The organism is Vibrio sp. ZF 223, assembly GCF_003050585.1.
GTDB lineage: Bacteria > Pseudomonadota > Gammaproteobacteria > Enterobacterales > Vibrionaceae > Vibrio > Vibrio crassostreae.
In genome coordinates, this window is sequence record NZ_PIGB01000001.1 from 922742 (window position 1) to 1101248 (window position 178507).

The following is a 178507-nucleotide window of genomic DNA, read 5'->3' on the forward strand; positions in this document are numbered from 1 at the left end:
AATGATTCGGTCGTGGATCAATTGAGTGACGGTTTTACCTTTATCAGCTTTGACAATTTCGTTAATACGTTTGTTGGTTATCGACAGCGCTTGCGCATAAAAATCACAATGTTTATGGGTGATGTAGTGCTGTTCAATCAAATCAACCACCTTGTTCACTCGGCTATCGCGTACTTCACCTTTCAATGAGGATTGGCTAGCAAAGCGCAGGATGTAGCGCAAAAAGCTATTCATGAGTGATTCTACTAGGTCCCAGTCACTCTCTTCTCGTGCGCACTCTTCTTTCAGCATGTCGAAAATAGGCAACAAGTAGCGGTTGCCTTCTTCACTGCAATCCAAATAGGGAGGGCGGCTTTGGTGCATGGCAAAAACAGTATCGACCAGCTGAGTGTTGCGGTGATTGGTTTTAACAAAGCCAGGAGTAAATACCAGTAAACGAGCACTTTCTCCGACTAGCTCCGAGCGGTGTACTTGGCCCGGTGCAATGGTGAAAATACGGCCGATCTTATTGTCGTAGTCAACGAAATCAATGCTCTGACTGCCATGATTATCCACGCACCATACTAACTCCCAGTATTCATGTCTGTGCGGTTCTAAGAACGCATCATCGTTATTCGTCAGTTCCTCAACCCTACAAGGTTGACCTTTGACAAGACGCATGTGTTTGATGGGATTACTCATGACATTCCTTTGTGGAGAGATAACTAAGGGTATTAACCAGAGCTGGCAATAATGGCTGAGTCTAATGTAGTTGATTGCGATGTTTAAGTCATTCGCTTGGTAAGCGGTTCAATATGAGAAGGGGTTGGCTGTAAAGGGGCAGTAAATTGTGAAGGCGTGTTGGGACTAAACAAAACCCCAGGAGCATATGGTGAGCTTCTGGGGTAGTTTGAATGCGGTTTATCTTAGTATTTAGCTGCTTAGTTACTGCTTGCCGTTTTAAGCGTTGAACGTAGCTTGAAGATGCTCTTTGGTGCTTTAGTTAGCAGGATGCCACAAAGTAGAGGGATCATCATAAGCAGAGACTGTTCCGATAGCACCTCACCATTGATGTAGCAAGAGATCAACAGTGCAACCACTGGGAAGATAAGGAAACAAATGGATGCTTGGAACGGCGTCGACACCTGACCTAGTTTGAAGTAAGCCACAATGCCACCGACACTCGCTACAAAACCTAGGTACACGACCGCTGAGATAGAATCCCAAGTGAAAGATTCTACATTCACGTTCTCACCGACTGCCGATACAGCAAACAAGAAAATCGCAGCAATAAAACTTGGTACAGCGTTGTAAGTCAGCACCTCGATACCTTTACAGTGTTTTTGAACCAATACGTACATTACCGCGTGAATCGCAACCGCGAGCCCCAGACAAACTGTACCGATAAAGTAGTCATCACCGCCCATCTGCATTTCGTTACCAAGGATCAAACATAGGCTCACAACAGCAGTAATCAAACCGAATATCTGGTGCTTCGCCAGTCGTAGACCTAAGAATAAGCCAGACATCAGCATCACAGCGACAGGCATGTTGGCGAAGATGATCGACGCTAAACCTGAAGAGATGTATTGCTCGCCATAGATCATCAACGTAAACGGAATCGCGAAATACATCAGCGCAACAATAAGCAGCCATTGGCGCTTACCTTTAGGGAACAGCAGTGGTTGGTTGAAGACTTTCGCCAATACCGCAAGCAGAGGGGCTGCAAGTAAAAAGCGCAACGCAGTAGCAAAAATAGGTGGGATAGAATGCAATGCTACTTCCATAGCGAACCAAGTGGTTCCCCAAATTAAGCAAACAGAGACAAAAAGCAAGATAGTTAGCGACTTCGAATTCATGGTGACTACTCATTAATAATTATTTTAAATCATAGGCTTGTAGCGCCTTAATGACGTGGCACAGTATAAGGAGGTAGTCGGAGAAAAAATTTGTCTTTTTGTCTCTAATTGAAATGAAATGTAGAAATTAAATCTCTAATATAACTATTTAGAAGCAAATATTTTCACCAATTGATATTTTCATAAAGTCATTATTCTTTGTGAGGTTTAGTTTTGGTTGAGAATTAACCAATTTAGCGGCGCATAGTGATTTGGTTAAAATCAATCCAACCGTTCGCCAACTGCTCCACTGGGTTCACGGTTTTGGCATAATTGAGCTGCTGTTTAACGTGGAAAATTGGTCGATAGATTCCGAATGTGATCAATTGCGCTTCTATGTGTAGGAAGGCAGGTTGTCGTTGCTGGTAATCGGTGATTTTCCAAAGCCGTTCAAGGTTTTCATCTCGCCACTGTTTTTGCTCATCAGTGAGGCACACTTCTAATGCGATAGAACTTTGTAGCCACCCCATCCAACTGCTATCGAGGTTATCTGAAAACACTTCGCCGCTAATTAATATGTCTGCATCTTTTAGGTTATCTGGCTGACAAAATTCAGGGAACTCGAGCACTTGATATTCGCAGATAAAACCAAGTTCATTTAACCGATCACAATAGTGGCGAGCCATTTTTATGTGGTCAAAAAGCTGATAGGTTAGGATCTTTAACGGTTGTTTAGGCTTGCTATGCTGGTCAGCGAATTGTCGAGCCATTTGTAATGGGCTTTGGTTATTTGCCGTTTCTATCTTTGGCTGTGTTGATTGATTTGACGTCGATAGCATCCCCTCGGCGTAGCCGACAGTGTCCAGAGGTATGTCTTTCGCGATCCCTAGCAAACGTAGTAATTCACTCAGTGATTTAAGGTGTTGTGGGTTTGATAGCCAAGTGTGTCGATGTGGGTTTATTAAAGCGTACTCGCACCCCTTTTCCCACTGTTCTATCTCGGCAAGCTCGTTTGAGATGGATGAGTGTTGGTAATGTGGGTGTGAGTGAACAATATCGCAGTGCATTTCATAGTCTTTGGCTTTATCACCAACATTCCAAATTTCTATACCGTCTACCCAAGGTCGGTGCCCATGGTAGGAGCTGAAAACCTCGAGTATGGTTAGCCATTCGGACTGTTCCACTAATTTAAAGCTGCCGCTACCAATGATTTTATCTCCTACTTTTTTGGCAACACCTGCGGCGGAGCACGATAGCAGTGATGGAAGGTAGCCTGTGTTGGCATTGATATCGAAACAGAGGTGGAGCGGATCGATAACAGTAATAGCGGAGATGCATTTAAATTGCTGACTATTGTGGTGACTGCTGCCTATCAGACGTTGAAAGTGTGCTTTGACGTCTTGCGCTAGAATCGGTGAACCGTCATGAAAGACTAAGCCTTTGCGTAACGTGAAGTGCCAACGGTGCTCTGTTTGATACCAATCAATGGCAAGATCACCATCAAACGAGTGAGTTGACTTGTTGAAACGTAGTAAGTTACTAAAAAGGTAGCTAGTGATGTGAGCTTCAGTGCGTCGTGTGACTTCAATCGGGTCCAGACTGTGTGTCCCTCGATAAAAAGGGATTTGCAGAATATCTAGTTCAGTAGGCAAGCTTTGATAGCGGCTGATATAACCCAGTAGAAACTGATCCCGTTGTGATTCATCAACCAGATCCAATGCTTGGTCAACTTTATTCTCAGAGAGCAATTCATCTATTCGTACCTCAAGCTCACTGTCCAAGCTTTTTAATAGCGTGAGTGTGGGTAGGTTGCCTCTGCCAACTCCCGACTTCCAGTCAACCCAACCTTCGTTGACTAGCTTTTTGATCACCAATTGAGCGTTACGTTTGGTACAACCTAGCGCATTCGTTATTTCAGTTAAAGAGAGTGAAGTCGGTTGGTTAACGAGTACCCGAGAACGTAAAAATGCTAGAGCCTTCCAGTAATGCATAAAGGTGAAATCCTTGTTTGAACTTTCTATTTTTCTTCATCTTTTAATCTCGATAATAGAGTTATTCGATTGTTTTTAAAAGGAATGAGAAATGGAAAGTATAAAAGGTGCAGAGGTATCCCCCTCTATTTGGAAAAGCTCAAGCTTTATTGTTTTGTTCTCAACAGCGTTCTTTGTTGCCTTTGGTACCAAGATTTATGACCTTGCTTTGCCCTTGTTGGTTTACGAGTTGACAGAGTCTTCAGAGATGATGGGTTGGATGAGAGCCGTCGAGTTTTTACCCAACCTACTATTAGCTCTGTTCATCGGTGTTTGGGTTGATAGGTTTAATAAAAAGCAGTGGTCACAATGCATGTTGATCGGGCAAGCAGCAGTATTGGTCGTCTCTTATATTGCAGTGAGATGGTTGCCGAACCCTTTGTACGCACTGTTTCCGTGCGCATTCCTGATGATGGCGTTTAACTATGGTTACCACAATGCGCGTATTGGGATGATGAAAAATGTTTTACCTCAGCACATGCAAAATATCGCCACCGCGAGAATGAGTTCTTTGTACAGTTTGTTAGAAACTGTTGGCCCGGTTTTGTCTGGGGGGCTGCTTTTATTGTCTGCGTTACATAACGTGTTTTTGCTTATTGCGGGGATGTATGTGCTAGCATTTTGGCAGCTCAATAAACTGGAATTCAAGCCATCAGCCCCCGTGGTTCAACAGTCGGTGCTGAGCGCGCTTAAAGAGGGTTGGTCGATCTTATATGCGAACAAAAACATGTGGCACATCACCTTGGTCGTGATGGTGATCAATACCACGGGTGCAATTTTCTGGATTCAAGCCATCTATTTTGCCAAAGCTGAATTAGCGCTTAGTCATATCGAGGTGGGTTACTTGATCGCGGCGTCCGGCGTCGGTGGTTTATTAGGTTCTTTTACCGCTGATAAGGTTAGAAAGCGCATCGGGCTTGGTGTGCTGCTTATTTTGTCTATTGTTTTAGAGGCGTTTGGATTCTTGTTCCCTGCATTGCTGAGTCGAAGCTATTTATTGCAAGGTATGACTTCAGCGCACATGGTTGTTATTGAAAAAGGCGTATTGATGATGTCGTTCTTATGGGTGAGTGCGATTGGCGTCTACAGCAGCATTTGTATTTGGAGCTATCGTCAAGAAGCATTCGAGGAAAAGCACCTTGGTCGTGTTGCTGGAATTACAGGGTCTTTGTTTAAACTCTTGATGCCATTTGGTCTGGCTGCTTCTGGATACTTGGTGACAATGTTTGGTTTGCCAGTACTCTTTGTCAGCTGTTTCGTGGCTCAAGTGTTGGCTGCCCTTGGGTTGATGATGACCAAGGTTCGCAAGATTCCTTAACGCCTCATTCTGGGTAAACCGTTATCAGCAGCAAAGTTATCGCATTAAGTGTTTAAAATTTATTTGGTTCACGTTCATACTGAACAAAGGCCGACATAGCATGGAAATGAGGTAGGGCATTTGAAAAACACAATCGACTTAAATCTGTATCGATTTTTGGACCTGCTTTATGAGCAACAATCTCAGGCGAAGGTATGCCATATTCTGGATATAAGCCGCGCCACGTTTAATCGCCACCTTTCGGATTGTCGAGATTTGTTTGCTAATGAGTTATTCATTGCAACCAAAGGTGTTTATGCGCCGACCTTGTTCACCACTCAACTAATACTGGTGGTGAAAGAACCTTTAGAAAAGCTAGAGCAAGCGCAGCAAATATCGCAGTCGTTTATTGGTAACGATTCGAACATCGAATATGTTTTTCACGCCGCCAATCCGCTGAGCACACTGTTTACGGTCCCTTTGTTGCAGGGACTTACTAATGAGGAGGCTAAACCCAAGATCTCGATGATGGACTGGTCTTTGGATGGCGTTGAATTCCCTAAAGCAGGGACCTTAGCGATTGGTGTGTCGGGCTACCCTAATGAGCTCAACGACCGAATTGTGGAGCGTAAAGTAGGGTCGTTGGAGCTGTTTGCTTATGTGGCGGATACTCACCCTTTAGCCAAAAATGAAGCCATCGACCTCAACCAGTTAGAAAGCTTTGATACGGTGCGCGTTTCGATGGGGTCATTGGATGCGAACTCCTATTACGAACGCCTAAAAAAACGCACAGGCTTGGTATTGCAACAAAAGCTGACCGTTGCATCGGTATCCTCTGCGTTGCAATGTGTTCAAGTAAGCCAGTATGTGTACGTTGGCTTTGATATGGATTTGGCTTCTATCCCTAGTGGGCTCAGTAAACGTCCTGTTTTATTCAACGGTGAAGCGGTGACTTTTGATGTTGGTATTCAGTATCACCGAGCTTGTTATCAGCACCCGATAGTCAAACGGATTGAGCAGATCTTAAGTGAGAGCTTAGAAAGCTATTGATCATATAGATGATGACAACAACAAAAAAACGCGCCGATGAAGGCGCGTTTTTTAGTATCTACAGCTTGTTTAGTTAAGTCTGGTTCGTGTTACAACTTAACTTCTTCAATGTCGCTTGGCTTCCATGTTTGGTCATACCAAGCTTCTTGAGGGCCGTAGAGTCTTAGTATCGTGAACCAACCTTTACCTGGTACCGTCTCAATCCAGTTCGCTTCTTTGCCTTTTGGAGCGGTAGGGCCAAAGTACAAATCAACCGAACCATCTTTGTTTTCAATGAAATCATCACGCTGATTATTCTTACTTGGCAGCGGTTGACTGGTTTGCAGTTCTGAGCGCGTTTGCGTGTCGTAAGCCACAATCGACCAGAAGTTCTTAGCAGGCACATTCGCTGGAATATTCAATTTATACTGCTTACCACCATCAAAGTATTCACCGCTTTTTGCTTGGTCAATCAATGCGTATTGAGAGCCCTTTTCGATAAGCTTCAGGGCCATCGCTGGTGTATTCACTGTCGCGATGTAGAAGAAGTAAGAACGAGCATCTAGGTTGCGCCCGCCTTCACCTTGGTCGACTAACCATTGGTAATCTTTGCCGATAAACGCCGTTTTCCATAGGCGATCTTCATAGATGTAAGCTTTCTTGTCTCTTGGTTGGAAGTACAGTGATCTAGCTGTTGCATTACCAATCGCGACGCCATCCTTCATCAGTTTTTGCATACGCTCATCGGGTGCAAAAGGTTTGTTCTTCTGAATACCAATGCTCGACATTAAACCACGAAGTTCTGGGTCGATGAATGAAATCGGCTCTTTATCTAGCACCGTTTTAATCTCGGTGTAGAAGTGCTCATCGTTCGCATGAATGGTATTGAATGACTTGCCGCTACCAGAGATGAACTCCATTTTTGGTTGATCATCTTTCTTCGCCAATGGGTAAATCTTCAGCTTCTCTTTGTAAGCTTTTACAGCAGCGTCAGTCTTCCCATCTTTCAGGAATCCGCGCGCAATAAACCAGTTGGTGTAGCTGGTGGATTGCGAAACAAAGTAGCCTTCAGGCACTTCGCCTTCGTAACCCGGAGGTAGAATCAAGTACTTACCGCCTTTGCCTTTATCCGGACCTACGATGCCCAAGTCAGTGACAAAACGGAAGAACGCATCGTTCACCGTTGTCGGTCCCATGCCCTCAGGGACTTCAATGACAGTTGGACCGTCTTTTTCAAGGTCTAGGAAAACCGAAGCATAAACGGTGTCGGTGTTACCTGTTAAAAATAACGGATTTGAATCCATCAGATTATCGAACACCACCACTTGGTTTGATGATGTTGAGCCTATCTCAGTATGACCAACACGCAGTGCTTCAATCGAAGCCATTGGAATTGCATTGAGGAACACTTCTGTTGAGCGAAGCGTGTCTAGGTTGTCATAAAGCTTTTGCGCGGTTTCAGCCGTTGGCGCACCATCTTTAAAATTCAACTCGCCGATACTGGTTTGTACTGTATCTGGCGTCATGATGCTTGACGGAATATCGGTATTGTAGCTTTCAGTCGCCAGTACTTGGTGTGAGATAAAAATACTGCTCGCTAATACAATTGCTTTCAGCTTCGACGTAATCATGATGTCACCTTTCAGTTTCGTTTCGATGTGCTTACTTTATGCTAGTCGAAAAAAAATATCTGATACGCTTCAGGCTCAAAAAAGAGCACGAAAGTACGATAGATGAGCAAATTCTTTAAATGTAGGTTCTTAGTGGGTTTACTTAGGGATCTTAAGAAGTGTATTCGTTATAAAAAAGCCCCTTTACTGAATCAGACTATAAAGGGGTGAGAGCTACCACACGAAACGGTAAACTAAAAACGAAGGTTGAAGCCTAGTTCGACGCTGCCATCTGAACGAAATACATCTCCTGGACTAACGCGCTTTTGACCGAATGTATATTTCACATAAGGCTCCACCCATTTGGGTTTCAGGGTAAAAGTGATGTCTTGGCTGTTGTAATAACCTTTTGAACCCGTTAATTGGCGATCATGGCTGAATGAATAGGAAAAGTTCATAAACTCCGTGGGAGAGTAACTTGTCCCGATAGTGTTTTTCCATTCTCTATCTGTCATATCTATGAGGGATAAAGAAACATCGCGCCATTCATGCGATGTGTTCGCAAACACCATAATATTGTTCGTGATGGCGGTGCCACCAAATAAGCCGATATCGTAGATATCGATAAGGTCTGCTCGGCCATAACTCACGAAAGCTTCAGTGTAAAAGTTACCCAGCATCAAGCCGTAACCAGTTCCTATTTCTAGGTAACCTTCCGAGTCAATTTCTGCACTGATGTTGATCTCTTCAGTTGCTTGAATAACTCCAGATACAGTACCTATCCAGTTGTCTCCAGCTTTAGCTGTTTGAAAGCTCAAGCTTGGCTCATGATAATTTAATGTTTGTAATTGATGGTCGTTTGCACATACGGCAAGGGGTATCAATAAAGTGATTAATAGTCGTTTCATCGTGTTCCCAACTCTCAAATAAAAAGGAGCCGCTAATAAGCGGCTCCTTTGCTTTTATATTTATTGTCTTTGATTAGCTGCGACTAACACGGTCTTTTACAGCTTGCTTAATTTGCTGACGTTGTTCTTGAGATAGAGATTGTGCCTTTTGACGAATTTGCTCTGCATTTAAATCTGAGCGAAGCTCAATACGTTCAGCAATTACTTTCTTTGCTTTATCAGAGATATTTACATCAACAATTTTCCCGTCATTAATAATAATACTTACTGCTTTGTCATTAATACTAATCCATGTTGAGCCGTCAGTATTTTGTCCAGATTCAATGCTAGTAATCAGTTGGTCATTTAAGCTTGGTGGTAGTTGTTTTTCAGAATCAGGAGATACTCCCCATTCACCATCAATGCTTGATTTTTCCCAATCAATTACCCATTCCCCACGATTGTCTTGATAAATAACATAAACGTCGTCAGAGTTCATGGCACCTAGTCGAACTTCAAACGATCCATGAGTATCACCTGGCTCAATAATTAATACCGTTTTACCCTCTTCGTTGTACACGTAAGCTTGTTGGTGTTCTTTACTAAACTCGACAGTGTAAGGTTTATTTGGATTATCCCAACCGCCATCAAATTCAGGTAAGTCGTTATCTGGGTTTACCCAACCCCATCCATTATCTACATCACCTCTGATGATGGTAATATTACCGTTGCTGTCTTTTCCAATTTGCATAGTTTCGCCAGTAGAGAAATCAGTAAATACGATTCGACCTTTTCCATCATATTCAGCTCCACCAACAACAACACCATCAATTGTGACTAAGTTAGTTGTTGTATCAATAACATAATCAACACCATTAATTGTCACTGGTATAAATGGGTTTGTGTGTCCTTCATCGCCATCCCATTTAGGTGGTAATTCTGGAGCAGGTTTCGTGACATCCCAGCCATGATCTCCATCCCATGAATCATCATCTTTAGGTGGTAGTTGTGGGGCTGGTTTTATCGTTTCAGAAATAATTAAACGGCCATTTTCAACTTTAAGTACTGCTTCTCCACCATTGTTGCCATGAAAGATAAGCTCTGAACCTTCTTTTTGTATATGGCCAATGGTTTCACCTTGAGCATTTTTTACTTCATCACCATTGGTTACATAGGTTGTACCATTTAAGCGCATGACCGTATTACCATTGCTTCCTTGCAATAAATTAGCTTGGTAATTACCTTCATCACCACTAATGATTGCTGCTTGTAGGTTTTCGCCTTGGAAGTATGTAACGTCAGCAATACCGTCTTGTGGATCAATACCGCCGCCGTTATCACTTGAACCAGAAGAAGAACAGCCAGCAAGGAATGTCGCCGCAATAGCAGTGCTCAGTAATTTTAGTTTCATGGTTTACTCTCAAATAATTGTTTAGGAACTTAAGTTGCTTCTTGCAGTGTTATGTGGCGTTCCTAGCCGATGAGAGAAGTATATGGATTGAACAAAAAAGCCTCTAATCCCTTAAAGGAGTAGAGGCATTAACGTTTAGTTATTAATAAAGGAAAGTAAAGACGCTGATAACTACTGGTTATTATTGATAAGGTTATCAAGTATCTTTTTAAGCCATAGAGTTGTTGGGCTGTTTCGATTCTTGTGATGAAAATAAGCACAAACGACAGGGTTAATATCTTTGTTATCAAACAAGATATCGATAGCTCGTAAAGAGGTTTTCTTCTCTATTCCTAAAAACTTCGAGGCAGGAAACATCATATCGGAGTTTTGCACTACGTCGATAACTGCTGATGGAAGCTCGGAGCGAAAGCCTATTCTGGCGTCAAGCCCTTTGATTTTTAGAATTTTTTCAGCAATTGTTTGATGAGAATTCCAGTCTATAGCAATGATCGTCGCCAGTTCAAACTTCACACCATCTTTGATTTCAATGAAATCTTTCTGGTAAGGATGCCCTTCTCTTAGATAGCCCTTAAAGCTGTCTTGTGCGATCGGCTGTTGTAATAGTTCTTTTGGGGCGTGGTTAATTTCATAATTGAAGCCAATCAGAACTTCATCATTGATGATGTCTGACATCGTTGTTTTAGACCAATTTAATAGCTGAACTTGAACGTGTGGAGCTTGAGAACGAATTGCATTGAACAACTTGCTAGATAGTGAACTTAAAAGAAATGGAGACAAAGCTAATTTCAATGGACCGCGTAGTTCACTAGGATCGAACTCATTACTATTATTGAGTGCCGAGGATAGGTCATCCAAGATAGGTGAAATACTCTCAGCCAACATATTTGCGTGTTCAGTTGCACGTAAGCCGTGATGCGTTTTGACAAATAGTTCATCGTCGAAATGATCGCGCAATCGTTGTAGAGCTTTACTTATCGCAGGCTGAGATACGAATAGGCGCTCGGAGGCTTTACGCATATTCCTTTCTTGATGAAGAATGATAAAAGTGCGAAGTAAATTTAAATCTAAGTTCGAGAATAGATCTTTTGCCATAAGGAGCACCGAATGATTATGAGTTCTTTAATCATAAGTTGGTAACAGATTGAGAACAAATAGAAAACTTATATGGATGTGATGCTAATAAAACAAAACCCGCACTCGGCGGGTTTGTTGGGCTCTGGAATAGGTATTTTCTGTATGCGATTACTATTGAGTAACAGGCTTAACTTGCTTGGATTGTCTGACTGCAAGAATAAGTTGCGGTAGCAGCGACATTACGATCATGCCTGTCATTAGTGAGTATTGGACTGCAGTGAATGATTCACCCATCAACACCATACCTGTAACGATACCTGCTACTGGGTTAGCGATGCCACCGAAGGTGAAATCAACTACAGACATACGTTGCAGCAACCACACATACATGCCGTAACCAAGTGCCGTGTTTAGCCCAATCACCCACAATAGGCCCATCGCATTACGAGTATCGAAATGAGTGACAGCGTTAACATAAGGCTGTGGGTCGATGAAGGCATGAACGCCAGACGCGACAGACAAAATCGTACCGCCCAGAATGAGCTGCCATGTGAGTACCTTCCACCAGTGCATGCGATTACCCAGTGACTTGGTAATGCTGCTGCCGATAACGATACACATGATAGCGGCAAACATGGCGCCTAAACCGATAGGGTTCAATGCGATTTGACTTGGGTTGAATAGAATCCAAGCTAAGGTGATCAAGCCAATACCTGACAAGGCTTGAATCAAATGCGGGCGCTGTTTCTTCACTACCCAATGGAAGATCATTGCGAACACAGGTACAGAGATCATCCCCACGCCTGAAATCGCTGAAGGCAGGGTTAGTGCCATCACGAAGATCAAACCAAAGAAGGTCGCGATGTTGATCAGGCCTAGAGTGAAAATGATTTGCCACTCGCCTTTTCTCGGCAGTGTCGGTTTTACCGCTAGCAATAACAAACCAGCAGGTAATGCACGCAAAGCACCTAGTAATAGTGGTGGCCACTCCTGTAGCGTAAATTGCGTCACTGCATAAGTTGTTCCCCAGAAGAATGCGGGAATCATTGCTAATAATATGTTCATCTAAAATATCTTTACGTTAAGATAACTATTGTGTGAACTGTATACTGAGAACTAGTGGTTGTAAAGTATCTTTATGTTAAACTAGTTTAAAGTAATCAGACTAATAACGGAGCTAGATTGCAAATGGATGCTATCGACCGCGTTGTAGAGCAATGGGCAAAGGAAAAGCCCGAATTAGAAACTGAGCCTATGGCAATGATGGGCCGAATTATGCGTATTGCCAAGTATATGGAAACGCAAGTTGCCGACCTGCATAAAAAGTACGACATGAAGTTGGGCGAGTTTGATGTATTGGCGACCTTACGACGCTCTGGAAAGCCATATCGACTGACGCCTTCAGAGCTGATTGGCTCAATGATGCTAACGTCAGGCGCGATGACCAATCGTCTTGATAAACTGGAAGCCAAAGGGTTAATAAGTCGAGAGCACAGTAAGGAAGACAGACGAAGCGTGAGTGTGAAACTGACCAAAGATGGCCTAGTTCTGATCGATGAAATGATGACTGAACATGTCGAAATGCAAAAAAAATTGGTTAAATCATTGTCTGCTAGCCAGAAGAAGAATACTAACCAGCTGCTAAAAACATGGTTGAGTGCTTACGAGTAATCGGCTTGCTGAACTCAGTGAACTGAACGAGCTTAATTTGATTTGAAACCGAAGTGATGGGCTTCGGTTTTTTTGTGTCTGTAATTTTGTGTCGGTTAATTTGGGGCGACACTGAACCAGAAAATAGAACAAGTTCCATCGATGTAATTCAATAATTTAGGACATCCTATTTAAGACTTCCCGTTATCAATAGAGAGTCCCCATCCGTATATTTCTCATATTCCCACAATACAGAGATTACTGAAATGAAATTTAAATTTGCCCTTAGCACAGCACTGTTCGCAGCCTCATTTGCATCTCATGCCGAGTTGAAAATGTCGATTTTCGAGCAACATAATGGAGTGGTGGTGACGGCTTACCAAGATGGTAAACGCCTTGCTAATGCTCAAGTGACCACCAACATTCGAGGCCAACAAGTACAAGAAACAACTGAGAATGGACGAGCATTTTTCTACAAAGGTAATATCCCGAGAGTTTACCAGTTTAAAGTAACGAATCCCGACGGTGAGAGTATTCAACAAAGCCGATTCATTGGAAGAGATAAATAGATATCTAGAGTGCCCGGATAGGGGATAGGCCTAGTGAATTTGAGCTGATGCTCTCCAGCACTTTTCTAACTTTTTCAAAGCGAGTGTTTTTGCATTCCCCATATTGCCTATTTGCCACGCGAGCACGATATCAACGGTTCTTGCGTGGCCAATTTCCACTAAACTTCCGTCTTCTAACTCGGATGTTATTAATTGCTTGGGTAGAGTGCCAATACCAAGATTACGTTGAATTGCCGTCAACTTACTACTCATTGAACTGACCGTACTGGTTTTTTGATTCAGCAAGATATTCTTGGTGATTTTAGGCGCTGACTTAGCGGTATCTGCAACTGCGATGATTGTGTGTTCACGTCGTGTTGATTCACTTAGTGGATTTTTCTCGTCTAAAATGGGTGCATTTTTTGCGGCCACCCAGATCATTTCTACCCTGCCGATGGTTTTACTGTTCACGGTATTCGGTAGCTCGATATTGGGCATCGATGAGATAAGAATATCTGCTTTTCCTGTGGTTAACGCCTCCCAGCCTCCTGACAAAATATCCTCTTGGACATACAGTTGCGTGCTGCACTCCGTTGCCATATCAGCGATTAGTGATAACGCAATGTCTTGCCCGATAATACCGTCATAAGAAACAAACAGTTCGCTTTCCCAACCACTTGAGAAACGTTGTATTTGGGTTATGAGTTCATCTGATCCCGTTAGCAATTGTCGACCATTTTCCACCAACATTTTACCGACTTGAGTAAACACGGCTCTGTGCCCTGATCGATCTAAGATCAAGATACCGAGTTCGTCTTCCAACTTTTGAATCTGATAGCTTAATGCAGATACGGATCGATTGAGGTGCGCAGAGGCTGACGAGTAAGTCCCTTCACGTTGTAGAACATCCAATATTTGTAAAGTATCGAGCGGCCGTGTTTTCTTCAAAGTCTTCATAAAATCAATAAAAATGGGACAAGTGTTTCAATGAATTTAAGCCAATGGTATCAGCATTGAGGTTGTTGAATCTTCGGATTTAGCCAGTAATTTGTATGCAAGTATGTCTACTAAAATTTTAAACAAGTTGTTCTATTTTTCTCGTTATCATCTTAATGCTAAGCCGAATAACCTATCGGCAATGAAACTTATCAAGGCTTAGAACTATGAACACTAGATTGAACGACACACTGACTTTTTTCGCTCGTATTTTATTGGCTTACTTGTTTATTCAAGCGGGTTGGGGAAAGCTATTTAGCTATGAAGGAACGGCGGGATACATGGCTTCTCAAGGAGTCAGCGCTCACTTGTTGCCTTTGGTTATCTTGCTTGAACTCGGTGGTGGGCTTGCGATTCTAGCTGGGTGTATGACTCGCTTTACAGCGTTCTCGATTGCGCTTTTCTCTTTGGTTTCTGGTGTTATGTTTCACTTCGACCCAAGTTCATCGGGGCAAATGATTCACTTCTACAAAAACGTCTCTGTTGCTGGTGGGTATCTAGCGTTAGCGGTACTTGGCGCGGGATCGTTTAGTGTTGATTACTGGCTGTCTAATAAATTGAAGGAAGACGCTAAATGGGCGCGCTTAGTGGCGTTTGTTCGTTAGCGTTGTTGGCGCAACGTATGAATAAAAAAACCGAAGCCTAATAGCTTCGGCTTTTTGTTCCTGTTTAAGAAATTCAAGTACAGTGAATTAAGCTTGTAGCATCTCGTCACTGAACAGCTCTGCGCAACCAATACCATTAATGGCGCAGCTCTCGTCGATGTCTGAAATGTCACCGCTGACCCCAATCGCGCCCAGTACCGTTTTATCCTTATCTCGAATCAGTAGGCCCCCTGGCACTGGCACCATGTTTCCGTGTGCGAGTACGTTTACGGCGGAGATAAATGCAGGCCTGTTGTCAGCATCTTGGGCGAGCTTTCTAGAGGAACAGCCCAGTGCGAGTGCCCCCCACGCTTTAGCAATCGCGATGTCTGGTCGCATCATGCTAGAGCCGTCTTGACGTTGCAAAGAAATCAGCTTGCCACCGCTGTCTAAGACGGCGACCGTCAAAGGCTCAGTGTGGATCTTGTTTCCTGCTTTTAAGGTGCCATCAATGATGGTTAACGCTTGTTGTAGAGTCAAACTTCCCATGTTATCTCCTAGTTTTTCAAGGGGCCGTGTACCAAGCTAAGTCAGCCAATCATTACTCTTGTTGTGGATATCATCGACTGATTCAGTTCGGTACAAGAGTCCTAACTGGACTCTTGTAATAGCCCATAGCTGGGTAAAGTTAGGAAGGCGGCGAACTCTTCGGCTGTAGAAAGTTGATAGAAAAGATCGGCTGTCTCTTCAAATCGACCTGCTGTATAACGCGAGTCTCCGACTTCATGTTTTATCGTGTCTAGCTCTTGGTAAAGCCAAGAGTGGAACAATTGTTTGGTAAAGGTTTGGCCATCATCGAGTGTTACCCCGTGGTGGATCCACTGCCAGATATTGGCTCTTGAGATCTCAGCGGTTGCGGCATCTTCCATAAGGCCGTAGATAGGTACACAGCCGTAGCCTTGGATCCAAGCTTCGATGTAATACAGCGCGATGCGGATATTCTTACGAACGCCCGCTTCATCGCGGCTACCTTCACAAGGTTTCAGCAATAAGTCTGCATTGATTACATGCTCTGGGCTTTGGAAATCCATTTGGTTTACTTTACCATCGAGGTGCTTATCGAATATCGACATTGCCAAATCAACCAGCGCAGGGTGCGCGACCCATGTGCCATCGTGGCCGTTTTGAGACTCTCTTTGTTTATCTTCGATTACCTTGGCAGTCACACGCGCCATTTCTTGCGGATCTTTTGCTGGAATAAAGGCTGACATACCACCCATCGCCAGTGCGCCGCGAGCATGACAAGTGCGTACCAACAGTTGGCTGTAAGCGTTAAGGAATTCTTGATCCATGCCGATCCCATGACGATCTGGCAGGATGCGGTCTTTATGGTTCTTCAGCGTTTTGATATAGCTGAAGATGTAATCCCAACGGCCACAGTTCATCGCAACGATGTGATCACGCATTGCGTACAAGATCTCTTCCATTTGGAATACGGCTGGTAGCGTTTCGATCAATACTGTCGCGCGAATGGTGCCTTTGGGTACATGGAAATAGTTTTCGGTGAAGCTGAAAATATCGTCCCACCATTGTGCTTCTTCCATGCTTTCTAGCTTTGGAATGTAGTAGTAAACGCCTAAGCCTTGTTGTGCACGTGATTGATAGTTGTGGAAAAAGTACAAGGCGAAGTCCATCAAGCAACCGCCGATAGGCTGATTGTTGAATTGGATGGATTGCTCAGGAAGGTGGATCCCTCGTGGGCGTGCGATCAGCAGTGCAGGATCGTCGTTTAATTGGTAACGCTTCTGCTTCTTCTCATCGAAATAACTAATGGTGCCAAGGTTGGCATCTCTTAGGTTGATTTGCCCTTCGACCATGTTGGCCCAAGTAGGAGAAGACGCATCTTCAAAGCAGCACATGAAGACTTTCGCGCCTGAGTTTAGCGCGTTGATCACCATCTTTCTTTCGATAGGCCCGGTGATCTCTACTCGGCGATCCAGCAATTCTGGCGGCGGCGTTGCCACTTTCCACTCTTTATTCTGGCGAATGGAAATGGTGTCTTTTCTGAAATTGGGTAGCTCTCCCTCGTCATATTGAGCTTGTTTTATGTCGCGGTCACTTAGCAGGGCATGACGGCGATCTCCAAACTTATTGACGAGAGCTTCTAAGAATTTTAATGCATCTTTAGACAAGATCTCTTTGTACTCGGGGTTGTCCATATTCCCGAGTACCTGCATACATTGTACTTCTTCTCTCTCTTTTACGTCATTCATCATTGTTGTCTCCTTTGAACAATACGATGCAACTTTGTATACAAAATACTCTTTTTAAGGATATTTATATTGCATAAATTGTAAACAAGCAAAGGGTATTTAACATTTATTTATCATTTGGTCTTTTTAGAATTTATTTTTACGTAAAGATATTTTATGTAAAGTAATGAATTGTAAGCTTTTCAGGGTTGATGCTTACTCAAAGTGGCAGTGTGATGTAATAAAATTGTTTCATTTTGGGGTTGATAAATAGCGAGGATGGTTCATAGTACACAAAAGTTAGTTTAATTGTATACAATCTGAACTGGAGGTTAGAATGGCAATTATGAAAGCGATTGAAGCAGCGGTAGAAGTGCTTAAACGTGAAGGAGTAGACATCGCATTTGGTGTTCCCGGCGCAGCAATAAACCCTATGTATGCGGCTATGAAAAAGCTCGGAGGAATCGATCACGTCTTAGCTCGCCACGTAGAGGGTGCATCCCATATGGCTGAAGGGTACACACGTACCAGTCAAGGAAATATAGGTGTGTGTATTGGTACCTCTGGTCCAGCGGGAACGGACATGATCACGGGGCTTTATTCTGCGTCTGCAGATTCGATTCCAATTCTCTGCATCACAGGCCAAGCGCCACGTGCTCGTCTTCATAAAGAGGATTTCCAAGCGGTCGACATTGAATCTATCGCTAAGCCAGTGACTAAGTGGGCAACCACGGTGCTGGAACCTGCACAAGTGCCACGCGCATTTCAAAAAGCCTTTCATTTAATGCGTTCGGGTCGCCCGGGTCCAATCCTGATTGATCTACCGATTGATGTTCAGCTGGCTGAGATTGAGTTTGATATCGATACCTATGAGCCGCTTGAACCTTATAAGCCACAAGCAACACGTGCGCAGGTTGAGAAAGCATTAACCATGATGTCTCAATCGGAAAAACCGCTGATTGTGTCCGGTGGTGGTGTGATTAACGCTGGCGCATCTGAGCTGCTGCAGCAGTTTGCTGAAATCACAGGCGTACCAGTGATTCCAACCTTGATGGGCTGGGGCTCTATCCCAGATGATCATGACTTAATGGCGGGCATGGTAGGGCTACAAACTTCCCACCGTTACGGTAACGAAACCATGCTTAACTCTGACTTTGTGTTTGGCGTTGGTAACCGCTGGGCTAACCGTCATACAGGCTCTGTCGATGTTTATACCGAAGGGCGCAAGTTCGTACATGTCGATATTGAACCGACCCAAATCGGCCGCGTGTTTTGTCCTGACTTAGGCATTGTCTCTGATGCGAAGGCAGCACTAGAGTTAATGGTTGAAGTGGCGCAAGAGTGGCGTGATGCTGGCAAGCTGCCAAACCGAAATGCTTGGGCAAGTGAGTGTCAGGAACGCAAGTCGACCATGCTGCGTAAAACCAATTTTGATGAAGCACCAATGAAACCGATGCGTGTTTATGAAGAGATGAACAAGGCATTTGGTCGTGACACTTGTTATGTGAGCACCATTGGTTTGTCGCAAATCGCTGCCGCTCAGTTCCTGCATGTTTATAAGCCGCGTAACTGGATCAACTGTGGTCAAGCTGGCCCGCTAGGTTGGACAACACCAGCAGCATTGGGTGTCCGAGCGGCTGATCCAAATCGCGATATCGTCGCTATCTCTGGTGATTATGATTTCCAATTCATGATCGAAGAACTGGCGGTAGGTGCTCAGTTCAACCTGCCATACATCCATGTACTGGTGAACAACTCTTACCTAGGTTTGATTCGCCAAGCGCAGCGCCAATTTGATATCGATTATTGTGTACAACTGGCGTTTGATAACCAGAACGCACCAGAGCTTGAAGGCTACGGGGTAGACCATGTCGCAGTTGTTGAAGGCCTAGGTTGTAAGGCGATTCGAGTTCGTGAACCAGAGCAAATTGCCGCTGCGTTTGAGCAAGCCAAAGAGCTGATGAACAAGCATAAGGTCCCGGTTGTTGTTGAGCTGATTCTTGAGCGAGTAACCAACATTGCGATGGGCGTTGAGATCAATGCCATCAATGAATTTGAACCGCTTGCCGAAAGCCGCGGCGATGCTCCAACGGCGCTGGCGTACAAGTAATCATTAAGTAATGTGTATCCGTAGAGCTGAGGTTTAGCCCTACGGAAAGCCTCCGATAGAGCGAGGCTTTACTACAAACAACCAGATTTTTACAGATAAAGAATAAGGACAGAGTCATGGCAAAATTTGCTGCAAACTTGTCGATGTTATTCACGGAAGTCGATTTTATGGATCGCTTTGAAGCCGCCGCAGAAGCGGGCTTTCAAGGTGTCGAATACCTTTTCCCTTACGCCTTTGATGCCGATGAGATTAAACAAGAGCTCGACGCTAATAACCTAGAGCAAGTGCTATTTAACCTGCCCGCGGGTGATTGGGATGCTGGCGACCGTGGTATCGCGGTCGACCCTGCACGCGTTGAAGAGTTTCAAGCGGGTGTACCTAAAGCCATCGCTTACGCAAAAGCACTGGGTTGTACTCAAGTGAATTGCTTGGCCGGGATTGTTCCGCAAGGCGTCACTCAACAAGACGCTCAATCAGCGTTTGTGATTAACCTGCATTACGCGGCGAACGCGCTAGCAGCAGAAGGTATCAGTCTAGTGATAGAAGCGATCAATACCCGTGATATTCCGGGCTTCTTCTTGAACACGACTGAGCAAGCCAAAGCGATCATCAAAGAGGTAGGGAGCGATAACCTTTCTATCCAATACGATATTTATCACATGCAAATTATGGAAGGCGATTTAACGCCGACCATGCAGCAGAACATTGGCCAAATCGCACACGTGCAGCTGGCTGATAATCCAGGTCGACACGAACCGGGTACCGGAGAAATCAACTACCCATTCGTAATTAACTACCTTGATGAGCTTGGCTATCAGGGCTGGGTTGGCTGCGAATACAAACCTAAAACGACAACGACAGAAGGCCTTGGTTGGCTGCACCAGTACCGTTAATTGCGTCTGGTAACCCTCAAACGTTAAGGAGAACAACATGTCTAAAATTGCATTTATCGGAACTGGCATCATGGGTAAACCTATGGCGAGTAACCTTCAAAAAGCGGGTCATGAATTGATTCTGTCGGATCACTTTAATGCAGCACCTGCCGATCTTGTGGCAGCGGGCGCAACGGTCTACCACTCACCAGCAGAAGCGGCAGAGGCGGCGGATGTCATTATCCTAATGGTGCCTAATACGCCTCAAGTGGAAGATGTCCTGTTTGGTGAGAACGGTGTCGAGCAAGGCCTAATGGCGAGTGGCGCAGCTGGAAAATTGGTTATCGATATGAGTTCAATCTCGCCAATCGCGACCAAAGCGATTGCCGCACGAATCAACGAAGGTGGCGCGTCATACCTAGATGCTCCGGTATCAGGTGGCGAAGTCGGCGCTATTAATGCAGCGCTGACTATCATGGTTGGTGGTGAGCAAGACGCCTTTGATAAAGCACGTCCGCTATTTGAAACCATGGGTAAAAACATCACGCTGGTGGGTGATAACGGTGCTGGCCAAACGTGTAAGGTTGCCAACCAGATCATCGTTGCTCTAAATATTGAAGCGGTATCCGAAGCCTTAGTATTTGCCTCAAAAGCCGGTGCTGATCCAGCACGTGTACGTCAGGCACTATTGGGCGGCTTTGCCAACTCTAAGATCCTGGAAGTGCACGGCGAGCGTATGGTTGAAGGCACATTCGACCCTGGCTTTAGAATCTCACTACACCAGAAAGACCTTAACCTTGCGCTAACGGGCGCACAAGAGCTAGGGGTTGCACTGCCAAATACGGCTAATGCTCAAGAGTTGTTTGGCGAGTGTGCCGAAATGGGCGGTGAAGGCTGGGACCACTCTGCACTTATCCAAGCAATAGAGAAGCGTTCTGACCACTCGATTCGTTAACCTCGTTTTAATGATGAATACGGGCTGGCATCGCATGTAATGTCGAATAGTGAATCTACTTTACTCCTCGACAGCACATCGATGAGCTAGCCCACCAGTTTCAAACAGTTTGTTTATAAATCGCGTAGTTTCGTCTCCTTTTATACGCGTTCCTGATATGAGGCAGAGGTTGAAGTTGTTCCTTTCCAACTTGATCTTAGCAGGCACCCTTTGGCCTTGTATCGGGGTTCTTTTTTTCTCCGTCAACTAAGGAGTGGCTGATGGACATTGATGCTAAGCAGTTTCTACAAACCCTTTTCTCAAGTGCTGTTAATCAGGCGCTACCTAAAAATCACATCGAACCTTTTCTTCCTCAAGACATTTTTTATCGCTCTGCTAATCAAGCCGGGCGTACTTTGGTGATAGGAGCAGGAAAAGCGGCCGCATCAATGGCAGCTGAGCTTGAAGCGGTTTGGCAGGCAAAGAAACAACAAGACCTTGCGTTGCGTGACCTTGAAGGCCTGGTGGTGACTCGTTATGAGCACACCGCCCCTTGCGAACATATTGAGGTGATTGAAGCGGCGCACCCAGTTCCGGATGCGATGGGCTTAGAAGTAAGCCAACGTATGCTGCAATTGGTGAGTGACTTGAGCGCTGACGATACGGTTATTTGCCTATTGTCTGGCGGCGGCTCTGCTTTGTTAAGTCTGCCCGGTGGTGACATCAGCTTGGCAGAGAAGCAACAAATCAATAAAGCACTGCTTAAATCTGGCGCGGCTATTGATGAGATGAACTGTGTGCGTAAGCATTTATCGTCAATCAAAGGTGGGCGACTAGCAAAGGCCGCTTACCCAGCAAGAGTCGTCTCATTGGCGATTTCAGATGTGCCGGGCGATGACATCAGTGTGATTGCATCGGGCCCAACCGTACCAGACACCACCACCCGCTTTGATGCGATGGCAATACTGGAACGTTATCGAATTGAAACACCACCTTCGGCATTTGAATGGTTGAACAACCCAGAATCAGAAACCGTGAAACCAGATGACGCGTGTTGGAAAAACGCCGAGCACCATATTATCGCCACACCAATGTCGGCATTGGAATCCGCTGCTGCAGAAGCTGAAGGCTTGGGCATTCCGGCTTATGTGTTGAGTGATTGCATAGAGGGGGAAGCGCGAGATGTCGCGAAGGTTCACGCTGCGCTGGCTAAGCAAGTGGCTAATCATAAGCATCCATTTGAGGCGCCTTGCGTGATACTTTCTGGTGGCGAAACCACAGTAACCGTTAAAGGCAATGGTCGCGGTGGGCGTAACTGTGAGTTCTTGTTGAGCCTATATAACGAGCTCAAAGGCCAAGACAATATATTTGCATTGGCTGCCGATACCGACGGGATTGATGGTGTGGAAGACAATGCGGGCGCGTGGATTATACCTCAAACATGGCAACAAGGTTCGAGCCTGTCGCTTAAAGCGCAAGACTACCTCGATGCCAACAACAGTTACGATTTCTTCAAGCAAGTCGATGTGCTTCTTACCACGGGCCCGACGTTGACTAACGTGAATGACTTCAGAGCGATATTGATTCTTTAATTTGGACAGCTCAAACGCAGGGTATGGAATGGTCGCTTCTTAACAAATAGAGCGACCATTTTATTGTTATCAATGCTGTGACCTTGAGTTCTGTAATTATCTTCTGGACTAATGAAGCACGTTGATTACTATGATTTGAGTAACGAGCTGTAAAGGATGCAATATGTCTAGGATCAGACAAAAGAATCAAGATTTAATCATCGAAGTCGCGTGTGAACAATTCGCCACTCATGGTTATGCCGCAACAAAAATGGCCGATATCGCAAAAGCGGCCGACATTCCCAAACCTAACGTATTCTATTATTTCAGCTCTAAAGATAAGCTCTACAACGCTGTGCTTGAAACCGTCACTCAGCCCTTACTAGAAGCGTCTCGTCCGATTGAAGAACTCAGCGATCCTGTTGAAGCCTTGTCTCAGTATATTCAAACCAAGCTGATCATTTCTCGCGACCATCCACACGCCTCTAAAGTGTTTGCCAATGAAGTGATGTCTGGCGCGAAAGTGTTACCAAAAGAGATCGGTGACGAGCTGTATAAACAATCCCAGATGATCCTCGATAAGTTCTCAACTTGGTCGGCGCAAGGTCTAATGGACGATGTCCCCGCACACCACTTGATGTTTACCATTTGGGCGGCCACTCAAACTTACGCCGACTTTGGATGGCAGATTTGCAGTGTAATGCAGAAAGAGCAGCTCGATGATAAAGACTACGAAGAAGCCGCTGAGTTTATCACCCAGTTAGTGATTAAAGGTTGCGGTGTGAAAAGCTAACGGTATTTGAAGGTTTATTTAGGTCTGCGATTGCGGGCCTTTTTTGTTTGTGCATTTGAGTGAGCATATGTGCAAAGCTACTTTTGTGACCTGTTGTGCAATAACTTATTTATCTTGAATTTGGCTCGATTAGGTATGCCATTTTATTTAAAGTTAGCGTTATAGTATCGGCAAAAATTCAATTCCGTCATTTTTATCAAAGCTAGAAGCTAATATTAGACTTCTATATTTATTACACGCACAACATTAAGGTTTAGCAATGACGCTTAAAAGCTTGGCATGCACCATCAGCGCAGTTCTACTGGCAGGCTGTGGTTCGACAGTCGCGACGCAAACATACAACGCCGATCTGATCATAACCAATGGACAGGTTCTAACAATCAACTCTGAAATGGATGTGATTGAAGATGGTGTGGTAGTGGTAAAAGACGACCAGATCATCGCGGTGGGCAATGAGGATTTGATTACTCAGTACCGTGCTGAAAAGGTGATTGATGCTCAAGATGGGATCGTTATGCCGGGCATGGTGAATGCGCACAACCATTTACCTATGATTGCGTTTCGTGGCTTAGGCGAAGAGGGTATTTCGAACCGCTTGTTCGCTTACTTCTTTCCTCTAGAAGCAGAAAAGCTGAGTCGTGAACTGATTTACAATGCGACTAAGCTTGGCTCTATTGAATTGGCACAAAGCGGTGTAACTACTTATGCCGACATGTATTACCACATGGACGAAATGGCCAAGGCGACCAAAGAAGTTGGCCTGCGTGCAGTGCTTGGCGAGACGGTGATTAAGTTCCCAGTGGTCGATGCTAAAGAACCTTATGGCGGAATTGAATATGCCAAAGGTTTTATCGAGCAGTACAAAAACGATGAGTTAATCACACCCGCTTATGCACCACACGCGGTGTACACAGTGAGCAAAGACAAGCTGCAAGAAATCAATAAGCTGTCGGCTCAATACGATGTGCCCGTGTTGATTCACGTCGCTGAATTCCCGAATGAAGAAAAGCGCATCAAAGATGAAACCAAAGCGACATCGCCAGTTGAATACATGGATGAAATTGGTGTGCTGGATGAGCGAGTAGTGATTGCGCACGGTATCCACCTTTCAGAGAACGACCAAAAGCTATTGAAACAAGCCGATGCAGGTATCTCATATAACCCAATGGCGAATGCTAAAGGCGCGACGGGAATTGCACCTGCGTGGGATATGTACCGTGCTGATATGCGAATCGGCTTGGGAACAGATGGCCCAATGAGCTCTAACCAAGTAGATATCATGCGTACCCTAAGTTACGCCGCAAACATGCAACGTTTAAAGCATTCTGACCGCACCATCATGATTCCTGAACAAGTGATTGAGATGGCGACATTAGGTGGCGCAAAAGCCCTACACATGGAAGACCAAATCGGTTCTCTTGAAGCAGGTAAAAAAGCGGATATCGTGATTGTAGAGACACAATCGGCGAACATGATGCCAAACTACGACCCATATGCGACACTGGTTTATCAAGCGAATCCAAGCAATATCGACACGACCATCGTTAACGGCCAAATCGTAATGGAAAACCGAGTGATGCAAACCGTTCAACTGGATGAAATCCGCGAAAGCGTCGATGAGTTTGAAGCTGATATTAAAGCCTTTGCCAAAGAACTTTCTAAGAAAGCGATTAAGTCGAAGAGCTTGATGGATTAGACTCCAAACGCTAAGTAGTTAATCGAATAAAACCAAAAAGGCCGACAAGATGTCGGCCTTTTTATGGCTATTAGATAGCTTGGTTATTTCTCACTTCAGTTAGAACAACTGTTGCCATTCGGGATACCACTGCCTAAGAACTCAACCCTAATTTGTTCGACATCTTTTAGGTATTGGTTGTTGGCTTGGTCTGCCTCATCGTAGTTGTTGAGGGTGACATTCCATGTCGAGAATGGAGTTGGTTGGAAGTACGCATACTCGAACCTATTCGCCACTGCGCCATCGGTGATGATGCTAACGTCATTGGTGGTTGGATCATCTAAGCGGTAGTAAAACGCCCGTGCGACCGGATTAGAACTGAATTGGTAATCCTGATCTTGATAGCGGTCGGCATAGTTACCTGAACTCGATATTCCAAGGTTGAACTGCTTGCCATAAGGTAAGTTTTCCCCTTCTAAGAACACACGTACTGTAGAGAGTCTAACTCGGTCGAATGAACATAGTTGTGCCTGCCCTAATGGAATTGTGAAGTTCAACTCGCCAGTGGTTGCGAAGCTATCGAGTTGCTCTGGGCTAGAGATGGTGTAGTTGTCGATAGTGAAGTCTTGTGGTGCTGGCTGGAATGAAGAGAGTGCATTCACATACTCATTTTCTATGGACGCGAGGTCAAACTGGTAGTCCAAGTAACTTTTATTCAGCGAAGGTGTGATCTCACTTGGTTTCAACGCCCAGTATTCGTATGCCTGAACATAGTTAGATAAAGCCACATACATTGGTCGTTTGAAGTGCATTAGCACTCGCGACAGCTCACGCTCGATGGAGTCGAAACCTTCGCTGTCTACCTGATAACTCTCAATGGCGTCACTCAATCTTTGCTGTTGATTAGCGGTGACGTTCTTGGTCAATAATAGGTCGACGAGTTTGGCTTGCTCTTGTGCAAAGTTAAGCTGAGTGGTGTTAATTGCTTTGCCTAATAGCACCTGTTTTTCAAGTTCGACTAGGTATTGTCTCGCGCCTTTAATTCCCAAGCTATCAGCAAGTCTTAAGTTACTGCGGATCTCGGTGATCATCAGATCCCAGGCCAGATTACTCTCATTCAAAGTCGGAATATTAAAGTCAAAGCCATCCATCGCTTCGGAGATTTTATGAAGTTTGATGGTCGATTTCACATCGGCGGTGAGCTGCGCGATGCCCGAAATAGTCTTGGTAACGCTATCAATGATCCCCGTGACTGTCTTGATATTGGTGACTAAGTTTTTCGCTTTATCCAGTGCTTCTGGCGTTTTAGCCAATTGCTCGGTGAGGTCGTTCACACCAGATAGATTTCCTGTGAACACACCGCTGACGGCACTGCCAATCTCTGCGATGGCTTTGAAGATAGCCAATGCTGCATTGAGCTCTTGCTGAGTTTTCCAGTTTTCTACACCGACTAAGTAAGTGGTTCTTGCACTCAGTGTCACAAGTTCTTGAGCTTTGTATTGGCTGTCGATTTCGGTCAGGCTGTCGCCTATTTTGTCTATGTTAGATTGGGTTTGAGTGATGATCGAGTCTTGTGCTCTGAGAACGTCTTCAATGTTATCGAGTGCTAACTTCGCAGCTTCAATCTTGTCTTCGATCACCGTACTTCTGTCTTGAATGATATCCCACTGTGCTTGATACGCGATCATTGCATTCAGGTACGCTTCGTATTTGCCTTGGTAGAGCACCTTGTCGAGATAAGGCACATAGTTACTCTCTTTAGTGCTGAAACTAATGAACTGTTTAAAGGCAACGGTTTGTAGGTACAGGTCTGAAAGGATAGGGTCATCTTCCACCACAGAGCCGGCGTGACGTAAACTCTGCTCAATCCAGTTAATCAGTTCGAGGCTAAGCTCTAGGTTGGTGTCGAATAAGCTGGCAGCCATATCAAAAGAGCGGTTAACAATGTCGGTAAAAGGTGTGGTCGCCAGTTTCATTTGCCCTGTAATGTTCGAGTCGATGGTGGTTCTGCGGTAGTGTTCACCTGCTAGTACCACAGAGGTTCCATCGCCGTCTTCTGCAGAAAGGGCATCTCGTGTGATGCTGCCATCGTTTTGGAAGGCGAGGACATTAATCGGAGTTTCGATCTCTCCTGCTATTACAGTTACTGATGCCGCCGCGCCTTGTTGCCCGAGAACGAAAGTTGGGGCTCCTTGACCGACAATTTTACGGGCAAAAATGAGAATGTTTTGGTTATTCACTACCAAGTTGAAGTTTTCTGGAACCTCAATAGTATCGGCAAAAACGACGATCTTTGAGGGTTTAGTCACGTAGAGGTTCTGCTCCGCAATCCAGTCACTGAGGTTGATGTGGAGATCAGATGTAGAGCGAGAGAGAACATCGACATCGGAATAAGCAGATTGAACCCAAGTAGGGTATTCGGTGGAATTAGGCAAGTTATTAAGTTCTAGCCAGTCACTAGCAAAAGCTTGTGGAGATAATGAAAGAGAAATAATAATCGGTAGAATTCTCATATTAATGTCCTGTCGAAATGAGTATTAGCCAAATTTTGGGTAGCAGAAACCAACACCTTATTTTTCATAAGGCGTGGTGTTCTGTTGTTATTTTTTTATTGGTCTTGCTGGTTTAACTTATAGCGAGGCGTCGCTTTGCCGAGCTATTTATCGATGGGTATGGACTACTCCATTTCTTGAATATAAGCATTATTTGCAAATGCCTTGGCTTTCTCGCTGATGTTATTCCAGTTCATTTCTGAAACCGATGTATTGGCTAATGCACCGATAGCACCAAGCATTGCGTCGTCTTTCATGATATCGGCATTGTTTTGAGCTTCATCCAATGCTGCGAGCAGTGATGTGAAGTCGGTATTCATTTTCTGCCAATTTAACTTCAGCTTATTAATATGTGGGATAGCATCTTCAATTTGCTGAGATATAAGATCAATGCTTTCTGAAGAGCGATGGTAAGAGTTATATACCTTTTGTGTGTAAGACAATTGTTCTTCTAAATCTTTAACTTCATTTTGCAGTTCATTGCGAAGCTTACGTGCTTTCTCTGCTTTATCTCCGTAGACGCCCATGATTGGCACGGCGACCAAAGGGAACCATGCGTAGGTAACGGCGGTAGAAGCAACCGTGACGTAGTGAGTGTAGTCTTTGTTGAGTTGCGCGATTCGGGCATTGATGTCGTTTACTTGCTGTTGAAGTGCACTGCCATCATCCGTTAGATAGCCGTTATGTGTGCCTTCTAACACTTCAAGCTGTAGCTTTTGCGTGTCTAGCTGCGCAGAGAAGTCCAACAAGTTATCACCCACATCGGACACCTCTTGCTGGTATCTCAATGAAAAGTTTTGCAGGCTTTTCAGGTAAGCAATCGCCATTTTTTGATTACGTTCAACGGCTTCGATATCTTCTGGCAACGGTGAGAATGCCTTTGCCAACATCTCATTGAGGGCGTCGCTCAAAGGGTTAAGCATGTAATCTTTAATTTGCGCGTAGTTAGCCAGGCTTAGTGATAGGTTAACGATGCTTGGGTACAGGTCCTTTTTCCAGTAGAACGCGGTGTCATGGATATTTGAGTACTGCTGAACTAAGGCTTGGAAGTTAGAGAAAGGGATGTCGTTAGGAATGCTAAAAGCCGACTTCATGCTGGTTTCTGTGACAGGCAGTGCCAGTGCTCCCTCAACATAAGCTTGGATTTGGTACCACTCTTGTTGTTTGAGGATGAAATTGTCGGTTTCTAGATCGATAAAGACGCCATTTTCACCGATGATCGTATCGTAGGTGATTTGAGGTATGTTCTGTTCGGCTGACGCTTGATTAACTTGAATTGGCGCTGCTTGAGAAGTGAAAGCAAAAGATGAAAGCAGTCCAATCGAGATCGAAGATAATACGAGTGTTCGTGTGATTTTTTTCATGTTTGAATCCCTGTTAGATTTGTTATTAGCTTTTTCAGAGACAATAAATTCCCCTACCATAAAAATGGTATTTATATATTTATGCGGGTTTATTGAATTCTTTATATTGTTATTATTGTAATTATGCTGTGGGTTTTAAATACACTCTCCATTAATGTGATTTTTGTTTTTATAAGATTTGGTCAATCTATAGCAAATTTATAATTAAAAGTTCTATCTAGATCACATATTGGCATTCATATTGTTTGATTGTTGATCTATTGAATTTGGTGATATTTAAATCATTCGTTTCCATTCTTTCTTCAGGCTATATCTAGAAAGGCGTCGGCGATTTTTATTCTATTCACCAATGAGTTAAATGATAAAAATGTAATTATAATAATTGTTGTGATTATTACTAAATCTGTTGATTGAATTGATATTTATATAAATAGAACAAGCGTTTTAAATTTGACCTGTGCCAAATAACTAAGAGGTTTAATATTTAGATTTAATTAAATTAGCTAGATTTAAATTAGCAATAATTAAATTAGTGATGTTAATTGTAGGGTGAGGTTTGGTTGGATATTTAAGGGAAGAACAACCAATAGGACGGCGTATCTAATAGTCAGGAGTGAATTAGTATTAGCAGTATTAAGGAAGCTTGCCTATCATAGTGATATATACACTATGATGGGCAAGCATTGGCGTTAGTTATTATTCATTGCCAGTTTACCGAGTTTCATCGCAGCGGCGTGGTGACGGTGCATTAGTTGCTCCATGTCTACGCCGATCACCGAACCATCGTTAACTCGCCATTTTCCGGCAACCATTACTTTGTCCGCTTGTTGAGCGCCGCAGAGTAGGAGTGCTGCAAGTGGATCGTGGCTGCCAGAGAAACGAATATCATCGAGCTTGAACATCGCGATGTCGGCTTGTTTACCGACCTCTAGCGTTCCAATGTCGGTTCTGCCCATCGCTCGTGCGGAGCCTGATGTTGCCCAGCGCAGTGCGTCGAAGTGAGATACGTTTGCCGAGCCATATTGCAGACGTTGTAGATACATCGCCATACGCACTTCGGCAATCATATTTGAGCCGTCATTGGAGGCCGAACCATCAACACCTAGGCCGACTTTAACGCCAGCGGCTTCGAGGTCGTTGTTCTTACAAATACCAGAAGCTAGCATCATGTTGGACGTCGGGCAGTGGCTGATCCCTATTCCTGCTTTACCCAAACGCTTGATCTCTTCTGGGTTGAAGTGAATACCATGTGCGAGCCAAGTGCGCTCATTCAGCCACCCCACATCTTCTAGGTAATCAACGGGACGCAAGCCAAACTTCTCAATACAGAAGTCCTCTTCATCCAAGGTTTCACACAGGTGCGTGTGCATCATGACGTTTTCACGCTCACTGATCTTGGCGGTCTCTTTCATTAGATCGGTGGTGACCGAGAACGGCGAACAAGGCGCGAGTGCGATTTGAATCATCGCGCCTTCATCACGCTGGTGGTAATCACGAATCAAGCGCTGGCTGTCATCAATGATGGTTTGTTCGGTTTGAATGGTGTGTCGTGGAGGTAGCCCACCTTCATCTTCCCCAAGACTCATTGAACCACGTGTGAATATGGCTCTAACGCCCAGCTTCTCTGCGGCCTCGACTTGTAAATCAATAGCGTGCTCAAGCCCATTAGGTAGCAAGTAGTGGTGATCGGATGCAGTAGTACAGCCCGACATCATTAATTCAACCAGCGCCAGCTCTGTAGCTAGGCTCATCATCTCAGAATCGAGGTTGGCCCAAACCGGGTAGAGGCTTTGTAGCCAATGGAAGAGTTCTTTATTGAGTGCGCCGGGGTAGGCACGCGTCAGGGTTTGGTAGAAGTGGTGGTGCGCATTGATAAGCCCAGGAGTCACAACATGACGAGAGGCGTCGACGCTGTAATCTACGGGGGAGGTCGGCTCTTTGTGTTTGCCAACCAGTTCAATGATTTTATTACCTTTAATGACTATGCCGCCTTCTGCATCAGCAAGTGAGCCAGTGTAGATTGCGAGAGGATTCTTAATCCAGATGGTTTCCATTCATAGTAGTCCTTAGCCATCTCAGCCTTTTCAGGGAAGAGGGTCTTTATTTGGTATTTGTTGTTGAAAGATAAATTCGAATCAAGGGCGATGAAATATTCAGTGTTTTCGTTACGCCCGTGATTCTACGGAAATCAGTTTTTCGCTAATTAGCGATTTAGCTAGTTCGTTTTTGGCTCAGGGTTATCTGATGCCGTTTGAACGTCAGGTTCTGTTGTTGCTTGTTGAATCTCTGATTGCTCGTTTGAGTGTAGCTCTTCTTCAGCTTGTTCTTTCATTTCTAGTTCAACTTGCGCTTGGCTTTCGGCTAACGCTTCTTGCTCTTCTGCTCGTGAAGACTTCGGCAATACAAGGTTAAGAACAACCGTCATGATGGTGCCAGTCGTAATGCCAGAGTGCAGGAAGTTTGCCAAATCATGCGGCAAGTGTTGCAACAATCTTGGCTCGAATGTTACAGCTAAACCAGATGCCAACCCTACACAGATTACCAAGGCATTTCGCTTGGTGTCTGCGGCTTTGATCAACATGCGGATACCCGCGTAAGCAATCATTCCGAACATCACAAAGCCCACGCCGCCTAATACGGGTTTAGGGATCGTGACGGCAATTGCGGCTAATTTCGGGAATAAACCGCCTAAAATTAGTAAACCACCTGTTGCAGCTACTACATAGCGACTTGCAACACCAGTGATACCAACAATACCAACGTTTTGGCTAAATGATGCTAGTGGCATCGCTGTTAAAATCGAAGATAAGGTGCTGCCAAGGCCATCGCCTAGTAATCCACGTTTTAGATCTTTACCGCTGACTTGGGTTTGGCAGTTGTTGCCAAGTGCCATGAAGTCACCGGTTGCTTCGGCGATAACCACGATGTACACCAAGCTCATGCTGATGATGGCACTCGCAGAGAAGGTAAAGCCATACTTGAAAGGTTCAGGGCCACCGACCCAAGCGGCAGAGCTGATTTGTTCAAGGTCGACCATGCCGAGCGACAGCGCCACAATGTAGCCGCCCGCTAAACCAATCACGATGGCTGAAGCGGCAACCGCGCCTTTACAGTAAACCGATACACCAACCACGATGCCTAGCGATACAAGGGCGAGAAACAGTTTAGGTAGAGTGGCGAATTGTTCCGTGTTGGCAGGAGAGTCGCCAACCCAGTTCATGGCAACCGGTAAAATGGTTAAGCCGATTAAGGTAACCACAACACCACTTACCACGGTCGGGAATAGCTTGCGAACCTTGTCCATATAGAAGCTGGCACCAATGACCACAAACGAGCCGATAAGCGCCGAGCCCATGATAGCGGCGACACCACCTTCGTTACCGATCGAAATAGCCACACCTAAAAAGGCAAAGCTTGAACCCATCACCACGGGCAGTCGAATCCCCACTGGACCAAAACCAAGACATTGCGCGACAGTCACAATACCTGACGCCAATAGCGCTGCATTGATCAGTGAGACGATCTCTGTGTTGGGCAGGCCGATGGAGGCGCCGACAATAAGGGGGACAGCGACAATGCCACCAATCGAGGCGAGCATATGCTGTAAAGCGAGTAGAAGGGTTAGCCCATGGGGCGGTCTTTCATTAAGGGTGTACAGAAGTTTCATTTGATATTCCTCTGCCTGCGTTTCCGTTTACAGGCGATTGGCGGTCAAATAATGACTTCTACAAACTGCGTAGGGTCATAAAAAAGGTGCACTGAATCAGCAGGGATTCTGCTCTCTCGTCATCAATACAATTAGCTTTCTTAAAAATCATATTGTTGCTTGGCTCGCGAACCAGCCAAGCAACGTTGTGAGCAATCAAGAAATGACTGCTCAGGAGCTATAGGGTTAACCGATGAACACCAGCTTGGCGATGAAGATAGCCGCTAGGAAGTACATCGAGATAGACACATCTTTGGTTTTACCTGTCGCCAGCTTAAGCACGGTGTAGGTAATGAAACCCAGTGCGATACCATTCGCGATAGAGAAGGTCAGAGGCATCATCAGTGCGGTAATCGCAGCTGGAGCACCGTTGGTAAAGTCTTTCCAATCGACGTGCTGCATGCTGCTCATCATCACGAATGCCACGTAAATAAGAGCACCAGACGTTGCGTAAGCGGGGATCATACCTGCTAATGGCGATAGGAAAATCGCTGCTAAGAACAACACACCAACCACAATTGCTGAAAGACCAGTTCGTGCGCCTGCTGCAACGCCCGCTGCACTCTCTACATAACTGGTTACTGGCGGACAACCCACACACGCACCTGCCACACTTGAGATACTGTCAGCTTTCAGTGCTTTGCTAAGACCTTCAATTTTGCCCGTTTCAGGATTAGTTAGGTTTGCGCGCTCTGCCACGCCCATCAAAGTACCTGCGGTATCGAACATGTTTACAAAAAGGAAAGCCAAGATAACGCTGATCATCGAAACATCAAGCGCACCCATAATGTCCATTTTTAGGAATGTAGGCGCTAAACTTGGTGGTGCTGCGAAGAAGCCGTTGTAATGCACTAAGCCAAGCATCATGCCGACAAGCGTTACACTCAAAATACCGATCAGTACCGCGCCAAATACTTTACGCTCACTTAGAACCGCAATAATCAAGAATGCGATAGCAGCGAGCAGAGCTTCAGGTTTAGTGAAGTCACCAAGTGATACCAAAGTAGCTGGGTTTTCGACGACAATGCCTGCTGTTTTTAAGCCAATCAGGCCTAAGAACAAACCAACACCCGCTGTCATGGAGTAACGCAGACTTACCGGGATACTTTCAATTATCCATTGGCGGACTTTGTAAAAGCTCATTCCGACGAACAAGATACCTGAGATAAACACAGCACCCAGTGCCACTTCCCAGCTGTAGCCCATTTCGCTTACTACCGTGAACGAGAAGAAGGCGTTCAAGCCCATGCCCGGTGCTAGGCCGACAGGCCAGTTCGCAAATAACCCCATTAGCAAACAACCGATCGCAGCACCAATACAGGTTGCGACGAATACCGCACCTGAATCCATGCCAGAAGCGGCCATTATTTGTGGGTTAACGAAGATAATGTAAGCCATGGTAGCGAAGGTAGTGACACCACCGACCAACTCATTTTTTACGCTGCTTCCGTGGGCCTTAATTTTAAAGAGTTTCTCTAAAAATCCGTTATTCGCATCTTGGTTGAGTATTTCTGTTTTACTCTCACTCATGTCAGCAAGTCCTTTTATGTTGTGATCCATTTATTGAATACAGCGAGATTTCAATATTAAGTTTTAAGGTTTTTTCCTAGCCGCTATTTCTTTAGTTATCTGTTGTTTAGTCATCAACTTCTAACTAATAACGTTGTTAGTATTTTTATATGAGCGTGTTTAGTGAGTGCACACCTTTTGGGGTGTACACGTGAATTTGTTTATGATTTGGTGATTGAGCCTAGTTCGAAGTTCTAGGTCACGAGACTAACTGCCCCGATAGGTTGAGAAACTGTAAGGCGAGACAAGAAGAGGAACGTGATAATGCGCTTCTGGATCATCTAAGCCGAAACGAATAACCACATCGTCTAGGAAAGGCACACCATCCAATTCCACACCTTTGCTTTTGTAGTAATCCGCAACGTAGAACACCAATTGATATTTCCCCGGTCGGAAATCATTCCCTGCCAGAATCGGCGCATCGGTTCGGCCATCGGAGTTCGTGATTACCGTCGCCAGCTTTTTTGTTGAGTCTTCATTGACCTTATAAAGCTCTACCTTGATCTCTGCACCCGGTAAGCCGTGAGTCGTGTCTAATACGTGTGTTGTTAGTCTTCCCATAGTCCTTTAATAGCGCTTTTGGCGCTCCTCTGTTCCGTGGTTTATCTGTCTGCTTCGACCTTGCAAAGAATGCAACTGGTCACTTTGTTATCACTAACTATGTACGAACTGTACACAATTAGTAAAGCTAATTGTTGGAAAAATGTTAACCGTTGTGTCGTTTTTTCTGAATTTATAGATCTTGATTATCGTTTTTTGGTGAGCTTGTGTTTTGTTAACTTATTGTTTTTAAATGAATGATGTGCGCAAATTTAACTTGAATAACAAAATCTTTACATTGAGATAAATAATTGTATACAATAAATGTACAGGGGTAAGGTTGCTTTGTTTATCGAGAATCCATTTGGTGACTCAGTTAAAGAGCGGCTAAGCCAACCACTTATGTTAGGAGTACTTGGATGAATAAGGATTATTCAAGAAATTTGATCGGTTACGGAGCTAACCCTCCAAACCCTCAATGGCCAGGTAATGCGCGCGTCGCGGTTTCTTTTGTATTGAACTATGAAGAGGGCGGTGAGCGTTGTTTGTTACATGGAGACGACGAGTCTGAAGCCTTTCTCTCAGAGATCCCGTCAGCACAACCGATCAAAGGCGAACGTCACATCAGCATGGAATCCATCTATGAATATGGTAGCCGTGTAGGTGTGTGGCGTGTTCTTCGCTTGTTCGATGAATATGAAATCCCACTGACCGTATTTGCTGTCGCAATGGCGATTGAGCGTCATCCAGACGTTGCCAAAGCCATGGTCGAAGCGGGTCACGAAATCTGTAGCCACGGTTATCGCTGGATCGACTATCAATACATTGATGAGTCTGAAGAGCGCGACCACATGACCAAAGCGATTGAGATCATCCAACAAGTGACAGGTCAACGCCCACAAGGTTGGTATACCGGTCGAACGGGTCCAAATACGCGTCGCTTGGTTGCAGAAGAGGGCGGTTTTCTTTATGACTCGGATGCCTATGACGATGACCTGCCTTATTGGCATACCGAAACCGGTCATCCACAACTGGTGATCCCTTACACACTCGATGTGAACGACATGCGTTTTTCAACCGCGCAAGGCTTCAACTCTGGTGAACAGTTCTTCCAATATCTAAAAGACACGTTTGACACCCTTTATATGGAAGGCGAAACCGCACCGAAAATGATGTCGGTTGGGTTGCATTGTCGTCTTATTGGTCGTCCCGGTCGTATTGCTGCATTAAGACGTTTCTTAGATTACGTAAAACAGCATGACAGCGTGTGGCTATGTCGTCGAATCGATATCGCGAACCACTGGCACCAACATCACCCATACAACGGACAACAAAATTAGAACGAACAGCAAGGAGGCTTAACGTGACTGAATTTCGATCTTGCCAACCAACAACCATGGACCGCGATACCTTTGTCGCTCACTTTGCTGATGTCTACGAACACAGCCCGTGGGTTGCAGAAGTGGTGTATGACCAAGGTTTGAATGCCGAAGATGACCATATCGAGAATCTTCATCTGAAAATGGCATCGACCTTGTTAAGTGCAGACCAAGGTAAACAGTTGGCTTTGATCAATGCTCACCCGGATTTAGCCGGTCGAGCAGCAGTAAACGGCGAACTCACCGAGTCGTCGACCAAAGAACAAGCGGGGGCGGGCATCGACCAGTGCAGCGCCGAAGAATTTGAAAAATTCACTTCTTACAACAACAGCTACAAAAGTCGCTTCAATTTCCCTTTTATCATGGCGGTGAAGGGAGCCAATCGTTACCAAATTCTTGAGTCGTTCGAGATGCGATTAGGAAATGATAGTGAAACTGAGTTTGCTACGGCGATTCAAGAGATCAACAAGATCGCGATGTTTCGTCTCTGGGATATGTAAGTTAACGGAGTTAACAGCTATCTCAGCCCAGTCTTGGTGCGCTAAAAGTTTGATTTGTAAAAACATAAGCCACTAAGTTCTCATTTTATTATTACTTGATTAATTTCATAGGATTACACGGACATGACCCATAAATTTGAACAGTACATAAACCTTGCAGACGAAAAACTCGGCGCAGAAGCTATCTTTGCAACAGACGATTTTTTCGCAGATAAAAGCCGTCTTCTCAGCCACGCTGCGCCAGAGTGGAAAGACGACTTATACGACGATAACGGCAAGTGGATGGACGGTTGGGAAAGCAGACGCAAACGCGGTGAAGGTTACGACTACTGTGTCGTTCGTCTTGGCCTAGCTGGCACCATTGCTGGCGTTGATATTGATACCTCATTCTTCACAGGTAACTTCCCACCTTCGGCATCAATTGACGCGTGTTATTCACCACAAAGTGAGCCAACTGATTCAACAGAGTGGCAAGAAATTCTGCCTTCAATGGCACTACAAGGTGATCACCATCATCTTGAAGCAATCGAAAATGACCAAGTATTTACGCACCTACGTTTGAACATTTATCCAGACGGTGGTGTCGCACGTTTACGTGTTTATGGCCGACCAAGTGTAGATTGGGACGCAATTGATTCTCAGCAACAAGTCGACCTAGCATCGGTTGAACACGGTGGCCGAGCGTTGGCATGTAGCGATGAGCACTACGGCAACAAAGCCAACATCTTAGGCCCAGGCCGCGGTGAAAACATGGGTGATGGCTGGGAAACAGCACGTCGTCGTACGCCGGGTAATGACTGGGTTATCGTGGCACTAGGCCACCCAGGTAACATCGAACGCATCGTAGTGGATACGGCTCACTTTAAAGGTAACTACCCAGACAGTTGCTCAATTCAAGCGGCTTATGTGAAAGGCGGTACCGACGACCAAGTAGAAACACAAAGCCTATTCTGGCGTGAACTGTTGCCAGCACAAAAGCTGCAAGCGCACGAGATTCACGAATTCATTTCTGAGGTAAACGACCTTGGTGCGATTACCCACGTACGTGCAAACATATTCCCAGATGGTGGTATCAGCCGTTTGCGTCTATTTGGTACGAAGGCGAAATAAGTAAGGAAATGAGTATGAGTAATGGAATACGTCGTTTATCCATCGAACCGTTAACCAAGCAGGCTTTTGCAGAGTTTGGCGACGTTATCGAGTCCGATAATAGTGATTTCTTCATGATCAACAGTGGATCAACACGTCGCTACCACAAGCTAGCGACAACGGATGTGCAAGACCAAGACGGAGAAGCGATCATCAGCATCTTCCAAGCCACACCGTTGAGCTACCCACTGACCATCAAAATGTTAGAGCGTCATCCACTTGGCTCTCAGGCATTCATTCCATTACTTGGTCAACCCTATTTAATTGTTGTTGCGCCAAAAGGCGATGATCCAACATTAGCCAATAGCCGAGCTTTCTTGAGCAACGGCCGTCAAGGAGTGAACTATCACAAAGGGGTGTGGCATCACCCAGTTCTCGCGCTCACCGATCAAGACCAGTTCTTGATCGTCGATAGAGGCGGCGAGGGGCATAACTGTGATGAAGTTTATTTCGACAGCGATCGCGTGGCATTGCATTTGGACGACTTGCCAACGGACGACAATAAGGAAGAGCAACGCTTAGCTAAAGCGTTGTGATACAGGAGTTTATTATGGATCCGCATATTACAGAATGGTTGAACTTAGCAATACGCTGGGCTCACATGATTGTTGGTGTTGCGTGGATAGGCGCATCATTTTACTTTGTTTGGTTAGAGAACAACCTTAACCGAGTAAACCCAAAAACTGGCCTTTCAGGCGACTTATGGGCAATTCACGGCGGTGGTATTTATCACCTAGAGAAGTACAAACTTGCGCCACCAGAAATGCCAGAGCACCTGCACTGGTTCAAATGGGAAGCTTACTTCACGTGGATCACCGGTGTGTGTCTACTGGGTGTGGTTTACTACCTCAACGCTGAGATTTACCTGATTGCACCGGGCTCTGGCCTTGATTCAACAACCGCAATCGCGATTGGTATTGGTTCATTCGTTGCCGGTTGGTTTATTTACGACTTACTGTGTGACTCACCATTAGGCAAAACCCCCGTGTTGCTTGGCGTTGTCCTGTTTGTGCTGCTCGTTGCTGCGACATATGGCCTAACTCAAGTGTTCAGTGGTCGTGGTGCTTACATCCACGTGGGTGCGATCATTGGTACCATCATGGTGGGTAACGTATTCCGCGTTATCATGCCTGCACAGCGCAACTTGGTGAAAGCGATAGAAGAGAAGCGCGAACCGGATCCGGCACTGCCAGCGAAAGGCTTATTGCGTTCTCGTCACAACAACTACATGACACTGCCAGTGTTGTTCATCATGATCAGTAACCACTTCCCAAGCACTTATGGCTCGGAATACAACTGGCTGATCCTTGCTGGCCTCGCGATTTTCAGTATCTTGGTGCGTCACTACTTCAACACCCGTCATGGTAGCCAGAAGTTTGCATGGACAATACCAGTAGCGGCATTGGGGATGATCACGCTTGCGTTTGTGACTTCACCTTACGCGAAAAAACAGATGACTCCGGTTGTGCAAGCACCAGTGGTTCAAGAAGTGCAAGTTAGCGCGACTGAATCGGCGACAGAAGAGCTTGCTGCAAACGACACCGCTTCAACGACGACTAGTTCTCAAGCTGCACCAGCAGCTCACGCAATGCAAACTGCTAGCGCAGGCGTCAGCTTTGAAACTATCAACAAAGTCATTCAAGAGCGCTGTTCTGTGTGTCATTCATCAACCCCGAGCCACGCCGCTTTTGCTGCTGCGCCAGGTGGTGTGATGTTTGATACGCCAGAGGAGATTAAAGCTAATGTACCAAGGATTGTTGCTCAAACAGTAACAACCAAGGTGATGCCGCTCGGCAACATGACTCAAATGACCGACGAAGAACGCGCACTCATCGGCACCTGGGTAGAGCAAGGCGCTACGCTTCAATAATGATGTGAATCCTTTACCTAAGAGCATGAGTCTTAGGTGAGGCTTGGGGAGAGTTTGGTTTCGGGCACGCGCCAAACTCATCCCACCCTGTTTCCCCGGTTCCTATAACCGGGGCTTTTTGTTTTTGGGACAAAGGAAGAAAAGAACTCAGTATTTGGTTATCTTGTTTTCATTAATATGTAACAAGTTAATATCATTTTGGTTAAAAGATATGGTGTTTGTTAAAAGTATCTAATAATCATTGTCTTACGATATTTCTAGTGTATTATTTCTGTGCTTTCAATAGTTGCTAACGTGATTGATTGAAAGGTGCTGAACAGGCTGTCAAACCTACTCAATAAGCTAATTGAGCAGAATGACAGCAATACTTGGATAAGTGTCTTGATAGGTACCTCCAGAGTTATTGTTATAGTGATAGCATAATTTATGTTTAACATGACGCGGCTTTGACGGCCCCTACGGCCAGTTAATCCGAGGAAGCATTTAGAATTGCCGCTGTTCTAGCTCCCTCGGTTTTGCTCTCGGAGTAAAAATGAGAATTGTACCTAAAGAATGGTTTCGTCCTCGTACATATCTGCACTTTGATTTACCCATCAGTCTTAAAAAAGCGTCAATAATAGTCACTGATCCTATACTGGTAGCTAAACATGCTTTTTATCCACTAATTCACTACACAATTGAAGCTAATAAAATTGGTAAAGATCCAATTAGCAAGAAAGTTGTACCATTACCTACAAAATCGAGGCCAATTTCATACCCAGCTCATGTAGATAGCCATATATACGCGTACTATTCGAAAATTTTGAATCAAAGATATGAAGAGAAATTAAAAAAAGATGGGCTTAGTGATTCAATTTTAGCTTTCCGCTCTTTAGGGAAAAGTAATATTGACTTCGCTTTAGACGCTTTTAATACAATAAAAACATCAGGTGAATGTTGTGCTGTGGCATTAGACATCTCAGGTTTTTTTGATTCATTAGACCATGATATTTTAAAACGAGAGTGGTGTAACTTATTGCAAGTACAAAGACTTCCCAAAGACCACTTTAATGTTTTTAAATCGATAACCAAGCATTCCTTTGTTAAAAAAGACGAATTGTACAAGTCATTAGGAATTTCACTTAACTACCACAATTACTCAAAAAGAAGAGTATGTAGCCCTCAGGAGTTTCGAGAGAAAGTTAGAGGGGGAAAATTGATTAAACCTCATAAGCTTTCATTTGGTATACCACAGGGAACTCCTTTAAGTGCTATGTTATCAAATGTTTACATGTTTGATTTTGACGTGAAGATGAAAGAGTTTGTGAATGTTCACAATGGTAAATATTTCCGATATTGTGATGATATGTTATTTGTCGTCCCGATAGAATATAAGTCTAAGGTAGAAAGCTTTGCTATGGAGACAATTCAGTCTCTACAGTTATCGGTTAACCCTAAGAAGACAGAAATTCGAATATTTAGAAAGGACGGTGAAAAGTTAAAGGCAGATAAACATCTGCAATATTTAGGTTTCATGTTTAATGGAGAGGATATTTTTATTCGTTCTTCATCTTTAGCGCGTTATTCTGAAAGAATGCGAAGAGGCGTAAGGTTAGCTAAAAAAACGATGATAAAATATAACAATATTCGTCATCACAACGGGCAATCTGAGAGGCCTTTGTTTAAGCGAAAATTATACAGTCGTTATACCCACCTTGGTAAAAGAAACTTTATTACATATGGGATTAGGGCTGCCAACAAGATGGAAAGCCACTCAATTCGAAGGCAATTGAAACCACTTTTTAAGCGTTTTAATGATGAAATTAATAAAGATTAGGGTTTAACCTAGCGATTTAGGAAGACAACTCTGTATAGATACTTGATATGAATCTCTACCCATGGCACTTTTAGTCCAGATTGACTTTAGTTAGGACAAGAAATGGAAGACTTGATAGTCGCGTATTTTAGGGCGTTAAGCGCATTCTTCAGATATATGTTTCAGTCGCTAGTGATCGAATTTATTGGTTACGGAGCTGGCTGGATAGTCTGTAAAATCTTCACATTAGGGCGCTTCCCCCCATTGATTCCAACGGAAAAAGAGCGAACAAGAATCTCTTATATCGGAGCTACTAGCATCGTGTTGCTTCTGTTAGCAATTGGTGTCTTCAATAGTTTGTGATTCGGAGTAAGGATATATGAAATTTTACCCCGCGGAGCAATACCAAGCAGCTTGCAACGAGCTGTTTATCCGATTCGAACGTGACATCAAAAAGCTAATCCCTAACGCGAGAGTTGAGCACGTAGGCGCATCTTCTATTCCTTTTGCCGTGTCTAAGGGCGATTTGGATATCTTCGTAGGTGTTGAGCTTGTCGAACTTGAGGATGTTATAGGGAGACTCACAACACTCGGCTTCAATGAGAAACTCGATACCTTAAGAACGCCGGAACTGTGTATGTTGGATTCTACATCTGGGGACGATGTGGCGTTGCAAGTTGTCGCTAATGGTTCTGAGTTTGAATGCTTTCTAACGTTTCGTGACAAGCTACGTGCGGCCCCTGCCCTAGTCGAGCAATACAATGCCCTTAAAATGTCTTGTGAAGGTTGGTCGCAAGAAGAGTATCGTGAAAAGAAAGCGGATTTCATTGAGCATGTATTGGAACTGAAATAGCAACAATGCCCCTCTCTTCTAATTGTCCAATTAACAAAAGTCTTATTAATACAAACTGTTAAGTCAAAAATTATTACCTTTGAAAATTTACCTTGTTAAATTTCCTTCAACCTACCTTATCGCGTTTTATAGTCGAAATTTAAGCAACTAAGCTCACATATATTGCATGGTCCATTAGTTTTGGCATTTGCCTGTGTTATGTTTCTCTCGATTTTATAAAGCGTTTCTTATCTATTGAAAGCAAAGTGTTTTCTTTCGAATTAATTTCAAGATTTGTCTATCAGTACATCAACCTAACGCTATCAAAAATCGATTTCTCTACGCCAATAATCAATACCACCTTAGGAAAGGACATGTCTGAAGTAATAGAAAACACCCCTACAATTGTACTCGCGTCTCGATGGTCTCGCTTATGGGCATCTATCATTGATGCTTTCGTGTATGCGATTTTCATTGTTCCTGTTTTTCTATATGGCGGTTTGTACGATAAATTGCTTTCCAATGAAACCATTGAGTTAACAGAACAAGTTGCTCTGACTGTTTATAGTTGGGTGGTTTACTTTTTGTGCCAAGGGTACTTACTTCATAAGAAGGGGCAGACAATTGGTAAAAATCTAATGGATATTGCGATTGTCGATATGGAAGGTAAACAAATAGGTTTGCTAAACATAGTGGGCAAACGAATCATTCCTATGGTGGCTGTAGCTTACATACCTTTTATTGGTCCATTTATATCAACGTTTGATTATCTGTTTGTTTTTCGCAAAGACAAACGCTGCTTACATGACTTAATCGCTTGCACTCAAGTTGTCATTGTTTCAAAGAAAAGTTCAGATAGCGACAACTCTGAAATTGGTGTAAATACAACCGAAGTTGTCCCTGCATCTCGATGGCCTCGTTTTTTAGCGTTTTTTATTGATGGTGTCATTACGGCTGTCATCATTGCGCCAATCTTTATGTATACAGATTATTTTCAAAAAACAATCGATACAGGGGTGATAGACCTTAGAGAAGTCGCTGCTGTCTATGCCTATTTAGGGCTGATGTTTTTATTGGTACATGGGTATTTACTGAATAAGAAGGGACAGACGATTGGCAAACATCTAATGGAAATTGCGATTGTCGATATGGAAGGTAAACCTATAGGGTTATATAAAATAGTGGGTAAACGAATGATACCTATGATTCCCTTTACTATTATACCTATCACTGGCCATTTAATATCCATGTTGGATTCTCTTTTCATTTTCCGAAAAAACAGACGTTGCTTGCATGACTTAATCGCAGGCACTCAAGTTGTTAGTGTGTCAGCCAACAATTTAGAAAAAAATGAGCACGAATCATTAGAAAACCCAATAATTGAAAATGCATCTGAAGTAAGACTCGCGTCTAGGTGGCTGCGCTTTTGGGCCGTTTTTATTGATGTCTTAATTGCTGTGGCTATTGTCATGCCAATTTATCTCTATACCGATTATTTCCAAAAAATATTTGAAACAGGGACAGCTGATACAGCAGAACTAATAGCAGTCACTGCTTACGGTTGGCTCGTGTTCCTTTTGCTGAATGGCTATTTACTGCATAAGAAAGGGCAGACTATTGGCAAAAATATAATGGAAATTGCAATTGTTGATATGGATGGCAAACAACTAGGTTTATTCAACATAGTGCTCAAACGAATCTTACCGATGAGTATCTTTGTTTATATTCCTGTTGTTGGTCAGTATATATCGACTCTTGATTACCTGTTTGCTTTACGTAAAGACAGACGCTGTTTGCATGACTTAATTGCAGGCACTCAGGTGGTGAGTGTTGCCGTGCCTAGAAACCTCGATTTCAGCACTATCGAATAGAGATTCATAATTAAGCACTTACATACTTTAGGCATTTCATGATTCATAAGCTTTTCTCAGCCATTTCTATTTACAGGTATTTACCGAATAGCATCTATTATTTAGCACTGGCTAGAATGATTCTGGGAATGGGTAACTTTATCGTTCCATTTTTAGTCTTACTGTTAACCGATAAGTTGGGTTATTCCGCAACAGTCGCAGGTTCCCTTGCTATGGGTGTGACGGGCTCTTACCTTTTAGGGAGCTTTTTAGGTGGGAGATTAGCGGATAGGTTGGGACATAAACGGGTCATGGTGTTTGGCGAGTTTATGTGTGCTGTATTATTGATTATTTGTGGTTTCTTCGCCGATGCTCCGGTCGTCGTACCTGTGTTTTTGTTTTGTGCCTATTTCTTTGGCGGCTTAGCGTTGCCCGCGAGTAATGCTTTAGTTGCTGACCTTTCTACCCCTCAGAATCGTGATGCAGTTATGTCACTGAGTTATCTAGCCTATAACTTTGGTTCAGCTCTTGGTCCTGTTATGGCTGGGTACTTGTTCTGGAATCACACTGACTGGATATTTTTCGGCAACGGTTTTGCGGCTCTTTTTTGTGTTTTTATTGTGGCTGCATTTGTGAAGTTGCAACCTGGAACGGAATCGACCAGCAAGAGTGAACTGGAGCAGCCCGTTTCTGGTTCGGTTTGGTCAGTTTTAAAATCAAGGCCACGGCTTTTGTTGTTCACTTTTCTATGTGGATTACTGTGGTATTCGCTAAATCAAATGACTATGGCGAGTCCATTGTATTTGAGTCATGTGTTTGGAGAGCAAGGCCCAATTATTTTCGGGCAACTTATGACTTACGCTTGTGTTGTAGTGGTGCTGATTATGCCAATCTTAATGAAGTTCACGTCAGGTAAGGCTGAAACCGTAAGCCTTGCTTATGCAGGCTTTATGTTTGCCTTTGGTTATATGCTCGTCATGTTGTTTCCCAACATTCCTGTTCATTTCTTTGCTTGGTTATTTCTATCTGCGGGCGAGGTTCTTCTTTTGACAAAAGAGGGCATATATTTAGCAAACAACTCCCCGTCGAGTCATCGTGGACGCATTCAAGGCGTGCTCATTACCTTGCGAACGGTTTTCGTCATGCCTAGTTTTATCGTGATTGGCTACTTTATCGATGATTATGGGTACACTTTCACTTGGTTTAGTGTGATATTAATTTCAGTTGTTGGTGCCGTTGGTTTTTATCTTATGTCAGCTAAGGGGAAGCAATCTCCAGCGTTAGTCACCGAGTAGTTATTCGATTTACTAGCAAGTAGTATCTTTTAGTCACCAGAGGTAGGCTTATGATTACAATTAGAAAAGCGGTTGAGTCTGATGCTCAGGATATTTTCGATATCCGAAGCCGTGCCATTGTCGAGAAGTGCTCGGCTTATTACTCAGAAGAACAGCTGTCAATATGGACGCAGGGTGGAATGTCTGATGGATTCATCAGTGATGTAGTTGAAACCTTCCACGTTTCAGAAGTTGATGGTCGAGTGATTGGCAGCGGTAAGATCAACATCGAAACCGGTATGGTTGATGCTATTTTTGTTGACCCTGACTTTGCAGGAAAAGGTGCAGCGAAGCAGATGTTGCAGTTCTTAGAGGAGCTCGCGATTCAACACAACTTGCCCTTAATGAAGTTAGAATCGACCCTGAATGCCGCTACGTTTTATCGTTCGTGTGGCTTTATTGGCGATGAACTTTCCACTTATCACTCGCCTAGAGGTATTAGCCTCGATTGCATCCCTATGGAAAAGCCGGTGGTTGCTTAAATAAACAGCGCCAATACCAATCTTGGTGCTGTTTTTACTTTCCCCTTACACTCTTTTCTAACATCGAACCTAGTATCAAATTTCTCTTTGTTATACAGGCAAGTCTCTCATTATGAAGAACTTCTTCGATAGCGAACTCATGCTCTCTAGCTCCTTGAATTTCGTTTTGCTATCACTAGGGCTAACGCTCATCTTACATATTCCAATTTGGTGTGGGTTCAACTTGAGCCGACGCAAATGGAAACTTATGGATTATTTATGGCCGTTCTTGGCGGGTATCGGGATGCTGGGTGCAGTGTCTGAGATTCGTGCGAAAGTAGCGGGTGATTGGGTTGAAACAGAACAAACCAGAGCGGTGGCGATTTTAGAGTCGGTTCAGCAGTTTTCTTTGGATAAGCTGAGAAGTGATACCTGCACCGGTCAACCATCTTTAGATAATCACGCTCAGCACCATGAAGCGTGTTTGTGGTATTTGAATACCGCAATTACGTTCAAAGATGTCGATTTCACCTTGCTACCGAATGCATCGGATTTTACGGTTCCTGCGCCGAGCGTTTCGCTGGTGGAAAGCGATGCGGTGTGGGTGGATGGTATGTTGAGTCAGTATGAGAAGCAGAAAAACCAATACATTAAAACCAGAGAGGCCCAGGTCAAGCAGCCACTAGAAAGCCTCTTTTGGTATGTAAGCCCTTATTTAGTTTGCTTTGCGATAGCTCTCCGCCTTACTAAGGTGACGGCAGAACTTAAACTGGACAAGCTTGGGTAAACTACCGTTTAGATTCAGTGGGTATGGCTTTCTTTGACGAGGAAGCCTCTCGTTTTCTTTTCCGTGTTAGTCATTTTATTATTTGATAAATAACCATACGCAACTCAGTTTAAATTATTGTGTGGCTAATATTACCGTCCCCTAATTTATAGACTTTTGTTTTCATTGGTTTTTTCTTGCTGATCTTGTTAAATGTTATATTTCTAGTTCTAAAGTATGATAGTTATATTATTATAAACCGTAAAAAAGTATGCGCCCCAACTTGATTCTAATATATTATTTTATCATGTGTTGTTTTTCTTGTTTTTTGTACATAACATCCTGCCAGCTAAATACTTATTAAATATTAAGGTCAGTATATGCTGGAGAAAATTAAACTTACATTTCTATTATTAACCCTGCTGTTTTCTAACTCGGCGCTAAGTTCAACACTATTTATCAAGAATAGCTTGGACATGTCTGGAGAAAGTGGCAGCGAGGAGATGAAAGCTTTTTATTCAATTAACAAAGGTGCTTGGGTTGATATTGAACAGCTTGATATGAATGACCCGAGCTCCCTGTCTAATCTCATTAGTTACACTGATGGTGATAGGTTAAGAATCAAAGTTATCACACCGACTAAGCGATTCGTTAGTCAAGGTATGTCTATACCTTACTTCCGTAACTCTCAACCTCATATGTTTGAAATTAAAGGCACGACATTGCCAGAAGAAGTTCATATTCAAATAGATGGTGTATTAGGGCGAGGAACGATCAAGCGTGCCTTTACTACCGATTCTGGCTGGCAATATCGTGTAACGACCTGTGGCGGTGCCGGTATTGTGATTGCCTGTGCTGTTGGTGATTATGGTGAGCTAGTGATGCGTTTCGCTGGTATTACAACAATCCCTGTTTTCTCTGGTTCATCTTATATTGATGAGCGATTCTTCGATAAGCTTGAGAAGGGGAAACAGATCGAATTACTCGATAATAAGGGGCATTATTTCAGCGGCTTGTTTTACCATGAGGTGAAAATTTGGGACCGAGAAGCTGGAGAGATTTTTGACCTTAAAGCTGGCGGGTTAGGGCTGGGAATGGGTGAAGCAGTCTCAATTAAATTCACACGTTGGTAATTCATAAGTAACGGAAAGAATAATGAAAAAAGTAATTTTATCGCTTAGTGTGTTGTTATTTTCTGGAGTGTTAGGAACAGCCGTTCAAGCGCAAGAAATAGAAACCTCTCATGAGTTATCACCAATGCACCAGGCTGTTATGGGGCCTTGGAATCTTATTCGTGTTAATGGTGAGCAGCCGACACACCAAGCATCAATACAAATAGCACGAGACAACATTTATGGCCGTACGGGGTGTAACCATTTTTTCACCCACGTGACGACATTTGAGCAGGGCTATTTGGCATTCACCCCAATTGTCAGCACGAGAATGGGCTGTAGTGGAACTCAAGCGATTCAAGAGAATTTGATTTTTGATACATTCGAAGAGAGCGTTACTGTGGCTTACGACGATGTAGGTGAACAGCTGACGATTATCGGGCATGACAATACGTTGATTTTCGAACCGTCAAGCTAGTCTGGGATTGATTGGATGTTAAAAAGAGCCTCGATGCGGCTCTTTTTGTTATAGGTTATGAGTTGTCGGTGAAACCAAAGCTAGCATTAGCACTTCGTGGTTCACGCCGTTTTAGTTAGTGGTATTCACTACCAACGAAGCATTCATATCGTACCCCATGGTCAGATCGGTATCGCCATCGACAAGATATACATTGTCGGTGGTCAGTTTTGACGAAATCACGCCTTCTACCCAAACTGGGTACTGAACGGTTTCTACTTTGTAGCCTTCGGGGTAAGAGACTCTGACAATTTGGTTCGCTGGTGGTGGTGGCATATGTATGCACGCTCCTGCTGTAGGAACTAACAAGAATTCGGTAGCAACGAGGGGCGCTGAGAAAGCAATTGGAACCAGGAATCCAGGTATACGCACCTTCTTACCGTCAAAGTCTTGAGTCAATGTCTCTGATGCTCGCTGTTGATTCGCGATGTATTTCGAACGCAGCTTCAGTAATTCATCGGCGCCTAGCCCTTCTGATGTTAATTTTTGCTGCGCTAAGTATGTTGAATACAAGATGTCTCATCAAATGGCTACTTTGCTTTTAAGAACATTTACTTACAGTCAGTTAACTAAAATTGTATCTAACCCCAAGTTGTAGTTGAGGCCCATAAATCCCGTTGTTCTTAGAAGATATCGAGAACGCGGCTTTATCCGTTGCATGGAATCTCGCGCCAAACGTAAAGATCGAATGCTCTCCATTTGCACCGACCATGACATTTGCCTCTACTCGTTGGGTAATCCAGGCTCGAAGCCCTGCGTTGAATTCAATAAAGGCTTTGCTTTTCCCTGGAGCGTAAGAGCCTTTGTTGTAGTGAAGAAATAATTAAGTATTGAGATCGATGGCTTGGTTGATAGGACCGTAAACTTGAGGGCCGATATAGACGTCATAGTTGTCTTCATCGAGATCGGCATTTGAGCTTACTCCACCCAGAAGCGCCAGGCTGTCATTGATATCTCGCACCCCTTCCAAACTAATACCATTTGGCTTTGTTTGAATCCCAAGCTCTACAAAATCTGTAGTGAAATTTGCAGCAGACAATGCTTGGTGAGAGAAGGTACATAGCAGTAGAGGTATTAAATTTTTAATTTTCATATGACTTATAAAAGGTAATGCCAGCGGGGCGAAAATCGGATGGTATTTTATTAACTAGGTAATTTGAGGAAGATGAAGCTCGAGGAGAACAAAGTCAAAATAAATAAAATATTTTGTTGTTCATTTTTGTGTTTTTGTTCAGAAAGGGGGGGGGAGGGAAAGAGTGATATCAAACTTATTTTGTATTGAGTTTCTATTTTGTGCGTTTATTAAACATTAACGTAAACATCAACAATGATATTTATTCTTAGGGTGGGAACTTTATGTTTTTATCTTGTGTGCCTGTCGTACAGCGGACTTGCAGTAATTTTTAGGGCATCGACAGGGCAAAAGACAGCAATATCGGCAGCGTTACCACACTTAAGAAGTTACCGAACAACACCATAGACGCGACCTTGGGGGGCTCTACATTGAAGCGTTCTGCAAACAGGTAATTCATCACTGCGGGTGGCAGCATGGTGAATAGCACCATCATTTTCAGGTGCAGCGTTGGCAGCGGAATAAAGAAGTAGATGATGGTAAAGGCGATGGCGCCAGTAAACAGTGATTGAGCGGTGCACAACAAGCCGACTTTTAATCCGCTTAGCCTTAAGTTGACCATTTGCGAACCTAGCGATAGCAGCATGATAGGCACGGCTGCTTGCCCGAGTAGCGAAGTGGCTTCATAGATTGGATTCCACACTGCAATGCCAGATAGGTTCAACGTCATCGCTAATGCGGCGGCTAAGAATATAGGCATCTTGAGGATCTGTTTGATCGGGTTACCTTCGCTTAGTAGCGCCAAACCGACACTGATATGAACACACGCCGACACCACAAACAGCAGTACCGCTGGGGCTAATGCACTTTCGCCAAAGGTATACGTGAATAGGGGGATCGCAAGGTTGCCACTGTTGCGAAACATGTGTGGCGGAGCCCAAGCTTTGAAGTTGAGCTTAAAGATCTTACAGATCGGAATCATTAATAAAGCTGGCACTAACACCGCAACCAAAGACGCAGAGATGAGTGGCAGTTGTTCAGTGTCGAGAGGCATGGTGGTCAGCGAGGCAAACACCAAAGCAGGGATACAAACATCCATGTTGATGCGATTGATCGGTTTGAAATCGGGTTTGAGCCAACGACCGACAGCAAAGCCAGCACTGGCTAGAGCAAAAACGGGAAACAGAATGCTGACGACCTGTTCGAACATAGAATTCCTTTCTAGATTAGGTGCTTCCATTTAGCTGAGAAACGAATGTTTGAGAGAGATGCTAAAGTGAAGTATGAAGTCGAAATGTATAAACATTAACCTATCAATATAATGACTTGGCGTCACCGAAGATCGTTGTCTGTGAGCGGTTAATTTATATTTCTTTGAATGAAGCACAAAAAAGACCAGTGGCATCAGCAACTGGTCTTTCAAGGATAGATAAATCTGGACGGATTTTTAATTAACGACGGCTGCCGCTGTCTAGCGATTGTTACTCGGTTTTAAGTCTAGCTAACGAGCTTTTGGTAATCTTTGAAGTTCACGTCGTAGGCTTTCTCACCGTAGATGTAAGTCTCGCTGACGGTTCTGTCGTCACCCAAACTCATTAGTACAAATAGCTTCTCTTCAAGCTTGGTCGCTTGTTCCATTCTAAAGCGCATCAATTGTGTGGCGTGCAAGTCGAGCACTACGAAATCCGCTTCTTTTCCTACTTCCAAGTTACCGATCTTGTCTTCTAAATGCAGAGAACGTGCGCCGCCTAGTGTTGCTAAGAACAGGGATTTAGCTGGGTGAAGCTTCTTATGTTGTAGTTGCATGATCTTGTAGGCTTCACTCATCGTTTGCAGAATCGAGAAGCTAGTGCCTGCGCCTACATCGGTACCCATACCAACACGAATGCCGTGCTCTTCCATCTCTGGTAATCGGAATAAACCTGAGCCTAAGAACAGGTTAGAGGTCGGACAGAAAGCGATGGCAGATTCGGTATCCGCTAGACGCTTACATTCGCAGTCAGACAGGTGAATACCATGGGCGAATACGGAGCGTTTGTGCAGTAGACCATAGTGGTCATATACATCCAAATAGCTGTCGCGTTCAGGGAACAGTTCTTTTACCCATTCAATCTCTTTCTCGTTTTCAGAAAGGTGTGTGTGCATGTATACGTCAGGGTATTCTTCAAGAAGTTTACCAACGGTAGCCAATTGTTCTGATGTGCTAGTTGGCGCGAAACGAGGTGTCACCGCGTAAAGTAAACGGCTGCGGTTATGCCATTTCTCAATCAGTTCTTTGGAGTCGGCGTAGCCAGATTCTGGCGTGTCGGTGAGGTAGTCTGGCGCGTTGCGATCCATTAGTACCTTACCTGCAATCATACGTAGGTTGCGCTTCTCAGCTTCTTCAAAGAAAACGTTAACCGACTCTTTGTGCACAGTGCCGAACACGAGTGCTGTGGTGGTGCCGTTGCTTGCTAGTTCGTCTAGGAATAGCTTCGCCACTTTGTGTGCATAAACTGGGTTTTTGAAGCGTTTCTCTTCTGGGAAGGTGTAGTTCTCTAACCAATCAAGTAGCTGCTCACCGTAAGACGCGATCATCCCTGTTTGAGGGTAGTGGATGTGCGTATCAATAAAGCCAGAGGTGATTAGCTTATCTTTGTATTCTTTTACTTCGAGTGTTTTAGGCTGGCGAGCCAATACGTCATCGGCATGGCCTAAATCGACGATGTGGCCGTTCTCAACCACTAAAACACCGTCTTCAAAATAGTCGTAAGACTCATCGATACCGACGTCTTTTGGGTCGGCGACGCTGTGTAAAATACTGGCGCGATAAGCTTTGCGTTGCGTTGTCATGTTTACTTCCTTTTAATGACTTCAGCGACGTGATGGCCACTGAAGCTTTGCGACTTGTATTAGGCGATCTTCTCTTCCAATGGTGGTTCGCCTACATCGCTTGGTTGACTGTGTTGAACGGTCAAATCCTGATTTCGATATTGTTTGGTTGGCCGCTTTTGTTCAAGCGCTTGGCCTTGATAGTGTGCGATCAGTTCACCCGCAACCGATACCGCAATTTCGGCAGGATGTTTACCATTCACGGCGCTAATGCCAATCGGGCAAATCATGGTTTCAATTTGCTCTTGGCTATAGCCACGCTGTTCTAAGCGGAAGTCGAATTTCTTACGCTTAGTAAGCGAGCCGATCATGCCAAAGTAACGGCTGTCTTCACGGTCGATAATCGCTTTGGTTAGGTCAAAATCGAGCTGGTGGTTGTGGGTCATCACTAGGTAATAGCTGTTCGGTGGCATGTGTTTCACTTCACCGACTGGATCGTCTGAGACAAGCTTTTTCACACCGTGTGGCAGCGCTTCAGGGAATACTTCTTCGCGTTCATCAATCCAGGTCACGCGGAAGGGCAGGGTTGCGACAATGTGTAGTAGCGCTTTGGCAACGTGGCCTGCGCCGAACAACACAAGGTGGTTCTGCTGAGTGCCAATCGGTTCAAAGCTTAACGTTGCCATTCCGCCACAACATTGGCCTAAACGAGCGCCTAGGTTGAAGCGTTCTACTTTGAGTGATTTCTCGCTGGCAATCAGCATTTCACGCGCCATTTTGGTGGCCACATGTTCAAGGTGACCACCACCAATCGTAGCGATGATTCGGTCACGAGTGACAAGCATCTTGGTACCCGCATCACGCGGCACTGAGCCTTTGTCTTCAAGCACTGTCACCATCACACATGGTTCGTAGTTCTCTTCCAGTTTTGCCAGTTCGTGAATCCAATTATCCTTAAACATACGTCCTCCTAAATCCCTTTTATGCTTCCCTAGCGGTCTATTACGTCCTAAGCCGTTTCTGATTGTGCATCGACCGAAGTCGGAGCCGTTTCAGTCACTTCCTGAATCGCCATCAGAATACGCTCTGGCGTTGCTGGTGTGTTGAGCTTAGGAATCGCGCCATCGATGGCGACATAGCTAATGGCGTCTTTTAGTGCGCTCCATACCGACATACCCAACATGAAAGGCGGTTCCCCTACGGCTTTCGAGTTGAAGACGGTGTCTTCTGGGTTACTGCGGTTTTCCAAAAGATGCGTTCTGAAATCAATCGGCATATCAGCAATCGCAGGGATCTTGTAACTCGCTGGGCCATTGGTCATTAAGCGGCCTTGCTGGTTCCAAACCAACTCTTCCGTGGTTAACCAACCTACACCTTGCACAAAGCCACCTTCGACTTGGCCAATATCAATCGCAGGGTTCAATGAAGCGCCCACGTCATGCAGAATATCGACACGCAGAATCTTGTTTTCGCCGGTTAGAGTATCGATGATAACCTCTGAACAAGATGCTCCGTACGCGTAGTAGTAGAACGGGCGACCGCGCGCTTTCTCGTGATCGTAGTAGATCTTCGGAGTGCGGTAGAAGCCAGTGCTCGACAGCGAGATTTGGTTAAACCAAGCCAGTTCAACAAACGAGTTAAAGGTCATGATCTCATCGCGGATCTTCACCATACCGTTCTTGAAGATGACTTCTTCAGGCCAAACTTTGAAGTGTGAAGAAGCAAATTCGATCAAACGCTGCTTAATGGTTATTGCGGCGTTTTGCGCGGCCTTACCGTTGAGGTCGGCGCCCGATGAGGCTGCGGTTGGTGATGTGTTCGGAACTTTGTCTGTGTTTGTAGCGGTGATCTGGATACGTTCGACATCGACTTGGAACTCCTGTGCAACGATTTGTGCAACTTTGATGTTCAAGCCTTGCCCCATTTCCGTCCCACCGTGATTCAAATGAATACTGCCATCGGTGTAGATATGGATGAGCGCACCTGCTTGGTTCAAGAAAGTCGCAGTAAACGAGATGCCGAATTTCACTGGTGTGATTGCTAGGCCCTTCTTCAATATAGGGCTTTGCTTGTTGAACTCAGCAATGTCTTTACGACGTGCGTGATAGTCACTGCTGCGCTCAAGCTGTTCGGTTATCTCAGGTAAAAAGTTGTCTTCAACGGTTTGGTAGTAATGGGTCACGTTACGGCCTTCTTCGCCGTAGTAGTTTGCCTTACGTACTTCCAAAGGATCTTTTTTCAGGTAACGCGCAATCTCATCCATGATGTGTTCAATAGTCATCATGCCTTGCGGGCCACCAAAGCCACGATAAGCGGTATTCGATGCTGTGTTGGTTTTGCATCGGTGACCGACCACAGTTGCATCACCTAGATAATAGGCGTTGTCTGAGTGGAACATCGCGCGGTCTACGATTGAGCTTGATAAGTCTGGTGAGTAACCACAGTTACCTGCAACGGTAATGTCGGCACCTTGAATCACACCATTGTCGTCAAAACCGACGGTATATTGGTTGTAGAACGGGTGGCGTTTACCGGTTTGCTGCATGTCTTCACTGCGCAGCAGACGCATTTTGGTAGGTCGGCCTGTAAGGTGGGCAATCACAGCTGCCATACACGCAGGAGAGGCTGCTTGAGTCTCTTTACCACCGAAACCACCACCCATACGACGCATATCAATCACGACTTTGTGCATCGGTACGCCAATCACTTCCGCAACCAGCTTTTGAACTTCGGTTGGGTTTTGCGTCGAGGTGTACACGATCATGCCGCCGTCTTCGGTTGGCATTACGCTACTGATTTGGGTTTCTAGGTAGAAGTGTTCTTGTCCGCCGATCTCTAGGTCGCCAGAGATTACGTGTTTTGCTTTTGCCAGTGCGGCTTTCGAATCACCACGCTGTTGAGTGTGGCTTTCTGTTACGAAGTGCTCTTTTTCTAGCGCTTCTTTTACATCAAGAATCGCAGGTAGCTCTTCGTATTCAATAACGGCTGCATGTGCGGCTTTGCGTGCTGTCTCTAAATCGTTAGCTGCCACGGCAATCACCGGTTGGCCGTAGTATTCTACTTTGCCGTCTGCAAGCAGTGGGTCACCCGGAAGAATTGCGCCGATATCCAGTTCACCCGGTACGTCTTTGGCTTGAATAGCAATCGCCACGCCTTCAAATTCGTAACACGGTGATAAATCTATCTTGGTGATGTTTGCGTGCGCTTGAGTGCTCAGGCGTGCGTAGACGTGCAGCTGATTGGGGAACTCAAGGCGGTCATCAATGTATACCGCTTCGCCCGTGACTTGCTTGGCTGCACTGTCGTGTTTAACGCTTTTGCCTACGCCAGTTTTTAGGTCTTGTTTTGCAATGGTAACCATCTCTTCGTGGGTCATCGCATGCTCGTGTGATTTAGACATAAGACGTTACCCTTGTTTCGATTTGGTTGTTTTTGTTCTGTTGTTCAATGAAGTAACGACGCAACATATTTGCTGCCGACAATGAACGATATTCTTGGCTTGCACGGAAATCAGATAGTGGCTCAAAGTCGTTATACAGTTCCTGCATTGCTAACTTAATATTAGCGTCTGTCCACGGTTTGCCTAATAACGTATTTTCACAACGCGCCGCGCGCTTAGGTGTTGCAGCCATACCACCGAAAGCGATACGAGCGTAAGAAACCTTGCCATCTTCGATTTGAATATCAAACGCACCACATACCGCAGAGATATCATCGTCTAAACGTTTAGACAGTTTGTAAGCTCGGAAGCTGTCGTTGGTTGGCTTAGGAATGATGATCTGTTCAATGAACTCACTCTCTTTTTGCGCTGTCACTTTGTAGCTGATGAAGTAATCTTCAATCGGCATGGTGCGTGACTCATCACCACAACGAAGTTTGATCTTCGCGTTCAGGGCAATCAGTAGAGGAGGGGTATCACCGATAGGTGAAGCGTTGGCAATATTGCCACCGATGGTGCCTTGGTTACGAACTTGAAGTGAAGCAAAGCGGTGCAATAGTTCCCCAAAATCTGGGTAGTGTTTTTTCAGTAGTGAGTAAGAATCGCTGATAGGTAGGTTGGCACCAATGATTAAATCGGTGTCGGTCTCTTCGCATACCTTCATGTCTTCAACAAGGTTTACGCTGATCAGTGTTTCAATCTCGCGATGGAATTGTGTCACTTCCAGTGCTAAATCCGTGCCGCCAGCAACCAGCTTCGCGTTCGGATGCGCTTGAAAAAGCTTGGCCAACTCGTCAGTGCTTTTCGGGGAAAAAGCGGTGAGGTGACCAAGGCGTAAGTTGGCCTCGGTGTCTTGAATACCTTCTAGCTTCTTGATGGTGTTGCGTTCAAGCTCAGCAAATTGGTCGCTCAAAGGTTGGTCTGTTGAAAGCGACATCGCGGCATCAACGATTGGTCGGTAGCCTGTACAACGACATAGGTTACCCGCCAGTGATTCCATGACGTCTTCTTTGCTCGCATCGGGTTTGTTCTTGCCTAGGGCAAACATCGACATGATGAAGCCCGGCGTGCAGTAACCACACTGTGAACCGTGAAAATCGACGACCGCTTTCTGTACCGGGTGTAATGACTTATCTCGGTTTTGCAGATCTTCTACTGTGATCAGCTGCTTACCGTGTAACGCTGACACAAATGTAAGGCAAGAGTTCACCGAACGGTATTGCAGTTGTCCATCAACTACTTCACCGAGAACGACGGTACATGCGCCACAGTCACCTGACCCACAACCTTCTTTGGTACCGGTTTTATTAACCTTGGTACGAAGGTAGTTGAGCACTGTCATGTTAGGTGACAGATTGTCTTCACGTCTTATTTCCTGATTGAGCAAAAAAGTAATCAAGAGACCTCCTTGTAAATCGACATTGTTCCATGTGTATTCTTTTTGACTTCTAGGTCAATAATTATCCATCCTGACCCTGTGGTCAACTATTTATTTACAAAAATGCAACAACATTGCACTTTGGTGGATTGTGTACAATTTAATTTTGGATGTAGTTGTTTGTTTTATTGGGATTTAAATTGGAAGTGTTGAGTTTTGTGGTGTGAATGAATTAATGGCTATGTATACAAAATAAAGACAATAATTTTTGCACTAGGGAGTAAATGTTATAGAGGCTAAGAGCACTATTCTGCTCAGAAACGAGAGTATTTTGAGGTGAAATGAGTCGATCTTCGCGTCTATCATTATAGGGAGGGTATAAAAAAGAGAAGTAATCGCAGAGGCTTACTTCTCTCCCGTCTTGTTAACAAAAAGTTGTTAACTGATAGTTGCCAACAAGAAACTATTAGCAGTTAGTCATTAATAGCTTATAGAAGCGATTATGATTTGTTCTTAAGCAGATCTGAGAACACAACATGCAGGTCGCTCGATGCAGTGCTGCTGTCTAGGTTTAGCTTAGAGCGAATGTGGCTTAAATGCTCTCGCATTAGGTCAACGGCTTGCTCTTCATCTCCAGACTCTATCGCATCAAGCAATCCTTCATGCTCATCGAGAGAGCAGTTTGAGTGGCTGCCGGTTTCGTACTGGGCAATAAGCAGAGAAGTTTGCGATACCAAGCTGCGTTGAAAAGCCAGCAGTGGCGCGTTCTCAGCCATTTCAGCCAGTTTGATGTGGAACTCACCAGACAAACGTAAGCCAGAACCATAGTCACCTTGGTCGAAGGCGCAGTTCTCTTTCGCGACCAGTTTTCTACACTCTTCGATTTGAGCTTTGGTCGCGTTTTTAACCGCTAGCTCTGTGATAGCAATTTCCATCACTTCGCGTGCTTTAAATATCTGTTTGGCTTCGTCTACTGTGGGTGCTGCAATCACGGCACCTCGGTTAGGACGGATCACCACAACTTGTTCTAAAGATAGGCGCAGCAAGGCACGACGAATAATAGTACGGCTAACACTAAAGATTTCTGCTAATGCTTCTTCGCTTAATTTGGTGGCTGGTGGCAGCCTTTGTTCTAGTATCGCATCGAAGATATGGCAGTAAACAACATCGTCTTGAGTCTGGCCTGTTACTTTCGTTTTTACACCTTTGGAGACAGAGTTTTTGAGAACTGTCATAGAGATAAGGACCCTTGTTTAGTCGAGTTGGGTTGGTTGAGAATAATTCATGAGTATTACCCTATATTGTATACATTTATCTATACAATTCCACCGGATGAAAGTGCGATGCACGCTTATTTGTTAATGACTTATAACATTTAGTTTGCAAGGAACTGTGTGCAATCTAGAGCTTTAAGTCATTAGCCCTAAAACTAGACGCGATTATCGCCGCAGCTGTATGCCACGATCTGGCTGATTTCGCTCAGGCTGCGACCTGATTGCTGCTGCCACTCGTTGAAAGCCTTACTTGCCGCAACTTGTGCTCGCTTAGTGTTACGACCGCTATCAACCACATCTGTGCTGCGCAGGTGCGCTTCAACGTCCGATGATAAGATGAATGTGTCTTTACCCATCTGGCGCAAGGTGTAAGCACCGGTGTTACCACCTAATCGCTTACCGTGTTTCTTCAGGTAGTCCCAAAGTTCTGTAATGCGTTCTGATGGCCAGTCGGCAACCATTTGTGAGAATGAATCGGCTTCACGCTTGGCATTATGAATCATGGTGGCATTGGCAGGGATAGTCATCACCTTAGTAAGGTGACGAATAATACGCGGGTCTTGCGCTTTCTGTTCCCACATCTCATTCGGCAGCATTAGCATCTTTTCGATGTCGAATTCAAAGAACACTTCTTCAAATTGCGGCCATTTCTTCCTCACCACATTCCACGAAATCCCACACTGGAATACCTTCTCGGTAAAGGCGGCTAGCCAACGGTCGTCGGTGATTTGTGATAACTCGGCTTGTGAAAGAGGTGCACGAACAATCTTTTCTAGCTCAGCTGCCCCGCCTTTACGGTGAGCGGCACGTTGGTAAATGGTGTCGAATTTTTCTTGGGTCATTGGAGGTTCCAAACTAAAGCGATTCTTTATGATATGGGGATTAATTTCTATATGAAAAGGAGCTTAAGCCATTGTCTTCAAATCAAATGAAAGCCAATTAAGAGGTCTTTAATTCCATCTGATACAAGGGCCATGTTTTACCATTAAATTCTTTAACGCTTGGCTCTTTGTCGACCACCTCAAAGCCCGCTTTGTCGTAGCAGCGTTTTGCGCCGTGGTTTTGCTTGAATACGGCCAAGGTGATGGTGGTGACATTTGGTATTTCTTTCGCCACCTTTAAGGCCGTTTCAAGCATCGATTGTCCTAACCCTTTGCCTCGTTGGTTTGGGTGAATAGCAACTCGGCAGAAACGAAGTTCATTGTCTGACATGCGTTGAAACTCCATAAAACCGAGCAAGTCATTGGTATTCGAGTTAGTGCTAGACGTGGAGAATGTGTAAAGCTCGACATGGGGCTCTTGAGAACGTTCGATGATGGAAGAGGCTTCTAACGGCCAACCAAAGGTTCGTCCTCCCCACAGTACGTAGTCTTCGAGAGATGTGAACCAAGTGACGATCTCGTCGGCGTCGGATGCTTTAAAGCGGTTTATTTCCATATCCTTGTCTCTTCCTTATCGTGTGTCTCTTTTTCTAAACCATTAAACTTCCGTACTCAACTGCTCAAGAAAGCCACGCATATAGTCAGTGCGCTTGTTGGCTTCTAACTTGGCGGATTCTGTATTCATGGTTTCAGCGAGCTTAAACAGCTTCACGTAGAAGTGGTCGACGCTGTAATGCTTGTCATCTAAGTCACGCTGCTTCGCGAACGGGTCTTCGTGGTTATACAACTCTGCGTTAAAGCTTTGACCCACATACAAGCAACGAGCAATGCCAATCGCACCAAGAGAATCGAGACGATCAGCATCTTGGACGACTTGAGCTTCCAAAGTTTCTGGTGTGATGTTGGCGCTGTAGCTGTGCGTGACAATCGCATGATGGATCTCATCCAGATAGGACGCAGGATACTCGATAGATTTGAGGAAAGAGATCGCCTTGTCTGCTGCCATTTGCGAGCTTTTGGCTCTGGCTGGATGGTTCTTCGGGAAGGTGAAGCAGTCATGAAGATAAGCGGCAGGCAGAACGACTTCAAGCTTAGCCTGTTCTTGAACACATAAAGCCTTAGCGGTTTTAACGACGCGCTTAATGTGGCTAATGTCGTGCGCTGCGTCTTGTGTCATTTCTCGTTGTGCAAAATCAAGCAGTTGGTCTTCAAACTTTTCCTTCACGCGTCTCTTTCTCCATATGTAGACGTTAGCAATCTTGTTGATCACCTAGCATTTATTTCACATCGACTTTAACAGTTTCAAGCGCGATTTTTTATCTTTTATAAAAACTATACCAACAAAAAAACCGACTCTGTGAGTCGGCTTAATAGAGAGGCTTGTCTACGTATTTTAGGACGAGACAGATAAAAGCATTATCAACGGTAGTGAGAGCCTAAGCTGCAGCTTGTTGAAGCTGTGCCAATACATGATGTAGAGAAGGGCTGATGGTGTGACCAAGTGCTTTTACTTCGTCACATGGCTCTACTAAATCAGGGATCTGGAAGCTGATCATGTTGGCTGCCATAGAAGCGCGAATGCCGTTGTTTGAATCTTCAAACGCCAAGCAAGTTTCAGGCGCAACACCTAGGCGTTCTGCCGCCAGCAAGTAAATTTCTGGGTGAGGCTTACCGTGAGTCACTTCGCAGCCGGTGCTTAGTGAAGTGAAGTAAGAATCTAGGCCTGCTAACTCAAGCTTCTTCTTGGCGATATCTAGTTGAGTTGAGGTTGCTACCGCGATTGGAATGTCATTCGACTTTAGCCACTCCAGCAACTCAATTACGCCATCTTTTACCGGGATTGCTTGGTTTTTAACAATCGCACTGTAGCGGGTTCGCCATTCGTTATTCAGCGCTGGGTAGTCTAGGTTTTCACCGTAACCATTTCGAAAAATCTGTTCGATGGTTTTTGCATTACAACCAATGATGCCTAGGTAAACATCTTGCAAAAACGGAACACCTTGCGCGTGACATGCTTCTTCAAATACCCGCATACAAAGTCGCTCGGTGTCGAGCAGCAGTCCATCCATATCAAAAATAGCAGCTTGAAAATTCATATACGTGGTTCTTTATGTGTTGTCGTCGTGAGGGCGAGTATTTTGACACAGTGTCTAGGGATAGGCGAGTCAGTGTTTAGTAAGAACGAGCCCAATTAGCTTAAGGAATGTGCCTATAGGTGAGTTGGGAGCTGATTGATTTACGCTGAAATAATATCGTTCAGTTATGAGCTTGATATTTTATAGGCCATATAGATCTAATAGAAACAATTGTGATTATCCCACATAACAAATCTAGGTCTTGCGCCTGACTTCTTATTACATTTCATAAACTTACAGGCGTGTTAGCGTGACCATAATCTTATAAAAAACAATTAACGGGAGCCTGCAATCATAGTGTGACCAAGCAATAAGTAAATGGCTGAGCTTAGGGAGAAAATAACATTAGTCCACATTTTTAGCAGGGTTGCTTATGTTGTATTTTGAGTTTCTATTTTTATTAGTCGTCCTTTATATCGGGTCTCGGTATGGCGGTATTGGCTTAGGTGTTGTTTCTGGTATTGGTTTGGTAATCGAGGTGTTTGTCTTCAAGATGCCACCAACGTCTCCACCTGTCACCGTAATGTTGATCATCCTCGCCGTTGTTACTTGTGCTTCGATACTCGAAGCGGCTGGTGGCTTAAAATACATGCTGCAAGTGGCGGAAAGGGTGCTGAGAAAGAACCCGAAACGCGTCACCTTGATAGCCCCGTTTGTGACTTATTCGATGACTTTCCTATTGGGTACTGGCCACGCGGTGTATTCCATCATGCCTATCATCGGTGATGTGGCATTGAAGAACGGGATTCGTCCTGAGCGCCCAATGGCGGCGGCGTCTGTCGCGTCTCAACTGGCTATTACTGCCTCGCCAATTTCAGCTGCTGTGGTGTATTACCTCGCGCAGCTTTCTGATATTCAACATTCTATTACTCTGCTTTCTATTTTGATGGTGACGGTGCCTGCAACGCTGTTTGGTACGTTCTTACTTTCTTTGTATAGCTTGAAACGCGGTAAAGAGCTGAACGATGATCCTGAATACCAAGCGCGTCTAAAAGATCCTGAGTGGAAAAAGCGTATCGAAAGCACCACAGCGACGTCTTTGGATGAAGTGCTGCCAACTTCGGCTCGTAATGCGGTTTTGATTTTCCTACTGTCAATTGTCGTGATTGTTATCGTGGCGATGGTGCCTGAGATCAGAACCATCGTAGACGGCGACAAGCCAATCAAGATGTCGGTGATCATTCAAATGATGATGCTCTGCTTCGGCGGTATCATCTTGCTGGCAACCAAAACTGACCCGCGAGATGTGCCAAACGGCGTGGTATTCAAATCGGGTATGGTGGCAGCGATTGCTATCTTTGGTATCGCATGGATGTCGGATACTTACTTCCAATACGCAATGCCTCAGTTTAAATCTGGCATCGTGGAAATGGTGACCAACTACCCATGGACGTTCGCACTGGCGCTATTCATCGTATCGGTTGTGGTGAACTCGCAAGCTGCAACTGCACGAATGATGTTGCCTGTTGGCCTTGGTTTAGGGTTGGATCCAGCATTGCTGATCGGTTTGATGCCAGCAGTTTACGGCTACTTCTTCATCCCGAACTATCCATCAGATATCGCTACGGTTAACTTCGACGTGTCTGGTACCACTAAGATTGGTAAGTGGTACTTCAACCACTCATTCATGTCGGTTGGTTTAATTGGTGTGGTCGGCGCATGTTGCTTAGGTTATGCACTGGCTCAGATTTTTATCGCTTAATGTAACTTCTTGTCGCTTAATCTACTAGCGAGATAAGAAACGAAAAACAGCGCCTGAATTGGCGCTGTTTTTGTTTGTACTGTTTGGAGGTTTTGATTCGAATCTAAACCAATATTAACGTGGCTCAAAAGCCAAAGACTGAATCGCTTCTTCGATAGTCAGGAAGTGGATTTTCATTAGGCACACTTCAGCTTTCTGGAACTCGTGATTTCGAATCAACTTAGTTACGTTTTCAACTGAATACTGCTCAACTCGTTTAGCTAGAGACAATTGATTTGAGTTCGATTGAAGTGCGTAGCTGTCACCTTCAGAATCTATGAGGTAATCATCTTCACCTAGGATCATATCTGAGCATTCCGCTTGAAAATCTTGTTCTGACGCGACGTAAATAAGCTCATCGTCACCGTCGAGTTTTACCAAAGATGGCCAACTGATCATTACTGCTCTTTCTATGTGCTGCTTACTGCTTTTAATAGTGGTGACGACAAGCAATTATGTAAAAGTTATCGTCATCTGCTTTATACACTAATCGATTCTTGTCATCGATTCGTCTTGACCAAAAGCCAGACAGGTTGCCGACTAGTGGCTCCGGCTTTCCAATCCCTTCAAAGGGCGTTCTTTTGGCAGCTTCAATCAACTTGTTTAGTTTCTTGAGCGTTTTCTTGTCTTGGGTTTGCCAGTATAGGTAATCTTCCCAAGCATTATCTGTAAATACAATCTTTCGATCATTCGTCATTATTCAATTCTCGAACGGTTGTATTTTCGGTTTCGAGTTGAGCAATGGATTCAGCCAATCTTTCAGCGTTTTTAGGCGAGCTCATTAGGTACAAGGTTTCTTGCATTGAATTAAAATGATCAAGAGACATTACCACGGCATCTTCTGAATCTCGTCTGGTTATTACCGTAACATCAGAATCGTCTACTACTCTATCGAGCACAGACTTAAGGCTATTTCTGGCCTCAGTAAAAGAAACAATATTCATCACTTATTTACCCTGTTGTTTTTGGATATGTTTAATCTTTCAATATATACAGAATAGTTAATCATTCATGAGTTAACTATTGTACATGTTCCGCTTGTTGTACATGTTATATCAGAGATTAAACATGATCAACTTATGGTACATGTCACTCACTGTAAATCTGCAGAGTGCTACTGACTCAAAATGCTATTTACTTAAAGATCGGCCCAACGGCGCGAAGTAACCTTGAAGCGCTTGATAAATCTCTTTGCGATGCGCCATATCAGGATACACGGGGTACATATCAGGCTTGGTTGTGCCATCGACTAGATAAGCGTTCTTGATCTCTGAACAGGATTCAATCACCGACTCAAAAGCTCGCGCCATCATCTCTGTGGGCAAGGAGAAGTAACGAGCAGACATCGCTTTGTCGGCAATAACGCTGCGCGCCACGTAATCGTGTTTATCCAAGTTGTTGTCGCTGAGCAATGTGGCGTCAAACAGAGACATCAAACTTTCGTTTAATGGATGAGGTCTTACTTTTCTATCGTGTAACCAACAATCACTGGCGAACAAAATGTGTTTTCGAGGGCCAGAGGTATCACCAATTTCAAACGCCTTTTCAGCAATGTAGTGGTCAAACGCATGCCAGAACTCATGCGCTAACGCACCCGCCCCTGCGTTTTTAGCGAGGGCTAATTCTCTTTGGTTTGGCGCGTAGTGTGCTTGTACACCCTTTCTGCCACCACTGCCGAACGCTAAGCCTAATGTGCCACGCAATCCAATTGCTTCTGGTGGCAAAGCCAAGATGTAAGCCAAATCTGCTAGCGAATCGAATATCAGATTCGCAGCGAGCTCTTTCTCTTCTTTGGTTACCCAAGCGCCCACACGAATACTGCCCATACCGAAGGTCTGTTTGATGTCCATGAAAGACACCTGATCGCCATGTCGGTAGTCTGGGCCTTTGCGCGTTTTGTATTTAAAGTGAGCTAACTTCAAAGGGGTCCTTGGAGAAAGAGGTTAGGTGGAATTTAAGTGGAGTGTTTTTATCGGATGCTGGACATTGAACCATCTTCTTAAAACACACCGTTATGAACCGTATTTAAGAACGAAAGTTAGCACCTTTGTGAGTAAATTACCGAACAAAATGAGTTAGGTTGTGTTCGAAAGCTTCCCACGAGGTTGGAGTGCCTTCGTGAGTCAGCGGAAATAGAGACTTGTCTGGCTTGGCATAACTTAAGCGATGAAGCCTTTGCGTGACATGGTAGCTGTCTAGCCCTGAAATCGTGACTAAATCTAGCGCTTCTAAATCAAGATAGCCATCCGGCATCACGGCACGTTTGGGTGCTTGAATCGTAATGACCTCTCCAATCAACATTTGCGTTTGATTGCTTTCAATCGATATCTGTTCTTTCAAAACTAACCCTATTTTGAGACTGCTTTCTAAAACAAATGGAGCAGGTAATACATCATCGTAATAGGGCGTGAGACCAACTGCGTTAAATTCTGAGATTGATTTAGGATAACGAGCGGAAGTTTGATGGGCTTTTTGAACAAAGTCAGCACCGATACTATTGATGGTGAAGTGCTGAGTTTCTAAGATGTTCTCTAATGTATGGCGGCGACTTTCTGTTGGTCGGACTATGAAGCCAAGCAAAGGTGGATTCGACCCTAGGTGAACAACAGAGCTCACCACAGCAAGATTTTCTAGCCCTTGTTTATCGCACGTACCAATTAGGTTGGCGCTTTTGAATCCTGATAAGGAGTTGATTAAGCGAGCGCGTTCTCGCTGATCCATTGTTTGGATATCTTGTCTTGAAAGGGTCATGTCCTTCATATCTTTCTCTTCCTACTTGATTAAATGAACCTGCGTTTTATGAGCTTATATGTACGAACATGGGCTTTTTATCGATCAGGAAAATTATCCGTTTCGTGAGCTACCATTACGTCTGCATGAAAGGTGAGTCTTTTGGGGTTACTGGAACTGATTGGAAGGTGTTAAGTTGTGGAGTAGCACCAAGAAAGTACTACTCCGTTGTTGTTTTGTTTGAAGCACCTGTTGTGTATTCAAACCGATCTACAGTGATGCATTTTGAATATCATCCAAGGCATCGCAATAGAAAGGTCCACTGAACTCCAACAAGGCTTGCGGCATCTCTATGGTTTCGGCCAAAACGTTGTGCTCGTATAAAGAAACATTGACCGAAGCCTTCATTGATTTCATGTACTTCTGCTCTCCGCCAAAGATAATTACAGAAGGGAAGGCTAACGGGTAAAAGCTTTCCAGTTCGGATTTTACTTCCATGACCATCTTGTACTTAATTTTGTTCATTTCGAATTTTAAGTATCCTGCGCAGGAATCGACCTCTCTTTTCAGTGAAATATTGCCAATCGCCGGGTAGAAGATCAGGTCATAATTAGGTGAGATATAGCGGCCAGCCCACAGTTCAATATTAGAACTCCCAACTTTTGCGCCTGTAAACATGTAGTAGAGTTCATCAGAAAGTCCCATGGTGTAGATCATTCCTGCGCTAGACTCTTTGTCGTACCACCCTTTATCAAGCTGAGCGTATCCGCTTCCAAACAGAGATTGCTCACCATCGTAGAAACTGTACTGAATCGGCGTGCCAACGGTGTAAAGAAACCATTTACCTCCGACTCCCGGCAATTCAGGAATAATACCGAAAGGCGTTTGTCCCGGATTTCTGCCACGCCAATAATGAGCATGTTCGCCATCCCAACGCATCGAGAATTGAAAGTCTTCGAAAGTTACATTCAGTGTTTCTTTATTGGCGACGACAATCCCCGGTATTTCGTAATGGAACTGTTCCGAGTCGTCAAAACCACGGAGGATTAACTCATCACGAAAGATGTCGTATTTCACTGTCTTGCCGTTGACCGGTGTAAACGCGAGATGCACGTATGCCTTAGGCGTTGGGTCAGAAAAGTCTGGAGCAATGTAGGTTTGTAGGCTGACTTTAAAGTAGCCGACCTCTGGGACGGCGATATTATAGAACCATTGTTCAGCCCAAGTTTGTTGCGATGATGGAGTATGAGGGCGTATATCCTCGAGTGTGGTAGCAAACCCTTGTGCTACGAACAGGCAGCAACATGCTAGCCCTAAACGCAGTAGTTGGCAGAGGTTCATTGAAGTGATGTCCTTTGTTGAATCCTTTGGAAAAGCGAGTGTCAGGCATAGAGCACAGTGCTATATGCCTGACGAGCCGGTTATTTTCGGCATATGCGTGCGTCAGTGAAGTAGAGCCCTGACTGACAAGTCGTCCCTGATTGGCAGTGAGCATCTTCTTCACAGTAACATTCGCCGCGCACGTTACATCCTGGTTTTAGATAATCTTCTAATGGCGTTTCACCACTCACACGCTCCCAGAATGGGTTGGTGAAGGTATCGAAAGGGTCCAGCTCCGCTTTGGCTTGCAAGAACTCAGGCCACATCGGGAAGCGAGAGGGCATGTCCTCAAAAATAGCGACTGAGTTTTTACCCCAGTGTGGTCGCGCATCATATTTTCGTAGCGACATTTGCTCGATTTCTAGGTTCACGAAGTAGTTTTTAGGCTCTTTCTTGCCCTCTTTACGTAGTGTGTATTCAATGCCGACGAAAGCGGTATCTCGTCCTGCGCTCATTCCTAAATAACTGTCGGAAGCTTTACCAAATCGGAAGTAAATACCATTGAGCGGGAAGCAAGTACGTGGGTGAGCATCGACGATTTGGCGGACATCATTGATCCAGTTTGGCAGGCGTTCAATGTCGATAGCGACTTCTTGAAGCGCGATAGGCAGACGATCCCAGATACATTTGTTCGGGTCTTTGCATTCGAAGTACTGCATTTGGTCAGAATAGCCGATAGGTTCATCAACTGCCTTACCTGTGACACTGTCTCTGAAGTAGGACTTTGCTCGGCCATTGTAACGAGCGACGGCAGCAAGACATTGCAAACCAGCACCTGGGAATTCGTGTGCGGCATTAAACAGTAGCCCGAAGAAAAATTCCTCAGCATCCGTGACATCGGCTTGTGCATTGTAGGCTTGGCCTTCTGTCTCGATTGGAACGGGGTTGTAAAGTGTTGTGGTGTAACGCCCTAGACCGGGGAACCATGCGATGTTCGCTGAGTAGTTGTTGTGTGCAATATCCAGTATTACGTCTTCAAGGTTGGAATCATCTCGATAACCGGTGACTTCTGCTTTCACTTTAAAGGCATCTTCAAGCTTTAATGTCGCTTCAACCACTACGCCAAGCACACCAAGGTTCACTCTTGCGGCGTCCAGTAAATCGCCCTCAAGTACTCTGACTTCGCCTTGCCCATCAACAACTTTAAGCTGGGTAACGTAGTCAGCGAGCATGTTGCTTGGTCTATCTAATGTAGAGCCGTGTGTACCACTGCCCAGCATGCCACCAACGGTAAAGATAGCTAACTCCGTCACCATGTTGATCGCATAACCTTGCCCGCGTAAGAAGTCATTGAGATCGTTGAACCGCATACCAGCTTCAACGGTGACGGTCTTATTTGTTGCATCGAAGTGGACGATCTTATTCATATTCTTCAGAGTGATTTGAACTTGGTCGTCACCGGCACAAGCGGCATCTATTTGGCTTGCGAACTTGCGATTTCCCGTCATCACTTTTTTACCGCGTATCAGAGCGTCTTGGACGATGTTTTGTACTTCATCAATAGAACTTGGGTCGTAGATCGCTTCGGGGTGGCAAGTGTATGTTCCTTGGTAGTTCGAAATCTCTCTTTCCGGCTCATTGGAATGAAGAGAGAAAGCTGTCCCCATTACGGCAGCAAGCAAAGCGTTACCAAGTACCATGGTTTTTATTTTCATTAAGACTTCCTTGTGGTTTAGTCGAAGTTGATTTTTAAAGGTGGTTTTCTTCATCGAATGGATTAGCCAAATCGAGGCAGAATGTGTTGTTGAATGACTTCTTGAACAGCGCTGCGATGACTGGATAAACGTGAACTGAAGAAGTCTCCTATGTTGGCTTTATAGGCATCGGCAGGTCTCGGGCCTATCTCTGCCACCCAGAGCGCATGATTCGTAGTCGCAAAGTTGAGTTGCGGGTGCCCTAAGATCGCTAATGGGCCTTGTGCTAAGTTTTGTGCGTCAAAGATCCAGATCTCTTTGCCATTTCCAATGCCATGAGTAGGGTGACTACGAACCACGGCTGTGAATATGTAGCCGTCGTCTTGAGCGGTGCTGTTAGGGCGAGCCATAAACTGAGGTGTTCGCATCACACAATCTGAGGGAAATTGATACGCATCGGCGAGATTCATCGAAAGGCAGTCCATGTGCACGAGAGCCGAGGGTTGGTCGGTTTCAGGTAATGAATCGTTGGTGAACCTTCTATTGGGGTAGTGCTCATACGCCTCTGCGACACGCTTAATGACATGGTCTTTGCGATAGCCAACGGCAGCCCAATAAATATGTTCAAATTGCTCTGGGAACTGGAAGTGTCCACGGTACGCGGGATCATTCATATCCCAAAAAAGTTGGTCGTCTCGTATCAGCCTGAAGTCTTCATTTATCTGTCGAACGGATTGTGACTGAACTTGGATCCTTGCGCGTACTAAGCCGCCGACATCAATAGGTGCTGCCGGATAACCTGCCAATTGACTCGGAGTTCTTCCACCAAATAATCGCTTATCGCGTGTGTATTGGGGCTCCGATTTGTCCATCGCTCCTAGGTATTGGCCATATAGGGTGATTTCGTTTTCATGGTCATCGTAGTTACACATGATGTCTGAGGTATCGAAATCCAGTTCTAGGTAGTCGGCAACCACATAATTGAACTCGGGATTGAGATCTTTCTTGCGAATTATCCAAGTTGGAGTTCGATGTTGCTGAGCATAAACCGACGATATACCGAGCATACGTAATGGTTCGACTTGCGCTGCAGTTTCAAATACGAGGATGTGGTGGCGCGTTACACCCAGCGAGTGAGCGGTTGCGACGATAAAGGCGGGCTTACCGTTACGACCAATAATGTTCCAGCCTTGTAAAGGGCTTTGCTTATCCCATTTCAAAAGCCGTATAAATCCATTTTTAGTACCCGTGTTGGAAATGTTTCCACCGTAGTTAATCGTGAAACATTCATCCGACTCGAGATCAAAATATGGATGGCCTGTGGTACGTACTTGTGGAAACAGCCATTTGTCAGGAATAAAAGGGCTCATCCAAGGTGGAAGACTGCTCTGCCACTCATCATAGTGACCAATCGGTGTGATCAGGTCTAAGCTGAGCGCATCAAATTCGTAGGGAACCCCACCTTCGTAGCTGAGCGCGAATCGGTTGTCACCTAGGTAGTTGGGCGCGGTATTACAATAGTTGACGAATCCCATCGTCGGGCTGTAATAAGCCATACCACCAAGTAGTTTAAAGCTGTCATAGCCATACGAGATATGCTGTTGCATGATGGCTGACGGGGTATCAATCATCTTACGCAAGAAAGAAACTTTGCTTGGCGAAAAGTCGAGACGGGTTAGAGCGCCGCGACCGTTCGGACTCAGGTGGTCTGGCTCTAATGGTATTCCTTCAGAAAAAAACACATGGCCATGGATATCAGCTGGCAACTCTCCACTAATAAGGTGCAAATCTCCCGAGGTTGCGCTGCGCCCAGCTTGCATAATTGAGACCGGAAATAAGGAAGGGGTGTTGTCTTGCGAAGCCAAAAGTTGGGTTGGCACAAAGGCAGCCCCTGCTACGCTTTTCAAAAATGTACGTCTTTTCATTGCTCTGACTTATATGTTTACCCATGCATATAAACAAAGTAGGTGAGTTTTATTGGCTAGAATGAGTAATGTACAAAACTATGAAAGAGTGCAAAGAAGTCGTGTAATTTGACGGGTGAATTACACGGGTTAATATCAATAAGCTATTGATTTAAATGTTTTTAATTTCGTTTTTCTTGCGTTTGGTTTGGCGAATTTTAACGGTGTGATTAGCTCTTATTTAGTTTCTAACGCCAATATTTGAAGAGAGGGTGCTTCTTGATGCGTGGCACCAATACTTTCTTTAGCAATGTATTTAAAGACTTGAGATAAGTTAATTTGCTATTGCAGCCATTCGCTATTGAGCGATACCATATAGGGCTGTTTCTTTGGTAAAGATGTAATTATGTCAGATGAAAAACTCGCACTCGAATGGATGCGCCAACAAGCTCATAAAGTTGACCCATACGTTATCGAACCATCGTTTGATGAATGCGTTGAGTTGCTTGATCCTGCCTTCAAGAAGGGCAAGAGTGTTGCGCAGTTAAAGTATCTGTTATCAGAAGCGGATCGTAGAGCTGGCGCGGCAGAACGCAAACATGCGGCTTTAAAATATGCCAAAGAGAAAAGCCCAAATGCAGGTCAGATCCTGCGTTTGCAAAGCAAGCTTCAACAAGTTCAGTTGGCTCTCAAACTTGCTACTGGCGACAGCAACATGACCATCTCTCAGTTCTGTTCTGAATATGATGTGACCAAGCGTGACGGTAACACGGCATGGAATGAAAAGCTGGTTGAGCAGGGTAAAAGAAAGTAGTCATTCAAAAGCCTGAAAATTGCTTTTCAGGCTTTGCTGTTAGTCCGCTTATTCAGAGCGCCCCCACGCTAAGGTCGAATGTTATTGAAGCTGACCTTCTGCGTTCCATCGCCTTGATTCTCCAGCTTAACTACATCTCCTTGATAGTAATACGGTTCCATTGGCATTTCGCTGTTGGTCGGCCTTGCGTAATGCAATACTGCTGGCTTCGCGTCAACTTGCTGAGCGAACAAATAGCCAATCAGCGCATGTTCAAACTGGTGATAACCGTTGCCCCAATGGAAAGCTTTGGTGCGCTTAGGATCAAGCCCCACGCCTCCGTATTGATGATCAACCCACACATCATGAAAGGTAGGTAAGGTGTATTGTAGGGTTTCTTTCATTGAACCATCGATAAGCGATACCGTCATCGCAGCTTGGTCGAGCTCTGCCCATTCCCATGATGAAGCCCAGTTTGTGTTCGGTCTGCTTTGCCAGCCAGTAATCTCTTGTCCTTTCCATGCGCTCTGAAGCTGCTCACCAAAGTAGTTGGATACATTGGCAAAGTCTTTTTGATATTGCGCCTGAGCGAGAGTGTGTTTCATGCCACCCAAACCAAACTGCGACCATTCTGCATTTTCTAATGCATGACCGGTTAGGTAGGTCATCCAATACGCTTTGATAGTGTGCCCAAAATCGTTGTGATTGGTATTCGGCATCATCGCTGCTTTGTCGTGAATTGCACCGTAGAATCGATGTTCATCTTCAGAGTGATAGTGATCAATCATGGCTTGCGTGAGCCAGTGTAAGTCATCAAGCCATTTTGATTTAACAGGCTCTTGCAGTAGAGGGGCGACTAACAACATGTAACCGTTAATTTGATCAAGTTGTGCGACAAGCTCGCGTCGTTCTGCACTGCCATCCTCACCGTCAGCAAGTACCCATGCAAGACCGCTGTTGTCGCTAAGCCGATATTTATCAAAGATAAAAGATTGTTGGGCGATGAGTGCCTGTTCTACCTTTTTGTCTTGGGTCAGGTAGTAGTACATGGCAAGGCCGACCAACGCATACGCTTGATCTTGAGAGGTACGTTGCTGCCAATCCTGGCCTGCTTTTCCCTCTTTTGTGTAGCCAATAAAGCCGCCATTTTGCGTATCTTCAAGATGGTCAATGATGTAGTAGGCACCTTGCTTAGCTAACTCTAACGCCTGCTTGTCTCCGGTAAGATGGTAGAGCACGCCATAGGCATAGGTTTGACGTGACTTCATGCGCGTAAATTCTTTGCCAAAATGTGGCGTGATCCAGCCTTTGTTCAGCTCAGGGCACACATCGGAAACATCGAGCAAGGTACCGTCATCACAGCGGAAAGTAGGGAAGTTGCCTATCGGTTGCCCTTGAGCGCTAGGCATCAACCAGTACGGTGCTAACCCTTCAGTAGCATGATTGATCCAGTCTTCACCAGAAGGAAGAGGTGCGTTGGCAGATACGGCGAAGCTAGTAACACTGAGTAATGCGATCGTTGCTCGTAGCATGATTTTTATCTTAACTATTTGAATTTAGTTGAATATAAACAATCATATCTGCACATTGTGATTCGGCGATCACAATCGACCAAATTATTGTGGTGTAGATGAAGGACTATGCGGGTCTCACTCGTCAAATGTTGTAAATAAGCAATAAATTATCGCTTATCGATAATTTTTTATTGATCATCGTTTGTTTTGATCTTAGTATCCTCCTGTCAACTCAACAGGAACATTAACTATGTCTAAAATCCAAAAACAAAGCCGACGTGTGCGTATGCTATTGCAGTCCTTTCTTGTACTTACTCCTATCATGGTGTGCTACTTTTGGTTAACCGTTGAGACTCCCTATGACTTTATAAGTGCGACAGGCATTTTTTATCTCACTTATGACATCGGGAGTTACACGATGTTGCCGCTTAATATGACAACAAGAATGATTGCTGCGTTCACAAGCTTAGCGATGTCTAGCATCCTGATATACGCACTAGTAGTTCTGATACGTTTATTCCGCAACTATGAGCGAGGCGAGATCTTCTCACTAGAAAATGCACTGTCTTACCAGAAGCTCGGGTATAGCTTGTTCTATTGGGTATTCGGCTCCGTTATCTATGGCTCATTGATGTCAGTGATTTTGTCGTTCAATAATCCACCAGGTGAGCGTATCTTTGCGATTAGTTTTGAGGGAATGGACTTTTTGACACTTATATTAGGTATAATTATTTTGATCATCTCATGGGTGATGAAAGAAGGTTATATTCTGGCTGATGAGCACAGCCAAACGATTTAAAGGACTTGTCATGACTATCCGCATTAATTTAGACATTATGATGGCCAAGCGAAAAATGCGATTAAAGACATTGGCAAAAGAGGTTGGGATTACTGAAGCCAACTTGTCGGTGTTAAAGAATGGCAAGGCCAAAGCGGTAAGGTTATCGACACTAGACAAGTTGTGTGAAGTGTTAGACTGCCAACCGGGTGACATATTGGAGTTTGAAGCGAACGTTCATCAAGAGAGTGCAACTGCTGAATAGCGAGTTCGTAAATCGTATTCCCTTATGAAAACAATGAGTCTCGAAGTTATTCGAGACTCATTCGTTACAAATTAAACAGGTTCTCCTGCCTCGTCTTCTTCAACGATATCTTTTTCTAAACTCGCCTCCGCCAACCATTTCTTTATCGACGGGCTATTCAACACACGTTGTTGATACTGTTGGGCTTTATCCGAAAGTTTGATGCCGTAGGTTTCGACTCGCAGTGCTACAGGTGCAAACATCGCATCAGCAATCGACCATTCACCAAACAACCAACCTTCTGGGTATTGATCCATCTGCGTCGACCATATCGCATCAATACGTTCGATGTCTTTCAGCGCGCCTTCACTCAGCGTAAGCTTTCTTTTAGCTCGGCAATTCATTGGCATTTCATTCCTGACAGCAAAGAATCCTGAGTGCATCTCTGCGGAAATAGCTCTTGCACGAGCACGCTCTTTGGTGGATTTTGGCCATGCTGCGCCGTTCAAGTGGGCGTCGTTAACGTATTCGAGAATGGCAAGTGAATCCCACACCGCAATGTCGCCATCTACTAAGGTTGGAACCTTGGCCGTTGGCGTCACTTTCGCCAGAGTGTCGTAAAAACCTGAGGTGAAAAGCTTAAGTTTGATGATGTCTGCATTCAGGTTGTAGTTATCGAATATGAGCCATGCGCGCAATGACCAAGTAGAGTAGTTCTGGTTTCCAATATAAAGCTGCATAGGTACTTCCTTGCGTTTGGTGAGTATGCATTTGAGCTTAGGGGATTGTATTGCGGCGCACTAACGGATAATTTTGATGCAATACATTAATTAAAACGATGGGTGGTGATTTCAATATGGATATTGATGCGTTGCGAGGCTTTCTCGCGTTTGTGGAAACCAGCAGCTTCACACGTGCAGCGAAACAGATAAATCGCACCCAATCGGCATTCAGTGCGCAGATGCGTAAGTTGGAAGAGGAGCTAAACGTCACCCTTTTCCAAAAAGAAGGACGTAACCTTGTATTGACTGAAGCAGGCTTAGCGCTGCGTTCTCATGCTGAACAGTTGGTCTCGCTACACAATACCGCGCTTAAGCAAGTAAAGCGTTACGAAGACAAACAACCTCTGCGACTCGGCTGCCCTGAAGACTATAACGACAGTATTCTGCCGAAAGTGATTCGTTTGTTGCAGAACGCAGAACCCACGTGCTCCATTCAAATATTTAGCTTGCCGAGCATTACGCTTAGAGAGTGGCTTGATGATAGTCGGCTTGATGCTGCGATTGTGACCCGCGCTCCCGATAGTGAAGAGGGATATTGGCTAACCAATGATGTGGGCGTTTGGATAAGCAGCCCTGATTTTGTGTTTGATGATTCTAAACCTGTCCCGCTTGCTCTGTTCCAGACTGATTGTAAATACCATGCAGCGGCGGTGAATGGCTTAACCAAACAAGACACCCCTTATCAGCTTTTGGCGTGTAGCAATACGGCTTCAGCGCAGCGCGCAATCGTCAAAGCTGGGTTGGCAATTGGTGCGATGGGCAAGCTCAGTGTCACGCCTGATTTGAAGGTTCTCGACGATATGCCGCCGTTACCTGCGGTGGACATCGTACTGTTGCTTGCGAGTAAGCATCATCCTGTGTTGGATAAAGAGGTGATCAATCAGCTGATTGAGTTGGATTCCAATTAGGGTGTGTTGTTTGGTGAGAGGCACTGCTAAGAGTGTTCAAGAAATAGAAAGGCCGAGAACATTACGTTTCTCGGCCTTGTTTTTATGGAAGATAGAGTGAATTAAGAGAGCTTAAATTTACTCAACTCGCCGTGTAAATCTCCGGCTTTTACTGTCAGCTCATTACTGATTTCTACCGATGATGTCATGGTGTCCATCACTTCCACGGCGGTGTCGTTAATGATGACCACGTTGCGGTTAATCTCCTCGGATACTGAGCTTTGCTCTTCAGCCGCGGAAGCGATTTGGTTGTTCATGTCGTTGATGACTTCAATGGCTTGGTTAATCTCTGATAGGGCTAAGTGGGCCGCTTGAGTTTCGCCTTTGGTATTGTTCGCTTGCTGTTGGCTTTGTTCCATCAATACCACGATAGATTGGGTCTCTTGCTCTAGGCGCGCCAGCATTGAGCGAATCTCTTCGGTCGAGCCTTGAGTACGGTTTGCTAGGTTACGCACTTCATCGGCCACCACCGCAAAGCCACGTCCGGCTTCACCCGCACGAGCTGCTTCAATCGCGGCGTTAAGCGCAAGTAGGTTGGTTTGTTCTGCAATACCGCCAATTTCACTCAAAATACCTTGAATGGCGGTGCTTGAATCAACTAAGTTTTGCGTTTGTTGCTGAGCATCATTCACTTGAGTGGCCAAGCTATCAACTGCGCTGGCGGCATTGTCCATGCGTGTCATGCCGTTAAGGCTATTACTTTGTACCTGGCTAGCGGCCGCAGCGGCTTGAACGGCTGAGTTCGCTACTTCTTGTGCAGTTGCACTCATCTCATTGATTGCAGTGGCGAGTGAGTTCACTTCGTTTACTTGAGCGTTCAACTGGTCACGGGATACCTCTGCACGAGCTTGACCCTCAGTCGCGTTCTTATCGACTTGGTCTGCTGTCGCCATTACAGTAAGCAGCATCTCTTGTATGCGAGATAGGAAGGTATTGAACCAGTGAGCAAGTTGCGCGGTCTCATCTTTCCCTTTTACTTCGATGCGATAGGTTAAATCACCTTCACCTTGTGCGGCATCTTTAAAGCGCTCGACCAAGTTATTGAGAACTTTGCCCAGAGAGTTGGCAATCAATGCCATAGAGATGATGCCTAGAAGAACAGCGACGATCCCCGCCCACACACCTTTTTCAAGCGCTTTCGAATTCTGTTCATCACTCCACTGGGTGTATTCGTCGACACTTTTTGCAAGGTGACTACTGGGAACCGACACCATGACTACCCACGGTGCGTCGCTAGTCTCGATAGCAGTTATGGCGTACTCTTCTCCGCCAAATGTAACCAACCCAGCCCCAGACTGTTTAGCGATAGACTGAACTCGCGACCATTCTTTTTCTAGCTCTGGCGAGACCTTTTTACCGACCGTGTTTCTAGCGCTGCTGTTGGCTAGGGTAATGCCTTTCCATGACGTGATGAGAATTTTACCTTGTCCGTTGAACAGGTGACGAGCAAGACCTTCACTCTGGCTTTGCAGTTCATGAAGTGACAGATCGAAACCAAGTGAGCCGATGATCTTACCGTTCTGTTTGATCGGCTGGCTGATGGTAGTAATGAGTTCTTGCTTACCACGAACCGGATAGAAGTACGGTTCCATTACGAATGTTTTACCTGTTTGGTAAGGCATTAAGTGCCAGTCGTCTTTGCGTTCGCCATTGCTGTTCAGTTCAGTATTGCTGAAGCTCTCCATTGCGACCGCATCAAAGCTGTTTTGGTCATTGGGAGAGAAGAAAGGGGCAAGATAGCCCTGACTGTTAAAGCCTAATTTGTTGTCTAAGCTGATCTCGCCATTGAGATCGGTTTGTTGTGGCCAAGTTTTGTTTTCCCACACCATGTAGCCAGCAAAGACGGCTTTGTTTTGTGCTTCTAAAGCGGCAGTAAACTGTTGAACGATAAGGTCTGAGCTAGCGTCCGTTTCTGAACTCAACTCAATGATTGAACGTGCTTGTTTTAAGTTGGCTAATACCGGATTAAGTTGGTTGGAAATGTTCAACCCTTGCTGAAGTGCCGTATTTTGTAAATCGGTTGTCGTAGCGTCGGTTAACTGTAGTTTTACTTTCTCTGTGACTTGTTTATTCACATCAGTAAAAGCGCTAGTGGTCATGCCCATTGCGATCAACAGGGTGAAAGCCATCGCCCCGCCTGCACTCACCGCAATTCGCGTTCGTATACTGTTAAACATATGATCTCTCTAGCTAAATAGTGGTAGTTTTGCAGAGATTTTAAACAAGATAAGTGAACGGAAAATTCAAAATAATGAACACAAAAAGAATAGGGAGATCAAAAATATAAACAAGATTGCATAGTGCGCAGTTTTGGCTTTGGTCGCAACGTTTAGAGGAAGATGAAAATCATCATTTAGCAATCGCTAACTTTCTGTATTTATTAGTTTTAATGATAATTAGGAGAGTTTGATGTTTTAGTAAGGCGGCTATTTTTCTTTTCTAGTTTGTGACCGCGAGTCTATTACTCATTATATGACGGCGGTCACAATTTATTTTATTTAACCCAATGAATTACCACTCTTTTTATAAGTGATTTAAAGAGGGAACGCGTTGTATTAGCTTGCCCGTTTTGTTTTGCTCTGTTTCTTCGGTGGCCTAACGTGGCGTGACAAAATACGACTTCGCTCTTGTTTCACTTCCGTTAGCTTTCTCCATGACCATAAACGCACTCGTGCCTCTTTAGCGCTAGCGTCGAGATCGACTACTGGATTAAGGTAAGGGGATTCTGGTTCAAGCTCATGCATCATGATTTCCATAGGCGTCATCTTCCAAGGCTCAAACAGGAGTGGAGTGGGTATGTCTGAAAGTTCGGGTACCCATTTTCGGATGAAGTCCCCATCGGAATCGTGTTCTAGGGCTTGCTTGGTTGGGTTGTAAATTCGGATGGTGTTGATGCCGGTTACCCCAGCTTGCATTTGAAACTGTGGGTAATGAATGCCAGGTTCAAAATCGAGGAACAGCTGCGCTAAGTGTGTGACACCATCACGCCAGTCCATGTTCATATGGTGAGTGAGAAAGCTCACCAGCATAGAGCGCATGCGGAAATTAATGTACCCCGTATGATGCAGGCAGCGCATACAGGCATCGACCAACGGCACGCCTGTCATCCCCATCTTCCATGCCTGAAGATGTGTCGGATCTTTTACCGTTTCATTCTGCAATAGCGTCTCATAGGCGTGGTTGATGCAGCGAAACTCCATCCCGCATTCCGATTCAAACTTCTGCATGAAATGACAGTGCCAGTGAAGCCTTGAAGAGAGAGCAATCAAGCTGCGACGAAATCCAGCGACTTGCCAGTGTCCCAATAGGTGTTGATAAACTTCGCGCAGCGATATATTGCCCCAAGCTAAATATGGGGATAGACGTGTACAGGCATGTCGTGAAGCTTCTGGGCTTGAGATACTGCGATAGTAATCGCGACCACGGCGCTCAAAGAAGTCGTGTAATGTTGCCCATGCCAGTGCACTTCCGCCCGTTTGTATGCCGTTAACTTTGGCTAACCATGCTTGTGGAGGTTCCATAGCGAGTTCAAGCTCTTCAGCATCAAGGGTATGCAGTGATTCTGTAGTTAACTGACTTTCTTCTATGGGAGCACGCATCACACTGTTCCAATGCTTGTCCCAACCGATTCTGTCTTTCGACCCTCTCACGACAGCGCCCTGTGCGAACTCTTGCCAATGGATGTTGTGCTCTTTAAACCAAGTAGAGAGTTCTCTGTCACGCTCAAAAGTGCAATTTAATCCTACCTCTTGATGAGAGAAGACGTTTTTGATGCTGTAACGAGATTGGATCACTTCGAAGCAGTCCACTGCACTGCCATGAAGTATTGAGACCTGATGTCCATACTCTTTCAGCGACTGGTTCATGCATTGCAGCGACTGCCAAACAAACCGCCAATGTCGCTCAGAATAGTGGGCATTGTTTAGCAGCATGGGTTCGAAAATGTAGAGCAATATCGTGGGGTGTTGATTTGATAAAGCATGTTGTAAAGGTGCATGGTCGGTGAGTCTTAAATCGCGCTTTAGCCACACTATGTTGATTGTTTGCATCTGAGCCCTCTTTCGTTTTGGATCATTACGAATCAGAGGTCAAAATGTCTCACTGGAAGTGAATTTTATTTTCGATGATGAAAGGGTAGGCTATGAGCGCCTGTGTTCATTATCAGAGAATACCTAAGCTTTTTAGTTTTCGATAAATCGTATTACGGCTGATGCCAAGTATGCGTGAAGTTTTGCTGATGTTGCCTTGGTTGGCTTGATAGGTTTGCAGCAAGGTTTCTTCCACGGTACTTCTTAAATCAGCATTTGGCTTACCTTCGATTATACGAGAAGCAGTAACCTGATGATGGCTATCTTGAGCTAAAGAGATAAGGTGTTGAGCAAGATGGTTCGGTACGTGCTCGAGTGTAAGTTGTGGTTCATCACTTGCTAGTAAAGCGGCGACTTTAAGTAGGTTGTCTAACTCGCGGATATTGCCCGGCCAGGAATAGGCGCACAATAAACTCATCAGGTACGGGCAAATTGACTGCTCAGCTTCGGCGTATTTACGATGAATATACTCGATTAAAGCATGCTTATCTTGTCGTTGTTGCAAGCTTGGCAAGGTAAAGGCCAAGCCATTGAGTCTATAATACAGGTCTTGCCTAAACTCACCTGTTGCGACTAACTGCTCGAGGTTTTTGTGAGTGGCAGCGATGATCTGGCAATCGACTTGGTAGCTCTGGTTTGAACCTACAGGTACTACGGATTTGTCTTGTAGAACATGCAGCAGTCGGCACTGAGCTTCTAAAGGCATGTCGGCGATCTCATCGAGAAATAGAATCCCTTTATCTGCTTGGCGGATCTTGCCTTGGAAGCCCTTGTGGCTTGCTCCCGTAAAGGCGCCCGGCGCGTAACCAAACAGTTCAGATTCGATAAGATCTTTAGGCAGCGCACCGCAATTCACCGCCACTAGAGGCGATGATTTACGCTGGCTTTGCTTGTGTAACGCTTTAACAAACTCGCCCTTACCGACACCTGTTTCACCTAGAATTAATAGGCTAATGCCTTTGTCGATAACCTTATTGGCCTGCTGCCAAGCGTGTTCTATCTGTTGTTCACCATGGTGTAAATCACATGATGCTGATATAGAGCGTGTGCGCTTGGTTGTTGGTCGTTTGAGGTGCTGTTTTTCAAACACAAAGGGTGCATCTATTGAAGCTCGGTTGAAGAGGGTATCGATACTCTCACCGACGATCGAGGTTTGATCCAATAGTTGAGAGGCGACCTGATTATGTGCCACCACCTCACCAGCCTCATTCGCTATTACGATCCCTTGCCAACCACTGTGCAGTAGCGATTTTTCACAAGCGAGATCAATGCGAGTCGTGCCTTGTGGGATATAGCTCAATAGCTGATTCTCAATAAGCTGAACCATATTTTGAACGAGTAGCTGCACCGAACTGTCGTGTTGCTGCTGCTCACTGGTAATGTCCAATACGCCAACCATTTGCCCTTGATGATCAAACACTGGGCTTGCTGAGCAACTGATAAATCGATGCTGGTGGATGAAGTGCTGCTCACCAATGATGGTTACAGGTTTAGCTTCCACGATCGCCGTGCCAATGGCGTTGGTGCCTTTGAGTTGCTCCTGCCAACACGCACCAGAGCTGAGTGCAATCGAAGTCAGTTTTTCCCTAAACCGCTCTTGTCCCCAACTAGCCAGAATCACCCCTTCAATGTCGGTCAAGATCAAACGACTGTCGGTGCGCGCAAACATCTGGTTAAACAGAGGTAGAGCATTGCGCTCGACGATTTGAATCAAGCTCGATGATTGATGGCGTCGCTGCTTAAGAATCGACTGTGGCAGGCGAATATCTTCGGGAAGACGTCTCTGTTTCAGCCCCGCTTCTGTGCTGCGGTGCCAAGAGGACGAAAGCCAATCTGAGGTGTTTGCTTGTTGAAGGTGCATGACTGTTCCATGTCGTAACAGTGAGGGTGTACCAAATTGGAACAGTTGAACACTGGAGTGGTTTCCATACGGCTGTTCAATACCAACTCACTTTAGGTTGTAAATGTTTGGTAATCATAGTTTTACAATTTATTAACAACAAGTCTTGAGGTTGTGGCGTGTGATTTGCGTTGTTCTTGCTGTGAAGAAAACACGAAGTATCAGTGTTTTAAACAGAAAGAATAAACATGGGCGTCTTGTCATGAGTCCTTTTCTCAGAGAAGTCGCAACAAAAATAAGACAGCTCTCGCTCAATAACGAACAACACATCTAAGAAGGATCTAACTATGATTTACGCACAGCCGGGTAGTGACAACGCAGTGGTGAACTTTAAAGCTCAGTACGATAATTTTATCGGTGGTGAGTGGGTGAAGCCTGTCAGCGGCGAGTATTTTGATAACACGTCTCCAGTGAATGGTCAGGTGTATTGCCAAGTGGCACGTTCAACTGAGGCTGACATTAGCTTAGCGCTCGATGCGGCACATGCAGCTCGTGCAAGTTGGGCCGCGACCAGTGTGACAGAGCGTTCGAACATTCTACTTAAAATTGCTGACCGTATTGAAGCAAACCTAGAAGAGATCGCAGTCGCCGAGACATGGGAAAACGGCAAACCAGTGCGTGAAACCCTGGCGGCAGACATCCCGTTAGTTGTCGATCACTTCCGTTACTTTGCGGGTTGTATTCGAGCGCAAGAAGGCAGTGCTGCCGAGCTCGATTCAAACACTGCAAGCTACCACTTCCCAGAGCCAATTGGCGTAGTCGGTCAGATCATTCCTTGGAACTTCCCGATTCTAATGGCGGCTTGGAAACTAGCACCTGCACTGGCTGCGGGCTGTTGTGTGGTGATGAAGCCTGCCGAGCAAACACCGACATCGATTTTGGTGATGATGGAGAAGATAGCGGATCTCCTGCCTGCAGGTGTGGTCAACATCGTGAATGGTTTTGGTAGCGAAGCAGGCCAAGCGTTAGCAACCAGTGACCGCTTGGCTAAGTTGGCGTTTACGGGTTCAACAGAAGTCGGTCACCATATTCTAAAATGTGCGGCTGAAAGCTTGATTCCATCAACCGTTGAGCTTGGCGGTAAGTCTCCAAACATCTACTTCCCAGACATCTTTGACCATGAGGACGAGTACCTAGACAAGTGTGTTGAAGGCATGTTGTTGGCGTTCTTCAACCAAGGTGAAGTGTGTACCTGTCCATCACGTGTGTTGATCCACGAATCGGTCTACGACAAGTTCATCAGCAAAGTGGTCGAGCGTGCTCAAACCATCAAGCAAGGTAACCCGCTAGATACCGATACTCAGGTTGGTGCACAAGCCTCTCAAGAGCAGTTTGATAAGATTCTGAGCTATCTAGAGATTGGTCGCCAAGAGGGTGCGAAAGTGCTCACTGGTGGTGAAATCGCGCAGCAACCAGACGATCTCGGTAATGGTTACTACATTCAACCTACTATGTTGGAAGGGCACAACAAGATGCGTGTCTTCCAAGAAGAGATCTTCGGCCCTGTTATCGCGGTAACCACCTTTAAAGATGAAGCAGAAGCGTTAGAAATTGCCAACGATACCGAATATGGCTTGGGTGCAGGTGTATGGACGCGTGATGCCAACCTTGCTTACCGTATGGGCCGTAATATCGAAGCGGGCCGTATCTGGGTGAACTGTTACCATGCTTACCCAGCACATGCGGCGTTTGGTGGATACAAGAAATCAGGCATCGGTCGTGAGACACATAAGATGATGCTCGATCACTACCAGAATACGAAGAACCTGCTGATCAGCTACGATACCAATCCGCTGGGCTTTTTCTAACATAGATATGTTCTAAAGATAGCGTTCTGAATTAGATAAAATTAACAACGCAGTCGGCTTGAATAAAAACAGAAACTAAAAGCAAAACGCCCAATTCATGTGAGTTGGGCGTTTTTATGTTTGAAGTATTCTAGCTTTTAGAAAAGAAGATTTCTGGCTTGTGGTTCGGGCCCGAATTACCTTCTAGCTGAGTAAGCTCTAATCCTTGTTTCCCTATTAAAGAACCGACCAACTGGCGATTAAACGGGTAACTGTCAGGGTTGTTAATGTACTCTTCAATATCGACCCATTTTGCTTCTGCAATTTCATCGGTGTCTTGAATCGCAATCTCCCGAGTTTGAGCGATAAGGTGACAAACAAAGTAGAGGTTCGATTTGCCAAACTGGTATGGGTGGCGCGTTGCCATGCCAACCACCGATACAAACTCCGCTTTGATACCCGTCTCTTCCAAGGTTTCTCGAACCACAGACTCTTCAATACCCTCGCCAAGTTCAATGTGGCCGCCAGGTAGTTTATAGCCTGTCATGCCATGCTCTTTTATCATCAGCACTTGATTGTGTCCGTTGGTGATCAGAGCTCCAGCTCCCAAAGTATGGGTCGGGATGAAAGGCACAAACTCGACGATTTCGGATTTGTGGATCAGCGTAATCTCGTCTTCTAGACAGTTGTGGAACACAAAGCCAAGTTCGGTCGCTACCGGAATGAGGTGCGAGAGCGAAATAGGTAAGCTAATCCAAATAATGCCTTTGTTATTTTGTTTTGAAAATTCGGTGATTTCACTAAGTTCGGCATGAAATGTATCAGCATCTTGAGGGGCGGTTGCCGGGGCAATGATGATGCCGTTAAATTTGTCGAGCGTAAATTCCACGGGTGATCCTTTATTATTTTTGATTTATTGGGCGTTGAGCATTGGCTGAGCTTATCGTATCTCCAGCGGAAAGGGCAGTAGTCGGTGGAAAGTGAGAGAAGGTTTTAAGCGAGAGGCGAGAAACAAAAACAGCGCTTGGAAGTCAAGCGCTGTCTAATAATAGATTCTATTGTATACCGACTTTAACGAATGTAGTTGGCATTAATACTTACGTACCAGTGCTGCAGTTTGCCATCGGCTTTCTTGATCCACAAATCGTTGGTGTAGCTCTCAATCTTGCCGTTAACTGTAAGGTTGAATGTGTTCTCGTCGAATTCGCCAAGCTTCACAAACTGGTCTGTCGTAATTAGAAACGGGTCCATGTCGTCCACACCAACCACATCTGAAATCACATAGTAGTGGTAGGTTAGCGGCTTGCTCGCATCATTCGGGTTGCTGCGATACGCCACAAGCTTGAATGGTTCCGTCAATGGAACGTCGAGCGTTTGCTTGTCCATTGTTGCTGGAATCGGGATAAACAGCCAAGCGGTAAACAGACCGCTCAATAAAACCATCAGGAAGAAAAGAGTCTTAATTGCTTTCATAGCAACCTTCAAAATAGGTGATGTTGAAGACGCTATGGTAACAGGTTTGATTTGCTGATTGTAAGAGTATGAATAAGTGAAGGCATCACCTGTCTGTTAGGAAGTTTGAACGAATTGACACACTGTTAATAACTCACTATCTACACTAGTGTGAGTGACCTTGCGACAGGTTGATCATCACAACACCGGCTGCCACTAGTAACATGCCAATCCAAACCATGGTATCGAGGTGCTGGCGGTAAACGAATGTAGAAATCAGACTCACGGTCACGATAGCTAAACCTGCCCATAAAGAGTGCACCACACCAACTGGCATTCCCTTCATCGCTTGGCTCAAAAATAGAAACGCTGCCAAGTGCCCTGAGATAACCAGTAAAGCTGGTACTGGTTTAGACAAACTAAACCCGTCAGTGGCTTTAAGTGCAACGTGAGAAAGTGCTTCAGCCATTACGCCCATCATCAAGAAAAACCAGCTCATATTCGTACCTTTGTCGTTGTATTGTTTGTGTTGGTATAGCAAGAGTGTTTGAAAGTGTTAATCGATGCCAATCGCGGATTAACTCATATTGCAGGCACAAAAAAGCCCACACCTCACGCTTTTGCAAGGTGTGGGCTAAATAGGTGTCGCTACTTGTTTAGGTAAGCCGCGTGGAACTCAATGTGCTCATCAATAAAGCTAGAGATGAAGAAGTAGCTGTGGTCGTAACCTGGCTGCATACGTAGCTCTAAATCGGCATTGGTTACCTTAGCCGCTTCGACTAGTTGCTCAGGTTTAAGCTGCTCAATCAGGAAGTTATCCGCTTCGCCTTGGTCTACCAACATTGGCAGCTTAGTGCCTTTGGTTTTTAGAAGCTCAGAGGCATCGTAGTGCTTCCACTCTTCAATATCTAAGCCCAAGTATTGGTTGAATGCTTTCTGTCCCCAAGGGCATTGCATTGGGTTCGTGATTGGGCTGAATGCCGAGATAGAGCGGTAGCTATCTTCGTTTTTAATGCCAATCGTTAGTGCACCGTGTCCACCCATGCTGTGACCAGAAATTGATTTCACTGATGTTACAGGGAAGAAAGACTCAATCAGTGCAGGAAGCTCTGTTACCACGTAATCGTACATGTGGTAATGGCTGTCCCATGGCGCTTGAGTAGCATTCACGTAGAAGCCTGCGCCTTGGCCTAAGTCGTAGTTTTCATCGTCGGCAACACCTTCGCCACGCGGGCTTGTGTCTGGGGCAACAATGGCAATGCCTTGCTCAGCCGCGGCTTTGAATGCGCCGGCTTTTTGCATGAAGTTTTCATCGGTACAGGTTAGGCCTGATAACCAATATAAAACAGGTACTGGGTTTTCTTTGCTTGCATTCGGTGGCAAGAAAATCGCGAAACGCATGTTGCAGTCAAGCGTTGCAGAAAAGTGGGTGTATTGTTTGTGCCAACCACCAGCAACCTTTGCTTGGCTAATGTTTTCAATTGTCATCTATTGTGCTCCGTTAGGTTGATGGTTTGGGAGTAAATTTGTCTATATGAGTAAAAGTTTCACCACCCACCGGGCAGGAGGTGGTGAAGACAGTTTCGCTCTGATGCTTAAGTCAGAACTGTGGTCTCGACACCTAAGTGCCGAGACCAAGGAGAATTATCTGTCCATGTGTAAAACAGTACGGATAGATTCACCTTTGTGCATTAGGTCGAATGCGTCGTTTACTTCGTCAAGGCTCATTGTGTGAGTAATGAACTCTTGAAGACCAAACTCACCTGCCATGTAACGGTTTACGATTTCTGGAAGCTCAGAGCGGCCTTTAACACCACCGAAAGCAGAACCACGCCATACACGACCGGTTACTAGTTGGAATGGACGAGTTGAGATCTCTTGACCTGCGCCTGCAACACCGATGATTACAGATTCGCCCCAACCTTTGTGACAACATTCAAGCGCTTGACGCATCACGTTTACGTTACCAATACATTCGAAAGAGTACTCAACACCACCGTCGGTCATCTCAACGATAACGTCTTGGATTGGCTTGTCGTAGTTCATTGGGTTGATGCAGTCAGTCGCGCCAAGTTGTTTCGCTAGCTCGAATTTGCTCTCGTTGATGTCAACACCGATGATGCGGTCAGCACCAGCCATACGAGCACCAATGATTGCAGAAAGACCGATACCACCAAGGCCAAATACAGCAACGTTGTCGCCTTTTTCAACTTTAGCTGTGTTCAGTACCGCGCCCATACCTGTTGTAACGCCACAACCTAGAAGACAAACTTCTTCAAGTGGTGCTTCTTTGCTTACTTTTGCTAGTGAGATTTCTGGAAGTACTGTGTACTCAGAGAAAGTAGAACAACCCATGTAGTGGAAGATTGTCTCACCGTTGATAGAGAAACGGCTTGTGCCATCTGGCATTAGGCCTTTACCTTGAGTTTCACGAACCGCTTGGCAAAGGTTAGTTTTACCAGACTTACAGAATTTACATTCGCCACACTCAGCAGTGTAAAGTGGGATAACGTGATCGCCAACTTCAACGCTTGTCACGCCTTCGCCGATCATCTCAACGATACCGCCACCTTCGTGACCAAGGATTGAAGGGAAGATACCTTCTGGATCGTCACCTGATAATGTGAATGCGTCAGTGTGACAAACACCAGTCGCAACGATACGAACAAGTACTTCGCCAGCTTTTGGCAGTTCAACGTCAACCGTTTCACGCTTTAGTGGCTCGCCCGCTTTCCAAGCAACCATAGCTTTGGATTGGATATGAGTTTGACCAGGTTTGATTTCGATAGTCATTGGATGCTTCCTTTATATGTCAGTACAGCGGATAACTTTGCAATTAAGTTCAACTCGTTAAGAGTAGTCGAGCTTAAATGTTTCCGCTCTCTCGTTTTGTTGGAGCTAGTATAGATGTCACTCTAGTTTTTGATAATCCCTCTAAATGGAAAATGATTATTACGTATTTGTAATAATTGGTATATTAAGAAGGGGGGATAGGGGACGTTCGTTACTCAGAGAACCTAAGGACACTGTAAACAGGAACTATGTAGGTAAGGTATTTATTAGAAATAAATACGACGTGAGATTTTCGCTTATTTTCTCGTGGTAAGTTCAAACATGTTCGTTTGCTGGTCATTTCCACTGTGTCATTGGCTTCTCATGTGGACGAGTTACACATCAAAGCCTCTTCGTTTTGAAAATATTCAGTAATTCACAGTAACTACTCAAGGCTTGATGGCAAAGTCCATGGAGGACCTATTCAAAGTATGGACTTTTACATATGAGTCGTAACGTTCAAGTGGGGTGCTCGGGTCACCTCACTCACGTTAATTGCATATTCGCTTTCTAACAACGATCAACGCTCATCGGGTTGATCACTGTTACCTAAGTCGGCTTTCTATTATGCTTTGTGCTTACTTGTCTAAACAAACACGTTGGAAGTCATTCCACTCACCCACACCTGGAGCGACTTCTATACAGCCTTCTTTTGTATCCATAACTGCTGTTAGCGTGGAGATAAAGTCAGAGCCATAAGCGGCATGCTGCGCAATCGGCTTCGTATTAAGTACATACTTAGCAGCCTCTACATTGCCTTCTGGTGTGTTATCAATGAACTGCTGAGCAAACTCTGCGCGCCACTCAGTGTAAGCGGTTGCAACCGTACGCTGTTTACTCTTCTCGCCAAGCCCCACAGACTCAGCGAATGCTTGCAATACGCCTGGACGCTCAGAGTGATTCGCATGACCGACACCTGCAGGACGTTTTATGACGTAGTTCTTACCGTCGAGCATCTCCACGCCCACCGTGTTACCAGTACTGTCCGCAAAGTTAAAGTGGGATGCCACGACAGTACGGTATTGGTCTAAAATCTTCTCTGCATCATCAACACTCTTGGCGTTTCGCACTAGGTAGTTTTGAAGTGTACCAAGCTCAATAGCGTTGTCTGCTTCATTGCCTATACCCTTAGAGTCGGTACCTTGGAAGTTAATCACAACCCCAATATCTTTACCTAGTGTTTGACCTGAACCATAAAATCCTGATGCCATCACCTGTACATAATCATCAGCTTGTAAAACCCAGTAATTACCACCAGATAACGAAGGCGTGTCGTTTACTTGACCTACAACACCAGTACCTGAAAAACTCACTGTTGTGCATCCGCTTAGCGCAGACTGGGCAGTCGAAGCTAATGCCGCATCAAGCTGTGATAGTGTGAACATGGTTTTTAACGAAATCCCGCCCACTTTGGCAAGCGCGTTAAGAACTTCGAAGTAGTCGGGATTAAGCTTTTGAGAGTTCCTTAAAACCTTCATTGAATCTCTCTCAAACTTGACCACATCGATGCCTGCTAGTTTGTAGACGTATTTCGCTTCCTTAATACCACGTCGTACTTCTTCACCGACCTGCTTTTCAAATAACTCAGCATAATCAGCCGATTTTACGCCACGAATATCAACAATAGGTAAACTTTCTTGCTGAACAAATGCTTGCGGCGCATAGTAAGGCTGATGGACATCCAAACCTGGTACTGGCTCAAGAGAAATCGCGTGAGCTGAACCTGAGAGTGCAAGTGCGGTAGAAAGGATTGCGCGTTTAGTCATTTTCATATTGTTTTCCTTTATGTATTTGATTCATCATTTGAGACAACTCATACCTCTATGTCTGGCTATTAAATTATCATTTCAAATTTCCGAAATTCAGATAGCATTACACGAGTAATTCCAGAAAACGGACAATCGTAATGGCAGAAATAGAAACAGAAGGGTTTGAATTCTTCGGCGTTGAAGAGACGGTCTTTCGAAGAATGGTGATAGAGCGAATCGAGGCGCTCATGGTTCAAGAAGGGTTATCTAAGAATTCGCTGGCTAAAAAAGCAGATATTGGCCGCTCAGCGCTTTATGAGAAGATGGATAGAGAAGCGAAAAGTCACTTCACCATTTTGGACTTTTTCCGAATCGCCAAAGCGCTTGATGTCAGCTTGCTGCAGTTGTTCCCAATGACCCAATTAGAGCGATTACATGGAGGGCAATTGCCTCTTTCTGCCAGTACACTTAAATTTCTCGACCTCATGCTTGCAGCCCCCAAAGAGGACATTGAGTTTTTAGCCAATTTTTACGCATCACTGAAAAAGCGCGATCAGCTCAACGGGGATCAATAGCTGAACACATATTCATAATCCATAAACTATCAGTCCGTCTTTTCCTAATTATGGAAAACCTTGGGCTATCTATGAATTGCTAATTTAGGGGAAGCTGTAGCTCCCTTTTGTCTAAAAATGAGTTAGCAGGCTCTTTTATTTTGCATGCAGATGAATTATCTAAGACCAATTCATTGAGTTTCTTGGTTAAGATCTTTTAGGGTACGTCATAATAATTGCTTACTGAAAATCGCATGAATTGGAAATAAAACTACAATATTCTGAGCGCCGTATTTTACAGTTGTGGACTCAAACATGCTTTTATCTCTCCCACCACCAGTGATGCTATCACTCGCCATCGTGCTTGAAGTTGTCGCCACTTCTTTATTACCTAAAACGCAGCAATTTACTTCTTTACCGGCCACGGCCGCGGTATTGATTAGCTACGGTTGTGCCTTTTATCTGTTATCTCTCACAGTGCAAACCATGTCTTTGGGTGTGGCGTATGCGATTTGGTGTGGGGCTGGGATTGTATTAGTCGCAGCACTGTCTTGGCTGGTTTACGGGCAGAAACTCGATATCTACGCGGTGATTGGGATCGGTTTGATTCTGTCTGGCGTAGTGATCATCAACCTGTTTTCGGAGTCGGTGAGTCATTGAGCTTTATTTAGGTCACACTTATTAATTTAACAGATTGATTTTTCTTTTTATTTTATAAATGTGGATTGTATTATGTAATTATGAAGCACGGACTTTCGTGGCATAGAAGTTGATATTTGTAACCTCTCTTAGTCTGCACACACATGATAGTAATCGGATAACCTAAGTTGTTCCATTGTACAAACCGAACTCATTTCAATGCACTATATGACTTTTGGACATTTGATGTATAAAACATTATTTTTTTTGTTAGGAGTATTCACTTCACTGCAAGTTTTTGCTGAAGGAGATATAAGTTGGGTTAACGCAACAAATAAGTATTCTTGTACTAAGGAACTAGAGACCTGCTTCTTCGATGACTTTACTTCAGAGGAAGACTCTAAGGTGGTTGACGGTATATTTGTATATTTGGACAATATAAATTACCTAAGTGGTTTCTACAGCAAAAAAAAGTTCTTAGAGAAGTTAGAAATTATCTCTAAAACAAATGAAAACTATGCTTTTTTAATCGAAGCCAGTATTTATTACCATGGGGAGGGCTTTGTTCGCAACCTTGATAAAGCAATCGAAATTGTCGAGTCTAGCCCTTTTTATAATGAAAATGATCCCGACCAGATGTCTATCCTTGGTCTGAGTTATTATTTTAAATTTACAGAAGCAAAAGATGCACCTTTAGATTGGTATTTAAAAGCTAAAAACTATCTGAAAAAGTCTTATCAGCTAGATGAAAACTATGTAACAAGAGAATTAGCATTTTCTCTAATTAAGTCTAGCAATTTACAAGATCTAGAGTTGGCAGGGGATATTTTCAGAAGATTTGCTGAGATTGGTGATGAAGATGATGTGTATAACTATGATGTATATCTTAAAGGCATGAAGCAGCTCCAAGAAAACTAATAATGATCTACATTATCAATATTGGATTCCGAGTTAGAGGGATCTTTTATGCCAATGCCAATGCTAATTTCCGAGTGAGCTAATTCTCTATCGAAGCTATGTTCGAAAATAAGTCAACTTACCCCCCAACACAGCCACAAACGCATCTAAATACTGCTCTATAGTCAGGTCCGCGGAAATGGGTGGCAGCTCTACGGTAATGCACGGTAGGTTTCTTTCTTGGCACCAGGTACCGAATGAGCCTGGGGTTTCGTAGTCGACGTCTTCGACGATCGGTAGGTTGAATTGCTTGCCTAGCCAAATGGCGAGCTCTGATTGAGTTGGGTCGTCGACCATGGCGAGTGGCTCGTGGAAAGATATGACGAACTTAGGCTGGCGCTGCTCGATGAGGTCGATCAGTGATTGTACTTCAGGTTCTAGCTGGTCGGCTTGCCCCGTTTTTACTTTTACATCTCTGACTGGTGTATTTGAACTCCAGCGATAGACGGTGCCGTTTTCTGTCCAGTTTTGAGTCGGAAAAGCGCGGTTTAAATCAACTTGGTTGGCGTTGGCGCGAGTGCCTAGTTGATTGCCATCTGGGTTCATCGACAGGATCACATCGTGTCGTAAGTTGGCGGTTGGCAAGCTTCTTAGCGCGCAAGATAAACCCGCGATAGAAGCCGTTTCATCACCGTGTGTGCCCGCTAAGATCAGCCCGCGAGATTCGCTTTCTATTTGCGCGGGGAAATAGAGCAAGGGTGCGCCCAATACCGACTTTCCATATGGCAGCGGCTTTATTGAAAATGCAGCTCTTTCCGTTCTTGGAATTAAACTCACCTTTATCTCCTGATTGATCAAGTACTATCAAGTATTAACGATTACACAAACTTACTTAAATAAACTAAAGCGTTAAAACTCGTCAACAGTCGCATTGTTAATTTTATTACTTGCTTCAAAGATAGGCTAGGAGAGCAAAAAAACATGGATTTTAAAAAACATTCAACGGCTTTACTCATTTCATCTTTATTGACCCCTTTTATATCAGTGACTGCCGTTGCTGAAACCTTACCTGCTGGTGTTTCACTGGCGAAAGACCAACACTTAGTTCGTGCTAACGATGCAGAAGCTGCGACGCTTGACCCTGCAAAAGCAGAAGGCTTGCCGGAAATGCACATACTACGCGATCTGTTTGAAGGATTAGTGATCCAAGATCGCGATGGCAATATCACCCCAGGAGTTGCGGAATCTTGGGAAACCGAAGACAACAAGACGTTTGTATTCCACCTACGTAAAGACGCTCAATGGTCGAATGGCGATCCGGTGACAGCCGATGATTTTGTGTATGCGATAAGACGTGCGGTCGACCCTAAAACCGCATCGCCAAACGTGTGGTATCTCAAGCTCACCAAAATCAACAACATCGCTGACGTGGCAGAAGGTAAGAAGCCCGTTGAAGATCTCGGTATTTCCGCTGTCGATAAACACACGGTGAAGTTCGAGCTTGATAGTAAAGTACCATACTTTGTTGCGATGACGGGCCACACATCCATGATGCCCGTTCATAAGGCAACGCTAGAAAACAGCGACAAGCCGTGGAGTGACCCTAAGCAGTTTGTCGGTAATGGCGCGTTTGTTTTGGATGAATGGGTGGTTAACGAACGCATTGAACTGAAGAAGAACCCGAAATACTGGGACAGTTCAGATACGCACTTAACCGAAGTGACTTATATTCCGTTTGAGAATCAGAATGCCTCGATTAACCGTTATGCGGTGGGCGAAGTTGATATCACTTCTGACGTACCAACACACATGGCGCAGCAGCTCAAAACCAAATACCAAGATGCATTTACTGCGGTACCTTTGCTGTGTACCTACTACTACGCGTTCAATACTACACGTCCTCCATTCGATGATGCGCGAGTACGTAAAGCCGTGTCGTATTCTATGATGCGTGATGTTATCACCAATGGCGTCACTCAGGTGGGTAACCTGCCGGCTTATACCTTTGCTCATGAATATACAGCAGGGTTTGATGCGACTCAGCCTGAATACAGTACTTGGACTCAAAAGGAGCGCGACCAAAAAGCTAAAGAGCTACTCAAAGAAGCGGGCTACGATGCGTCTAATCCGTTGGATTTCAAATTACTGTACAACACCAGTGAGTCGAACAAGTCGATTGCAGTGGCGATTGCATCAATGCTGAAAGGTAATTTGGGTGCTCAAGTCGAGCTTGAAAACCAAGAGTGGAAGTCTTACTTGGTGTCACGTCGCCAAGGTGATTTTGATGTGATGCGCGCTTCTTGGTGTGGTGACTACAATGAAGCATCGACTTTCTTGAGCTTATTGCGCTCTGAGTCTTCAGGTAACTTTGCGCGTTACAACAATGACAAGTACGACGCTGCAATGGACAGCGCACTGTCAGCAACCAACGAGCAAGATCGCCAAGGCTTCTATGATCAAGCGGAGCAGTTACTGGCTGAAGACATGCCTATCGCACCCATCTATTACTATATGCAAGCTCGCCTAGTGCGACCGAGTGTTGGTGGCTTTGCGAAAAACAATGTAGAAGGACGTATCTATTCTAAGGATCTTTACATCAAGGAATAGGTGGGCCAAATGCGAGTTCAGACATATCAGGACTAAAATATGATAGAGCTAGGAAATAGCGCATAAAGGTCAAAAACAGAAGAAAAGGGACGTTGAACATAAATATATGATTAACGTCCCTTTATTATATCTCTATTTTAGATAATGCTACTTATAGGGAGTTTTAGCTGCCTATAAATGAACGTTGAAGCTCGAAATTGATACTAACCATTATTATTTGTGAATTAGTTAAGTATAGCTATCATAAAGCTATTGATATTTATAATATTTGAGATTTTTTTAAAAAAGTGATTATCTATTTATTGATTTCTAAATATCTATTTTTATATTTTGTCTATTTGTATTTAAGTTGATGTCGATCAATTGAAATAAACTCATTCATTCCTACGCTTAATTATATAAATAGAGCAATGGGATTTAGGAGGGTAATAATGAAGTACTCAATGATGACGCTATTAGCCGTGGTTGTACTTACGATCATTCCAGCCAGTGCTGTTCACGCAAAAGATAAGATACTAGAGAGCAGTAAGCTTGCCTCAAATATAGTTATCGATGGCAACGTTGATGCCGTTTGGGAGCAAGCTAAACCACTGACACAGAAGGTGAACAAATTACCGTATAAACCAAATAATGGCTATGAAGGCATTAAAAAAACCAGTGTGGAAATGAAGTCGATGTATGACAATGAATACATTTACTTCTTGTTTACTTATGCCGACCCGACCAAAAGTATTGACCGCTTTCCTTGGGTTAAACAAGAGGATGGGTCATGGAAGCAGTTGAAAAATAAAGATGATACTGGGCACGACAATACTTACTACGAAGATAAATTTGCGGTTTATTGGGACATCAATGCTGAAGGCTTTTCTGAGAAAGGGTGTAATGCTGCATGTCACAGAGCTAAAAAGGGTAAAAATGCAGGGCGTGATGATAAGAACCCAGCACGTAAATACACCAAGCAGGAAGACGAGTTTATTGATATGTGGCACTGGAAAGGTGTGAGAACCGCGGTTCATAATCAGCTTGATGACCAATATGTTGATAGTAATACCGATCCAAAACAAAACAAAGGTTGGGGACGTAAAGGAGACAGCAAAACGGGGGGTGGCTACGTTAATAACATAAAAGACGGTCAGCCAGCCTATGTATCAGATAACTTAACCAATGAAACATTACTTATTTTAGACTCAGAGAAGAAGCCGTTTACAACTGACTACAATAAGTTAGACCGAATTCCAGGGTTAACGGGTAAGCCATTTACCGGTTCCCGTGGTGATATCGAAGTCGGTGTTATTTGGAAAGAGGGTGTTTGGACTCTGGAAATGAAGCGTAAGCTTGTAACTACGGGTGAAAATGCAGAAACGCAAGATGTGCAATTTGACGATTTGAGCCAATTATATCCATTTGGTGTTGCGGTTTTTGATAACTCTCAAATTAATCACATATACCATCGCGGTGTGTTAAACCTTGAGTTTAAATAATTATAACACTCGTAACTAACTGAAATGATTTGTGTCGAAATAATCGGCTCAAATCACTTCTTAACAGAAGAGTACTATTATGGTCAAAACAGTTACTCAATATGTTTCTTATTTATTTGTGTTGACCACGTTGAGCATATTCTTTATGCCGCTACCACTCTGTTCTGAGTCAACAGTTCAGAATCCCGCTGTGCATAATGTAAAACCGTTTTCTAGCCAAATTACCAATGAAGCGGAAATGCAGAATTTAATAAAGGAAAATAAGCGTTGTATACGGTGCCATCAAAAAAAGCGTCTGCTTAAAAATATTAATGCCATCGCTTCTGTAGGCGCACATGCCAGTACTGAGTTTTACAACAACTGCACGGCTTGTCATGGCAGAAAAGGTTCTCATCCCAAAGATTCTGATGTGGTAAGTGTGATTCCATTCGATGATCATATCGACTTGCCAATTTTCGAGCAAAACCAAAAGTGTATCGCTTGTCATTCTCCTGAAAGCTTGAGGGTCAGTGAGTGGACTCACGATGTACATGCCACCAAATTGACATGTTCCAATTGTCATAATTTACATCGCGATTCAGACCCGATTATCGGTATCAGTAAGAAGTTCCGTATTGGGTTATGTGCAACCTGCCATGAAGCTATTCTGCGTGAGAAAGAGCTTAAGTCGCATCGGTAAGAAGGAGCCAGTTTTATGAGTACGACTAGATATTTAATTAGTGTGTTACTTGCTGGAGTATGCGCACTGGTGGTCGCTGAAGATTTACCTAATCCAGATGAGCATAACCTTGCGAATATTCACCTAAAGGATGAAACATGTGCGGGTCAGTGCCATCTAGACGAAGAGCCTTCTGACGATCTTGAGTTTGAATATAACAGCTGCGTGGAGTGTCATGATGATTTTGGTCACCTCGAAGGGCGCCAGCATAATTTAAAGCACAAAGAGAGCGAAGAGATGGAGTGCGTCGAGTGTCATCTTCCCCATGAAGAATTTGATCCTAAGGACACTTGTACCGACTGTCATGATGAAGAAGACGAAGAATTATCAGACTTTTATTCAGTTAGGCTAGAGCGCTATTTAAATACGTTTAGCCTTGATTTCTAGAAACTCATTATATTAAAAAGTAGAGCCGGGCACACTTACTTTAGATGTGATGGGTTTACTCTCTTCAACGTCTTTAAGCGGTGCTGCTTCGCGAATATCGGCACCTACTAGAGCTGCGTTATTGCAAAGATCAATAGATAAGTCTGATGCGAACTCGGCTCTAAGACATAGCGAAGCTAAGACATCACGCATAACAATTAGAAATAGAGAAAAGGGACGTTGATCATAAATATCGGATCAACGTCCCTTCGTCATTAATCTGTAACGGTAAGCACAAAAAACTGAAACCTGACTGAAGTATTTTTCACTTTTATTTCAATCAGGTGAAGCCATGTTACCCCCTCTACGTGCCCTTGTTGCGTTCGAAGCTGTTGCCCGCCTCGGTTCTATTGGCGCTGCTGCGCGAGAGCTTTGTGTTACGCAAGCTGCGGTGAGTCAGCAGCTTAAAAGTTTAGAAATCTTTCTCGATACCACACTGTTTGAACGCAGCTCCAAAGGCGTAAAGTTGACGTCGGCTGCCCAACATTATCAACCGATTGTTGCGGGCTCATTGGCTCATCTGAAACTACAGACTCAAATCCTGTTTGGGGAAAAAGAAACCGACGTTTTGAGCCTGCGCGTTAATCACACCTTTTGCCATAACTGGCTGCTACCTCGCCTGCCATCTTTTTATCAAAAATACCCTTTTATCAGGCTCGATATTCAGCTGGTGGATTGGCCATCAACCAACCCTTGTCAGAATGTCGATATCGAGCTGACCAACGGCAAAGTCGAAAGCGAAGACACCCATTGTGAGCGACTGTTTCAAGAACACTGGCAGTTAGTGTGTAGCCCTCAATTCAAATCCGATCATCAAGAATTACTCAGCAAGCATGACTTTGCTGCTCTGCCGACGGTTCAGGTGAAAGGCTACCGAGAGAACTGGCTGCAATGGCTTGGGCATAACCAATTCGAGATGACCTTACCTAAGGTTCTGCTCGAAGTGAGTAACTCTCTGCATGCCTTAGAAGCGGTTAAACATGGCATTGGAATGTTGCTCGTACGCTCGCTCGCGGTGTCTGAATTGCTCAAGAAAGAAGACCTTGTGTTGGCAAACGAATCCTCGATGCCTGCCGAATCTGCCCACTATCTGATTACCAAACACAGTCGCAGCGCCAAGGTGAATTTCTTCTGCGATTGGCTCTATCACCAAATGGAAGACGGTGAACTGGAGTAAAGATTTTCTAATGGGTAGCCATAAAAAAAATGAAGGGCGCTCTTACTAACCTGTCACACAAACCCCTTAATTTAACCGCATACAAATAAGGACGAGGTCACCATGAGTGCTTTCTCAGAACCAATGAAAAACCGCTTAAAGGTACTGCTATTTACCGCACCGTTGTTGGTGCCACTGTTTACTTTTTGGCTCGTACCATTTGGTTATTCGATTTACATCAGCTTCACCGATTGGGATTACATCTCGCCAGATTATTCGTTCATCGGTTTAGAAAATTACGAGTATATGGTTGAGGACTACGAGTTCATCCAAGCGATGCTCAATACGTTTTGGTTCTCAGTCGGCGTGGTGATCCCCACCATTATTCTTGGTCTGGTGTTTGCCATGTTGCTGCACAAAAACTTTAAGGGTAGCCAGTTTTACCGTGCGGTGATCTTCTCACCTTGGATTACACCAACGGTGGCAGTTTCGATTGTGTGGTCTTGGGTATTTGAGACCAAATCGGGCTTGGCAAACCACTTATTGGAGTCTGCAGGGTTTAGCGCGATTCCATGGTTAGAGAACGGAAACACAGCCTTGATTGCGGTAATTATCGTTACGGTGTGGCAGGCGATTGGTTGGACGATGTTGTTTTACATCAATGCGATCAACAAGATTCCAGAGTCACTGTATGAGGCTTCTTTGATCGATGGTTGCAGTAGCTTAACGCGCTTTTTGAAGATAACGCTGCCCCTGATTTCTCCAACCACATTCTTCTTAGTGGTGGTCAATATTATCACTGCAATGCAGGCGTTCGATCAGTTCCAGATCTTAACGCAGGGCGGGCCGGGTGGTGAGACTCGTACCTTGTTGTACTTATTCTACCAACAAGCATTTGAACGTTACGAAATGGGACCTGCAGCCGCGACATCGTTAGTGATATTCCTGATTACTGGATTGTTGGCACTTATTAATACCTACATCGGCAAGCGCTGGGTGTACTACTAGTCGATTTTTGAAAGGACAGAATTATGACCACACAAGTATTGGATGCCAATCAAGTATTAAATCAGAGGGCAGCTACAACCAAAGTTAAAGCCCAAACCAAAGCGACGAAATCAGAGGTTGCGTCAAAGACAAATTCAGTGGATCGCCGTTCGTTCCTCGCACTGGCTAAGCACCTGTTCTTGGCAACCTGTGGAACCATCATGGTGTTTCCGTTCTTATGGATGCTGTCTGGCTCGCTGAAAAGCAACGATGAGATCTTTGCTAACCCGCTGGACTTGATTCCAGAACATTTCCGTTGGGAAACCTTTGTCGAAACTTTTCACAGTGCGCCGTTTGGCTTGTACATCTTCAACAGCTTTAGCGTGGCTTTGTTTACGACTCTATTGGTGATTGTGAATTCCGCGATGTTTGCATACGCGCTGACTCAGCTGAAGTTTCGTTCGAAGACAGTGCTCTATTTCATCGTGATGGGCTGTTACATGCTGCCAGGCGCAGTGACTTATATTCCGTCTTATATCACCTTGGCAAAGCTGGGTTTGTTGGATTCTCACATGGGCTTAGTCGCGTCGAACGCGGCGTCGGTTTTCGGTGTGTTCTATTTACGCCAAGTGTTTATCAAGGTGCATCCGTCGCTGATTGAAGCGGCACGAATTGATGGTGCAGGTGAGCTCAAGATCTTATGGGCAATCATCTTACCGCAATGCCGAGCAGCAGTCGCAACACTGTTCCTCATCACTTTTATTACCAATTACAACAGCTACATGTGGCCGAGTCTGGTGATTACGACTCAGGATTTAAACCTGATCGCGACTGGTATTCGTCACTACTTTATTGCCGAAGGTAACTATGGATTGAACTGGTCGCAAATCATGGCGGCGAGCACCATTGCAGTATTGCCTTTGTTAATTCTATTCGTCATTTGTCAAAAGACGATTCTTTCAGGTATCGCCGATAACGGCGTAAAAGAGTAAACGGAAATGAAACTAAAAACTCTCGCACTAGTGTGTGCTGGCGCAGCAAGCGCGTCTATGTTCTCTAGCAGTGTTCTTGCCGCAACCGAAGTTAACTTTTGGTATTCCGGTGGTACTAAGCCACAGCAAATGATGACTAAGCTCATCGAAGAGTTCAACGCGAGCCAAGATGAGTATGTGGTGAAGCCTGCATTGCAAGGTAATTACACGGAAACCTACCAGAAGCTGCAAGCTGGTTTAGCGTCGAAAACGGCACCTGAACTTGTGCTATTAGATTCAGGTCGTGCGGAAGCGATGCACGGGCGTGGTTTGAGCCGTGACTTAACGCCGTTCATGGATGAAGAGTTCAACTTCTCTGATTTCATTGGTGCGTTTAAAGACCAAGTGACCGCAGACGATGGCACCATCATCGGCTTACCTGCTTACGGCACTACTCAAGTGTTTTACTACAACAAGCAAGTATTGGCAGATAACGGCTTTACTGAGCAAGACCTAAATACATGGCAAGGCGTGGCTAAGGTCGCGGGGAAAGTTACGCAGCGTGATGAGAAAGGCAAAGTGACTTTTTACGGATGGGAGCCAATGTGGGGCCAAGACAACATGATTGACGCGGCTTTCTCTAACGGTGCGAAGATCATCAGTGATGACGGAAAAACCGTGTTAATCGACTCGGCTGAATGGGTTGAGGTTTGGGACAGTTTCCGTAAGTGGATCCACGATGATCAAATCATGCGAATTCACTACGGCGGTCAAGGCTGGGAATACTGGTACAAAACCATTGATGACGTGATGAAAGACAACGCACTAGGCTACACCGGTTCATCGGGTGACCAAGGTGATTTGGACTTCACTAAGCTTTCGGCAACCACACAACCAGGTTGGGGCTCAAACCCTTCTGCGCCACAAGCGGGTGCGTTGGTTTACGTGATGCCAAAAGGCACAGACGAAGCGGCAGCAAAAGGTGCATTCGAGTTTGTTGAGTTCTACACCAACGCGAAAAACACCGCGGCATGGTCGATGTTTACGGGCTACATCCCAGTGCGTAACAGCGTTTCTGAAGTTCCAGAATACCAAGCGTTCACTAAAGATAACCCACAAGCTCTGATCCCGCTAAAGCAAGCGAACACGGCGACCAAAGATTTCCTAGACCCTACCAACGGTAAGATCATGGATGCGCTTAAGGTGGCTGCAGACCAAATTCAAATCCAAAACGTGCCTGCTGACAAAGCGCTAAAACAAGCGGCTAAGAAAGCACAACGTGCGCTAGACCGAGCGAATCGTTCTTAATCGGTAAAGTGGTTAAGACTATCTTTGCATGCTTAAAGGCCCATCTTTTCGGGTGGGCCTCTTTTTGACCCAGTCCTTCAATTAGGACGAATTTGGTGAAGACAATGACCCAATTTCAAGGTGAGCTGCCGTTTGGCAGAGTACGTATCCCCTTTGATGTGCCAGCAGGTTCTCACTGCGTAACGATTACCGGTACGACGGTGCAAAAAGGATTCTTGTACGCAGCGGCATACGATGCCAACCAAGCGTTTCGTGGCAAGGTGTTGTTTGAAAAGGCGCACAAGTCACTCACGATCCAACCGCAAAACTCTGGGCTAGGCGCGATTGATGGTGCGATTCCATCGGGCGAGTGGTTCTTAGAACTTTACAACCTTGAAGGTGAGTTTCGCACCGAGCGTGCGATGCAGTATCAAGTCGATGTGCTTTACTCTGATGAGTTAGTTAATCATTCTAATGAGCTAGGTACTGACGGAATTGAGAGTGAGCTAGAACTGAACCCAACGGTCACAACTGATCACGATATCGAGTTTGATTACAGCCACATGCTGAGTTCTGATTCCCGTTGGTATCGTGGCGACTTACACGCTCACACTCAGCTTTCTGATGGCCACAATACTTTGGCTGCGGCCAAAGACATCGTTGAATCACAAGGGCTCGATTTCTTCTTCTTCACTGAGCACAACATCTGCCAGCCGAAGCTACCTATTTCCAAACAGTGTTTGTTCTTACCGGCGTTAGAAGTCACGACTGATCTCGGGCATTTCAATGTGCATGGCCCGGTTAAGTCTTTGGATCTCAGAAACGTTGAACACAGCAGCCAAGCGACGATGGAAGCTGGATTGAGCTTAGCTAAAAGTGGACACAATGGCGGACACAGTTCCCTTGGCATTAATCACCCGATGATGAAGCCGTGGCATTGGCATTACGATCAAGTCGAACCCAACCAAGTGTCGACGTTTGAAGTGTGTTGTGACCCAACTTGGTCGACCTCGCCAAAAGCAACCGAAGAGGCGTTATTGGTTCTCAATGAAATGTGGAATTGTGGCCAGCGCATTACCGCGATTGGTGGCAGTGATTCACATCTTGAACCGCATGAACGCAATCCTAAAGCGGATGAGCCCTCTATCTACGGTGACCCATCTACATTCGTTTACAGCCATGGTTTGAGTGGTGAAGGTATCTTGTCTGGTTTGCGTAATGGGCAAGTTTACCTAGAGCGCCGTTGCGGCTTGAAGTTTGATATCAACTTAGGTGATTTGATGCCGGGCAACGACTCTCAAGGGCAGGCTCTCACTTATCGTATCGCTGTCACTGATTCAGAAAACCCTTACTACGCTGAGTGCGTGGTGGATGGCGAGATTGTTGACCGAATCGCTCTGAATGATGAGCTGCAAAGTATTCATATTGATGAAGGCTACCGTTGGTGCCGAGTGGATATTCGTCGCGGAGAGCTTTCTTCAACGTTAATCAACAGCCCTCAACCCGTACCTGACGAACGTGAGTTTGAAGGCTGCATTAACGCCGTATTCGACGGCAAACAACCAGAATTTAACCAACCCCTAGTGCGTACTTGGGGAGAACTAATGGAGCGAATGAGCCGTGATGAAGTTTAAGGCGATGTTATTTGATAAAGACGGCACATTGTTAGAGTTCCACAAAATGTGGCTTAACGTTTCTCGTGGTGCTTGTGAGCGTGTGAAATCTTACAGTGACCAGCATCAAGGTAATCAAACTGTCACACCTGCTGAGTTACTCTTGGCCATCGGTGTGGAAGGTGATGTGGTTGATAACTATGGACTATTAGCCTCAAACCCAGTGGAAGACACCGCAACAGCGTGGTTCAACATGCTGCAACCAAATGTCTCACTCGCTGAGTTCACCAAGTTGACCAAAGCCGCTTTCAATGACGAAGTGGAAGAGAACCCAAGCTGGATTGAAGCCCTACCGGGAGTGGCTGAAAAGCTGAGTCTGTTTAAGCAGCAAGGCATGATTTTAGGCATCGCGACCGCAGACACCAAAGACTCAACGATCTACACACTAGAGCAGTCGGGTTTAAGCGAGATGTTTGATTATGTTGGTTATTCCGATGGTGATATCGAACCTAAGCCAGCACCAGCACTGCTCAATGCCTTCTGTGAGCAGTGCGGTATTGAACCACATGAAGTGATCATGTTTGGTGACACGGTTTCAGATATGGAGTTTGGCCGCAACGCAGGTGCAAGCAATGTCGGTGTTCTGACGGGCACTGCACAACACAGCGAGTTAGAGCCAGTGGCGGATCTGGTTATCGCATCAGTCGCCCATTTTGAGCTCAACCAACTGCAAGAACGTGGCTAAAGCGTGTCACACCAGATTGCAAAGATAGTATTTAACGAATTGATTTAAGGACAGGTTATGGCTGAAGTCACACTGAGAGGGGTAGAGAAAACTTACCCAAATGGTTTTAAGGCCGTGCACGGTGTCGATCTGAATATTCGCGAAGGTGAATTCATGGTGTTTGTTGGGCCGTCTGGCTGCGCAAAATCCACCACACTTCGTATGATCGCAGGCCTTGAAGATATCTCAGAAGGCGATGTCTACATTGGCGATAAGCGTGTGAATGAGCTGCCACCTAAAGATCGTGGCATCTCGATGGTGTTTCAGAACTACGCGCTTTACCCGCACATGTCGGTGTACGAAAACATGGCTTTTGGCCTTAAACAACAGAAGCTGCCAAAGCATGAAATCAATGAGCGAATTGAAGATGCAGCCAAGACTCTCGATATTGAACATCTGCTAAATAATAAGCCGGGTGAAATGTCGGGCGGTCAAAGGCAGCGTGTGGCTTTAGGTCGTGCGATGGTGCGTAAGCCGGATGTCTTTTTGTTTGACGAGCCGTTGTCTAACTTAGACGCAAAGCTACGTGTGTCGACTCGTGTCAGCATTGCGCAGCTGCACAACAACCTGAAGCAAGAAGGGCAGAACGCCACCATGATCTACGTGACACACGATCAGGTGGAAGCCATGACTCTTGGTGACCGGATCTGTGTATTGAATCAAGGTGAGATCATGCAAGTCGATACGCCAATGAATCTTTATCAGTACCCAGCCAATAAGTTTGTTGCAGGCTTTATTGGTTCGCCAGCGATGAATCTTATCAAGGTGAGAGTGGACGAGATTGACGGTGTGATGAACGTGATATCGGAAAGTGGTACACGTTGGACGCTACCACAAGATAAGCAGGCTATCGCCCGTGAGAAACTCGGTGAGTGGTTGTGGTTTGGTGTTCGCCCTGAGCATATCCAATTGGCCAACCACGATGCCCCATTGTCGGAGGTGAATACTCAAACGCACAGGCTAGATGTTGTTGAATCCATGGGTAATGAGCTGTATCTCTACTTCAAACTCGGTGCTGACAAGCTGGTGGCTCGTGTACCTTTCGATGCAGATCGAATTGCAAACAGCGGTGAAGAGACAGTGCTCCACTTCAATACGCTACAGTGTCACTTATTTGATTTGGAAACCGAAGAGACGCTCGTTCCTAAGAGCTGATTCTGTTGCTCCTACGAGTTATTCTGTAAAAAGAAATCCCCATTCATTGACTAGACGAATAGGGATTTTAGTTACTAGGGGGTAGTAATTTTTATCTTCTAACTTGTTTCAGGTTTAAATAGCCACCATGTCCGCGGCTTTCTTCATCGCTTCTTTGGTTGAACACTCAATCACATTCGCGTTTGCAAAGCGGTGAGCGTCTTTCACTTGGATATCGTGAGCTAAGATAACTAGCTTCGCGTTCGCTACATCTAGGTCGGTGATGCGGTTCTGAATACCGTTTTGACCTTGAGTTTCTACCTTGATCTTAAGGCCTGCTGCTAAGCCTGCTTTTTCCAGTGCTTTCGCTGCCATGAAGGTGTGTGCAACACCTGAAGGGCAACATGTTACTGCTACGATGTCGTACTCGCCTTCGCCTGCTACAGGTGCTGTTTGAGCTTGAACTGGCGCTGCTTCAACCATGTCGTCTTCTGTTTCTACTGCGACTGGTTTCCAGAAGCCAACGATAACCGCTGTGGTTAGCGAGCCAAGTGCAATACCTACTACGTACATTGGAATGTTACTAGATACTGGCGCAGTGATTAGGCCGCCCCAAGGTGCGTGAAGTAGAACGTCTGTCATGAAGCCAAACACACAACCCACGATACCACCGGCAACGATTGAAGGAAGTACGCGCATTGGATCATTCGCTGCGAACGGGATAGCGCCTTCAGAGATACCGATAGAACCCATGATTGCTGCAGCTTTACCTGCTTCTTGCTCTTGTTTAGAGAACTTGTTTTTGAATAGGAACGTTGCCAATGCCATGCCTAGAGGTGGTGTACAAATCGCGATGCCTACGCCGCCCATTAGCCACGGTTGTGTGTCTACTTGAGTTTGAGCAAATAGGGTCGCTACTTTGTTGATAGGGCCGCCCATATCAAACGCAGTCATACCGCCAAGGATTGTGCCCAGAACCATCTTAGATGCGCCAGCCATTGAAGCTAAGAACTCGTTCATAGAAGACATGAACAGTTTGATTGGCTCACCGATGCCCCAAAGAACGATACCTGCAGAGATTAACGTGCCTAGAAGTGGGTAGATGAAGTAAGCACCCAGCGCCGTCATGTTCGCAGAAAGCGGGATCTTCTTAAGTTGGAACACCACGCCACCGGCGATAAAGCCTGCCACGATACAACCAAGGAAGCCGCCGCCCATGTCAGCCATGATGCCAGAAGAGATCATCGCAGGAGCTAGTGCGGGTTTGTCTGCAATTGAGTAACCAATAAAGCCGCCAAGAATGATTGGGAAAAGAACAAGGCCCTTGATACCGATATTAGAGATGTCTGCCAGCAAACCTTCTGCTGGTACTGCACCTTTGCCTGATGCCATTACCGCTAAGGCCAATAGAACACCGCCAGCTACGATGAAAGGCAGCATGTGTGAGGTTCCGAAAAGCAGGTGGCCTTTCATGGTACTAAGGATTTTTTTAAAGTCGCTACTACTGTTTTTATTATTGGTATTCGTAGCTTGAGTTGTTAGGGTGCTCATAATTTTCTACGCCTTATGAATTAATTAAAATATTAAGGATCTGTTGTTCGTCTTTTGCGTTATGGATATCTTGAATAAATTCATCGCTGAATTTTCCAAATAGTTCTTGTAGTACATAAATATGATGGTCAGCACCGTTATCCGGAGAGGCAATCATAAAAAATACGGTTGGATTGATGCCGTCTTCATCGCCATACTCGATACCTTGACGCTTAACACCGACAGCAATGGCAGGCTCAGTTACAGCCTTGCTTTTTGAGTGTGGGTAAGCGATGCCGTCCATGGAGGTGATGCTTTGAGATTCACGAATTTCAATGTCTGCCAAGAAGGCTTCTTTACTGCTGATTCGGTTGTTCTCAAATAACATGCTTGCCAATTCTTCAAACAGTTCTTTTTTATTATTCGCTTTAAGGTTGTTATTAATTAAGTTGACGTTAGTTAGCTGTGTGATCATTTATTAACTCATTCACTCTTGAAGTTCTTGAATTAAAATTAATGGATTAACCCGATTCGCGAAATAGCAAATAAAAGCCCTTCACTGTACATTTGTATCCAGCAAAATTAAGTGTGATTTGCATCATTCATCCAGTGTGAGATGGGTCATATTTGATGGCGTTTTGGATTAGGTTTTTGACACGCTAATAGCCTTCGTCACAAACAAAAATGCCCCGCAAAAGCAGGGCATGAACAGTGTGTACTGAGTTCTGAGGGAGTTAGCTGTAAGCGCGCGCTACGCGTCCAGCGCAATCCAGTTTGTAACTCTCAGCATAAGCCGGAACGAATACCGAATGGCCTTTCTCTATCACGCAGGTTTCACCACATTGATGAGTGAGCACCATAGACTCGTCGAGCGGCAATAGGATCTCGGCACCTTCGGTCGTGATCTGGCGTTGATGCGAATTTTGCACGATAGAGAACTTAAAATCCTCGACAGGGATTTGGTATTCCATCACATCACCTTGCTCAATCGGGCTGAGCAATAATCTATCCGCGGGCTTTTCGTTAAATCGTGTACAAGAAACCAGTTCATTCACGTCCATGTACTTAGGCGTTAACCCAGCACGCAGCACATTGTCTGAGTTCGCCATGATCTCTAAGCCTGTGCCCTTGATGTAAGCGTGAGGGGTTTCAGCATCCAGATACATGGCTTGCCCCGGTTTTAGGGTAATCACGTTCAATAGCAGCGGAGCGAACAGGCCGACATCACCTGGGTATTGAGCTTCAAGCTCTGAAATCAATTGGAATACACGTTTATCTGAAAGCTTAGCCTTCATCAGCAGCATGGTTAACGCCATGCCTTTTTGCTCGCCTTCCAGAGACAGCAAGCTTGCAAAGAAGCTGGCTAATCCATTGGGAGTTTGGTCGCCCGCGAGATCGTTCACCATCGAATGCAACTCTGGAATATCAAGGTAATGGAAGTGCTCAAGGATCTCGCTGATTGATCTAAAACCATTCATCGCCGTGTAGTCGGTTAAGGCATACACCAGTTCTGGCTTGTGATTGGCATCCTTGTAGTTACGGTTGCCCGCTGTCATCGGAATACCTTGCTGTTCTTCTAGTGCATATCCAGATTCCGCTTGTTGTTTGTTTGGGTGCACTTGAACAGACAGTGCTTTCTCCGCCGCCAACACCTTGAACAGATACGGTAGCTCACCAAAACGATTCGCCACTTTCTCACTTAGAAACAAGTTTAGGTTCTTAGAAATCAAGCTCGACAACGTGGTTTGCTGACCATTGTCAGTGACCATCGAACAACCATTCGGGTGAGCGCCCATCCAGATCTCTGCTTGTGGCTCACCAGACTGGTTATCAATACCAAACAGTTGGCTAAACGAAGAAGGACTCCCCCATGCGTAGTTTTGAATCACGTTGGTCATAGGGTAGAAAAAGCGTTGTACGAACGAGTCGTTCGCTAAAGAAAAATCAGACATCGAAATCACCATGAAGGGAAACATGGCTTGAGCTCTATTCGTTCCTAAAAAACTATTAGCTACTAAAAACAGTAGGGTAGAGGGGCTCAAGCCATTGTAGTTGAAATGGCTTAAGCCGCTGCTGCTGTTAGCTTGGCTTTGCGTAGATTTTTAAGCACGATACAAGTAACCGCAGTTACGCCCGCACCTGATGCCATGCACAGAAGTGCGAGCATTGGGTAGTTCATTGCGCCTAGTAGAGCGACAACTGGGCCACCGTGAGCAACGCTGTTGGTGATACCAAATGAGAACGCCATAACCGCGGCCGTCATTGAACCAAGTACGTTGGCAGGGATAACCGACATCGGGTCCTGAGCCGCGAAAGGAATCGCACCTTCAGAGATACCCACCAAGCCCATCGCGCCTGCTGCTTTACCTGCTTCAATTTCAGAAGATTCGAACAGGTCGAACTTACGGCCAAGTCTGGTTGCGATAGCCATACCGAGTGGAGCCACAGGGATTGCACACGCCATTGCACCCATGAACTGAGTTTGACCGCTGGCAATCATGCCGACCGAGAATAGGAACGCCACCTTGTTGAATGGACCGCCCATATCAAAGCCAGCCATGCCACCAAGGACAATACCAAGCAGAACCACGTTGCCTGTGCTCATGCTAGTAAGTAGGGCAGTAAGAGCATCCATTAGTCCCGCGATAGGCGCGCCAATTACGAAGATGAACAGACCCGCGATGAATAGAGAGCCAGTGATCGGAGCGATCATGATAGGCACAAGTGGTTGAAGGAACTTGTGGTAGTTAAACGAAGTAATCCATTTAACGAAGTAGCCCACTAATAAACCGGCGATGATTGCGCCAATGAAGCCTGTACCTGCGTCAGCGCCGTAGAAAGAGCCGTTGTTGGCAATCCAGCCGCCAATCAAGCCAGGGGTTAGAGCAGGGCGGTCAGCAATCGCGTAAGCAATGTAGCCAGCCAAGATTGGGATCATTAGAGTGAAGGCAACCACGCCCACCTCTAGGATTTGGTTCCACATGCTGCCAGCAGGAATTGCCATGCCAGATTCACTCGGCTCACCACCAATGGCTAGTGCTAGGGCAATCAAAAGACCGCCAGTCACCACGAATGGGATCATGTGAGATACGCCATTCATCAAGTAACGGTAAAGGTCTGAACGTGCTTGCGAGGCTTTCTCAGCAACAGATTGATTAGTAGGTGCTTGTTCAGCTTGGTAACTCGGTGCATTGAGAGCTTGCTTAATCAAGCCTTGCGCGTCTTTGATTGGTGCTTTTACGTTGGTGCTGATAACGCGTTTTCCGGCAAAGCGAGCCATGTCTACTTGCTTGTCACAAGCCACGACAATCGCGTCTGCACGTTCGATTTCTTCTTGAGTCGGGCTGTTTTTAACGCCGATAGAGCCGTTAGTTTCGACCTTCACATCGTAGCCAAGAGCCGCCGCGCCTTTCTCTAGCGCTTCAGCTGCCAAATAAGTGTGTGCAACGCCTGCTGGGCAGCCTGTCACACCAATGATGAAGCCTTGTTTCTCAACGTTGGTTTCCGCTTCCGAAGGCTCAGGTTTGGTAAGCAGTAGTTCTAATGCTTCTTGTTCAGATTGAGCATTCATGAAGCTTTCGATAAAGCCTTCTTCAATCAGTTTTGAAGAAAGCTCTGCCAGTACTTCGATGTGATGATTATCGCCACCATCGGGAGAGGCAATCATAAAGAACAGTTTTGATGGCTGACCGTCATCCGCGCCGTACTCGATACCCTGTTGATGGACACCGATAACAACCGCAGGTTTGATGACCGCAGCACTTTTCGCGTGTGGCAGAGCAATACCTTCTTCAAATCCGGTATTACCTTGTTCTTCACGAGCCTTAATGTCGGCAAGAAACTGTGCTTTGTCTGAAATTCTGCCTTGTGCATAAAGCACGTCTATCAGCTCTTTGAATACTTCTTCTTTTGAATCAGCGCTAAGCGAAAGCTTAATCAAATCTTGATTGATCAATGTTGTGATCATAATGAACCCCTACTTGTTTTTATTTTGTTAGAGGTATTCTGGAATCTACGGCTTGCCTTCTGTAGTGAAGAAAAAACGCATTTACTGGATGATTGTTGCGTTATAAGTGGAGTGTGATTTTGATCGTTTAGTGGCGCGTTTTTCGGCCTCTATTGACATAGGTTGAGCCTGCTTGAGGCTTTTATTTGCAAGGGGTTCGGCGTGTAGAGTTATCGAAGGAACAATGTGCTATATCAGGTTTTTGACTGGAGATTTATTTCCACTACTGGATTTTTGTAACCTAGATCTCAAATTGTGATTTTGCTCAATAGCGCTATGTTTCACTAAGGAGTATATCTATTCCCGTAGCGTTATTGCTGCTTTTAAGAGTTCGAATAAATGATATTTCATGACCTAATCTCGTCGGTATTAAATGAGCGAGAACCATTTCATAACATCTGGTTTGCGGGGGATTTTCACACGCCTTCAGCATGCAGTTATCAGGTGAACTTTCCACGCTTAGAGCTGGTGCTCGACGGAGAGTATGTCAATGAGATGGAGAGTCATGATCGTAAGATCACCAACGTTGTCGCGAAAGCGGGCGATGCGATTTTTATCCCACCGAACTGCTGGAACAAACCCAACTGGGATACTGACTGCTCGGTGTTGAGCATGTTGTTTGGTCGCCGTCAGCTTGGCTTAAGTTTGGTGAGTAAGCGCAAAGGGGAAGAGAGTTTTTACGATATTCAAAAGCACAGTATTCAGACTCGCTCTGGGTTTGCGATTGATAACATTTTGGAGGCGCTCAGCTCGTTAGCGCGCGAGAGTAACAAGCAGCCTATGGATGAACTGTTACTACAAGCGCTGCTGCAATACAGTAAGACCATGTTGGATGCACCTGTCGAGAAATCTCACAGCCGAGTACAGGATGTGTATCAGGGGATTTGCATCTACATTCAAGAGAACTTCCACCGCCAGATCACTCGAGATAGCATCGCCTCACGCTTTAGTATTTCATCTAACCATTTGTCACGAATGTTCCGCCAACAAGGCCATATGACGCTGGCCGAGTACATCACGCGCGTGCGAGTCGATCGTGCCAAGTTCATGCTTAAGAAGTACAACTTCAAGCTCAATGAAGTGGCATTACGTTGCGGCTTTAAGGATGTGAACTACTTCTGTCGAGTTTTCAAAAACCGCACCGGAAGAACACCGACCGAGTATCGAGGCTCAATCTAGCTCTAACGAGCTGGTAACTAAATAAGACGTGAAGAGATGTACATGAGCAGAGCTTGTAGATCGACACTGCTTCGAGTCTTTTGTAAACGCTCATTGACTTGGTCGTGAAGCAGATTTCTGGTTAGGTTGGTAGCCGCCACAATATGCTCTCGCTGTGGCTTGGTAGGCAGTACCAAAGCAATGGCAACGTGTACTTCGCCAATGCGTGAGGCCCAGTCAATTGGGTCGTCACTGACGATAACCGCGATCGAGAGGTCTTGGGTCGATTCAAACATCACATGCGGCAGGGCGATCCCTGGAGATACACACGTAGACGAGCGTTCCTCTCGTTTAATAAACGCCAGAATCAGTTCATCCGGATCTTCTGGATACACCAAATGAGCGAGCCCTTTTAGGCATTCAAACTTGGTCAGTTGGGTTTGTGCTTTGGCATGGTGCCACTTGATGTCACAGGGCGGGCATATTTGCGGCATACGCTGGATTAGATCTTTCGAGAATTCATGGTTCACTTGTGAGCCAACCATGTCGTAATGCTCAGCAATTACATCTTTGAGAACGAAACAGGCCAGCTCCGCATCAATCCCAACCGCGGTTATCTGACACAAGTCACCACGAAGTAAACCTACTTGCAGCATCGCGACGGATTTGGATAGATCAGCGGTTCGATTTTGAGTGATGTTGATAATGCGGATGTTGCTTTTGAACTTCTTCGCTAATCGAGTAAGGGGCTGCGCGACATGTGAGTTTGCGGCAGGATCGTTAACGAAGAAGGTGATCTGATATTCGTTCATGAAAAGTTTAAGTTCGACAATGCTTAATAAAGACTTTATCGACACTCAACAACACCTCTTCCATGGGAATGAATAAGGTTTTAGCTGGGTCGAACCGGCTTGGTTGTTCAATATCGATATCAGATACGATTAATACTTTGTCTGCGAGAGTAATATCTTGGGCGGTCAGTAAGTTTTCAATACCCATAGCGCCTTGCGTCTCAACCTTGATTGAAACGTTGAACTTAGGGGCTGTTTTATTTAGAGCATCAGCTGCCATATAGGTGTGCGCAATGCCTGTAGGGCACGCAGTTACCGCTACAATTCTCATTATTATTCTCGGCTTATTCTCGTCCCTGTTACGTTACATAAGCTACCTTTCAGAAGCTATTTTGTAAAAGCCATCTTGCGTGGGAAATCCAGTATGGAAAGCTCGCATAGAGGAGGGGCGATATGTTTATGGGTTCTGTGGATTTTATGGATTGCCGTTTTTTATTCCAAGGTGAAAGTCACACTCTGAGTTCTTGGTTACAATAATCCAGTTAATGCACCTTTCGTCCTATATATTGAGTGCCTTCACACCGTTAATCTTTTCATCTTATTAACATCGAAATTTTAATTTAGGTCGGAAGAACCTAATTACTTCAGTCTGAAATCAGGCGAGGCAGAATAGACCATGGATATCACTAATATTATCGAGCCCGAGATTATCTGTTTGGAGCTACAAGCAGACTCAAAACAGGCAGTATTTGAAGAGCTTGTTGAGTTACTCGATCGCGCTGGTAAGCTCTCGAATAAAAGTGAATTCCTTGATGATATCTGGAAGCGTGAGGCGATTGGTAATACGGGGTTTGATGATGGTATTGCGATTCCACATGCGAAAAGCACTGCCGTTGCTAAACCTGCCGTTGCTGTAGGTATCAGCCGAACGGGGATTGACTATGGTGCCGATGGCGGTGAACTGTCTGATGTGTTTTTTATGCTCGCTTCGCCAGACAATAATGACGACCACCATATCGAGGTACTGGCTCAGATCTCGACCAAATTGATCGAAGATGGCTTTGTTACAAAATTAAAGGCAGCTGAGTCGGTTGAGGAAGCTCAAGAGCTGTTTCTTGAAGTCAATTCAGATTCCTTTGATAGCTATGCCTCTAGCCATCACGAAGTGTATGTCGAGCCACTCAGCCCTTGGGCACAATCACTCAATCGACTCAAAGAACACCTGTTGTATGGCACTTCACACATGATCCCATTCGTGGTTGCGGGCGGTGTGTTGTTGTCTTTGTCGGTGATGATATCCGGTCACGGCGCAGTTCCTGAGAGTGGCGTGTTAGCTGATATCGCACAGATGGGCATTGCGGGCTTAACGTTGTTTACTGCGGTGCTGGGCGGTTACATTGCGTACTCGATGGCCGAAAAACCGGGTTTAGCACCGGGCATGATTGGTTCTTGGGTTGCCGTTAACCAATACAACACCGGTTTTCTTGGGGCGATAGTGGTCGGCTTCTTTGCGGGCTTTGTGGTGAATCTACTTAAGAAGATCAAACTGCCAGACAGCATGATCTCGCTGAGTTCTATCTTCATCTATCCACTAGTTGGTACCTTCGTCACTTGTGGTGCGGTGATGTGGGTGATTGGATCTCCGATAGCTCAAGTGATGCTTGAGATGAACCAAATGCTCACGGGTATGGCTGGCTCTGGAAAAATGGTGCTCGGCAGTATTTTAGGCGCGATGACCGCCTTTGATATGGGAGGACCAATCAATAAGGTCGCTACACTGTTTGCTCAAACTCAGGTAAATACCCAACCTTGGTTGATGGGTGGCGTTGGCATTGCGATTTGTACGCCACCACTCGGTATGGCTCTGGCGACTTTTATATCGCCGAAGAAGTTTAAACGCGACGAACGCGAAGCGGGCAAAGCCGCAGGGATCATGGGAATGATCGGCATCAGTGAAGGTGCGATCCCATTTGCTGCTGCCGACCCTGCACGCGTTCTGCCTGCGGTTGTTGCTGGTGGCATTGTCGGTAACGTTGTTGGCTTTATGTTCCATGTAGTGAACCATGCACCATGGGGCGGCTGGATTGTTCTGCCTGTGGTTGACGGAAAAATTGGCTACATCATTGGCACACTGGCGGGAGCGCTCACCACGGCTTTGATCGTGATACTGCTGAAAAAGAATGTGGTCGAAGGTGAGGAGAGTTCCAACCAGTTTGCAGGTGGCTCGGTGACAGAAGAAGGGCAAGCGGATGTACTCGCAATCACTTCTTGTCCGTCAGGTGTTGCCCACACTTTCTTAGCTGCGAAGTCTCTGGAAAAAGCGGCGCATCATCTCGGGGTTCGGATTAAGGTTGAGACACAAGGTGCTAATGGAATAGGCAATCGCATCACACAGAAAGACATTGAAAGAGCGAGGTTGGTGATCTTCGCTCACGATGTGGCGATCAAAGAAGTCGAGCGCTTTGCGAATGTGAAAACGTTAGATGTCAGCACCAAAGAGGCGATGCTCAATGCGCAGGCGCTGATCATGAGAAAGGTGTAACCCTTAAACACTAAAGTTAATCATCTATAAAGTTAACTAGCTCAAAACTAAAAAGACTCCGCTCTAGTGCTTTAGGCTAACAGTGGAGTCTTTTTGTATGGCTTCTAAAACAAGTTCAGCTTCTAAAAAGGATGATACTTAAATACGTCTTCAACCATTGAGTTAAGTAAATCAATGTCATCACAGGTTTTAGCGTACGTACGCAGACCTGCTATTTGAACTTGAACATGTCGAGCAAGCTGAACAGGTTCACGCTCTTTGCTTATTTCACCAAGCTCTTGTGCTTCGGTAATCAGCTTAGCGAACTCACCTTCCATGATCTTCAGTGATTTCTTCGCCTCTTCTAATAACTCTGCGTGTTCATCAGTCAGTTCTGCGACCGTTTTTGCTAGCATACACATGCCATTTGGCGAGCTTTGTTTTGATTCGACCACAGCACGTTTGACGAAACTTTCGAGCGCTTTGATTGGAGAGTCTGTTTCGCTGCGGAAACGGTTCAGATTGAGGATGCCAAGTTCGGTATAGCGAGCAAGCGTCTCTTTAAACAGACCTTCTTTGCTGCCAAATGTCGCGTAGATGCTACCCGGACGCATATCAATCACATCTTGCAGGTTACGCATAGAAGTTGCGTGAAAGCCCTTTTCCCAATACAGGTTCGTTGCTTTATCTACTACATCTTGTCTATCGAACTTCGCGGTCTTGGCCATAACATTTACTTCATTAATCTGAACATATGTTCAATATTTTATGCTGAACGCTCGTTCCAGTAAAGGTGTGTTTTGCTCAACTTAATTGTCTTCCTTGCATCTTGTTGGTGCATAAGGTGCTCGATTGAATGCAATTAATAGACAAGGTTTGGCAGTTTTTATTCTGGTCTCATTATCTAATGTCTAAGTAAGACTAGTCGTCGACGACTTCGACGGTTTTATGCTGCGCGCCGTAATAGGTGCCTTCATCGATAGTGTACATCAGCGTTTCTTCGCACTCTGGGCAATCGAATTCTTCATTAGGTTCGATTGCTGCTTCTTCTACCCATTCCCATCCAATGTGTTCTTCGCAAGCGGGACAGTCCATAAAACCTCTAATTATGCTTCTACGTTAATTGAATTCGTAACTTTTTGAGCCCGGCATTATACATAGTTGGCGCTGAATATGTAGCGACAACTGAGCAGAAAAGGGTGTACACATACCTCTTTAGTGTTAATAAAACCTGCCATATTTCAGTCGCTTACGTCAATAAAATGTTGTTGCACGCTTTTTGTGTTTTCTAAAGCTGCATAGCTAACAAATTTATAAATAAACCAATGAATTTTGTAAGGTTAAATGCTAGCGTTATCGATTGTCGTCCGTTATGGCACGGTAATTGATAAAACTAAATATTATTATGATCTCGGTAAAGGTACACCGTTTTAGAAGTGTGTCTAATTACATGACAGATAAAGATTCGTCAGCTGCTAGGAAATAAAAATGAAATTAACCGATATGTCCTTTAAGCAAAAAATCATCGCTTTGCTTATTTTACCGATCTTAGGGTTTCTCTGGCTCAGTGTTTCTGCGATATCCAAAGGCGTAGAAACAAAGACTGAAATGTCCTCATTGAATCAACTGACACGCCTTTCGGTTGTGTACAGTGAGTTAGTGCATGAGTTACAAAAAGAGCGAGGCATGACAGCTGGCTTTATTGGCTCTCAAGGAACCAAGTTTGTCAGTGAATTAGCCGCGCAGAGAACCAATGCCGATAACCGACGTAATGAAAGAAATGATTACTGGCAGTCTGCCAATATCAATCTGCCACAGATTAATCGCCTGAACACAGAGATAAGCCAAAGCCTTAATCAGATAACGACCATTCGAAATCGAGTGGATTCTCAATCTATCCCACTTTCTGAGGCCTTGGGTTACTACACCCAATTGAATGCAAAGCTTCTTAGCGTATCGGCGTTAATTGCAGAGCTAAGTTCTGATGCTACCATCACTACAGAAACCATCGCTTACTACAACTTCTTGCAAGGTAAAGAGCGAGCGGGTATCGAGCGTGCTGTCCTGAATAACACCTTTTCTAAAAATGAATTTGGCCCGGGTATGCTGGTGAAATTCATCTCTTTAGTGACAGAGCAAAATACCTACTTCTCGAACTATGAAGTGTTGAGCAACCCAGCGAACGTTCGATTCTTTGAACAACAGTTAAATGACCGCTCTGTGGCAGAAGTAGAAAAGCTTCGTAGCTTGGCTGAATCTAAGATGAGCGGCTTTGATGTTGACCCTGTCTACTGGTTCTCTCAATCTACTGCTCGTATTGTTCAGCTAAAGAAAACAGAAAACCACCTAGCTGAATCACTGATTGCGCTGACCGAGAAAAAGATGTCAGAGGCGCAGTCTGCGATGATGATGAGTATTGGTCTATTTGCTTTGATTACTTTGTTCGCAACCTTCGTGAGCTTTAAGGTGATCAGCGACCTGACGATGAGAGTGAAAGACCTGACAGTGATGTTGTCTAAAGTTCGTAATGACAACGATCTAACGGTTCGTGCTAAGTACGTTGGTAACAGCGAACTTGGCCAGATATCTTCGGCACTCAACGAAACGCTAGAGAAGTTTTCAAACGTTATCGACAATCTGTCTCAGTCGAGTCTGACCTTAGCTTCAGCCGCTGAAGAAACCTCGCAAACTTGTCACTACAACTCGAACACACTAGTTCAACAAAAAGACCAAATTGGCTTAGTTGCGACTGCTACAGAAGAGTTATCAGCAACGGTAAATGAAGTGGCCGCTAAAACTCAGCAGACAGCAAGCTCTGCTAAACTGGTCGATGAGCAGTCGCAAGAAGGTTTGAATACGGTTCAAAACTCTTACCACTCTATCGAAAAACTGGCATCTGAAATTAATGACCTAGCGGAAAAAATCACGCATCTACACGAGAGCAGCAATAACATTAACAGTGTGATTGATGTGATTAAGTCGGTCGCTGAACAGACTAACTTGTTAGCATTGAACGCGGCAATTGAAGCGGCACGAGCGGGTGAGCAAGGCCGTGGATTCGCGGTAGTTGCTGATGAAGTTCGCACGCTAGCACAACGTACTCAGCAATCGACAGCTGAAATTGAAGGCTTTATCAGCTCGCTACAGTCTGATGTTCAAACGGCGTTTAATGTGATTGATAACAGTCAAAAGATGTCGTCTAAAGCAGTTGAGGATTCAAAAGAGGTCGAGCACACCTTACAAGGAATCTCCGCATCGGTAAGCGAAATATTCAGCATGACCGAACAGATCGCCACAGCAACGGAAGAGCAAGCGGTTGTGACCCAAGATATCGCGCAAAACGTGATGGCAGTAGAGCAGAAATCGACGGAGTCGACCACAGGCGCAACTCAAATTGCAGCAACAGCCAAAGAACAAGCTGAACTGGCGGCTTCATTGAAAGAGATTGCAAACACGTTTAAGAGCTAATCTTTCAGAGTTAGAAGTTTTCCATCTTATATAAAAATGTCCCGCCTAATGCGGGACATCTTTTTAGTGGGACATTTTTGGGTAAAGCGACTAAAGCGCTTGTCCGTTAACCGACAATTTCACATCAATGTTGCCACGAATCGCATTTGAATATGGGCAAACTTGGTGAGCGGTTTTTACAAGCGTAACAGCCTGTTCTTGAGCCAAGTCGAGCTCAATCGCTAATGAAACGGTTAAAGCAAAACCACCATTTTCATTTGGACCGATACCAACCGTTGCAGTTGTTGGCGCCGATGCAATCTTGATTTTCATTTCTTTCGCTACGTGAAGTAGAGCATTTGAGAAACACGCAGAGTAGCCCGCCGCAAACAGTTGCTCAGGGTTCGTTGCTTCACCTGAACCGCCCATTTCTTTCGGGTAGCTTAATGCAACAGAAAGCAAATTATCGTCAGTAGAAACTTGGCCGTTACGACCAGCAATTGCAGTAGCAGAAGTAGTGTAGAGTGTTGTCATTGTCTTAATCCTTAAAATGGTTGTGTAAAATTAAATTGTGCGCAACTTTATTTTGAGGTTAGCTTAATTGATAAAACTTACGTGTGCAAGTATATTGTGTGCAATTTAATTTATTGACGAGGTGATCGTGAGCGACCAAAATGAATATCTAAAGTTAGATAATCAGGTGTGCTTTGCACTTTACAGTGCTTCAAATGCAATGAGTCGAGCTTATCAACCTCTGCTGAAAGCGCTTGATCTTACTTATTTACAGTACATTGTGATGATGGTGCTTTGGGAGCAACAAGAGATAAATGTCAAAGCGTTAGGCGCTAAAACACATTTAGATTCAGGAACCTTGACTCCATTACTTAAGCGTTTAGAAGCAAAAGGTTATGTGCTTCGTAAACGTAGTACTGAAGATGAACGAGTGCGAGTAATTACGCTAACTCCTGTAGGGACTGAACTCAAAGAGCGCGCGCAAACTGTCCCAGAAGAGATATTTTGTTTGTCTAAGATGAATGAAAACGAACTTAAATCGCTCAAAGCGCAATGTGAGCAGTTACTTGACAACTTAACTTAATAAGAACGTCTCTTTAATTCTCAGTAATCACGTTCAAATACTGAAAAAGCCAGTCAGTATCTACTGTTAATAGCAGATACTCACTGGCTTTTTGTATTTTGATGTGAGTGTGAGGTACTTGTTTAGTCTTCACTCACAAACACATACATATCACCACGGCAGCGGTTGATACTGTGTCTCTATCTAACCCATAAACCAAGACACGAAAATCAGCGCGCCAAAACCGAATGTTGCCATTAGTGCGGTGTCGCCACCGGCTGCTGTGTAGCTGCCCTCGGTTTGTAGGTGAGGGAAGTCCGGTCTGCGCACCTTAACCACCATTGCGAGTGGACCCCAGATAGCTAGGAACACCAAAACCATGCCTGCATAGTCGAGCATGCTTACAAACTGGCTAGCGAACAGCTCTGCTAATACCAAAGGTAAGATGAAGGTCAACGCATAAGCCAACGCTTTGTTGTTGGTTACAGCGTCTTTGTTTTGGTCATACAGCGCCATGGACACGCCAAGGAAAGAGGTCACTAATGCCAGTGCTGAGAACAGAGCAATCACTACTTTCAACCAAGCAGACTGTCCGCTAAACGCAGAGATCAGCTCTGAAATGTTGTGGAACTGGCTGATCGCGTCTGTGCCAAGGTTACCGATAATCGCGAACAACCAAGTGAGGTAGCACACGAGCGGAATCACTGAGCCAAGCAGAATCATATTGCGGATCTGCTTTTGAGTCGCTTCACGGTTGTAGATCACCAGTGATGGGATCACCACCATAGAGGCAAAGCTGGTAAAGATAACCGCGCTGTATTGCACCACATCATTGGCCGTGTATTGGCTAGTTTGAGTTAGGTAATCAAGGCGGATATTGCTAAACAGAGAAGCGATAACAATAAATAGCATCACCACCATCATGATGAATAGGCCACGGTTCAACTTGTCGATATAAGACTTACCCGCAACTACAATCACACCCATAAATAGGCTGAAAACGGTATAAGCAGCAGATGCAGAGATGTTTACGCCAACATCGAGCAGTAGCTTATGGATGATGTCACCCACGCCCAAGATATAAGCAATAAGCATACATACCAACAGCAGATAAAAGAGTGCATTGATAAAGTGTTTACCTTTGCTGCCCAGAGTGAGGTAAGCAACACTGCTCATGCCACTGTTGTCTTTAGTTTTAGTACACGCTTCTGCCAGTAGGAGTGCAGAGTAAGTGGTGCCGATAAAGATAAGTAGCATCAGCACTGAGCTGATCATGAAGCCAAATTGGGCCAACACCATTGGGATAGCTAACATGCCAGCCCCTAATGCAGTCCCTGAAAGGATTAGGGAACTGCCGAATAATTTCATATTCAAGAAAAACAACCTCTAGCGATCCAATTAATTTTTAGTCGGATTGTAAATAATTGTTTCCAAGACTAACAAATTACTCAGTAAAGTTAGGGATTAAATTCTAATTATTTTTGAATTTTTCTAAAAAGTTAAGAAGGCATTTTCAGGTGATATCTGTGCTCTTTTGATCTATTTGCTGGGTGATTGTATTTATCGTTTAGTTAACGTTCGTCCATTGTTGAATAATTTAGAAGTTAGCAAAATTCGGTTAGAAAGAAGTATGTTTATGAGCCAATTGTTTTCAATTCATCAAGTTTAATCCTCTCCTTTTCCTGAATCCCGTGCAGGCAATGTCGATGACTAACCGTTCTATGGTTAAAACCACACTCAGATCGTTTTATCAGTTTGAAGGTAAATAGGTAAAGAACGAGAAAAGTGTCTAAAATTCTGTTGACCTGACTACAGCTTCATAGTTTATCTTTGCTACCGAAATGAGAGGGGAAGTGCATGTATCGTATCTCTGAACTGGCCGATTTGGTTGGGCTGAGCCGCTCCACATTGTTGTATTACGGCAAGCTAGGTTTGATTGAAGCTCAGCGTCAGAGCAATGGTTATCGCCTTTATTCTGAAAAGGACCTACAACGTGTTCGGTTGTTGCAGCAGTTACAAGCGGGTGGGTTGACGCTCAAAGAGTGCCAAGCTTGTCTAGATGCAAAGATAGAGCGCAGCTTACTGGAAAATCGTCTTAAGCAGTTAGACGAAGAGCTCGTTCAAAAGCAACGATCACGCGACCTACTAGCAGCAATGCTAGGTGAAGGTGGTCTAGAAGAGTGGCATGAGTCGATGGACAAGCTTGCGCCAGATGCACACCTCGATTGGTTAATTAAGCAGGGTTTTGATGAGAAACAGGCTCTGCGATTGAAGTGGTTATCGAAAGACATGAATGAACATGATCAATACATGGCGGATTTTGGCGCTATTTTTGAGGGCTTAGAGCGTTTAGGGCCAGGAACGGTTGAAGATACCTTAGCAGCATTGGCACAAGTTCCGGTTACACCTAAGCGCGTACTTGAGATTGGTTGTGGCAAAGGCATCGCGACCAAGGCGTTAGCGAAAGCCTTAGTTGAACATCAAACGGACGTGCAAATAACAGCGTTAGACAATGATCAACCGAGTTTGGATATTCTGAGTCAACAAGCACTAGAACTTGGTCTCGAAAGCAATATTAAAACGGTATGTGCAAGCATGATGGATCTACCGTTTGAAGCTAAGTCATTCGACCTGATCTGGTCAGAAGGTAGCGCTTACATCATGGGTGTTCAGAAAGCACTTAAGCAGTGGCGGAAGCTACTCATCGATGATGGCATCTTGGTCGTGAATGATTTGGTGTGGAACACCGAGAATCCAAACGAATCAATCAAAGTATTCTGGCAGAAAGAGTACCCAGATATGACCACGGTAGCTGAACGTATCAAGCATGCAAAGGCGACGGGTTACCAAGTCTTGGATGACTTTGCGATGAGCGACGCCGGCTGGCTTGCCTATTATCAGCCTTTGCAAAAGCAAGTCGAGTCTTTGAAAGCAACGATGCCAAACTCAAAAGCGCTCGCAGATTGCGACAATGAAATTAAACAATTCTTCAGTAACAGCGAACTTGTGGAAGGTTCTCAAGGCTCAGCTAAGCGTGATTTTGATTATCACTTCTTTGTGTTGAAGAAAGTACAGTAAGTGAAGAACACCATGAAATTTAGACAATATGATTCAAGCGAGATCGAAACGATCACGCAACTTTTTACTCAAACCTTTACTGATTCAGAAGGCGAGAACGAGGGTAAAACAGTAGGTAAGCTTGCCAAGGATCTTTTAACGACCACAGATCCAACAGAGCTACTTTGTTTTGTCGCGGAAGATGATACTCGTGAATTAGGAAGCACAATTGTAGGCGCGATTATTTTTACTCCGCTTTCATTTGATGACGAAACTAAGGCTTACTTGCTCTCTCCAGTAGCGGTGAGCACTCAAGTTCAAAAGCGTGGGATCGGCCAAAAGCTGATTAACTTCGGCTTACAGACTCTAAAGGAACAGGGTGTCGAGCTTGCTGTGACATACGGTGATCCTAGTTACTATTCAAAAGTAGGTTTTGAGCAAATCACTACTGAGCAGATCCCAGAACCATTCGAGTTGAGCTACCCTCACGGTTGGATCGCTCAATCGCTGACTGGCGGTGAAATCAAAGTGGCGAGCGAACAGTCTAGCTGTGTTGAAGCTTTGGCTCATGCTGAATACTGGTAGTTGCTTAAAATAAAATCTTAGATGAATGAAAGCCCATCAGGTTTCACTTGATGGGCTTTCTTGTTATGAGCAAAAGATATTCGTCATGCTTCAATGTAAAACTTGAACATATGTTCAAAATAACACTTGAACGATCGTTCTAATTTGTTCTATATTGTTTTCACACTAACGGAGAACAGTAATTAAATAACTTTAAAATCATAAATTGATAGGGATAAAACAATGAGCAACTTCAAAATTCATTCAGTAGAATCAGCGCCAGAGCAAAGCCAACCTATTCTTGAAGGTGCTAAAAAGCAAATGGGCAGAGTACCGGGCTTATTTGGTGTATTGGCTGAATCTCCAAACACACTTAAGGCTTACACTCAGCTTCACCAGGCGTTTAGTGACTCATCTTTCGATGCTGAAGAGCTAACGGTTGTTTGGCAAACCATCAACGTTGAACACGAATGCCACTACTGCGTTCCTGCGCACACAGGTATCGCACATTCAATGAAGGTTGATCCTGCGATCACTGAAGCACTGCGTAATCGCACCGCAATGCCAACTGAGAAGTTGCAAGCACTGCACGACTTCACGCTCAGCATGGTTCGTAATCGTGGCAATGTGTCTGAAAGTGAAATGGCAGCATTCTTTGAGGCGGGTTACGGCCAACAGCAAGTGTTAGAAGTGATTCTTGGCCTGTCTCAGAAAGTGATCAGTAACTATGTAAACCGTGTTGCTGAAACGCCGGTAGACAAAGTGTTCGAACAGTTTGCTTGGCAAGGCTAATTTACCTTTAAATAAGTAAATAGTAAGAATGATGAAAGCCCCGCTCAGTTGAGTGGGGCTTTGTTGTTTGGCGTGGGTGACGTTTTCTAGTTCTTACTTATCTACAGCTAATGCTACTTTTAGTCGTACCAAAGCATCTGCTAATACTTCTGCAGGGCACCCTAGATTCAATCGAATAAATCCTGAACCTTCCTCGCCAAAGGCACAACCCATACTCGGTACAATGCCGGCTGCAATGAGTTTTTGCTCAAGCTCAGTATCACTTAGTTTCATTGCACGGCAATCTAGCCATGCAAGATATGTCGCTTCGGGTTTAGTGAAACGAATATGAGGTAGTTCTGCTTTCAAGAATCCATGCAGCGTTTCGATGTTACCTTGCAAGTATTGCTTTAAGTCCGCTAGCCAAGTATCACACTCTTGGTATGCTGTGGTCGCTGCAGACATGGATAGGCTGTTGAAGCAATCCATGCCATGAGCATCCAAACGGCGAACAAACTGCTCCTTCAACTCCGAATTTGGAATGATGAAGTTTGAGATTCTCAATGATGACAAACCAAATGTTTTACTGGCCGCGGTCGCCACAATAAGTTTGTCGGTTAGCGAACTTGGCAAGCTTAACGTCGAATGGAATACATTAGGTGTTAGCGTTAGATCGCTCCAAATTTCATCACTGATCAACCACACATTGTGTTTCTGGCAAAGCTCGGCAATTTGCATGATCTCTTGCTCGTCCCAAGCTCTACCGGTTGGGTTGTGTGGGTTGCAGAAAATCAACGCTTTGGCGCCACTCGCAAAGCAGTCTTCCAAATGTGCAAAATCAAGCTGGTAATGACCTTCTGATTCTATCAACGGGTTGTTTAACACCTTACGATCATTCAGTTCGATGATCTTACGAAATGAACCGTAGCCAGGACTTTGAATAACGATTTGATCGTTCTTTTCCGTGAGCATTTGCAGTGCCATCGCGATACCAGGAAGTACGCCATGTACCGTGGTGATCCACTCTCGTTTGATTTCTGTTCGATGTTGCTTTTTAAACCAATCGATCGCGGCTTGGTAATAGTCATCCTGACGTTCTGAGTAACCAAAAATACCATGCGAGATATCTTGAGCTAAGCGACCTAATACTTGTTGAGGTGCTTGGAAATCATAGTCAGATACCCACATTGGCAGTAAATCGGCGCCTTCTAAGCCAAGCTTCTGCTCCATAAAGTCCCACTTTACCGACCCTGTATTTCTGCGGTTAATTGTATTGTCGAAAGAATTCATAGGATGTGAGCCTTACTTAGTGCTGTGAGCCAGGGAAGTTTCTACGGAGTCTTCTGATTGTTCAGGCTTTGTGTGTGCAATACCAAACCCAGTGAAACCATAAATCAGAGCGAAAACGATACCGGTGTAACATTGGATTGCCCAAGGTAGGTAATCTAGCGTTGCAACTCCGAGCGTGCTTGCCATGTAAATACCTGCCGCAGTCCAAGGAACCAGTGGTTCGATGATTGTGCCTGCGTCTTCAATGGTTCTAGATAGGTTTTTAGTGTCTAGCCCCATTTTACGGTAAGCGTTCTGAAACAGTTCACCAGGGATGAGAAGTGCTAATTTACCGTCAGAGGTCGTGAATACTACTGTGATGGTTGCAATCACTGTTGATGCGATAAGTTGTCCTGTTGAGTGAATCATATGCAAGAAACGACCTAGTACCACATTCAAAGCGCCGGTTAGGCTTAAAACACCTGCAAAAGAGAACGCACAGAAAACCAGTAGGATGGTGCTCATCATTGAGAACAAACCACCACGGTTTAGCAGTTTAGACACATCAGGAATTAGTCCATCAATCGCTGTACCTTTCGCTTCAAACAGAGCGACATTGAAGCCGTCGACATAAGCTTGGAAACCTTGTTGTAGAGAGAAACCTTGTAGAACCATACCTAATACAATCGCAAGAGCAGACGCACCTAACATCAGTGGCAGAACAGGCTTTTTGGTGAGTGCGCCCCACAGAATCATCACTGGTGGGATGATCAAAAGGATATTGAAGTTGTATAGGCTATCCAGTCCCGCAAGAATTTGAGTGACCTTTTCTGGTTCACCTACGTTCGCGATATCTGCACTTTGTCCAGCAAAGAAGAAGACAACTGATGCAATCACAAACCCAGGCAGCGTTGTGTAAAGCATGTGCTGAATGTGTTCGTACAATGTGGTGCCTGAAACGACAGGCGCAAAGTTAGTTGAGTCTGAAAGAGGGGAGATCTTGTCGCCAAAATATGCGCCAGAAACAACAGCACCCGCGGCAGCTGCCAATGATACATCTAGACCGGCCGCAACGCCCATCAGTGCAACACCAACCGTGCCCGCAGATCCCCAAGAAGTACCAGTACATACAGAGACAACAGCAGTAACGAAAAAGGCAGCGATAAGTATGTATTCAGCGCTGATGACTTTAAGCCCCCAGTAAACCATATAAGGGATCGTGCCACTGATCATCCAGCTTGCGATAAGACCGCCCACCGAAACCAATATCAAGATAACAGGCATCGCTTTTGCAAGTTTCTCAACAATCGCGTTGATGATGTCATCCCAGTTGTAGCCCATCTTCCAAGCAATGCATGCGGTGAAAGTCGCAGAAATGAGTAGCAGAACTTCAATGCGAAGTCCTAAAACACCGTATCCAATAGCAAGTAGCGCAAACATAACGGCGATGGGCGCTAATGCTAATCCGAACGATGGTAGAGGCTTTGAGTTATTCATATTTGTTGTCCTCAGGTGAATGTAGGGTTTGTTCGGAATGGATAATAAGCGTGCTCTGAAATCGAAAGTGCGACTTCAATGCTGTTTTCATGTAAGCGGTTACATGAGGTGTATACATGAGATTTTGGTCACATTTCGTCTCATTTTAGTGCTTGATTGACTTAACCGTCTGCCTTTCAACCAGTGTCGCTTCGAATTTATGTTGCTTAGGAGGGGCGTATCCTGCGGCTTTAAGTTTTATGGCAAGGTTAGCCGCATAAGTCGACATCTCGTCGATAGGGTTGTGCATGGTGGTTAACCGAGGGTAAAGATAGCGAGCGAGCAAAACATCATCAAAGCCGATCACAGAAATATCGTTGGGAACCGAGATGCCTTGATCTTGCAAGCTCGTCATTAAGCCTGCAGCCATTACATCATTGAAGGTGACGGCGGCTGTGACCTCGGGGCATTGGTTTACTAAGATGTCACCCGCCGCTTCACCACCTGATTCACTAAAGTTTTGGTTGATGATCCAATTAGGCTGTATTTCGATATTGGCCGCTTTCATCGCTTCTTGGTAGCCCTGTAAACGGTCTGTTCGGTCTTGGATTGGAAGGTCGCTCGAGACATAGGCGATTTTTCGATGACCCAGCTCGATGAGGTGCTGTACTGATATTTGAGATCCGAGTTTATTATCTACCCATACAGAGCGATTTGATATTTGAGCAATCGTGCGGTTGAGTAAAACCATTGCAGGTAATTGAGCGGAGTAACGCAGTAACGTGGTGTCATCGAGCATCTTTGAATGAATGACCATTGCTTCACAACCTTGGCTGATAAGAAAGTCGAGGCCTTCTTTTTCTCGCTGAGCATTGTGTCCGCCACTTACCACGACCAATTGGTAACCATTGGTTCTAGCCACTTCTTCGACACTCTTCGCGACCAGAGCAAAAAATGGATCGGCAAGGTTGCCAGTCAGTAATCCAAGCGTATTGCTGCTTCTACTTGCCAAGGCTGTTGCGCGAGCATCTTTGTGGTAATTGAGCTCTTTTACTGCACGTTCTACGCGCTCTAGCGTGATAGGTTCAACGTAGCAGGTTCGGTTTAATACACGAGAAACCGTTGCTGTTGAAACCCCTGCAAGTGCTGCTACATCTTTTATTGTTGCCACGTTTAATTCTGCTAAGCATAGAAAGGCTGCGAGTGTAGCGAATCTCTAATATTTAATATGTTAATAAGGTCAAAGCTATTAACTCTTGATTGAGAATATTAGTCGAATACTGAAAATATCTAACGTACGTGCTTAGCTATTATCTTCGCCAGCGTCACAATCCCTTCTTTCCACTCTTTGCTCTCCTCAATGTTAGCGACAGTGAAGCGCAAGCAGTGTTTGTATTGGTCATTGGTCCCAAACACTGTACCGGGTAAAATCCCCAACTTATGCTTTAAGCAGTCTTGATAGACGGCATAGCTGTCGACCGACTCAGGCAGTGTTATCCAGTTGAGAAATGAGCCTTCCGGCTTTGATAGGTGGTAGTGTCCGACAAGGTGCGGGTAACTATCAAGAGCTTGAATTAACAAGCTTTGGAACTGTTTTTGATTGGTTTGATAGAGCCGTTTCATTTTGGATAAATGACTGCGATATTTACCGGTAGTGAGGAATTGACCCACCGCGGATTGCATGAGGTTTGAGCTGCCCATGTTGTCACATAAAAGGTACTTTTCGACCAAGGGCTGATAGCGCCCCGACAGTAACCAGCCGATTCGTAAGCGTGAGTCTAAGGTTTTAGACAATGAGTTGACGTAGATGACTCTATCTTGATCATCCAGTTCTTTGAGGCTCGCGATTGGTGTGTCGAATGCCAAGCTACCGAACACATCGTCTTCGATAATCGGTAAGGATCCGGTGATCTCCAGTAATGCTTTTCGATTCGCCAATGGCATCCGTGAACCGGTTGGATTGGTAAAGTTTGGCGTTAGCAGTAAGGTTTTCACTTCCCATTTGCCCAGCGCACTTTGTAGTGATGGGATATCAATACCGTGGCTAACGCTGCTGGGAATTTCAAGGGCTTGTAAGCCAAGCGACTCAAGTAAAAGTAGATTGCCGAAGTAACATGGCGACTCGACCGCCACGATGTCCCCCGGCTTGGTGAGCGCACGTAAAGCTAAACTGATCGCCTGTTGAGCTCCATGAGTAATCGCAATCTCTTTCGATCCCGCAGGCACACCAAGATCATGGGTGATCTTTAACAATTGCTTTACTAATTGCTCGTCTCCAGGAGGCAGTTGGTAATAACCGGGAAGCTGAGTTTGCAAACGACTGTGGCGACCGATCTCGGCGTACAAGCTACGAATCGCAGGGTTGTTGATATTGGGGTGTGCTGAGCCTGCCAATAGTTTTAGACGACCTTTTGGACGAGAGAGTACCGATTTGGTGACAGATAATAGATCAACTTTTTGAGGTTGGCTTGATGCATCCCAGCTAGTGGTGTTGGGTGCTTTCACGCGATAACCCGACTTGGGAACCGAGTACACCCAGCCCGTCGCTTCCAACTCTTGATAGGCGCGAATCACGGTGTTTTTGCTCACACCCAATTGTTCGCTTAATTGGCGGATCGAGGGAAGGCGATCGTCTGGGTGAAATAACCCTTTATCAATCTGAGCCTTAATATGTTGTTCGGTAGCGAGATATTTATTGCCGCTGACTTCTGCTTCCACGTTGTTCTCCCTCATAGCTCACACTCAATCTGTAACCATTTAAAGTGTTATATCTGTATCTTTATTAGTTATCTGTACCCAACTAAGGTAACAGCATTGATGAAGAGTTGACCAGAGGTTTGTAATGCTGATTAAAATGATTCCGTTTGTGTTTGTAATATTGTGGTCGTCAGGCTTTGTTGGCGCTCGTCTTGGCGTGGAATACGCAGAACCCGCAACATTACTTTCACTAAGGATGGTAGCCAACGTGGCGCTGTTCTTGGTTTTAATTGCAATCCTTAAGCGTCGTATCCCTCGTGGTCGAGCATTCTTCCACGCTGCTGTGGTCGGCATCTTGATTCATGGTTTCTACCTTGGTGGCACTTATCTGGCAATTGATATGGGTATGCCTGCCGGGTTGAGTTCTCTACTTGTTGGCTTACAACCGATTCTCACCGCATTAATTATGATCAGCTGTACTTCGCAGCGTTTTAATTTTGCACAGTGGTTGGGATTGGCGCTTGGTTTTGCGGGTATTAGTTTGGTGTTGATGGGCAATATTGAATGGCAGTCAGACGACCAAAAAGGCTTGGCAACGTTATTGTGTTTGGTTTCTTTGGTTGGTATTACCTGCGGGACTCTGTATCAGAAGCGCTTCTGTCAGGGCACTGATATGGTCGGCGGTGCGATGGTGCAATATTTGGCTTCTGCAGCGTTGTTTCTGCCGTTCGCAATGCGTTATGAAACTATGCAAGTGAACTGGACGGTAGAATTCACGTTGACTCTAATCTGGCTGGTGGTCGTTCTGTCTTGTGTTGCCATCCTATTGTTGCTTTACATGGTAGAGCACGGTGCATCTTCAAGTGTGGCTTCGGTCTTTTACTTGGTGCCACCGACGACAGCAATCCAAGCGTGGCTTATTTTCGGTGAGTCGTTCGACATCTATGGCGCGATGGGCTTTGCCTTGTCTGCTGCGGCGGTTTATTTGGTGGTGAGGAAGCCAGAATGGATTAAGGCTCGCAGGCGAACAGTGTTAGAGCGGTAGTGTGTATATCATAATTAACTCCACTTAACGTCAGTAACTAGAAACAAAAAAGAGCCTGAATATTCAGGCTCTTTCTGTATCAAATATTGGCTAGCGACTTTTGATTAGCGCTTCATCAAGCAAGCATATGCCGTAGTAAACGGTGCTTCTTGGTATTGCTTAAGGCCAGTTTCTTTGAATTTCATCATTAGAGGGTTGCGCTTGAGGCTCTCTTTGATGTCAGCAGGTGATACAACTGTTACGTCTAGGCCGTCGATCAGTTGAATTGCTGCTTCTAGTTTGAAACCAAAGCCACCGCCAGCAAATTTGCCTTTAGTTTGGCGTTGACGAATTACAACTTTATCTACTTGGTAATCTTCCATTAACTTTGCAAAAGAGAATTGAAAGTCTTTCATATTCTGTGTGTCGTTTGCGTCGCTAATTGAAACTTTAGAAACTCGGCAATCAGGAATGTTAAATACACCATCTGATAGAGAAAGAAGACAGATGACTGCATCGTTACCTTTGATTTCAACACCACAAATTTTCATGTTCTTACCTACTTATTTTAGAGCCCTACATTATGGTGTTATTTCTCACACTTCTCCAGTATTTGCGCGTACTCAGCGGCAAATAAGTCTAAATCAGAGCATACTTTAATGTTTGAGAGTTAACCTCTGGTTGAATAATCACCACGAAAATTAACGATATCGTTTGCTATGAGATAGGGCTCACAAATCCTTAGTGAGATTGCATATGTGTGCTGTATATTGCGCGCGCATCCCTATTTGAAGTGTGGTTATTAATCCCAATGAATATCAATAATCTTTCGATTAAGAGTAAAATCGCGATCCCGCTGTTGGTGATTGTGATTGTTTTTTCTACCGTTACTGTACTCAACGTTATCAGATCAAATGCTCAAGCTGCGATTAATAACGAGCTCAATAATGTGGTTCAGCCTGTGCTAGATAACCTAGAAGATGGCTACCGAGATATCTACCAAATTATCGCTTCGGCACAAGGTTTGTTGCTTGCTAAAGACCAAGCGGCGATTGAGTACCAAAAGTTTGAATTTAAAGACAACGCTTACAAAGCGGTTCCTCGTTTTCAAAGTGTCGAAACCTTGTATCAAGCGGGCGTGTTGGATCCATCTTCACGTGGTGAGTTATCAAAGCTTGTGAACGCGATGAGTAACTGGGTGGCGCTGCATGAGCCAATGTTTGCAGACCCTGCGAACGCGCATCAATACAATATTGATTACTCACCTGCATTAGATGCCGAGTTTGCGACTATTCGTAAGCAACTGCGTGATATCAGAACCTTGATTGAACTGAAGCAGAAAGAGCTTCGCCAGCAAGCCGATGACTCTATTGAATCAAGTAAGTTGATCATCGAAGTCGGTATGGCCGTTGCTGTATTCGCTGCAATCTTCGCGATGTGGTTGTCGAACCGTTTCATTATTCAACCCATTCAGAACGTTGAGAAAGCGATGAATGAAATCGCTTCGGGTGACGGTAATCTGTCTCAACGAATGAAGGTCGAAGGTAATGATGAGATTGCTCGTTTAAGCTCTGCTTTCAATCAGTTTGTTGGCAAGATCCACGTCACGGTCGAACAAGTTATTTTCACATCGAATGCGGTACGCGCTGAGATGGAAAACATCAAATCGTTAACCCAGAGTGTTGCTGAGTTCTCTTCAAATCAGCAGCGAGAAAGTGAAGTAGTCGCGGCGGCGGTTCATGAGATGCAAGCAACCAGTGAAGTGGTCAGTGGCAATGCATTAGATGCAGCAACCGCAAGTAACGTGGCGAACCATGAAGTGGAATCGGCAGATACCACGCTTGGCTTGACCGTGACTTCGATTGAACGCCTTGCGCAAGATATTGAGAACGCGGGTGGTGTAGTTCAAGAACTGGACACAGATGTGAAGAACATCGCCTCAATCCTTGGTGTGATCAAAGGTATTGCAGAACAAACTAACCTATTGGCATTAAATGCTGCGATTGAAGCAGCACGTGCCGGTGAACAAGGTCGTGGCTTTGCGGTTGTAGCTGATGAAGTTCGTGCGCTTGCAAGTAAAACTCAAGACAGCACTGGCGAAATTCAATCAATGATTGAACGCTTAGAAGTTGGTGCGAAACACGCGGTTGGTGTAATGACTGAAAGCAAAGTGAGTGGCGAGAAAACCATTGTTCAGGCAGGAACAGCGGCATCTTCATTGAGTGAGATTCGCAACTCAATCGGAAAGATGAACGACATGAACACACAAATCGCAACGGCGGCTTCGCAACAGTCTCAAGTGTCTGAAGAAGTGAATAAGAATGTTCAACGCATCGCTGAAAGCACAATGCAAATGGTTGAAATGGCGAGCAGCGCAGAAAATGCATGTATGGCATTGGCAGAACAGTGTGAGGCGCTAGATAGCCTAGTGTCTCAGTTTGAAGTTTAATTTTCAAAGTAGACAGACGAATATGAGCTGATACTGGTTGTTCGTTTGAATTCCATTAATCAGCGCTGAAGGTCAAAAAAGCCCATGCTCAATGAGTACGGGCTTTCTTTTAGATACTAGGTCGGTTTTGAGACCTAATTAATCGTTCGGTATTAGCTGCTGCGACCGTCTTTGTATGTGTAACGGTAGTCAACTTTTACGTTCGCTTGGTAATGAACATCGCCGCTCATGTTAGTGATTTTTTTCACTTCCATGTTCGCGTCATCAATCTTGAACGAATCGTATTTGGTTGTTTGTTGGAACTGTGGCAGTTCTCTTGAAAGCTCAAAAGGTGTTTTTGCGCTTAACTCATCCATAAGGTTAGTTCCTGCATCGTATGCTTCCGCTTCAGTAACAAATGTATCAGATTTTAGCGTTGTTTCTTGAATCGTTGTTTTGGTTGCTGCGAACGCTGTGGTGCTGAGTACAAGAGTTGATGCAAGTATGATTAATTTTTTCATAGGAGTACCTTACTGTGTTGAAGTACCTGTGTTCCGGTACAGAACCAACATATCAATGAAGTGGTAGGAGGAGTGTCAGGGGGAAATACGATTTTGTTAGTGTTCGGTAAGGAGTTTTGAGAAATGTCAGGTATCGGTTGGCGTTATTTTAATCAGTTGTGGCTGGCGAAGATTTATGCGCAAAGCATATCAAGCAAGGTGACACTGATATCTATCTTCAATACACTGTATGGGTAACCAAAATTCAGCATAAGGTAAAGGCATGGCCAATTGGGAAGGGGTAATTGAGTTTGTTGCAGTGGCAGAGCGTGAAAGCTTTACTGGTGCGGCGCAGAAACTCGCTACGTCGGTGGCTCAAATCAGTCGTAGGGTCGCAAACCTCGAAGAACGACTCGCAGTGAAACTGCTCAATCGAACGACCCGAAAGGTGTCTCTAACAGAGGCTGGGCAACTCTATTATCAGCAGTGTAAGTTGCTGGTCGAGGGCTTAGAAATTGCTGAGCTTGCGGTCACGCAGATGCAATCCACACCAAAAGGCTTACTGAAAGTCACCGCGCCTGTGACTTATGGTGAGCGCCAACTTGCTCCGATACTTCATCAATTCTTAAATCTTCACCCACAAGTAGAACTTGAGTTGATGCTGACTAATCAAAAGCTCGACCTAATCGACTCGGGTGTTGATGTAGCGATTCGTCTTGGTCGCTTAGAAGACTCAAGTCTTGTGGCGAAGAAGCTCTCTCAACGCCAACTCTATGTATGTGCCAGCCCTGAATATATTGAACGTTATGGGGAACCGCATACATTATCTGAATTAAATAATCATCAATGCTTAGTTGGTGGATTTGAACACTGGCGCTTTAAAGAAAATGGTCGCCCTCGTTCGGTTCGTGTTAACGGACGCATTAAGTGCAACAGTGGTTTAGCGTTATTAGATGCTGCGAAGCAGAGCATTGGCTTGGTGCAGTTACCTGAATACTACGTGAGTGAAGATCTAGACTCTGGAGAGTTAGTCGAAGTGCTTTCCGATTACCGAGACGACAAAGAAGGGATCTGGGCGTTGTACCCTCAGAACCGTAATCTATCTTCAAAGGTTCGCCTGCTGGTGGATTTCCTGTCTGAGCAATTGGATTAGTTTATGATCTAAAGCCACCAACGATAAAAAAAACGGGCTTCAGAATAGATATTCTGAAGCCCGTTTACTTTTAATGATGATAGCTTTGAACGTTGAGTAGCGTTCACTTACTCGACATTAGACAGTGAAGCGATCCACTAAATGATACAGCTCATTTGCACGACTGTTGAGGTTTTGGCTACCGGTGCGGTTTTGATTTGCTAGTGCCGCCGATTGTGAGCTTTGGTCTGAAATCACTACAATGCGTTGAGATATCTCTTGGCCAACAATGTTCTGTTGCTCTGTTGCCGTCGCAATTAGTGAATTCATGTCCATGATGGTATCAATCGACTCTTGGATCTTCGCCAGTGCAGCGGCGGCAGCGTTTGCTTCTTCCACGGTTTGAGCACTGCGATTTTGGCTTGAGTCCATCGCTTTTACAGCGGCGTCTGAAGCGGCTTTTAGTTGCTCAATCATCTTATGAATATCGCCCGTGCTCTCTTGAGTTCGGCTTGCCAGTTTACGTACCTCATCAGCTACCACTGCAAAACCACGACCTTGTTCACCTGCACGCGCAGCTTCAATCGCGGCATTCAATGCAAGTAGGTTAGTTTGCTCGGCAATATCTTGGATAACTGCCAGTGAAGAGGAGATGTTCTGCACATCGCCTTCTAATCGTGATACTACGGTGTTGGCTTCTGAAACTTCGCTCGCTAGGCCTGCAACCGAATCTGCAGCTGCGTTTACGATCTGTTGTGCTTCTTTGGCATTGCCCTCTGCAAGTTTAGCGGAATCAGCGGCTTGGCTTGCGTTGCTAGAGATTTCTTGCGCCGTTGTGGTCATCTCAGTCATCGCCGTTGCAACTTGTTCTGTCTCTTCACGTTGGCCTGTAGCAATTTCGTCGACCTGAGCGGCGCGAGAAGACATGCTAGATGTCTCGGCTACGACTTGCTGACCGACATCACTGACGCTGCGAATGATGGTTTGCAGGCTGGCAACAAAGGCATTGAAGTTTTCACTGAGCTTAGTGAACTCGGGCGCTTTGAAGGTTTCCATTCGGGCGGTTAAGTCGGCTTCACCACTTGCGAATGCGCTGATTGAACGGTCAAACTGCTCAAGTGGCTTCATAATGGTGCGGTTCACAGCAACAGCAAACGCTGCGACAACAAAGGCAATCAATCCGCAGAAAATAGCGATGGCAGTCAGTGAGCTTTGCAGCGCAGCGTTCGAGCTCTTTTTCATTTCTGCAATGACAGCATCAATGTCGTCAGTATAAAAACCGGTACCAAGCATCAAATCCCATTGTGGGATGAATATTGAATAGCTGAGTTTTGGTAGGGCTTCAGATTGACCAAGTTTAGGAAAGTAGTAGGTGGTGAATTCGCCAAGCTTTGAGTTCTTGATGAGGTCACGAATCAGGTAATTGCCTTTTTTGTCTTGCAGGTCGTAGTAGTTTTTCCCAATGCCATCCGTATTTTGTCCGACTACCACTCTCACACCTTTAGAGTCGTAACCAAAGATGTAACCAGATTCGCCATACTCGAGTGTTCTTAAGGTTGGCAAGGCCTCTTCTAATGTTGCACCTCTTTCCAAGAACGGGCTGATAGAAGATTGAGCCATTTGCAGATACGCTTTGAGTTCCTTTTCTTTCATCGCCATCATATTGCTACGCGTCGATTCTACTTGTTGTGCGGTTAGCTCAGTGCTCTTCATATACGTCACACTCATCATCCCGATTGCCATCAGTAGCAGTGGAATGAAAGAGAGGATATAAAGGCGGTTTTTGATGGTTAGGGTCATGTCACGCTTCCTGTGTGATTGTCTCATGCAATTTTCAACACATTATTAATGTGGTTTCAAAATGTAAATGGGCTTGTTGTTTAATTGTTACCCTAGAGTGTTTTTGTTTTATAAATATGATGACGGTTAAGTTTTTAAGGTGAGAAGCCTTGCAATTAGAGGCTTAAGAGCGAAAAAGTGAGTTTGTATCGATGCTTTTGAAATCGACGCTGCTTTGTTAGAATGCGACGCTTTGTAGCACCCTGCTATGTCTATTCGTTAAGTGAGAAAGATTCATGAACAAAAGCCATGTGACTATTGGTTTAACTAACCCAAAGAGCCCGACAAACGTTGGTGCTGTTATGCGCGCGGCTGGTTGTTACCAAGTCGACGAAGTTAGATACACAGGGCAACGCTACGAAAAAGCCGCGAAATTTCACACCGATACCAAGAGTGCTGCGCGTACCATCCCGTTGACCGGTGTTGAGTCGTTTTTAGACAATCTTGATCCAGAAACTAAGATCGTTTGTGTGGAACTCGCTGAAGGTGCAACACCACTGCCGCGTTTTAAACACCCAGAAAATGCCATTTATATCTTTGGCCCTGAAGACGGCTCTATTTCTCAAGATGTTGCCGATAGAGCAGATCACGTTGTGTACGTTCCAACAGTTGGCTGCATGAACTTAGCCGCAACAGTGAATGTGCTACTTTACGATCGTCTTGCTAAATCTGATGAAATGGATGAGAGCAACGAGCTGATTAAGAAAAGTCGTGATAACCGTAATCACCTGCTAATCAAAGAAAAGTAAATCTCTACTTCTAGTGTTATCTATCCCGTACGCAATCGGATATTATCTTGAGTTCATTACCAGATAATTGAGGGGTTAGATAACACTATGGAAGACAAGCAATTACTTGCCGCACTACAACAACACCCTGTCCTCGATCTCTATCAGTTATTCCAAGAAGTTGGTCAAAATCGCTCTCTGTACGTATTGTTAGAGAGGCTATCTTCCCTTAAAGAACATCATCAATTGAGCACTCGTCTCAGCCCTTTCAAGCCTCACATCGAAGGGTTACTGGCTCAATTCGATAGCACCACACCTGACAGTGAAATCCTCAAGGCAGTTGCTCTTCAGTCAGAGATTCATCAACGAGGCCACAGCATGAGCCGTTACATCATGACATCAGATAATCATCGTCATTTTTCTCCAAGTGCAGACTTAGTCTTGTTTGGTGACTCGATCACTGAATGGGCTCCGTGGGCGGATATTTTCCGTGATGTTTCTATGGTCAATCGCGGCTTAGCGGGGGATACCACAACCGGCATGTTACGCCGCATTGATACCACGTTAAACGTGAAGCCAAAGCTGGTGTGTTTTATGGCAGGGATAAACGATTTAGCGCAAGGTTACGATGTCGAGCATATCTACCAGAACTACGTTGATATGCTTAAGGTGTGGCAAGAAAACGATATTCGAATATTGGTGCAATCAACGCTTTATGTAGGGTCTAAACTGCAAAGCTTGAACCCTCAGGTTTCAGAATTAAACCAAAGACTAGAAGCTTATTGCAGACAGCATGATATCGAGTTTTTGGATGTGAACCGTGTTCTAGCACCTAATCAATTACTATCAAATGGATATAGTTGTGACGATCTGCATTTGAATGCCAAGGCTTATCAAGCTTGGGCTGAGGTTCTTCAACCTGCGATAGCTGAGTTACTAAAATAAACCCATCTAGATAGCTAAGTTGATAGATAGACAGTTTAGTTAATACAACAGAATCCAAGCCCTAAACCTGTTCGGTGAACCAAAGGACATCAATTTGAACCTGAGACAACTGGAAGTCTTTTACGCCATTATGCAGACCGGAACCGTATCTGGAGCTGCACGCAGCTTGCATGTGTCCCAGCCTAATGTGACGCGTATTTTGGCGCACACTGAGCAGCAGTTGGGGTTTGGCTTGTTCGAGCGTGTCAAAGGGCGATTGGTGCCAACGGTTGAAGCGAAAACCTTGTTACCGGAAGCGGAGAAGGTCTACCAACAACTGGGTCAATTTCGTTCTTTGACTAATAAAGTGAAGCAAGGCCATCAGCATCTACGTATTGGTGCGCCGCCGATATTGGCGACCAAATTGCTGACTCCGGTAATAGCCCAAATGTCTCGTGAACAAGAGCTCTCTTTTGAGTTGTTGACTGCTAACCGTGATGAACTTTGTGCTGGGCTATTAAAGCATGAGCTCGATATTGCTATCGCGTTTGGCGATGAAGCACCGCCGGCGATATTAAGTGAAACACTCTTAACTGAATCACTCAAGGTTCTGGTTCCATCCCACACTGTTGAACAGTTACCGACTGAATTAACCCTTGATGACCTGATCAATTATCCCTTACCAATCATCGGGCTTGATAGCCGCGATCCATTAGGCCTCCTATTACATCAAAGCCTTATTGCGCGAGATGAGCATTATCACCATCCGATATCGGTACGTGGATACAGCGCGGCGGCGGAACTGGTTAAGCACCAAGCGGGGTTTGCGATTGTGGATCTGTGGACGGCAGAGCAATATCAAAATGACGATGCAGTCTGTGTGTTGCCACTTCAACCAGACATCCAATTTTCGGTCTCGATGCTTTGCGCAGAGCACACCCCTCAGTCGATTTCCGTTAAGCAATTGATTACTTCATTGAAGAGCCATACTCAGCCTATAACTTAAGGTTATAGGCTCGCCATAAATAGGTATTCGGCAGCTTCTAAGTTCTTAATTAAAGTAAATCCATACAAGGACTTATTAATTAGGAATGCTCATGTCTATCGCTCAACCTTACCTTCTTTTTCTTGGGGATGTTACTGACCCACTGGCCGCAAAAACAGCTCGTGGTATTCATCAGTGGCGACCAGAAATCTGCCTTGGCCAGTTACGTTTAACAGAACAGACAGTTTCTCTTGGTTTGATGGATCTGACTTTGCAACAGGCACAAGCGCAGGGTGCGAAAACGCTAGTGATTGGCACTGCAAACCCGGGCGGCGTTATTCTTGAGTCATGGCAACCAACCATACTGGCAGCTGCAGAAATGGGATTTGAGATTGCATCCGGCATGCACCAGCGCTTGAGTGAATTCTCACCGCTTGCTGACATGCAACAGCGAGGATTGACTAAGCTTCATGATGTACGCCATTTTGATGGTGATCTAAACGTTGGTAACGGTAAACCTCGTCAAGGAAAACGCCTTCTTACGGTCGGAACCGACTGCTCGGTAGGCAAGATGTTTTCTGCACTGGCGATTGAAAAATCGCTTAAAGAAGCGGGAATATCTGCTCAGTTTAAAGCGACAGGACAGACTGGCATCTTGATTGAAGGCTGCGGGATTTCGATTGATGCTGTGGTTGCGGATTTCATTTCTGGAGCGGTTGAAGCTATCAGCCCTGAATTTACCGACCACGAATGGGACATCATTGAAGGGCAGGGCTCTTTGTTTAATCCGTCTTTTGCAGGCGTGAGTTTGGGTTTGTTGCATGGCGCACAAGCTGATGCTTTGGTGTTATGTCATGAAGTAGGGCGACCACATATCCGCAACCTACCGCACGCAAAATTACCAACGATAGAACAAACGATTGACGCTAATTTGCAAGCGGCGCGACTGACTAATCCAGATGTGAAACTGGTGGGTATCTGCCTGAACACATCGGCGATTAGCATTGAAGAGGCAGAGGCATTGTGCCAAGAATGGACCACACTTTATCAAGTACCAGTGACGGATCCGGTGCGATTTGGTGTACAACATATTACTGATCATTTGCGACATTCACTTTAACGATTTCATCATTTCTACGTTTCCATTTGTTAAAGCGAACATCAACCGAGTGAAATTATGAAGATTACTGCAGAACCTATTACTATCGCGATGCAAACGCCTTTTCGCATCTCTCGAGGCAGCCGAACAGAGTGTCATGTTGTTCGCGTTTACATTGAGCATAATGGCAAACAAGCGCAAGGCGAGTGCACACCTTACCCGCGTTATGGTGAGTCATCCGAGTCTGTGTTGGCGCAAATTCAACAAGCTGCTAGCTCTCTTGAAATGGCCTTTGAACGTGGTATGACCGATCCTGAAGAGTTACGAGACCATCTTCAGTCTTCATTGACTGGAGGAGCTGCGCGTAACGCTATCGATTGTGCGCTTTGGGATTATCAAGCGCAGCAGAACGAACAGATCTTTCCAAACAACTTGTTCGAGTTACCAACGCAGATTGTTACTGCTATGACAGTCTCGATTGGCACACCAGAAGCGATGGCAATACAAGCTCGAGATTATGTGGCGAATGGTGCGAAACTTCTAAAAGTGAAGCTTGATGGTGAGCAAGTAGTAGAGCGTGTACACGCTGTCCGAGAAGCGGCTCCTGGGGTTAAAATTGTACTGGATGCCAATGAAGCATGGACTGGGCTGAACCTTGAAGAGCTGTTCAATCAGCTGACTGAGTTTGATATCGCGATGATCGAGCAACCTTTACCACAACAGCATGATGCCTCACTGGCACACATCAAGCATCCAATTCCACTGTGTGCTGATGAAAGCTGCCATACCAGTTCCCAACTGTCTTCGTTGTTGGGCAAGTATGAAATGGTCAACATCAAGCTTGATAAAACCGGTGGTTTGACAGAAGCATTAGCACTTGCCGAAGAAGCGCAAAGGCTCGGATTTACTCTGATGTCGGGCTGTATGCTTGGTACCTCACTGGCCATGCGTGCAGCTCTGCCGATCGCAGTGCAATCTGAAATTGTCGATCTCGACGGCCCTGTATTACTTGGGCAAGATGTTTCGCCAGCACTGACTTATCGAGATGGGATGATCATTCTTTAACTCGCGGAGTTTCAACCAGTAGTTTTACATGACATCAATGAAATCGCGTGAGTGAAAGCTTGTGCGATTTTTGTTGGTATTAATAAACCTTAACTGATTAATATTATGAAAGTTATATTAAGTGTTCTTGTACTGCAGTTCATGTTGATCCGAGGTCATCATGAACTCAATGAATTTTCTCGTTTTTAAAGGCGTATAACGAGCGTATGGATACATCATAATGAATGGACGTGTTGTTCCTGAATACTCTTGTAATACTTCGACTAGCTCTCCCTTTTGTAGCTCTTGCTCAACCGTGAAGCGATAGACCTGCATGAGCCCTGCACCACTTTTAACCAATGTCAGCGTGGCTAAGAAATCTTCCTGACACAGTAAACGTCCCTTCGTTTCTACTTTGATGAGATCGCCTTGAGAAAGAAATGTCCATGGTACTTTTCGACCACTGCTAGGCAATATGTACTGTATACATTCATGCTCCTGAAGATCAGCAACAACACTTGGTGCGGGGTGATTTTTTAAGTATGACGGCGCAGCAACAATGATGAGCTCTGCATCCTCAAGGCGTCGTGCAATCAAACCGGAATCATGCAACTCACTCCCTCTAATGGCTACGTCATAATTATCCTCCGAAAAATCAATGTTTTGATTACTGACCTCTATGTTGATTTTCAACTGTGGGTAAAGGTCACAAAACTGATTTATCCGTGGTAGTAAGCGGTAATGTGCATACAGAGTAGGGACACTAATGCTAAGTACTCCCACCGGTTCTTGAGTTTCTCCCGATATTTTTTCTTCTGCTTCAATTAATTGATTCAAGGCATTTCGACAATCCACGTAATAACGTTGACCTGTATCTGTCGTTCTCATATTGCGAGTTGTTCTAATGAACAGTCGAGTTTGTAATCTCTTTTCGAGTCGAGCAATAGAACGGCTGACTGCTGCAGGTGTCACACCAGCAGCATTAGCAGCGGCCGTAAAGCTGCCAGTTTCCACGGTAAGGCAAAAAAGCTCGATGCTGCTCATTTGTACATTGTCAAAATATCGTTGCATAACGCCCTCATAGATTGATTACATTGTGTATCAACTGTAATGACTTAAAGCTCATTTTTCAATTTTAAGTAACAGGTTATCTTAACCTCCATCATCAAGATGCCGAGTTAGAACCAGAATCTAGACAAGATATGGACTCTACATTGGCAACCAAATAACGAGGACGAATTCAAAATGCCATACGTCAATATTAAAGTGACACGAGAAGGTGTGACTGCTGAACAAAAGAAACGTCTGATTGAAGGAACAACTGATCTGCTCTATCAAGTGCTCGATAAACCAAAATCAACGGTATTTGTCGTGATTGACGAAGTGGAAACCGATAATTGGGGTGTTGGCGGGGAGACAGTAACAACACTTCGAAACAAACAGGAATCTGTCAAAGAATAGATTTTAAACTTTCTATTTAACCATTTGCTATTTCTATACCTAAGTAACATTAGTGATCGATAAATCGTCGATCACCTTAAACCATATACTGGAGAAAATCGTATGAAAGCTGCTGTTATTCATAATTTTGGTGGACCTGAAGAAATTAAATTTGAAGAGGTTCCAACACCTCAACCAGGTTCTGGAGATGTGTTGATAAAAACACAGGCGATTGGTACAAATCGACTTGATCATTATGTTCGTTTAGGACAGATTTCACCGGATTTAACATTCCCTCATGTTCTGGGCTCTGATGCTGTCGGCCAGGTGGTTGAACTTGGAGAGGACGTTACTGGATTTGATATCGGTGATCGTGTTATTTCGATGCCTGGTTATCCACTTGATCCAGCCGAATCGCATGTCCGTCCGGTTACTGTAGCCAACAGTTATGCGATTCCGGGTGCTCATCGTCAGGGAACCTACTCAGAATATATTGTTGTACCAGCACAGTGGTTGCTAATTGATAATACTGGATTACCTGTTGAGCAGATAGCCGCATTACCAGTGCCTCTGTTAATCGCCATTCGTTCTATTGAAATTGTTGGTGAAGTTAAAGCAGGTGATACCGTCTTAGTACATGCGGGCGCTTCAAGTACAGGGATGATGAGCATTCAAATTGCAAAAGCACTTGGTGCTCGTGTCGTTACTACGGTACAAAATGAAGACTCAGCTAACATTGCTAAAGATTGTGGCGCTGATTTTGTTATCAATTCTTCTGAGCAAGATTTTGTTGCTGCTATCAATGAATGGACTGTAGGCAAAGGTGTGGACGTTGCTATTGATAATTTAGGAGGTGATATTCTTCAACAAACGATTAATGTCGTACGCCCTCAGGGCATTATAGTCACAATGGGCTTCATGGCTGGTACTGAAGCGACAATAGATGTTCGTAATTTCTTCTTTACTCAAAAGCAGTTACGAGGAACATTAGTTGGAGATATTGAAGATTTTTCACGATGGCTTCCAGCAATCAAAAAAGGGCAAATCAAACCATTGATTGATAGTACATTACCGTTATCTTTGGCAGCGAAAGCTCATGAACGAATGGCAAGCAATCAAGCGCTTGGAGCGATTGTACTTATTCCTTAATGTCATCATTGTTAGGGGGAAGGTAATCAAATATGTCATTGTCAGTTACCTTAATAACTAGAACTTGCTTCCTTATAGTTGTTAGGTGCAGATAAAGTACTTCAGACCATTAAAGTCGTTCTTTGGAACAACGGCGTTAATGGTCATACCAACTTCGTGGAAAATATTTTAGTCACTCAGATCCAAAGGTTAATTTTGAAGTTGTTCCCTATGTTTTAGTCTCTTCACAACGTCATACACAATTCTCTAGTTAAACGAGTTTAAGTCTATGTCATAACGTTCTAATACTTCTTGAAACTGAAGTTTTTTTTGACCGGCGGCCACAGCCATAACTTTGGCTGTTACATCCGAAATCTCGCCTTTCGTGATTCCAGCTTTTTTTGCCTGCTTTAAGTAATAGTTTGTACATGGCAGACAATTCATCCCCATAGCAGCGGCTAAACCGACTAGAAGTTCAGTCTTAGAGTCTAAGTATTCATTATCATGAGTTGAACGATAAAATGCGCCATAGGGCTCTTGGTGCTTTCCTAGCATAAAAACCATCCATTATTTGTGGGTATGTTAAGTAAGTTAAACTAGTGGAGATTTTATAGCAAGGAAGAAGTAAATGGTCTTGATCTAACTTGATTTGGGCAGAAGTATGGTAAGTCCCGTTTTGCGAGTGAACTGCCCAATACGATCAATCTCTATGATAAATGATCAGACTTTATTGGAAGTGCTCAAACTAAAATGCCCTCCGACAGGGATTGATAAAGTAATCACGTTTCTGTCGGTGCGGTCACTTTCTATTATCGCAAAACAGACCACGCAAGCTTTATAAAATAATTGTTATGATATCTTATGTGAAATGTTAATGATTACTCTTCATTTAATAGTTTCACTAAAGCTATTCGATGCAAGCCTAAGTAAGGCTCATGCCATAACTAATTGAATCATTAGCAGTTCCTGTTGACGATTTGATGAGAAGAAGGTGGGGCGAGTGAGCAGTCATGTCTCCAAGGTTGTAGAAGAAAAGGACAGTTTCGAGCGCCCGTTTTCGATCAAAATCCCACGTCGTAAGTGGTTTGGTTGGAAAGGTATTGAGCTGCGCTTGGTATTGGCATTGGCCATGTTATCCATGACCACTATCTTCCTTTCGGTTGTCTCCAGCTTTACCTTTGACGACTTAAATCAGCGTCTTGTTGAGCTAAAAGAGAGTGAAATCCCCGCTTTAGATAACGCTGCACGCCTCAATGACATGGTGCGTGTGATTATCACGACGTCTTCTCAGCTCAGTGACGCCGAATCGAATTTAGAACGCAAACAAGCGATGCTTAAAATTGAAGACGCCATTTCCGTCATGAATAGCGTAATGGTTCAATTCCCCGATTATCACTCCTATTTTAAAGATCTTATTGCTCAAGTTAACAATAGCCTCAGTCTGTTGTACCAAAGTGAGATTGAATCTGAACAGCTCAACCAAGAACTTCGTAATCTACTCGAAGGCTTTTACCCCCTATTGCAGCAAGCCAGTGATTCACTTGATAACCTACCTGAGTCTGCCAAAGACCAGATCCAATACACACAGTTAAAATCCCTGTTGTATTACCAATTAGGCTTAGTCGAAAAACTGTATAACGACTCAAGCTTTAATGAGTTGGATTACACCAGTCTAAGATTAGAGCAGGTTGGAGAAGAGTGGTGGCAGCTTTGGGTAAGTGGCGATCTCAGAAGTACCTTTCCTGAATTAGATCATCAACTCACGGTGATTTATAACCTCGCCTCAAGTGATAGCAGCTTGTATGGGATGAAAAACAAAGCGCTCGATCATCTCTATCAAGAGCAATATTTCCTGCAAAACAGCCGTGAGCATTTGAATCAGTTAACGGTGCAAATCGAACGTAACACCAGCCAAGTGAATCGCAATATTGATCAGTCTATTCAGCAGGCGCAGCACTCTTTGCAATCGAACCAACGTTTGTCACTTTTTCTCTCTCTTTTTAGTGTGTTAGCTGCCGCGGCTATCTCATGGTTCTATGTGCGCAAGAGTATTTTAGAAAGGTTACTGCAGCTCAAAGACAACATGTTCGCGATTTCTACTGGTCACTTAGATACCGAAGTGGCCATTCGTGGCAAAGATGAAGTGACACAAATGGCTAAGTACCTAAAGGTATTTCAAACCACAGCCAAAGTTGTCAAGCAAACCAACCGTAAATTGGAGGCTGAGGTGGAAGAACGTACCTTAGCCGAGGCCAAGCTGCGTGTTACTCAGGATGAGCTTATCCAAGCTGGAAAACTGGCCGCGTTGGGGCAGTTGAGTGTTGGCATTACTCACGAGATCAACCAACCATTAACGGCCGTGAACAGTCATGTTCGAAGCGCGCAACTGTGGTTAGGTAAACAAAGGCCAGATAGGGCAGAAGAGAACCTGAAAAAGATCGAGATCTTGTTAGATAAAGTGGCTGCGATTACACGTCACTTGAAGGCATTCTCGCGCAAGAGCGATGGCAAGATTGATAACGTAAAACTGGTAAAGGTGATTAGTGATGCTATCGACTTGTTTGAAACTAGGCAAAGTAGGGTCTCGATTCAGTATTCCCCACAGAGTGACCAAATGGTTCGTGCCAACAGCATTCGCTTAGAGCAGGTGCTGGTGAATTTGATCAGCAATGCGTTGGATGCCGTTGAACATAGGGAGCAGCCTCTGCTCAGCATCTCCACCCAAGAGCATCCGAACACTATTCAAATTGCAGTTAAGGACAATGGATTAGGGATACCCGAAGAGGACATTCCTTATCTGTTTGATCCATTTTATACCCGCAAGACAACAGGCAAAGGGCTCGGGCTCGGTTTGTCTATCGCATACAACATAATTAAAGACTTTGGCGGCTCGATTCACGTCGAATCAGTTGAACACCAAGGCACCACTTTTATCGTCACTCTACCAAAAGGCACAGACTCATGACTTCAGAAAAACACATAGTTCTTATCGACGATGAAACCGACGTTGTTGAAGCTGTAAGCGAGATGTTGGAACTCGAGGGTTTTCGTGTCACTAGCTTTACCGATCCAAACCTTGGTTTAAAGTCCCTCAAAGCAAACAGTCAGTCGGTGGTGTTGTGTGATGTGCGAATGCCACAGGTCGACGGGCTTACGTTGTTAAGCTCAATCCAACATCGCGCAGCCAATGTTCCGGTATTACTGATGAGCGGGCATGGTGATATTCCGATGGCGATAGAGGCGATGAAGTTGGGTGCGTTCGACTTTCTGGAGAAACCCCTCAATGCCAGTGAGTTGTTAGAAAAGCTCGACTTGGCGTTGGCACAGTGTCAGCACAACAGTCCTGCAACGTTAGACGACGAACAGGATACAGAATTACCGATTGAATCTGTGGTTATCGGGCAATCCAAAGCGATGGACACCATCCGTAAGCAAGTGCTTGCGCTCTCTCATACTGGCGTCGATACCATTATCAACGGAGAAACGGGAACGGGCAAAGAGGTAATAGCTCGAGCTCTGCATCAATTCAGCCGTCGTAAAGCCAAACCGTTTGTCGCGATAAACTGTGGTGGCATGACAGAGAGCATTATCGAAAGTGAGTTGTTTGGTCATGAAGCGGGCTCGTTTACCAGTGCCAACAAGAAACGGATTGGCAAAATAGAACAAGCCAATGGCGGTACTCTGTTTCTTGATGAAATAGAAAGTATGCCAATTGCGGTGCAAATTAAACTGCTGCGCGTGATTCAAGAACGAATGATTGAGCGTGTAGGCGGTAATGAGTTGATACCCGTCGACATCGTTGTGGTCGCGGCCAGTAAAGCCGATCTCGCGAGCCTGAGTGAATCAGGTGAGTTCAGAGCTGATCTCTTCTATCGTCTTAATATTGCTAGTTTAAACCTTCCGGCACTGCGCCAACGCAAAGAGGACATTCAGGTGTTGTTCCGCCACTTTGTGATACAAGCGAGCCACAAGTACAAGACGCGTCCATCGACGATTTATCCCGAACAGATACAGCAGCTGTGCCGACATGAATGGCCTGGAAACGTGCGTGAGCTACGTAACGTTGCCGACCGATTTGTGCTCGGTATTGTCGGTGATGGCTTCGATCTGCAATCGCCAATTTGTGAATCGACTGGGGAAGATTTCGCCTTTGAAAAGCAGATGGAGCAGTACGAGAGAAATGTATTAACCGAAGCCTTGATAGAGAGCGCAGGCAATATCAATGAGGTATCAAGCAAGCTGAATCTGCCCCGAAAAACGCTTTATCGAAAAATGAAGAAACACCAGTTGGATAAAGAGAGCTTTAAAGCCTAACTCATTAACTTGGTTCTTGAGGAGTAAAGAGTAAACATAAACCAAAAGACAAAGCGGAATAAAAAGCACAAGACAACAATGACCCATTTATCATTTAGTCGAATGATTAACTGTTTCAAGTAATTGTAATAAAAGAGTTTTAACATTTGGCACAAAGCGTGCAATCCCTACATTGTGGCACCTGCCCACATGAGGTCATCTCACAGAAGGTAGAAATGACCGGATTAAGGAAATTAGAAAAATAATTGCTTGTTGCAAGGAGATACAAACATGAAGCAAATACTGAAAGGTTCGATTGCTCTGATACTCGGCGTTAGCTCAATGACAGCATGGGCGGCAACAGAGTCAGCAAACCTAGGACCTCGTCCCCTCTTTTTAGTCAACAATATGGATGAGAGCCCTTTGAAAACCAAGCTGCTCAGTTGTAGCGAAGGGCCTTTTCATCGTAGTGATTTTTCTATTGGGCACCGCGGAGCTGCAATGCAGTTTCCCGAGCACACCAAAGAATCTTACTTAGCGGCAATTCAGATGGGAGCCGGTGTCGTAGAGTGTGATGTGACCTTCACTAAAGATAAGGCGTTGGTATGTCGACACTCTCAAAGTGACCTGCACACCACAACTGATGTGTTGGCGCATCCTGAACTCGCTAAGAAGTGTTCAGTTCCATTTAAACCTGCGAACCCAGCGACAGGTGAAGATGCTCAGGTTGAGTGTCGTACTTCCGATTTCACGCTGGCGGAGTTTAAGACGTTAAAAGGTAAAATGGATGGGGCGAACCCGAAAGCCACCACAGTCGAAGAGTACATGAATGGTACTCCAGGTTGGAGAACCGATCTATACAGCCAGAGTGGGACGCTGATGACACACGCAGAAAGTGCGGCACTGTTTAAAGAACACGGTGTAAAGGTGACACCTGAATTGAAATCGGCAGCGGTTGAGATGCCTTTCAATGGCTTCAGCCAAGAGATGTACGCGCAAAAGCTGGTGGATGAGCTAAAAGAAGCGGGCTTTGCACCTTCAGAGACTTACTTGCAATCGTTCAACCTGGATGACGTGAAGTACTGGATCAAAGCTGCGCCAAAATTCGGCAAACAAGCGGTGTATCTTGATGACCGTGTTTACGAGCAAGCGGATTTTGTCGCGTCTGTTGAAAACATGAAAGAGCTGCACGATGCGGGTGTGAACATCATCGCGCCACCTCTGTTTGCTCTGGTTGATCTAGATGAGAACAATGAACTGGTTGCGTCTAACTACGCCAAGCTCGCTAAAGATGCAGACCTCGACATCATCGCATGGACTCTGGAACGTTCAGGCCCACTCGCGCAAGGCGGCGGTTGGTACTACAAGAGCGTGAAAGATGGTATCAACAATGATGGCGACATGATGAAAATGCTCGATGTGTTAGCACAAGATGTGGGTGTGATGGGCGTATTCAGTGACTGGCCTGCAACGGTCACTTACTACGCAAACTGCATGGACAGCGACGCCTAAGTTATCTGGATTATTGAAGAATAATAAGAGAAAAAGCAGTGAACCAAAGAGCCTTCGGGCTCTTTTTTTTACCATCAAGGTTGATGGGACAGAAATGACCCAAATGATTGGTTTTGAGTTGGACATCAATGACTCAAAAGATCTTGGTTAGTTTGATTTTTGTTTTAAGTCATTGAAATTTAGCAAATAAAAATATGGCACGAAGGCTGCAATAGCGAAGGTGACTTTCAACAATAAGTAAAAGTAAGGTTTGAATATGAAAATCAGTGTTAAAGGACTGTTAATCGCTAGCTCATTACTACTTCCTTCAATGGCTATGGCAAGCGACTGCTCTAGTCGTGGTGTGTTAGACGATCGATACTGTGATGAAAACCAAGATTTGGTCGCCGATTCACCGAAGAACCCAGATGAGTGGAATGACCCAAGCACGCTTGTGTTTACTTACACGCCAGTAGAAGACCCTGCTTTGTACAAAGATGCGTTTGCCGACTTCCAAGCTCACTTAAGCAAAATCACGGGTAAGCGAGTGATTTACTACACGGTGCACTCGAACTCTGCACAAGTAGAAGCGATGCGTTCTGGCCGTTTGCACGTAGCTGGTTTCTCTACGGGCCCAACTGGCTACGCGGTTAACCTAGCGGGCTACGTTCCAATTGCAGTGAAAGGCGATGAGTCTGGTTTCCAAGGCTACAACCTGATTACCATTGTACGCAAAGACAGTGGTATCAACACCATGGCTGATCTAAAAGGCAAAAAGGTTGCACACACTTCTGCATCATCAAACTCTGGCAACCTAGCTCCTCGTGCGTTATTCCCAGCTAAAGGGTTAGTGCCAGATGAAGACTACAAAGTGCTTTACTCAGGTAAGCATGACCAATCGATTCTAGGTGTATTCAACGGAGACTATGATGCAGCACCTGTGGCATCTGACGTGTACGATCGTATGGTGGCAGCAGGTCGTGTTGATGATTCTGAGCTTAAGATCATCTACCGTAGCCCGCGCTTCCCAACGTCTGCGTTTGGTTACGCGTACAACCTAAAACCGGAGCTGGTTGAGAAGATCAACGAAGCTTTCTTTAGCTACCGCTTCACACCAGAGATGAGCGCATCATTCAAAGGTGCAGACCGCTTCTCACCAATCAGCTACAAAGAAGAGTGGGACGTGATTCGTGATATCGCCCACGCGACAGGTACGGCTTACACTAAAGCTGGCCTTAAGAAACTCGCGGAAAAAGATGCGGCTAAACGCGCGAAGAAAAAAGCAGCTGAGTTAGCGAAACAAGCAAACAACGGCTAATTCTTTTTCTATTAGAAGACTAAGTTCTCGAAAGACTTAGTTCTTTAAAAACACCTACTTCAACTAAATATCTATGCCCTCGCGGGTAGGGCATAGATCATTCTAAAATTCGCACAAGGAAATGCAGTATGGCCGTAGCAAGCTATGAAGGAATAAAGATAAACAACCTTTTCCACGAATATGTCGCAGGCAAGCCAATCCTTAAAGGCATTAATATTGATATCGATGAGCCAGGCATCATCGCGATCATTGGTCCATCTGGTACCGGTAAAAGTACGCTTCTGCGCTGTATCAACCGCCTCAATGATCCAAGCCAAGGCGAAATCATTTTTGATGGCGCAGACCTGACTCAATTAAAAGGCCAAGCGCTACGTAAACAACGTCGACACATCGGCATGGTGTTCCAAGAATATAACCTCGTGGAACGTTTAACGGTTATCGAGAACGTGTTAAGCGGCCGTTTGGGTTACATGACGGCTTGGAATGCGTGGCGTCGTAACTATTCTCCACAAGACTTAGCAAAAGCGTTCGAGTTACTTGAATTTGTAGGCCTACAAGACTTTGCAAACCAACGTGCCGACAGTTTGTCAGGCGGCCAAAGACAGCGTGTCGGTATCGCTCGCGCAGTCATGCAAGACCCATATATCTTATTAGCGGATGAACCAACGTCATCACTCGACCCGAAAACCGCGGTTGAGATCATGGAGCTGATGGAAACTTTCGCCGAGCAGAAGAACATCCCTGTGTTGGTTAACATCCACGATGTCAACTTAGCCAAGCGTTACGCCAAACGCATCATCGGCATGTGTAATGGCAAAGTACATTACGACGGCAGCCCTGAAGGCATTTCAGAGGAAGATCTAAAAATCATCTATGGGGGTGAATCATGGCTGGATTAACCCCAAGCTCATCGCCAAGTGCATCGTCAAACCAGTCGCCAGCGAAGCATGAAAACCCGTTCAAAACCTCATGGACTAACCGAGCAATCATCGCTGCGATAGTTGCGTATCTGTTTTACAGTTTCTCGACGTTAGGGCTGACTTTTGATCGTTTGGTCATCGGTTTTGGTGAGAGTGAGCGGTTACTATCAAGAATGTTTCCGCCAGATTTCTCGCGTACTAATCTACTGCTAAGCGGCTTAGCAGAGAGCTTACAGATAGCGATCATTTCGAGTTTCTTCGGCATCATCATTTCGCTGTTTCTTGGCTTACTTGCTGCAAGAAACATGATGCCTTCGATTGTATCGACACCTATTCGGGGCTTTATCGCACTGTGTCGCTCTTTTCATCCAGTGATCATCGCAATCTTGTTTGTAAAAGCGGTGGGTTTTGGTGCCCTGGCTGGGATTCTGACCTTGGTGTTCGCATCGATTGGTTTTATTGCCAAGCTGTTCGCAGAAGCGATTGAAGAGATCTCTTTCAAGCCTGTTGAAGCGATTAAAGCGACCGGCGCTAGCTTCATCAGTGTGATTCTGTATGCGGTAATGCCGCAGGTGTTTACTCGTTTTATTGGCTTCGCTAGCTACCAGTTGGACTCGAATTTACGTAACTCAACTATGGTGGGTATCGTTGGCGCGGGCGGCCTTGGTGGGACGTTATTCTCGGCATTCCAACGTTTCGACTACGACTTTGTCGCTGCTATTTTGATAACGATCATCGCGCTGATTCTTGTCGGTGAATTTCTTTCCAACATTGTTAGGAGAATCTTCTAATGACAACTGCATCTATTGATAGAGAGTGGCAGCGTTTTACACCCAACGAACGTGTGGCTCGATTTGCCGTTTACCTTAGCCTTGTATGCGCCATCGTGTGGTCTTGGCAGACGGTGGAAGTGATTCCTGAGTTCCTATATGACGCACCAGCTCAGTTTGCGGACATGTTTGAACGCATGGTACCAATGGACTACGGCTTCTATCCAGAGTCGATCCACGCGGCGATGATTGAGACGCTGCACATCGCTACATTAGGTACCTTATTTACCTTGGTGTTTGCGATCCCTTTGGCGTTGTTAAACGCACCGAACATTACACCTAATAAAGTGTTGAACTGGGTTGCTCAATTCTTCCTTGTGTCTTCACGTTCAGTGAACTCACTAGTGTGGGCATTACTGTTTATCGCACTATTTGGCCCCGGTGTTCTCGCAGGTATCATGGCAATTGCAATTCGCAGTATCGGCTTTGTAGGGAAGCTGTTAGCGGAAGCCATTGCCGAAGTGAACATGGGGCCTATTGAAGCTTTACGCGCAACGGGCGCTTCGTGGATGAGCATTCTGCTGAAAGGGTATTGGCCGCAAGTGATGCCCGCATTCTACTCAATTGTACTGTTCCGTTGGGACATCAACGTGCGTGAATCTGCGGTATTGGGCTTAGTGGGCGCTGGTGGTATTGGCGTAGTGCTCAACGATGCGCAGAACCTTTTCGAGTGGCAAAAAGTGTCGATGGTATTGGTGAGTATTTTTGCTGTGGTTATCATTGCAGAAGCTGTAGTGATCCACATTCGCAACAAACTCATATAGACAATATGTTGTGTGAAAGTTAAGAGCTTATCTAGCATTTTGAAGCTCAAACGACCCTAGGTACTTCGGTCTACCTAGCGGTCGTTTTTTTATGTTGTTTGAATGGACAGAAAGCTTGTTTAGAAGGGGATGGTTAGCTTTTCGCTGTCTCACTTTTAAGCGTCAGCAGTAAACCCACAAATTCTGCAAACCCATAACCACCCGGTTGTGACATCACCTTGCTTGGATGATGATCTAGCTTATCCCAATAATGCTCAATGTTAGCCACGCCAACGGTGAGCGGTAGTGATTCGAACATCTGTTGATCATTCATTGAATCGCCGACATAACACGCTTGCTTGTGGGTTTGTTCAAGCGATAGGCCTTTACTCGAAAGGAAACGGTGCACGGCGTTTTTCTTTGAGTGCTCGCCATACCAAGCATTGATATGAATCGAACTTGCTGTCGCGTGTGCGCCTAAAGCATGTATTCTTTCGAGTACCGCTTGCACTATTTCAGGGTCAACAGGTTGACGGTTTTGGCCGATATCAATCGCGACCTCACACAAGCGGTAAGATTGATCCAAAGTTAGGGATAGGTCTGGGTAACTCTGCAAGATCGATTCAACTTCTTGTTTGAGCTTGGCTTGATTCTGGCGCACTTGTTCTAGCGGCGTTTCAGATGAGAGTTGTAATGCACCATCTTGTTTCTCCAATAAGAAGGCGCCGTTCTCTCCAAGCACGGCGTCTACAGGCCATAGTTGTGCAATATGATCACACCAACCAGCACAGGCTCCCGTTACTGCGACCACTTTAATTCCGTTATCTCTTAGCTTTTGTAACGCAATCAATGTTTCTGGAGGGAGTGAACCCTGCCAAGTGAGCGTATCATCAACATCGGTTAATACCCATTCGATGTGCTTCCAGTTATTGCCTAGTTGGTGTTCCATCCTCAAACTCACTTATTCGGATCTATTGTATTGCGTGGAGTGTTCAGTTCGTTGTTAAATGTCTTCCACTCAGTGCTACTAAGTGTTGTTAATTAACGCTTAACAGTGATTAGAAAACACAGTGCTTAGCAAAATCACCGGCTTCATTGGCAGTCCAGTCGCCTTTCGGCTTTTCTTTCATATCTGTACACCAAGCTTCACTGCCCACTTCTGTACAAGCCATCAGTTGAGTCGCTAGAAATAGAATTAGCGCGATTTTTTTCATAATAAACATTCCTTTATTGTCTAAATTTCTACTTATCACTGTATCAAATACCGCTAGCGATTGTTATAGCAGCCAGCGACATAAGTTTGTTAAAACGATATAGAGTTGGGCTTATTTCTAATATAGGAAGCGAAGGTCGGTGGTCGGAAAAATCAAGGAAATTGATGTATAGATCGAAAAAGCCAGCAACATGTGCTGGCTTTGAAATTCTTTTGCGCTGCTATTATTGATTAGCGAGCTTCTACTGTGGAGTTATACCAACTTCATCTCTTGGATGATGTCTGAAGCAATCTCTGGCTTCGTACTTGTTGGCTTCTCGTGTAGGTCGGCTTTCAATTGTCCCTTACGGTTACTTAGGCCTGCTTCAAGTTTCTTGAGTGCTGAAGCGATAGCTGGATACATAACGTCATCTGTAGCTTTTGCGTTTACACGTACACCTTCGTAGTTGGTGAACACTTCAACCTGATATTGGCTGTGTTCTTTTGTAATGATGATGTCGCAGCTAATCAGTGATGGAAAATGGTTTGATATCTTTTCGAACTTACCTTCGATGTCTTTACGTGAGTCGTCGTTAATTGATACGTGATGTGTTTGAACGTTTATTTTCATAAATCATACCTTTCCAATGACTGTGTCATTTAAACGTAGCAAACATCGGATAGATTCACCAATAGAGAAAGTACACATGTGTGATTAACTTCAGTGTTATCAAATAATCTCCCCTTACTCCCTTGAAAGTCCGATTAACTGATCGCATATTATGTTTCGTGAATTTCAAACGTGTTTAAAAATCCCTCATCTTTGAAGTATTGCTCTAAGCCTTCTATAGGACTTAGGCTTTATCGCCTCAATCAAACATTCTTACGAATTCTTATTCTAGCCTGGTTTTATAAATCTCTTTCAACGCGGGATGAATTTAGGTTTTGGTTAAGGTTATTTCGAATGATAATAAGACAGCGAACTCGCTGCCTTTTCTCGTTTAAATAAAAGCTATTCCAACGTCAAAGATTACTCTTCAAATTGATAAGAAGAGGGCACCACAATCACGCCTTGTTTTGATATATGGAAGCGTTTGGCGTCGGCAAGGCTATCAACACCGATCTGGGTTCCGTCAGGCACTTTGACGTTCTTATCGATGATGCAGTTTTGTATGTGGCAGTTTTTTCCAATCTCAACATCTTCAAACAGAATACTATCAATCACAATCGCGGCATTGCTGACTTTCACTTTTGGGAAGAAGATAGAGTTTTGCGCCGAACCACCTTCAATCACAACACCATTGGCGATCATCGAGTTGATGAATATCCCTTGGTTACCTTCGACCGAAGCAATGGTTCGTGCGGGCGGCAGTTGTGGCTCATAAGTGCGAATAGCCCAATCCGGTTGGTATAAATCGATAGGCGAGGCCGGTTTCAACAGATCCATATTCGATTGGTAATAAGAGTCGATAGTACCAACATCTCTCCAGTAAGCATCTTGCGTCACACGTCCTTCCTCATCACCAAACTTATACGCGTAAACGCTGTTATTGCCGACTAACTTAGGAATGATGTCTTTGCCAAAATCGTGGTTTGAGTCTGGATCTTCTGCGTCTGCCAATAATGCCTGTGTTAGTACTTCTTTATCAAAGATGTAAATCCCCATTGAAGCCATGCTTCGAGTTGGTCTACCGGGTACGCACGCGGGGTAACGTGGTTTCTCGGTAAAGTTATTGATTTGTAGAGACTCGTCTATTTCCATCACACCAAACTCTTTGGCTTCGTCAATCGAAACCTCCATGCACGCCACGGTCAGGTCAGCCTCGTTCTTTTTGTGCTGCTTGAGCATTGGCGCGTAATCCATGCGATAGATATGGTCGCCGGATAACACCACCACATGTTTGGCTTCACTACGAGAAAGCAGATACAAGTTTTGATAGATGGCATCGGCAGTGCCGCTGTACCAGCTATCACCGGTTCGCATTTGTGGGGGAACATTGGTGATGTATTCGCCGAGCTCGGGGTTAAGCACCGACCAACCATCTCTCAAATGTTTTTGCAATGAGTGTGATTTGTACTGAGTCAGCACCAAAATTTGGCGTAGCCCAGAGTGTAAGCAGTTCGCGAGAGTGAAATCGATGATTCGATATTTGCCACCAAAGGGGACCGCAGGTTTTGCGCGGTTATCGGTGAGGGGAGAAAGCCGAGAGCCAACACCGCCGGCCAGAACGATTGTTAGAGTGTCTTGCATGGTCAGAACCTCAATGTATTTATGATTATGAACATAGACTTGCAAGCACTAAGCCAAATGTAACTCATTGAATATTAAACAAGGAGGGGATATTTCTTGTTGGATTGCACTAAATTGATGCGTACGGGATGTTGGCTTGCTCTATTTTGATCCAAAGATATCTGAGCAAAGTGACTGGGTTGGATTAACAAAATGATGCACGGAAAAGTCGCATTACAAAACTGTCAATAAAATGAAGGAATAAAGTGATCAGGTCGATATAAATTTACATAAATAATCATAACTTTTCACAAATTGATTTCCATCAATAAAGTAGGGTTATTGTGTGTTACCTTGCACGCAAAATAAGAAATGATTACTCATTCACCAATAATATGAAGCCCTCAAAAGGAAATTATAATGAAAAAAACAGTATGTGGTATTGCGGTTATTGCGGCTCTTATGTCAACCAATGTTCTTGCTCATAAAGAAGGTGATTTCATCATCCGTGCAGGTGCAGCAACAGTATCTCCAAACGACAGCAGCGGTGACGTTCTTGATACAGCTGGAGTTAAATTCGGTGTCGATTCTAATACTCAACTTGGTTTGACCTTCGGTTACATGTTTACCGACAACATCAGTTTTGAAGTATTGGCAGCTAGCCCTTTCTCTCATAACATTTCAGCTACTGGCCTCGGAGACATAGCAGAGACTAAACACCTACCACCAACGTTTATGGTTCAGTACTACTTTGGTCAAGCGAACAGTGATTTCCGTCCTTACGTAGGTGCGGGTATCAACTACACTGTATTTTTCGATGAGTCACTAAACCAAGGAGCGAAAGATCTAGGCTTAAGTGACTTATCTCTTGATGATTCTTGGGGCTTAGCGGCAAACATTGGTATGGACTACATGATTAATGAAGACTGGTTCCTGAACGCATCAGTTTGGTATGCAGATATTGGTACTACAGCAAAATATAAGTTTAATGGTCAACAGTTCAAAACAGACGTTGATATCGACCCATGGGTATTCATGGTTGGTGGTGGTTACAACTTCTAATCCACATATTCAGTTTACAAAAGGCGCTCAAGCACCAGCCAGCTTGGGCGCTTTTTTCTTTTCATCGACAACCTCACGATGAACGTAAGTAAATCACGTATGAGTAAAAATTGATGTGGCGATTGCAATTATAGTTACCACTAAAACAAAAGCGCTACGACTTGTTAAGTAGTGGCGCTTTTTTAGTACATTGCTTATTTCATCGCCGATTTAGTAGCGATAGCAAAGGCCTATGGCTGCTGCTTAGTTGGTGCCAGAGCAATTTCACGGATACATACGTTCTGTGGTTGTTGGTAAGCGAATGATACCGCGCGAGCGATATCGTCAGCTGCCAATACGCCGCCCATGTCTTCTTTCCAAGAGTCGTAACCATCTTTGATTTCTTGAGATGTTGTGTGAGACAGAAGTTCTGTTTCTACAGCACCCGGTGCGATAGTCGTAACACGAACATTTGAAGCAGCAACTTCTTCACGAACGTTTTCAGAAATAGCGTGTACCGCGAACTTAGTACCACAGTAAGCTGCGTGGCTTGGGAAAGTTTTCTTACCCGCAATTGAGCTGATGTTGATGATAGTACCTGTGTTGCGTTCCATCATCGGAGCAAGTACAGACTGCATGCCGTTTAGAAGACCAATGACGTTCACGTCGAACATTGTCTTCCACTCTTGAGCATCTTGAGTATCGATTTGACCAAGAAGCATTGCACCAGCGTTGTTGATAAGCGCGTCTACAGGGCCAAATTTCGCTTCACCTTGTGCGATTGCTGCATCAAAAGACGCTTTGTCTGTCACGTCTACTTTTACTGATAGAGAGTTTGGTAGGTTCAGTGCTTCAAGGCGGTCAACACGACGAGCTAAAAGTAGCAGAGGGTGACCTTCATCGCTTAGACGACGAGCGATTGCTTCACCAATACCAGAGCTTGCACCTGTAATTACGATTAGTTTTTTCATTTTATTTCCTCTGTACTTTTATTGCGTCGGTTGGCTACGACGTGTTGTTTAAGTGCATTCGAATCAAGTGCTTGTTGTCTTGCTTCGTTGCGATGGAGGTATATTAAGGAAAATAGCATTGTTGATATATAGCGCTTTACTTGAAACACTGTTGCTGTGGTGCAATAATGAGCATGTGCTCTCTATTACTTCATCATCTTAAAATCTCACAACTAAGCTTGCGACCATGCTCAATCAAATTAACCTGTCTGATATTCGTTCTTTCGTGCTTATCGCTCGTTTAGGTAACTTCACTAAAGCAGCGGAGGAGCTTGATGTGTCGCGCTCCCACGTATCACGCCAAGTGAGTAGTCTAGAAAAGCAGATGGGCGTGACGTTGTTTATCCGCACTACTCGAACCTTGAGATTGACGCACGCAGGGCAAGATCTGTACGCGAGATGTGAACAAGCCTTAGATAATATAGACCAAGCTCTGATTGCTGCTGTGGACGATGTCGAAGAAGTACGTGGCGACATAAAAGTAAACTGTGTCGGCGGTTATTTGGGTGAGGTGATCATCGCGGATCTGGTCAATGAGTTTATGCAGCTCTACCCAGATATCAGTATTAGTCTTGATTTCAGTAGCAACCGAGTCGACTTGATTGAAGACGCGTTTGATATCGCTTTTCGCATGGGAAGCTTAGAAGACGCGGGCTTTATCGCAAGAAAGCTTTTAGACATCGAGATGGGAACACTCGCGAGTCCTGAGTATTTCGCTCGCAAAGGGAAGCCAAATCACCCTAAAGATCTGATCCACCATGACTGCTTAACGGGATCGGTGCGTAAGTGGAGTTTTCAAGCGCCAGACGATACTAAGAAAACGGTCGATGTGCATGTGACGGGCAGACTGCAATGTAAAAATGGGCGAGTGTTGGTGCAGGGCGCGAAGTCGGGCAACGGGATTATTCGTGTGCCAACCATCTATTGTTTACAAGAACTCAATGACGGACAACTAGAGCAGGTGTTTGATGAGTGGGTGGTGCCTAAAGTGGACTTTTCAGCGATCTACCATCGAGACCGCTATCAACCAAGTCGAATTCGAACCTTCATTGATTTTGTGAAAAGTCGCTTTGAACAAATGCCAGTGAGCTAATCGTGCTTTCTGTATTTTGCTAATAGTGTGACCGGCTTGAGCTTACATCTCGTCGATTTCGTTTTGTAGGCTTTCTAGTTGATCCAGAATCAGTAAGAACTTCTCACCAAAGGGTGTCACTTGGTATTCCACTCTTGGTGGCAGTTCGTTGAACATTTGCTTATCTAAAATCCCAAACTCTACATTTCGCTTTAAACATTCATTCAAGACCTTGGTCGATAACCCTTCGACCGAGCGTACCATTTCACCGGGACGATTGATGCCATTTGCCAATAATTGGTAAACCGTGAGCGACCATTTACAACCGTAGATGGTCTCTACCATGCGAGCGGAACGCTCTGGCGCTGATTTTCTTGAAAAAAAGTTTTCCTGATTTTTCATAAAGATGTACCAATAAGTACCTACCTAACCGATTTGTACTTACTATTCATAGTGTTAGTTCAAAGCCTAAGATTACCACGTTCACATGACTTAGGAGATAACAAAATGAACTTCACTAAAAATGGTATTGCAGTAGTAATCGGTGGCACAAGTGGTATGGGCTTTGAAACAGCGAAGCAGTTAGTCGCTCAAAATATCCATGTGCTAGTTGTCGGCAATAACCCAACTAAGTTAGATAAAGCAGTATCAGAACTTCAATCACTAGGCCACGCTACTGGCTGGCAAGCTAATCTTTATGATGATGCAAGTGTGTCGAATCTTATTGCGCATCTAGAGTCACTTGAAGAGGGTATTGGTTACCTTGTTAATGCCGCTGGCTACTTCAACCCAAAAGCGTTTATTGAGCACCAAGAGTCAGATTACGAGCAATACATGCAACTTAACAAAGCAACCTTCTTTATCACTCAAGCTGTCAGCAAGTTGATGATCAAAAACGGTGGCGGAAACGTGGTAAATGTCGGTTCTATGTGGGCGAAGCAAGCGATCAAAGCAACCCCATCTTCTGCGTATTCAATGGCAAAGGCAGGACTACACGCTTTAACGCAACACATGGCAATGGAACTTGCGGACCACAATATTCGTGTGAATGCAGTGTCTCCAGCAGTAGTTAAAACGCCGATCTACGAATCATTCATTAAGCCGGAAGAAGTAGATCAAGCGCTAGAAGGCTTCAACGCATTCCATCCTATTGGTCGAGTGGGTCAACCGAAAGACATCGCAAACAGCATCTCTTTCTTACTGTCAGACAGTGCAGATTGGGTAACGGGCGCAATCTGGGATGTTGATGGTGGCGTGATCGCTGGCCGCAATTAATCAGGATTCTTTTTAGGTGGCTGTCGCGCAGGCAAAATAGTAGCGAGATGGCCTCCTTGATGAGTATTCGCGTAGAATAGAAGCTAGAAAGACAATCATAATTAAAACAATATTTAGAGTAAGGTCGTCATTATGCTTAACATGGACTTTTCAAAGAGATTGGTTATCGAAACCGATAAACTAGATTGGGTTGCAAGCCCTGCCAAAGGAGTGTGGCGTAAGCCCCTAGAAAGAGAAGAGAAAGAATCAGGTCACACGACTAGCGTGGTGAAATACGACCCTCAATCTTCATTCTCCGAACACCCACATCCGCAAGGAGAAGAGATCTTCGTATTAGAGGGTGTATTTTCTGATGAAACTGGAGATTTCCCTGCGGGCACTTATATCCGTAATCCCCCGGGCAGTGCGCATTCTCCATCGAGTAAAGATGGCTGCACGATCTTGGTTAAGCTCAACCAGTTTGACGCGAGAGACTTAACTCAAGTTCGAATCAATACGCTAGAAACGGAGTGGCTTCCGGGCATTGGTGGCTTACAAGTCATGCCACTGCATGAGTTCGAGCACGAACATGTCGCTTTAGTGAAGTGGCCTGTTGGCGAACGTTTTCAGCCGCACCGTCACTTTGGTGGAGAAGAGATCTTTGTGTTGTCGGGCACTTTCAAAGATGAACACGGCGTGTACCCGAAACATACTTGGATGCGTAGCCCTCACATGAGCGAGCATTTCCCTTATGTGGAAGAAGAGACGGTTATCCTAGTGAAAACGGGTCACTTGCCATTGGATTAAAGGAATGCTCAATATAATATGAGAAAGCCGCATTGTTTTGAACAAGCGGCTTTTTTAGTTTTTATATGAATTGACTAGTAAGCGACACCAATACGTTGGCGCGGGAACTTGCCAGCTTCGAGCTCATCAATCATCGCGATAGCGTAATCGCTGACTGAAATTTTGCTGTTGCCATCTTCGTCGGTGAGCAGCTGGTCGCCACCAGTACGGTAGGTCGATAGTTTCTCACCCGGGAATATTTCTGCTGCAGGGCTAACAAACGTCCAGTTCACTTCGCTGTTCGATTGCTTGAACACTTCAAGAGCTTCACCCTGTGCTAGCGCTTCATTTTTATAATCCGCAGGGAAGTCCGGAACGGTCACTAGCGGTACGTTTGGCGCCACTTCTAGTGAGCCTGCACCACCAACCCAAAGTAGGCGCTCGATACCAATGCTCGGTAATGTTGCCAGCAATTTAGCCGCAGTATTTTTTACGATTTCGTGATTACCCAGAGCACGTCCGCCAATCGAAGTAATTACTGCATCAACGCCGGATAGTGCGTTTGCTAGACTAGCGGCTTCATCTTGTAAATCAAATGAACGAACTTCAATGCCCTTGGTTTCCACGCGGTCTGCATCTCTTACAACAGCAACTACGTCGTGACCACGAGATTGAGCTTCTTGAGCGATGTGACTACCAATCCAGCCTGATGCGCCTAATACTGCAATTTTCATAATGTCTCTCCAATTATCTAATTTATTGAGTCGTTTTCTCGACAGCCATTGCAGTCTAATAGCTCACTAGGTTGCGATAAATATCGAAAAATGATGTAGATTGTATCTATATATTGATCTAATAAGATTCGATTAGCTGCTAAACAGCTCAAGGAGAGTGTGATGGATAGGTTGACGGCAATGCGTAGCTTTGTCGAAGTTGCGAATTGTGCCAGCTTCACCCAAGCGGCTGAGCATTTGGACATGAGTCGGTTGCAGGTTTCACGTCATGTTCAAGAGATAGAAGGGTGGTTGAAGCAGAGGCTATTACATAGGACGACTCGAAAGGTGAGCTTGACGGCGGCAGGGGAAATCGCTCTGCAGCGCTGTGAGAAAATCCTCCATGAGACCGCTGAGCTAGAAGTTACTTCACTCAATCAAACCGATGATCTTTCCGGAACCATTCGAATTGCTGCCCCCATTGGTTTAACTCAGCACATGTTGTTGGATGTGGTCGAACAGTTCACCGACCGCCACCCTAATATCACGGTCGAACTGTTTGCCTCAGACCGTTTTACCCAGCTAGTGGATGAAAGGATCGATATTGCACTTCGCTATACGGATCAACCTGACGATAGTTTGATTGCACGAAAGCTAATGGTAATTGATTCAGTAGTGTGTGCCTCGCAAGCCTACTTAGACAAACATGGTGAACCTGAAACGGTCGAGGCGCTTCGACAACACAATTGTTTTCGTCACTTGAATGTTTCTAAGTGGGATTTTGTTAAGGATAACCAGCACTATTCGGTTGAGGTGTCTGGCACCATTAAGGCTAACGATGTTGGGGTGCTAACTCGCGCCGCACAGCACGGAAAAGGGGTGGTTCGTTTACCTTGTGACTTAGCCAATCCACTGATCGCTAATGGCAAATTGATACGCATATTGGATGATTTTGTTTCGCCAAGCAGCGTTCTTTGGGCGGTGTATCTATCTCGCAGTTACCAGCTTCCGATTGTTCGTCAGTTCATTGATTTTGCGGCAGAAGCTTGGGCTAGCGATATCAAGTCTGGTGATGTTTGAAACTTCATAGGCAATGATACATAGCGATAGAAATTTAAAAGCCCATAAATACAAAAATCCGATATCAATGGTGATATCGGATTTGAACTCAATAATTAAGAGTTCCAGCACGCTCTCCTCTCACGAAGTCTTTACATGTAATGATGTACGGATAATCGAGTATTTATCACCTTTTCGTTGATGTCTGGTAAAGGCTGATACAAGCTTCTCGTAATGTCGGATAATACTTGGTCGTATACTTGGGACACGACGCTAGAGATATCACTGGTTAATTCGTACATGCTATCTACTGGTTGGATCGCTTCAGTGCTTGATGCGATCTCGGTAAGTGCATGCATCGCACGTGTACAAATGGGTGACCCACTGCTGATAGGGCAGATAATCGATAATTGGTTGAGTTTACGGTGTGTCTGAGATGCGTAGAATTTGAATCTCGCATACTCCTCAGGCTTCTCCATATCAGGTATGCACATTCTCAGCTTGGTCAAGATCTCCATGCAGTCTAAGATCTGTTGCCAATTCATGTGGTATTCACTACTCATGTCTTCTCGCTCAGACTGGATCAGCCAGATGATCATCACTTCATCCATCAAGAACATGCTGTGGCGAATTGTTTTGCCATGAATCGATTGGTTACGCACCAAGCTGCGGTTTTGCCAGTCGCTGTGCATGGCAATGAGCTTAAGGTGATAGATGCGATACATAGGGCGACTATCAAACGAAACATGAGATTGAAGCAATTCAGAGACCTCAAGTATGTTGTCGTAAATCTCGTTCACTTTACGAATCGAGTCGCTAGACAATTTATACGCCAGAGCGTAATGCGTTGCAGCGCGATGTTTACGTGATAACAACAATAGCTCTCTAAGTAGAACTAAGGTTTCAAACCTGTGTGATAACGCAGTTTGTCTCTTCCTTGAGAAATGAAACAGGGCTGCAAGTACTAATAGGGATAAACCCACTGAAATAACTACAAACATATTCAACTCCTAACATTTGTATACCTACTTAGTGGTAGTGCAGACACCGTGCCAAAATAAATAAGTGTTATATTTCATTGATTTATGTTTTTACTTTAATCATGGATGATCAATCATGGTGCATGACTTCACCATTCGGGTGAATGTTTCTCATATTTTGCAGGATTTTTTGAGAGGTTACGCTTTTCTAACGATTAGGTTGGGGAGGTTTCGATAAGTAGAGACACTTTGACGATCCACCTCTGGCTTGTTTCAAGCTGCAGAAATTAGAAAGGCCTCACCCCTTATATGCTTTTAACTATAAAAAGCAGTAAGAGTGAGGCCTTTCAGTGTTCATTTCGCAGTGTAGTTACCTTAACTGCTAAGTGTTCAGCATTGAGGGCTAAACGTTATGCAAGCTTAAGGTCGAACTCGTTGCGGTACATCACCATATCTTCAATGGTCAGTACTGGCATGTTGTGCAGTTTACCGAAAGCAACGATCTCTGGCGCTTTTGCCATTGTGCCGTTTGGGTTGGTGACTTCACACAGTACACCTGCTGATTGAAGACCAGCCATTTGCATCAGATCCACAGTACCTTCTGTGTGACCGCGGCGAGCAAGTACACCACCTTTGCGAGCACGCAGTGGGAATACGTGGCCAGGGCGAGCTAGGTCAGTAGGCTTAGCTGTTGGGTTTGCAGCTGTTTTGATCGTTGTTACACGGTCAGCGGCAGAAACGCCTGTTGTTACGCCAACTTTTGCTTCGATAGTGACAGTAAACGCAGTTTGGTTTGCGCTGTTGTTATCAACAACCATAGGTGGAAGTTCAAGTTGGTTTGCTTGCTCGTCAGTTAGACACAAGCACACGATGCCGCTGCATTCACGGATCATAAGTGCCATTTGAGCATTGGTTAGGTGTTCTACTGAGTAGATGATGTCGCCTTCGTTCTCGCGATCTTCATCGTCAAGTAAAAGTACGCCACGACCTTCGCGTAGGGCTTGCAGTGCGTTTTCAACGCGAGTGATTGGTTCGCCAAATTCGGCAAGTAGTGAAGACTGATTCATGGTTAAACTCCTAAAATATCACCAGAATCAGGGCTGCATGAGGGATCTCAACCGAGCACGACAAAGCCGACTCATTATAAGTCGACCTTAGCTCATTATGGTTTTATCCAAAACGAAATGCACCCTTTCGAGTTGGAGGCATGAACCCAATAAATGAGTACGCCTTTCCAACTTAAACGAGTGTGTTTCCATTCTCTCTCATCCGGACTATAACCGTCGGCTCTGGCATCTCACCAGATCTGCTGACCTCGACGAATCGAGCGCTCGCGGGCTTATCTTTAGATTTTGCTAAGGACATACCGCCGGTGGGGAATTTCGCCCCGCCCTGAGAATAAAAATTAATAATCTGTTTTGCTTTGAAAGCAGACCAGATGGTAATCCTTTCAATAGTGGATTTAAAGGACTGACAGCAAAGTTTTTCAGATTTTGGCCTGTTAACCCGGTGAGTGTTCACTTTATCAGCAGAACACAATACCGTTGTGTTTAGTGCGGTACAGCTGGTCTTTGGTCGGTTTTACTGTCGGTATGCGTATAAGTGGATGGCAAAGGTTATTGATGATCAAATCATTGTTCACCGAATCAATGGCAATAATCTCCAATAGCCGAATAATGTTACGTCATGACGTCTTACTGACCGTTTTTACATAAAATTGATATTGACGATGCTAAGCTGCGATAGCATCCGACCACTTTATCTAAAAGATCTTAGCCATGACTTCTCTGTTCTCTAACAAATCCAAAGGCTTATTACTGCTCGTTCTAAGTCTGTATTCTCTCGTTCCCTTTCTGATCTTTGGATCTCATTTCGACCTTGGAAGTGCAGTTCTGCCTTTCTATGGTGCTGTGATGACATTTGTGACTTACTCTGCGGGTAATCAGGGCTTCCTAATCACACTCGCGGTACTTTCTTTATTGGTGTTGACGCTAAAGTTCTCAAAAGCAAAGTTAGTCAGCCTTTGTCTGCAGCTCGGTGTCTTGTTGGTATTAAGCTTTGCAGCGAAGACATTTCTCAAATCATCAACAGAGAGTCCACGCCCATATACTGAGTATTTGGTTACCCAAGAAGTAGTTGAAATGCCAGAGCTGTTTTATGAGCTGCCTTTGGTAGAAAAAAACGCCGCGATTGAATCTGTGCAAGATAAGGTCAGCGATTGGAGAACTCGTCATTGGTTGGGTGAAACGGACTACTCTTTCCCGTCTGGACACATGATCTTCGTCGGTGTGTGTTTGGCATTCTTTGGCGGATTGTTCCTAGAGGCGAAACGCTTTTACCTAGTCGGCGGTTTGTTGGTTTGGGCTGGTGGTGTCGCCTATAGCCGTGTTTGGCTTGGTATGCATCGACCTGAAGATTTAGCGGCGTCTATTGCCTTTGCGGGGTTAATTTATTTATTGGTGCCACTGATTCCAACGAAAAAGATAGAACCTTTATTGCCGCAGTTATTAAGAGAGTCTTAAGGTTTTAAGAGCTGCCTAAGTTTTTAAGATGTGCATAAATCTATATTTAACAAGCAGAAATTCTGGTTACTGATTGAGCCCGAGTTCTGCTTGTTTCTTTTTGGTTAAACCTAAGGACACAATTCGGTGTGACTCTGTGAGGTAGTATTTCAGCTCCTCATCCCTTTCTGACGTGCTCTCAAAAAGCTGAATCCATTTCATGCCACGCGAAGCAAAGTAGGGCGCGGGTTTATAGCCCGGTTCTTCTTTGAGAAAATCGAAATTCTGGTCGGACGCTTTGAAGATAAACGCAGGCTCATCTTTCGGCCCCCAACCTCCAATGGCAAACACTTTCCCTCCCACTTTCCAAACGTGAGAGTTATTCCACTGCATCACATAGCTGGTGGCGGTTTGTGATTCACAGAATGTATTGAACTCATCGTATGTCATAGAACGCCCTTTCAATAGTTTGGTGGTGGATCTGTGTGTTTGTTGTTTTATCGATGTTTCTGCTTCGAGTTAGCCAGCTAAGCCTTGCCAAATGGCAGTAAAGCCGCTGATAAAACATAGCAACAAAGAGCCGATACGTATCTTTTCTTTAGGAATGCTTTGCGTAGTCAATAACGCCACTTTGTAACCCAACCAAGCCGCAGGAAGCAACGGGATTGTGATGATCAAATGGTGCACAGTGAAGAAGCCAATCGGGATCTGTACCAGTAATGAAATGATAGAACTAAACACAAAAAACGCAGAAAGGTTACCACGAAGCTGATTGGCATCTTGGTGTTGAAGCAGTAGTGCCATTGGCGGCCCACCAATGCCTGAACTGGTACCGAAGAAGCCTGAGAAGAACCCCGCGATGCCCATTTTGGCAGGCGTCGGTTCTAACCTAAACGGAAGTAAGCTAACAATCACGGCAAATACTACCAATAAGCCTAACCACAGTGACAAAACGCTTGTTGATACCATTACCAACAAAGCCCCGCCAGCCAATGAGCCCGGAATTCGGCCCAATAGTGCGATTTTCAATCCGCCAATAGAGATATTTGCTCGGTGTTTAAACGCGTTGAATACAGAAATGAAAAGACCAACAAGACAGATAGGCGCGGGTACATAGTCAGGCGAGACCAAAAACAATAACGGGGCAGCCACAATAGCCAAGCCAAAGCCGATTGCGGTTTGCACAAACGAGCCGACAAAAATGAGTGCCATCGCGATAAGAGCGGTCTGATCTATGTATTCCATAAGCCTGCGGATAAGTTCTAAAGGAGCGAACGAATACTATAAAGTAAAACAGCAGGAATAGTCTTATTATTCAGTGAGGTTTATGCAAGTTTCGCTAGGGGCTATTGAACTTTCGTGGTTGAATTTTGTTCGAGATAAAATCGTTTTAGGCGCGGCGAAGAGTATGTGGCCTAGTCATTCTAAGCAAATATTCTTCAACAATGCATAAAACGATTTTAGCCGAACCCTTCGGGCAGCATTTGTGGTTCATTTCTACTGCGTTATCGGCTTTTTATGTAGGCTAGCTACACGTCAAACCCTCTGCCTAGTATAAACTTCCCACAAAGTGCTGCAAAAGCCAGCTCGAAAGGTCAACAGCCCCTAATTATAATTTCGATTTCAACGGTCAATAAAAAAGAGAGCGAATATCTCGGGATGTGCTCCTTTCAATATCCGCTCTCTTATTGGATTGCTTATCGATTTTCGCTGCTGGGGGAGTCAGCGTTAAATGTTAAGCCATTGCCAATTTGATGCGCTCAATCGGCTTGTCATTGATTGGTAAATGGATAAGTGCTGCTGCAAATGCTAATACCACCGTTGACCACCAAATTGGCTCGTAAGATCCGTAGTAATCGTAAATACGACCACCAACCCAAGCGCCTAAGAAACTACCCACTTGGTGAGTGAAGAACACCAAGCCATACAAAGTCGATAGGTAGCGTGCACCAAAGATTTGGCGAACTAAGCCCGACGTTAGTGGAACCGTACCTAGCCAACAGAAACCAATGGCTGCGCCAAAGATAGCTGCGGTTGATTCCGTAACTGGCAGAGTCACAAACGCACCAATAACCACAGTACGCACTAAGTACAATGCCGACATTACATGACGCTTACTGAACTTATCGCCCATTACACCCCAGAAGTAAGATCCGAAGATGTTGAAGATACCTACATAAGCCAGTGCCATCGCTGCGCTGCTCGCAGGCAAGTTCTTGTCTGCTAAGTAACTTGGTAAGTGCGTTGCGATAAACATCACGTGGAAGCCACACACGAAGAAGCCTGCGTGAATCAGCCAGTAACTTTTGTTAGAGAACGCTTCAGACAACGCTTCTTTTAATGTTTGATTGTCTTCTGCTTGAGCCTGTTTGCTTGATGCCGCTTTGGGCGCACGCATGAACAGTGCAAAAGAGATCATCAAGCAACACAATACGCCAAACACTTGCATCGCACTCTGCCAATCGAATTCGTTCAACATGTATTGCGCGCCCGGAATCACCGCGAACATACCAAATGAACCGGCAGCCGTGGTTAAACCGAATGCTTTAGCTGCGTGTTCTGCTGGCACGACTTTCGCGACAGCGCCTAATACAATCACATAGCTTGTTGCACTTAGTCCAAGGCCAACCAATGCGCCCAATGAAACGTAAAGCGTGCTTGATTCGGTAGAAATTGAGGTAAGAAGTAAACCCAAACCGTAAGCACATGCGCCTGCAATAATGATGCGTCTTGCTCCCCATTTGTCAGCGGCCATACCAACAAAAGGTTGGAACACACCGAACAATAGGTTTTGTAGAGCAATAGCGAAGCTGAAAAACTCTCGACCCGTGCCGAAATGCTCTGAAATTGGCATCATAAAAATGCCGAATGATTGTCTGATCCCTAGACTGATAATAAGTGTGCCGATCCCAAGCCATACCAGTAAAGGAAAACGGAAAATGCTCATTCTAATACTCTTAAATTAATGGTGGTGATGTGAGTGGTCTTGCGCTGACATGTGTTGGTCAGTCATCTCATGGTGATGTTCGTGCCCAGAATGCTCATGAGCTGACTGCTGGTGGCATCCACTGCTCACGGCATGCTGAGCCAAGAGATCAATCAATGGCTGACTGTGATGCACAATGACCAAACTAATGACGAGAAATAGTGTCATTCTGGCCAGTTGGGCAAAAAGAGATTGTGAAAACATACGGTGTTTACATGCGCTCAATGTTGTAAGAAGTCGCGCATCATAATGACGAGTGAGGTATGTATCAAATGACCATTTGTGATTTAGTCTATGCGTTTTATGCATAGATCTATGCATGATTTTATGCGTCGTTAGAATTTGGGCGAAACGTCACCAATAAATAGGAAAACTCGAAGTTTGCTGGTTAATAGATAGAAGTATGTAATTAAGCATTGAATTCCAAATGCAAGATCGTAACTGTCTGTTTAATTGAAGATTTCAAAAAACTGTAAAAACTAATATACAAACTAATCACTAATCAACATTGGCCATTCACTCGACTTATCTGTCAAACATCGTAAATTTGGGCATAAATCGTTTCAAAACTACTGAAACGCGATGTTAAAAGATTCAGGGAGAGTCATTCACATGGATAAAGATCATAACCTTCGCGAAAACTTACTGGCACTGATCTTAGGTAGCGCACTGGTTTCACTCGGCGTTATCTTTTTCAACCAAGTCGGTTTGCTCACCGGAGGCACGGCTGGTCTAGCGATCTTCATTACCAAAGTAACAGACCTAAGCTTTGGCCAAGTGTTCTTCGCACTTAACTTACCTTTCTATATTTTGTCGGTTGCTCGTATGGGCTGGCGCTTCACCATCAATACCTTTATCGCGGTTTCGATTGTTTCGTTCGCTGTGGATCACTTGTATCACGTGATTCAGATTGCCGAAATTCATGCATTGTATGCAGCTTTACTTGGTGGTGGCTTGATTGGTACCGGCATGCTGGTGATCTTCCGTCATAAGATGAGCTTAGGTGGCTTCAACATTCTGGCGTTGTTCTTACAAGAACGTTTTGGAATTCGAGCAGGTAAGGTTCAGATGGCATTAGACTGCACGATTGTTGTGCTTTCTCTGTTCATTGTTGATGTGTCATTGGTTCTGTTGTCTGTACTGGGCGCAATCGTCACCAACTTGATTTTGGCAATGAACCATAAACCGGGGCGCTATCAACCGGTCGTAAAAGCGGAAGCTGCGTAGTTCGGTTCGCTTAAGTACTAGGTTCTCTTAAGCTCTAGATTTGTTTAAGCAAAGAGTGATTTTCAGATTATGAAAACAACAAAGCCAGCATCAATTGCTGGCTTTGTTCTATTGAAATAACGGATTCGATGTAGCGATTAACACTTGCCGCAGCTGGCGTTCGGCTTAAGCTCGCAATCAATCACATTGCCTTGTTGATCAAGAGATAAGTTACAACACTCTTCAAACAGGTTCTTAAGATCAGCACGGCTTTTTTGCACGCGAGATTTTACCGTTGAGTAGCTGACGTTCTGCGCTTCTGCGATCTCTTTTTGGCTTTGACCTTTGATGTCGGCCGCAAGCAGTAGCGATGAACTTTGTTCTGGCAATGCCTGAATAAAAGGTTCAATACACAATGAAAGCTGCTGCTTAAATTCAGAGTCGTGGTCTAAATCGGTAAACCAAAGATCTTCAGCATCAATTTGGCTATCACGTTGTTGTCGAGCGTGCTTACGGTATAAGTCGATGATCGTGTGATTGGCTAATTGGAATAGCCACGACTTTACGCTGCTCGCATCTTGTACCTTATCTAAGTTCTGATAAGTCTTAATCAAGATCTCTTGAAGCAAGTCGTCTACATCGGCGGTGTCGTTGACCTTAGAATGCAAGAATGACTTTAACGCTTGCTGATACTCAGCCCAAACCTGTTCTAAGTTCAAAGATGCCCTATTCAAAGGTGCATCAGTTACACTGTTCATTTACGCAACACTCGTCTTGTAAGAAATCAATCACACCTTCTAGGCACTCATACTCTGCTACACAGAATAGGGTTCTTCCTTCTCGTCTTTGGCTGATGAGGCCTGCAGACGCTAGGCTTGAAATGTGGTGAGACAAGGTGGAACCAGGGATACCTAGCTCTTCTTGTAGGCCGCCGACTGCAATGCCTTGGTAGCCAGCTTTAACGACACTCTTATAAATAGTTAGGCGAATAGGGTGTCCCAACTCTTTAAGTGCTTTCGCTACGACTTCTAAGTTCATATTAACTCCTCAAGATTTAATTTCGATATTAATCGAAATGTGGTCTAAATACAAATGTAAAGACCGTAATTTATTAAGTCATTGAAAAATAGCCTTTTTGAAAATTATTTCGATTTTTATCGAAATAAAACTTGATCTGTTACGAGATATTTCTATAATTCGAGAATATTCGAAATTAAGGGTTGGTTACTTTTCTCATAGAGTCCGGCCTTCAATCCAGTTTGGAGTTAATTATGAGCAATGAAATGTTAACAATGCTAAAAGACGCACTTGATATGTTCGCCTTCTTAGCAGTAGAGCTAATCATCCTTTTTTTGGCGATCAGCTACATTGTTGGGATTCTGCAAGAGTTTCTTACGCCAGAAAAGATTCAATCGATTCTGAGCTCGCGTAACGGCAAGGGTTATGTGGTTGCAGCGCTACTAGGTGCGATTACGCCTTTCTGTTCATGTTCGACGATTCCTTTCCTTAAAGGGTTGCTGCGTGCACGAGCGGGTTTTGGGCCAATGATGGTGTTCCTATTCGGTAGCCCACTATTGAACCCAGTGATCATTGGTTTGTTCGTGATTACGTTTGGTTGGCAAGTGGCTGTGTTCTACTTCTTAGTCGCAATGACAGTATCGGTAGTCGCAGGTTACGCACTTGAGAAGCTTGGCTTTGAGCGTTACGTAAAACCTGAAGCGTATGAATCGACAGGTTCTGCTTCAAGCTCTGGCACTAGCTGTGGAGATTCTGCTCCTAAGAAAGCAGCGCCAGCGAAGGCAGCGTCTTCATGTGGTACAAGTGCATGTGGTGAACCTGCACCAGTAATGGCAAAAGAAACATCTTGCTGTGATTCGAAAAAAGAAGAGCCACAAGTGACCGTTTCATGCTGTTCAGCAGATGGAAGCGCAACTGCTGAAATCGTAGAGAAGAAAGAGCCTAGCCGTTGGATGAGAATTTGGTTCTCAACTTGGAAAGACTTCAAACAAGTTTTCCCTTACCTAATGATGGGTATTGCGATTGGTTCATTTATCTACGGCTTCATTCCTACAGACCTAATTGCACAGTATGCTGGCGAAGGTATGTGGTATGCGATTCCAGTAGCAGCTGTGATTGGTATCCCATTGTACATTCGTGCTGAAGCGGTAATCCCATTAAGTGCAGCTCTGGTACAAAAAGGTATGGCGCTAGGTTCGGTAATGGCATTGATCATTGGTAGTGCAGGTGCAAGTTTGACAGAAGTTATCCTGCTTAAATCAATCTTCAAGAACCAAATGATTGCAGCATTCCTATTCGTTATCCTAAGCATGGCGATGGGTGCAGGCTTCCTATACAGCTTTATCTTTGGTTAATCAGGTCTGATTCCTAGATAACTCCATTGATAGCAAGATATAGATAATAAAAAAGAGCTCACTTAGTTGAGTTCTTTTTTGTTTAACTGCTTATCAAATAGGAATATCAGACTGGGTTTGGTAGCGCGGCAGAAGTACCGTGTGCAGCAAAAGCATTAGTGGCTAACACATCACAGTGATGACGATTAATGGCATCGCCGTAATTGTTAGTGATTCCGGGGAACTGAAAGCGATACATCGGGATACCGTAGCGGCGCTCTCTTTGCTGACCGATTCGATCTTTGCTTGTCCACAGCAGTCGGTTCTTTGCCGTATAAGTCATACCGTGCATTTTATTGAAATATTCTTCATGACTGCGCATTTGCTCGTACAGTTCGATAATGCGTTGTCGAGAGAAGTTCAATGTTGTGCTCGGTTTAAGCTGCGTGCCCCAACCCGTTAATACCTTTTCCATGAAATCTCTTGTTACCAGTCCTGGATCGGTAAGTAACCCCGCGCCTTTACTTCCGCTGGAAGTATTGGCATTACTTACCAAAGTGCCGTGTCGGGCGGGCATGTAGGTTGTGTAGTATTTAATTGAAGGAGACAAGCGAGGCATTCTTGCTTTGACGCTCGATCGCAATGTTCTGTTGGCGCGCTGCCATACCGTGTTTCAGGTCAGCCGCTAATTCCTGTGAATCTTTTAACCAATCTTGATACTTTTAGTTGGTTGCAAAAGGCCAAGCTGATTTTGCAGGGCGAGATTCACTAAGCAGTCCTTTGGCTCACTTCATGTAGTCATTTTTATCTTGTTGGCTCCCGCGCAAGATATTCAGCACATGGCGCTGTCGATACCTTTGCCTAGCAACGTTCCTTTAACTCCGGAGTACATGTCATCTTTGCCTTGCTTCAACCATTCGTTTTGATTCCCACTGCCAACTCAATCCACTTTAATGTAGTCAATCATGTCTCTGCCAGTCGTATTCTTCGCTAACGTAGAAATCAACTCGCCTGACACGTAGTTTTTATGATTATTGTCTTCTGAGTTGGACCCTGTTCCACAGAAGAATACGGTAAAAATTGACATACATTCCCTTAAATTAATTCACCGGATTTATCGGAAGTATAACTTTCGAATCAAAAGGTTGTAGAGAAATGTCTATTTATTCGCAAAGGTCAGACCAAAGGCATTAGAAATGGAACCAAGCGCAAGTTTTATAAATGAGTTGTTTGGTCAGTTCTATTGGACTCTTGAGCTCGGTTATACCCGTCAAGAAAGATCAATCGAAGTGTCACAATACTCAACGCTATTTTGTCTAGTATCAAACAGCAGGCTGATTTTGCTCTAGTACCGAAATCTGAAACCTACACTTTGTATAGATACTTGTTGTTCAGGGGCAACCTATGAATTTCGGGTAATTTATAACAGATCGCTTACGAGCTTAGATTGAGGTTTATAGGAGGGAGTATGTTCGCAATACATAGGGAATATGAGTTACAGAATCAGCAACATTTTCATGCCCACATTCAAGTAAAGCCAACCGGAAACTTAGAGTTTGAGATTTTAGAGTCTCATGAACATCATGATACCGACTTTAATCACTTGTCTTTTGAAGCTGAAAAAGGGAAGACTAAAGTGCTTGGACGAGATGAAAGTGGTCAACAGACAGATTGGCAACTTTTATTGGCAGAGGAAGATGCAAAAGAGCTTAATCATCTGGTGGTGTTGGTGTCTGAACAATATGAGACGTTAATGCGAGATCTCATGTGACGGAACAAGCTGGCGATAAACTACAATTGATTATCGGCACACCAAAATCAAAAGCCCGGTGAATAACCGGGCTTTGTTCACTGTGGTTTGTTAACTGTAATTGTGTTTTCGAGTTAGAAACCGCGAATATCTAGCTCATTGTTGATCAACACGACGCACTGAGAAGCGAACAGCATATTTGGACCCAAACTGATTTTCTCTGTTCCTAGACGTTTTAAGCTGTTGTAGCTTTTCTTCGGCATAGGGATGTGGTCAGTCAGAAGGAAACATGGGTTTTCAGCAATCTCTGCATCACGGATAAAGTCGCCTTTCTTATCCATCATGTAGAGCTGGTGGTCTTCAGCTAGCTCTTTAACTAGCTTTTCAAAACTCATAGTACGAACAGTGATACCCGATTCAACCTGACGCGTCTGTTCTTTTGTCATACCTTGAGAAGCGTCAACCGCTCTTACTACCGCAGACAACAATGCTGACTCGTGGAAGCCACCAATATTGGTGATCTCGTTTGAATCGAATGTAATCGTACGTGAAAAGTCTTTAGTACTTTCTAATACAAGGTGTACGGTGACATTCTCACGGTGAGATTGAGCAACGAAGATCGTGTTCATCAGAGTATGAGCCAGAATCTCAGTATGAGCATCTTGCCCAACACCTTCTAAGATAAGTTTGCTCTCTGTAGGGGCTGCGCGAGCGCGTAATACAAATGAACGCATGGAATGTACCTTGTCAGTATGTGATAAAGCGAAACGGGCTTTATCAACATGAATTGATGAATAACCAAAATTGTGGCGGTATGTAACTCTTTTCTATTAATGAAGTCAAATAGAGTTGCGTATAGCGCCAACCAGAAGAACTCTGCGTATTAAATAGAGAATGACCACATTACAAGATGGTAAGGGTTGAAGCGACCCAATGTTTACGTAGATAGTATGCGCAAATTATTAGGTGACTTACATAAGGAAGTAGTCGATGAAGTTACAGAAGATTAATAAAGAAGAATATAGAAAGAAGATGAACCTGCTGTTGGTTTCGTTGGTTGGGTCACTCGCAGTGTTCGCCATTGTATTCGGAACCATACTGATCGAGCTATTCGGTTCAGGGCAATCAATCGCAGGCGAATCGACAGGTAATTTCCACTTGAACGTATTAGGTGTGATCTTATCAGTCGCATTGAATGCATTTATCGCGAGTCGTGTAAAAGGGCATGATTACTTCAAAGAAGCGCTTTATATATGGAACCTTAAACAAATCCATAATCAAATCTATCGTAAGCTCAAGCGTATTCACCCCAAAGCTGAGCAAGGCGACCGAGACGCGCTGACCATCCTTTATTTCTATTACACCACGCAAAAACAGGTATACGACCTAGACAACAACACATTGACGATAAAAACAGTTCAGCAATCGCTAGATAACATCCTAGAACTGAGTGAGAAATGGAGCATTGAGCTAGATATAGAGGCTTTTTCGAAAGATCTAATCGCAAAGTTTTAAGTAATACACCCACTATTGTATGAGCTTTGAGCTATGAAAGAGCCTTTTGACGTAAAAGTAGCCACTTAAGCAAGTTTTTTTGAATTTTTATCAAAAAAGGGGTTGCCATGTTTTCGATGATCTCTATAATGCCGCCTCACTGACACGGCAGATGCCATAAGGCTTCAGCGGTAATCAGTAAGACGAAAAGTTCGAAAGAAATTAATTTTAAAAAGTGTTTGACACTTAAGATTAAATCGCTAGAATTCACGTCCGCTTTCAAGGGTTTCTTTGTAAAAAGAAAGTTTCGACAAGCAAAGCTCTTTAACAATTTAAACCTATCAATCTGTGTGGGCACTCGTTGATGAATATCAAAACGTTATTACTTAGGTAGTAACAGTTACTTCGGTAACAAAATTGATTTCAATGAACTGAGTGACCAATACGTTTAACTACTTGTAGTTATTCGGCACAGTCAATTCATTATCATTCTGTTGGAATGGTAATAGCTTTAGAATTACATGTTTACTTCGGTAAATATTAGTTTTGAAGTCAGTATTCGTTGAGTCACAAAATCTTAAATTGAAGAGTTTGATCATGGCTCAGATTGAACGCTGGCGGCAGGCCTAACACATGCAAGTCGAGCGGAAACGACATTAACAATCCTTCGGGTGCGTTAATGGGCGTCGAGCGGCGGACGGGTGAGTAATGCCTAGGAAATTGCCTTGATGTGGGGGATAACCATTGGAAACGATGGCTAATACCGCATAATGCCTACGGGCCAAAGAGGGGGACCTTTGGGCCTCTCGCGTCAAGATATGCCTAGGTGGGATTAGCTAGTTGGTGAGGTAATGGCTCACCAAGGCGACGATCCCTAGCTGGTCTGAGAGGATGATCAGCCACACTGGAACTGAGACACGGTCCAGACTCCTACGGGAGGCAGCAGTGGGGAATTTTGCACAATGGGCGAAAGCCTGATGCAGCCATGCCGCGTGTATGAAGAAGGCCTTCGGGTTGTAAAGTACTTTCAGTTGTGAGGAAGGGGGTGTAGTTAATAGCTGCATCTCTTGACGTTAGCAACAGAAGAAGCACCGGCTAACTCCGTGCCAGCAGCCGCGGTAATACGGAGGGTGCGAGCGTTAATCGGAATTACTGGGCGTAAAGCGCATGCAGGTGGTTCATTAAGTCAGATGTGAAAGCCCGGGGCTCAACCTCGGAACTGCATTTGAAACTGGTGAACTAGAGTACTGTAGAGGGGGGTAGAATTTCAGGTGTAGCGGTGAAATGCGTAGAGATCTGAAGGAATACCAGTGGCGAAGGCGGCCCCCTGGACAGATACTGACACTCAGATGCGAAAGCGTGGGGAGCAAACAGGATTAGATACCCTGGTAGTCCACGCCGTAAACGATGTCTACTTGGAGGTTGTGGCCTTGAGCCGTGGCTTTCGGAGCTAACGCGTTAAGTAGACCGCCTGGGGAGTACGGTCGCAAGATTAAAACTCAAATGAATTGACGGGGGCCCGCACAAGCGGTGGAGCATGTGGTTTAATTCGATGCAACGCGAAGAACCTTACCTACTCTTGACATCCAGAGAAGCCAGCGGAGACGCAGGTGTGCCTTCGGGAGCTCTGAGACAGGTGCTGCATGGCTGTCGTCAGCTCGTGTTGTGAAATGTTGGGTTAAGTCCCGCAACGAGCGCAACCCTTATCCTTGTTTGC

General features: G+C 44.8%; 166 protein-coding genes, 1 rRNA gene and 1 riboswitch (1 of these 168 only partly in view). Of the genes, 81 read left to right on the plus strand and 86 right to left on the minus strand.

The window, feature by feature from the left end; genetic code table 11:
- The 3 genes from CWO13_RS03885 to CWO13_RS03895 form a co-directional block, all read right to left on the minus strand.
- On the minus strand, positions 1-681 hold the 5' portion of the coding sequence (locus CWO13_RS03885; protein ID WP_102433261.1) for a helix-turn-helix domain-containing protein. The gene continues 162 nt to the left of window position 1, outside the view; the window shows 681 of its 843 coding nt (coding positions 1-681); its start codon is at positions 679-681; its stop codon lies off the left edge, out of view.
- A 239-nt stretch (positions 682-920) separates the two neighbouring features.
- On the minus strand, positions 921-1838 hold the full coding sequence (locus CWO13_RS03890) for a DMT family transporter (RefSeq protein WP_102433260.1): 918 nt from the start codon (positions 1836-1838) through the stop codon (positions 921-923).
- Positions 1839-2071: 233 nt separating this feature from the next.
- A complete protein-coding gene (locus CWO13_RS03895; RefSeq protein ID WP_102480055.1) occupies positions 2072-3808 on the minus strand; it encodes an SgrR family transcriptional regulator in 1737 nt (578 codons plus the stop codon).
- A gap of 91 nt (positions 3809-3899) precedes the next feature.
- Between CWO13_RS03895 and CWO13_RS03900 the strand changes: the two genes are divergently transcribed.
- Both CWO13_RS03900 and CWO13_RS03905 read left to right on the plus strand, forming a co-directional pair.
- A complete protein-coding gene (locus tag CWO13_RS03900) occupies positions 3900-5165 on the plus strand; it encodes an MFS transporter (protein WP_108082559.1) in 1266 nt (421 codons plus the stop codon).
- A 120-nt stretch (positions 5166-5285) separates the two neighbouring features.
- Positions 5286-6194 (plus strand): LysR family transcriptional regulator, encoded by a 909-nt coding sequence (locus CWO13_RS03905; RefSeq protein ID WP_102433259.1) that lies wholly within the window; start codon positions 5286-5288, stop codon positions 6192-6194.
- Positions 6195-6283: 89 nt separating this feature from the next.
- Here CWO13_RS03905 and CWO13_RS03910 read toward each other — a convergent pair whose 3' ends face one another.
- The 5 genes from CWO13_RS03910 to CWO13_RS03930 all read right to left on the minus strand — a co-directional run bounded on the left by CWO13_RS03910 (position 6284) and on the right by CWO13_RS03930 (position 12223).
- A complete protein-coding gene (locus tag CWO13_RS03910; RefSeq protein ID WP_102479896.1) occupies positions 6284-7804 on the minus strand; it encodes a DUF1254 domain-containing protein in 1521 nt (506 codons plus the stop codon).
- A gap of 233 nt (positions 7805-8037) precedes the next feature.
- A complete protein-coding gene (locus tag CWO13_RS03915) occupies positions 8038-8691 on the minus strand; it encodes a hypothetical protein (protein ID WP_102479894.1) in 654 nt (217 codons plus the stop codon).
- 73 nt (positions 8692-8764) lie between these two features.
- Positions 8765-10081: a hypothetical protein gene (locus CWO13_RS03920; protein WP_102479874.1), complete on the minus strand. Its 1317-nt coding sequence runs from the start codon at positions 10079-10081 to the stop codon at positions 8765-8767.
- 171 nt (positions 10082-10252) lie between these two features.
- A complete protein-coding gene (locus tag CWO13_RS03925; protein WP_102433255.1) occupies positions 10253-11176 on the minus strand; it encodes a LysR family transcriptional regulator in 924 nt (307 codons plus the stop codon).
- Between the two features lie 153 nt (positions 11177-11329).
- Positions 11330-12223 carry a DMT family transporter gene (locus CWO13_RS03930; protein ID WP_102479872.1) on the minus strand — a complete coding sequence of 298 codons (894 nt, stop codon included), beginning with the start codon at positions 12221-12223 and terminating at the stop codon, positions 11330-11332.
- 123 nt (positions 12224-12346) lie between these two features.
- On the opposite strand from CWO13_RS03930, the gene CWO13_RS03935 reads away from it, so the two are divergent.
- The gene (locus CWO13_RS03935; protein WP_004737459.1) at positions 12347-12829 is read left to right on the plus strand and encodes a MarR family winged helix-turn-helix transcriptional regulator; all 483 of its coding nucleotides are present in this window, start codon (positions 12347-12349) and stop codon (positions 12827-12829) included.
- A gap of 245 nt (positions 12830-13074) precedes the next feature.
- Positions 13075-13377, plus strand: a complete 303-nt coding sequence (locus CWO13_RS03940; RefSeq protein WP_102433253.1) for a hypothetical protein — start codon at positions 13075-13077, stop codon at positions 13375-13377.
- Positions 13378-13407: 30 nt separating this feature from the next.
- Here CWO13_RS03940 and CWO13_RS03945 read toward each other — a convergent pair whose 3' ends face one another.
- On the minus strand, positions 13408-14313 hold the full coding sequence (locus tag CWO13_RS03945; RefSeq protein WP_108082560.1) for a LysR family transcriptional regulator: 906 nt from the start codon (positions 14311-14313) through the stop codon (positions 13408-13410).
- Between the two features lie 206 nt (positions 14314-14519).
- Between CWO13_RS03945 and CWO13_RS03950 the strand changes: the two genes are divergently transcribed.
- A complete protein-coding gene (locus tag CWO13_RS03950) occupies positions 14520-14957 on the plus strand; it encodes a DoxX family protein (protein ID WP_102433251.1) in 438 nt (145 codons plus the stop codon).
- Between the two features lie 87 nt (positions 14958-15044).
- On the opposite strand, the gene CWO13_RS03955 is transcribed toward CWO13_RS03950, so the two are convergent.
- Both CWO13_RS03955 and aceB read right to left on the minus strand, forming a co-directional pair.
- Complete coding sequence (locus tag CWO13_RS03955) at positions 15045-15485, minus strand: GlcG/HbpS family heme-binding protein (protein WP_008220964.1); 441 nt, start codon at positions 15483-15485, stop codon at positions 15045-15047.
- 101 nt (positions 15486-15586) lie between these two features.
- The gene (gene aceB, locus CWO13_RS03960; RefSeq protein ID WP_102479869.1) at positions 15587-17212 is read right to left on the minus strand and encodes a malate synthase A; all 1626 of its coding nucleotides are present in this window, start codon (positions 17210-17212) and stop codon (positions 15587-15589) included.
- A 313-nt stretch (positions 17213-17525) separates the two neighbouring features.
- On the opposite strand from aceB, the gene gcl reads away from it, so the two are divergent.
- The 6 genes from gcl (at position 17526) to CWO13_RS03990 (ending at position 25164) form a co-directional block, all read left to right on the plus strand.
- Positions 17526-19298: a glyoxylate carboligase gene (gcl, locus tag CWO13_RS03965; protein WP_081229031.1), complete on the plus strand. Its 1773-nt coding sequence runs from the start codon at positions 17526-17528 to the stop codon at positions 19296-19298.
- 116 nt (positions 19299-19414) lie between these two features.
- The gene (hyi, locus tag CWO13_RS03970) at positions 19415-20191 is read left to right on the plus strand and encodes a hydroxypyruvate isomerase (RefSeq protein ID WP_102431571.1); all 777 of its coding nucleotides are present in this window, start codon (positions 19415-19417) and stop codon (positions 20189-20191) included.
- A gap of 37 nt (positions 20192-20228) precedes the next feature.
- Positions 20229-21125, plus strand: coding sequence for a 2-hydroxy-3-oxopropionate reductase (locus tag CWO13_RS03975; RefSeq protein WP_057622798.1), 897 nt, complete (start codon positions 20229-20231; stop codon positions 21123-21125).
- A 260-nt stretch (positions 21126-21385) separates the two neighbouring features.
- A complete protein-coding gene (locus CWO13_RS03980; RefSeq protein ID WP_108082561.1) occupies positions 21386-22696 on the plus strand; it encodes a glycerate kinase type-2 family protein in 1311 nt (436 codons plus the stop codon).
- Between the two features lie 163 nt (positions 22697-22859).
- A complete protein-coding gene (locus CWO13_RS03985; protein ID WP_102530223.1) occupies positions 22860-23468 on the plus strand; it encodes a TetR/AcrR family transcriptional regulator in 609 nt (202 codons plus the stop codon).
- Between the two features lie 259 nt (positions 23469-23727).
- Positions 23728-25164, plus strand: coding sequence for an amidohydrolase (locus CWO13_RS03990; protein WP_108082562.1), 1437 nt, complete (start codon positions 23728-23730; stop codon positions 25162-25164).
- 95 nt (positions 25165-25259) lie between these two features.
- On the opposite strand, the gene CWO13_RS03995 is transcribed toward CWO13_RS03990, so the two are convergent.
- From CWO13_RS03995 to uraH, 6 genes are all read right to left on the minus strand, one after another.
- The gene (locus CWO13_RS03995; RefSeq protein ID WP_102431567.1) at positions 25260-27656 is read right to left on the minus strand and encodes a hypothetical protein; all 2397 of its coding nucleotides are present in this window, start codon (positions 27654-27656) and stop codon (positions 25260-25262) included.
- Positions 27657-27820: 164 nt separating this feature from the next.
- Positions 27821-29059, minus strand: a complete 1239-nt coding sequence (locus CWO13_RS04000) for an alpha-xenorhabdolysin family binary toxin subunit A (protein ID WP_108082563.1) — start codon at positions 29057-29059, stop codon at positions 27821-27823.
- 689 nt (positions 29060-29748) lie between these two features.
- Positions 29749-31113 carry an 8-oxoguanine deaminase gene (locus tag CWO13_RS04005; RefSeq protein ID WP_108082564.1) on the minus strand — a complete coding sequence of 455 codons (1365 nt, stop codon included), beginning with the start codon at positions 31111-31113 and terminating at the stop codon, positions 29749-29751.
- 161 nt (positions 31114-31274) lie between these two features.
- Positions 31275-32726 carry a nucleobase:cation symporter-2 family protein gene (locus CWO13_RS04010; RefSeq protein ID WP_108082565.1) on the minus strand — a complete coding sequence of 484 codons (1452 nt, stop codon included), beginning with the start codon at positions 32724-32726 and terminating at the stop codon, positions 31275-31277.
- Positions 32727-32951: 225 nt separating this feature from the next.
- A complete protein-coding gene (locus CWO13_RS04015; protein ID WP_102479763.1) occupies positions 32952-34295 on the minus strand; it encodes an NCS2 family permease in 1344 nt (447 codons plus the stop codon).
- Positions 34296-34541: 246 nt separating this feature from the next.
- Positions 34542-34895, minus strand: a complete 354-nt coding sequence (gene uraH, locus CWO13_RS04020; protein ID WP_108082566.1) for a hydroxyisourate hydrolase — start codon at positions 34893-34895, stop codon at positions 34542-34544.
- Between the two features lie 398 nt (positions 34896-35293).
- Here uraH and puuE point away from each other — a divergent pair, with 398 nt between their 5' ends.
- From puuE to CWO13_RS04090, 14 genes are all read left to right on the plus strand, one after another.
- Positions 35294-36214 (plus strand): allantoinase PuuE, encoded by a 921-nt coding sequence (gene puuE / locus CWO13_RS04025; protein WP_108082567.1) that lies wholly within the window; start codon positions 35294-35296, stop codon positions 36212-36214.
- A gap of 23 nt (positions 36215-36237) precedes the next feature.
- A complete protein-coding gene (gene uraD / locus CWO13_RS04030) occupies positions 36238-36753 on the plus strand; it encodes a 2-oxo-4-hydroxy-4-carboxy-5-ureidoimidazoline decarboxylase (RefSeq protein ID WP_048613965.1) in 516 nt (171 codons plus the stop codon).
- Positions 36754-36876: 123 nt separating this feature from the next.
- The gene (gene alc / locus CWO13_RS04035) at positions 36877-37863 is read left to right on the plus strand and encodes an allantoicase (protein WP_108082568.1); all 987 of its coding nucleotides are present in this window, start codon (positions 36877-36879) and stop codon (positions 37861-37863) included.
- Positions 37864-37877: 14 nt separating this feature from the next.
- The gene (locus tag CWO13_RS04040) at positions 37878-38438 is read left to right on the plus strand and encodes an ureidoglycolate lyase (RefSeq protein WP_004732859.1); all 561 of its coding nucleotides are present in this window, start codon (positions 37878-37880) and stop codon (positions 38436-38438) included.
- A gap of 14 nt (positions 38439-38452) precedes the next feature.
- A complete protein-coding gene (locus CWO13_RS04045; RefSeq protein ID WP_108082569.1) occupies positions 38453-39772 on the plus strand; it encodes a urate hydroxylase PuuD in 1320 nt (439 codons plus the stop codon).
- A gap of 532 nt (positions 39773-40304) precedes the next feature.
- Positions 40305-41588, plus strand: a complete 1284-nt coding sequence (gene drt2 / locus CWO13_RS04050) for an antiviral reverse transcriptase Drt2 (RefSeq protein ID WP_108082570.1) — start codon at positions 40305-40307, stop codon at positions 41586-41588.
- A gap of 102 nt (positions 41589-41690) precedes the next feature.
- Positions 41691-41930: a hypothetical protein gene (locus tag CWO13_RS04055; RefSeq protein ID WP_108082571.1), complete on the plus strand. Its 240-nt coding sequence runs from the start codon at positions 41691-41693 to the stop codon at positions 41928-41930.
- A gap of 16 nt (positions 41931-41946) precedes the next feature.
- Positions 41947-42420: a GrpB family protein gene (locus CWO13_RS04060; RefSeq protein ID WP_108082572.1), complete on the plus strand. Its 474-nt coding sequence runs from the start codon at positions 41947-41949 to the stop codon at positions 42418-42420.
- Positions 42421-42773: 353 nt separating this feature from the next.
- Positions 42774-44270: an RDD family protein gene (locus tag CWO13_RS04065; RefSeq protein WP_108082573.1), complete on the plus strand. Its 1497-nt coding sequence runs from the start codon at positions 42774-42776 to the stop codon at positions 44268-44270.
- A 38-nt stretch (positions 44271-44308) separates the two neighbouring features.
- Positions 44309-45544 (plus strand): MFS transporter, encoded by a 1236-nt coding sequence (locus tag CWO13_RS04070; RefSeq protein ID WP_108082574.1) that lies wholly within the window; start codon positions 44309-44311, stop codon positions 45542-45544.
- A gap of 50 nt (positions 45545-45594) precedes the next feature.
- Positions 45595-46065, plus strand: coding sequence for a GNAT family N-acetyltransferase (locus CWO13_RS04075; protein ID WP_019821249.1), 471 nt, complete (start codon positions 45595-45597; stop codon positions 46063-46065).
- A 247-nt stretch (positions 46066-46312) separates the two neighbouring features.
- A complete protein-coding gene (locus CWO13_RS04080; RefSeq protein ID WP_102431658.1) occupies positions 46313-46831 on the plus strand; it encodes a hypothetical protein in 519 nt (172 codons plus the stop codon).
- A gap of 359 nt (positions 46832-47190) precedes the next feature.
- Positions 47191-47943, plus strand: coding sequence for a hypothetical protein (locus tag CWO13_RS04085; protein WP_107898645.1), 753 nt, complete (start codon positions 47191-47193; stop codon positions 47941-47943).
- A 22-nt stretch (positions 47944-47965) separates the two neighbouring features.
- Positions 47966-48400, plus strand: coding sequence for an META domain-containing protein (locus tag CWO13_RS04090; protein ID WP_017105036.1), 435 nt, complete (start codon positions 47966-47968; stop codon positions 48398-48400).
- A gap of 111 nt (positions 48401-48511) precedes the next feature.
- Here CWO13_RS04090 and CWO13_RS04095 read toward each other — a convergent pair whose 3' ends face one another.
- The 12 genes from CWO13_RS04095 to CWO13_RS04150 all read right to left on the minus strand — a co-directional run bounded on the left by CWO13_RS04095 (position 48512) and on the right by CWO13_RS04150 (position 61390).
- Entirely contained in the window at positions 48512-48952 is a 441-nt protein-coding gene (locus tag CWO13_RS04095) for a DUF3299 domain-containing protein (protein WP_258186362.1), read from the minus strand.
- A 310-nt stretch (positions 48953-49262) separates the two neighbouring features.
- Complete coding sequence (locus CWO13_RS23615; protein WP_240698860.1) at positions 49263-49532, minus strand: hypothetical protein; 270 nt, start codon at positions 49530-49532, stop codon at positions 49263-49265.
- A gap of 310 nt (positions 49533-49842) precedes the next feature.
- Entirely contained in the window at positions 49843-50721 is an 879-nt protein-coding gene (locus tag CWO13_RS04105; protein ID WP_107898646.1) for an AEC family transporter, read from the minus strand.
- A gap of 287 nt (positions 50722-51008) precedes the next feature.
- Complete coding sequence (gene guaD / locus CWO13_RS04110; protein WP_107898647.1) at positions 51009-52343, minus strand: guanine deaminase; 1335 nt, start codon at positions 52341-52343, stop codon at positions 51009-51011.
- Between the two features lie 59 nt (positions 52344-52402).
- Entirely contained in the window at positions 52403-53284 is an 882-nt protein-coding gene (xdhC, locus tag CWO13_RS04115; protein ID WP_107898648.1) for a xanthine dehydrogenase accessory protein XdhC, read from the minus strand.
- Positions 53285-53331: 47 nt separating this feature from the next.
- Positions 53332-55722, minus strand: a complete 2391-nt coding sequence (gene xdhB, locus CWO13_RS04120) for a xanthine dehydrogenase molybdopterin binding subunit (RefSeq protein ID WP_107898649.1) — start codon at positions 55720-55722, stop codon at positions 53332-53334.
- Complete coding sequence (xdhA, locus tag CWO13_RS04125; RefSeq protein ID WP_108082575.1) at positions 55715-57160, minus strand: xanthine dehydrogenase small subunit; 1446 nt, start codon at positions 57158-57160, stop codon at positions 55715-55717. The genes xdhB and xdhA overlap by 8 nt, the downstream gene beginning before the upstream one ends.
- A 479-nt stretch (positions 57161-57639) precedes the next feature.
- Entirely contained in the window at positions 57640-58374 is a 735-nt protein-coding gene (locus CWO13_RS04130; RefSeq protein WP_048658960.1) for a GntR family transcriptional regulator, read from the minus strand.
- A 194-nt stretch (positions 58375-58568) separates the two neighbouring features.
- Complete coding sequence (locus tag CWO13_RS04135) at positions 58569-59255, minus strand: DNA-3-methyladenine glycosylase I (protein ID WP_019821260.1); 687 nt, start codon at positions 59253-59255, stop codon at positions 58569-58571.
- 97 nt (positions 59256-59352) lie between these two features.
- Positions 59353-59850, minus strand: a complete 498-nt coding sequence (locus tag CWO13_RS04140; RefSeq protein WP_107898651.1) for a GNAT family N-acetyltransferase — start codon at positions 59848-59850, stop codon at positions 59353-59355.
- A gap of 42 nt (positions 59851-59892) precedes the next feature.
- Positions 59893-60519 (minus strand): HD domain-containing protein, encoded by a 627-nt coding sequence (locus CWO13_RS04145; RefSeq protein ID WP_107898652.1) that lies wholly within the window; start codon positions 60517-60519, stop codon positions 59893-59895.
- 211 nt (positions 60520-60730) lie between these two features.
- Positions 60731-61390, minus strand: a complete 660-nt coding sequence (locus CWO13_RS04150; protein ID WP_048663839.1) for an HAD family hydrolase — start codon at positions 61388-61390, stop codon at positions 60731-60733.
- 412 nt (positions 61391-61802) lie between these two features.
- Between CWO13_RS04150 and CWO13_RS04155 the strand changes: the two genes are divergently transcribed.
- On the plus strand, positions 61803-63131 hold the full coding sequence (locus CWO13_RS04155) for an anaerobic C4-dicarboxylate transporter (RefSeq protein WP_010432780.1): 1329 nt from the start codon (positions 61803-61805) through the stop codon (positions 63129-63131).
- A 114-nt stretch (positions 63132-63245) separates the two neighbouring features.
- Here the strand turns inward: CWO13_RS04155 and CWO13_RS04160 are convergent, their stop codons facing one another.
- The 8 genes from CWO13_RS04160 to CWO13_RS04195 form a co-directional block, all read right to left on the minus strand.
- Positions 63246-63569 (minus strand): DUF4144 domain-containing protein, encoded by a 324-nt coding sequence (locus tag CWO13_RS04160; protein ID WP_108082576.1) that lies wholly within the window; start codon positions 63567-63569, stop codon positions 63246-63248.
- Between the two features lie 31 nt (positions 63570-63600).
- On the minus strand, positions 63601-63867 hold the full coding sequence (locus tag CWO13_RS04165; protein ID WP_017069754.1) for a Txe/YoeB family addiction module toxin: 267 nt from the start codon (positions 63865-63867) through the stop codon (positions 63601-63603).
- The gene (locus CWO13_RS04170) at positions 63857-64114 is read right to left on the minus strand and encodes a type II toxin-antitoxin system Phd/YefM family antitoxin (protein WP_108082577.1); all 258 of its coding nucleotides are present in this window, start codon (positions 64112-64114) and stop codon (positions 63857-63859) included. Before CWO13_RS04170 ends, CWO13_RS04165 begins: the two co-directional genes overlap by 11 nt.
- A gap of 186 nt (positions 64115-64300) precedes the next feature.
- Complete coding sequence (locus CWO13_RS04175; protein WP_108082578.1) at positions 64301-65092, minus strand: CLCA_X family protein; 792 nt, start codon at positions 65090-65092, stop codon at positions 64301-64303.
- 136 nt (positions 65093-65228) lie between these two features.
- Complete coding sequence (locus CWO13_RS04180) at positions 65229-65930, minus strand: flavin reductase family protein (protein WP_108082579.1); 702 nt, start codon at positions 65928-65930, stop codon at positions 65229-65231.
- Between the two features lie 240 nt (positions 65931-66170).
- Complete coding sequence (locus CWO13_RS04185) at positions 66171-67241, minus strand: hypothetical protein (protein ID WP_102433425.1); 1071 nt, start codon at positions 67239-67241, stop codon at positions 66171-66173.
- Between the two features lie 80 nt (positions 67242-67321).
- On the minus strand, positions 67322-68935 hold the full coding sequence (locus CWO13_RS04190) for an FAD-binding protein (protein WP_102433424.1): 1614 nt from the start codon (positions 68933-68935) through the stop codon (positions 67322-67324).
- Positions 68936-68997: 62 nt separating this feature from the next.
- Positions 68998-70839, minus strand: coding sequence for a carotenoid oxygenase family protein (locus CWO13_RS04195; protein WP_107898656.1), 1842 nt, complete (start codon positions 70837-70839; stop codon positions 68998-69000).
- A 385-nt stretch (positions 70840-71224) separates the two neighbouring features.
- Here CWO13_RS04195 and CWO13_RS04200 point away from each other — a divergent pair, with 385 nt between their 5' ends.
- Positions 71225-71632, plus strand: coding sequence for a hypothetical protein (locus tag CWO13_RS04200; RefSeq protein WP_061015626.1), 408 nt, complete (start codon positions 71225-71227; stop codon positions 71630-71632).
- 68 nt (positions 71633-71700) lie between these two features.
- Here CWO13_RS04200 and CWO13_RS04205 read toward each other — a convergent pair whose 3' ends face one another.
- Complete coding sequence (locus CWO13_RS04205) at positions 71701-73143, minus strand: N-acylglucosamine 2-epimerase (protein ID WP_108082580.1); 1443 nt, start codon at positions 73141-73143, stop codon at positions 71701-71703.
- A 232-nt stretch (positions 73144-73375) separates the two neighbouring features.
- Here CWO13_RS04205 and CWO13_RS04210 point away from each other — a divergent pair, with 232 nt between their 5' ends.
- The gene (locus tag CWO13_RS04210) at positions 73376-73924 is read left to right on the plus strand and encodes a DUF2975 domain-containing protein (protein WP_102433421.1); all 549 of its coding nucleotides are present in this window, start codon (positions 73376-73378) and stop codon (positions 73922-73924) included.
- Between the two features lie 10 nt (positions 73925-73934).
- Positions 73935-74168 carry a helix-turn-helix domain-containing protein gene (locus CWO13_RS04215; protein WP_061033049.1) on the plus strand — a complete coding sequence of 78 codons (234 nt, stop codon included), beginning with the start codon at positions 73935-73937 and terminating at the stop codon, positions 74166-74168.
- A gap of 71 nt (positions 74169-74239) precedes the next feature.
- Here the strand turns inward: CWO13_RS04215 and CWO13_RS04220 are convergent, their stop codons facing one another.
- Positions 74240-74887, minus strand: a complete 648-nt coding sequence (locus CWO13_RS04220) for a glutathione S-transferase family protein (protein ID WP_102433420.1) — start codon at positions 74885-74887, stop codon at positions 74240-74242.
- Between the two features lie 98 nt (positions 74888-74985).
- Between CWO13_RS04220 and CWO13_RS04225 the strand changes: the two genes are divergently transcribed.
- A complete protein-coding gene (locus CWO13_RS04225; RefSeq protein ID WP_102433419.1) occupies positions 74986-75837 on the plus strand; it encodes a LysR family transcriptional regulator in 852 nt (283 codons plus the stop codon).
- Between the two features lie 101 nt (positions 75838-75938).
- On the opposite strand, the gene CWO13_RS04230 is transcribed toward CWO13_RS04225, so the two are convergent.
- The 3 genes from CWO13_RS04230 to CWO13_RS04240 all read right to left on the minus strand — a co-directional run bounded on the left by CWO13_RS04230 (position 75939) and on the right by CWO13_RS04240 (position 81825).
- Positions 75939-78053, minus strand: coding sequence for a methyl-accepting chemotaxis protein (locus CWO13_RS04230; RefSeq protein ID WP_102433418.1), 2115 nt, complete (start codon positions 78051-78053; stop codon positions 75939-75941).
- Positions 78054-78431: 378 nt separating this feature from the next.
- Positions 78432-79925, minus strand: coding sequence for a cryptochrome/deoxyribodipyrimidine photo-lyase family protein (locus tag CWO13_RS04235; RefSeq protein WP_102433417.1), 1494 nt, complete (start codon positions 79923-79925; stop codon positions 78432-78434).
- 112 nt (positions 79926-80037) lie between these two features.
- Positions 80038-81825, minus strand: coding sequence for a sigma-54-dependent Fis family transcriptional regulator (locus CWO13_RS04240; protein ID WP_102433416.1), 1788 nt, complete (start codon positions 81823-81825; stop codon positions 80038-80040).
- 326 nt (positions 81826-82151) lie between these two features.
- Between CWO13_RS04240 and exaC the strand changes: the two genes are divergently transcribed.
- Positions 82152-83672 (plus strand): acetaldehyde dehydrogenase ExaC, encoded by a 1521-nt coding sequence (gene exaC / locus CWO13_RS04245; protein WP_108082581.1) that lies wholly within the window; start codon positions 82152-82154, stop codon positions 83670-83672.
- Between the two features lie 130 nt (positions 83673-83802).
- Here exaC and CWO13_RS04250 read toward each other — a convergent pair whose 3' ends face one another.
- The 6 genes from CWO13_RS04250 to CWO13_RS04275 all read right to left on the minus strand — a co-directional run bounded on the left by CWO13_RS04250 (position 83803) and on the right by CWO13_RS04275 (position 89707).
- The gene (locus tag CWO13_RS04250) at positions 83803-84540 is read right to left on the minus strand and encodes an NUDIX hydrolase (protein WP_102530510.1); all 738 of its coding nucleotides are present in this window, start codon (positions 84538-84540) and stop codon (positions 83803-83805) included.
- 182 nt (positions 84541-84722) lie between these two features.
- Positions 84723-85124, minus strand: a complete 402-nt coding sequence (locus tag CWO13_RS04255; RefSeq protein WP_048663815.1) for a hypothetical protein — start codon at positions 85122-85124, stop codon at positions 84723-84725.
- Between the two features lie 145 nt (positions 85125-85269).
- On the minus strand, positions 85270-85602 hold the full coding sequence (locus CWO13_RS04260; protein ID WP_048658977.1) for a DMT family transporter: 333 nt from the start codon (positions 85600-85602) through the stop codon (positions 85270-85272).
- Positions 85603-85751: 149 nt separating this feature from the next.
- Complete coding sequence (gene fghA / locus CWO13_RS04265) at positions 85752-86591, minus strand: S-formylglutathione hydrolase (RefSeq protein ID WP_048658978.1); 840 nt, start codon at positions 86589-86591, stop codon at positions 85752-85754.
- Positions 86592-86747: 156 nt separating this feature from the next.
- Complete coding sequence (locus tag CWO13_RS04270) at positions 86748-87896, minus strand: S-(hydroxymethyl)glutathione dehydrogenase/class III alcohol dehydrogenase (RefSeq protein WP_102433413.1); 1149 nt, start codon at positions 87894-87896, stop codon at positions 86748-86750.
- A gap of 617 nt (positions 87897-88513) precedes the next feature.
- Complete coding sequence (locus CWO13_RS04275; protein WP_108082582.1) at positions 88514-89707, minus strand: C45 family autoproteolytic acyltransferase/hydolase; 1194 nt, start codon at positions 89705-89707, stop codon at positions 88514-88516.
- Positions 89708-89841: 134 nt separating this feature from the next.
- On the opposite strand from CWO13_RS04275, the gene CWO13_RS04280 reads away from it, so the two are divergent.
- From CWO13_RS04280 to CWO13_RS04290, 3 genes are all read left to right on the plus strand, one after another.
- A complete protein-coding gene (locus CWO13_RS04280) occupies positions 89842-90258 on the plus strand; it encodes a helix-turn-helix domain-containing protein (protein WP_108082583.1) in 417 nt (138 codons plus the stop codon).
- Between the two features lie 294 nt (positions 90259-90552).
- On the plus strand, positions 90553-90897 hold the full coding sequence (locus CWO13_RS04285; protein ID WP_107899382.1) for a DMT family transporter: 345 nt from the start codon (positions 90553-90555) through the stop codon (positions 90895-90897).
- A 225-nt stretch (positions 90898-91122) separates the two neighbouring features.
- Positions 91123-91794 carry a sel1 repeat family protein gene (locus CWO13_RS04290; RefSeq protein ID WP_102530131.1) on the plus strand — a complete coding sequence of 224 codons (672 nt, stop codon included), beginning with the start codon at positions 91123-91125 and terminating at the stop codon, positions 91792-91794.
- A 96-nt stretch (positions 91795-91890) separates the two neighbouring features.
- On the opposite strand, the gene mpaA is transcribed toward CWO13_RS04290, so the two are convergent.
- Entirely contained in the window at positions 91891-92610 is a 720-nt protein-coding gene (gene mpaA, locus CWO13_RS04295) for a murein tripeptide amidase MpaA (RefSeq protein WP_108082584.1), read from the minus strand.
- Between the two features lie 144 nt (positions 92611-92754).
- Between mpaA and CWO13_RS04300 the strand changes: the two genes are divergently transcribed.
- The 4 genes from CWO13_RS04300 (at position 92755) to CWO13_RS04315 (ending at position 96966) form a co-directional block, all read left to right on the plus strand.
- Positions 92755-94380 (plus strand): ABC transporter substrate-binding protein, encoded by a 1626-nt coding sequence (locus CWO13_RS04300; RefSeq protein WP_108082585.1) that lies wholly within the window; start codon positions 92755-92757, stop codon positions 94378-94380.
- A gap of 431 nt (positions 94381-94811) precedes the next feature.
- A complete protein-coding gene (locus tag CWO13_RS04305; protein WP_108082586.1) occupies positions 94812-95861 on the plus strand; it encodes an ethylbenzene dehydrogenase-related protein in 1050 nt (349 codons plus the stop codon).
- Between the two features lie 79 nt (positions 95862-95940).
- Positions 95941-96540: a cytochrome C gene (locus CWO13_RS04310; RefSeq protein ID WP_108082587.1), complete on the plus strand. Its 600-nt coding sequence runs from the start codon at positions 95941-95943 to the stop codon at positions 96538-96540.
- Between the two features lie 15 nt (positions 96541-96555).
- Positions 96556-96966 carry a cytochrome c3 family protein gene (locus CWO13_RS04315; RefSeq protein WP_102431981.1) on the plus strand — a complete coding sequence of 137 codons (411 nt, stop codon included), beginning with the start codon at positions 96556-96558 and terminating at the stop codon, positions 96964-96966.
- Positions 96967-96978: 12 nt separating this feature from the next.
- Here the strand turns inward: CWO13_RS04315 and CWO13_RS04320 are convergent, their stop codons facing one another.
- Positions 96979-97158 (minus strand): hypothetical protein, encoded by a 180-nt coding sequence (locus tag CWO13_RS04320; protein WP_102480815.1) that lies wholly within the window; start codon positions 97156-97158, stop codon positions 96979-96981.
- Positions 97159-97297: 139 nt separating this feature from the next.
- Here CWO13_RS04320 and CWO13_RS04325 point away from each other — a divergent pair, with 139 nt between their 5' ends.
- From CWO13_RS04325 to CWO13_RS04355, 7 genes are all read left to right on the plus strand, one after another.
- Positions 97298-98182, plus strand: a complete 885-nt coding sequence (locus CWO13_RS04325) for a LysR substrate-binding domain-containing protein (protein ID WP_102431983.1) — start codon at positions 97298-97300, stop codon at positions 98180-98182.
- Positions 98183-98284: 102 nt separating this feature from the next.
- The gene (locus CWO13_RS04330; RefSeq protein WP_108082588.1) at positions 98285-99169 is read left to right on the plus strand and encodes a carbohydrate ABC transporter permease; all 885 of its coding nucleotides are present in this window, start codon (positions 98285-98287) and stop codon (positions 99167-99169) included.
- Between the two features lie 23 nt (positions 99170-99192).
- Positions 99193-100140: a carbohydrate ABC transporter permease gene (locus CWO13_RS04335; protein ID WP_102431985.1), complete on the plus strand. Its 948-nt coding sequence runs from the start codon at positions 99193-99195 to the stop codon at positions 100138-100140.
- Between the two features lie 6 nt (positions 100141-100146).
- The gene (locus tag CWO13_RS04340; RefSeq protein WP_102480813.1) at positions 100147-101427 is read left to right on the plus strand and encodes an extracellular solute-binding protein; all 1281 of its coding nucleotides are present in this window, start codon (positions 100147-100149) and stop codon (positions 101425-101427) included.
- A 104-nt stretch (positions 101428-101531) separates the two neighbouring features.
- Positions 101532-103040: a CehA/McbA family metallohydrolase gene (locus CWO13_RS04345; RefSeq protein WP_108082589.1), complete on the plus strand. Its 1509-nt coding sequence runs from the start codon at positions 101532-101534 to the stop codon at positions 103038-103040.
- Positions 103030-103764 carry an HAD family hydrolase gene (locus CWO13_RS04350; RefSeq protein ID WP_108082590.1) on the plus strand — a complete coding sequence of 245 codons (735 nt, stop codon included), beginning with the start codon at positions 103030-103032 and terminating at the stop codon, positions 103762-103764. Before CWO13_RS04345 ends, CWO13_RS04350 begins: the two co-directional genes overlap by 11 nt.
- A 57-nt stretch (positions 103765-103821) precedes the next feature.
- A complete protein-coding gene (locus tag CWO13_RS04355) occupies positions 103822-104958 on the plus strand; it encodes an ABC transporter ATP-binding protein (protein WP_102431989.1) in 1137 nt (378 codons plus the stop codon).
- 114 nt (positions 104959-105072) lie between these two features.
- Here CWO13_RS04355 and CWO13_RS04360 read toward each other — a convergent pair whose 3' ends face one another.
- From CWO13_RS04360 to CWO13_RS04375, 4 genes are all read right to left on the minus strand, one after another.
- Positions 105073-106488 (minus strand): fructose-specific PTS transporter subunit EIIC, encoded by a 1416-nt coding sequence (locus CWO13_RS04360; protein ID WP_108082591.1) that lies wholly within the window; start codon positions 106486-106488, stop codon positions 105073-105075.
- Between the two features lie 13 nt (positions 106489-106501).
- The gene (locus tag CWO13_RS04365; RefSeq protein WP_017069783.1) at positions 106502-106942 is read right to left on the minus strand and encodes a PTS sugar transporter subunit IIA; all 441 of its coding nucleotides are present in this window, start codon (positions 106940-106942) and stop codon (positions 106502-106504) included.
- Positions 106943-107201: 259 nt separating this feature from the next.
- Entirely contained in the window at positions 107202-108419 is a 1218-nt protein-coding gene (gene manA / locus CWO13_RS04370; RefSeq protein ID WP_108082618.1) for a mannose-6-phosphate isomerase, class I, read from the minus strand.
- Between the two features lie 110 nt (positions 108420-108529).
- Positions 108530-110434, minus strand: coding sequence for a PTS fructose transporter subunit IIABC (locus CWO13_RS04375; RefSeq protein ID WP_108082592.1), 1905 nt, complete (start codon positions 110432-110434; stop codon positions 108530-108532).
- A gap of 378 nt (positions 110435-110812) precedes the next feature.
- Between CWO13_RS04375 and CWO13_RS04380 the strand changes: the two genes are divergently transcribed.
- Complete coding sequence (locus CWO13_RS04380) at positions 110813-111652, plus strand: helix-turn-helix transcriptional regulator (RefSeq protein ID WP_102431991.1); 840 nt, start codon at positions 110813-110815, stop codon at positions 111650-111652.
- A gap of 17 nt (positions 111653-111669) precedes the next feature.
- On the opposite strand, the gene CWO13_RS04385 is transcribed toward CWO13_RS04380, so the two are convergent.
- Both CWO13_RS04385 and CWO13_RS04390 read right to left on the minus strand, forming a co-directional pair.
- The gene (locus tag CWO13_RS04385) at positions 111670-112443 is read right to left on the minus strand and encodes a PTS sugar transporter subunit IIA (protein WP_017070486.1); all 774 of its coding nucleotides are present in this window, start codon (positions 112441-112443) and stop codon (positions 111670-111672) included.
- Positions 112444-112450: 7 nt separating this feature from the next.
- Positions 112451-112753: a PTS fructose transporter subunit IIB gene (locus tag CWO13_RS04390; RefSeq protein WP_017069788.1), complete on the minus strand. Its 303-nt coding sequence runs from the start codon at positions 112751-112753 to the stop codon at positions 112451-112453.
- 345 nt (positions 112754-113098) lie between these two features.
- Here CWO13_RS04390 and CWO13_RS04395 point away from each other — a divergent pair, with 345 nt between their 5' ends.
- Positions 113099-114964 (plus strand): fructose-specific PTS transporter subunit EIIC, encoded by a 1866-nt coding sequence (locus CWO13_RS04395; protein WP_108082593.1) that lies wholly within the window; start codon positions 113099-113101, stop codon positions 114962-114964.
- 122 nt (positions 114965-115086) lie between these two features.
- On the opposite strand, the gene CWO13_RS04400 is transcribed toward CWO13_RS04395, so the two are convergent.
- Together CWO13_RS04400 and CWO13_RS04405 are read right to left on the minus strand one after the other, a co-directional pair.
- The gene (locus CWO13_RS04400) at positions 115087-115671 is read right to left on the minus strand and encodes a TetR/AcrR family transcriptional regulator (RefSeq protein ID WP_102431994.1); all 585 of its coding nucleotides are present in this window, start codon (positions 115669-115671) and stop codon (positions 115087-115089) included.
- A gap of 193 nt (positions 115672-115864) precedes the next feature.
- Complete coding sequence (locus tag CWO13_RS04405) at positions 115865-116038, minus strand: hypothetical protein (protein ID WP_008216632.1); 174 nt, start codon at positions 116036-116038, stop codon at positions 115865-115867.
- A gap of 393 nt (positions 116039-116431) precedes the next feature.
- Here CWO13_RS04405 and CWO13_RS04410 point away from each other — a divergent pair, with 393 nt between their 5' ends.
- Complete coding sequence (locus CWO13_RS04410) at positions 116432-118411, plus strand: methyl-accepting chemotaxis protein (protein WP_102480810.1); 1980 nt, start codon at positions 116432-116434, stop codon at positions 118409-118411.
- Positions 118412-118501: 90 nt separating this feature from the next.
- On the opposite strand, the gene CWO13_RS04415 is transcribed toward CWO13_RS04410, so the two are convergent.
- Positions 118502-118924, minus strand: a complete 423-nt coding sequence (locus CWO13_RS04415) for an organic hydroperoxide resistance protein (protein WP_102431996.1) — start codon at positions 118922-118924, stop codon at positions 118502-118504.
- Between the two features lie 127 nt (positions 118925-119051).
- Between CWO13_RS04415 and CWO13_RS04420 the strand changes: the two genes are divergently transcribed.
- Positions 119052-119486 (plus strand): MarR family winged helix-turn-helix transcriptional regulator, encoded by a 435-nt coding sequence (locus CWO13_RS04420; RefSeq protein ID WP_102431997.1) that lies wholly within the window; start codon positions 119052-119054, stop codon positions 119484-119486.
- 183 nt (positions 119487-119669) lie between these two features.
- Here CWO13_RS04420 and CWO13_RS04425 read toward each other — a convergent pair whose 3' ends face one another.
- Complete coding sequence (locus CWO13_RS04425; RefSeq protein ID WP_048659000.1) at positions 119670-120833, minus strand: amino acid permease; 1164 nt, start codon at positions 120831-120833, stop codon at positions 119670-119672.
- A gap of 489 nt (positions 120834-121322) precedes the next feature.
- Here CWO13_RS04425 and CWO13_RS04430 point away from each other — a divergent pair, with 489 nt between their 5' ends.
- From CWO13_RS04430 to CWO13_RS04440, 3 genes are all read left to right on the plus strand, one after another.
- A complete protein-coding gene (locus CWO13_RS04430) occupies positions 121323-122543 on the plus strand; it encodes a MerR family transcriptional regulator (RefSeq protein WP_108082594.1) in 1221 nt (406 codons plus the stop codon).
- Complete coding sequence (locus CWO13_RS04435) at positions 122544-123107, plus strand: GNAT family N-acetyltransferase (RefSeq protein WP_102479532.1); 564 nt, start codon at positions 122544-122546, stop codon at positions 123105-123107.
- A gap of 222 nt (positions 123108-123329) precedes the next feature.
- The gene (locus CWO13_RS04440; RefSeq protein ID WP_108082595.1) at positions 123330-123878 is read left to right on the plus strand and encodes a carboxymuconolactone decarboxylase family protein; all 549 of its coding nucleotides are present in this window, start codon (positions 123330-123332) and stop codon (positions 123876-123878) included.
- 93 nt (positions 123879-123971) lie between these two features.
- On the opposite strand, the gene CWO13_RS04445 is transcribed toward CWO13_RS04440, so the two are convergent.
- From CWO13_RS04445 to CWO13_RS04460, 4 genes are all read right to left on the minus strand, one after another.
- Positions 123972-125147, minus strand: a complete 1176-nt coding sequence (locus tag CWO13_RS04445) for a MalY/PatB family protein (protein WP_108082596.1) — start codon at positions 125145-125147, stop codon at positions 123972-123974.
- A 12-nt stretch (positions 125148-125159) separates the two neighbouring features.
- Complete coding sequence (gene nhaC, locus CWO13_RS04450) at positions 125160-126623, minus strand: Na+/H+ antiporter NhaC (protein ID WP_102432003.1); 1464 nt, start codon at positions 126621-126623, stop codon at positions 125160-125162.
- Positions 126624-126768: 145 nt separating this feature from the next.
- On the minus strand, positions 126769-127773 hold the full coding sequence (locus tag CWO13_RS04455; protein ID WP_048663973.1) for a LacI family DNA-binding transcriptional regulator: 1005 nt from the start codon (positions 127771-127773) through the stop codon (positions 126769-126771).
- Between the two features lie 119 nt (positions 127774-127892).
- Complete coding sequence (locus CWO13_RS04460) at positions 127893-129320, minus strand: aminotransferase-like domain-containing protein (RefSeq protein WP_048663789.1); 1428 nt, start codon at positions 129318-129320, stop codon at positions 127893-127895.
- Positions 129321-129444: 124 nt separating this feature from the next.
- Between CWO13_RS04460 and CWO13_RS04465 the strand changes: the two genes are divergently transcribed.
- Positions 129445-130344, plus strand: a complete 900-nt coding sequence (locus CWO13_RS04465; RefSeq protein WP_048663788.1) for a DMT family transporter — start codon at positions 129445-129447, stop codon at positions 130342-130344.
- A 104-nt stretch (positions 130345-130448) separates the two neighbouring features.
- On the opposite strand, the gene CWO13_RS04470 is transcribed toward CWO13_RS04465, so the two are convergent.
- Positions 130449-130874 carry a DUF3010 family protein gene (locus tag CWO13_RS04470; RefSeq protein ID WP_017069797.1) on the minus strand — a complete coding sequence of 142 codons (426 nt, stop codon included), beginning with the start codon at positions 130872-130874 and terminating at the stop codon, positions 130449-130451.
- Positions 130875-131134: 260 nt separating this feature from the next.
- On the opposite strand from CWO13_RS04470, the gene CWO13_RS04475 reads away from it, so the two are divergent.
- Positions 131135-132772 (plus strand): methyl-accepting chemotaxis protein, encoded by a 1638-nt coding sequence (locus CWO13_RS04475; protein ID WP_055319080.1) that lies wholly within the window; start codon positions 131135-131137, stop codon positions 132770-132772.
- Positions 132773-132924: 152 nt separating this feature from the next.
- On the opposite strand, the gene CWO13_RS04480 is transcribed toward CWO13_RS04475, so the two are convergent.
- Positions 132925-133272, minus strand: a complete 348-nt coding sequence (locus tag CWO13_RS04480) for a DUF3316 domain-containing protein (RefSeq protein WP_048659007.1) — start codon at positions 133270-133272, stop codon at positions 132925-132927.
- 262 nt (positions 133273-133534) lie between these two features.
- On the opposite strand from CWO13_RS04480, the gene CWO13_RS04485 reads away from it, so the two are divergent.
- Positions 133535-134404 carry a LysR family transcriptional regulator gene (locus tag CWO13_RS04485; protein ID WP_048669431.1) on the plus strand — a complete coding sequence of 290 codons (870 nt, stop codon included), beginning with the start codon at positions 133535-133537 and terminating at the stop codon, positions 134402-134404.
- A gap of 117 nt (positions 134405-134521) precedes the next feature.
- Here the strand turns inward: CWO13_RS04485 and CWO13_RS04490 are convergent, their stop codons facing one another.
- Entirely contained in the window at positions 134522-136183 is a 1662-nt protein-coding gene (locus CWO13_RS04490) for a methyl-accepting chemotaxis protein (RefSeq protein ID WP_102432005.1), read from the minus strand.
- 275 nt (positions 136184-136458) lie between these two features.
- On the opposite strand from CWO13_RS04490, the gene CWO13_RS04495 reads away from it, so the two are divergent.
- The 5 genes from CWO13_RS04495 (at position 136459) to dgcA (ending at position 141023) form a co-directional block, all read left to right on the plus strand.
- Positions 136459-136971: an RNA methyltransferase gene (locus CWO13_RS04495; RefSeq protein ID WP_102432006.1), complete on the plus strand. Its 513-nt coding sequence runs from the start codon at positions 136459-136461 to the stop codon at positions 136969-136971.
- A gap of 87 nt (positions 136972-137058) precedes the next feature.
- A complete protein-coding gene (locus CWO13_RS04500; RefSeq protein WP_102432007.1) occupies positions 137059-137895 on the plus strand; it encodes an SGNH/GDSL hydrolase family protein in 837 nt (278 codons plus the stop codon).
- Between the two features lie 94 nt (positions 137896-137989).
- On the plus strand, positions 137990-138880 hold the full coding sequence (locus CWO13_RS04505) for a LysR family transcriptional regulator (protein WP_108082597.1): 891 nt from the start codon (positions 137990-137992) through the stop codon (positions 138878-138880).
- 91 nt (positions 138881-138971) lie between these two features.
- Positions 138972-139979, plus strand: a complete 1008-nt coding sequence (gene dgcN / locus CWO13_RS04510; protein ID WP_108082598.1) for an N-acetyltransferase DgcN — start codon at positions 138972-138974, stop codon at positions 139977-139979.
- Positions 139980-140036: 57 nt separating this feature from the next.
- On the plus strand, positions 140037-141023 hold the full coding sequence (gene dgcA / locus CWO13_RS04515; RefSeq protein WP_108082599.1) for an N-acetyl-D-Glu racemase DgcA: 987 nt from the start codon (positions 140037-140039) through the stop codon (positions 141021-141023).
- A gap of 117 nt (positions 141024-141140) precedes the next feature.
- Here dgcA and CWO13_RS04520 read toward each other — a convergent pair whose 3' ends face one another.
- Complete coding sequence (locus tag CWO13_RS04520) at positions 141141-142073, minus strand: LysR family transcriptional regulator (protein WP_108082600.1); 933 nt, start codon at positions 142071-142073, stop codon at positions 141141-141143.
- 174 nt (positions 142074-142247) lie between these two features.
- On the opposite strand from CWO13_RS04520, the gene CWO13_RS04525 reads away from it, so the two are divergent.
- Both CWO13_RS04525 and CWO13_RS04530 read left to right on the plus strand, forming a co-directional pair.
- Positions 142248-142463, plus strand: a complete 216-nt coding sequence (locus tag CWO13_RS04525) for a tautomerase family protein (RefSeq protein WP_102432011.1) — start codon at positions 142248-142250, stop codon at positions 142461-142463.
- 102 nt (positions 142464-142565) lie between these two features.
- Positions 142566-143591 (plus strand): quinone oxidoreductase family protein, encoded by a 1026-nt coding sequence (locus tag CWO13_RS04530; protein WP_108082601.1) that lies wholly within the window; start codon positions 142566-142568, stop codon positions 143589-143591.
- A gap of 246 nt (positions 143592-143837) precedes the next feature.
- Here the strand turns inward: CWO13_RS04530 and CWO13_RS04535 are convergent, their stop codons facing one another.
- On the minus strand, positions 143838-144125 hold the full coding sequence (locus CWO13_RS04535) for a carboxymuconolactone decarboxylase family protein (RefSeq protein ID WP_108082602.1): 288 nt from the start codon (positions 144123-144125) through the stop codon (positions 143838-143840).
- 436 nt (positions 144126-144561) lie between these two features.
- On the opposite strand from CWO13_RS04535, the gene CWO13_RS04540 reads away from it, so the two are divergent.
- From CWO13_RS04540 to phnE (CWO13_RS04570), 7 genes are all read left to right on the plus strand, one after another.
- Positions 144562-146535, plus strand: a complete 1974-nt coding sequence (locus tag CWO13_RS04540) for an ATP-binding protein (protein WP_108082603.1) — start codon at positions 144562-144564, stop codon at positions 146533-146535.
- A complete protein-coding gene (locus CWO13_RS04545) occupies positions 146532-147884 on the plus strand; it encodes a sigma-54-dependent transcriptional regulator (RefSeq protein WP_108020938.1) in 1353 nt (450 codons plus the stop codon). The genes CWO13_RS04540 and CWO13_RS04545 overlap by 4 nt, the downstream gene beginning before the upstream one ends.
- Before the next feature lie 270 nt (positions 147885-148154).
- Entirely contained in the window at positions 148155-149375 is a 1221-nt protein-coding gene (locus CWO13_RS04550) for a glycerophosphodiester phosphodiesterase family protein (protein ID WP_102478401.1), read from the plus strand.
- Between the two features lie 256 nt (positions 149376-149631).
- On the plus strand, positions 149632-150672 hold the full coding sequence (gene phnD, locus CWO13_RS04555; protein WP_008216587.1) for a phosphate/phosphite/phosphonate ABC transporter substrate-binding protein: 1041 nt from the start codon (positions 149632-149634) through the stop codon (positions 150670-150672).
- Positions 150673-150800: 128 nt separating this feature from the next.
- Positions 150801-151571, plus strand: coding sequence for a phosphonate ABC transporter ATP-binding protein (gene phnC / locus CWO13_RS04560; protein WP_048663776.1), 771 nt, complete (start codon positions 150801-150803; stop codon positions 151569-151571).
- Entirely contained in the window at positions 151559-152383 is an 825-nt protein-coding gene (phnE, locus tag CWO13_RS04565; RefSeq protein ID WP_048663775.1) for a phosphonate ABC transporter, permease protein PhnE, read from the plus strand. Before phnC ends, phnE (CWO13_RS04565) begins: the two co-directional genes overlap by 13 nt.
- Complete coding sequence (gene phnE / locus CWO13_RS04570; RefSeq protein WP_050653254.1) at positions 152383-153186, plus strand: phosphonate ABC transporter, permease protein PhnE; 804 nt, start codon at positions 152383-152385, stop codon at positions 153184-153186. The genes phnE (CWO13_RS04565) and phnE (CWO13_RS04570) overlap by 1 nt, the downstream gene beginning before the upstream one ends.
- A 133-nt stretch (positions 153187-153319) precedes the next feature.
- Here the strand turns inward: phnE (CWO13_RS04570) and CWO13_RS04575 are convergent, their stop codons facing one another.
- The 4 genes from CWO13_RS04575 to glgC all read right to left on the minus strand — a co-directional run bounded on the left by CWO13_RS04575 (position 153320) and on the right by glgC (position 156608).
- Positions 153320-154114 (minus strand): HAD-IIB family hydrolase, encoded by a 795-nt coding sequence (locus tag CWO13_RS04575; protein ID WP_102432018.1) that lies wholly within the window; start codon positions 154112-154114, stop codon positions 153320-153322.
- Positions 154115-154223: 109 nt separating this feature from the next.
- Positions 154224-154379, minus strand: coding sequence for a DUF3012 domain-containing protein (locus CWO13_RS04580; RefSeq protein ID WP_004732998.1), 156 nt, complete (start codon positions 154377-154379; stop codon positions 154224-154226).
- Positions 154380-154631: 252 nt separating this feature from the next.
- Entirely contained in the window at positions 154632-154988 is a 357-nt protein-coding gene (hpf, locus tag CWO13_RS04585) for a ribosome hibernation-promoting factor, HPF/YfiA family (protein WP_102432019.1), read from the minus strand.
- A 399-nt stretch (positions 154989-155387) separates the two neighbouring features.
- Positions 155388-156608 carry a glucose-1-phosphate adenylyltransferase gene (glgC, locus tag CWO13_RS04590; protein WP_048659023.1) on the minus strand — a complete coding sequence of 407 codons (1221 nt, stop codon included), beginning with the start codon at positions 156606-156608 and terminating at the stop codon, positions 155388-155390.
- Between the two features lie 399 nt (positions 156609-157007).
- Between glgC and ompW the strand changes: the two genes are divergently transcribed.
- Positions 157008-157649, plus strand: a complete 642-nt coding sequence (gene ompW / locus CWO13_RS04595; RefSeq protein ID WP_102432020.1) for an outer membrane protein OmpW — start codon at positions 157008-157010, stop codon at positions 157647-157649.
- 230 nt (positions 157650-157879) lie between these two features.
- On the opposite strand, the gene CWO13_RS04600 is transcribed toward ompW, so the two are convergent.
- Positions 157880-158599: an SDR family oxidoreductase gene (locus CWO13_RS04600; RefSeq protein WP_010433036.1), complete on the minus strand. Its 720-nt coding sequence runs from the start codon at positions 158597-158599 to the stop codon at positions 157880-157882.
- Between the two features lie 226 nt (positions 158600-158825).
- On the opposite strand from CWO13_RS04600, the gene CWO13_RS04605 reads away from it, so the two are divergent.
- On the plus strand, positions 158826-159731 hold the full coding sequence (locus CWO13_RS04605) for a LysR family transcriptional regulator (RefSeq protein ID WP_102478403.1): 906 nt from the start codon (positions 158826-158828) through the stop codon (positions 159729-159731).
- Positions 159732-159773: 42 nt separating this feature from the next.
- On the opposite strand, the gene CWO13_RS04610 is transcribed toward CWO13_RS04605, so the two are convergent.
- Positions 159774-160112 (minus strand): winged helix-turn-helix transcriptional regulator, encoded by a 339-nt coding sequence (locus CWO13_RS04610; protein WP_004741127.1) that lies wholly within the window; start codon positions 160110-160112, stop codon positions 159774-159776.
- Positions 160113-160217: 105 nt separating this feature from the next.
- On the opposite strand from CWO13_RS04610, the gene CWO13_RS04615 reads away from it, so the two are divergent.
- On the plus strand, positions 160218-160985 hold the full coding sequence (locus CWO13_RS04615) for an SDR family NAD(P)-dependent oxidoreductase (protein WP_048659026.1): 768 nt from the start codon (positions 160218-160220) through the stop codon (positions 160983-160985).
- Positions 160986-161117: 132 nt separating this feature from the next.
- Positions 161118-161771 (plus strand): cupin domain-containing protein, encoded by a 654-nt coding sequence (locus CWO13_RS04620; protein ID WP_057623834.1) that lies wholly within the window; start codon positions 161118-161120, stop codon positions 161769-161771.
- A 74-nt stretch (positions 161772-161845) separates the two neighbouring features.
- Here the strand turns inward: CWO13_RS04620 and CWO13_RS04625 are convergent, their stop codons facing one another.
- On the minus strand, positions 161846-162484 hold the full coding sequence (locus CWO13_RS04625; protein ID WP_048659028.1) for an NAD(P)-dependent oxidoreductase: 639 nt from the start codon (positions 162482-162484) through the stop codon (positions 161846-161848).
- A gap of 162 nt (positions 162485-162646) precedes the next feature.
- Here CWO13_RS04625 and CWO13_RS04630 point away from each other — a divergent pair, with 162 nt between their 5' ends.
- Positions 162647-163543, plus strand: coding sequence for a LysR family transcriptional regulator (locus CWO13_RS04630; RefSeq protein WP_102478405.1), 897 nt, complete (start codon positions 162647-162649; stop codon positions 163541-163543).
- A 131-nt stretch (positions 163544-163674) separates the two neighbouring features.
- Here CWO13_RS04630 and CWO13_RS04635 read toward each other — a convergent pair whose 3' ends face one another.
- Together CWO13_RS04635 and ribB are read right to left on the minus strand one after the other, a co-directional pair.
- The gene (locus CWO13_RS04635) at positions 163675-164523 is read right to left on the minus strand and encodes a hypothetical protein (RefSeq protein ID WP_102432023.1); all 849 of its coding nucleotides are present in this window, start codon (positions 164521-164523) and stop codon (positions 163675-163677) included.
- Positions 164524-164912: 389 nt separating this feature from the next.
- On the minus strand, positions 164913-165569 hold the full coding sequence (ribB, locus tag CWO13_RS04640; RefSeq protein WP_102320907.1) for a 3,4-dihydroxy-2-butanone-4-phosphate synthase: 657 nt from the start codon (positions 165567-165569) through the stop codon (positions 164913-164915).
- A gap of 186 nt (positions 165570-165755) precedes the next feature.
- Positions 165756-165906, minus strand: a riboswitch (FMN riboswitch).
- Positions 165907-166280: 374 nt separating this feature from the next.
- Here ribB and CWO13_RS04645 point away from each other — a divergent pair.
- A complete protein-coding gene (locus tag CWO13_RS04645) occupies positions 166281-167024 on the plus strand; it encodes a phosphatase PAP2 family protein (RefSeq protein ID WP_102432025.1) in 744 nt (247 codons plus the stop codon).
- Between the two features lie 66 nt (positions 167025-167090).
- Here CWO13_RS04645 and CWO13_RS04650 read toward each other — a convergent pair whose 3' ends face one another.
- From CWO13_RS04650 to CWO13_RS04665, 3 genes are all read right to left on the minus strand, one after another.
- Positions 167091-167453: an MmcQ/YjbR family DNA-binding protein gene (locus tag CWO13_RS04650; RefSeq protein ID WP_048659032.1), complete on the minus strand. Its 363-nt coding sequence runs from the start codon at positions 167451-167453 to the stop codon at positions 167091-167093.
- A gap of 69 nt (positions 167454-167522) precedes the next feature.
- A complete protein-coding gene (locus CWO13_RS04655; RefSeq protein ID WP_170960797.1) occupies positions 167523-168248 on the minus strand; it encodes a sulfite exporter TauE/SafE family protein in 726 nt (241 codons plus the stop codon).
- 490 nt (positions 168249-168738) lie between these two features.
- A complete protein-coding gene (locus tag CWO13_RS04665; protein WP_108082604.1) occupies positions 168739-169950 on the minus strand; it encodes an MFS transporter in 1212 nt (403 codons plus the stop codon).
- 29 nt (positions 169951-169979) lie between these two features.
- Here CWO13_RS04665 and CWO13_RS23755 point away from each other — a divergent pair, with 29 nt between their 5' ends.
- Positions 169980-170129, plus strand: a complete 150-nt coding sequence (locus CWO13_RS23755) for a hypothetical protein (protein ID WP_170960876.1) — start codon at positions 169980-169982, stop codon at positions 170127-170129.
- Positions 170130-170601: 472 nt separating this feature from the next.
- Positions 170602-171216: a YitT family protein gene (locus CWO13_RS04670; RefSeq protein WP_017065874.1), complete on the plus strand. Its 615-nt coding sequence runs from the start codon at positions 170602-170604 to the stop codon at positions 171214-171216.
- Between the two features lie 137 nt (positions 171217-171353).
- On the opposite strand, the gene sigZ is transcribed toward CWO13_RS04670, so the two are convergent.
- Together sigZ and CWO13_RS04680 are read right to left on the minus strand one after the other, a co-directional pair.
- Positions 171354-171953, minus strand: coding sequence for an RNA polymerase sigma factor SigZ (gene sigZ, locus CWO13_RS04675; RefSeq protein ID WP_108082605.1), 600 nt, complete (start codon positions 171951-171953; stop codon positions 171354-171356).
- Positions 171937-172233: an ArsR/SmtB family transcription factor gene (locus CWO13_RS04680; RefSeq protein WP_004733042.1), complete on the minus strand. Its 297-nt coding sequence runs from the start codon at positions 172231-172233 to the stop codon at positions 171937-171939. Before CWO13_RS04680 ends, sigZ begins: the two co-directional genes overlap by 17 nt.
- Positions 172234-172466: 233 nt before the next feature.
- Between CWO13_RS04680 and CWO13_RS04685 the strand changes: the two genes are divergently transcribed.
- Entirely contained in the window at positions 172467-173567 is a 1101-nt protein-coding gene (locus CWO13_RS04685) for a permease (protein WP_108082606.1), read from the plus strand.
- Positions 173568-173673: 106 nt separating this feature from the next.
- Here CWO13_RS04685 and CWO13_RS23625 read toward each other — a convergent pair whose 3' ends face one another.
- Positions 173674-174156 carry a hypothetical protein gene (locus CWO13_RS23625; protein ID WP_258186363.1) on the minus strand — a complete coding sequence of 161 codons (483 nt, stop codon included), beginning with the start codon at positions 174154-174156 and terminating at the stop codon, positions 173674-173676.
- A 330-nt stretch (positions 174157-174486) separates the two neighbouring features.
- Positions 174487-174633, minus strand: coding sequence for a hypothetical protein (locus CWO13_RS23630; RefSeq protein WP_240698786.1), 147 nt, complete (start codon positions 174631-174633; stop codon positions 174487-174489).
- Between the two features lie 381 nt (positions 174634-175014).
- Between CWO13_RS23630 and CWO13_RS04695 the strand changes: the two genes are divergently transcribed.
- Complete coding sequence (locus CWO13_RS04695; RefSeq protein ID WP_076656387.1) at positions 175015-175317, plus strand: hypothetical protein; 303 nt, start codon at positions 175015-175017, stop codon at positions 175315-175317.
- A gap of 113 nt (positions 175318-175430) precedes the next feature.
- Here the strand turns inward: CWO13_RS04695 and trmY are convergent, their stop codons facing one another.
- Positions 175431-176030, minus strand: coding sequence for a tRNA (pseudouridine(54)-N(1))-methyltransferase TrmY (gene trmY, locus CWO13_RS04700; protein ID WP_102393465.1), 600 nt, complete (start codon positions 176028-176030; stop codon positions 175431-175433).
- 256 nt (positions 176031-176286) lie between these two features.
- Here trmY and CWO13_RS04705 point away from each other — a divergent pair, with 256 nt between their 5' ends.
- Positions 176287-176811, plus strand: coding sequence for a DUF3087 family protein (locus tag CWO13_RS04705; RefSeq protein WP_102431737.1), 525 nt, complete (start codon positions 176287-176289; stop codon positions 176809-176811).
- Positions 176812-177369: 558 nt separating this feature from the next.
- Positions 177370-178507: ribosomal RNA gene (locus tag CWO13_RS04715) — 16S ribosomal RNA — on the plus strand; the annotation flags it as partial.

What these genes read in the sequence shown, in the direction of transcription:
- CWO13_RS03890 (WP_102433260.1), bottom strand. Translation starts at nt 1,838, where the DNA reads ATGAATTCGAAGTCGCTAACTATCTTGCTTTTTGTCTCTGTTTGCTTA.
- CWO13_RS03895 (WP_102480055.1), bottom strand. Translation starts at nt 3,808, where the DNA reads ATGCATTACTGGAAGGCTCTAGCATTTTTACGTTCTCGGGTACTCGTT.
- CWO13_RS03900 (WP_108082559.1), top strand. Translation starts at nt 3,900, where the DNA reads ATGGAAAGTATAAAAGGTGCAGAGGTATCCCCCTCTATTTGGAAAAGC.
- CWO13_RS03910 (WP_102479896.1), bottom strand. Translation starts at nt 7,804, where the DNA reads ATGATTACGTCGAAGCTGAAAGCAATTGTATTAGCGAGCAGTATTTTT.
- CWO13_RS03915 (WP_102479894.1), bottom strand. Translation starts at nt 8,691, where the DNA reads ATGAAACGACTATTAATCACTTTATTGATACCCCTTGCCGTATGTGCA.
- CWO13_RS03920 (WP_102479874.1), bottom strand. Translation starts at nt 10,081, where the DNA reads ATGAAACTAAAATTACTGAGCACTGCTATTGCGGCGACATTCCTTGCT.
- CWO13_RS03925 (WP_102433255.1), bottom strand. Translation starts at nt 11,176, where the DNA reads ATGGCAAAAGATCTATTCTCGAACTTAGATTTAAATTTACTTCGCACT.
- CWO13_RS03930 (WP_102479872.1), bottom strand. Translation starts at nt 12,223, where the DNA reads ATGAACATATTATTAGCAATGATTCCCGCATTCTTCTGGGGAACAACT.
- CWO13_RS03935 (WP_004737459.1), top strand. Translation starts at nt 12,347, where the DNA reads ATGGATGCTATCGACCGCGTTGTAGAGCAATGGGCAAAGGAAAAGCCC.
- CWO13_RS03940 (WP_102433253.1), top strand. Translation starts at nt 13,075, where the DNA reads ATGAAATTTAAATTTGCCCTTAGCACAGCACTGTTCGCAGCCTCATTT.
- CWO13_RS03945 (WP_108082560.1), bottom strand. Translation starts at nt 14,313, where the DNA reads ATGAAGACTTTGAAGAAAACACGGCCGCTCGATACTTTACAAATATTG.
- CWO13_RS03950 (WP_102433251.1), top strand. Translation starts at nt 14,520, where the DNA reads ATGAACACTAGATTGAACGACACACTGACTTTTTTCGCTCGTATTTTA.
- CWO13_RS03955 (WP_008220964.1), bottom strand. Translation starts at nt 15,485, where the DNA reads ATGGGAAGTTTGACTCTACAACAAGCGTTAACCATCATTGATGGCACC.
- aceB (WP_102479869.1), bottom strand. Translation starts at nt 17,212, where the DNA reads ATGATGAATGACGTAAAAGAGAGAGAAGAAGTACAATGTATGCAGGTA.
- gcl (WP_081229031.1), top strand. Translation starts at nt 17,526, where the DNA reads ATGGCAATTATGAAAGCGATTGAAGCAGCGGTAGAAGTGCTTAAACGT.
- hyi (WP_102431571.1), top strand. Translation starts at nt 19,415, where the DNA reads ATGGCAAAATTTGCTGCAAACTTGTCGATGTTATTCACGGAAGTCGAT.
- CWO13_RS03975 (WP_057622798.1), top strand. Translation starts at nt 20,229, where the DNA reads ATGTCTAAAATTGCATTTATCGGAACTGGCATCATGGGTAAACCTATG.
- CWO13_RS03980 (WP_108082561.1), top strand. Translation starts at nt 21,386, where the DNA reads ATGGACATTGATGCTAAGCAGTTTCTACAAACCCTTTTCTCAAGTGCT.
- CWO13_RS03985 (WP_102530223.1), top strand. Translation starts at nt 22,860, where the DNA reads ATGTCTAGGATCAGACAAAAGAATCAAGATTTAATCATCGAAGTCGCG.
- CWO13_RS03990 (WP_108082562.1), top strand. Translation starts at nt 23,728, where the DNA reads ATGACGCTTAAAAGCTTGGCATGCACCATCAGCGCAGTTCTACTGGCA.
- CWO13_RS03995 (WP_102431567.1), bottom strand. Translation starts at nt 27,656, where the DNA reads ATGAGAATTCTACCGATTATTATTTCTCTTTCATTATCTCCACAAGCT.
- CWO13_RS04000 (WP_108082563.1), bottom strand. Translation starts at nt 29,059, where the DNA reads ATGAAAAAAATCACACGAACACTCGTATTATCTTCGATCTCGATTGGA.
- CWO13_RS04005 (WP_108082564.1), bottom strand. Translation starts at nt 31,113, where the DNA reads ATGGAAACCATCTGGATTAAGAATCCTCTCGCAATCTACACTGGCTCA.
- CWO13_RS04010 (WP_108082565.1), bottom strand. Translation starts at nt 32,726, where the DNA reads ATGAAACTTCTGTACACCCTTAATGAAAGACCGCCCCATGGGCTAACC.
- CWO13_RS04015 (WP_102479763.1), bottom strand. Translation starts at nt 34,295, where the DNA reads ATGAGTGAGAGTAAAACAGAAATACTCAACCAAGATGCGAATAACGGA.
- uraH (WP_108082566.1), bottom strand. Translation starts at nt 34,895, where the DNA reads ATGGGAAGACTAACAACACACGTATTAGACACGACTCACGGCTTACCG.
- puuE (WP_108082567.1), top strand. Translation starts at nt 35,294, where the DNA reads ATGAATAAGGATTATTCAAGAAATTTGATCGGTTACGGAGCTAACCCT.
- alc (WP_108082568.1), top strand. Translation starts at nt 36,877, where the DNA reads ATGACCCATAAATTTGAACAGTACATAAACCTTGCAGACGAAAAACTC.
- CWO13_RS04040 (WP_004732859.1), top strand. Translation starts at nt 37,878, where the DNA reads ATGAGTAATGGAATACGTCGTTTATCCATCGAACCGTTAACCAAGCAG.
- CWO13_RS04045 (WP_108082569.1), top strand. Translation starts at nt 38,453, where the DNA reads ATGGATCCGCATATTACAGAATGGTTGAACTTAGCAATACGCTGGGCT.
- drt2 (WP_108082570.1), top strand. Translation starts at nt 40,305, where the DNA reads ATGAGAATTGTACCTAAAGAATGGTTTCGTCCTCGTACATATCTGCAC.
- CWO13_RS04055 (WP_108082571.1), top strand. Translation starts at nt 41,691, where the DNA reads ATGGAAGACTTGATAGTCGCGTATTTTAGGGCGTTAAGCGCATTCTTC.
- CWO13_RS04060 (WP_108082572.1), top strand. Translation starts at nt 41,947, where the DNA reads ATGAAATTTTACCCCGCGGAGCAATACCAAGCAGCTTGCAACGAGCTG.
- CWO13_RS04065 (WP_108082573.1), top strand. Translation starts at nt 42,774, where the DNA reads ATGTCTGAAGTAATAGAAAACACCCCTACAATTGTACTCGCGTCTCGA.
- CWO13_RS04070 (WP_108082574.1), top strand. Translation starts at nt 44,309, where the DNA reads ATGATTCATAAGCTTTTCTCAGCCATTTCTATTTACAGGTATTTACCG.
- CWO13_RS04075 (WP_019821249.1), top strand. Translation starts at nt 45,595, where the DNA reads ATGATTACAATTAGAAAAGCGGTTGAGTCTGATGCTCAGGATATTTTC.
- CWO13_RS04080 (WP_102431658.1), top strand. Translation starts at nt 46,313, where the DNA reads ATGGATTATTTATGGCCGTTCTTGGCGGGTATCGGGATGCTGGGTGCA.
- CWO13_RS04085 (WP_107898645.1), top strand. Translation starts at nt 47,191, where the DNA reads ATGCTGGAGAAAATTAAACTTACATTTCTATTATTAACCCTGCTGTTT.
- CWO13_RS04090 (WP_017105036.1), top strand. Translation starts at nt 47,966, where the DNA reads ATGAAAAAAGTAATTTTATCGCTTAGTGTGTTGTTATTTTCTGGAGTG.
- CWO13_RS23615 (WP_240698860.1), bottom strand. Translation starts at nt 49,532, where the DNA reads ATGAAAATTAAAAATTTAATACCTCTACTGCTATGTACCTTCTCTCAC.
- CWO13_RS04105 (WP_107898646.1), bottom strand. Translation starts at nt 50,721, where the DNA reads ATGTTCGAACAGGTCGTCAGCATTCTGTTTCCCGTTTTTGCTCTAGCC.
- guaD (WP_107898647.1), bottom strand. Translation starts at nt 52,343, where the DNA reads ATGACAACGCAACGCAAAGCTTATCGCGCCAGTATTTTACACAGCGTC.
- xdhC (WP_107898648.1), bottom strand. Translation starts at nt 53,284, where the DNA reads ATGTTTAAGGATAATTGGATTCACGAACTGGCAAAACTGGAAGAGAAC.
- xdhB (WP_107898649.1), bottom strand. Translation starts at nt 55,722, where the DNA reads ATGTCTAAATCACACGAGCATGCGATGACCCACGAAGAGATGGTTACC.
- CWO13_RS04130 (WP_048658960.1), bottom strand. Translation starts at nt 58,374, where the DNA reads ATGACAGTTCTCAAAAACTCTGTCTCCAAAGGTGTAAAAACGAAAGTA.
- CWO13_RS04135 (WP_019821260.1), bottom strand. Translation starts at nt 59,255, where the DNA reads ATGACCCAAGAAAAATTCGACACCATTTACCAACGTGCCGCTCACCGT.
- CWO13_RS04140 (WP_107898651.1), bottom strand. Translation starts at nt 59,850, where the DNA reads ATGGAAATAAACCGCTTTAAAGCATCCGACGCCGACGAGATCGTCACT.
- CWO13_RS04150 (WP_048663839.1), bottom strand. Translation starts at nt 61,390, where the DNA reads ATGAATTTTCAAGCTGCTATTTTTGATATGGATGGACTGCTGCTCGAC.
- CWO13_RS04155 (WP_010432780.1), top strand. Translation starts at nt 61,803, where the DNA reads ATGTTGTATTTTGAGTTTCTATTTTTATTAGTCGTCCTTTATATCGGG.
- CWO13_RS04160 (WP_108082576.1), bottom strand. Translation starts at nt 63,569, where the DNA reads ATGATCAGTTGGCCATCTTTGGTAAAACTCGACGGTGACGATGAGCTT.
- CWO13_RS04165 (WP_017069754.1), bottom strand. Translation starts at nt 63,867, where the DNA reads ATGACGAATGATCGAAAGATTGTATTTACAGATAATGCTTGGGAAGAT.
- CWO13_RS04170 (WP_108082577.1), bottom strand. Translation starts at nt 64,114, where the DNA reads ATGAATATTGTTTCTTTTACTGAGGCCAGAAATAGCCTTAAGTCTGTG.
- CWO13_RS04180 (WP_108082579.1), bottom strand. Translation starts at nt 65,930, where the DNA reads ATGAAGGACATGACCCTTTCAAGACAAGATATCCAAACAATGGATCAG.
- CWO13_RS04185 (WP_102433425.1), bottom strand. Translation starts at nt 67,241, where the DNA reads ATGAACCTCTGCCAACTACTGCGTTTAGGGCTAGCATGTTGCTGCCTG.
- CWO13_RS04190 (WP_102433424.1), bottom strand. Translation starts at nt 68,935, where the DNA reads ATGAAAATAAAAACCATGGTACTTGGTAACGCTTTGCTTGCTGCCGTA.
- CWO13_RS04195 (WP_107898656.1), bottom strand. Translation starts at nt 70,839, where the DNA reads ATGAAAAGACGTACATTTTTGAAAAGCGTAGCAGGGGCTGCCTTTGTG.
- CWO13_RS04200 (WP_061015626.1), top strand. Translation starts at nt 71,225, where the DNA reads ATGTCAGATGAAAAACTCGCACTCGAATGGATGCGCCAACAAGCTCAT.
- CWO13_RS04205 (WP_108082580.1), bottom strand. Translation starts at nt 73,143, where the DNA reads ATGCTACGAGCAACGATCGCATTACTCAGTGTTACTAGCTTCGCCGTA.
- CWO13_RS04210 (WP_102433421.1), top strand. Translation starts at nt 73,376, where the DNA reads ATGTCTAAAATCCAAAAACAAAGCCGACGTGTGCGTATGCTATTGCAG.
- CWO13_RS04215 (WP_061033049.1), top strand. Translation starts at nt 73,935, where the DNA reads ATGACTATCCGCATTAATTTAGACATTATGATGGCCAAGCGAAAAATG.
- CWO13_RS04220 (WP_102433420.1), bottom strand. Translation starts at nt 74,887, where the DNA reads ATGCAGCTTTATATTGGAAACCAGAACTACTCTACTTGGTCATTGCGC.
- CWO13_RS04225 (WP_102433419.1), top strand. Translation starts at nt 74,986, where the DNA reads ATGGGTGGTGATTTCAATATGGATATTGATGCGTTGCGAGGCTTTCTC.
- CWO13_RS04230 (WP_102433418.1), bottom strand. Translation starts at nt 78,053, where the DNA reads ATGTTTAACAGTATACGAACGCGAATTGCGGTGAGTGCAGGCGGGGCG.
- CWO13_RS04235 (WP_102433417.1), bottom strand. Translation starts at nt 79,925, where the DNA reads ATGCAAACAATCAACATAGTGTGGCTAAAGCGCGATTTAAGACTCACC.
- CWO13_RS04240 (WP_102433416.1), bottom strand. Translation starts at nt 81,825, where the DNA reads ATGCACCTTCAACAAGCAAACACCTCAGATTGGCTTTCGTCCTCTTGG.
- exaC (WP_108082581.1), top strand. Translation starts at nt 82,152, where the DNA reads ATGATTTACGCACAGCCGGGTAGTGACAACGCAGTGGTGAACTTTAAA.
- CWO13_RS04255 (WP_048663815.1), bottom strand. Translation starts at nt 85,124, where the DNA reads ATGAAAGCAATTAAGACTCTTTTCTTCCTGATGGTTTTATTGAGCGGT.
- CWO13_RS04260 (WP_048658977.1), bottom strand. Translation starts at nt 85,602, where the DNA reads ATGAGCTGGTTTTTCTTGATGATGGGCGTAATGGCTGAAGCACTTTCT.
- fghA (WP_048658978.1), bottom strand. Translation starts at nt 86,591, where the DNA reads ATGACAATTGAAAACATTAGCCAAGCAAAGGTTGCTGGTGGTTGGCAC.
- CWO13_RS04270 (WP_102433413.1), bottom strand. Translation starts at nt 87,896, where the DNA reads ATGACTATCGAAATCAAACCTGGTCAAACTCATATCCAATCCAAAGCT.
- CWO13_RS04275 (WP_108082582.1), bottom strand. Translation starts at nt 89,707, where the DNA reads ATGAAAATGACTAAACGCGCAATCCTTTCTACCGCACTTGCACTCTCA.
- CWO13_RS04280 (WP_108082583.1), top strand. Translation starts at nt 89,842, where the DNA reads ATGGCAGAAATAGAAACAGAAGGGTTTGAATTCTTCGGCGTTGAAGAG.
- CWO13_RS04285 (WP_107899382.1), top strand. Translation starts at nt 90,553, where the DNA reads ATGCTTTTATCTCTCCCACCACCAGTGATGCTATCACTCGCCATCGTG.
- CWO13_RS04290 (WP_102530131.1), top strand. Translation starts at nt 91,123, where the DNA reads ATGTATAAAACATTATTTTTTTTGTTAGGAGTATTCACTTCACTGCAA.
- CWO13_RS04300 (WP_108082585.1), top strand. Translation starts at nt 92,755, where the DNA reads ATGGATTTTAAAAAACATTCAACGGCTTTACTCATTTCATCTTTATTG.
- CWO13_RS04305 (WP_108082586.1), top strand. Translation starts at nt 94,812, where the DNA reads ATGAAGTACTCAATGATGACGCTATTAGCCGTGGTTGTACTTACGATC.
- CWO13_RS04310 (WP_108082587.1), top strand. Translation starts at nt 95,941, where the DNA reads ATGGTCAAAACAGTTACTCAATATGTTTCTTATTTATTTGTGTTGACC.
- CWO13_RS04315 (WP_102431981.1), top strand. Translation starts at nt 96,556, where the DNA reads ATGAGTACGACTAGATATTTAATTAGTGTGTTACTTGCTGGAGTATGC.
- CWO13_RS04320 (WP_102480815.1), bottom strand. Translation starts at nt 97,158, where the DNA reads ATGCGTGATGTCTTAGCTTCGCTATGTCTTAGAGCCGAGTTCGCATCA.
- CWO13_RS04325 (WP_102431983.1), top strand. Translation starts at nt 97,298, where the DNA reads ATGTTACCCCCTCTACGTGCCCTTGTTGCGTTCGAAGCTGTTGCCCGC.
- CWO13_RS04330 (WP_108082588.1), top strand. Translation starts at nt 98,285, where the DNA reads ATGAGTGCTTTCTCAGAACCAATGAAAAACCGCTTAAAGGTACTGCTA.
- CWO13_RS04335 (WP_102431985.1), top strand. Translation starts at nt 99,193, where the DNA reads ATGACCACACAAGTATTGGATGCCAATCAAGTATTAAATCAGAGGGCA.
- CWO13_RS04340 (WP_102480813.1), top strand. Translation starts at nt 100,147, where the DNA reads ATGAAACTAAAAACTCTCGCACTAGTGTGTGCTGGCGCAGCAAGCGCG.
- CWO13_RS04345 (WP_108082589.1), top strand. Translation starts at nt 101,532, where the DNA reads ATGACCCAATTTCAAGGTGAGCTGCCGTTTGGCAGAGTACGTATCCCC.
- CWO13_RS04350 (WP_108082590.1), top strand. Translation starts at nt 103,030, where the DNA reads ATGAAGTTTAAGGCGATGTTATTTGATAAAGACGGCACATTGTTAGAG.
- CWO13_RS04355 (WP_102431989.1), top strand. Translation starts at nt 103,822, where the DNA reads ATGGCTGAAGTCACACTGAGAGGGGTAGAGAAAACTTACCCAAATGGT.
- CWO13_RS04360 (WP_108082591.1), bottom strand. Translation starts at nt 106,488, where the DNA reads ATGAGCACCCTAACAACTCAAGCTACGAATACCAATAATAAAAACAGT.
- CWO13_RS04365 (WP_017069783.1), bottom strand. Translation starts at nt 106,942, where the DNA reads ATGATCACACAGCTAACTAACGTCAACTTAATTAATAACAACCTTAAA.
- manA (WP_108082618.1), bottom strand. Translation starts at nt 108,419, where the DNA reads ATGTCTGATTTTTCTTTAGCGAACGACTCGTTCGTACAACGCTTTTTC.
- CWO13_RS04375 (WP_108082592.1), bottom strand. Translation starts at nt 110,434, where the DNA reads ATGATCACAACATTGATCAATCAAGATTTGATTAAGCTTTCGCTTAGC.
- CWO13_RS04380 (WP_102431991.1), top strand. Translation starts at nt 110,813, where the DNA reads ATGATATTTCATGACCTAATCTCGTCGGTATTAAATGAGCGAGAACCA.
- CWO13_RS04385 (WP_017070486.1), bottom strand. Translation starts at nt 112,443, where the DNA reads ATGAACGAATATCAGATCACCTTCTTCGTTAACGATCCTGCCGCAAAC.
- CWO13_RS04390 (WP_017069788.1), bottom strand. Translation starts at nt 112,753, where the DNA reads ATGAGAATTGTAGCGGTAACTGCGTGCCCTACAGGCATTGCGCACACC.
- CWO13_RS04395 (WP_108082593.1), top strand. Translation starts at nt 113,099, where the DNA reads ATGGATATCACTAATATTATCGAGCCCGAGATTATCTGTTTGGAGCTA.
- CWO13_RS04400 (WP_102431994.1), bottom strand. Translation starts at nt 115,671, where the DNA reads ATGGCCAAGACCGCGAAGTTCGATAGACAAGATGTAGTAGATAAAGCA.
- CWO13_RS04405 (WP_008216632.1), bottom strand. Translation starts at nt 116,038, where the DNA reads ATGGACTGTCCCGCTTGCGAAGAACACATTGGATGGGAATGGGTAGAA.
- CWO13_RS04410 (WP_102480810.1), top strand. Translation starts at nt 116,432, where the DNA reads ATGAAATTAACCGATATGTCCTTTAAGCAAAAAATCATCGCTTTGCTT.
- CWO13_RS04415 (WP_102431996.1), bottom strand. Translation starts at nt 118,924, where the DNA reads ATGACAACACTCTACACTACTTCTGCTACTGCAATTGCTGGTCGTAAC.
- CWO13_RS04425 (WP_048659000.1), bottom strand. Translation starts at nt 120,833, where the DNA reads ATGAAATTATTCGGCAGTTCCCTAATCCTTTCAGGGACTGCATTAGGG.
- CWO13_RS04430 (WP_108082594.1), top strand. Translation starts at nt 121,323, where the DNA reads ATGTATCGTATCTCTGAACTGGCCGATTTGGTTGGGCTGAGCCGCTCC.
- CWO13_RS04440 (WP_108082595.1), top strand. Translation starts at nt 123,330, where the DNA reads ATGAGCAACTTCAAAATTCATTCAGTAGAATCAGCGCCAGAGCAAAGC.
- CWO13_RS04445 (WP_108082596.1), bottom strand. Translation starts at nt 125,147, where the DNA reads ATGAATTCTTTCGACAATACAATTAACCGCAGAAATACAGGGTCGGTA.
- nhaC (WP_102432003.1), bottom strand. Translation starts at nt 126,623, where the DNA reads ATGAATAACTCAAAGCCTCTACCATCGTTCGGATTAGCATTAGCGCCC.
- CWO13_RS04465 (WP_048663788.1), top strand. Translation starts at nt 129,445, where the DNA reads ATGCTGATTAAAATGATTCCGTTTGTGTTTGTAATATTGTGGTCGTCA.
- CWO13_RS04470 (WP_017069797.1), bottom strand. Translation starts at nt 130,874, where the DNA reads ATGAAAATTTGTGGTGTTGAAATCAAAGGTAACGATGCAGTCATCTGT.
- CWO13_RS04475 (WP_055319080.1), top strand. Translation starts at nt 131,135, where the DNA reads ATGAATATCAATAATCTTTCGATTAAGAGTAAAATCGCGATCCCGCTG.
- CWO13_RS04480 (WP_048659007.1), bottom strand. Translation starts at nt 133,272, where the DNA reads ATGAAAAAATTAATCATACTTGCATCAACTCTTGTACTCAGCACCACA.
- CWO13_RS04485 (WP_048669431.1), top strand. Translation starts at nt 133,535, where the DNA reads ATGGCCAATTGGGAAGGGGTAATTGAGTTTGTTGCAGTGGCAGAGCGT.
- CWO13_RS04490 (WP_102432005.1), bottom strand. Translation starts at nt 136,183, where the DNA reads ATGACCCTAACCATCAAAAACCGCCTTTATATCCTCTCTTTCATTCCA.
- CWO13_RS04495 (WP_102432006.1), top strand. Translation starts at nt 136,459, where the DNA reads ATGAACAAAAGCCATGTGACTATTGGTTTAACTAACCCAAAGAGCCCG.
- CWO13_RS04500 (WP_102432007.1), top strand. Translation starts at nt 137,059, where the DNA reads ATGGAAGACAAGCAATTACTTGCCGCACTACAACAACACCCTGTCCTC.
- dgcN (WP_108082598.1), top strand. Translation starts at nt 138,972, where the DNA reads ATGTCTATCGCTCAACCTTACCTTCTTTTTCTTGGGGATGTTACTGAC.
- dgcA (WP_108082599.1), top strand. Translation starts at nt 140,037, where the DNA reads ATGAAGATTACTGCAGAACCTATTACTATCGCGATGCAAACGCCTTTT.
- CWO13_RS04520 (WP_108082600.1), bottom strand. Translation starts at nt 142,073, where the DNA reads ATGCAACGATATTTTGACAATGTACAAATGAGCAGCATCGAGCTTTTT.
- CWO13_RS04525 (WP_102432011.1), top strand. Translation starts at nt 142,248, where the DNA reads ATGCCATACGTCAATATTAAAGTGACACGAGAAGGTGTGACTGCTGAA.
- CWO13_RS04530 (WP_108082601.1), top strand. Translation starts at nt 142,566, where the DNA reads ATGAAAGCTGCTGTTATTCATAATTTTGGTGGACCTGAAGAAATTAAA.
- CWO13_RS04535 (WP_108082602.1), bottom strand. Translation starts at nt 144,125, where the DNA reads ATGCTAGGAAAGCACCAAGAGCCCTATGGCGCATTTTATCGTTCAACT.
- CWO13_RS04545 (WP_108020938.1), top strand. Translation starts at nt 146,532, where the DNA reads ATGACTTCAGAAAAACACATAGTTCTTATCGACGATGAAACCGACGTT.
- CWO13_RS04550 (WP_102478401.1), top strand. Translation starts at nt 148,155, where the DNA reads ATGAAGCAAATACTGAAAGGTTCGATTGCTCTGATACTCGGCGTTAGC.
- phnD (WP_008216587.1), top strand. Translation starts at nt 149,632, where the DNA reads ATGAAAATCAGTGTTAAAGGACTGTTAATCGCTAGCTCATTACTACTT.
- phnC (WP_048663776.1), top strand. Translation starts at nt 150,801, where the DNA reads ATGGCCGTAGCAAGCTATGAAGGAATAAAGATAAACAACCTTTTCCAC.
- phnE (WP_048663775.1), top strand. Translation starts at nt 151,559, where the DNA reads ATGGCTGGATTAACCCCAAGCTCATCGCCAAGTGCATCGTCAAACCAG.
- phnE (WP_050653254.1), top strand. Translation starts at nt 152,383, where the DNA reads ATGACAACTGCATCTATTGATAGAGAGTGGCAGCGTTTTACACCCAAC.
- CWO13_RS04575 (WP_102432018.1), bottom strand. Translation starts at nt 154,114, where the DNA reads ATGGAACACCAACTAGGCAATAACTGGAAGCACATCGAATGGGTATTA.
- CWO13_RS04580 (WP_004732998.1), bottom strand. Translation starts at nt 154,379, where the DNA reads ATGAAAAAAATCGCGCTAATTCTATTTCTAGCGACTCAACTGATGGCT.
- hpf (WP_102432019.1), bottom strand. Translation starts at nt 154,988, where the DNA reads ATGAAAATAAACGTTCAAACACATCACGTATCAATTAACGACGACTCA.
- glgC (WP_048659023.1), bottom strand. Translation starts at nt 156,608, where the DNA reads ATGCAAGACACTCTAACAATCGTTCTGGCCGGCGGTGTTGGCTCTCGG.
- ompW (WP_102432020.1), top strand. Translation starts at nt 157,008, where the DNA reads ATGAAAAAAACAGTATGTGGTATTGCGGTTATTGCGGCTCTTATGTCA.
- CWO13_RS04600 (WP_010433036.1), bottom strand. Translation starts at nt 158,599, where the DNA reads ATGAAAAAACTAATCGTAATTACAGGTGCAAGCTCTGGTATTGGTGAA.
- CWO13_RS04605 (WP_102478403.1), top strand. Translation starts at nt 158,826, where the DNA reads ATGCTCAATCAAATTAACCTGTCTGATATTCGTTCTTTCGTGCTTATC.
- CWO13_RS04610 (WP_004741127.1), bottom strand. Translation starts at nt 160,112, where the DNA reads ATGAAAAATCAGGAAAACTTTTTTTCAAGAAAATCAGCGCCAGAGCGT.
- CWO13_RS04615 (WP_048659026.1), top strand. Translation starts at nt 160,218, where the DNA reads ATGAACTTCACTAAAAATGGTATTGCAGTAGTAATCGGTGGCACAAGT.
- CWO13_RS04620 (WP_057623834.1), top strand. Translation starts at nt 161,118, where the DNA reads ATGCTTAACATGGACTTTTCAAAGAGATTGGTTATCGAAACCGATAAA.
- CWO13_RS04625 (WP_048659028.1), bottom strand. Translation starts at nt 162,484, where the DNA reads ATGAAAATTGCAGTATTAGGCGCATCAGGCTGGATTGGTAGTCACATC.
- CWO13_RS04630 (WP_102478405.1), top strand. Translation starts at nt 162,647, where the DNA reads ATGGATAGGTTGACGGCAATGCGTAGCTTTGTCGAAGTTGCGAATTGT.
- CWO13_RS04635 (WP_102432023.1), bottom strand. Translation starts at nt 164,523, where the DNA reads ATGTTTGTAGTTATTTCAGTGGGTTTATCCCTATTAGTACTTGCAGCC.
- ribB (WP_102320907.1), bottom strand. Translation starts at nt 165,569, where the DNA reads ATGAATCAGTCTTCACTACTTGCCGAATTTGGCGAACCAATCACTCGC.
- CWO13_RS04645 (WP_102432025.1), top strand. Translation starts at nt 166,281, where the DNA reads ATGACTTCTCTGTTCTCTAACAAATCCAAAGGCTTATTACTGCTCGTT.
- CWO13_RS04650 (WP_048659032.1), bottom strand. Translation starts at nt 167,453, where the DNA reads ATGACATACGATGAGTTCAATACATTCTGTGAATCACAAACCGCCACC.
- CWO13_RS04655 (WP_170960797.1), bottom strand. Translation starts at nt 168,248, where the DNA reads ATGGAATACATAGATCAGACCGCTCTTATCGCGATGGCACTCATTTTT.
- CWO13_RS04665 (WP_108082604.1), bottom strand. Translation starts at nt 169,950, where the DNA reads ATGAGCATTTTCCGTTTTCCTTTACTGGTATGGCTTGGGATCGGCACA.
- CWO13_RS04670 (WP_017065874.1), top strand. Translation starts at nt 170,602, where the DNA reads ATGGATAAAGATCATAACCTTCGCGAAAACTTACTGGCACTGATCTTA.
- sigZ (WP_108082605.1), bottom strand. Translation starts at nt 171,953, where the DNA reads ATGAACAGTGTAACTGATGCACCTTTGAATAGGGCATCTTTGAACTTA.
- CWO13_RS04680 (WP_004733042.1), bottom strand. Translation starts at nt 172,233, where the DNA reads ATGAACTTAGAAGTCGTAGCGAAAGCACTTAAAGAGTTGGGACACCCT.
- CWO13_RS04685 (WP_108082606.1), top strand. Translation starts at nt 172,467, where the DNA reads ATGAGCAATGAAATGTTAACAATGCTAAAAGACGCACTTGATATGTTC.
- CWO13_RS23630 (WP_240698786.1), bottom strand. Translation starts at nt 174,633, where the DNA reads ATGTCAATTTTTACCGTATTCTTCTGTGGAACAGGGTCCAACTCAGAA.
- CWO13_RS04695 (WP_076656387.1), top strand. Translation starts at nt 175,015, where the DNA reads ATGTTCGCAATACATAGGGAATATGAGTTACAGAATCAGCAACATTTT.
- trmY (WP_102393465.1), bottom strand. Translation starts at nt 176,030, where the DNA reads ATGCGTTCATTTGTATTACGCGCTCGCGCAGCCCCTACAGAGAGCAAA.
- CWO13_RS04705 (WP_102431737.1), top strand. Translation starts at nt 176,287, where the DNA reads ATGAAGTTACAGAAGATTAATAAAGAAGAATATAGAAAGAAGATGAAC.